227 protein-coding genes, 1 tRNA gene and 1 pseudogene (2 of these 229 cut by a window edge) are annotated in these 227,858 nt (G+C 62.2%); 134 read left to right on the plus strand and 95 right to left on the minus strand.

Annotated elements, in window-relative coordinates; all coding sequences use genetic code 11:
• Positions 1-683 carry the 5' portion of an ABC1 kinase family protein gene (locus H351_RS06620; protein WP_244891453.1) on the minus strand. The gene continues 1,273 nt to the left of window position 1, outside the view, so only the first 683 of its 1,956 coding nucleotides appear in the window; its start codon is at positions 681-683; the stop codon falls past the left edge of the window.
• Between the two features lie 350 nt (positions 684-1,033).
• Between H351_RS06620 and H351_RS06625 the strand changes: the two genes are divergently transcribed.
• A complete protein-coding gene (locus H351_RS06625) occupies positions 1,034-1,270 on the plus strand; it encodes a hypothetical protein (RefSeq protein ID WP_059016325.1) in 237 nt (78 codons plus the stop codon).
• A gap of 625 nt (positions 1,271-1,895) precedes the next feature.
• Here the strand turns inward: H351_RS06625 and H351_RS06630 are convergent.
• Complete coding sequence (locus tag H351_RS06630; protein WP_029256387.1) at positions 1,896-2,753, minus strand: hypothetical protein; 858 nt, start codon at positions 2,751-2,753, stop codon at positions 1,896-1,898.
• Positions 2,750-4,123, minus strand: coding sequence for an AAA family ATPase (locus tag H351_RS06635; protein WP_158510637.1), 1,374 nt, complete (start codon positions 4,121-4,123; stop codon positions 2,750-2,752). Before H351_RS06635 ends, H351_RS06630 begins: the two co-directional genes overlap by 4 nt.
• A gap of 499 nt (positions 4,124-4,622) precedes the next feature.
• Between H351_RS06635 and H351_RS06640 the strand changes: the two genes are divergently transcribed.
• From H351_RS06640 to H351_RS06650, 3 genes are all read left to right on the plus strand, one after another.
• Positions 4,623-5,810, plus strand: coding sequence for an ATP-binding protein (locus H351_RS06640; RefSeq protein WP_029256385.1), 1,188 nt, complete (start codon positions 4,623-4,625; stop codon positions 5,808-5,810).
• Positions 5,807-6,526, plus strand: coding sequence for a M50 family metallopeptidase (locus H351_RS06645; RefSeq protein ID WP_003940327.1), 720 nt, complete (start codon positions 5,807-5,809; stop codon positions 6,524-6,526). Before H351_RS06640 ends, H351_RS06645 begins: the two co-directional genes overlap by 4 nt.
• A 173-nt stretch (positions 6,527-6,699) precedes the next feature.
• The gene (locus H351_RS06650; RefSeq protein ID WP_029256384.1) at positions 6,700-7,536 is read left to right on the plus strand and encodes an SDR family oxidoreductase; all 837 of its coding nucleotides are present in this window, start codon (positions 6,700-6,702) and stop codon (positions 7,534-7,536) included.
• A gap of 54 nt (positions 7,537-7,590) precedes the next feature.
• On the opposite strand, the gene H351_RS06655 is transcribed toward H351_RS06650, so the two are convergent.
• Both H351_RS06655 and H351_RS06660 read right to left on the minus strand, forming a co-directional pair.
• The gene (locus tag H351_RS06655; RefSeq protein WP_019745531.1) at positions 7,591-8,598 is read right to left on the minus strand and encodes an NAD(P)H-dependent glycerol-3-phosphate dehydrogenase; all 1,008 of its coding nucleotides are present in this window, start codon (positions 8,596-8,598) and stop codon (positions 7,591-7,593) included.
• Positions 8,599-8,695: 97 nt separating this feature from the next.
• Positions 8,696-9,424 carry a FadR/GntR family transcriptional regulator gene (locus H351_RS06660; RefSeq protein WP_029256383.1) on the minus strand — a complete coding sequence of 243 codons (729 nt, stop codon included), beginning with the start codon at positions 9,422-9,424 and terminating at the stop codon, positions 8,696-8,698.
• Positions 9,425-9,557: 133 nt separating this feature from the next.
• On the opposite strand from H351_RS06660, the gene H351_RS06665 reads away from it, so the two are divergent.
• The 4 genes from H351_RS06665 to H351_RS06680 all read left to right on the plus strand — a co-directional run bounded on the left by H351_RS06665 (position 9,558) and on the right by H351_RS06680 (position 13,117).
• The gene (locus H351_RS06665) at positions 9,558-10,946 is read left to right on the plus strand and encodes a GntP family permease (protein WP_019745529.1); all 1,389 of its coding nucleotides are present in this window, start codon (positions 9,558-9,560) and stop codon (positions 10,944-10,946) included.
• Between the two features lie 12 nt (positions 10,947-10,958).
• On the plus strand, positions 10,959-11,489 hold the full coding sequence (locus tag H351_RS06670; protein ID WP_020909302.1) for a gluconokinase: 531 nt from the start codon (positions 10,959-10,961) through the stop codon (positions 11,487-11,489).
• Positions 11,490-11,564: 75 nt separating this feature from the next.
• Complete coding sequence (locus H351_RS06675; RefSeq protein ID WP_029256382.1) at positions 11,565-12,002, plus strand: SRPBCC family protein; 438 nt, start codon at positions 11,565-11,567, stop codon at positions 12,000-12,002.
• Positions 12,003-12,145: 143 nt separating this feature from the next.
• A complete protein-coding gene (locus H351_RS06680) occupies positions 12,146-13,117 on the plus strand; it encodes an alpha/beta hydrolase (protein WP_029256381.1) in 972 nt (323 codons plus the stop codon).
• An 8-nt stretch (positions 13,118-13,125) separates the two neighbouring features.
• Here H351_RS06680 and H351_RS06685 read toward each other — a convergent pair whose 3' ends face one another.
• From H351_RS06685 to H351_RS06695, 3 genes are read right to left on the minus strand one after another with little or no spacing between them, the layout of a single operon-like run.
• Entirely contained in the window at positions 13,126-13,929 is an 804-nt protein-coding gene (locus tag H351_RS06685) for a transglutaminase-like domain-containing protein (RefSeq protein WP_020970960.1), read from the minus strand.
• Positions 13,930-13,988: 59 nt separating this feature from the next.
• Positions 13,989-14,555 carry a nucleotidyltransferase family protein gene (locus H351_RS06690; protein ID WP_029256380.1) on the minus strand — a complete coding sequence of 189 codons (567 nt, stop codon included), beginning with the start codon at positions 14,553-14,555 and terminating at the stop codon, positions 13,989-13,991.
• A 2-nt stretch (positions 14,556-14,557) separates the two neighbouring features.
• Complete coding sequence (locus tag H351_RS06695) at positions 14,558-15,400, minus strand: alpha/beta hydrolase (RefSeq protein ID WP_019745522.1); 843 nt, start codon at positions 15,398-15,400, stop codon at positions 14,558-14,560.
• Positions 15,401-15,546: 146 nt separating this feature from the next.
• Here H351_RS06695 and H351_RS06700 point away from each other — a divergent pair, with 146 nt between their 5' ends.
• Together H351_RS06700 and H351_RS06705 are read left to right on the plus strand one after the other, a co-directional pair.
• Positions 15,547-16,656, plus strand: a complete 1,110-nt coding sequence (locus tag H351_RS06700) for a DUF6670 family protein (RefSeq protein WP_029256379.1) — start codon at positions 15,547-15,549, stop codon at positions 16,654-16,656.
• An 18-nt stretch (positions 16,657-16,674) separates the two neighbouring features.
• Positions 16,675-17,250 carry a P-loop NTPase family protein gene (locus H351_RS06705; protein WP_029256378.1) on the plus strand — a complete coding sequence of 192 codons (576 nt, stop codon included), beginning with the start codon at positions 16,675-16,677 and terminating at the stop codon, positions 17,248-17,250.
• Here the strand turns inward: H351_RS06705 and H351_RS06710 are convergent.
• Both H351_RS06710 and H351_RS06715 read right to left on the minus strand, forming a co-directional pair.
• Positions 17,233-17,877 carry a formylglycine-generating enzyme family protein gene (locus H351_RS06710; protein WP_029256377.1) on the minus strand — a complete coding sequence of 215 codons (645 nt, stop codon included), beginning with the start codon at positions 17,875-17,877 and terminating at the stop codon, positions 17,233-17,235. The genes H351_RS06705 and H351_RS06710 overlap by 18 nt on opposite strands.
• 26 nt (positions 17,878-17,903) lie before the next feature.
• The gene (locus H351_RS06715) at positions 17,904-19,424 is read right to left on the minus strand and encodes a PucR family transcriptional regulator (protein ID WP_223257826.1); all 1,521 of its coding nucleotides are present in this window, start codon (positions 19,422-19,424) and stop codon (positions 17,904-17,906) included.
• Between the two features lie 175 nt (positions 19,425-19,599).
• Here H351_RS06715 and H351_RS06720 point away from each other — a divergent pair, with 175 nt between their 5' ends.
• Both H351_RS06720 and codB read left to right on the plus strand, forming a co-directional pair.
• Positions 19,600-20,064, plus strand: coding sequence for a nucleoside deaminase (locus H351_RS06720; RefSeq protein ID WP_003940577.1), 465 nt, complete (start codon positions 19,600-19,602; stop codon positions 20,062-20,064).
• Positions 20,061-21,392, plus strand: a complete 1,332-nt coding sequence (codB, locus tag H351_RS06725; protein ID WP_020970955.1) for a cytosine permease — start codon at positions 20,061-20,063, stop codon at positions 21,390-21,392. The genes H351_RS06720 and codB overlap by 4 nt, the downstream gene beginning before the upstream one ends.
• Before the next feature lie 94 nt (positions 21,393-21,486).
• On the opposite strand, the gene H351_RS06730 is transcribed toward codB, so the two are convergent.
• Entirely contained in the window at positions 21,487-22,338 is an 852-nt protein-coding gene (locus tag H351_RS06730) for a mechanosensitive ion channel family protein (RefSeq protein ID WP_020970954.1), read from the minus strand.
• An 80-nt stretch (positions 22,339-22,418) separates the two neighbouring features.
• On the opposite strand from H351_RS06730, the gene H351_RS06735 reads away from it, so the two are divergent.
• The 4 genes from H351_RS06735 to H351_RS06750 all read left to right on the plus strand — a co-directional run bounded on the left by H351_RS06735 (position 22,419) and on the right by H351_RS06750 (position 26,145).
• Positions 22,419-23,057, plus strand: coding sequence for a DUF2461 domain-containing protein (locus H351_RS06735; RefSeq protein ID WP_003939783.1), 639 nt, complete (start codon positions 22,419-22,421; stop codon positions 23,055-23,057).
• Positions 23,058-23,484: 427 nt separating this feature from the next.
• Positions 23,485-24,477, plus strand: a complete 993-nt coding sequence (locus H351_RS06740) for an ABC transporter substrate-binding protein (protein ID WP_029256376.1) — start codon at positions 23,485-23,487, stop codon at positions 24,475-24,477.
• A gap of 83 nt (positions 24,478-24,560) precedes the next feature.
• Complete coding sequence (locus H351_RS06745) at positions 24,561-25,346, plus strand: alpha/beta fold hydrolase (RefSeq protein WP_029256375.1); 786 nt, start codon at positions 24,561-24,563, stop codon at positions 25,344-25,346.
• Positions 25,347-25,416: 70 nt separating this feature from the next.
• Positions 25,417-26,145, plus strand: coding sequence for a Clp protease N-terminal domain-containing protein (locus H351_RS06750; protein WP_029256374.1), 729 nt, complete (start codon positions 25,417-25,419; stop codon positions 26,143-26,145).
• Between the two features lie 69 nt (positions 26,146-26,214).
• On the opposite strand, the gene H351_RS06755 is transcribed toward H351_RS06750, so the two are convergent.
• A complete protein-coding gene (locus H351_RS06755) occupies positions 26,215-26,418 on the minus strand; it encodes a cold-shock protein (RefSeq protein WP_003939930.1) in 204 nt (67 codons plus the stop codon).
• Between the two features lie 346 nt (positions 26,419-26,764).
• Between H351_RS06755 and H351_RS06760 the strand changes: the two genes are divergently transcribed.
• Together H351_RS06760 and H351_RS06765 are read left to right on the plus strand one after the other, a co-directional pair.
• On the plus strand, positions 26,765-27,811 hold the full coding sequence (locus tag H351_RS06760) for an ABC transporter substrate-binding protein (protein WP_244891454.1): 1,047 nt from the start codon (positions 26,765-26,767) through the stop codon (positions 27,809-27,811).
• Positions 27,812-27,857: 46 nt separating this feature from the next.
• Positions 27,858-28,577, plus strand: coding sequence for a dienelactone hydrolase family protein (locus tag H351_RS06765; RefSeq protein WP_029256373.1), 720 nt, complete (start codon positions 27,858-27,860; stop codon positions 28,575-28,577).
• Here H351_RS06765 and H351_RS06770 read toward each other — a convergent pair whose 3' ends face one another.
• The gene (locus H351_RS06770; protein ID WP_020909286.1) at positions 28,578-29,303 is read right to left on the minus strand and encodes an SDR family NAD(P)-dependent oxidoreductase; all 726 of its coding nucleotides are present in this window, start codon (positions 29,301-29,303) and stop codon (positions 28,578-28,580) included.
• A 72-nt stretch (positions 29,304-29,375) separates the two neighbouring features.
• Here H351_RS06770 and H351_RS06775 point away from each other — a divergent pair, with 72 nt between their 5' ends.
• The gene (locus H351_RS06775; RefSeq protein ID WP_244891455.1) at positions 29,376-29,915 is read left to right on the plus strand and encodes a MarR family winged helix-turn-helix transcriptional regulator; all 540 of its coding nucleotides are present in this window, start codon (positions 29,376-29,378) and stop codon (positions 29,913-29,915) included.
• Here the strand turns inward: H351_RS06775 and H351_RS06780 are convergent, their stop codons facing one another.
• The 6 genes from H351_RS06780 to pcaH are packed head-to-tail and all read right to left on the minus strand — an operon-like array spanning position 29,916 to position 35,844.
• A complete protein-coding gene (locus tag H351_RS06780; protein ID WP_029256371.1) occupies positions 29,916-31,127 on the minus strand; it encodes an acetyl-CoA C-acetyltransferase in 1,212 nt (403 codons plus the stop codon).
• A 24-nt stretch (positions 31,128-31,151) separates the two neighbouring features.
• Positions 31,152-31,976: an IclR family transcriptional regulator domain-containing protein gene (locus H351_RS06785; RefSeq protein WP_029256370.1), complete on the minus strand. Its 825-nt coding sequence runs from the start codon at positions 31,974-31,976 to the stop codon at positions 31,152-31,154.
• Entirely contained in the window at positions 31,973-33,154 is a 1,182-nt protein-coding gene (pcaDC, locus tag H351_RS06790) for a bifunctional 3-oxoadipate enol-lactonase/4-carboxymuconolactone decarboxylase PcaDC (protein ID WP_020970944.1), read from the minus strand. Before pcaDC ends, H351_RS06785 begins: the two co-directional genes overlap by 4 nt.
• A complete protein-coding gene (gene pcaB, locus H351_RS06795; protein WP_020970943.1) occupies positions 33,151-34,479 on the minus strand; it encodes a 3-carboxy-cis,cis-muconate cycloisomerase in 1,329 nt (442 codons plus the stop codon). Before pcaB ends, pcaDC begins: the two co-directional genes overlap by 4 nt.
• An 11-nt stretch (positions 34,480-34,490) precedes the next feature.
• Entirely contained in the window at positions 34,491-35,132 is a 642-nt protein-coding gene (gene pcaG / locus H351_RS06800; RefSeq protein WP_020970942.1) for a protocatechuate 3,4-dioxygenase subunit alpha, read from the minus strand.
• Positions 35,125-35,844, minus strand: coding sequence for a protocatechuate 3,4-dioxygenase subunit beta (pcaH, locus tag H351_RS06805; RefSeq protein ID WP_029256369.1), 720 nt, complete (start codon positions 35,842-35,844; stop codon positions 35,125-35,127). Before pcaH ends, pcaG begins: the two co-directional genes overlap by 8 nt.
• A 171-nt stretch (positions 35,845-36,015) precedes the next feature.
• On the opposite strand from pcaH, the gene H351_RS06810 reads away from it, so the two are divergent.
• Both H351_RS06810 and H351_RS06815 read left to right on the plus strand, forming a co-directional pair.
• A complete protein-coding gene (locus H351_RS06810) occupies positions 36,016-36,762 on the plus strand; it encodes a CoA transferase subunit A (RefSeq protein WP_007730016.1) in 747 nt (248 codons plus the stop codon).
• The gene (locus tag H351_RS06815) at positions 36,759-37,406 is read left to right on the plus strand and encodes a CoA transferase subunit B (protein ID WP_029256368.1); all 648 of its coding nucleotides are present in this window, start codon (positions 36,759-36,761) and stop codon (positions 37,404-37,406) included. The genes H351_RS06810 and H351_RS06815 overlap by 4 nt, the downstream gene beginning before the upstream one ends.
• Before the next feature lie 63 nt (positions 37,407-37,469).
• Here H351_RS06815 and H351_RS06820 read toward each other — a convergent pair whose 3' ends face one another.
• The gene (locus H351_RS06820) at positions 37,470-38,348 is read right to left on the minus strand and encodes an AraC family transcriptional regulator (protein ID WP_029256367.1); all 879 of its coding nucleotides are present in this window, start codon (positions 38,346-38,348) and stop codon (positions 37,470-37,472) included.
• Positions 38,349-38,502: 154 nt separating this feature from the next.
• On the opposite strand from H351_RS06820, the gene H351_RS06825 reads away from it, so the two are divergent.
• The 4 genes from H351_RS06825 to H351_RS06840 all read left to right on the plus strand — a co-directional run bounded on the left by H351_RS06825 (position 38,503) and on the right by H351_RS06840 (position 42,603).
• A complete protein-coding gene (locus H351_RS06825; protein ID WP_019745500.1) occupies positions 38,503-39,075 on the plus strand; it encodes a peroxidase-related enzyme in 573 nt (190 codons plus the stop codon).
• Positions 39,076-39,207: 132 nt separating this feature from the next.
• Positions 39,208-40,905 (plus strand): hypothetical protein, encoded by a 1,698-nt coding sequence (locus H351_RS06830; protein WP_029256366.1) that lies wholly within the window; start codon positions 39,208-39,210, stop codon positions 40,903-40,905.
• On the plus strand, positions 40,877-41,494 hold the full coding sequence (locus H351_RS06835; RefSeq protein WP_029256365.1) for a sortase domain-containing protein: 618 nt from the start codon (positions 40,877-40,879) through the stop codon (positions 41,492-41,494). The genes H351_RS06830 and H351_RS06835 overlap by 29 nt, the downstream gene beginning before the upstream one ends.
• A 26-nt stretch (positions 41,495-41,520) precedes the next feature.
• Positions 41,521-42,603: a M20/M25/M40 family metallo-hydrolase gene (locus H351_RS06840; protein ID WP_029256364.1), complete on the plus strand. Its 1,083-nt coding sequence runs from the start codon at positions 41,521-41,523 to the stop codon at positions 42,601-42,603.
• Here the strand turns inward: H351_RS06840 and H351_RS06845 are convergent.
• Positions 42,564-43,589 carry a LacI family DNA-binding transcriptional regulator gene (locus H351_RS06845; RefSeq protein ID WP_029256363.1) on the minus strand — a complete coding sequence of 342 codons (1,026 nt, stop codon included), beginning with the start codon at positions 43,587-43,589 and terminating at the stop codon, positions 42,564-42,566. The genes H351_RS06840 and H351_RS06845 overlap by 40 nt on opposite strands.
• Before the next feature lie 234 nt (positions 43,590-43,823).
• On the opposite strand from H351_RS06845, the gene H351_RS06850 reads away from it, so the two are divergent.
• Genes H351_RS06850 through H351_RS06885 form a run of 8 tightly spaced genes read left to right on the plus strand, consistent with a single transcriptional unit; the run spans position 43,824 to position 50,799 of the window.
• Positions 43,824-44,666, plus strand: coding sequence for a BtpA family protein (locus H351_RS06850; RefSeq protein WP_029256362.1), 843 nt, complete (start codon positions 43,824-43,826; stop codon positions 44,664-44,666).
• A 2-nt stretch (positions 44,667-44,668) separates the two neighbouring features.
• Positions 44,669-45,568, plus strand: coding sequence for a carbohydrate kinase family protein (locus H351_RS06855; protein ID WP_029256361.1), 900 nt, complete (start codon positions 44,669-44,671; stop codon positions 45,566-45,568).
• Positions 45,565-46,572: a substrate-binding domain-containing protein gene (locus tag H351_RS06860; protein ID WP_019745494.1), complete on the plus strand. Its 1,008-nt coding sequence runs from the start codon at positions 45,565-45,567 to the stop codon at positions 46,570-46,572. The genes H351_RS06855 and H351_RS06860 overlap by 4 nt, the downstream gene beginning before the upstream one ends.
• Positions 46,573-46,574: 2 nt before the next feature.
• Positions 46,575-47,345: an ATP-binding cassette domain-containing protein gene (locus tag H351_RS06865; protein WP_003939830.1), complete on the plus strand. Its 771-nt coding sequence runs from the start codon at positions 46,575-46,577 to the stop codon at positions 47,343-47,345.
• A complete protein-coding gene (locus H351_RS06870) occupies positions 47,342-48,385 on the plus strand; it encodes an ABC transporter permease (RefSeq protein ID WP_003939698.1) in 1,044 nt (347 codons plus the stop codon). Before H351_RS06865 ends, H351_RS06870 begins: the two co-directional genes overlap by 4 nt.
• Positions 48,382-49,431 carry a phosphotriesterase family protein gene (locus H351_RS06875; protein ID WP_029256360.1) on the plus strand — a complete coding sequence of 350 codons (1,050 nt, stop codon included), beginning with the start codon at positions 48,382-48,384 and terminating at the stop codon, positions 49,429-49,431. Before H351_RS06870 ends, H351_RS06875 begins: the two co-directional genes overlap by 4 nt.
• Positions 49,424-50,176 carry a glutamine amidotransferase gene (locus H351_RS06880; RefSeq protein WP_003939869.1) on the plus strand — a complete coding sequence of 251 codons (753 nt, stop codon included), beginning with the start codon at positions 49,424-49,426 and terminating at the stop codon, positions 50,174-50,176. The genes H351_RS06875 and H351_RS06880 overlap by 8 nt, the downstream gene beginning before the upstream one ends.
• Positions 50,173-50,799 (plus strand): TenA family protein, encoded by a 627-nt coding sequence (locus tag H351_RS06885; protein ID WP_029256359.1) that lies wholly within the window; start codon positions 50,173-50,175, stop codon positions 50,797-50,799. Before H351_RS06880 ends, H351_RS06885 begins: the two co-directional genes overlap by 4 nt.
• Positions 50,800-50,896: 97 nt before the next feature.
• Here the strand turns inward: H351_RS06885 and H351_RS06890 are convergent.
• Together H351_RS06890 and H351_RS06895 are read right to left on the minus strand one after the other, a co-directional pair.
• Positions 50,897-50,970: transfer RNA gene (locus H351_RS06890), tRNA-Met, on the minus strand.
• A 53-nt stretch (positions 50,971-51,023) separates the two neighbouring features.
• The gene (locus H351_RS06895) at positions 51,024-51,734 is read right to left on the minus strand and encodes a FadR/GntR family transcriptional regulator (protein WP_029256358.1); all 711 of its coding nucleotides are present in this window, start codon (positions 51,732-51,734) and stop codon (positions 51,024-51,026) included.
• 98 nt (positions 51,735-51,832) lie between these two features.
• Between H351_RS06895 and H351_RS06900 the strand changes: the two genes are divergently transcribed.
• From H351_RS06900 to H351_RS06915, 4 genes are read left to right on the plus strand one after another with little or no spacing between them, the layout of a single operon-like run.
• Complete coding sequence (locus H351_RS06900; protein ID WP_019745490.1) at positions 51,833-52,582, plus strand: (Fe-S)-binding protein; 750 nt, start codon at positions 51,833-51,835, stop codon at positions 52,580-52,582.
• Positions 52,579-54,099, plus strand: a complete 1,521-nt coding sequence (locus H351_RS06905) for a LutB/LldF family L-lactate oxidation iron-sulfur protein (protein ID WP_029256357.1) — start codon at positions 52,579-52,581, stop codon at positions 54,097-54,099. The genes H351_RS06900 and H351_RS06905 overlap by 4 nt, the downstream gene beginning before the upstream one ends.
• Entirely contained in the window at positions 54,096-54,722 is a 627-nt protein-coding gene (locus H351_RS06910; protein WP_029256356.1) for a LutC/YkgG family protein, read from the plus strand. Before H351_RS06905 ends, H351_RS06910 begins: the two co-directional genes overlap by 4 nt.
• A gap of 58 nt (positions 54,723-54,780) precedes the next feature.
• Complete coding sequence (locus H351_RS06915; protein WP_019745487.1) at positions 54,781-55,596, plus strand: mycofactocin-coupled SDR family oxidoreductase; 816 nt, start codon at positions 54,781-54,783, stop codon at positions 55,594-55,596.
• Positions 55,597-55,602: 6 nt separating this feature from the next.
• Here the strand turns inward: H351_RS06915 and H351_RS06920 are convergent, their stop codons facing one another.
• Positions 55,603-56,241, minus strand: a complete 639-nt coding sequence (locus H351_RS06920; protein WP_029256355.1) for an LON peptidase substrate-binding domain-containing protein — start codon at positions 56,239-56,241, stop codon at positions 55,603-55,605.
• Positions 56,241-56,717, minus strand: a complete 477-nt coding sequence (locus H351_RS06925) for a DUF309 domain-containing protein (protein WP_020970927.1) — start codon at positions 56,715-56,717, stop codon at positions 56,241-56,243. Before H351_RS06925 ends, H351_RS06920 begins: the two co-directional genes overlap by 1 nt.
• Before the next feature lie 140 nt (positions 56,718-56,857).
• On the opposite strand from H351_RS06925, the gene H351_RS06930 reads away from it, so the two are divergent.
• Positions 56,858-57,202, plus strand: a complete 345-nt coding sequence (locus H351_RS06930; RefSeq protein ID WP_007730031.1) for a YciI family protein — start codon at positions 56,858-56,860, stop codon at positions 57,200-57,202.
• Positions 57,203-57,208: 6 nt separating this feature from the next.
• Entirely contained in the window at positions 57,209-58,450 is a 1,242-nt protein-coding gene (locus tag H351_RS06935) for an RNA polymerase sigma factor (protein WP_029256354.1), read from the plus strand.
• A gap of 7 nt (positions 58,451-58,457) precedes the next feature.
• On the opposite strand, the gene H351_RS06940 is transcribed toward H351_RS06935, so the two are convergent.
• Both H351_RS06940 and H351_RS06945 read right to left on the minus strand, forming a co-directional pair.
• A complete protein-coding gene (locus H351_RS06940) occupies positions 58,458-59,036 on the minus strand; it encodes a DUF7822 domain-containing protein (protein ID WP_029256353.1) in 579 nt (192 codons plus the stop codon).
• A gap of 35 nt (positions 59,037-59,071) precedes the next feature.
• Positions 59,072-59,671: a TetR/AcrR family transcriptional regulator gene (locus H351_RS06945; protein WP_020970923.1), complete on the minus strand. Its 600-nt coding sequence runs from the start codon at positions 59,669-59,671 to the stop codon at positions 59,072-59,074.
• Between the two features lie 140 nt (positions 59,672-59,811).
• Here H351_RS06945 and H351_RS06950 point away from each other — a divergent pair, with 140 nt between their 5' ends.
• The 3 genes from H351_RS06950 to H351_RS06960 all read left to right on the plus strand — a co-directional run bounded on the left by H351_RS06950 (position 59,812) and on the right by H351_RS06960 (position 62,559).
• Positions 59,812-60,957: an acyl-CoA dehydrogenase family protein gene (locus H351_RS06950; protein ID WP_007730036.1), complete on the plus strand. Its 1,146-nt coding sequence runs from the start codon at positions 59,812-59,814 to the stop codon at positions 60,955-60,957.
• A gap of 95 nt (positions 60,958-61,052) precedes the next feature.
• Positions 61,053-61,814 (plus strand): SDR family NAD(P)-dependent oxidoreductase, encoded by a 762-nt coding sequence (locus tag H351_RS06955; protein ID WP_003939707.1) that lies wholly within the window; start codon positions 61,053-61,055, stop codon positions 61,812-61,814.
• A gap of 97 nt (positions 61,815-61,911) precedes the next feature.
• On the plus strand, positions 61,912-62,559 hold the full coding sequence (locus tag H351_RS06960; protein WP_019745481.1) for a TetR/AcrR family transcriptional regulator: 648 nt from the start codon (positions 61,912-61,914) through the stop codon (positions 62,557-62,559).
• Between the two features lie 2 nt (positions 62,560-62,561).
• Here H351_RS06960 and H351_RS06965 read toward each other — a convergent pair whose 3' ends face one another.
• Entirely contained in the window at positions 62,562-63,023 is a 462-nt protein-coding gene (locus tag H351_RS06965; protein WP_029256351.1) for an SRPBCC family protein, read from the minus strand.
• An 89-nt stretch (positions 63,024-63,112) separates the two neighbouring features.
• Between H351_RS06965 and H351_RS06970 the strand changes: the two genes are divergently transcribed.
• The gene (locus tag H351_RS06970) at positions 63,113-63,724 is read left to right on the plus strand and encodes a TetR/AcrR family transcriptional regulator (RefSeq protein WP_029256350.1); all 612 of its coding nucleotides are present in this window, start codon (positions 63,113-63,115) and stop codon (positions 63,722-63,724) included.
• A 6-nt stretch (positions 63,725-63,730) separates the two neighbouring features.
• On the opposite strand, the gene H351_RS06975 is transcribed toward H351_RS06970, so the two are convergent.
• A complete protein-coding gene (locus tag H351_RS06975) occupies positions 63,731-64,309 on the minus strand; it encodes a TetR/AcrR family transcriptional regulator (protein ID WP_029256349.1) in 579 nt (192 codons plus the stop codon).
• A gap of 82 nt (positions 64,310-64,391) precedes the next feature.
• Here H351_RS06975 and H351_RS06980 point away from each other — a divergent pair, with 82 nt between their 5' ends.
• A complete protein-coding gene (locus tag H351_RS06980; protein WP_029256348.1) occupies positions 64,392-65,321 on the plus strand; it encodes a DMT family transporter in 930 nt (309 codons plus the stop codon).
• Here H351_RS06980 and H351_RS06985 read toward each other — a convergent pair.
• The 6 genes from H351_RS06985 to H351_RS07010 form a co-directional block, all read right to left on the minus strand.
• Positions 65,308-66,129: a tyrosine-protein phosphatase gene (locus H351_RS06985; RefSeq protein ID WP_244891456.1), complete on the minus strand. Its 822-nt coding sequence runs from the start codon at positions 66,127-66,129 to the stop codon at positions 65,308-65,310. The genes H351_RS06980 and H351_RS06985 overlap by 14 nt on opposite strands.
• Positions 66,130-66,167: 38 nt before the next feature.
• Positions 66,168-66,581 carry a phage holin family protein gene (locus H351_RS06990; RefSeq protein ID WP_020970904.1) on the minus strand — a complete coding sequence of 138 codons (414 nt, stop codon included), beginning with the start codon at positions 66,579-66,581 and terminating at the stop codon, positions 66,168-66,170.
• A gap of 27 nt (positions 66,582-66,608) precedes the next feature.
• Positions 66,609-67,586 carry a DUF1214 domain-containing protein gene (locus tag H351_RS06995; RefSeq protein ID WP_029256346.1) on the minus strand — a complete coding sequence of 326 codons (978 nt, stop codon included), beginning with the start codon at positions 67,584-67,586 and terminating at the stop codon, positions 66,609-66,611.
• A 65-nt stretch (positions 67,587-67,651) separates the two neighbouring features.
• On the minus strand, positions 67,652-67,948 hold the full coding sequence (locus tag H351_RS07000) for an SHOCT domain-containing protein (protein WP_019745452.1): 297 nt from the start codon (positions 67,946-67,948) through the stop codon (positions 67,652-67,654).
• Position 67,949: 1 nt separating this feature from the next.
• The gene (locus H351_RS07005) at positions 67,950-68,387 is read right to left on the minus strand and encodes a DUF6325 family protein (RefSeq protein ID WP_029256345.1); all 438 of its coding nucleotides are present in this window, start codon (positions 68,385-68,387) and stop codon (positions 67,950-67,952) included.
• Positions 68,384-68,758: a PLDc N-terminal domain-containing protein gene (locus H351_RS07010; RefSeq protein WP_019745450.1), complete on the minus strand. Its 375-nt coding sequence runs from the start codon at positions 68,756-68,758 to the stop codon at positions 68,384-68,386. Before H351_RS07010 ends, H351_RS07005 begins: the two co-directional genes overlap by 4 nt.
• Positions 68,759-68,926: 168 nt before the next feature.
• Between H351_RS07010 and H351_RS07015 the strand changes: the two genes are divergently transcribed.
• Positions 68,927-70,462 (plus strand): LuxR C-terminal-related transcriptional regulator, encoded by a 1,536-nt coding sequence (locus tag H351_RS07015; RefSeq protein WP_021345644.1) that lies wholly within the window; start codon positions 68,927-68,929, stop codon positions 70,460-70,462.
• On the opposite strand, the gene H351_RS07020 is transcribed toward H351_RS07015, so the two are convergent.
• Complete coding sequence (locus tag H351_RS07020) at positions 70,397-70,984, minus strand: TetR/AcrR family transcriptional regulator (RefSeq protein WP_019745447.1); 588 nt, start codon at positions 70,982-70,984, stop codon at positions 70,397-70,399. The two genes, H351_RS07015 and H351_RS07020, sit on opposite strands and share 66 nt — an antisense overlap.
• A gap of 95 nt (positions 70,985-71,079) precedes the next feature.
• On the opposite strand from H351_RS07020, the gene H351_RS07025 reads away from it, so the two are divergent.
• The 4 genes from H351_RS07025 to H351_RS07040 all read left to right on the plus strand — a co-directional run bounded on the left by H351_RS07025 (position 71,080) and on the right by H351_RS07040 (position 75,901).
• A complete protein-coding gene (locus H351_RS07025; protein ID WP_037120584.1) occupies positions 71,080-72,858 on the plus strand; it encodes an ABC transporter ATP-binding protein in 1,779 nt (592 codons plus the stop codon).
• Between the two features lie 75 nt (positions 72,859-72,933).
• Positions 72,934-74,145 (plus strand): acyl-CoA dehydrogenase family protein, encoded by a 1,212-nt coding sequence (locus H351_RS07030; RefSeq protein ID WP_029256343.1) that lies wholly within the window; start codon positions 72,934-72,936, stop codon positions 74,143-74,145.
• Positions 74,142-75,167 (plus strand): phosphotransferase family protein, encoded by a 1,026-nt coding sequence (locus tag H351_RS07035; RefSeq protein WP_021345641.1) that lies wholly within the window; start codon positions 74,142-74,144, stop codon positions 75,165-75,167. The genes H351_RS07030 and H351_RS07035 overlap by 4 nt, the downstream gene beginning before the upstream one ends.
• On the plus strand, positions 75,164-75,901 hold the full coding sequence (locus tag H351_RS07040) for an SDR family NAD(P)-dependent oxidoreductase (RefSeq protein WP_020970896.1): 738 nt from the start codon (positions 75,164-75,166) through the stop codon (positions 75,899-75,901). The genes H351_RS07035 and H351_RS07040 overlap by 4 nt, the downstream gene beginning before the upstream one ends.
• On the opposite strand, the gene H351_RS07045 is transcribed toward H351_RS07040, so the two are convergent.
• Positions 75,902-76,447 (minus strand): hypothetical protein, encoded by a 546-nt coding sequence (locus tag H351_RS07045; RefSeq protein ID WP_019745442.1) that lies wholly within the window; start codon positions 76,445-76,447, stop codon positions 75,902-75,904.
• A 144-nt stretch (positions 76,448-76,591) separates the two neighbouring features.
• Here H351_RS07045 and H351_RS07050 point away from each other — a divergent pair, with 144 nt between their 5' ends.
• The 4 genes from H351_RS07050 to H351_RS07065 are packed head-to-tail and all read left to right on the plus strand — an operon-like array spanning position 76,592 to position 79,071.
• A complete protein-coding gene (locus H351_RS07050) occupies positions 76,592-77,092 on the plus strand; it encodes a methylated-DNA--[protein]-cysteine S-methyltransferase (RefSeq protein WP_019745441.1) in 501 nt (166 codons plus the stop codon).
• Positions 77,079-77,633 carry an RNA polymerase sigma factor gene (locus tag H351_RS07055; protein WP_020909250.1) on the plus strand — a complete coding sequence of 185 codons (555 nt, stop codon included), beginning with the start codon at positions 77,079-77,081 and terminating at the stop codon, positions 77,631-77,633. The genes H351_RS07050 and H351_RS07055 overlap by 14 nt, the downstream gene beginning before the upstream one ends.
• On the plus strand, positions 77,630-78,229 hold the full coding sequence (locus H351_RS07060; protein WP_029256342.1) for a methylated-DNA--[protein]-cysteine S-methyltransferase: 600 nt from the start codon (positions 77,630-77,632) through the stop codon (positions 78,227-78,229). Before H351_RS07055 ends, H351_RS07060 begins: the two co-directional genes overlap by 4 nt.
• Positions 78,226-79,071, plus strand: coding sequence for a DNA-3-methyladenine glycosylase family protein (locus tag H351_RS07065; protein WP_029256341.1), 846 nt, complete (start codon positions 78,226-78,228; stop codon positions 79,069-79,071). The genes H351_RS07060 and H351_RS07065 overlap by 4 nt, the downstream gene beginning before the upstream one ends.
• A 3-nt stretch (positions 79,072-79,074) precedes the next feature.
• Here the strand turns inward: H351_RS07065 and H351_RS07070 are convergent, their stop codons facing one another.
• The 5 genes from H351_RS07070 to H351_RS07090 form a co-directional block, all read right to left on the minus strand.
• A complete protein-coding gene (locus H351_RS07070) occupies positions 79,075-81,300 on the minus strand; it encodes an MMPL family transporter (RefSeq protein ID WP_029256340.1) in 2,226 nt (741 codons plus the stop codon).
• A 102-nt stretch (positions 81,301-81,402) separates the two neighbouring features.
• A complete protein-coding gene (locus H351_RS07075) occupies positions 81,403-82,953 on the minus strand; it encodes a bifunctional 3'-5' exonuclease/DNA polymerase (RefSeq protein ID WP_029256339.1) in 1,551 nt (516 codons plus the stop codon).
• Positions 82,954-83,000: 47 nt separating this feature from the next.
• Complete coding sequence (locus tag H351_RS07080) at positions 83,001-83,864, minus strand: 5-oxoprolinase subunit C family protein (protein WP_029256338.1); 864 nt, start codon at positions 83,862-83,864, stop codon at positions 83,001-83,003.
• On the minus strand, positions 83,861-84,493 hold the full coding sequence (locus H351_RS07085) for a 5-oxoprolinase subunit B family protein (RefSeq protein WP_029256337.1): 633 nt from the start codon (positions 84,491-84,493) through the stop codon (positions 83,861-83,863). The genes H351_RS07080 and H351_RS07085 overlap by 4 nt, the downstream gene beginning before the upstream one ends.
• Positions 84,490-84,969 (minus strand): MarR family winged helix-turn-helix transcriptional regulator, encoded by a 480-nt coding sequence (locus H351_RS07090; RefSeq protein WP_019745433.1) that lies wholly within the window; start codon positions 84,967-84,969, stop codon positions 84,490-84,492. The genes H351_RS07085 and H351_RS07090 overlap by 4 nt, the downstream gene beginning before the upstream one ends.
• 75 nt (positions 84,970-85,044) lie before the next feature.
• Here H351_RS07090 and H351_RS07095 point away from each other — a divergent pair, with 75 nt between their 5' ends.
• Positions 85,045-85,878: an alpha/beta fold hydrolase gene (locus H351_RS07095; protein WP_029256336.1), complete on the plus strand. Its 834-nt coding sequence runs from the start codon at positions 85,045-85,047 to the stop codon at positions 85,876-85,878.
• Between the two features lie 4 nt (positions 85,879-85,882).
• On the opposite strand, the gene H351_RS07100 is transcribed toward H351_RS07095, so the two are convergent.
• Positions 85,883-86,326: a hypothetical protein gene (locus H351_RS07100; protein WP_020970887.1), complete on the minus strand. Its 444-nt coding sequence runs from the start codon at positions 86,324-86,326 to the stop codon at positions 85,883-85,885.
• 49 nt (positions 86,327-86,375) lie between these two features.
• Here H351_RS07100 and H351_RS07105 point away from each other — a divergent pair, with 49 nt between their 5' ends.
• Positions 86,376-86,654, plus strand: coding sequence for a hypothetical protein (locus tag H351_RS07105; protein WP_029256335.1), 279 nt, complete (start codon positions 86,376-86,378; stop codon positions 86,652-86,654).
• Between the two features lie 99 nt (positions 86,655-86,753).
• Here H351_RS07105 and H351_RS07110 read toward each other — a convergent pair whose 3' ends face one another.
• Together H351_RS07110 and H351_RS07115 are read right to left on the minus strand one after the other, a co-directional pair.
• A complete protein-coding gene (locus H351_RS07110) occupies positions 86,754-88,130 on the minus strand; it encodes an NAD-dependent succinate-semialdehyde dehydrogenase (protein WP_021345629.1) in 1,377 nt (458 codons plus the stop codon).
• A gap of 99 nt (positions 88,131-88,229) precedes the next feature.
• Positions 88,230-89,543, minus strand: coding sequence for a YhgE/Pip domain-containing protein (locus H351_RS07115; RefSeq protein WP_021345628.1), 1,314 nt, complete (start codon positions 89,541-89,543; stop codon positions 88,230-88,232).
• A gap of 171 nt (positions 89,544-89,714) precedes the next feature.
• Here H351_RS07115 and H351_RS07120 point away from each other — a divergent pair, with 171 nt between their 5' ends.
• The 10 genes from H351_RS07120 to H351_RS07165 are packed head-to-tail and all read left to right on the plus strand — an operon-like array spanning position 89,715 to position 100,287.
• Positions 89,715-90,347 (plus strand): DUF4178 domain-containing protein, encoded by a 633-nt coding sequence (locus tag H351_RS07120; RefSeq protein ID WP_019745427.1) that lies wholly within the window; start codon positions 89,715-89,717, stop codon positions 90,345-90,347.
• Entirely contained in the window at positions 90,344-90,844 is a 501-nt protein-coding gene (locus H351_RS07125) for a DUF2617 family protein (RefSeq protein WP_020970882.1), read from the plus strand. Before H351_RS07120 ends, H351_RS07125 begins: the two co-directional genes overlap by 4 nt.
• A 26-nt stretch (positions 90,845-90,870) precedes the next feature.
• The gene (locus H351_RS07130; protein ID WP_044480673.1) at positions 90,871-91,248 is read left to right on the plus strand and encodes a DUF4247 domain-containing protein; all 378 of its coding nucleotides are present in this window, start codon (positions 90,871-90,873) and stop codon (positions 91,246-91,248) included.
• Entirely contained in the window at positions 91,245-91,748 is a 504-nt protein-coding gene (locus H351_RS07135; RefSeq protein WP_019745424.1) for a DUF350 domain-containing protein, read from the plus strand. Before H351_RS07130 ends, H351_RS07135 begins: the two co-directional genes overlap by 4 nt.
• Positions 91,748-93,322, plus strand: a complete 1,575-nt coding sequence (locus H351_RS07140; protein WP_020970881.1) for a polyamine aminopropyltransferase — start codon at positions 91,748-91,750, stop codon at positions 93,320-93,322. Before H351_RS07135 ends, H351_RS07140 begins: the two co-directional genes overlap by 1 nt.
• A gap of 52 nt (positions 93,323-93,374) precedes the next feature.
• A complete protein-coding gene (locus tag H351_RS07145; RefSeq protein ID WP_029256333.1) occupies positions 93,375-94,115 on the plus strand; it encodes an enoyl-CoA hydratase/isomerase family protein in 741 nt (246 codons plus the stop codon).
• Positions 94,116-94,120: 5 nt separating this feature from the next.
• Positions 94,121-95,674: an acetolactate synthase large subunit gene (locus tag H351_RS07150; RefSeq protein WP_029256332.1), complete on the plus strand. Its 1,554-nt coding sequence runs from the start codon at positions 94,121-94,123 to the stop codon at positions 95,672-95,674.
• A gap of 48 nt (positions 95,675-95,722) precedes the next feature.
• The gene (locus H351_RS07155; protein ID WP_019745421.1) at positions 95,723-96,400 is read left to right on the plus strand and encodes a GAP family protein; all 678 of its coding nucleotides are present in this window, start codon (positions 95,723-95,725) and stop codon (positions 96,398-96,400) included.
• A gap of 18 nt (positions 96,401-96,418) precedes the next feature.
• On the plus strand, positions 96,419-98,329 hold the full coding sequence (locus H351_RS07160; RefSeq protein ID WP_029256331.1) for an SEC-C domain-containing protein: 1,911 nt from the start codon (positions 96,419-96,421) through the stop codon (positions 98,327-98,329).
• Between the two features lie 35 nt (positions 98,330-98,364).
• Positions 98,365-100,287: an SEC-C domain-containing protein gene (locus H351_RS07165; protein WP_223257823.1), complete on the plus strand. Its 1,923-nt coding sequence runs from the start codon at positions 98,365-98,367 to the stop codon at positions 100,285-100,287.
• Positions 100,288-100,324: 37 nt separating this feature from the next.
• On the opposite strand, the gene H351_RS07170 is transcribed toward H351_RS07165, so the two are convergent.
• Positions 100,325-101,755: a coniferyl aldehyde dehydrogenase gene (locus H351_RS07170; protein ID WP_019745418.1), complete on the minus strand. Its 1,431-nt coding sequence runs from the start codon at positions 101,753-101,755 to the stop codon at positions 100,325-100,327.
• 109 nt (positions 101,756-101,864) lie between these two features.
• Between H351_RS07170 and H351_RS07175 the strand changes: the two genes are divergently transcribed.
• The 5 genes from H351_RS07175 to H351_RS07195 all read left to right on the plus strand — a co-directional run bounded on the left by H351_RS07175 (position 101,865) and on the right by H351_RS07195 (position 107,566).
• A complete protein-coding gene (locus H351_RS07175; RefSeq protein WP_029256329.1) occupies positions 101,865-102,662 on the plus strand; it encodes an enoyl-CoA hydratase in 798 nt (265 codons plus the stop codon).
• Positions 102,663-102,706: 44 nt separating this feature from the next.
• Positions 102,707-104,227 (plus strand): acyl-CoA synthetase, encoded by a 1,521-nt coding sequence (locus H351_RS07180; protein ID WP_029256328.1) that lies wholly within the window; start codon positions 102,707-102,709, stop codon positions 104,225-104,227.
• Between the two features lie 120 nt (positions 104,228-104,347).
• Positions 104,348-105,514 carry an acyl-CoA dehydrogenase family protein gene (locus tag H351_RS07185; RefSeq protein WP_019745415.1) on the plus strand — a complete coding sequence of 389 codons (1,167 nt, stop codon included), beginning with the start codon at positions 104,348-104,350 and terminating at the stop codon, positions 105,512-105,514.
• A 42-nt stretch (positions 105,515-105,556) separates the two neighbouring features.
• The gene (fabG, locus tag H351_RS07190) at positions 105,557-106,297 is read left to right on the plus strand and encodes a 3-oxoacyl-ACP reductase FabG (RefSeq protein WP_029256327.1); all 741 of its coding nucleotides are present in this window, start codon (positions 105,557-105,559) and stop codon (positions 106,295-106,297) included.
• 72 nt (positions 106,298-106,369) lie between these two features.
• Positions 106,370-107,566: a CaiB/BaiF CoA transferase family protein gene (locus tag H351_RS07195; protein WP_029256326.1), complete on the plus strand. Its 1,197-nt coding sequence runs from the start codon at positions 106,370-106,372 to the stop codon at positions 107,564-107,566.
• 5 nt (positions 107,567-107,571) lie between these two features.
• Here the strand turns inward: H351_RS07195 and H351_RS07200 are convergent, their stop codons facing one another.
• Positions 107,572-108,792 (minus strand): acetyl-CoA C-acetyltransferase, encoded by a 1,221-nt coding sequence (locus H351_RS07200; RefSeq protein ID WP_029256325.1) that lies wholly within the window; start codon positions 108,790-108,792, stop codon positions 107,572-107,574.
• Between the two features lie 310 nt (positions 108,793-109,102).
• Here H351_RS07200 and H351_RS07205 point away from each other — a divergent pair, with 310 nt between their 5' ends.
• Positions 109,103-110,293: an acyl-CoA dehydrogenase family protein gene (locus H351_RS07205; protein WP_019745412.1), complete on the plus strand. Its 1,191-nt coding sequence runs from the start codon at positions 109,103-109,105 to the stop codon at positions 110,291-110,293.
• Positions 110,294-110,343: 50 nt separating this feature from the next.
• Here H351_RS07205 and H351_RS07210 read toward each other — a convergent pair whose 3' ends face one another.
• Positions 110,344-112,014, minus strand: coding sequence for a chitobiase/beta-hexosaminidase C-terminal domain-containing protein (locus H351_RS07210; protein ID WP_029256324.1), 1,671 nt, complete (start codon positions 112,012-112,014; stop codon positions 110,344-110,346).
• 181 nt (positions 112,015-112,195) lie between these two features.
• Here H351_RS07210 and H351_RS07215 point away from each other — a divergent pair, with 181 nt between their 5' ends.
• Positions 112,196-113,086: a LysR family transcriptional regulator gene (locus H351_RS07215; RefSeq protein WP_021331928.1), complete on the plus strand. Its 891-nt coding sequence runs from the start codon at positions 112,196-112,198 to the stop codon at positions 113,084-113,086.
• Here H351_RS07215 and H351_RS07220 read toward each other — a convergent pair.
• Complete coding sequence (locus tag H351_RS07220; RefSeq protein ID WP_021331929.1) at positions 113,020-113,964, minus strand: LysR family transcriptional regulator; 945 nt, start codon at positions 113,962-113,964, stop codon at positions 113,020-113,022. The two genes, H351_RS07215 and H351_RS07220, sit on opposite strands and share 67 nt — an antisense overlap.
• A 187-nt stretch (positions 113,965-114,151) precedes the next feature.
• Here H351_RS07220 and H351_RS07225 point away from each other — a divergent pair, with 187 nt between their 5' ends.
• From H351_RS07225 to H351_RS07250, 6 genes are read left to right on the plus strand one after another with little or no spacing between them, the layout of a single operon-like run.
• On the plus strand, positions 114,152-115,711 hold the full coding sequence (locus tag H351_RS07225) for a long-chain-fatty-acid--CoA ligase (protein ID WP_029256322.1): 1,560 nt from the start codon (positions 114,152-114,154) through the stop codon (positions 115,709-115,711).
• Positions 115,708-116,754 (plus strand): MBL fold metallo-hydrolase, encoded by a 1,047-nt coding sequence (locus tag H351_RS07230; protein ID WP_003940131.1) that lies wholly within the window; start codon positions 115,708-115,710, stop codon positions 116,752-116,754. The genes H351_RS07225 and H351_RS07230 overlap by 4 nt, the downstream gene beginning before the upstream one ends.
• A 37-nt stretch (positions 116,755-116,791) precedes the next feature.
• Positions 116,792-117,553, plus strand: coding sequence for a crotonase/enoyl-CoA hydratase family protein (locus H351_RS07235; RefSeq protein WP_029256321.1), 762 nt, complete (start codon positions 116,792-116,794; stop codon positions 117,551-117,553).
• On the plus strand, positions 117,550-118,362 hold the full coding sequence (locus tag H351_RS07240; RefSeq protein WP_020909220.1) for an enoyl-CoA hydratase/isomerase family protein: 813 nt from the start codon (positions 117,550-117,552) through the stop codon (positions 118,360-118,362). Before H351_RS07235 ends, H351_RS07240 begins: the two co-directional genes overlap by 4 nt.
• A 30-nt stretch (positions 118,363-118,392) precedes the next feature.
• Positions 118,393-119,295: a LysR family transcriptional regulator gene (locus H351_RS07245; RefSeq protein ID WP_019745405.1), complete on the plus strand. Its 903-nt coding sequence runs from the start codon at positions 118,393-118,395 to the stop codon at positions 119,293-119,295.
• Positions 119,296-119,298: 3 nt separating this feature from the next.
• Positions 119,299-120,210, plus strand: coding sequence for a LysR family transcriptional regulator (locus H351_RS07250; protein WP_021331933.1), 912 nt, complete (start codon positions 119,299-119,301; stop codon positions 120,208-120,210).
• Here the strand turns inward: H351_RS07250 and H351_RS07255 are convergent.
• From H351_RS07255 to H351_RS07275, 5 genes are all read right to left on the minus strand, one after another.
• Positions 120,207-121,112: an NAD(P)H-dependent flavin oxidoreductase gene (locus tag H351_RS07255; RefSeq protein ID WP_250884952.1), complete on the minus strand. Its 906-nt coding sequence runs from the start codon at positions 121,110-121,112 to the stop codon at positions 120,207-120,209. The two genes, H351_RS07250 and H351_RS07255, sit on opposite strands and share 4 nt — an antisense overlap.
• Positions 121,113-121,165: 53 nt before the next feature.
• Complete coding sequence (locus H351_RS07260) at positions 121,166-122,821, minus strand: class I adenylate-forming enzyme family protein (RefSeq protein WP_029256319.1); 1,656 nt, start codon at positions 122,819-122,821, stop codon at positions 121,166-121,168.
• A gap of 41 nt (positions 122,822-122,862) precedes the next feature.
• On the minus strand, positions 122,863-123,627 hold the full coding sequence (locus tag H351_RS07265; protein ID WP_029256318.1) for an SDR family NAD(P)-dependent oxidoreductase: 765 nt from the start codon (positions 123,625-123,627) through the stop codon (positions 122,863-122,865).
• A gap of 54 nt (positions 123,628-123,681) precedes the next feature.
• The gene (locus tag H351_RS07270; RefSeq protein WP_029256317.1) at positions 123,682-124,812 is read right to left on the minus strand and encodes a thiolase family protein; all 1,131 of its coding nucleotides are present in this window, start codon (positions 124,810-124,812) and stop codon (positions 123,682-123,684) included.
• 134 nt (positions 124,813-124,946) lie between these two features.
• A complete protein-coding gene (locus H351_RS07275) occupies positions 124,947-126,410 on the minus strand; it encodes an MFS transporter (protein ID WP_201026959.1) in 1,464 nt (487 codons plus the stop codon).
• A gap of 195 nt (positions 126,411-126,605) precedes the next feature.
• Between H351_RS07275 and H351_RS07280 the strand changes: the two genes are divergently transcribed.
• A complete protein-coding gene (locus H351_RS07280) occupies positions 126,606-127,763 on the plus strand; it encodes an acyl-CoA dehydrogenase family protein (RefSeq protein ID WP_029256315.1) in 1,158 nt (385 codons plus the stop codon).
• A gap of 66 nt (positions 127,764-127,829) precedes the next feature.
• On the opposite strand, the gene H351_RS07285 is transcribed toward H351_RS07280, so the two are convergent.
• The 3 genes from H351_RS07285 to H351_RS07295 are packed head-to-tail and all read right to left on the minus strand — an operon-like array spanning position 127,830 to position 130,952.
• Positions 127,830-129,050, minus strand: a complete 1,221-nt coding sequence (locus tag H351_RS07285; protein ID WP_029256314.1) for a CoA transferase — start codon at positions 129,048-129,050, stop codon at positions 127,830-127,832.
• 31 nt (positions 129,051-129,081) lie between these two features.
• Positions 129,082-130,080: a MaoC family dehydratase gene (locus H351_RS07290; RefSeq protein ID WP_029256313.1), complete on the minus strand. Its 999-nt coding sequence runs from the start codon at positions 130,078-130,080 to the stop codon at positions 129,082-129,084.
• Positions 130,077-130,952 (minus strand): HpcH/HpaI aldolase/citrate lyase family protein, encoded by an 876-nt coding sequence (locus H351_RS07295; protein ID WP_029256312.1) that lies wholly within the window; start codon positions 130,950-130,952, stop codon positions 130,077-130,079. Before H351_RS07295 ends, H351_RS07290 begins: the two co-directional genes overlap by 4 nt.
• 200 nt (positions 130,953-131,152) lie before the next feature.
• On the opposite strand from H351_RS07295, the gene H351_RS07300 reads away from it, so the two are divergent.
• The 5 genes from H351_RS07300 to H351_RS07320 are packed head-to-tail and all read left to right on the plus strand — an operon-like array spanning position 131,153 to position 135,267.
• On the plus strand, positions 131,153-132,304 hold the full coding sequence (locus H351_RS07300; protein WP_020909211.1) for an acyl-CoA dehydrogenase family protein: 1,152 nt from the start codon (positions 131,153-131,155) through the stop codon (positions 132,302-132,304).
• Between the two features lie 31 nt (positions 132,305-132,335).
• The gene (locus tag H351_RS07305) at positions 132,336-133,082 is read left to right on the plus strand and encodes a GntR family transcriptional regulator (RefSeq protein ID WP_003940169.1); all 747 of its coding nucleotides are present in this window, start codon (positions 132,336-132,338) and stop codon (positions 133,080-133,082) included.
• A gap of 45 nt (positions 133,083-133,127) precedes the next feature.
• A complete protein-coding gene (locus tag H351_RS07310; protein WP_029256311.1) occupies positions 133,128-133,580 on the plus strand; it encodes a MaoC family dehydratase in 453 nt (150 codons plus the stop codon).
• Between the two features lie 40 nt (positions 133,581-133,620).
• The gene (locus tag H351_RS07315) at positions 133,621-134,817 is read left to right on the plus strand and encodes an acetyl-CoA C-acetyltransferase (protein ID WP_019745394.1); all 1,197 of its coding nucleotides are present in this window, start codon (positions 133,621-133,623) and stop codon (positions 134,815-134,817) included.
• A gap of 60 nt (positions 134,818-134,877) precedes the next feature.
• On the plus strand, positions 134,878-135,267 hold the full coding sequence (locus H351_RS07320; RefSeq protein ID WP_019745393.1) for an ArsR/SmtB family transcription factor: 390 nt from the start codon (positions 134,878-134,880) through the stop codon (positions 135,265-135,267).
• Between the two features lie 7 nt (positions 135,268-135,274).
• On the opposite strand, the gene H351_RS07325 is transcribed toward H351_RS07320, so the two are convergent.
• The 3 genes from H351_RS07325 to H351_RS07335 all read right to left on the minus strand — a co-directional run bounded on the left by H351_RS07325 (position 135,275) and on the right by H351_RS07335 (position 137,505).
• Positions 135,275-135,772 carry a glycine zipper family protein gene (locus H351_RS07325; RefSeq protein ID WP_051636508.1) on the minus strand — a complete coding sequence of 166 codons (498 nt, stop codon included), beginning with the start codon at positions 135,770-135,772 and terminating at the stop codon, positions 135,275-135,277.
• A gap of 111 nt (positions 135,773-135,883) precedes the next feature.
• Entirely contained in the window at positions 135,884-136,534 is a 651-nt protein-coding gene (locus H351_RS07330) for a pyridoxamine 5'-phosphate oxidase family protein (protein ID WP_029256309.1), read from the minus strand.
• A gap of 17 nt (positions 136,535-136,551) precedes the next feature.
• The gene (locus tag H351_RS07335; protein WP_019745390.1) at positions 136,552-137,505 is read right to left on the minus strand and encodes a DNA-3-methyladenine glycosylase family protein; all 954 of its coding nucleotides are present in this window, start codon (positions 137,503-137,505) and stop codon (positions 136,552-136,554) included.
• Positions 137,506-137,550: 45 nt separating this feature from the next.
• Here H351_RS07335 and H351_RS07340 point away from each other — a divergent pair, with 45 nt between their 5' ends.
• The gene (locus tag H351_RS07340; protein WP_007729467.1) at positions 137,551-138,102 is read left to right on the plus strand and encodes a ribonuclease H family protein; all 552 of its coding nucleotides are present in this window, start codon (positions 137,551-137,553) and stop codon (positions 138,100-138,102) included.
• A gap of 5 nt (positions 138,103-138,107) precedes the next feature.
• Here H351_RS07340 and H351_RS07345 read toward each other — a convergent pair whose 3' ends face one another.
• The 3 genes from H351_RS07345 to H351_RS07355 form a co-directional block, all read right to left on the minus strand.
• Positions 138,108-139,106, minus strand: a complete 999-nt coding sequence (locus tag H351_RS07345; protein WP_029256308.1) for an MDR family oxidoreductase — start codon at positions 139,104-139,106, stop codon at positions 138,108-138,110.
• 80 nt (positions 139,107-139,186) lie between these two features.
• A complete protein-coding gene (locus H351_RS07350) occupies positions 139,187-140,320 on the minus strand; it encodes an oxidoreductase (protein WP_029256307.1) in 1,134 nt (377 codons plus the stop codon).
• A gap of 4 nt (positions 140,321-140,324) precedes the next feature.
• A complete protein-coding gene (locus H351_RS07355; RefSeq protein ID WP_019745387.1) occupies positions 140,325-140,852 on the minus strand; it encodes a nuclear transport factor 2 family protein in 528 nt (175 codons plus the stop codon).
• Between the two features lie 125 nt (positions 140,853-140,977).
• Here H351_RS07355 and H351_RS07360 point away from each other — a divergent pair, with 125 nt between their 5' ends.
• Complete coding sequence (locus H351_RS07360) at positions 140,978-141,883, plus strand: amidohydrolase family protein (protein WP_195849550.1); 906 nt, start codon at positions 140,978-140,980, stop codon at positions 141,881-141,883.
• 21 nt (positions 141,884-141,904) lie between these two features.
• Here H351_RS07360 and H351_RS07365 read toward each other — a convergent pair whose 3' ends face one another.
• Together H351_RS07365 and H351_RS07370 are read right to left on the minus strand one after the other, a co-directional pair.
• Positions 141,905-142,648, minus strand: a complete 744-nt coding sequence (locus H351_RS07365; protein WP_019745385.1) for an SDR family NAD(P)-dependent oxidoreductase — start codon at positions 142,646-142,648, stop codon at positions 141,905-141,907.
• Positions 142,649-142,675: 27 nt separating this feature from the next.
• Entirely contained in the window at positions 142,676-143,614 is a 939-nt protein-coding gene (locus H351_RS07370; RefSeq protein WP_020970852.1) for a 3-oxoacyl-ACP reductase, read from the minus strand.
• 369 nt (positions 143,615-143,983) lie between these two features.
• On the opposite strand from H351_RS07370, the gene H351_RS07375 reads away from it, so the two are divergent.
• Complete coding sequence (locus tag H351_RS07375; RefSeq protein WP_029256305.1) at positions 143,984-145,579, plus strand: acyl-CoA synthetase; 1,596 nt, start codon at positions 143,984-143,986, stop codon at positions 145,577-145,579.
• A gap of 56 nt (positions 145,580-145,635) precedes the next feature.
• On the opposite strand, the gene H351_RS07380 is transcribed toward H351_RS07375, so the two are convergent.
• The 3 genes from H351_RS07380 to H351_RS07390 all read right to left on the minus strand — a co-directional run bounded on the left by H351_RS07380 (position 145,636) and on the right by H351_RS07390 (position 148,411).
• Positions 145,636-146,883: an Nramp family divalent metal transporter gene (locus H351_RS07380; protein ID WP_029256304.1), complete on the minus strand. Its 1,248-nt coding sequence runs from the start codon at positions 146,881-146,883 to the stop codon at positions 145,636-145,638.
• Positions 146,884-147,011: 128 nt separating this feature from the next.
• Complete coding sequence (locus H351_RS07385; protein WP_003939809.1) at positions 147,012-147,503, minus strand: nuclear transport factor 2 family protein; 492 nt, start codon at positions 147,501-147,503, stop codon at positions 147,012-147,014.
• 32 nt (positions 147,504-147,535) lie between these two features.
• The gene (locus H351_RS07390) at positions 147,536-148,411 is read right to left on the minus strand and encodes a TIGR03619 family F420-dependent LLM class oxidoreductase (protein WP_003940045.1); all 876 of its coding nucleotides are present in this window, start codon (positions 148,409-148,411) and stop codon (positions 147,536-147,538) included.
• Between the two features lie 138 nt (positions 148,412-148,549).
• Here H351_RS07390 and H351_RS07395 point away from each other — a divergent pair, with 138 nt between their 5' ends.
• The 4 genes from H351_RS07395 (at position 148,550) to bphC (ending at position 152,720) form a co-directional block, all read left to right on the plus strand.
• The gene (locus H351_RS07395) at positions 148,550-149,458 is read left to right on the plus strand and encodes an IclR family transcriptional regulator (protein WP_003940451.1); all 909 of its coding nucleotides are present in this window, start codon (positions 148,550-148,552) and stop codon (positions 149,456-149,458) included.
• 76 nt (positions 149,459-149,534) lie between these two features.
• Positions 149,535-150,404 (plus strand): alpha/beta fold hydrolase, encoded by an 870-nt coding sequence (locus H351_RS07400; protein WP_019745379.1) that lies wholly within the window; start codon positions 149,535-149,537, stop codon positions 150,402-150,404.
• A 181-nt stretch (positions 150,405-150,585) separates the two neighbouring features.
• A complete protein-coding gene (locus tag H351_RS07405; protein ID WP_003940250.1) occupies positions 150,586-151,764 on the plus strand; it encodes an acyl-CoA dehydrogenase family protein in 1,179 nt (392 codons plus the stop codon).
• 35 nt (positions 151,765-151,799) lie between these two features.
• Positions 151,800-152,720 (plus strand): biphenyl-2,3-diol 1,2-dioxygenase, encoded by a 921-nt coding sequence (gene bphC, locus H351_RS07410; RefSeq protein WP_029256303.1) that lies wholly within the window; start codon positions 151,800-151,802, stop codon positions 152,718-152,720.
• A 64-nt stretch (positions 152,721-152,784) separates the two neighbouring features.
• On the opposite strand, the gene H351_RS07415 is transcribed toward bphC, so the two are convergent.
• The 3 genes from H351_RS07415 to H351_RS07425 all read right to left on the minus strand — a co-directional run bounded on the left by H351_RS07415 (position 152,785) and on the right by H351_RS07425 (position 155,654).
• Positions 152,785-154,098: a bifunctional o-acetylhomoserine/o-acetylserine sulfhydrylase gene (locus H351_RS07415; RefSeq protein WP_019745377.1), complete on the minus strand. Its 1,314-nt coding sequence runs from the start codon at positions 154,096-154,098 to the stop codon at positions 152,785-152,787.
• A gap of 37 nt (positions 154,099-154,135) precedes the next feature.
• Entirely contained in the window at positions 154,136-154,651 is a 516-nt protein-coding gene (locus tag H351_RS07420) for an OsmC family protein (protein WP_019745376.1), read from the minus strand.
• 241 nt (positions 154,652-154,892) lie between these two features.
• Positions 154,893-155,654, minus strand: a complete 762-nt coding sequence (locus H351_RS07425) for an enoyl-CoA hydratase-related protein (protein WP_029256302.1) — start codon at positions 155,652-155,654, stop codon at positions 154,893-154,895.
• A 116-nt stretch (positions 155,655-155,770) separates the two neighbouring features.
• On the opposite strand from H351_RS07425, the gene H351_RS07430 reads away from it, so the two are divergent.
• Complete coding sequence (locus H351_RS07430; RefSeq protein WP_019745374.1) at positions 155,771-156,364, plus strand: TetR/AcrR family transcriptional regulator; 594 nt, start codon at positions 155,771-155,773, stop codon at positions 156,362-156,364.
• On the opposite strand, the gene H351_RS07435 is transcribed toward H351_RS07430, so the two are convergent.
• Positions 156,298-156,990, minus strand: coding sequence for a TetR/AcrR family transcriptional regulator (locus H351_RS07435; protein WP_420876501.1), 693 nt, complete (start codon positions 156,988-156,990; stop codon positions 156,298-156,300). The genes H351_RS07430 and H351_RS07435 overlap by 67 nt on opposite strands.
• A gap of 307 nt (positions 156,991-157,297) precedes the next feature.
• Here H351_RS07435 and H351_RS07440 point away from each other — a divergent pair, with 307 nt between their 5' ends.
• From H351_RS07440 to H351_RS07505, 14 genes are all read left to right on the plus strand, one after another.
• A complete protein-coding gene (locus H351_RS07440) occupies positions 157,298-158,101 on the plus strand; it encodes an SDR family NAD(P)-dependent oxidoreductase (RefSeq protein WP_019745372.1) in 804 nt (267 codons plus the stop codon).
• 57 nt (positions 158,102-158,158) lie between these two features.
• Positions 158,159-159,280: a DUF5938 domain-containing protein gene (locus H351_RS07445; protein WP_019745371.1), complete on the plus strand. Its 1,122-nt coding sequence runs from the start codon at positions 158,159-158,161 to the stop codon at positions 159,278-159,280.
• Between the two features lie 73 nt (positions 159,281-159,353).
• Positions 159,354-160,874, plus strand: a complete 1,521-nt coding sequence (locus H351_RS07450) for an AMP-binding protein (protein WP_029256300.1) — start codon at positions 159,354-159,356, stop codon at positions 160,872-160,874.
• Between the two features lie 205 nt (positions 160,875-161,079).
• Positions 161,080-162,459: an MFS transporter gene (locus tag H351_RS07455; RefSeq protein WP_029256299.1), complete on the plus strand. Its 1,380-nt coding sequence runs from the start codon at positions 161,080-161,082 to the stop codon at positions 162,457-162,459.
• A 136-nt stretch (positions 162,460-162,595) separates the two neighbouring features.
• Positions 162,596-163,138, plus strand: coding sequence for a VOC family protein (locus H351_RS07460; RefSeq protein WP_020909194.1), 543 nt, complete (start codon positions 162,596-162,598; stop codon positions 163,136-163,138).
• Between the two features lie 2 nt (positions 163,139-163,140).
• On the plus strand, positions 163,141-163,905 hold the full coding sequence (locus H351_RS07465; RefSeq protein WP_019745367.1) for an SDR family NAD(P)-dependent oxidoreductase: 765 nt from the start codon (positions 163,141-163,143) through the stop codon (positions 163,903-163,905).
• Positions 163,895-164,815, plus strand: a complete 921-nt coding sequence (locus tag H351_RS07470) for a beta-keto acid cleavage family enzyme (RefSeq protein ID WP_019745366.1) — start codon at positions 163,895-163,897, stop codon at positions 164,813-164,815. Before H351_RS07465 ends, H351_RS07470 begins: the two co-directional genes overlap by 11 nt.
• 58 nt (positions 164,816-164,873) lie before the next feature.
• Positions 164,874-165,230: a hypothetical protein gene (locus tag H351_RS07475; protein ID WP_127160019.1), complete on the plus strand. Its 357-nt coding sequence runs from the start codon at positions 164,874-164,876 to the stop codon at positions 165,228-165,230.
• Positions 165,230-165,664, plus strand: a complete 435-nt coding sequence (locus H351_RS07480) for a hypothetical protein (RefSeq protein ID WP_020909192.1) — start codon at positions 165,230-165,232, stop codon at positions 165,662-165,664. The genes H351_RS07475 and H351_RS07480 overlap by 1 nt, the downstream gene beginning before the upstream one ends.
• Positions 165,661-166,656 carry a dihydroxyacetone kinase subunit DhaK gene (locus tag H351_RS32475; RefSeq protein ID WP_029256297.1) on the plus strand — a complete coding sequence of 332 codons (996 nt, stop codon included), beginning with the start codon at positions 165,661-165,663 and terminating at the stop codon, positions 166,654-166,656. Before H351_RS07480 ends, H351_RS32475 begins: the two co-directional genes overlap by 4 nt.
• Before the next feature lie 29 nt (positions 166,657-166,685).
• Positions 166,686-167,318 carry a dihydroxyacetone kinase subunit DhaL gene (gene dhaL / locus H351_RS32480; protein WP_020909190.1) on the plus strand — a complete coding sequence of 211 codons (633 nt, stop codon included), beginning with the start codon at positions 166,686-166,688 and terminating at the stop codon, positions 167,316-167,318.
• A complete protein-coding gene (locus H351_RS07495) occupies positions 167,315-168,208 on the plus strand; it encodes a beta-keto acid cleavage family enzyme (RefSeq protein ID WP_020909189.1) in 894 nt (297 codons plus the stop codon). The genes dhaL and H351_RS07495 overlap by 4 nt, the downstream gene beginning before the upstream one ends.
• A complete protein-coding gene (locus H351_RS07500) occupies positions 168,201-169,931 on the plus strand; it encodes an IlvD/Edd family dehydratase (RefSeq protein ID WP_029256295.1) in 1,731 nt (576 codons plus the stop codon). Before H351_RS07495 ends, H351_RS07500 begins: the two co-directional genes overlap by 8 nt.
• The gene (locus H351_RS07505; protein ID WP_029256294.1) at positions 169,918-170,673 is read left to right on the plus strand and encodes an SDR family oxidoreductase; all 756 of its coding nucleotides are present in this window, start codon (positions 169,918-169,920) and stop codon (positions 170,671-170,673) included. Before H351_RS07500 ends, H351_RS07505 begins: the two co-directional genes overlap by 14 nt.
• A 5-nt stretch (positions 170,674-170,678) precedes the next feature.
• Here the strand turns inward: H351_RS07505 and H351_RS07510 are convergent, their stop codons facing one another.
• The 3 genes from H351_RS07510 to H351_RS07520 all read right to left on the minus strand — a co-directional run bounded on the left by H351_RS07510 (position 170,679) and on the right by H351_RS07520 (position 174,013).
• A complete protein-coding gene (locus tag H351_RS07510) occupies positions 170,679-171,464 on the minus strand; it encodes an IclR family transcriptional regulator (protein WP_019745363.1) in 786 nt (261 codons plus the stop codon).
• Positions 171,465-171,556: 92 nt separating this feature from the next.
• Positions 171,557-173,098, minus strand: coding sequence for an alpha/beta fold hydrolase (locus H351_RS07515; protein ID WP_238076580.1), 1,542 nt, complete (start codon positions 173,096-173,098; stop codon positions 171,557-171,559).
• A gap of 99 nt (positions 173,099-173,197) precedes the next feature.
• On the minus strand, positions 173,198-174,013 hold the full coding sequence (locus H351_RS07520; protein ID WP_019745361.1) for a MerR family transcriptional regulator: 816 nt from the start codon (positions 174,011-174,013) through the stop codon (positions 173,198-173,200).
• A gap of 128 nt (positions 174,014-174,141) precedes the next feature.
• Between H351_RS07520 and H351_RS07525 the strand changes: the two genes are divergently transcribed.
• The 4 genes from H351_RS07525 (at position 174,142) to H351_RS07540 (ending at position 177,628) form a co-directional block, all read left to right on the plus strand.
• Positions 174,142-175,092, plus strand: a complete 951-nt coding sequence (locus H351_RS07525) for a TauD/TfdA dioxygenase family protein (protein ID WP_029256293.1) — start codon at positions 174,142-174,144, stop codon at positions 175,090-175,092.
• 143 nt (positions 175,093-175,235) lie between these two features.
• Positions 175,236-176,366, plus strand: coding sequence for an ABC transporter permease (locus H351_RS07530; protein ID WP_029256292.1), 1,131 nt, complete (start codon positions 175,236-175,238; stop codon positions 176,364-176,366).
• Positions 176,363-177,049: an ABC transporter ATP-binding protein gene (locus H351_RS07535; protein WP_020970838.1), complete on the plus strand. Its 687-nt coding sequence runs from the start codon at positions 176,363-176,365 to the stop codon at positions 177,047-177,049. Before H351_RS07530 ends, H351_RS07535 begins: the two co-directional genes overlap by 4 nt.
• A gap of 27 nt (positions 177,050-177,076) precedes the next feature.
• Entirely contained in the window at positions 177,077-177,628 is a 552-nt protein-coding gene (locus tag H351_RS07540; RefSeq protein ID WP_029256291.1) for a TetR/AcrR family transcriptional regulator, read from the plus strand.
• 9 nt (positions 177,629-177,637) lie between these two features.
• Here H351_RS07540 and H351_RS07545 read toward each other — a convergent pair whose 3' ends face one another.
• Positions 177,638-178,012: a nitroreductase family deazaflavin-dependent oxidoreductase gene (locus H351_RS07545; protein ID WP_021345589.1), complete on the minus strand. Its 375-nt coding sequence runs from the start codon at positions 178,010-178,012 to the stop codon at positions 177,638-177,640.
• A gap of 110 nt (positions 178,013-178,122) precedes the next feature.
• Here H351_RS07545 and H351_RS07550 point away from each other — a divergent pair, with 110 nt between their 5' ends.
• A complete protein-coding gene (locus H351_RS07550) occupies positions 178,123-178,776 on the plus strand; it encodes a TetR/AcrR family transcriptional regulator C-terminal domain-containing protein (RefSeq protein WP_029256290.1) in 654 nt (217 codons plus the stop codon).
• Here the strand turns inward: H351_RS07550 and hutG are convergent.
• The 11 genes from hutG to H351_RS07605 form a co-directional block, all read right to left on the minus strand.
• Positions 178,773-179,741, minus strand: coding sequence for a formimidoylglutamase (hutG, locus tag H351_RS07555; RefSeq protein ID WP_029256289.1), 969 nt, complete (start codon positions 179,739-179,741; stop codon positions 178,773-178,775). The genes H351_RS07550 and hutG overlap by 4 nt on opposite strands.
• A gap of 23 nt (positions 179,742-179,764) precedes the next feature.
• Complete coding sequence (gene hutI / locus H351_RS07560) at positions 179,765-180,955, minus strand: imidazolonepropionase (RefSeq protein WP_029256288.1); 1,191 nt, start codon at positions 180,953-180,955, stop codon at positions 179,765-179,767.
• 37 nt (positions 180,956-180,992) lie between these two features.
• Positions 180,993-182,666, minus strand: coding sequence for a urocanate hydratase (gene hutU / locus H351_RS07565; protein ID WP_019745352.1), 1,674 nt, complete (start codon positions 182,664-182,666; stop codon positions 180,993-180,995).
• A gap of 43 nt (positions 182,667-182,709) precedes the next feature.
• Complete coding sequence (locus H351_RS07570) at positions 182,710-184,146, minus strand: purine-cytosine permease family protein (RefSeq protein ID WP_020909179.1); 1,437 nt, start codon at positions 184,144-184,146, stop codon at positions 182,710-182,712.
• A gap of 202 nt (positions 184,147-184,348) precedes the next feature.
• On the minus strand, positions 184,349-185,713 hold the full coding sequence (locus H351_RS07575; protein ID WP_029256287.1) for an FAD-binding oxidoreductase: 1,365 nt from the start codon (positions 185,711-185,713) through the stop codon (positions 184,349-184,351).
• Positions 185,714-185,729: 16 nt separating this feature from the next.
• Positions 185,730-186,803: a histidinol-phosphate transaminase gene (locus tag H351_RS07580; RefSeq protein ID WP_029256286.1), complete on the minus strand. Its 1,074-nt coding sequence runs from the start codon at positions 186,801-186,803 to the stop codon at positions 185,730-185,732.
• On the minus strand, positions 186,800-188,368 hold the full coding sequence (hutH, locus tag H351_RS07585; protein WP_029256285.1) for a histidine ammonia-lyase: 1,569 nt from the start codon (positions 188,366-188,368) through the stop codon (positions 186,800-186,802). Before hutH ends, H351_RS07580 begins: the two co-directional genes overlap by 4 nt.
• A gap of 109 nt (positions 188,369-188,477) precedes the next feature.
• Positions 188,478-189,269, minus strand: coding sequence for an IclR family transcriptional regulator (locus H351_RS07590; RefSeq protein WP_029256284.1), 792 nt, complete (start codon positions 189,267-189,269; stop codon positions 188,478-188,480).
• A 92-nt stretch (positions 189,270-189,361) separates the two neighbouring features.
• Positions 189,362-190,024: an IclR family transcriptional regulator gene (locus H351_RS07595; RefSeq protein ID WP_029256283.1), complete on the minus strand. Its 663-nt coding sequence runs from the start codon at positions 190,022-190,024 to the stop codon at positions 189,362-189,364.
• 37 nt (positions 190,025-190,061) lie between these two features.
• On the minus strand, positions 190,062-191,204 hold the full coding sequence (locus tag H351_RS07600; RefSeq protein ID WP_029256282.1) for a CaiB/BaiF CoA transferase family protein: 1,143 nt from the start codon (positions 191,202-191,204) through the stop codon (positions 190,062-190,064).
• Between the two features lie 11 nt (positions 191,205-191,215).
• A complete protein-coding gene (locus tag H351_RS07605; RefSeq protein WP_019745344.1) occupies positions 191,216-192,385 on the minus strand; it encodes an acyl-CoA dehydrogenase family protein in 1,170 nt (389 codons plus the stop codon).
• Positions 192,386-192,620: 235 nt separating this feature from the next.
• On the opposite strand from H351_RS07605, the gene H351_RS07610 reads away from it, so the two are divergent.
• From H351_RS07610 to H351_RS07635, 6 genes are all read left to right on the plus strand, one after another.
• Positions 192,621-197,267: an NAD-glutamate dehydrogenase gene (locus H351_RS07610; RefSeq protein WP_244891458.1), complete on the plus strand. Its 4,647-nt coding sequence runs from the start codon at positions 192,621-192,623 to the stop codon at positions 197,265-197,267.
• A 109-nt stretch (positions 197,268-197,376) separates the two neighbouring features.
• Positions 197,377-198,132, plus strand: a complete 756-nt coding sequence (gene hutC / locus H351_RS07615; RefSeq protein WP_024487384.1) for a histidine utilization repressor — start codon at positions 197,377-197,379, stop codon at positions 198,130-198,132.
• A 217-nt stretch (positions 198,133-198,349) separates the two neighbouring features.
• Entirely contained in the window at positions 198,350-199,744 is a 1,395-nt protein-coding gene (locus H351_RS07620; protein ID WP_244891459.1) for a serine hydrolase domain-containing protein, read from the plus strand.
• Between the two features lie 98 nt (positions 199,745-199,842).
• A complete protein-coding gene (locus H351_RS07625) occupies positions 199,843-200,922 on the plus strand; it encodes a dipeptidase (RefSeq protein ID WP_029256279.1) in 1,080 nt (359 codons plus the stop codon).
• Positions 200,923-200,954: 32 nt separating this feature from the next.
• Complete coding sequence (locus tag H351_RS07630; protein ID WP_029256278.1) at positions 200,955-201,890, plus strand: alpha/beta fold hydrolase; 936 nt, start codon at positions 200,955-200,957, stop codon at positions 201,888-201,890.
• Between the two features lie 87 nt (positions 201,891-201,977).
• Entirely contained in the window at positions 201,978-202,484 is a 507-nt protein-coding gene (locus H351_RS07635) for a ClbS/DfsB family four-helix bundle protein (protein WP_029256277.1), read from the plus strand.
• Here the strand turns inward: H351_RS07635 and H351_RS07640 are convergent.
• Entirely contained in the window at positions 202,475-203,053 is a 579-nt protein-coding gene (locus tag H351_RS07640; RefSeq protein ID WP_019745338.1) for a GNAT family N-acetyltransferase, read from the minus strand. The genes H351_RS07635 and H351_RS07640 overlap by 10 nt on opposite strands.
• Before the next feature lie 289 nt (positions 203,054-203,342).
• Between H351_RS07640 and H351_RS07645 the strand changes: the two are divergent.
• A pseudogene (locus tag H351_RS07645) lies at positions 203,343-204,063 on the plus strand (SDR family NAD(P)-dependent oxidoreductase).
• A 1-nt stretch (position 204,064) separates the two neighbouring features.
• Here the strand turns inward: H351_RS07645 and H351_RS07650 are convergent.
• From H351_RS07650 to H351_RS07665, 4 genes are read right to left on the minus strand one after another with little or no spacing between them, the layout of a single operon-like run.
• A complete protein-coding gene (locus H351_RS07650) occupies positions 204,065-204,523 on the minus strand; it encodes a nuclear transport factor 2 family protein (protein ID WP_021331968.1) in 459 nt (152 codons plus the stop codon).
• Positions 204,524-204,574: 51 nt separating this feature from the next.
• The gene (locus tag H351_RS07655) at positions 204,575-205,363 is read right to left on the minus strand and encodes an SDR family NAD(P)-dependent oxidoreductase (protein ID WP_029256276.1); all 789 of its coding nucleotides are present in this window, start codon (positions 205,361-205,363) and stop codon (positions 204,575-204,577) included.
• Positions 205,364-205,393: 30 nt separating this feature from the next.
• Positions 205,394-205,690 carry a hypothetical protein gene (locus tag H351_RS07660; RefSeq protein ID WP_019745334.1) on the minus strand — a complete coding sequence of 99 codons (297 nt, stop codon included), beginning with the start codon at positions 205,688-205,690 and terminating at the stop codon, positions 205,394-205,396.
• Positions 205,668-206,831 carry a 3-ketosteroid-9-alpha-monooxygenase, oxygenase component gene (locus H351_RS07665; RefSeq protein WP_019745333.1) on the minus strand — a complete coding sequence of 388 codons (1,164 nt, stop codon included), beginning with the start codon at positions 206,829-206,831 and terminating at the stop codon, positions 205,668-205,670. The genes H351_RS07660 and H351_RS07665 overlap by 23 nt, the downstream gene beginning before the upstream one ends.
• 237 nt (positions 206,832-207,068) lie before the next feature.
• Between H351_RS07665 and hsaA the strand changes: the two genes are divergently transcribed.
• The 7 genes from hsaA to H351_RS07700 all read left to right on the plus strand — a co-directional run bounded on the left by hsaA (position 207,069) and on the right by H351_RS07700 (position 214,529).
• Positions 207,069-208,235, plus strand: a complete 1,167-nt coding sequence (gene hsaA / locus H351_RS07670; RefSeq protein ID WP_020970820.1) for a 3-hydroxy-9,10-secoandrosta-1,3,5(10)-triene-9,17-dione monooxygenase oxygenase subunit — start codon at positions 207,069-207,071, stop codon at positions 208,233-208,235.
• A gap of 38 nt (positions 208,236-208,273) precedes the next feature.
• Positions 208,274-209,566, plus strand: a complete 1,293-nt coding sequence (locus H351_RS07675; protein WP_029256275.1) for a type I glutamate--ammonia ligase — start codon at positions 208,274-208,276, stop codon at positions 209,564-209,566.
• 65 nt (positions 209,567-209,631) lie between these two features.
• On the plus strand, positions 209,632-209,991 hold the full coding sequence (locus tag H351_RS07680) for an ArsR/SmtB family transcription factor (protein ID WP_003940373.1): 360 nt from the start codon (positions 209,632-209,634) through the stop codon (positions 209,989-209,991).
• A complete protein-coding gene (locus tag H351_RS07685) occupies positions 209,984-210,445 on the plus strand; it encodes an SRPBCC family protein (protein ID WP_020970817.1) in 462 nt (153 codons plus the stop codon). The genes H351_RS07680 and H351_RS07685 overlap by 8 nt, the downstream gene beginning before the upstream one ends.
• 82 nt (positions 210,446-210,527) lie before the next feature.
• Positions 210,528-211,409 (plus strand): SMP-30/gluconolactonase/LRE family protein, encoded by an 882-nt coding sequence (locus H351_RS07690; RefSeq protein ID WP_029256274.1) that lies wholly within the window; start codon positions 210,528-210,530, stop codon positions 211,407-211,409.
• A 1-nt stretch (position 211,410) separates the two neighbouring features.
• Positions 211,411-212,427 (plus strand): TIGR03617 family F420-dependent LLM class oxidoreductase, encoded by a 1,017-nt coding sequence (locus H351_RS07695; RefSeq protein ID WP_029256273.1) that lies wholly within the window; start codon positions 211,411-211,413, stop codon positions 212,425-212,427.
• Between the two features lie 191 nt (positions 212,428-212,618).
• The gene (locus tag H351_RS07700) at positions 212,619-214,529 is read left to right on the plus strand and encodes an alkyl/aryl-sulfatase (protein WP_029256272.1); all 1,911 of its coding nucleotides are present in this window, start codon (positions 212,619-212,621) and stop codon (positions 214,527-214,529) included.
• A 74-nt stretch (positions 214,530-214,603) separates the two neighbouring features.
• On the opposite strand, the gene H351_RS07705 is transcribed toward H351_RS07700, so the two are convergent.
• Positions 214,604-216,136 (minus strand): FAD-dependent oxidoreductase, encoded by a 1,533-nt coding sequence (locus H351_RS07705; protein ID WP_029256271.1) that lies wholly within the window; start codon positions 216,134-216,136, stop codon positions 214,604-214,606.
• A gap of 153 nt (positions 216,137-216,289) precedes the next feature.
• On the opposite strand from H351_RS07705, the gene H351_RS07710 reads away from it, so the two are divergent.
• The 7 genes from H351_RS07710 to H351_RS07740 all read left to right on the plus strand — a co-directional run bounded on the left by H351_RS07710 (position 216,290) and on the right by H351_RS07740 (position 224,029).
• On the plus strand, positions 216,290-216,916 hold the full coding sequence (locus H351_RS07710; protein WP_019745323.1) for a TetR/AcrR family transcriptional regulator: 627 nt from the start codon (positions 216,290-216,292) through the stop codon (positions 216,914-216,916).
• 193 nt (positions 216,917-217,109) lie between these two features.
• Positions 217,110-218,273: a steroid 3-ketoacyl-CoA thiolase gene (locus H351_RS07715; protein WP_029256270.1), complete on the plus strand. Its 1,164-nt coding sequence runs from the start codon at positions 217,110-217,112 to the stop codon at positions 218,271-218,273.
• Between the two features lie 34 nt (positions 218,274-218,307).
• Positions 218,308-220,488, plus strand: a complete 2,181-nt coding sequence (locus tag H351_RS07720; protein ID WP_029256269.1) for an acyl-CoA dehydrogenase family protein — start codon at positions 218,308-218,310, stop codon at positions 220,486-220,488.
• Between the two features lie 7 nt (positions 220,489-220,495).
• Positions 220,496-221,698: a lipid-transfer protein gene (locus tag H351_RS07725; RefSeq protein ID WP_029256268.1), complete on the plus strand. Its 1,203-nt coding sequence runs from the start codon at positions 220,496-220,498 to the stop codon at positions 221,696-221,698.
• On the plus strand, positions 221,698-222,567 hold the full coding sequence (locus tag H351_RS07730) for a MaoC/PaaZ C-terminal domain-containing protein (protein WP_029256267.1): 870 nt from the start codon (positions 221,698-221,700) through the stop codon (positions 222,565-222,567). The genes H351_RS07725 and H351_RS07730 overlap by 1 nt, the downstream gene beginning before the upstream one ends.
• Positions 222,567-223,217, plus strand: coding sequence for a PaaI family thioesterase (locus H351_RS07735; protein ID WP_021331979.1), 651 nt, complete (start codon positions 222,567-222,569; stop codon positions 223,215-223,217). The genes H351_RS07730 and H351_RS07735 overlap by 1 nt, the downstream gene beginning before the upstream one ends.
• A 23-nt stretch (positions 223,218-223,240) precedes the next feature.
• Positions 223,241-224,029, plus strand: a complete 789-nt coding sequence (locus H351_RS07740) for an SDR family NAD(P)-dependent oxidoreductase (RefSeq protein WP_029256266.1) — start codon at positions 223,241-223,243, stop codon at positions 224,027-224,029.
• Positions 224,030-224,060: 31 nt separating this feature from the next.
• On the opposite strand, the gene H351_RS07745 is transcribed toward H351_RS07740, so the two are convergent.
• Positions 224,061-224,885: a mycofactocin-coupled SDR family oxidoreductase gene (locus H351_RS07745; RefSeq protein WP_029256265.1), complete on the minus strand. Its 825-nt coding sequence runs from the start codon at positions 224,883-224,885 to the stop codon at positions 224,061-224,063.
• A 135-nt stretch (positions 224,886-225,020) separates the two neighbouring features.
• On the opposite strand from H351_RS07745, the gene H351_RS32250 reads away from it, so the two are divergent.
• Complete coding sequence (locus tag H351_RS32250; RefSeq protein WP_021331982.1) at positions 225,021-225,179, plus strand: hypothetical protein; 159 nt, start codon at positions 225,021-225,023, stop codon at positions 225,177-225,179.
• A 54-nt stretch (positions 225,180-225,233) separates the two neighbouring features.
• Here the strand turns inward: H351_RS32250 and H351_RS07755 are convergent, their stop codons facing one another.
• Positions 225,234-226,730: a DUF222 domain-containing protein gene (locus H351_RS07755; RefSeq protein WP_029256263.1), complete on the minus strand. Its 1,497-nt coding sequence runs from the start codon at positions 226,728-226,730 to the stop codon at positions 225,234-225,236.
• A 156-nt stretch (positions 226,731-226,886) separates the two neighbouring features.
• Between H351_RS07755 and H351_RS07760 the strand changes: the two genes are divergently transcribed.
• Positions 226,887-227,858, plus strand: partial view of a hypothetical protein gene (locus tag H351_RS07760; RefSeq protein WP_029256262.1) — the 5' portion only. It continues 219 nt past the right edge of the window; only the first 972 of its 1,191 coding nucleotides appear in the window; the start codon lies at positions 226,887-226,889; its stop codon lies beyond the right edge, outside the window.

Below are 227,858 nucleotides of genomic sequence, written 5' to 3' on the forward strand. Positions count from 1 at the left end.
GAGGCGGCGGCGAACGGCTCCACATCGAACGACGCGAACACCGACTCTGGTGCGTCGCCGAGTTCCGATGCCAGTAGCTCCGCGATACGGTCGGGATCAGCCGGGCGTGCCGAACTTTGCAGAGAAGAGAGGGTGTGAGCCAACTCGGGTGGTATGAGGTCGTCTCGCGTGCCGAGGATCTGTCCCAACTTGACGAAAGTGACACCGCACCGGTTGATTACTTCCACCAGTGCGTCCCCGAACTGAGGCGCTGACGGCCCAGCACGGAGAGCTGACCCGCCTCCCGCTCGCACGACGATGCCCGTGATCTGGACGTACCGCTTCGTTCGGCGCCACGATTTTCGGCTGCGCCGCAATGCTTCCGACGGACCTGGTAGGGATCCTGTAGGAACGACGACTTCGAGGAAAACCAATGCGGCCAGGCATGCTGCGAACACCCATAGCGCGACAACTCCGAAGAAGATGAGTGCTGTTCCCACGCTCACCAGAAGTTGATCGTCCTGGCTGGCAATTCCTGCGAATGTCGCGGCGTAGCCCGTGAGGGGGACACCCACCGAGAGCGCTATCACCGCGACCACAAGTGTTCGTGGCCAACCGACCCTCGTCCCCAGCGTTCGTCGCATCACGCCCGCAAGCGATGCTGCAAGAAATGGCGTCGTGACGATCCAGACCATCAAGTCCATTGCGATAGCGTACGGGTTTGCAATCCGCGATTCATCCAGGAAAACCCTGAGCCCACCCCGACTGACGGGTAACAAGTTCGACAATGACCAAACGTCGAACATGCTCGGGCACTTCGGAGTTCATTCGCCTTGACGTCGACTCGTCCTGATCGAACGTCCAAAAAGAAGATAGTGACACCGCAGCAAAGAAACAATCACAGCGCACGGTGCGCTCAACCCTCGATCGCAGTGGATTATCGTCGAGGAGTTGCGCGATCGGCGGCCCTGAAATCGAACCAGTCGGGCGACCGTTGCGGTACACGATGCGGTTTCGCTGGTACCGTCGATGTCATGACTCTGCAGAAAGGCGCATGAGCGCCCACCTCCGGCGTAGGTTCCTGCGCCCTCGATATGTCTTCTTCGCCGCTGCTCACCTGTGGGTGGTCGACGAGCATCAACCCGTTGCGGCACTGATTGATCCGCACACAGAATCGTTGGCGGGGTTGGTGGCGTGGACCGATCTTCCTCCCGTACCACCGGGATCCATCCCAACGCAGATCGCGGCCGACGAATCCGTTCGATCCAGCAGCGTGACTACCCGGGGCTAATATTGAAAGCTCGCCTCAATCTTTACAACGAGCAAGGCATCCGATTCGACACCCTGCGGTATCCGAGGTTAAGAGTCAGACACCGACAGCATGTGCGATGAACCTCTGAGCGGAGTTCTTTCGTGCACTCGCCTGCATCGTGATCAGTCGTCACTCCCGGCCACGAGCATCGTTGTGGACCAGAATTCGGGTGGGATCTGCACGCCGGTGTAGTTCGCTGCCAACGCAAAGGACGCTTCGATTGGATGGAGTTTCCCGCCCCGCGACGGACCTTCGCTTTCTGGGGCGCGTCGGCCTCTTCACCCGCGGTTGCCAAGCCTTCGGTATCGTGTTGCAGAGTCGCGCGAACTGCCGCGGCCTCGCTAACTATGATCGCTTTCGTCGTCGGAGAGCAGGCTTCGATCCGTACGATGATAAATTCGGATTCGTTTCGCCCGAGCGAGACCGGTCACATTGACTGAGGCTGGACACACTCCTGTTTTGCAGTTGTGAACTTACTCCCTGTCCGTCACGCCCAGGGAAACATTCGAATCTGCTCTTTGAAGAATCCAGCACGGAACAATGAATGCATTCGATTTGATCGAATGCATCCATTCCGTCCCTTCGCGTCATCTACGCTGCGATTTCAGCATGGACATGAAAAAGCGGCATGCCCATGCAACTTACTTAGGTTTGCTATGTTTGAGTACCAATCCGTTTCCATGATCGCTGCGCAATCGCGATTCAACGCAGTTATGAAGCTGTCGAACAGGCTTGCGGCCGTTACCGTTTTCACGTCGTAAACCTTAACTAAAACCCGGGCAAGCGCGCGAAAAAAATCATGGTCACCCACCAAGTATTCGACACCGACTCCTATAGTTGATTTTTCTTCGCGGATCATTCTCGATAATTCACTCTCGGGTGTGCTGGTGTTTGATCGGGCTAGTGCGATCGATGCGATCCGCTCAATCGATGGGGATATTGGGGGAATTTCCCCGAAAGGGAAATCGCTCAACTTTAAATCAAGCTCGTACCGTTCGTTAACTATCCTTAAAGGTGCGACGGCGGCAGCTAACGATAAAGACTGATTCATCACGGCGTGTGTTGCGATGGGATTTCCGGTTCTCCTAACGGTGCTTCTTACCTTTGTTTGTATTAAACTGTCTAGGAGTCTTGTGCTTTTTAATGCGATATCCATAAAGATGTCATGCGTATTCGAAACAAGTACATTGGACGGATAAATTTTCCCGGGAAATAGAAACTGATCATAATCCGAATCTACTAAAAAAGTTACGCCGGATATAGATTCTTCTTCGGCAAGTGTGGCTGCACCGAGCGACTTACCCTTCCCGTTTCCCTGTATGATGTAGAGTTTCTCATTGCTATGATTCTTTATTACGAAATGATCATCTTCGCCTTCGGTGACGAGGATTAGGGATTCAATTTCTGGCCTCACCAAGGTGATTGTGTTGAAGAGTGTGTGGTGGTTCAGGGACTCTCTCACGCGAACGATGCTTTCTCGGGGCCGAGGCGTACAGCATGACTCCATGCGTCATTGATAATTTGCGGGGAGTGGGTAGCCACGATGAATCGGAAGCCGGCTAGCTCTGCGACACGTTGAACGTCGGGAATAAAGGCAAGTTGCCAAACAACGTGTAATGATATTTCGGGTTCGTCAATCAAGACAAGCGCACCTTCAGGGACATTGAAAAGTAGATCAAATATTAGTATTATCTCATGTTGCTCGCCGGATGAAAGAGAATTGAGATCGATTGCTCTCCCGGTTGTTTCGTGTCTGACTGTTAGTCCTTCGCCGGCAGTTACTTGCAGTCGCTTATTTAAGAGCCGAGAGTTGACAATATCTTCCAGTAGTTCGATTTTTCGAAGTAGTTTAACGAAGGGTGCAAGCTTTTTATCGGCATCATCGAGATATAAGCTCAGGAGGCGCAACTCCCATTCATCGAGGTCTCTGGTAGGGAGTGAGAGTTCGTCTTCAAGCGCCACTGATGCCACGCGGCCCAGGCGGCTACGAAACCCGTTTTGCTCGTCGAATCGAATTCTAATGTCGTCAGCGTGAACTGTTTCGCTTGTCGGTGCGGCTAGAACCTTATTTGGGAAGGTTCTGTCTAGTTGTTGAGTAATTCTGGAATGCTCAGTCTGAGCTCGGTTAACTAGAGCCTTCATGGTGGAGGAATGTTCTGAGATCTTAGTATCGTGCTGTTTGCGTCGAACTCCCGGCCGGATATTTGCTGCTACTCTCCTGCTAGCTCCTATATATTGTTCTATCCTGAGGCGTTGAGTTTCAATCAGATAGCTGAAGCTATTTTCTCGGAATCTTTCAATCCATTCGGGTACATCTTCCCTATCTCGGAAATCGGGGAATCTTCGTTCAAGTTCCGTCAGTGATACGAGTTCCTGGTCGACTCGGTCTTCCCAAATTTCTGGCGATGAAGAAAGTGGACGGTATGTGGTATTTTCTATTAGTTGCGCCTCGAAATTATCGCCACTATAGAGCCAGGAGTCTTTCTCTGAATCTTCAAAGTGTAGTTCGAATCGGATCTTCCTCTTCTGTCCATTTTCAACAAATGCGTCAAATTCAGAATCCCCCTCCTCGTCGTGTGTGTCCGTAATTGCTGTAATGCTGTGTCCATCGGAAAAGGATAGGGTTGCGGTACCGAAAGGCAATAGGGACAATGTCGCGGCATTCACGCGCGAGAGTGCGTGAATTATTTCCAAAAATTTGGTCTTGCCAACGCCGTTTGGACCATAAATTATGACGAAGTCGGAGTTTTCCTCAAAATCTATGTGGTGAACGTACTCGCCGAGCACCTGTTCGGCATGAGCGCTGGTTAACCTGAATGGTGTGTGGGTCACCGGGCAACTATCGCAGATTGGGCCCCGTTTTGGGTACTAACGAGTCTACCTGCGCTCCATACAGTCCTCGGGATGTTTGCCGCGATCGAGTACCGCAGCCGTTGCTGTTAACTAAGCTCATGTGACCAGGTGACATGGTGCGATGCCTCAATTGAGCAGGTGTTGGTTGAGGGGCAGGCAATTGGGGTTCCCGGAGTTCGGAGCTGGAGCCGTCACCGCTCAGCACACCATGATGATTGGTGGACGAGGGCCCAGTTTGCGCAGGCTCCCCCTGGGGGGAGGAGGTCTTCGATCGGGTCTCCGGAGTAACGAGCTCGTCGATCAAAGTGAGCGTCTGGTGCGGAAGACATATCATTTCGAAAGTTATCACCACTATGGGCGCCTCATCTGTACGAGATCGAAGATCGAGGTCGAGCCAGATATTGCGGTTCCTAGTTCTCTCTAGGACACGCGCTAGAGAGCGAGATATTCGTCTACTCGGCTTGTACCGTCGGTGGGCATGGACCCCGTGCGCAATCCGTATGCCCCCGGTGCCGGTCAGCGACCGCCGGAACTCGCCGGTCGCGACAAGCAGATCGATGCCTTCGACGTCGTGCTCGAGCGAATTGCGCGTGGCCGCCCGGAACGAAGTGTTGTCCTCACCGGATTGCGTGGCGTCGGTAAGACCGTCCTGCTCAATCAGTTGCGTTCGGCGGCGATCTCCCGAAGCTGGGGGACCGGGAAGATCGAGGCGCGGCCCGACCAGGATTTACGACGCCCACTCTCGTCAGCGCTCCACATGGCGGTCCGCGAGATCGCGGTCTCCCATCGCGATCCGGAGCGGGTCGAACAGTTCCTCGGAGTCCTCAAATCGTTTGCCCTACGCGCCACCGCGGACAAAGGCATGCGCGAGCGCTGGCAACCAGGCATCGACGCACCTGCGATCAAAGGTCGCGCGGACAGCGGCGACATCGAGATAGACCTGGTCGAGTTGCTGCTCGACGCGTCGTCGTTGGCCCGGGATGTCGGCGTCGGGATCGCCATCTTCATCGACGAGATGCAGGACCTCGGTGCCGCGGACGTCTCGGCGATCTGCGGGGCCTGCCACGAGTTGAGTCAGGACGCGGCACCGCTGATCGTCGTCGGGGCGGGGCTTCCGCATCTGCCTGCTGTGCTGTCGGCGTCGAAAAGCTACTCGGAGCGCCTGTTCAGCTACCACCGGATCGATCGGCTCGAGCGGGAAGCTGCAGATCAGGCACTGATTGCGCCTGCTGAGCGTGAGGACGTCGAGTTCACCGAATCTGCGCTCGACGCTCTGTACGAAGCGGCTGACGGGTACCCGTACTTCGTTCAGGCCTACGGAAAGGCCACGTGGGATGTGGCGGCGTCGAGTCCGATCACGTCGGAAGACGTGCGCGTCGGCGCGCCGACGGCTGAGGAAGAACTCGCTGTCGGCTTCTTCGGATCACGGTACGAGCGAGCAACGCCCGCGGAGCGTGAGTACATGCGCGCCATGGCCGATCTCGCCGGTGACGACGGACCCGTCGCAACCGCGAACATCGCCGTCGAGTTGGGGCGCAAGCCGGCTTCCCTGTCGCCGGCACGCGATGGACTGATCAAGAAGGGACTGATCTATTCGGCAGAACGTGGGTCCATCGGATTCACGGTCCCGCACTTCGGCCGATACCTGCGCGGACAAGCGGAGTGAACGCGCTCGAAACCGCGTGGGATCGGGTGGCGGCGCTCAGTCCCAATCCGCCGGCGTGGGTGGTTCAACTGGCCGCGTTGATCGCCGTGATCATCGTTCTCGAACCACACCTGTGGCGGATCGCCCGCAACGTCGTCACCATCGCACACGAGGGCGCTCATCTGATCGTCGCAGTCCTGGTCGGTCGACGGTTGAAAGGTCTTCGCCTGCATTCGGATACGTCGGGTGTCGCGATTTCGTCGGGCAAACCGACCGGCTTTGGCGTCATTCTGATGACGTTCGCGGGGTACGTCGGACCGTCGATTCTCGGACTCGGCGCGGCCGGGTTGTTGGGCGCGCAGCGTGCGGTCTCGGTGTTGTGGATCGGCGTATTCGTGATCGCGGTGATGATGGTTCTGATCCGAAACCTCTACGGAGTCTTCTCACTTGCCGTGGTGGGAGCCGTGTTGTTCGGACTCGTCTGGTGGGGGACCCAGGAGCAGCAGGTGGCTGCTGCCTACTTCTTGACGCTCTTCCTGCTCTTTGCCGGACCGCGCCCGGTCGTGGAACTTCAACGGCAGCGAATGCGGCGAGGCGGGGCACCGGACTCGGACGCCGACCAATTGGCCAGGCTCTCACCGATACCCGCGATCGTCTGGGTCGGTTTGTTTCTGCTCGTGAACGTCGCGGTGCTCGTGCTCGGCGGATGGTGGATCCTGCGCCCGGTGGGTGGCTGACCGCATTGATCAGTTGTCCTGACGGGACAATGGATCAACGATTGTTGATGCTCCGCGGCCGTAGTCATCGCGTGAAGGCGCTCATATCGTGGAAGTCGACGAGTGGTCGTGCCGGGACTTCCCGCGGCCACATCCGCAGCGACGAAGACCGTCGACGATGACAAGGATTCGTTTTGGACGACAAGAACTTCCGCGGACGAACCGCCATCATGTCCGGGGGAAGCCGTGGCATCGGACTTGCCATCGCCCGTGCGATAGCGCGCCGCGGCGGAAATATCGTGTTGCTCGCCAAGACCGATACGCCTGACCCCCGGTTGCCCGGAACTATCCACACGGCTGTGGACGAGTTGAACGAGCTTGGGGGTCATGCCGTTCCCGTCGTCGGTGACGTGAGGAACGACGACGACATCGCGCACGCCGTCGATGCAGCGGTAGAGCACTTCGGTGGTATCGACATCGTGGTCAACAACGCGAGCGTCCTCGACATTTCGAAAACCGAAGACCTCGCGATGAAGCGATTCGATCTGATGCAGCAGGTCAACGTCCGTGGCACTTTCGCGCTCACCCGAGCGTGCCTTCCGTACCTTCGGGTTTCGGCCAACGCGCACGTATTGACGCTGTCGCCACCGCTCAACTTTTCGCCGCACTGGTTGGGTGCTCATCCGGGCTACATGCTGGCCAAATACGGAATGACATTGGCGGCCTTGGGTATCGCCGCGGAGTATTCAGGTGCACCGATTTCGAGTAATTGCCTGTGGCCGGAGACCATGATCGCCACGGCGGCCGTCGGAAACCTGCTCGGGGGAGACGACAGTATCGATCACTCGCGTTCACCCGAGATCATGGCCGATGCGGCTGTCGAGATTCTCGGACGTCCCGCCGGCACGGAAAGCGGTCGGACGGTACTCGACGTCGATGTCCTGCGCGAGGCGGGGATTTCGGACTTCTCGCAGTACGGCGGTCAGTCACCGTTGGCGATCGACATCTTCGTCGACGCTCCAATTCCGTGATCTCGGGCGATCTACAGGTATCTAGCCAAATCGCTAGATACCTGTAGATCTTCCTCACGCCACCTCGTGCTCGCCGCCCGGGGCAACTTTCTGAAGTCCGCGATATGCGTCGCTGGCACTTTGGCGACCACCGATGACGGCCTCGACCTCCGCGGCAATCGGCATGTCGACTCCGTATTCGCGAGCCAGATCCATGACGGTAGGGGCAGTTTTTACTCCCTCGGCGACCTGGCCGAGCTTGGCGACCGCCTCCTCGACGGTCAATCCCTGCGCCAGAGCTTCGCCGACGCGACGGTTGCGAGAAGTCGGAGCCATGCAGGTGGCGATCAAATCGCCGACGCCCGTCAAGCCGGCAAAGGTGCGCGGGTTGGCGCCCATCGCTTCACCGAGTCGGGTCATCTCGGCGAGACCGCGCGCGAGCACCATCGCACGAGTGTTGTCCCCGACTCCCAGACCGTCGGCCATGCCCGAGGCGATGGCAACGATGTTCTTGAGGATGCCGCCGAGTTCACAGCCGAGTACGTCGGTGTTGCGGTAGACGCGGAAGACCGACGACGCGAACAGGGGTTGCAGCGCGGCGGCGACGCGATCGTCCTGGGTGGCCACGACCGATGCCGCGGCCATGCCGTCGACGATCTCCTTGGCGATGTTGGGGCCCGCGAGCAGTCCGACGGGATGGCCGGGCAGGCACTCGGCGATCACTTCGGTGGGGCGCTGCCGGGTGCCGGGCTCGAGGCCCTTGGACAGTGACAACACCGGGACCCACGCCCGAACCTCGTTGGCGATCTCGGCGAGGGTGGCGCGAACGGCGTGCGAAGGCACCCCACATACGAGTACGTCCGCTTCACGAGCGGCTTCGACCAGATCCGAGGTTGCCTTGAGTCCCTTGGGAAGTTTGCGCTCACCAAGGTATTTGGAGTTGGTCCGTTGCGAATTGATCTCGTCGGCCGCTTCGGAATTTCGTGCCCACAGCAGGGTGGGAGTGTTGCGGGCAGCGAGGCCGGCCACCGTGGTTCCCCACGATCCGGCACCGAGGACGACGACGCGTACCGGGCGGGCCATCAGAGTGCGCTGTTCTGGGTAGCGAGTGCTGTCATGGCGCCAAGCGTTCCACTTGCGGAGCAGTTGCGGGCCAATTCCAGCGAGTCTGTGGCTCGACTTACAGATGAGGCGGCGTTTCGGGGCTTTCGCGCATTGTTTCGACCGCTTCTGCGGATTCCGCGACGATCGAGCGCATCGCGGTTTCTGCAGCGTCGGCGTCGCCGGACTGAATGGCTGATGCGACCACTCCGTGCAGGTGAATCGCTTCGGGGTCGGCTTCGTGGGGCATCAAGGAGTGGCGTGTGCGGCCTTCGAGTATCTCGACGACGATCTGCGACATCGCCCGCAGCATCGGGTTACCGGAGGCGGCGAGCAGGGTGCGGTGGAAGTCGGAGTCATGGCCGAGATAGGCACCGGTATCGGCAGCGCGAGAGGTAGCTGACATGCCGATGACGGCTGCGGTCAGAGCGCCGCACTGGTCGGGTGTTGCGCGAGTTGCGGCCAGTCGCGCCGCCAGGGGCTCGATACCGGAACGGAGTTCACTCAGGATCGAAAGCTGCTCGAACCGATCAGGACCGGCCAGTTGCCAGCGGATGACATTGGGGTCGAGCGAGTTCCAGTGTTCGGAGCCCAGGATGGTGATTCCGACGCGTCGACGAACCGAAGCCAATCCGAGAGATTCGAGAACGCGGACAACTTCGCGGATGACGGTTCGCGACACGTCGTAGCGCGTTGCCACCTCGTCGGCGGAGATCGTGGTTCCCGGGGGGAGCACACCACCGACTATGTCTTGGCCGAGCTGTTCCAGCATCGAGTCGTGTAACTGCTGAAACGGGACAGAAGGCATACGTAGATCGTCCCATGCGTATGGAGTAAGCCCGGTGCAAGGCGAATAAATACTACAAATTAGTGTCTGCTCTTGAAATTGTAGGTTAATTAAGGAACAGTGACCTCAATCACTCATCGGACTGGGAGTCCCTATGAACACCACAGCATTGCTGGCGGCCGAGGTCGTCCCCGCTGGTAGCGACGCACGATTGATCATCGCTGCAGTCGCCGGAGTCGCGGTCATCATCGCGCTGATCACCTGGCTCGACCTGCATCCCTTCCTCGCGCTGTCCATCGGCGCGGTAGGTGTCGGTCTGGCGGCCGGCCTCGGTTCGGCAGAGTCGGTTGCAGCATTCGCCACCGGTTTCGGATCGACCATGGGAAGCGTCGGAATCCTGATCGGTTTCGGCGCGATGTTCGGCAAACTCCTGGCCGATTCCGGTGGTGCCGACCGAATCGTCGACACACTGGTCGGCCGCTCCAGCACCAAGGCACTCCCGTGGACCATGGCTCTGGTCGGCGCTGTCATCGGTCTGCCGATGTTCTTCGAGATCGGTCTCGTTCTGTTGATGCCGGTCATCATCCTCGTCGCGCGGCGATCCGGATTGTCCCTGATGCGCATCGCGATCCCCACCCTCGCCGGCCTCTCGGCCATGCACGGTTTGGTTCCCCCGCACCCAGGGCCGCTGGTTGCAGTCTCGGCATTGAACGCAAACCTCGGCCTCACCCTCGCACTCGGTGTGCTCGTCGCGATCCCCACTGTTGTTCTCGCCGGACCGGTCTTCAGCAAGTACGCAGCGCGGTGGGTCGACGTGAAGGTTCCGGATCTCTTTGTCACAGGCGAAGATCGAGGTGAAGAAGAGAAGCAGCAGCGCCCTTCGTTTGCGGCGACTCTCGCAGCGATCCTCCTCCCGGTCGTTCTCATGCTGGGCAAGGCATTCGCCGACGTGATCGCACCCGATTCCGAGGCACTCCCCAAGTCCGTCCTCGACTTCCTCGGAACACCCGTTGTGGCTTTGGGTCTCGCGGTTCTGGTCGGAATGGTGCTGCTGGGTCGCGGCGGCGGAATGGACCGCAAGGCCATCTCGAAGTCACTCGAGAGTTCCCTACCTCCCATCGCAGGCATCTTGTTGATCGTCGGCGCCGGTGGCGGTTTCAAGCAGGTCCTGATCGACACCGGTATCGCCGGAGTGATCGCCGACGCGATCAAGGGCAGCAGCCTTCCCGTGCTGTTCCTGGCCTGGCTGGTAGCGGTATTGATCCGCGTCGCAACGGGTTCGGCAACGGTGGCAACGGTGACGGCGTCGGGCATCCTCGCTCCGGTTGCGGCCGACCTCTCGTCCGCACATGTCTCGCTGATGGTCTTGGCGATCGGTGCAGGCTCGCTCTTCCTCTCGCACGTCAACGACGCCGGATTCTGGTTGGTGAAGGAGTATCTGGGCGTCAGCGTGGTACAGAACCTCAAGACCTGGACCGTGATGGAATGCATCATCTCGGTATCGGGCCTGGCCGGAGTGCTCGTGTTGAGCGCATTCATCTAGGTAGGCGAGCACATGAACAGCGAAGCGGCACAGCAGAAGCAGTATCCCGTGCTCGTCCTGATGGGTGTCTCGGGCTCGGGAAAGTCGACGGTCGGCGGCATGCTCGCCGGAGCGATGGGTTGGGACCTTCAAGAAGGCGACGATCTGCACCCGCAGGCGAACATCGACAAGATGGCGACCGGGCATCCGTTGAACGACGACGATCGCTGGCCCTGGCTCGACAAGATCGCCGTCTGGATCAAGAGCCATACCGACGCCGGTCAGCCGGGCATCGTCACGTGTTCGGCACTCAAGCGCAGCTACCGCGACGTGCTTCGCGGTGAGCACGTCGTGTTCGTGCACCTCGCCGGTTCGCGGGATCAGATCGGCCAGCGATTGACCGCCCGCCTCGATCACTACATGCCCGCCTCGCTCCTCGACTCCCAGATCTCGACGCTCGAGGCCGTCGACCCGGACGAGCAGGCCATCGTCGTCGACGTGGGCGGTAGTCCCGCCAAGATCGCGGAGGAGATCCTGCGACGGGTGGAGACGTTCGAGTACTGAGCTCGCCAGGCGTGTAAGCACCCGAGGTTCGGGTTACGGTGCATGGGTGACTGCTGCTGCTCAGACGGCCTGATCGTGACCGACTTCGACTTCCACAGCGTCTGGACGCTCCCGGCCTCTGCCGACCGCGTCTACGCCGTTCTCGCGGATGCCGAGCGGTATTCGCAGTGGTGGCCTCAGATACGCCGAGTCCGGGCGACCGACGAGCACTCGGGCTCCATGGCCATCCGCAGCGCTGTCCCTCTGACGCTGCTCGTCTTCGGGCGACGCGAGGTCGAAGACCCCGTTGCCCGCCATCTGCAAGTGCGTCTCTCCGGGGCCATGACCGGGTGGAGTAGTTGGGTGGTACGCCCCGCTGAATCTGGCTGCGTCGCCGACTTTCGGCAACAAGTAGCGGTGTCCGGAGCGCTCGGTCTGGCCTCGAAGATCGCGAAGCCGGTATTCGAGTGGAATCATGAAGCGATGATGCGTGGCGGGCACCGCGGACTCTCCGCTTATCTCTCCCAGCCGTGATTGCGAGCCAAACTTGCACACACTCGAGTAATTTATGCCTACCCGTCGTGTCGTTTTGGCGCAGCGTCAGTTATCGTTCACAACAGCAGTCGACAAGTATGTGTAACTCACATGCACAAAACGTCTTGACCTGGGAGGACGCTATGCGGACGCGAGATTCGACGGTATGGCATTGGAACGTGAGTCCGCGAGCGCGGGTTATCTTCTGTCTGACCAGGACGTTCGTGAAGCCGATGTTCACCCTCTGGCCGACCACCGAACGCGGCATCCGCCAACTCGAGCGGCTCGACGCGATGGCGGACAAACTGCCGAAGCCGAAGAACCTCGACATCGAGCCTTTCTCGCTTGGTGGTGTGCCAAGCGAGAAGGTGCAGCATCCACGCAAAGCGCAGGGCGAGTTGGCCGGAGCCACGATCCTCTACTTCCACGGCGGTGGGTTCGTCTTCTGCGGTCTGGCAACGCACCGCGCGCTGTGCGGTTTGCTCTCGGCGAAGGCCGGAGTGCCGGTGATCTCCGTGCGTTACCGTCAGCTGCCGGAAGGTTCCATCGGCACCTCCGTCAAGGATGCGATGGCCGCGTACACCGCGTTGCTCGAGACAGCGGAAGACCCGAACAAGATTGTGCTTGCCGGTGATTCGGCGGGCGGTTACCTGGCCATGAAGGTCGCCGAAATTGCCGCACTGCGCGGAATCACGCGGCCCGCTGCCGTGGTGGGATATTCCCCTCTTCTCAACGTGAACCTCGAGGACCACGATCCCGATTTCATGAAACGCGATGCCTACCTGCCGATGTCACAGGTCGAAAAGCTCAAGGACCGGTGGCTGGAGGGTCCGGACGAGATTCCTGGTGCGCAGTCTCCGATCAACGCCGACGCCAGTCTGATTCCGCCGTCGTTCCTGGTGTCCGCCGAATACGAACTGATGCGTCCGGACGTCGAGATCATGACCGAAAACCTGATCAAGGCAGGACAAGCCGTCGAAACGCACATCTGGAGTGGGCAGATCCATGCTTTCCCGGTGATCGGCAAAGCTCTTCGGGAGGGTAAGGCGATCGTTGATCTCACGGTCAAGTTCCTCGAGCGAACGATGGCCTCGCAGAACCAGATCAGCGCCTGAGGTGTTTGTCAGCCGATCGACGTGAGTGTTGCGTAGTCGTCGTTGTCGAGAACGCCCTCGACGACTGCGCGAACTTCCGAGGCATGCAACGTGATCGAACCGCCGTGGTTGTCGAGGAAGGCGGTATCCGCGGCGTCTCGCCCGGTCGAGATCCGCACAAGATTGCTGCGCGGCGCCAATTGCGTTGCGTCGACAACGCGCCACACGTTGTCGATACTGGCTTCGACGACGGCGTGAAAATCCATCGGATCGCAGCCCGGCGCGTAGACGGCCACCAGGCGAGCGGGAATCCCCACCGCGCGTAGCAGCGAGATGGTCAGGTGCGAGTAGTCGCGGCACACTCCGGCGCCGGCCAGCAAGGTGTCTACCGCACTGTCGGTGCCACGGCTGGTGCCCGGGACATAACTCAAATGTGTACTCACCCAGCGCGTGACTTCGAGGAGGAGTTCGGCCGGGGGAGTGGCGAGATCGAATTGCCCGGCGACAAAACCGAAGAACTTGTCGGCCTCGGCATAGCGACTGGGGCGCAGATATTTCGACACGTCGTAGTCGCCGACCGACGCCGGTTCTGCGCGGCCGATGACGGTTGCGTCGTAGCTGACGATCAGTTTGCCTGGGGCGCAGTCGAGTAGGTGAATCCGGGTGCCGTGTTCGGCGATGACCTCACGGGGTTCGATCGGATTGCCGTCATGGACGAACGACATCGTTTCCAGCAGTTCGACACCCGGCGCGCGCGTCACCGCGATCTTGAACTCCAGGTTGGTCGCCTCGTCGATCTCGATGTCGAGCAGGGCGGCGACGGTACGTTTCATCGGATCATCTTTACACCGAATTCGGACACCCACCACCTGGGAGGATTGTGACAGTGCGATCAGGCTTCGGGATAGTCGACGTCGACGCCGCTGCTGAGGTCGCTGCACTCCACCAACTCCACGCCGTGTTCGCGTAGATAGGTGTTGGCGCCGCCGTCCCCGGTGAGTGACTCTGCAAGCGTCGGCCAATGGTCGCGTCCGATCAGGACAGGATGGCCGGGCCTTCCGTGAAAGACAGCTCTTCGCAGTATGTTTCGTGATGGGATGCCCTGACCCGCGATTCGCGTCACGGTGTCGGCGTTCAGGTCCGGGACATCGACCAGGGAGATCGCTGCCGCCTCGGCACCCTCGATCTGCATGGCTGCCTCGAGTCCGCAGCGTAGTGATGCGCTCATTCCCCGTTCCCAATCCGATTTCACCACAATGACATCGGTGGTGGGCAGCAGTTCGACGGCGTCCTCGGCCTGTGCGCCGAGAACCACGATGACCGGTGAGAGTCCGGCGGACTGCAGTGTCGCCACCCCGTGGCGAAGCCAAGGCTGGCCGTCCGTGCCCGTAACGAGAGCTTTCGGTTTGCCCATGCGGGATCCGGCCCCGGCAGCCAGCAGGATCCCGCACGTCGACATGATTATGCTCCGGTGACCCGCGGGCGCAGCCACTCGATCAGATCGTTCAGAACCTCTTCCTGCTCAGGCTCATTGAAGATCTCGTGATACAAGCCGTCGTACACCTTCAAGGTGACGTCCGAAGAACCGGCCAGATCTGCTACGAGCTTGCTGCCGGCGGGGTCCGTCAATCGGTCGTCCGAGCCGTGTTGAAGCAGTACGGGAATGGTGAGCGATGGCAGGCGCGCCGGGAAGCCTTCCGCGGCGGTGATCATGCCGCGCGCAATTCCGGCAGGAACCTTGCCGTGGTGAACCAGCGGGTCGGCGTTGTACTTGTCGACAACCTTCTGATCACGCGATACGGCAGCCGCTTCCAGGTTCTCGACAGGCACGTCGGGGAGGTACTTGCCGACGATCTTGCCCAGCTGCATCACGATCTTCGGAGTGCCGGTTGCGATGATCACAGCAGGTCCGGACAGGGCGAGTGCTTTGAGATCGGCCTGATGGTCGAGGGCATAAGAAAGTGCGATTGCGCCTCCCATGCTGTGGCCGAGCAGGAACTTGTCCTTACCGGGATGTGCCGCCGTCACGATCGAGAACAACGTGTGGACGTCGTCGGTGAAGTCGGAGAATTCCTTCAGGTGAACGCGCTTGCCGCCAGAGCGTCCGTGTCCGCGATGGTCGGGTGCGTACACGATGAGCCCGAGTTCCCCGAGCCGCGCAGCAACATGGTCGTAGCGCCTCGCGTGTTCGCCGAGTCCGTGGCACAGGACAAGAACCCCGGTGGGCTCGCGGTCCGGTGTCCACACGTCGTAGACGATCTTGGTGCCGGCTACTCCGGTGAACGACGACTCTTCGTGCTGCATTGTTGCGCCCTCTCTGCGACCGGTTCCGGTACGCGGATTCTCACATGCTATTCGCCCCGTGGGCAGGGCGCGGGTGTTCAGGGTGTGAGGTCGTCGAGGAAACTTCGACACTTGTTTGTTACGGCTGGTTACATTAACTTAGGGGCGTGACCGGACAAACCGTTGATCGTTCCGACCCTGTTCCAGCCACCCGCTCGCGCCGATTGTGGCGACCCGCGGTTCGGGCCTTGCTGGACGGCGCGCTACCGCTGATCGACAAGCGAATGGCGGAATCGGTACGCCCGTTCGATCGGCCCGAGATGATGCGTCCGCACCTGGCTTCGCGGAAGTTCGCGTGGACGCACTACGGGATCTTCGTTCCCCGGCTGCCAGGGCCTTTCCGTTACCTCAACACCATGACGTTGATCGGTGCAACCGGGACGGTGGTGTTCGACAACGATTATCTCGCTGCACCCGACGCGCGAAACACCGCAACCGTGCTGAGTTCTACCGCAGCGCCGGGGCATCACTTCTATCGGGCGTACGGCGCGGCCGATGAGTGTGCGTTCGAAGAAGATGGTTCGCGAATCGCCTTCGGTGACAACCTGATCATCGACAACAGCTATCCGAAGTTCCGTGTCACCGGACGATACGACTCTTTCGACGTCGATCTCGAGATCGTGGCATCAGATCAAGCGTCGTGGTTCGTGCGCAATCCCGTCTACGACCACGTCAGTCTGCTGGCGCAGTGTTCCGGGACGATCTCGAGTCCGGATGGCCCGGTGAGTATTTCGGCTCCGTGCACCGTCGAATACGCGCGGTGTATGACACCGCAATCGTTGACCCGCCGCGCCCTTCCCGAGTCGTGGAAACTCCCGGCCGACTTCTTCACCTACCAGATCGTTCAGCTCGACGACCGGCATCAATTGTTGCTCACCGATGTTCGAGCGTCAGGGGTTACGGCGTGCAAGCTCGCCTACATTCGGACTGTGGACGGCAGCGCAAGAGTCTTCGACGATGTGGTGTTCGACGTACTCGAGTACGCCGACACATTGCATGTCGACCCACAGGGACGTGAGATGCGTGTGCCGCGCGTACTGCGTTGGCAGGTACGCGATTACGGCAGGACGATTGTCGAGTTCGAGGCCGAGATCGACTCGGAGTGGCGCTATGGCCACGGTAAGGGATACGTCGGCGCGTACACCTACAGGGGAAACTTCGACGGTGCGTCGATCAACGGCACCGGTTACATCGAATGGGTGGACTGCGAAGTGTAAGGCACCTAGTGTGTATCGGTGCCTTTCGTAGACCCCGCCTCGCTGACGACTCGTCCGCAGAAGATCCTTGTCGCGGGGACCTCGGGCGCCGGAAAGACGACCCTCGCCGGTCGAATCGGGCAGCTTCTCGGGATCGAACACACTGAGTTGGACTCGCTGTTCCACGGGCCCGACTGGGTTCCGCTCGAGAGTTTCGAAACCGAAGTACGACGCTTTTCCAGCGAGCCGGCCTGGGTGACCGAGTGGCAGTACGGCGCGGTGCGTGAGCTTCTGGCCGAGCGTGCGGACCTGATGCTGTGGTTAAATCTGCCTCGGCGGACGGTGATGCGCCAGGTGATCACACGAACCGTGCGTCGGCGATTGCAGCGAGAGGTGTTGTGGAATCGCAACATGGAGCCGCCACTGCACACCATTCTGTTCGATCCGGATCATGTGGTGCGCTGGGCCTGGCGAAGCGACGGACGCAACGGCGAGCGTATGGCCACGGTCCTTGTCGATGTGCCGTCGCTGCCGATAGTTAAGCTGCGCAGTCGAGACGAGATCGAGGCTGTGCTCGAAGTCCTCGGCCGTCTGCCCTCAGATCGTCTGAGCTAGGCGAAATCCCAGGTCGTCGATAGCAAACGTCGGGTGGCTTCGCCTCCGTACGGTAGCGCCGCAACCGCGCTCACTTTCGGCCCAACTGCCGCCGCGGAAGATCCGGTACGTGCCGTAAACCTCGGGGTCGTAGAGATCCCAGCACCATTCCCAGACATTGCCGATCATGTCGTACAGGCCCCAGTTGTTGGGTGCCTTCATCCCGACGTCATGTGCTCGTCCTTCTGAATTGTCGCTGTACCAGGCAATCTCGTCGATTTCGCCGTAGCGGTAGCCGGAGGTGCCGGCTTTGCACGCGTACTGCCACTCGGCCTCGGTGGCGAGTCGGTAGCCGGTTGCCGCCCGGTCCCACCGGGGAGACTCGGTGTCGATGTCGTGATACGCGGGCGACAGACCGTCCGCGACTGACAGTGTGTTGCAGGTTGCGATGACGTCTTTCCACGAGAGGTCGACCGCGGGTTTGCTCGGATCGTCCGCCGAATCTCCGTCAAGCAGTGCCCTGGTGGTGAGATGGCGAGCGAGGCGGAATGATTCGACTTTCGAGGTCCACGCAGTGCCTTTGCGATCGTCTCTGAGATGCACCTCGCCGGCAGGGATCTCGATCATCAATTCCGCTGCTCCGGTCATTCGTTCATCATCGCAGAGGTTGTCGCTCACCCGGGGAGACGCTCGAACGCAGCTTGTGGGTCAAGGCCGGTACGCATGCGCCATGCGGTCAGTGCAAGCCCGAGACACACCACCTGCGCCGGATCGTCGAGGGAAACTCCCATCAGCTTCTCGATACGAGTGAGCCGTGCATAGAGCGACTGGCGCCGAATGCCGAGGAAATCCGCGGTTCTCGCCTTGCCGCCCCGGTGTGCGAGGTACGCGTCGAGTGTCCGGACGAGGTCGGCGGAATGTGCTGTGTCGTAAGCGATCAGCGAACCGAGTTGCTCCGTGACGAACGAGGACAAGGAAGCGGGTGTCGTGCCGGCGGCGAGCAGTCGTTGGACGCCGACGTCCCTCGCGAGGATCACTCCGGTCCGGGTGCCGAAACGCCGCGCGATCTGGACGACTTCGCGAGCTTGCGCGACCGCCGCCCCGACGCCCGACAGATCCTCGACCGGCGTCGCCACTCCGAGCGTGCGTACCGCGGAACCGCCCGGCCCGCGGCGTAGCAGCTCGTCGGCTTCGGTGAACGCAGTCCGCACTCGAGCGGGGGATGCGGACGCCCACCCATGCGCGAGCACGATGACGTGATTGGCCGCAGTCCCGACGACACAGGAGCCGAGCACGGCCCGCACGGCGTCGCGTACTTGGTCAGCGAGCTCTCGAACCGGCGTTTGCCGATCGATGTCGACAGCGGCGACGAGGACGTGGTGCCCCTCCGACAACGGCGTCCACCCGGCCGCTGTCAGTCGTTCGGACAAGTCGCCGTGCGATGTGAGCACACCTCCCACCACGTCGGTGATCACCGATTGGGCGAGTGACTGTCTTGGGCCGAGATCGCCGTGACGGCCGAGTTCCAGAGCCACCGCGACGGCGGCGCAGTTTGCGACGGCGGTTCGGCGTGTAGTTGCGGGCCCGCACAGGACAAGTCGACCGAGTGAGTTCGTCGGACCGCGTACGTCGTGGATCGTGCGTTCGGTCTCGGATCGCTCTGCGCCGGTTGTGCTGCGCTCGACGGTTCTGCCATCCGCGTCGAGGAGATCGACGCCGCACCCCGCGAGTCGTGACACCTTGTCGAGCAGCGCGGTCATACCCTGGCCTGCCACCACGAGACTCAGAAGTTCTTGCCAGACAGGCTCGCCCGCCTGTGCCGAACCGAGAGTGCGGCGGAGCATGAGGTCGTGAAAGTCTTCGACCATCCGCTCGAAGGGCACTACTGCGTGCAGGGCCAAGAACGCGAGCCCGCGTCGGCGCGATGCTTCGACGAGTTCGGGAGGGGCCGTGAGGAACGAGCGGCCGACCTCCATCGCGAGCGCGACGCATCCCGCGTCCGCCAACTGGTCGATGTAGGCGGTGAGCTGCTCGGGAGATCGCCCGTGCAGACCGAGGCCCGTGGTCAGGAGGACCTCACCTCCGGACAGCAGCCCACCCATCTCGTACACCTCGGACGAATGGACCCAGCGGACCACCGCGGTATCGACGTCGCCCGCGAGCACCTCGATTGCGGCGGCCTTGAACGAGGGCATCGCAAGAACTTGTCGCAGAGTCGGGAGCATTTCTATATCGTCCGCCGAGGGGGCACTTCGTCATAGAGCTAGTTCTGCCGAACTGACAGGTTGTCCCTTGTCGGGCTGTTACCACCATGGTCGGATTGTGACACGAGCCACAATCGACGATTTTGGTCAGACTCCAGGAGCGCACATGAACCACCCGGCACACACCGATGAGTATTTTCTCGGACTTGCGATCGAACAGGCGAAGATCGGTTGGGAGGAGGGCGGCGTGCCGATCGGCGCGGCGCTGATTCACCGCGGCGAGGTTCTCGCAGTCGGACGCAACCGCCGGGTCCAGATGAACAGCGCCATCCGTCATGGAGAGACCGACTGCATCGAGCGCGCCGGACGACTGCCGGCCTCGGTGTATCGCGAGTGTGTCCTCTACACGACTTTGTCACCGTGCTTCATGTGCGCCGGAACGGCGCGCCTGTACGAGATCCCTCGAATCGTAGTCGGCGAAAATCGTTCCTTCGAGGCGTCGGAAGAATGGTTGCGCAGCAGCGGAATTCAGGTCGACGTCGTCGACGACGCGGAGTGTGTGGCACTGATGGACCGCATGCTGGCCGAGCGCCCGAGCCTGTGGCTCGAAGACATCGGCGAAGTTGTATGAGCAGCGCCGTCGAACCTGCCACGGTCGCAGGCGATTCGGAGAGCGCAGGCCCCCCGGTCGATCCTGACTATCCCGTTACTCCGGTTCCGCTTCATGCGCGAAAGCCGTTCTTCTCGCTCGCGGTGGTGTTGCTGGGGTTCACCATCTTCACACCGACGATGTTGGCCGGAGCAGCGCTCGGTACCGCGTTCTCGTTCTGGAAACTGATGGTGGTGATCGCCGCCGGATCCGCCATCTTGGGGGTCTACGTCGCCATGATGGGGTTCGTCGGAGCCCGAACCGGGCTGACGACAGTTGTGATGGCGCGCTACAGTTTCGGCACCCGCGGGTCCAAGCTCGCTTCGATCCTGCTGGGCGGTACCCAGATCGGCTGGTACGGAGTCATCATCGGCACGATCGGCGATCTCACCGCGCAGGCATTGGGCTGGGATTCCTATCTCGCGCGGGCGTCGGTGATGATCGCGGCGAGCATCTTGATGTGCATCACCGCCTGCTACGGCTACCGCGGAATGTATTGGGTCTCGCTCGTCTCGACGCCCTTGATCCTGGCGTTGGCCTGCTGGGTCGTATTCCGGTCCCTCGAGGAAGTCGGTGGGTTCTCCGGCCTGGTCTCGGTTCAACCGCAGACGACCATGACGATCGCGCTCGCAATCACCACTGTGGTCGGCACGTTTGTATCGGCGGGAACGCAAGCGCCCAACTGGACCAGGTTTGCCCGTTCCGGATCACAAGCGGTGTGGGCCTGCGTTATCGGGTTCCTCCTCGGAAACGGATTGATGATCCTGTTCGGTGCCATCGGAGCCATCACGTTCCACGAAGGTGACTTCGTACTGATTCTCTACAACCTCGGGCTTGTCGGCTGGGGCCTGGTCTTGCTGTTCGGGAACCTCTGGAAGAGCAACGCCGACACCGCATACGCCTTCGGGGTGGCCGGCGCCGAACTGTTCAGAAAGCCCCGCAAGACCCCGTTCGTCATCGGTGGGTGTGTGATCGGCACGGCGCTCGCTCTGACCGGTGTGCACAACCATCTTGTCGACTATCTGAGCCTGCTCGGAACGTTCATCCCGCCATTGGGCGGTGTGATCATCGCGGACTTCCTGTGCCGGTGGCGGCGCGGCATTCCCGAGGGTTACACCCCGCAGCCGGTCCACTGGCGAAACCTCGCCGTCTATGCCGTCGCAGCCTTCCTCGCTTGGCTTTCCGGTGAGTTCGAGGTGGGAATCCCGCCGCTGATCGGAATCGTGGCAGCAATTGCTCTGACGATGTTCCTGCACAGGGTGTTTGGCAACAGCTCGGCAGATCGGGAGGTCTCGACCTCCACCGTCTGAATCGTGCGTCAGGCACCAGCGAGCCCCCGGTGGTTTCGACCCCGCCGGGGGCTCGCGTAATTGATGGAAAGGGCAGACGATTCCGTCTCAACCGTCAGCGCAGAACAGGCAGGTAAGGTGCCTCGATTCCCTGCTCTTCGAACGCAGTCAGCGCCGAGCGTGCAAATGCGCGCTGGACTGCCCACTGGCGCCCAGGCTTGACCTGCGCCGTCACTCGAATGGTAATTGCCTCGGCAGTAACCGAATTGACTCCCAGCATCTCCGGTTTGTCGATCATGTCCGCCCTGATCGGTTCGGACTCCGCCGCCTCGAGGACAGCGCGCGTCGCCACCTCGCACGCTTTGTGCACGTTCGCGTTGTGGGCGATCGGGAGATCGAGAACTGCAGTGGCGTAACCCTGACTCATGTTGCCCACTCGCAGGATTTCGCCATTGCGGCAGTACCACAAGGTGCCGTTGGCATCTCGAATCGTGGTGACACGCAGGCCCACTGTTTCGACGGTGCCGACCGCGTCACCGAGATCGACGACGTCGCCGACACCGTACTGATCTTCCAGCAACATGAAGATGCCGGAGAGGAAGTCACGCACCAGGTTTTGTGCACCGAAACCGATGGCAAGACCGATGACGCCGGCGGATGCGATGAACGGCGCGACGTTGATCCCGAGGATGCCGAGGATCTGCAGCACACACCAGACGAGGATGACGATGGACACCGTCGATTTGAGTACCGAACCGATGGTCCGGGCTCGCTGCGATCGGCGCTCGTTCACCTTGGCATTCGGAGACTTGCGAGGCTTCGACATTCGATCGATCCCGCGGTGCAGTGCGAAGCGCAGAACGACTGCGAGCGCCACGTAGATCGCGATCTCGACGGGTCGGTGTATCAGCCAGTCTCGGTTGGTGTCGGTCAGTTCCCATGCTTGTATTTCGGAAATCATCCCCATGCATTCTACGGATTCCGGCCGATCCGGGCATCGTCGCAGGGCAGGCGGTCCAAAGCCGTACAGGCAGCTAGGCTTACGCCATGGCTGCGTTCACTGGCATACCCGTTGCTGCACTCGACTTCTACGAAGACCTGGAGGCCGACAACAGCAAGACCTGGTGGGCAGCGCACAAGGAGACGTACGACGAAGTGGTTCGTCGTCCGATGGCGTCGTTGACCGCGGCGTTGGAGGACGAATTCGGCACGGCCAAGCTCTTTCGGCCATATCGTGACGTTCGATTCTCGAAGGACAAGATCCCGTACAAGACGCACCAGGGAGCGTTCGTCGGTCTCGCCGAGAGCTGCGGCTACTACGTGCAGATCGACGCGGCAGGGTTGATGGTGGCCGGTGGTTTCTACGCCAGCAGTTCGGAGACCATCGCGCGTTATCGTGCGGCTGTCGACGACGACGTTCGAGGGCCGGAGCTCGAGAAGATCCTGGCCTCCGTCGAGAAGGCCGGATTCACGATCGGCGGCGACAAGCTCAAGACGGCACCTCGCGGATACACGGTCGATCACCCGCGGATCGAATTGCTGCGTCACAAGTCGCTGACTGCCGGTCGTAGTTACCCAAGCCCGTCGTGGCTGGACAGCGCCAGGACATTGAAGGAAGTTCGCACAGCGTGGCGCGCACTGACGCCCTTGGTCGAATGGTCCGGACAGGTGCTCGGACCGAACTGACCGTCCGACAGAAAGTGTGACGTAGCCGTAGGAGTGTTCACCTCGAGTTCATCGAAACTCGAGACGCCTGGGGCTAGCGTGGTGTGTGTAACCGAAAGTTTCGGCCCCGCTTCGAGTCGCAGCGCCGCAGTTCGAAGCCATTTTCTCTCGATCGACATCGTGAACAACCCGTGTCAGTGGAGACCATCATGGCTATGTTTCTCGCTCTCGTCCTGATCATCTCGGTCCTCGGAATCGTCGGCACCTACCTCGCGTTCAGTGCGGTCTACTTCGTCGAGATGCGCAAACTCGACAAGTAAGGGGTGCGAATTGGCCTGATTCGACTATTTCTGGGCCGATCGCGACGACCCTCCCTGCGTACGCTGTTAGGGCATCCTTATCCGCTCGCAACAGTGGATGATTCATTTCTTCTGGAGGTTCGACACGCATGCCCGCTCAATCCACGCTCTTGCTTCCCGAGGGCTACTCCGACAACCGCCTCGTTTCGGACCTCACACGTCGGCAGTTCGGCTTCGGTGCCGGGATCGCCGGACTGGGCGCGTTCCTGGCGGCCTGCGGTGACAGCGGGAGCAGTTCGGGTGAAACCGAAATGCGTTCTGTGACGACACCTCTCGGTACCTACGACATTCCCGTCAATCCGAAGAGGGTTGTCGCGATCGACTCGCGGCTCGATCTGGAACCTGCTGTGGCTCTGGAACTTCCGCTCGTCGGCTACACGTACGCCCAGGCGACACCGTGGGTGCCTATCGATTCGTCGGTGCCGTTCCTGTCGGAGATCCCCAACCGCGAACAGATCTTGGCGCTCGAGCCCGACCTGATCGTGTGCCTCAACTACGAGAGCGAGTGGTGGCCGGTCGCCGAGATGTCTACCATCGCACCGGTTCTGACGACCGAGTTCACCGACGACTGGCGTACAAACCTCTCGCGGCTGTCGGGCTGGCTCGGTCGAACGGCCACACTCGATCGATTGACGCTCGACTACGACAATCTGATTTCCGACATCCGCAGTCGTCATGCCGAGAAGATTGCGTCCAAAACCGTTGCCAGTGTCTCGTTCATGCCAGACACGAACACGCTGTACGTCACGAGCATCCGTACGTCCGAGAAGGGCGACAAGCCCAGCGACATGACGCTCGGCGACATCGGTGGCAAAACTGCCACCTCGGCGGGCCTCGATCCCGAGGGTGGCGTCAGCCTCGAAGGCCTCGATGTGCTGGCCGGCGTCGACGGCTTCATGATCACCGAAAACGAGGACAGTGCCGCGTACCAGGCATTGGTGGCGAGCAAGCTGTGGCAGCGACTCCCGGCAGTGCAGGCTGGCAACGTCACCAGTCTGGGCGGCTCCACGTTCTACGGTTCGATCTACACGATTTCGTACGTGGCACAGGGTTGGGATGCCCTGTACAACAAGATCAGCTGAAGCCTCTGCCGATCGGACCGATGAGTTTCGGTAACGCGGGCGGTCTAATCAGGTAGGCATTGACCAAACCCGAGGAGATCGACGTGCAAACAGAGCAATCCCCAGCGGTAGTGCAATCCCGCGACGGTACGACCATCGCATACGAACGCTCCGGTGCCGGACCAGCAGTGGTTCTGGTTGCCGGAGCGTTCTGCGATCGAGGATGGTTCGATTCTCTCGCTGCTGCGTTGGCGGCGGACTTCACGGTGTACTCGTACGACAGGCGCGGACGCGGGGACAGCGGTGACAGTCGCGCGTTCTCGATCGACGCCGAGGTGGAGGACTTGCGAGCGGTCGTCGCTGCCACTGGTGAAACGCCGCTGGTCTACGGATTGTCGTCGGGTGCTGCGCTGGCTTTGGAAGCCGCTGCGCAGGCCGTTCCGATGCGTAAGCTCGCCGTCTACGAGCCGCCGTACATGGACGACGACCAGCGTGACGAGACTGCCCAAAGTGACCTGAAGCGGTTGATCGCGGCCGGCGACAGGGAAGGTGCTGTGACGCGTTTTCTGGATCTGACCGGTGCATCCCCGGAGATGGTCGACGAGATCAAGCGGAGTGCCGATTGGCCTGACATGTGCGCCATCGCGCACACCTTGCCTTACGACGTCGCCGTGTGTGATCACGGCTGTCAGTCGCTCGACTGGCTTGCCTCCATTACCGTCCCTACATTGGTCATGTACGGCGGTGACAGTGGTCAATGGGCACCTGCCTCGGCGACGAGAATCGCTGCAAAAGTCTCGGGGACAAAGACTTTGGAGATCCCCGGTCAGGGTCACGGCGTTGCCGACGACGCTATTGTCCCGGCTCTGCGTGAGTTCTTTTCCGGCTAATCGCTGTGCGGCGAAAACGATCGTCAACCTAGGGTTGACGTTTCCGATTGCGTCAACCTATGGTTGACGCATGAGCAAGCCAGTGGAAATGACCAACAAGGTTCGACTCGACGACCTCATCGACGCGATCAAGAAGGTGCACACCGACGCGCTCGACCAACTTTCCGACGCCGTGATCGCCGCTGATCATCTCGGTGAAGTTGCAGATCACCTGATCGGCCACTTTGTCGACCAGGCGCGCAGGTCGGGGGCGTCGTGGACGGAGATCGGTGCGAGCATGGGTGTGTCGAAGCAGGCTGCGCAGAAGCGTTTTGTTCCCAAGGCGCCGAGTGATCAGAAGCCGATGGATCCGAACGAAGGGTTCAACCGGTTCACTCCCCGGGCGAAGAACGTCGTCATGGCCTCGCAGAACGAAGCCCGCGCTGCCGGTAACGCAGAGATCCAGCCCGAGCACCTGCTCCTGGGGCTTGTCGAGGAGCCTGCCGGGTTGGCTGCGAAGGCGATAGTGGCGCAGGGGGTGGAGCTCGGGTCCGTCCGAGCTGCAGTGGCCGGTGTACTCCCGGCTCCGACTTCCGAACTGCCAGAACTTATTCCGTACGACGCTCGCGCGCGCAAGGTCCTGGAACTGACGTTCCGTGAGGCTCTTCGTCTGGGCCACAACTACATCGGAACCGAGCACATCCTGCTCGCGCTGCTCGAACTCGAAGACGGATCAGGTGTTCTGGCTGATCTCGGATTCTCGAAGTCGGTTGCGGAGTCGAATATCGTGGGAGCGTTGGCCGTCATTCAGGATCAGTGATTCAGGGGTGAATCTGATGCAGAAGAGGGCCGCACCCTTGCGGGTGCGGCCCTCTTCTTGTGTCACTGATTAGACAGCGCGCACATTGGTGGCCTGAGGACCCTTCTGGCCCTGGCCAACCTCGAACTCCACACGCTGGTTCTCGTCGAGCGACTTGTAGCCGTTGCCCGAGATTTCAGAGTAATGAACGAACACGTCCGGTGTTCCGTCGTCGGGAGCGATGAAACCAAAGCCCTTTTCGCCGTTGAACCACTTCACGATGCCCTGTGCCATACCGATACTCCCTACAAACTCGATCCGGGCCCTCACATCGAAGTCCCGATCTCGATGTGTCTATCCTCCCACGCCGCGCAAGTCGAACGGTGGGCGACGTGCAAAAGACGGTAATTCGGAAGCTTTCGAGCAGGGAATGGCAACTGATCTTCGACTGATTTTCGACGCTGGAGCGACCCGATCGCCGAAGGCAGGGACTGGTGGCTCGCCCAACTGCCTGCGGTGATAGATCAGCGGGAAGGTACTTGTCCGCTCGAGAACGGTCCATATTTATCGCTCCGATCTCTCGGAATCGCAAACGTAGGAACCCTATGGAAGATGAGGGTGGGCTAACCTCTCATTCGCTGTGCCCTCGGCGCGCGCAGCAGCCGAGAAGGAGAGTGCATACATGTACGGAACGATTTGTGAATCTACGACGTCTGAACTGGTGGACCAGCTCAGTCGCCGTGGGTTCTTCGGCGTCGGTGCGGTGGCAGCGGCCGCCATCCTTGCGGGTTGTTCGACTACGTCAGATGCCGCTGATGCCGGCGAACGACGCGAGGTGATCAATGCGCTCGGCACCACCACGATCTCGGGGAAGCCGGAAAGGATCGTTGTTGCCAGCGACTTCACGGATCTCGAATTCCTGCTCTCTCTCGGCGTTCACCCAGTCGCCTACGGCAATACGGGTGCGTGGGACCGCGGTGCACTGCCTTGGCAGAGCACCGCTGGAATAGCCGATCTCGAAAGCTTCGACACCACAGGCGAAATCAGCCCGGAAATCATCGCGCGCTACTCACCGGATCTCATCATCGGAATGAAGACCTATCTCGAACCGGCAGCCGAGAGGCTCAGCCAGATCGCGCCGGTCATCGCGCTGGACTGGACCACCTCGTGGCGTGACGGCGTCGCCACGGTCGGGCAGGCCGCTTTTGTCGACGAGGCCGCTGCTGCAGCGATCGCCCGGACCGACGCCCTGATCTCCGACACCGCCGCTTCGCTGAATGGCTTGGGTGGCAAGACGATCATGATCGGCTCGATGTACGGCGATCAGTTGTATGTGCAAGGGGATGCCAGTGCGCCCGGGGTTCTGCTGCGCGAACTCGGACTCAACTATCGCGGATACAACGCCGAGCAGATGACTGCGCTGTCGATGGAGCAGGCGGAGGTACTAGCACCCGCAGACATTTTGCTCAGCCTCGCTTCTGATCAGGAAGCGACGACGAGGTTGGAGAACTTCGCAGTTTTCCAGAACCTCCCCGCGGTGAAGGCGCGAGCCTATGCGCCGGTCGAACTTCTGCTCTCGAATGCCTTCGTCGACAATTTCGGTCCACTGAGCGCGCCGTACGCCTTGCCGCAGCTCGCCGAGGTCTTGACCGGGCTTGCGGCGGGCCAGGGAAAACAACTCCCCTGACCTCGCTTCCGAGCGTACGGACCCTGCGTCGGCCTAGCATCGAAACATGGTGGACATAGATCTGACTGGCCGCGCCGCAGTTGTCGGCGGATCACAACCGCTGCGAGCGATACTCGAAACCCCCACTACCCCCGGCCCGTGGCCGGGGGTAGTGATGATTCACGAGGCCTTCGGGCTCGAGGAGGTGATGCAGCGGCAAGCGAAGCGGCTGGCCTCTGCGGGATTCCTGACGCTCGCTGTCGACCTCTACAGCGCGGGCGGGGCGAAGCGGTGCCTCGTGCCCACCATGACGTCGATGCTTCGAGGACACGGCAAGGCGTTCACCGACATCGAAGTCGCTCGCAGTTGGCTGGTGGAATCCCCGGACTGCACCGGAAAGATCGGTGTCATCGGATTCTGCATGGGCGGCGGCTTCGCGATGGTCAGCGCCGGAGATTTCGACGCTGCCTCGGTCAACTACGGTCAGCTTCCACGCAAACTCGATGAGGCCGTGGTGGATGCGTGCCCGATCGTCGGGAGTTTCGGAGGCAAGGACTTCTCGCTCCGCGGTGCGGCAGCGAAACTGGAGACGGCGCTCAGCAATGCCGGTATCGAGAACGACGTCAAGGAGTACCCCACCGCCGGCCACGCGTTCCTCAACGACGCGGAGGCCGGACCCAAGGTGCTCCGTCCGTTGGAGCGCATCCTCGGAATCGGTCCCGATCCTGTTGCAGCGCAGGACGCCTGGAAGCGAATCGACTCGTTCTTCGAGCGCCACCTGGCCTGATCAGCGACTGGTTCTCTCACCGCCGTTGACTGCCAATACCTGACCGGTGATCTGCCGGGCGCCAGGTGAGGCCAAGAAGTGAACGGCTGATGCGATGTCGTCCGGTGTTCCGGCGCGCTTGGTGCTGGTGGACTCGATCAGCATCGCGCGACGCTCGTCCGTCAGAAAGTCTCGGAAGAACTCGGTGTCGGCGATGTAGCCGGGGGAGACGATGTTCGCGGTGATGCCTTCGGGCCCCAGTTCGGCGGCCAGATCGATATTCCACGTCGCAACTGCGGCTTTGGCAGCGCCGTACGCGCCCGCGCCCTTGTCGGCGGCAATCGATCCGATGGTGATGACGGCACCGCCGCTGGGGATTCGATCGCGAACTGCGGCTGTAGTCAGCACTGCCGAGATGAGATTGGAGTCCAGATTCGCACGCCACCCGGCGGCCAGGGATTCCAGATCTGACGGTGCTTCGCGATCGAAGTCCGTGTTGCCACCGGCGCAGTGCACCACGACGTCGATGGTTCCCGGAAGCGAATCCTGCAGCCGCTTCAGGTCTTTCGGGTCGGAGTTGTCACACGTCAAGGCGTGAACATCGGAACCCAGCTCCTCCGCGGTCTTTTCGAGTGGTTCCGTGCGTCGGCCGGTGACAAAAACTGTGTCTCCGTCTCGGGCGAACGCCGCTGCAACTGCGCGCCCGATCCCTGTTCCGCCGCCGGTTACCAGAACTGTGCGTGTCATGCCTACCTCCGTGAGCTACGTTTAGACCTATACGACGAACGTATCATTTAGAGCTAAATGAGGTGTGCAGTGGTGGGCGATTACAACCCGGACGACGCAGTGGACGCGGTTGCGTTGGCCTGGCTTCGTGAAAGGCCGGGCACGCCCGTAGAGGGTATCGGCATTGTGACCAGGCTGTGGATGTGCGCCAAGCTGCTCGGTGAGGATCGCCGACGGGTACTCGCCTCGGCCGGTGCGGACACAGCCACGCTGGACCTACTCAGTGTCCTGCGCCGATCCGGCGAGCCGTATCAGTTGACGACTCGCCAGATCACCGAGCAGACCGGAGTCACGGCCGGTGCGATCTCGCAGCGACTCGCGCGCGCGGAGAACGCGGGTCTGGTGGAGAGGTCCTCCGCCGCGCAAGGGTCACGACTAGTGCTCGTGACCCTCACTGCCGCCGGTCACGAACTGGTGGAGCAATTGGTGGACCGAGTCCTCGGCCGTGAAGCCGAACTGACGTCGATTCTCACCGAGCAGCAGCAGACCGAACTCACCGAACTGCTGCGTGTCTTTCTCGACGGTCTACGCGGCGAACTCGGTGACCCTGGCGTCGCGCACGTCGGGGCTTGATCAGGACAGGCGCTCGAACACTGCAGCCAGGCCCTGCCCGCCGCCGATACACATCGTCTCGAGGCCGTAACGTGCTTCGCGACGGTCCATCTCGCGCAACAGGGTGGCCAGGATTCGTCCACCCGTGGCACCGACCGGATGGCCGAGGGAGATGCCGGAGCCGTTGGGGTTGACGCGCGGGTCGTCGGCTTCGAGCTTCCAACTCTGCAGGACTGCAAGTGCTTGTGCCGCAAAGGCTTCGTTGAGTTCGATGACATCCATGTCCGCCAAGGTCAATCCGAGGCGGCCGAGTGCCTTCTCCGACGCCGGGACGGGACCGATGCCCATGGTGCGCGGGGGAACTCCGGCAACGCTCCAACTTGCCAGGCGTGCGAGGGGACGCAGTCCGAGTTCGCGGGCTTTGTCTGAGGTGGTGACGATCGCCATCGCTGCGCCGTCGTTCTGGCCGCTGGCATTACCTGCCGTCACGGTGGAGTCCGGATCGATCTTTGCGCGCATGGGACGAAGGCGTGCAAGCGATTCCATCGAAGTGTCGGCCCGCGGATGCTCGTCGGTGTCGACGAGCAGGGCCTCACCCTTGCGCTGCGGAACGGATACCGGAACGATTTCCTCGGCGAAGACGCCGTTCTTCTGTGCGGCAACGGCACGCTGATGCGACTGCACCGCGAGTGCGTCCTGATCTTCGCGGCTGATGGAGAACTCGGCGCGCAGGTTCTCTGCCGTTTCGATCATTCCGCCGGGAACCGGGAAGTCGCGTCCGCCGGCTGTCACGCGGGCGCGCGCGAGACGATCGCTGAGCGCAACACCTTCACCCTTGACACCCCAACGCATACCGGTTGCGTAGAACTCTGCCTGGCTCATCGACTCGGCACCACCCGCGAGGACCAGATCACTGCCACCGGACTGAACCTGCATGACGGCCTGGATGATTGCCTGCAATCCCGACCCGCACCGGCGATCCACCTGCATGCCGGGAACATCGACGCCCAGACCGGCGTTGAGCGCCGCGATGCGTCCGATCGCCGGAGCTTCACCGTTCGGCGAAGCCTGGCCGAGAATGACGTCGTCGATCTCCGCGCCGGAAATGCCGGTACGCGTGACGAGTTCGGCGATCAACGTCGAGGCGAGATCTTCCGGGGCTACGTCACGGAAGACACCGCCGAAGCGGCCGACAGGGGTACGGAGCGGTTCACAGATGACAACGTCAGGCATTGGTTCTTCCTTGGGTATGCCCGGTCAGCGAGTGGCTGCCGAGTGATTGTTGGACGACTGAGTACGTCCGAGATCGACGGAGATGGCGTCCGCGGTGGCGACTGCGGCCGGAACCAGTTCACCGCGAACAGCTTCGGCGCTGTAGCGGGCGGCTTGGGTGGAGATGTTGACAGCCGCGACCACATCACCGGTTGCGTCCCGGATGGGTGCGGCGAGCGAGCGCAGACCCTCTTCGAGTTCCTGATCGACAATCGCGAATCCGTCGGCGCGAATCTTCTCGAGTTCGGCACGCAGACCGTCGGCGGTGGAGATGGTCTTGCCGGTCAGGCGGGCGAAGGACACTCGGGCGAGGTAGGCGTCCAGGGCGTCGTCCGGCAAGCCGGCGAGCAGAACCCTACCCATGGATGTGGCGTACGCGGGAAAGCGCGTGCCGATGGTGATGGAAACCGTCATGATGCGGCTGACCGGAACACGGGCCACGTACACGACGTCGTCACCGTCGAGGATCGACACGGACGTGGATTCACGGACCTTGGCGGACAAGGCTTCCAGATGCGGCCCGGCGATCTCGGGAAGGGTCAGACTGGAGAGGTAGCTGTAGCCGAGTTCGAGGACTCGCGGCGTCAACCAGAACACTGAACCGTCAGTACGTACGTATTCGAGTTCGACGAGTGTGAGCAGGAAGCGGCGAGCGGTCGCACGCGTGAGATCGGTGTGCCTGGCAACCTCGCTGAGGGTGCGACGCGGGTGCTCACCGTCGAAAGCCTTGATGACGGACAGCCCACGGGCCAGCGACTGCACGTAGTCCGGTGACGGTCCCGGCGCTTGCTCGCTGCTGTTCTCACTCATGTTGTCTCGTTCTCCTCAGGTTCGGCCGAGAGGTCTGCGAGTGCTTGCTTTCCCAGCGCAAAAGCCAAGTTGCTGTTCGGCACACCCGCATAAACCGCGGTATGGAGAAATACTTCCACGAGTTCGTCGGGATCGATCCCGGCACGCAGCGCAGCGCGAATGTGCATGTCGAGTTCGTGTTCGTTGCCGACGGCAGTGAGGATCGCGAGAGTGAGGAGCCTGCGGGTGTGGTGATCGAGGCCGGGGCGTGACCAGATGTCGCCCCACGCCGTGCGAGTGATGAAGTCCTGGAACGGGGCCGTGAATTCGGTGGCACCGGCGATGGAACGATCGACGTGGGCGTCGCCGAGGACCTGACGTCGTACGGTCATACCTGCCGATACCGCGGCGCTACGTTGGGCGAGCGCAGATGTGTGCGAGGCAATATGCGTTGCAAGCAGTTTGGTGACGCGCCCGGCCTGTTCGACGTTGGCGAGGTGTGCGCCGGGATCGACCACGTGCAGTACCGCATCGGCGATACCGTCGGCGATCGCGCTCAACGTCGCCGGAGGTGTCGACGGATCCTGCTCGCCCGCGACGAGGAGCGTCGGAGCGACGATGCGGGCCAGGTCGGCGCGGCCGTCCCACATCGAAAGCGCCTCGCAGCAGGCGGCATAACCCTCGTCGGGTGTGGCTTCGACCATCGCGACGTGGCGGGCGACAAGCTCCGGATCGTTTTCGGCCAGTCCCGGCGTGAACCAGCGTCCGACGACGGCGGCCGCGATGGACGCGATGCCGTCCGCACGGACAGCCTGCGCACGATCGATCCACGGCTGAGCCGGGGCGAACTGCGAGGACGTGCACATCAACGTCAACGTCTCGACGCGAGTGGGGTGGTGCGCGGCGATCCATTGGCTGACAGCGCCGCCGAGGGAGAGCCCAACGAGATGTACGGACTCGAGTTCGAGCGAATCGAGGAGAGCGATGACATCGCCGGCGAGATCGGCAATGGAGTAGGGGCCCGCAGGCACCGGTGACTTGCCGTGGCCGCGATGGTCGACGGCGATGACGCGGTAGCGATTCGACAGCGCGTGAATCTGCGGCTGCCACATGGACAGATCGGATCCGAGTGAACCCAGGAGAACCACTGCCGGGGCATCGGGATTGCCGGTCTGTTGAAAGTTGAGCGCGACGCTCATCGAGATCCTCCTGTGGGGCGTTCGGCGAGGGCGCGGTCGACCAGATCGGTGGCGTGGCCCAGATAGTGTGCGGGGTCGAGTAGTTCGGCGATCTCGGTTTCGCTCAGGTGCTCTGCGATGGCGGGATCACGATCCAACCTGGTTCCGGAAGTGGCTGCCGCGGTGACGATGTCGCGTGCTCGATCAGTGTGTGCGGACAGGGCCTTGGTGACACGCTCGGCGAGAATCAGGCCACCGGTGATGTCGAGATTACGAGCCATCGACTCGGTGTGTACTTGCAGGCCGGTGAGGCTCACGGAAAGCTGGTGCGCTGCTCCGCCTGCCAGACGCAGGAGATCGGTGACGGTTTCCCACTCGGCGTGCCAGGGGCCTGCGGCGCGAGCGAATTCGTGATCCATGTTCGACAGGGCTGTGGCCACCAGTGCGGGAGCACGTCGCGCTGCTGCGCGGGCGGTGATCGCGGCAACCGGATTCTGCTTGTGCGGCATGGCCGATGAGCCGCCCGGAGCGCTCTCGGCGACCTCGGACAGCTCGGTGGACGCCATGACGGTGATGTCGGTGGCGGGCTTGGAAACGGCGCCGGCGACGATACCGAGTGTGGTCGCGAGTTCTGCGATGGTCACGCGGTCGGTGTGCCAGGGAGTGACCTGCCTGGCCAGACCGAGTTCGTCGGCCAGCGCGTCCGCGATCCTGAGCCCGTCGGGATACAACGCAGCGAGTGTTCCTGCGGCTCCGCCGAATTGAACCGGCAACGTGGACAGCACGATTTCGAGACGAATCGCTGCGGCGTCGAGTGCGGTGAACCAACTCGATGCCAGTAGCCCGAAGGTGGTCGGAAGTGCTTGTTGTCCCAGGGTTCTCGCGACCATCGGAGTAGAGCGATGGATGCGGGCGAGGTGGGCGGCGGAATCGGCGGCGCGGGTCAGGTCGGCCAGAACCACTGTGCCCGCGCGTCGCGTCAACAGCATCAGCGCACAGTCCATGATGTCCTGACTGGTGGCGCCCGGGTGCACCACGGAGGCAGGCACACCTTCCTGTCCCACCCTTTCGCGCAGCATCTTCACCAGCGGAATGACGGGATTTCCGCCGGTGGCCGACGCGCGGCCGAGCGCCACGATGTCCAGGCCGCCCGGTTGTGAGAGTTCAGCTGCGGCGGTCGCCACCGCGGCGCAGTGTTCCCCGTCGGCCAACCCGACAGTGGCCATCGCACAACTCAGTGCGGCTTCCACGTCGAGCAGCGCGGTGACCCACGCCTGGTCGGACAGGTGCTCCGATACCCGGGTGGCCCCGAACACCGGATCGAACAGTGCGCCGCGAGTGGGCATGTGTACTCCTCTTACAGCTCGAAGAAGGGCGTCTCGACGCCGTTCGCGTCCTCGTCCTGAACATAGACCGTCCAGGAGTACCCACCGTCGACCTTGGTTGCAACCAACTTCGCGCGTTCGGTTTCGCTCAGTGAGGACAGCACCGGATCTGTCGCATGTGCGCCGGCGTCCTCGGGGAAGTACAAGCGGGTGACCAGGCGGTCGAGCATGCCGCGAGCGAAGACCGACACGTTCACGTGTGGGGCCTCGTCCGCATCCGTTTCAGTGGGCTGCGCTCCGGGCTTGACGGTGTGGACCAGTGCGGTACCGGTGGAATCTGCTGCGCTGCGGGCGAATCCGCGAAAGCCAGCCGGAGTGAGGTCCACTGCACCGCGGGGATCGTCCGGATGGTTGAAGCGCCCGAGCGTATCGGCCTGCCATGTTTCGATCATCGCGTCAGCGACGGGTGTACGGGCGCCGTCGATCACCGTGATGGCCAGCGTGATTCGTCCGGGGGTATCGCTCGGGGCAGCGTCGGGGCCGTCCGTCCAGGGGAGGCCGATGTGCCAGTACGGTCCGACGGTCTGAGAGGGCGTGACCCCGAAGGGGGCGGTGGTGAAGTCGCCGGGGACGACCGGATAAGTGGGTGCGGGCTTCGCGGTGCGATCAGTCATCGTGGTCTTCCTCGTTCTCGAATACGGAGGCATTACGGCCGCGCAGGACGATGTCGAAGCGGAACCCGAGAGCCCAGTTGGGGACTGTGGCGTCGTAGTCGAAGACGCTGACCATGCGGTGACGTGCTGCTTCGGGTACCGCGTTGTAGATCGGGTCCTGGAAGAACATCGGATCGTCGGGGAAGTACATCTGCGTCACGAGGCGCTGCGTGAATGCCGTGCCGAACAGCGAGAAATGGATGTGGGCCGGTCGCCAGGCGTTGTCGTGGTTCATCCACGGGTAGGCGCCCGGCTTGATCGTGGTGAAGCTGTAGTGGCCGTTCGCGTCGGTCACGCAGCGACCGAGCCCGTTGAAGAACGGGTCCAGCGGTGCGGGCCAGTTGTCGCCGGTGTGGCGGTAGCGTCCACCGGCGTTGGCCTGCCACACCTCGAGCAGTGTGTGGGGGACCGGCTTTCCGTCGCCGTCGAGTGCACGGCCGTGAACGACGATGCGCTGTCCCTGTGCTTCGCCGCCGTTGGCAATGGTCAGGTCGTTTTCGCCGGCGCCGACGCGATCTTCGCCGAATACCGGCCCGGTGAGCTCCGTGAGGCGCTGGGGGAGCAGCTTCAGCGGTTGCTTCGGGTGGCGAAGAGAAGTGGTCTTGTAGTCCGCGAAATCGGCCGGGGCGTTGACGCCAGTCGGCCGCTGGTACCTCGGCGGTAGATGCAGCATAGGGAACCTCGTCGTTCGGTTACGTGAAGTTGTTCGCAATGTGTACATGTGTTGCGCTCTGCGAACAGAATAGTTCGTAGATGTGACCCAGGCAATGTCGGGGGCGAAAAATGTTCGTGATGCGCACGGGGGTTCACAATACGTACGCACCGCGCTACTGTGATCGACATGATGGACAAAGTCATTCCCACTGCTGCCGAGGCCGTCGCCGACGTGCCGGACGGCGTCACGATCGCTGTCGGAGGTTTCGGGCTCGTCGGAGTGCCGGAAATCCTCATCGATGCGCTCCTAGAGCAGGGCGCGACATCACTCGAAACGGTGAGTAACAACTGCGGCACCGACGGGTTCGGGCTCGGAGTGCTTCTGGAGAAGGGGCGTATCCGTCGTACTGTCAGCTCGTACGTCGGCTCCAACAAGGAGTTCGCGCGTCAGTACCTTTCCGGCGAGCTGGAAGTCGAACTCACGCCGCAGGGCACGCTCGCCGAGCGCATGCGCGCCGGGGGAGCGGGCATCCCCGCGTTCTTCACCCCGGCCGGCGTCGGCACCCAGGTCGCCGACGGTGGCCTGCCACTGCGTTACGACGGCAACGGCGGCATCGCAGTTGCCAGTCCGCCCAAGGAAACTCGTGACTTCGACGGCGTCACCTACGTGATGGAGCGCGGCATCGTCGCCGACTATGCGCTGGTCCACGCCTGGAAAGGTGACCGGCACGGCAACCTCGTCTACCGCGCGAGTACCCAGAACTTCAATCCGGCTGCAGCAACGTCGGGGCGCATCACCATTGCGCAGGTCGAGCACCTCGTCGAGCCGGGTGAGCTCGACCCTGCCGAGATCCACACGCCGGGCATTCACGTTCAGCGTGTTGTCCACGTCGGCCCCGTGACGGTCGGCATCGAGAATCGGACGGTACGAGCATGACTTCTGTACTACCCACCAAACTCACCCGCGAAGAGATGGCGGCCCGCGTCGCGCGAGAACTCGAGGACGGGCAGTACGTGAACCTCGGCATCGGTATGCCGACGCTGGTTCCGAACTACCTCCCGACCGACATCACCGTTGTATTGCATTCGGAGAACGGCGTTCTGGGCGTGGGGCCGTACCCGACCGAGGACGAACTCGATCCCGAGCTGATCAATGCGGGCAAGGAGACCATCACCGTTCTCCCGGGTGCGTCGTTCTTCGACTCCTCAGCGTCGTTCGGCATGATCCGCGGCGGCCAGGTCGACGTTGCCGTGCTCGGTGCCATGCAGGTCAGTGCCACCGGAGACCTCGCGAACTGGATGATCCCCGGCCACATGGTCAAAGGCATGGGCGGCGCGATGGATCTGGTCCACGGCGCAAAGCGCGTCATCGTGATGATGGAGCACGTCTCGAAGAAGGGTGAGCACAAGATCGTCGAGGAGTGCTCGCTTCCGCTGACCGGTAAGGGCTGCGTCCAGCGAATCATCACCGACATGGCCGTGATCGACGTGACTGACGACGGTCTCCGCCTGGTGGAGACGGCGCCGGGCATCAGCGTCGACGACGTGGTTGCTACCACCGGAGCGAAACTGATTCTTTGACAGTATGTTTCATCTGATGGCTCAGCCGCCGGGTCGTGACTTCCATCCGACCCGGCGGCTGTTTTACGCCCCGACGTCGTTCAGCTCGCTCTCGACCGGAATCCAGAGCTCGAACCGTGCGACGGTGAAATCGTCGTTGTATTCGGTACGCATGATCTCGGGACCAGGTACGGAGCGAAAAGGGTTGGCCGGGAACCATTCCGTGTAGATATCTCGCCACAAGTACTGCACAGATTCGATTGCCGACCCGTCGGCGGTGAACACGGCCCACGTGTGTGCGTCGACCGTCAGCACATCGAAACCCGTGGGTGAAGGTTTGCCGGTGACCACTCCCAGGTAGTAATCCAGTTCTGTGCCTTCGGTTCTGGGATGCGCCAAATTGTCGACGACACTGACGATTCCCGCCGGTTCCTGATCGGACAGCTCGCGCAACCCGCGCAACGCAACTTTGTCCACGGAGCGGGTGAAATCTTCGATCGCAGAATTGGGACCTTCGTGAACCAGTGGAACCCGGGTCTTGAACCCGACTACCGTCAGGGCAGGTTTGTCCACAAGCATGTAGTCCATCGGTGTGGCTCCTTCCAACGTCACATGAATGACAAGTTTCGGTTGTGATTTGAGAACGGCGGGAGCGCGTTTGACCGTGCCGGGGCTCACGCCGTGAAATGCGGTGAACGCTCGTGTGAAGGCTTCCGCGGACGAGTAGCCGTACTTCACGGCGGTCTCCAACACTCCTGATCTGCTGACGGACAACTCGGCACCGGCCAGGGTGAGTCGACGTCGACGGATGTATTCGGATACGGGAATGCCGGCCAGGGCCGAGAACATCCGCCGAAAGTGATACTCCGAGGTGGTTGCCAGCCTTGCCATCTCGGCTGTGTCGATCTCGCCGCTCAGATTGTTTTCGATGTAGTCGAGCGCGCGGTTCAGTCCGTCGATCATCGTGTCTTCCTGTTCACGGGTTTTACGCTACGCAGATCACTTGGGCCGTATCCGACTATCCGTGCCCGAAAAAGTAGGGCAGGAAATGCATCTGGACAACTCAGTTAATCATCATTATCTTGAATCGAACATCGATGGTTGACCAGGAGGCACAGTGAGCACCCGTTTTCCGCAGGCTGAATTGACCGAGGTGCCCGAGGACATCGCCGCCAGGATTCTCGAGATCCAGGAGAAGTCAGGGTTCGTGCCCAACGTCTTCCTGATGTTCGCTCGGCGGCCAGCCGAGTTCCGGGCATTCTTCGCATACCACGACGCGATCATGCTCAAGGAAGATTCCGCACTCACCAAGGGCGATCGAGAAATGATCGTCACCACGATCTCTGCGGCCAACAAATGTACGTACTGCGTTGTCGCGCACGGCGCGATTCTGCGTATCTACGAGAAGAAGCCGCTGGTTGCCGACCAGGTTGCGGTCAACTATCGCACCGCAGAGATCTCCGATCGTCAGCGCGCGATGCTCGACTTCGCCACCAAGGTGAACTCCGCCTCGCACGAAATCGCCGACGTCGACTTCGACACCCTCCGTGTGCACGGCTTCGGCGACGAGGACGCGTGGGACATCGCCGCGATCACTGCATTCTTCGGGCTGAGCAATCGCATGGCGAGCTTCTCCGGCATGCTGCCCAATCCGGAGTTCTACCTGATGGGGCGCGTTCCGCGGTCCTGATTCCTGCGACTCGAACATAAGCTTCAATTTTTCGGACCGACCGGTCGTAACGTCTGGAACTCAGCCGACGAAGTAAAGGCTGTCCACGCCGGAATTGCCGTCTTCGTAAAGAAGGCCGAAAGGTTGAGCGCTATGTCGGAGAAGTCCATCGCCCATTCTCGGAGGGTCCGCTCTGCGGCCGCCGGTGCCGTACTAGCTCTCGGATTGGCGGTGGGCGGCACAGGAATTGCATCGGCAGAGCCCGAAACCGTGTGTACCCCGAGTGCCGATCCGCTGGTGACCTGCGCAGAGGAAGAGGCAGCTGCCACCACCGACGCCGACGCGGCGACGAGCACCGAGACCACACCCGAGAAGGTTGAAGCCGGGGTCGCGGGCGCGGGCAGTGCCGAAACCGCAGTTACGGACGCCGCAGCACTGGCGGAAGCCGAAGCAAAAGCCAAAGCAGCAGCCGACGCGGCAGCGAAGGCCGCCGAAGCAGCCGCGACGGCAGGGGTCGACTCGTCCGCAGCGACAGACACTTCGGTGAAGGCGACCGAGGCAATGACTCAGGCGAGCGTCGAGGCAACCAAGGCGGCGGTCGAATCGACCAAGGCCAAGGCGGAGGCAGGGGCCGCGGAACAGTCCGCCAAGGAAGCTGAAGAGGCAGCCAAGGTTGCGGAGTCCGCGGCGGCCGATGCGAAAGAGGTAGCAAAAACAGCTCAGGCAGAAGCAGACGCGGCCGCAGCCAAGGCTGCTGAACTTGAGGAAGCTGCGAAGGCCGCCGGTTCGGGGCCCAAGACCGAAGAGGCAGCAAAGGCGCGCGCCGAGGCTAATGCTCTGCAAGCCAAAGCCGATGAGGCGAAGGCTGCCGCGGATGCAAACGCCAAGCTGGTTGCGGACAAGAACAAGGAAGCCGAGGAAGCCTTCAAGAACTGGGATTTCGCGAAGGCAGCCGTCGCTAAGGCTCAGGCGCTGGCCGCCGCATGGAACGCCAAGCAGCTCGCGATCACCGTCAAGGAAACTCAGAAGGTGGCCACCGCCGCTGAAACCACGGCCAAGGCAGCCGAGTCCGCAGCTGCCACCGAGGTAGAAGCTGCTACCGCCGCCCGTAAGGCCGCAGATGAAGCGGCGGCTACTGCGGCTTCCGCACAGAAGGACGCCGACGCTGCGCAGAAGGCCGCGGAGACGGCCCAGGCCGAAGCCGATGCTGCGGGCGAGGCTGCCACCGACAAGCGAGCCATTGCCGACGAAAAGGCTGCCGAAGCCGCCAAGAAGGCCGAAGCTGCCGAAGCGGCGAGCAAGAAGGCGCAGGATCTCTACCTCGCCGCCGAAGACGCGAAGGCCGCAGCCGACGCCGCAGCAGCAAAGGCCAAGGAAGCTCAGGCCGCTGCAGCCGCCGCAAAGGCCGAAGCGGATGCAGCGCAGAAGATCGTCGACGAGCTCAAGGCAAAGGGCGAGAAGGAGATCGACAACGGAACAGGGGTCGGCGGTGAAGTGATCATCGGTGAGCACACTGACGACGGCTCCGGGGTCACGAAGGTCGACGAGACCACCGCTGTAGTGAACAAGACCGGCGTCAAGCTGGTCGGCTACTACAACAACAAGGGCGCCTTCGACGTCGTCGACTACTACGTCACCGATGCCGACGGCGATCCGGCACTTGCAGGAAGCCTGCCCCCCGTCGAACTTGCTCTCGGTGACACTGCAAGCAGCAGTACCAGCGGCAGCAGCAGTTCCAACCTGCCGGCTGTACTGATCGGCGTCGGAGTCGTGGGCGCTGCCGCCGCAGCAGCTACGACGGTGGTTGTTCGTCGCAAGCGTCATGACGGCCCGGGCAACACGTCTGCGTAGCCTCGGTCTCTCGGCGGTAGCGATCCTCGCCCTCCTCGTATCCGGATGTTCGGGCGAGAACGCGGGATCGCTACCTGACCGCTCGCCGGTGCAGTCGCATATCGCGGCTGCACCGGCTTCGGTGACCGTCGATCCGGCAGAACCCGAGCGGATCGAGTTGAGGTCTGCATCCGGGGTCACGTACCTGAGCAGTCCGTTGCACTCGGAGAAACTGATGCGCGGCGGCGAGAGTGGGCAGCAACTGAATCCCGTCGACGAACTGCCGGTGTGGTGGGGTGAGAGCGGAATGCCGGGAACGTCGACCACACAGACCGTTGTTGTCGTCGGGCACAACTACACCACTCGCGAAGCACCGTTCCGGGCGCTCCGGGTGGTGGAGCCGGGCGATCGAATTCTCCTGGCTACACCGAACGGCACACTCGAGTACGACGTCGAAACAGTCGGGCCGCTGCACAAAGGTTCGCTGCTGGGCACTCACGAGTTGCGTGAATCAGTTCCCGGGCGGTTGATCCTCGCCAATTGTGATGTCGTCGAAGGAGAGTCGACCGACGACAATTACGTCGTCATCGCCCAGCTGGCAGCGCACTGAATCCGTGGCAGTGCAAGAATAGGGACATGGATTCCCTCGGACTTCTCTCGGAACTGGTAGCTCTCGACACGGTCTCGGGGGAGGCCGCTCCTCAACGGCGGGCGATGGATTCGATTGTCTCGTTGGTTCTCTCACGTGCGCCACAGGCGAAGGTCGAGTCAGACCTGACCGGCAATCATCCCTGGGCCTTGATCACCAACGAAGCTGCACCCTCGGCAGCCAGACTCCTGTTCGCCTGCCACGTGGACACGGTGCCGGTGGGCACTGTCTCCGACTGGGAGTTCGACCCGTACGCCGCACAGGTCGACGGCGAATTGTTCCTCGGCAGAGGGACATCGGATATGAAGGCCGGCCTTGTTGCCGCTACTGCCGCGGTTGTCGACGCTTTCGAACGTGGAGTCCCGGTCGCACTACTGCTGACGAGCGACGAGGAAATCGGATCGCTCGGGGCCGTTCGTTCGGCCGACGCCGTGGCGAATCTCGAGGTCGGGGCTGTCATCGTTCCCGAGGCGACCGGCAATCGCATCAACCTGGGGCACCGCGGTGCACTGTGGCTCGAAGTGTCCGTCAAAGGAAAAGCCGCGCACGGGAGTACGCCGCAGCGAGGAACTAACGCTGTCCTCAAACTGCTTGACGTCGTCGATCGAGCTCGGCGTGAGCTTCCGCTGTCGTCCGACGCATTTCTGGGCGCTGAAACCTGGAACCTCGGTTTGGTCGGCGGCGGTTCGGCTCCGAACATCGTGCCGGACAATGCACGTGCGGTGATCGATCACCGCACGGTGGGAGACGGCGCAGACCTGCTTGCATGGTGGCGCGCCCAACCGGAAGTCGACTCGGTGGAGACGTCGATTCACCTGGGAGGTGTGCGTACCGACGCGTCGGATCCGTGGTTGGCTACCTTGCCGATCCCTGTTGCAACCGAACCGGTTTCGTACTTCACCGACGCTTCGGTGCTGGCAGCGGCCGCCCCCGGCGCTCCCGTCGTGATCTGGGGCCCTGGCACTCCCTCGTTGATGCATGCGGCCAACGAAAGCGTCAAGGTCTCGGAACTGGACGATGCCATTGCGGCTTACGGTGCGGTGGCTGCTGCTTGGCCGACGGTGGACTGACGGACAATCAGTTCAGGAGCAAGCGCAATGTGGGCTGTCGACTCGGAAGAGTTGTTCATCGCCTGATCCAGAAGTCGCACAGCTTCTTCCGCGATTCTCTCCTGCGGCTGTCCGACCGTGGTCAACGGCGGATTGCACAGTTCGGAGAAGGGGATGTTGTCGAAACCGGTGACCAGAACGTCGCCGGGGACGTCGATGCCCAATGCTTGGCAGGTCTGCAGCACACCGAGCGCGATCAGGTCGTCGGCGCAGACCAAGGCGTCGGGGCGAGTCTTGCCGGTCAGGATGGTGTTGGACGCCGTGCGTCCCCATTCGATCGAATACTCGCCGAGTTGTGTCCACTCGTCACGAGTTTCGATTCCCATTCGATCCGCATGGCGGAAGAATCCGGCCCGGCGAAGTTCGGTCGACGAATTGGTCAGCTCGGAACTGATGAAGGCAGCCGATCGCGCGCCGCGCTCGGACAGATGCTCCATCACGAGTGATTGAGCGGCGTCGTCGTCGACACCGACCCAGTCCGTCTGGGTATCCATTGCAAACCGGTCCAGTTGAACGACCGGAAGCGTTGCTGCGCTGGCTCGTACTGCTTCGGCACTCAATTCGCCGTGGCACGGGCTGATGATGATTCCGTCCACCTGCCGCGAGACGAGCGACTTGAGCCGCTGCGCTTCCACGTCGGGATCGGAACGAGAATCGCACAGGAACAGTTGTAGGCCGCGCTGAGCCAGGACGTGTTCGACATTGACCACCAGCGAAGTGAAGAAGGGATTCGCGATACTGGGAACCACCATGCCGACAGTGTCCGTCCGATTACGACGCAGTGAGCTGGCGATGATGTTTCCCGAGTATCCGAGAGAATCCGCGGCTCGTTTGATCGTCGCTGCAAGCTCGTCCGAGACAGGGCGGGATCCGGACAGTGCCCGCGACACGGTGGCAGTCGAGACCCCGGCCAGTTCCGCGACATCGCGAATGGTCGCCTTGCGCATGCGTCCCCCGTTTTCTGCTCGATTCGGGTCCGAGGTTATCGAACCGCACGGTCCAGTGTCCCGCATGTAACGCGATTGAGGCAATCGTTTACAAATTCGAATTGTGAAATCCTTGACACAACCCGGTGTTGATCGCATAACCTGCTAATTCATCAAGGCAATCGATTACATCGTGTGCAGATCTTGTGCATGGACATACAGCGCAAATCTTGCGCATGGAATGGGGTAGCTGAAGTGACCGCATCACCGCTCGGAGTCTTTCCGCCCAAGCCCTCGGCGTTGGCAGAGATGTTCACCGGCACGCCTTCTCTCATCGGGGCCATCCACCTCCCTGCTCTGCCGGGCAGCCCGCACTACACCGGGCAGCCGGTTTCGGAAATTGCTCGCTTCGCTGTGGAGGAAGCGCACGCGTACGTCGACAACGGTTTCGACGGTGTGATCGTCGAAAATCACTGGGACATACCGTTCCTCAAGCCCGGCGAACACGGATACGAAACCGCCGCCAGCATGGGAGTCATCACGGCAGCGGTGGTCGGCGAGTTCGGCAAGGCCGTCGGCGTCAGCATCCTGTCCAACGCCGGCGAGTGCGGAGTGGCCGCGGCGTGGGCGGCAGGCGCGAGTTTTGTGCGCGTCAATCAGTGGGCCAATGCCTACATTGCCAATGAGGGCTTCATCGAGGGTCAGGCGGCCAAGACGACGCGCTTTCGCCATCGCATCGGCGCCGACCCGGTCCGGATCTTCGCTGACGTGCACGTCAAGCATGGTGCGCATGCCATTGTTGCGGACCGCACCGTCGCGGAACAGACCGAAGACGCCGAGTTCTTCGATGCAGATGTCCTGATCGCGACCGGTTCGCGCACCGGTGACGCCGCTTCGGTCGACGAGGTTTCCGTGATCCGAGACAACACCGTTCTTCCCGTGATCATCGGATCCGGCATCACGGCTGCCAATGTCGCAGCGCTGATGAAGGAATGCGACGGCGCCATAGTTGCATCCTCGGTCAAGGACAATGGACGCTGGTGGGGACGGGTCGCAGGCGAGAAGGTCCGCGAAGTGTCCCGGGCCGCAGGAAAGTAACCATGATTGTCTTTTGTGGATACGCCAACAACGATGTGACGGTACATGTTCCACATGTGCCGGTGCTCGGAGAGCGCGTGCAGGCAACGGCCATCAGTCAGATCGACGGTGGAATGAATGCAAATGCTGCGGTATCCGCAGCCCGAATGGGCGCGCAGGTGATCTTTGCCGGTGCCGTGGGCCCGGACGCGCGATCCACCGAGTTTCTCGAAGCCCTCGAGGCTGACGGCGTCGACACCAGTTGGTCGCCGCGAGATGCGTTCCTGTCAACGGCAGTTGTACTCATCGCGCAGGACGGCGATCGCTCCATCATCAGTCAAGACGACCCGAACGATGCCGAACGAATCGGAGTTGTCATCACCCGATTGGCTGCTGCCGGTGGTGGACGGCTGTTCCTCGACGGATACCGTGCGGGCTTCCTGCCAGAGGGATTGCCGGGAAGCGTAAGTCTGGTAATCGATCTGGACGGTTGTGAAAACAAAGCCGCGGCACTGCGCGCATTCGCGCTCGCTGACCACGTCGTCGTAGGGCGTGCCCTGTGGGAAGGCGAGTTCGGGATCGGTTTCGATCAGTGGCAGGCACTGGCCGCCGAGCACAACACACACCTGCTGGTGACCGACGGCTCGCGAGGTTGGACACTGGCCACACCGGACGGCGAGGTGACGAGCGAACCGGCAGTAGCGGTCGACGTCGTCGATGCCGTCGGGGCCGGTGATTGCTTCGGCGGTACGTACATCGCTTTTGTCGACGCCGGGCGCTCACCGGTGGACGCTGCACGACTCGCGGGAGCCTCGGCTGCCTTGGCTTGCGCCACTGCCGGACCCCGCGGATGCCCCACCCGAGATGAATTGGACAGCTTCACAGCAACATTGACCCCTCACACCCTTTTGGAGACTCGATGATGAAACGTGCATTGCCTCTGGCGCTGGGAGCTGCAGTCGCGCTCACGCTCACCGCTTGTGACTCGGCTTCGTCGAGTGACTCGAAGGACGCATCGGGTGGCTCGTCCATCCCGCAGCCGACCCGAGTCGCCGAAAGCTGCGACGGGACGAACGGCAAGCTCAAGGTCGGTCTGGTGACCATCAACCTTCAGGCGCTGTACTTCAACCAGATCAACAATGCCGCCAAGAACGTCGCGGACAAGGCAGGTGTCGACCTGCAGATCATCAGTGGCAACGACGATTCCGTGGCGCAGGCCAACGCCTTCGACAATCTGATCGCCGCCGGAGTCGACGCGATCATCGTCGATGCAATCGACACGGACGGAATCAAGCCGTCGGTGGTCAAGGCCAAGAACGCGGGCATCCCCGTCGTCGCGGTCGACGCGACCATCGACGATCCAGCGCTGTCGACTCAGGTCGGTACGGCCAATGCCGAGGGCGGTGCCAAGATCGGAAACACCTTGGCCGACGTCGCGAACAACACCGGAACGGTCGGTATCGTCGGCGCGCTCAACAGCACTGTCCAGTTGGAGCGGCAGAAGGGCTTCACTGAGACCGTGACCGGCCGCGGAATGACCGTCGGCACCGTCGTGGACGGACGTAACATTCAGGAGAACGCACAGACCGCAGCGGAGAACCTGCTGACCGGCGGCGGCGACATGAAGTACGTCTACGCAACCGGTGAGCCGGCTTTGATCGGACTCGTTGCGGCGGTCAACAGTCAGAAGGCGCAGGATCGCATCGAAGCAGTCGGTTGGGATCTTTCGGATCAGGCGGTAGGCGGACTCAAAGCCGGTTGGCTTAAAGGCGTGGTCCAGCAGAACACCTTCGAATTCGGCCACGAGGCAATGAATTCGGCAATCGACCTGGCTTGTGGTCGCGGCGCTCCGGCGAACATCCCCGTCCCCACCCAGATCGTGACCCCGGAGAACGTAGCCGACTACATGTACTACTTGGAGAAGTAATCATGGCACCTCCACTGATCGAACTCTCGGGCATCACCAAGTCGTACGGACCGGTGAAGTCCCTTCAAGGAGTTGACCTTCGGCTGGCGAAGGGTGAAGTACTCGGAGTTGTCGGCGACAACGGCGCCGGCAAGTCCACCCTGATGAAGATCCTCGCGGGCGCCGTCCAGCACGACGGCGGCGAAATGCGCGTCAACGGTGAACCAGTGCGCTTCTCGACGCCGCTCGACGCGCAGCAGAAGAAGATCGGCATCGTCTACCAGGACCTGGCGCTGTGCGACACGCTCGACGTCGCGAGCAACCTGTTCCTCGGCAGAGAACCGCGAAAAGGTCCATTCCTCGACCGGCATGCCATGCACGAGAAGGCGGCTCACATTCTCGCCGACCTGCATGTCAAGGTGAAGTCGACCTACCAGGAGATCGGGCAACTGTCCGGCGGGCAGCGGCAAACCGTCGCGATCGCCCGCGCTGTTTCCTTCCGGCCAGACGTACTGATCCTCGACGAGCCCACCGCAGCGCTCGCCGTCGCCGAGGTCGAGTCGGTGCTCAAGCTGATCACGGACGTCGCAGCGGCCGGAGTGGGCGTCATTCTCGTGACACACCGCCTGCAGGACCTGTTCCGCGTATGTGACCGAATCACGGTCATGTACGAGGGGCAGAGCGTCGACGACGTTCCGATCGGCGACTTGAACATCGAGTCCCTCGTCGGACTCATCACTCGAACTCCGGTGCCGCAACGGACATCGGCAGCAACACAGGGAGCCACGGCATGACCACTCTCGAGAAGACCCAGGCGCCGATCGAGCGCAAGCTCGCCGCGAAACCCTCCTTGTGGGACAGCGTCAACAAGCCCACCCTCGCGATGCTGGCGGTGACAGTTGCTGTCGCAGCCGTCTTCTCGGCGACCACGTCGTCGTTCCTGACATTCACGAACCTGTCGAACCTGGCAACCCAGATCGCTCCGGTTCTGATCATCGCGGTGGCGATGACTTTCGTGATCACGGCAGGTCAGATCGACCTGTCCGTCGGTGCGATCGTCGCGTTCGTCGCGGCGATGAGTGCCGAGCTTATCCAGGCCGGCGTCGATTCGTCCCTGGTCTTCGTCGCCGCCCCGGTGATGGGTGCGGCCTGGGGCCTGGTCAACGGATGGCTCGCTGCCTATCAGGGCATTCCGCCGTTCATCGTGACTCTGGCGACGATGTCCGTCATTCGCGGTATCGCGCTGTATCGGACCGAAGGATTCTCCGTTCCGGTTCCGGCCGACACTTACTTCGCGAAGCTCGGAACTGCTGAGTTCCTCGGGTTCTCCGCCAGCGCCTGGATTGCTCTCGTCGTCGTGGTCATCGGAGCAATTGCGCTCAACCGCATGCGCTTCGGGCGCTACGTCACCGGTATCGGATCCAACGTCGAATCCGTGCGACGGTCCGGCGTCAACACGCGTCGTGTGCTCATGATGACGCTCGTCTTCACCGGCTTGGCTGCCGGTATCGCGGGACTGCTGATCGCGGCTCGACTGGGCTCGGGTTCGGCCAACTCCGCAACGGGATTCGAGCTCACGGTGATCACCGCGGTGGTTCTCGGTGGTACCAACCTCTTCGGCGGTCGCGGCACCGTGATCGGTACCGTCATCGGCGCTGTCCTGACCGGAATCATCGCCAACGGACTGACCCTGCTCGGTGTGAGCCCGTTCTTGACACCGATCATCACCGGTGTCGTTCTGCTCCTGGCCATCTGGATCAACATGCGGGGACACACCCTGAGCGCGCTGTGGCGACACCTGCAGTCCGCACCCTCGGGACCTGCACGCTCATGAGCAAGGTTCGTACTGTCACGGGAACTGTGGACAGCTCGGAACTCGGACTGGTTCTCCCACACGAACATCTGCACAACGACGTCACCGGTGCGTACACCGAGGCCCCGGATCCGGTTGTGGCACAGCGGCTGGCCGGTCCGGTGCGCGCCGAGGATGCCTGGCTTCTTCACGACAATCCGTATTACAGTCTCGACAATTGTCGAGTCGACGACGCAGCGGCCGTGGTGGAAGACCTTGTGGACTTCGCCCGCCTCGGTGGTCGGACGATCGTTGATCTGACACCGCCGGGACTGGGCCGGGCACCGGAGAAGTTGGCGGAGTTCTCGCGAAAGTCAGACGTGCGAGTGATCATGGGTTCAGGGTGGTACCTCGAGACGACCCATCCGGTCGAGGTCCACGAACTCGGTGTCGACGATCTGGCAGGTTCGCTCGTCGAGGAGTTCGATCCGGCAAAGGAATTGGCACCTGGCGTGATCGGGGAGATCGGAGTCTCCCCGCTCTTCACTCAGAACGAGGCGAAAGCGTTGAGGGCGGCATGCATCGCCCAGCGCGAGGTGGACGTGCCCCTGTTCGTCCACCTTCCGGGATGGCAGCGCGTCGGACATCACGTCGTCGACATCGTGGTCGACGAGATGGGCGTCGATCCGCAAGCAGTGATCCTGTGCCACATGGACCCGTCCGGACACGACGCCGACTACCAACGATCGCTCGCCGACCGCGGTGTCTTTCTCGAGTTCGACATGATCGGGATGCCTTTCGATTTCCCAGGCGAGGGTCTTTCGCCGCATCCGGCGGAAACAGCCACTGCGGTAGCCGGATTGGTCACCTCCGGCCACGCATCACAGCTCCTGCTCAGTCACGACCTCTTCCTCAAATCAATGCTCAGAAAGCACGGCGGAAACGGATTCTCCTACGTACCACTCGCCTTCGCCGCCCGGTTGGTGCGCGCAGGCGTAGATCCCCAGCAAGTGTCCGCACTGATGCGAGACAACCCGAGGTCGCTCTTCGAGCAGGCCGCGAAAGGAAACAGAAGCAGTCATGGGTAAACGAGTACTGATCGCCGGCGAGAGCTGGATGACGACGTCGACGCACGTCAAGGGCGTCGACGAGTTCAGTGTCCATTCCTACGTCGAGGGAGTCGGTCCGCTTCGGGATGCGCTCACCTCACGTGGCCACGACGTGACACACATGCCCGCACACCTGGTGCCCACGCAGTTCCCCGGTACCGCAGAAGCGTTGTCCCAGTTCGACGTCGTCGTTCTCTCCGACATCGGAGCGAACTCGCTGCAGTTGGCTCCCGGTGTCTTCGACCAGTTCCGCGCCGGGGAGGATCGCCTTGTCGCGCTTCGTGACTGGGTGAACGCCGGCGGCTCACTGATGATGATCGGTGGCTACCTCTCGTTCTCCGGGTTCCAGGCGCGAGCAGCTTTCCGCCAGACCGCGATCGCCGAGGTACTACCCGTGACGATGCTGGCCGAAGACGATCGCGTCGAGACACCGGCCGGGATCGTTCCCACCGTCGTCGATGCTGCTCACCCGGCTCTCGGTGGTGCCGGCGATTCCTGGCCGGCGCTCCTGGGATACAACCGCGTCGTCGCGAAGGACGGTGCCGTGGTTCCCGCCACCATCAACGGCGATCCGCTTGTCGCTGCCGGTGAATACGGCGCCGGACGGTCGATCGTCTTCACCTCGGACTGCTCGCCGCACTGGGCTCCGCCGGAGTTCTGTGAGCAGTGGCCTGGATACACCGACCTGTTCGACGGCTTGATCAGTTGGGTCGCCGGCGAATGAGTCGCTCCTCAGACCTGCTCGCGCGGCAGCAGAGTAATCTCGCTGCCGCGCGGGCGGTTCCATTCATCGAGGACACCATCGGCGGGACGTTGAGTGATGAGGGATTCCGCCGGTACCTCGTGATCGAAGAGGCATTCGTACTGACGGCCGTCAAGGTGTTGGGGTTGGTGGTCGCCGAATCCCCGACGCTCGACGACGCGCTCGACCACGTGACGTCGATGTCGAACCTGGTGGGCGAACAGCGCGAGTATTTCGCGCAGTTGCGTTCCCGCTTCCCGTACGCGGGGGACGCAGCGGCTCTGGTCGAGGAGTCGTCTGTGCTGTCGACGCATGCCTTGACCCTCGCTGGCGAAGAGGGCAGGGCGGCGGCCCTGGTGGGCATGTACGCCGCGGAAACCCTGTATCTGTCGTGGTGCCGGGAGGCGGCGGCAGTGAACGTACAGCGCGAACCAGCGTTGCAGGACTGGGTAGACATGCATGTCGCTCCGCCGTTCGTGTCTCAGGTGGCGGTGCTGGCGTGCGAGGTGGACGCCATGCCCGAGTCCGTCACCGACGAGGACCTGGATCGGTGGTTCTCCGGCATGCTGGCCGCGGAGATCGATTTTCACAACGTGGCGGTGTGAGCTACTGCTGTGCGCCTTTATTAACCCCCGGCGGTTAATAAAGGCGCACAGCAAAAGGCCCGTAGGTCGCTTTCGCAACCTACGGGCCTCTTCTTTGTAGCGGGGACAGGATTTGAACCTGCGACCTCTGGGTTATGAGCCCAGCGAGCTACCGAGCTGCTCCACCCCGCGTCGGTGTGAAACCAACAGTACACGACTTCTGGAGGTGCAATTACCACCCCCTGTCACCGGCTGGAGTGAGCGCTTTCCGAGTAGTAACCGCGGATGTGTCCGACTATGCGCTGACGTGCGAGTTCGCCGTCACCCGCGTTGACCGCATCGACCAATCCTCGGTGTTCGTGACGCAGTCGCATGCAGGTGCTCGGCCAGCTGTCGATCTGCACGCCCGCGAGAACGTAGGCCTCGATGGACTCTCGTAGGCCGGTCATCATGGCTGCGATCACCTGATTGCCCGCCGCGTCGGCGAGCGCTACGTGGAATTGCGCGTCGAGTAGTAGGAATTCCTCGGCCGACAGATCTACGTCATCCATCGAGTCGAGCAGTTCGACGGCCGTGCTGAGGTCGGGCGTCGGGGTCCGCGATGCCAGGGACTGCATCACCTCGGATTCGAGAACGAGTCGTGTCTTCACCACATCCGAGACCGGAAATCCTTGTGCTGCAACCTGCATCCGCATCAGCATGGTCATGCCGCCGGTCGGTTTGGCCACGATCATCGCGCCGGACGTCGGGCCGGAGCCAGTCTGCGCCTTGAGGAGGCCGAGTGCTTCCATGACCCGCAACGCTTCTCGGACCGATGACCGTCCGACGCCCAACTCTGCTGCCAGAATTCTCTCTCCCGGCAGGCGCTGGCCAGGAGACACCTCGCCTGAAACGAGCCGACGTTCGAGGTGGCTCAGTACTTGTTCCCACGCTCGCGGGCTCGGCTCGGTCGGCATGAGGCAAGAGCATAACCGGGTGGACGCCGTTAACGGGGTGGCCTGTCCGGGGATGTATTACTGTGGTCAGACCACACCGACAGATTGCGGGGAACCACATGCGAGTAGCGCTGTTCGCCACCTGCATCGGGGACACGATGTTTCCCGACGCCGTCAAGGCCACCGCCCTCCTGCTCACCCGTCTCGGGCACGACGTCGTGTTTCCGTCCGGGCAGACCTGCTGTGGGCAGATGCACGTCAACACCGGCTACCAGCCGGGCGCGCTGCCACTGGTCGCGAACTACGCCGATACGTTCGGTGATGCGTCGATCGACGCCGTTGTCGCACCATCGGGATCGTGCGTCGGTTCGATCCGTCATCAACACGAGATCGTTGCCGAGCGCTACGGCACCGCGTCGCTGTGTGGGCAGGTGCAGACAGTGAAGGCAAAGACGTACGAGCTTTCGGAATTCCTCGTGGACGTTCTCGGTGTCACCGATGTGGGCGCGTACTTCCCGCACCGGGTCACCTATCACCCGACCTGTCACTCACTGCGCATGTTGAGAGTGGGAGACAAACCACTTCAGTTGCTGCGCAACGTCCGCGACATCGATCTGGTCGAACTCCCGGAAGCAGATTCCTGCTGCGGCTTCGGCGGCACGTTTGCCATCAAGAACGCCGAGACGTCGACGGCCATGTTGGCTGACAAGATTCGCCATGTGGCCGACACCGGCGCAGAGTTCTGCAGCGCCGGAGATTCGTCCTGTCTCATGCACATCGGCGGTGGGATGTCACGACTGCAGATGGGCGCCAAGACCATTCACCTCGCGGAGATTCTGGCATCGGTGGAAAGCCGGGTGCACGCATGAGCGCTGTGACGCTGGGTCTGCCCAGCTTTCCGCCGAGGTCACCCGAAGGTGCAGGGTTCCTGCGAGGTACTGAGAAGTTCCCTGTCGCAGCACATCACGAGCTGGCCAACGCGCAACTGCGACGCAATATCGGCAAGGCAACGCATACCATCCGTGCCAAGCGCATCAACGTAACTGGAGAGCTCCCCGATTGGGAGGAGCTGCGGGATGCGGGTTCGGCGATCAAGGCCGACGTCATGGCGCGGTTGCCGGAACTGCTCGAACAGTTCGAAGCTGCAGTAGTCGCTCGCGGTGGGCAGGTGCATTGGGCAGCGGATGCCAACGAGGCCAACGCCATTGTGACCGAGCTTGTCAAAGCCACCGGCTCCGACGAGGTCATCAAGGTCAAGTCGATGGCAACGCAGGAGATCGGTCTCAACGAGCATCTCGAAACCCAGGGAATTATCGCCTACGAGACCGATCTCGCGGAATTGATCGTCCAGCTCGGCCACGACAAACCGTCGCACATCCTGGTTCCTGCGATCCATCGCAACAGGTCAGAGATTCGCGAGATTTTCCTGCGTGAGATGCCAGATGTCGATCCGAACCTCGGGGAGAACCCGGCCGAACTTGCCGAAGCTGCACGAAAGTTCTTACGCCACAAGTTCATGACGACGCCCGTCGCCGTATCCGGCGCCAATTTCGGCATCGCGGACACGGGCACTCTGACCGTCGTGGAGTCGGAGGGCAACGGGCGAATGTGCCTGACGCTGCCGAAAACACTGATCACCGTCATGGGCATCGAGAAGATTCTGCCGACCTATCAGGATCTGGAGGTCTTCCTTCAACTGTTGCCGCGGTCGTCGACAGGGGAGCGAATGAACCCGTACACCTCCCTGTGGACCGGCGTCACGCCTGACGACGGTCCACAGGAATTTCACCTGGTCCTCCTCGACAACGGCCGGACCGCCGCGCTTGCCGACAAGATCGGGAGGGAAGCCCTGAGCTGCATACGGTGCTCGGCGTGCCTGAACGTGTGCCCTGTCTACGAGCGCACCGGTGGCCACGCCTACGGATCCACCTATCCGGGACCGATCGGCGCGGTACTGACTCCGCAGCTCGCGGGCATGCATGGCAAAGACGATCCGAATTCGACTCTTCCTTTTGCCTCGAGTCTGTGCGGTGCGTGCTTCGACGCCTGCCCGGTCAAGATCGACATACCCTCGCTGCTCGTCGAATTGCGTCACCAGAAGGTCGAGCAATCCGGTGTCACGGCAGAGTCTTTGGCGATGAAAGCCGCATCTCTGGCGATGTCGACCGAGGGCCGGTGGACGCTGGCTCAGAAAGCTGCCGGGCTCGGACGCGTCGTGGCCGGCAAGAAGGGGAAGATCTCCACATTGCCACCTCCATTGAACGGTTGGACAGCTGCCAGAGACATTCCCGCTCCACCCAAGCAGACCTTCCGATCCTGGTGGGACTCCGACGAAGGCCGCGCGGCATTGGACGAGGCTCGTCGTGACGGGAAGGCAGACAGATGAATTCACGTGAACTGGTGCTCGGACGTATTCGTGATGCCATCACCTTGGCGCCCGCCTGCGAAGGCGAGATACCGCGAAACTACCGGACTGGCAGAACCATGCCAGACGGGGAGCTCATCGATTTGTTCGTCGACCGCCTCGAGGACTACAAGGCGCACGTCCACCAGTGCGCGGCGATGGAAATCGCCGAGACCGTCACCGGAATACTAAGGGTGCACGGTCTACACACACTGGGAATCCCCGCCGGCCTCGACCGATCATGGGTAGCCGGATTCGACGGAACGCTGGTGGTGGACAGCCCGGACGTACCGGCTCCTGAACTCGAGAACCTCGACGCCGTTGTCACCGGCTCGAAGGTAGCGTGCGCCGAGACCGGCACCATCTTCCTCGACGCCGGTCCGGAGCAGGGACGTCGTGCGTTGACTCTGGTACCGGACACACACATCTGCGTCGTGTATCGCAGCAGTGTGGAAGTGGGAGTGCCGGAGGCGATTGCGCGGCTGACGCCGCAGCGTCCCACCACCATGATCAGCGGCCCGTCGGCAACCTCCGACATCGAACTCGAACGCGTCGAAGGTGTACACGGTCCGCGAAATCTGCACGTCGTGATCGTGGATGGCTGATTCCCGCCGAGCGGGAACTCAGGGGCAGCGGGCCACATCAGCGTCTAACGTCCCGGCCATGACACAACTCTTGGCAGGCAAGGTCGTCTTCATCACCGGTGCAGCGCGGGGTCAGGGACGCAATCACGCGATCCGACTCGCGCAGGAAGGTGCCGACGTCATCGCTGTCGACGTGTGCGCGTCGGTGTCTGAAGACGTGGGTTACGCGGCCGCAACTGAAGCCGACCTCGAAGAAACGGCCCGTCTCGTGCGAGCAGAGGGGCGCGAGATCGTCACCGCGGTAGCGGATGTGCGTGACCTCGAGGCGCTGCGGGCGGCGGTGGCGTCGGGCGTCGACAAGTTCGGTCGCCTCGACGTCGTGATCGCCAATGCGGGCATCGCTACGTGGAATCGTTTCTGGGAGATGCCGGAAGAACAGTGGTCGACGCTGGTGGACATCAATCTCAATGGTGTGTGGCGCACGATGGCGGCTGCGGTTCCCTCGATGATCGAGGCGGGCAACGGTGGTTCCATCGTGATCGTCAGCAGTGCTGCCGGCGTCGCCGAAGCGCCTGGTTGTGCGCACTACTCGGCGGCCAAGCACGGTCTCGTGGGTTTGGCTCGCACTGCGGCAACGGAATTGGGTAGCTTCGACATTCGAGTCAACAGCATCCACCCTGGCGCGGTGGAGACTGAGATGGGTAACGATCCCAACGTGGGTAAGGTGCTCACTACTCATCCGGAGTACATGAACTCGTACAAGTGGCCGCTCACGTCCGTCCCACGCACCACCGTCGAGGACATCTCCAACGCCGTGGTCTACCTTGCGACGGACCTCTCCCGCGCGGTCACCGGGACGAAGATCGTCATCGACATGGGTCAGACGATGGCGTAGTCGCGCTCAGAGCAGATTGAACTGCGCCACCTCGATGGTGTTCTCGACCGCCTCCGAGAGCGTGCGAATACGTTCGTCGGCGCCTGGCGCGGTCAAAATCGCCAGGCGATCGGCGTCACCCATCGGAATGCTCCTGGCGAGGGCATACAGCCGAGAACCCAGCGGATCCAAGGGATCCGGTGGGACGGGCATTCGCGGAGTCTGTTCGCCGGCCCGAAGTGCGAGCTTTCCCAGCATTCCGTACATGAACTCGATGCGCTCGAGGAGAGAGTCGTATTCGTAAGCGGTGACAGGTGTTCCGTTGTTCTCGTCAGGCCACAATTCGACCTCGGCGAGTGGGTAAGGATCGTCCGGTAGCCAGCGATTGACGCGGATGCGGTCTTCGGTCCGGCAATACAACTGATACCGTCCGGCGCCCATTGCGACATGAGACTCGATCCGAGCCAGAGTGCCGATGTCGTGGCGTGATTCGCCGCCACCGACCTCGTGGCCACGAGCGATGAGCACTACTCCGAACAGTGGGCCGTCGGCAGCTTCGAGAACGTTCTCTACCAGTGCGCGGTACCGAGGCTCGAAGATGTTCAGTGGCAACACCTCACCCGGAAGCAATGCAGAGCCGAGCGGAAACATGGGGAAGATGGGCATCAGGGGATTCTCAACCTCGGAATCGGAGGGGCGGGGAAATCGCCGGGGCGATCGATTTCAGCGAGCAGGTGCTCGGACCACATCAGCAGGCCGGGGATGTCGAGGCCGTGCGGACTTTCCACTTCGTAGTGCCTGATGCGGTCGTGACCCTGGCCGAGGAGTGAGACGGCACCGGTGTTGTTGCCCCGAAGTAGATGGGTGAGCCCGACGGCCAATTGAGCCAGTCCCTGCCACAGGTCACGCTCCTCGGCGGGAGCGTCCTTCCACGTTCCTTCGAAAATTTCGTGCGCGTGAAAAGGCATCCCGTGGTCGAGAAGACGCTGAGCCTCGGTGATCGACTCGTCCGGCGGGAGGCGCACATCGTCGGGAATGCGCGGGACGCCGCCCGCTGCGTCACGTGGCAGTGGACGGCCGAGTCCGTCGCGGGGCCGCGAATTGAGGGGCTTTCCAGCGGCGTCCCGGTCGCGTTCGGTCATACACTCAGCCTAACGGCAGTATCTCGGACGAACCCGCCGAAAGTTTTTTCGAGTCGCCTGTCGATTCCGGGGAGAACCGTTCGTCGTCATGTTGTAAGGCAAGAAGGCCGGAAGAGAAACAACAGACCAAGGAGTCAGTCATGAAGTACATGTTGCTCATCTACACCGCACCCGGCGGAGACACCGAACCCCAGTGCACGTTCGAGGACTGGCAGCAATATGACAAGGAAATGAAGGATGCCGGTATCTGGGTGTCCGGCGATGCCCTCGCCGACCTGACGACTACGACGACGGTTCGGGTCTCGCAGTCCGGGGAAAAGACCGTCACCGACGGACCCTTCGCTGAAACCCGTGAGATCCTCGGCGGCTACGACGTCATCGACGTTCCTGATCTGGATGCGGCGCTGGCCTGGGCCGCGCGGTGCCCCGGCGCGCGCGACGGTGGAAGCGTTGAGGTGCGTCCGCTGGCCGGGTTCGGGGACTGATTCGCCGTGGACGAGCAGGCCGAGAACTCCATCGAGTCAGTGTTCCGGGAGGAACGTGGACGACTCTTGGCCTCGCTCGTCCGCCGTTTCGGTGACCTGGATCTGGCCGAGGAAGTTACCTCCGAAGCCGTCGAGGCCGCGTTGGTGCACTGGCCGGTGGACGGAGTGCCGGCCAAACCCGGCGCCTGGCTGCTGACCACGGCGCGTCGCAAAGCCGTCGACAGGCTTCGTCGTGATCAGGCCTATGCGGCGCGATTGGCGGTGATGCAGGTGGACGCCGATCGTGCCGACCCGGCGCCGCCCACGGTCGACGGAGAACTTCCCGACGAGCGGTTGCAGCTGTTCTTCACCTGCTCGCACCCTGCGCTGGCCGAGGACGACCGAATCGCACTCACCTTGCGTTGCCTCGGCGGGTTGACGACGCCCGAGGTTGCTCGGGCCTTCCTCGTGCCTTCGGCGACCATGGCGCAGCGGATCGTGCGTGCGAAGAAGAAGATACGTCAGGCTCGGATTCCCTTCCGAACTCCCAGCGCCGAAGAACTCCCGGACCGTCTGCCCGGTGTTCTGCAGGTGATCTATTCGGTGTTCACCGAAGGGTATGCCGCCAGTTCGGGTCCGGATCTGCAACGCGTCGACTTAGCGGTAGAGGCGATCAGGCTGGCGAGGATCTTGCGCGCTTTGCTTCCCGATGAGCGCGAGATCGCCGGGTTGCTGGCGTTGATGCTCCTCGTCCACGCGCGTCGAGATGCCCGTACTGACGCCGGTGGCGGGATCGTCCTCCTCGAGGACCAGGATCGAGGGTGCTGGGACCAGCCGATGATCGAGGAAGGCAGCGACCTCGTCGTGGTCGCGTTGACCGGGGGAGCGCCGGGGCCGTACGGGGTGCAGGCTGCCATCGCCGCATTGCATGACGAGGCGGCGGATGTGGAGAGCACCGACTGGCCGCAGATCTGCGCGCTCTACGGAGTGCTCCTCACGTTGACGCCTTCGCCTGTCGTCGCAGTCAACAGGGCAGTGGCGCTGGCGATGCGCGACGGCGAGGAGGTTGGGCTGGCAGCGTTGGAAGAACTGGCAGCGGAGCCCAAACTTGCCGACTACCACCCGTATCACCTCGCGCGCGCCGAACTGCTCGCGCGGTTGGGGCGCACCGACGCGGCAATGTCTGCATACCGACGTGCGCTGAATCTGGTTGGTACGGAACCGGAGCGGGCCTACTTGGAGCGTCGGCTCGGTGAGATATCTGACTGATCGGTGGTTATTGCGGGACGTCGAGATCGAAGTACAGGGTCTCGGACCAGTAACCGAGGCCGAGGTCGCGTAGCGGTTCCTCGACGCTCTCCTGAGTCGGCGTGAACAGCCGCTCCCAGAAGCGCGGCTTGGCGGGTGCGAGTGTGGCCAGCGCCGCCTCCATCTCGGCGTCGATGTCCGCCAGACCGGTCATCAGGGCCGTACCCTGTTCGGCGAACGGTTCGTCGTCCATGTCGAAGATCTCGCCACACTCGAGGACGAAGTAGTGGTCGGGCTCGGTGTGGCTGCGCAGGAAACGCAGCGCATCGCCGGCCATCGTGCCGAGTTCGGGGTGATCGATTCTGCCGAGGAAGTCTTCGAGCCGGGCGATACCAGGACCACAGGCCGCGGTGACCGCGATCAGGTCTGGGGTGTCGTCCCAGATGACCGACTGGTGGGCGAAGGGATTCACGGACACAAGGATCCTCGGGACCAGCGGAATCGCGTACGACCACTCGGAGATACCGGTGAGACCTCGGGCGCGAGCGGCAGCCGGATTCTCATGCGGAGCAACAGGGGTCGAGTAGAGATAGGTGCGGTTGGCCACTGGTCGAGTCCTTTCTGCGGTCGGTGTCACCTGATTCAGGCGGCGCCCACCATCCTCAATGCCAGGTCTCCGTACAGTTTTCCAATGTCTTCCGGATTCGTGTAATTGCCGGCCGGGAACCAGCGGCACACGTCGACGCACAGGGACATCAAGGCGAGGGTGACGCCTTCGGCATCGGGGATCGTGAAGTCGCCCGACTGGACGCCGGCGTCGACAACCTCCCGGACCACCCGCGTCGTGCTGCGGCGAAGCGCGACGACGGTTCGGTAGTGCTCTGGTGTGAGTGCAGTGAGTTCGTATTGGACAACGCGAGCGAGTGAGTGGTGTCCGGCCTGCCAACTGGCGAAGGTGCTGACCAGTTCCTGGAGGCGAACGGACGGCTCTTCACCCGGTCTGTCGGCGCCCTCGACCACCTTCAACGCTTCGGTGTGACCTTCGAAGCTGATCGCGAAAAGCAGCTCTTCTTTCGAGCGGTAGTGCGGGTACATGGCGGCGGGACTCATGTCGAGTCGTGCGGCGATGTCACGCGTGGTGGTGCCGCCGTAGCCCGCGGACGCAAAAGCGTCCACGGCTGCCGCGCGTATACGGGCCGCAGCTTTGGAGGGGCTGATCACCACGTCAGGTGAATCGCTCACGGTTTCCTCCAGGTGTGACGGATTTCGATGTTGACAATATCCCGCTCTCGATTCACTATAAGCAGATGCTTAGATTCTAAGCGGATGCTTAGGAACATCGTTACGTGTGGCATTGCCACGCCGAAAGGAAGCAACTCGTCATGCGTCGCACTCTGTACGGACCCGATCACGAGGCATTTCGCGAATCTGCCCGCGAATTCGTCAACCGGAACATCCTTCCGGTCGCAGAGAAGCTGATCGACCAGCGCTTCATCGATCGTGAAATCTGGCTCGAAGCGGGACGCAACGGCTTCCTCGGACTCGAGGTTCCAGAGGCGTACGGCGGAAGCGAAGCCGGCGACTACCGCTTCAACGCTGTTCTGGCCGAAGAACTCTCGCGTGCCAGTGCAGCTGTTGCCTCGAGCTTCGGCATCCATGCCGACGTCGTTGCTCCGTACCTCGTTCAGCTCACCACCGAAGAGCAGAAGCAGCGTTGGCTGCCCAAGTTCTGCACCGGTGAGATGCTGACGGCCATCGGCATGACCGAGCCTTCCGGCGGATCCGACCTCGCCTCGCTCAAGACCACTGCGGTCAAGGACGGCGACGACTGGATCATCAACGGCTCCAAGACCTTCATCACCAACGGCTACAACGCTGATCTCGTGATCGTGGCGGCGCGGACCAGTCCCGAGAAGAAGTCCAAGGGCATCACGCTCTTTGCCGTCGAAACCGGCATGGAAGGTTTCGAGCGCGGACGCAAGCTCGACAAGGTCGGCCAGCACGAGTCCGATACCGCCGAACTGTTCTTCGAGAACGTTCGCGTGCCGTCCACCAACATCATCGGTGAGATCGACCGCGGGTTTATCCACATGATGGAAATGCTGCCGCAGGAGCGCGTCGGCGCTGCGGTGTCCAACATCGCGCACGCTGCTCCGATCCTCGAAGAGACGCTGCAATATGCCAAGGACCGCAAGGCTTTCGGTCAGCCGATCGGCTCGCTGCAGTGGAACAAATTCCTTCTCGCGGATCTCGTGACCCGCATCGAGGTCACCCAGGCTTACGTCGACAACTGCGTCGCAGCACACGCTGCCGGCGAGCTGACCGCCATCGACGCCGCCAAGGCGAAGTGGTGGACCGCGCAGGTTCAGAACGAGGTCCTCGATCACTGTGTTCAGTTGCACGGCGGCTACGGCTTCATGACCGAGTACCGCGCCGCTCGCGCGTGGATGGACGCCCGCGTCACCAAGATCTGGGCCGGATCCAACGAGATCATGAAGGAACTCATCGGCCGCGATCTCGGCCTGTAATTTCGCAACTGCAGTCCATATGTCACTGCAGTCGATACGCCACTGCAGTCCATACGTCACTTCCCGAACCCGACGACACAGGAGCATCACCGCGCATGTCTGTTCTCGACAAGTTCTCTCTGACCGATCGAGTGGTCATCGTGACCGGTGCGTCGTCGGGCCTCGGGGTGGCGTTTGCGAAAGCCGCAGCAGAGGCCGGTGCGGACGTCGTCCTCGCTGCTCGCCGCGTCGACAAGCTCGAAGACACGGCCAAGCTCGTGCGTGACGCAGGCCGCGAAGCGTTGTGCGTGGCCACCGACATCGTCGATCCGGCACAGGCTCAGAACATGGTCGACGCCGCGATGGAGAAGTTCGGCCGCGTGGACGTGCTGGTCAACAACGCCGGCGTCGGAACTGCCGTTCCGGCGACCCGTGAGACCCCGGACCAGTTCCGCGCCGTCATCGACATCAACCTCAATGGGTCCTACTGGGCAGCGCAGGCCTGCGGCCGCGTCATGCTCCCGGGCAGCTCCATCGTCAACATCTCAAGCATTCTCGGATTGACGACCGCCGGACTCCCACAGGCCGCCTATGCGGCGAGCAAGGCAGGCGTCGTCGGGTTGACCCGTGACCTCGCACAGCAGTGGGGAACGCGCAAGGGCATTCGCGTCAACGCGATCGCGCCCGGCTTCTTCAAGTCGGAAATGACAGACCAATACAACGACGGCTACTTGGACGCGATGGCTCCGCGCCTGATCCTCGGCCGCATGGGCGATCCGGAAGAGCTCGCGGCCACCATGGTGTGGCTCGCGTCCGAGGCAGGCGGATACGTCACCGGTCAGACCATCGCCGTCGACGGAGGAATCACCATCACCTGACGCCGATGCCGAGATGTCGCCGGCTTTGCCGTATAAGTAGCTGGTGACCTCTCGCGCCGAACCTCAGGAGAACTGGGAAGACCGTCCGCCACCATCCATGGCTGCGACGGAGCTTCTGCGTGACCTGCCGGTGACTGCCCGCGGCGTCCGGACCAGGGCTTCTCTGGTCGCAGCGGCTCGAACGGTGTTCGAGCGCGCGGGGTATCTCGATGCCCGTCTGACGGACATCACCAAGGAAGCGAACTGCTCCACCGGCACGTTCTACACCTACTTCGACAACAAAGAGCAGATCTTCGCCGCAGTTCTCGACGTTGCGCAGGAAGACATGCTGCACCCCGGCATGGGACGGGTCCGCGACGTCGACAATCCGTATGCGGTCCTCGAATCGAGCAACCGTGCCTACCTGACGGCGTTTCGCCGCAACGCCAAACTGATGGGTCTGCTCGAGCAGGTATCGCACATCGATCCGGCCTTCGCGAAACTGCGTCGGGACCGAGCCGAGACCTTCATTTCTCGTAATGCCCGAGCCATCGAACGCTTGCAAGCAGCTGGCAAGGCAGACGGCTCGTTGGATCCGCTGTTGGCTTCCCGCGCACTGTCGGCGATGGTGAGCCGTCTTGCCTACAGTTCGTTCGTCTCCGAGGAACCTGGCGCCGACGGCAACCCCGTCCCGTTCGAGGACGTCGTCAAGACGGCTACTCAGGTGTGGGCCAACGCGCTGGGCCTCGAAGGCGACCGCGGGTAGTTTCAGCCTTCGCCGCGGGCCGCGAACTGCTGCTCGAGGCTGTGGCGCAACGTCTCCTCGCTGTTCCTGACAGCGTTTTCGACGAACGGCCCGATCAAGCGGCCGAGAGCTTTGCCGGCAATGCCGCCGGGGAGTTTGTAGGCGAAGTCGACGGAAAGCGCGGTCTTGGAATCGTCGATCGCGGCGAACTCCCACGTGGACGAGTTGGATACACCGCCGAGCGAAGACAGCTTGATGATCCGATTCTTCTCCCACTCGGTGACCTCGAGCTTGGAGCGCAACGTGCTTGGCCCGATCTGCATGGCCGCGTCGAACGTGGCGCCGAGCCCCTGATCGAACTCTCCGAACGGTGTGAACTCGGAAACACCGAACATCCACGTCGGGACGTTGCGGTAGTCGTCGATGTAGTCGAAGGCGACATCAACCGGCACGGCAGCAACCGCGGAGTGGCGAACATGGATCATGACTGGTCCCTGTCTTTCGGTGAACATCGACTGTAACCAATGGCACCGACGCGTTCGGCGGCGGCGCAACGGCGATCTACGGTATCGGTATGACGAACGAGCTTCCGGTACGCGGGTCCTGGCGCGATTACGAAGACCTGGAACTGCCGAAACCGCTCGCTGCGGCGCTGGAGGCGTTCGTCGAGCAGGGCTATCACGGGACTTCGATCCGTGACGTCGCGTCGCGGTCCGGGCTGTCGGTGCCGGGGCTCTACCATCACTACCCGTCCAAGCAGGCTCTGTTGATCGGTCTGGCGACCGTGGTGATGACGGAGTTGTTGGAGCGAAGCCGCGCCGCCGAACTCGACGCCGGGGACGATCCCTCTGATCGCTTCGACGCGGTGATCGAATCTCTGTTGCGGTTCCACATGTTTCGACGCGAGCAGTCGTTCGTCGCTTCCTCCGAGATCCGCAGCATGGAGCCCGACAGTCGGGCTGGTTACATCGCGCAGCGCGACGAACAGCAGAAGCAGGTGGACCGGATCGTCCTCGACGGCGTTGCTTCGGGCGTGTTCGATGCCGACCATCCCGAGGATGCCAGCCGAGCTGTCGTGACGATGTGCGTCGCCGTCGCGGTGTGGTACCGACCGGACGGTGAGTTGTCTCCGGACGAGTTGGTGGAGAGGTATCTGGAGATAGCGCGTCGGATGGTGGGGGCGTAGGAGCGATCACCCGGAATGCTTCAGCATTTCGAGGGCCGCATCCCGGCCGACGTCGAAGGGGTCGGTGCCGATACCGATACCGTCTGCGACGAGGGCGCCTTCGTGAAGCAGCATGATTGCCTCGACGAGACGTTCGTCGGCTTCCCCGTCCGTCGCCAGAATGCGCCGAAAGACGTCCAACATTTCCTGCTTCTGTTCGGCGATGACAGCGAACACCGGATGTGACCGATCGCTGAACTCGGCGTGAGCGTTGACCATGCTGCAACCCTTGCCTCCGCTCGCCTTGGACCAGGAGGCGGAAGCGTCGAATGCCGCACTCAACTGCTCGGCGCGGCTGTGCCCGGCTGATGCGAGCTTCTTGTCGCGAAAGGCTCGCCACCGCCGATCTCGATCCTTCAGATATTCCACGACGAGGCCGTCTTTCGAGCCGAACCGCTCGTACAGAGTCTTCTTCGTGACCCCGGCGTCCAGTGCGACGGTATCCACGCCTACGGCGTGAATTCCCTTTTCGTAGAACAGCTTCGACGCCGACTCCAGGATGCGACGTGCTTTCGGAGTCAATTCGGGTACGGATTCGTCTGCCATGGACAAAAGTATACCGATCTGTATAGTCGAGCTCATGAGTAAACAGATCGGTATACCTCGGATCGTGACCTCGAGATCTGCCGTGACGGCTACCTTGTCGGTCCTGTTCGTCGCGTGCTGGAGTTCGGGATTCATCGGAGCCAAACTCGGCGCCGGCAGTGCCGAGGTCTCCACGCTGCTGATGTGGCGTTTTCTCCCGCTTGCGGCGGTACTGGTCCCGATTGTCTGGCTGTCCGCCCGGCGCCGGAAAACGACACCGACACCGCGGGCTCTCGGCAGGCAGGTGGTGATCGGAATACTCTCCCAGAGCGGCTATCTGTTGTCCGTTTACTGGGCAGTCGATCTCGGCGTGAACACCGGAACCACAGCGCTGATCGACGGTATTCAGCCGCTGGTGGCAGCCGCGCTACTCGGTCCGGTCCTCGGCGTCGCGGTCCCGCGGATGCAGTGGATCGGATTGGCGATCGGACTGGCCGGCGTCGCGATGGTCACGGCAGCCGACGCCGGGGCGGGTACATCGGCCCCGTGGTGGGCGTACGCGATTCCGTTCCTGGGAATGCTCAGCCTCGTTGCATCCACCTTCGTCCAGCAACGCGCTCCCGCGTCCACACCGCCACTGCAGGCCTTGGCCATCCACTGCTCAACCAGCGCAATAGTTTTCACAACTCTGGCGATCGCCTCTGGTGCTGCCGTACCGCCGAGTGTCAGCATATTCTGGATCGCATTGCTCTGGTTGATCGTGTTGTCGACCTTCGGCGGATACGGGCTGTACTGGTTGTTGCTTCGTCGCATCGGCATCACGTCCGTCAACACCTTGATGTTCTTGATCGCCCCCGTCACCGCGGTCTGGGGCGCACTGATGTTCGGAGAATCCTTCACTCCGTTCACCGCTCTCGGCTTGGCGGCGGGCATCGTCGCCGTCGTCGTGGTCACCCGGGTGGACAATCGACCGAAGAAGCAGGACGAGAGCACGGATTCCTGCCCGGCAAGAGCTCCGATCACGTCGCGCTGACGAAGCCCGATCGTGATGTGAACCGCTCGCGGAGCGCGGCGATTTGTTCTGCGGTGAGCTTGAGTCCGTTGATTGCGTAGTCCTCGACTGCGCCGAATTGCGTGCGCATTTCGTCGAGCGCGGCGTCGAAGTAGCTGTCGCGGACTCCGAGGAGCGGCCGGAGCAGTTCTCCGTCAACGCCTTTGCTTGCGGCGAAGTCGAGGATCGATTCCGTCATAGGTGCCAGATCGGTGTTCGTCTCCAGGTAGTCGGCGCGTACATCGGCTTCGTCGGCGCCGAGGAGGAGCAAGAAAGAGGTCGCGGCCCACCCGGTGCGATCCTTGCCGGTGGTGCAGTGGAAAAGTGCTGCACCGGTGCGTTTTTCGTCGATGAGGTCGAGATAGAACGCGCGGTAGGCGTCGAGGGCGGACGGCAGGGTGACGAAGTTGCGGTTCGCTTCCTCCATCTGTGCGATCCCACGTCCATCGCTGATGGTCTCGGCGTACGCGACCGGGTCCGTCATGAGTAGTCCGGTGGCCGCGGCGTTTTGGGCATTGTCGGCGAGAACGTCGAGCCAGACCGTCCGCGTCGAGTCAGGGAGATTGTCGAGCGCGCCGTCGCGCTCGGCAGCGGTCCTCAGGTCGTAGACCGTCCGGACGTTCAAGTCGGCGACCGCGGCGACGTCGTCGCCGTCGAGTTTCGCGAGCGTCGCCGAACGGTAGAGCGCGCCGGCGCGGACGGTGCCATCAGCAACGGGAATGCCACCGAGATCCCGGAAGTTCGGAGCGGTCTTCAGGAGAACGCGACGATCGAGCGGGTGAGTTGGCATGGCTGACTCCTTGTGGGTTCCGTTTCCGAACTGATCATTCATGCCTTCTGCACACTGCGCACGAGCTTTTCGGCATTGCGTCTCTTGATCCACTTGTCGATGACGAGAGCCATGAAGATCCATCCTCCCAACGCGGTGATCACCCACACGATGATCGGGGCGAGGATCCAGGACCCGACGCCGCTGATCTCAATGCCGTCGGGGACCAGGGTCGCAACCCAGAGCGCGAGCAGCGTGGCGACCAAGCCGACACCGCCCGCGAGCGGAGCCGCGTAGTGCAGTGCCACGCTGAGCACGAATGGGCCGAGAATCATGTGGGCGAGGGTGAATACACCGATAGCGGCCAAGAAACCGTTGACGCTCAGGCTGACCCCGGGCAGCGCAAAATGCACGACGATCAGCGCGATCGCGCCGAGTACACATTGCGAAATGAGCTGAAATAACAGACGCATGGCTTGTACCTCCGTGATCAGGTCGAGTCACCCGAGAGTGGTGTGTGCGTGGGGAACGCTTTGCTGGAGGGCCTCGGGACGAGGTGCCGTCCAGGTGCCGTCGAGCACGTCGGGGCGGGGGCGGTACAGGCGCAGTACGTAGTTCCAGCCCGGCATGATGGGCAGTGCGTTCGCGACGCCGTCGAGATTGACGCCGAACCGGATGGTGGTGCTGCCGTCGGAGTCGGGGGTGGCTGTGAGGCTGTTGATGCTGTTGACGCCCAAGGCGTTCTCTTCGAAGTATCCGGCTGCGTTGTACAGCGAGACCGACCAGAACGCATCCACGGGAACATCGTTCAGGCGGAGACGGTATTCCCCGACCGGGAGACGTTCGTCGAAGTTGACGTAGGTGGCCTCGTACTCGGGAAGGCCACCCCAGCCGGATGCGGTACCGAGCAGGTGCCTGATCGGGTCGACTTCCGCCGCGGTGCCGAATGAATGGTCGTAGGTGGTGATGCCACGAGCGAGTGCGAGGAGCGCGTCGCGGGTCTCGGTCTGCGACTGTTCGTCGTAGTCGGGCAACGGGAACTCGCCCGTTCCGCCGCCGTCGATGGTGAGGGCGTCCTGCAACCGGTTCACCTCGGCGACGTCTTCGGGGCTGTTCGGATCGACGAGGATGCGCACGATCAGTGCGGCGTAGTCGGTCCCGACCAATTCGCGTGTGAGCAGGTGCTCTCCCGGATCGCGCAGGATGACGGGACCGAAATGATCTTGACTGACCACCCAGACGGAGATGTAGCGCTTGCCGGTATCGGGCACCGTGATCGTGACGTTTTCGCGCACGTCGATGATCGCGCTGCTGTACAGGGTGTCGCGGTTCTGGCGGATGATCGGCTGGTTGTCGAGTGACCCGAGCTCGCGAGTGTGGTTCCACGTGCCCAGGCCGACGCCCGCGGCCAGGCGAGCGAACATGAGATCGGATTCTGCCCGATTGAAGCTCAGGACGTTGACGGCGATCGTGGACATAGCGGATTCCAATCGGTGTCGGGGTACGGAAGCGGGCGCGGTAATCCATGGCCCGTCGGGGTGAATCAGCCCAGCAGTCGTGCTTTCGCGGCTTGGAACTCGGCGTCGCTCAGTAGGCCTTGTGATTTGAGATCGCCGAGTTTCTGCAACTCGGCGACGAGATCGACCGGGGGTGCGGGTGTGGGGAGTACGGCCTGCTGCTGGGCGAATTCGTACTGCGCCTGCTCGTAGTCGGCCTGAGCTCTCCTTTGCCGGCGGGTGGCCATACCGTCGCTGACGGCGGTCGCGGTACCGGTCACGACCGCGGTGCGGGCGGCGAGGCCCAGCAGTCCAGGGCGTCCTCGTCTCGGGATGTACGGCATGTCAGACCTCCAATTTCGGGATGATCGTGTCCACGAGGGCATTGACGACGGGTGCGGGTATCCGCTCGTAACCCAGTAACACCGCGCCGGACTCGGCGGTCCGGGCGGCGAGTTCGCGCTGATAGACCAGCTCGAGCGCGACCAGCAGCGCTGAAGCGCCGGCGGGAATCGCCTCCGCGAGTTCGGTGATGTCTTCATGCCCGAGCAGACCGGACGCGCCGAGCATTTCGACGTTGATCTCGAAGCCGTTCGGCAATTCCTCGACCTCGACGAGGGTGAGTTCACCGTCGTCGGACTTGGAGATGACGATCAGATCGAGGAGTCGTACCAGGCCGGTATCCGTGATGTCGGTGAGCGCGGAGAACGCGGCGGGGTCGAGGCTCTGCCCCGGCAGACCGAGAAGGTAGAAGTCGACGGGGCCGAAACGCGCGGCACTCACGAGAGCACCTTCAGCTTGAGTGCGGCAAACTCTTCCTCGCTGATCGATCCGGCTTCGAGGAGTGCTGCAGCTGTGGCGATTTCCTCGCTGGGACTCTTTCCTGCGACTTCGCGGATATACGATTCGGCCGCGCTCTCGGCCTCGCGTGCGGCCTTGTTGCTGCGTTCCGTCATCCCATCGCCGCGGGCGACGAGATAGACGAGCGCGGTGAGGATGGGTAGGAAGAGCAGGAAAAATATCCAAACAGCTTTCAACCAGCCGCTCAGCTTGTGGTCGCGGAACAGGTCGGCGACGATCGCGAACAGCGCGAAAAGATATCCGACGAAGACGGTCGCCCACAGCATCCAGCCGAGGCTTTCCCAGAAACTCATGTGTCTTGTCCGTTCGTGTCAGGCCTGCGCATCGGCATTCCGCCGACTCGCGCTTTCAGTTGATTCCGGCAATTCTCACCGGTTTCCGCATGCTTCGATCGCTGTCTCATCCGAAGCGGATGAGACGGGATTTCCACGGCCGTCGAACGTCTCGAGTATCTTCGACACATGATCGAAGCCGTGCGTGACGCACTTGCCTCCGGTGAGGCGGAGCAGGCTCGACGCGTCCTGCGGAAGAACTGGCTCCGTCTGATTCTCGAATCTCATACCAGGGAACTCGAGCAACTCTGCCTTGCGCATCCCGATCCGCACGATCCACACATCCTGCTGATACGGGCGTGCTGCCGCGACCTCAGCGGCGATCCGTACGGCGCGGAGTTTCTACGCGGGCAGGGTCTACGGGTTGCGTCCGACGATTTTGTCGTCTGTTTCACCGACCTACTGCTCGCTCCGGACACCTCGACCAAGGCCGTCATCGCCGATCGCGCGCGTCACGCCCTCGCCCAGTGCGAGCCCGAGGACGATTACCCGTCCGCACTTTTCCTCCTCGGGTGGACCGAGATCAGGCTTCGTCGTGATCTACCTCGCGCCATCGCGCTACTTCGCTCCGCCGGCGATGAAGCGCGGTTGCAGTCGCGTGCGGAGACGTTGCGTCTCGCGCAATCCAATTTGGCTTTTGCACTCACCCACGCGGGAGTGTTCACCGAAGCCGAACAGATCCTCGACGGCCTTCCTGCCCGAGAGGTTGCATCCGACTGGGAACGCTTCGAAGGTGGACTCCCACAGTCGAATCGAGGGTGCATCGCCTATTGGCGTGGCGACTTCGAGGAAGCGATCGCTCAGTTCGACTCGATAATCGTGGAGGGCAGTCCCGGAACCAACTTCGAGGCGCTCGCCCGTCTGTACCTGGTGATGAGCCTGATCGCTCTGAACCGGAAAGACCGGTACCACAACGCCGCTCGGCTGCTGCGAGGCGTGAGCACTGCGGACAAGCACGGCATTCCTTGGGATACGCTGCGGCGCGTCACCACGGCCTGGCTCGCCCACGCTCAGGGGCAGGACGAGCAAGCGCGCCGCATCGCGAAGCCCACGCTGACCAGAACAGGTGCTGCGGTCGCTCACGCGCTGCTCGCCGAGCTCTATCGAGTCTTGGGGGATCCGGAACCGTCGGCGCAGGCGCTTCGGTTGGCAAGCTCGGCCGCGCTGCCGCGATATGCGCTGGTGAGCACACTTGTCACCTCTGCAGCGCTGAGCTCCGTCGCAGGGCGTGGGCCGCAGGCGCACGAGCAGCTGGATCGTGCGCTGGCTGAGGCAATCCCGGAGCAGATCCTCGCCCCCTTTCTCAGCGGCGATCCGGTAATTGTCGATCTCTTGAACGCGCACGCAATACAGGGGTCGAGACACCAGGACCTCCTGCGCACGATTCTGGAAAAACGGAGCAGGCTCTCTGCCCAGCTCGCCGGAGTCCTGACCGAACGCGAGAACGAGATTCTCACTTTTCTGCGCACCACGATGACTGCAGACGAGATCGCTGCGCACCTCGGCATCGCCTATCCCACTGTGAAGACTCACATTCGCTCGATTTACCGCAAATTAGGTGTGGCCAAGCGGCGTGCCGCTGTTCAAGCAGCCGACAACCTAGACCGCGGGATCGGGGGCGATTCCGCGACGGAGGCTGCGAACCGTCAGATCCAAGGCTTGTAGTCGAGTCCCGGAACCGCGGTTCACGTAGTCCATCGACGTGTAAAGCAGTGACCACAGTAGGTTCTGCACCCAGTCCGAACCCATGTCGGGGTCGATGGACCCGTCGGAGTGTCCGCGTTCGATGGCGTCGGTGACTCCGTCGTCGTTCGACGCGGACTCGGCAAACGAATCTTCTTGATAGACGCCGGGAGTGAAGAACAGGACCGTCAAAAGGTCGGCCAGTTCGAAGTATTCGTGGCAGAGGCGAACCAGTGCCTCGGCTCCGGTGCCCTCACCGAGTCGCGCCGCTGCTGCGGCCTCACCGACGGCGCGAGTGGCCTCGGCCGCGACTGCGTCGACCAGGTCGGATCGTTCGGGAAAGTAGCGGTGCAAAGTGGTCCGGCCGACCTTCGCGGCCGAAGCGATCTCGCTGAGGGTCGCAGCAGGCTTGGATGCGAACACCGAAACGGCAGCATCGAGGATGGCCTTCCGTGTGCGCTCGCGGGTCGCGCTTTGTTCTGGTGCGCTGTGGATCGTTGTCACGAATTCGAAGCGTAGCCGTGTCCGGTTTCGGTATCCAGTGTTTCCGAATCGGAATTTCTCTTGCCCTTTATGGAACATTCGTGTTCCATAAATTCATGCTTGAATCCGACGCTTCTCAGCCCGCACCGAAATGGAGCAATCTCCGCGTCCTCTCGGAGTTCGCTCGACCGCATCTGCCGTCGCTCCTCCTCGGATTGGTACTGGCGCTGTGCGGCTCGGCGGCGACGCTGGCAACGCCGATGGTCACCAAGTGGGTTCTCGACACCCTCGATACCGGTGCGTCGCTGAAGGGACCGATCCTCACGCTCGTCGTCCTTCTGATCGTCGGTGCTGTGCTCGGTTGTGCTCAGTGGATCGTTCTCGGAACCGCCGCCGAGAAGGTTGTCTTCGACGCCAGGTCTTCGCTGGTGAAGCGATTCCTGGCGGCGACCGTACCTTCGCTGCAATCGCGATCCGTGGGTGAATTGGTCACCCGGGTCACGTCGGACACCTTGCTGCTGCGGGAGGCGGCGTCGTCGGCCGCGGTGAATATTCTGAACGCAGCCGCGTTGACCATCGGAACGATTGTTCTGATGGGCGTTCTGGATCTGCCGTTGTTGGGGGTCACCATGGTGGCAATCGTGTTCGCCTCCATACTCTTTGCCGTTCTGATGCCTCGGATTTCCGCAGCCGAAGCGCGAACCCAGGAATCGCTCGGTCAGCTTGGCGGCGTACTCGAGGGTGGCTTGCGTGCGATCCGGACGGTCAAGGTTTCCCTCGCCGAGGATCGCGTCGGCGCTCTGGTGACGAACAATGCGTCCGATGCGAAAAAGCATGCGATCACGGCGGTTCGAGTGTCGGCAACCGCGTGGACTGTCGCGTGGACCGCCATTCAAGGATCGATCATTGCCATCCTGGGCTTCGGTGCCTGGCGAGTCGCCGACGGCGAAATGGCAGTCTCGACGCTCATCGCGTTTCTGCTCTACGCCTTCACCCTGATGGGGCCGGTGTCGGAGCTGGCGCAGAATGTGACTTCCGTTCAGTCGGGAATCGCGGCAGCTATCCGGATTCGCGAGATGCAGTCGTTGCCCACCGAGCAGTACGACGAGGTCGTGGACGTGGTCGCGAAAACAAGCGCTGCCGCGCCGCTGATCGAGTTGCGCGACGTCACCGTGAGTTATCACGGATCGAACCAGCCGGCGTTGCGCGATGTCTCGCTGGTCATTCCGACGCGTGGGCACATGGCCATCGTCGGCCCGTCGGGTGCCGGAAAGACGACCTTGCTCTCGACTGTGCTGCGATTTGTCGAACCGCGATCGGGTGAGGTTCTCCTGCATGGAGTCGGTTACGACGCGCTCGATCACCGCGCTGTGCGCGAGAGTCTCGCGTACGTGGAGCAAGAGACACCGGTGGTGCCCGGAACGATTCGGGAGAACGTCGTCTTCAGCCATCCCGACGCGACGGACGAAGAAGTCCAGGCCGTTCTGCGCTTGCTCCGACTCGACGACGCGATCGAGGCCCTGCCGAACGGACTCGACACCGCTCTGACGGCCACCTCGCTGTCGGGCGGCCAACGTCAGCGGATCGCGATGGCACGCGCAGTTCTGCGACCGAGTGCTTTGCTTCTGCTCGACGAAGCCACTGCCCAGGTCGACACACTCACCGAAGCCGCGATTGTCGACGCGATCAACGAACGTGCACGTACCGGGGCCGTGGTGACCATCGCTCACCGGCTCTCAACGGTGCGTGACGCCGACTGGATCGTGGTCATGGAAGACGGTCGGATCCGCAACATCGGCAACCATGACGAGCTCATGGACAAGGACGATCTGTACCGCGACATGGTGGTTGCCGGCCGGCTCGATCAGGGCGAGGCGATGCTCGAAGATTGTTGACCCGGCGCATCGGCATGTGCGAGAGTGCTGTTACCGAGCGATCGCTCGGTCGGGATGTTCTTTCGGAGGTGGCTGGTGGCAATCGATCTGACGTACGCGCCCGAGGTGGTGGCGCTGATCGAGAAGACGCGCGACTTCACGCGCAACGTAGTGCTCCCCATCGAAGACGAACACGCCGGTGACATCGCCGTCGCGGGTGGCGATGCCATCCGCATCGAGATGCAGGCGGCAGCAAAAGAAGCCGGTGTCTTCGCACCGCATGCACCGATCGAGTACGGCGGCCACGGACTCAACATGAGTGATCGCGCGCCTGTCTTCGAGGAAGCCGGCTACTCGCTCTTCGGGCCGACGGCGCTCAACATCGCTGCGCCGGACGAGGGCAATGTTCACATGCTGGCCCACGTCGCGAACGAAGCACAGAAGCAGCAGTTCCTCGCGCCGCTCGCAAGCGGGGACATGCGGTCGGCATTCGCCATGACCGAACCCGCGCCGGGAGCGGGATCCGATCCCTCGGCTTTGAACACCCGCGCCGAGAAAGTCCCCGGTGGCTGGAAGATCAACGGTAAGAAATGGTTCATCACCGGCGCCGACGGCGCCGGATTCTTCATCATCATGGCGCGCACCTCCGGCGAGCCCGGGCAGCGCGGCGGAGCGACCATGTTCCTGACGCCGACGGACACAGCGGGTCTCATCGTGGGTCGACACATCGACACTCTCGACAAGTCCATGATCGGCGGGCACTGCGAGGTCACGTTCGAGGATCTCTTCGTTCCCGACGAGGCCGTTCTCGGTGAGGTCGATCAGGGATTCGCCTACGCGCAGGTTCGTCTCGGTCCCGCCCGCATGACGCACGTGATGCGCTGGCTCGGTGCAGCACGCCGCGGCCACGACGTCGCCGTGGCCAGGGTTGCCGAACGAGAAGGCTTCGGCTCGAAACTCGGTGATCTCGGAATGATCCAGAAGATGGTCGCCGACAACGAGATCGACATCGCAGCCAGTCGCGCACTTCTGGTGCAGGCCTGCTTCGAACTCGATCAGGGCGGGCACGCGAGCAACGCGACGTCCATCGCCAAGACCTACGCGGCCGAGGCGATCTTCCGGATCGTCGACCGCTCCATTCAGATGTGTGGCGGAATAGGCGTGTCCGGCGATCTGCCGCTGGCACGGTTGTCCCGCGAAGTGCGTCCCTTCCGCGTTTACGACGGTCCGTCCGAGGTTCATCGCTGGGCAATTGCGAAACGTGTTGTCGGCGCCGCAAAGCGCGCTGCTCGGGAGGAGTCGAAGTGACGGACTTCCCAGGACTCGATCTCGCGGCGCTCCACAAGTATCTGCAAGCCGCAGGCGTCGAGGTGAGCGGTGAGTTGCGAGCCGAACTGATTTCAGGCGGCAAATCCAATCTCACCTACGGAATCTTCGACGACAACTCGAAGTGGATTCTGCGTCGTCCACCCACGGCCGGCCTCACGCCGTCGGCGCACGACGTTGCGCGCGAGTTCCGAATCACCTCGGCGTTGCAGAACACCGCCGTGCCGGTCGCCCCGACCGTCGTGCTGTGCGAGGACGCCTCGGTGATGGGTGCGTCGTTCACGGTGGTCGAGTTCGTCACCGGTCAAGTGATCCGGACCAAAACCGAGTTGGAAGCTGTTCCGGCAGAGCTGGTCACGCAGTGCACCGACGAGTTGGTGCGTGTTCTCGCTGCCCTGCACGACGTCGACTACAACGCAGTGGGTCTCGGCGAACTCGGCCGACCCGACGGTTACGTAGCCCGTCAGGTGAAGTTGTGGGCCGGTCAATGGTCACGCGTCAAGACCGAGGACTCGGCCGATGTGGACAGGTTGGCGTCGAGCCTCGCGGAATTGATTCCGGCTGAATCGGCCTCGTCGATCGTGCACGGCGACTACCGGATCGACAACACGATTCTCGCGGCGAACGACGTCACCAAGGTTGCCGCAGTGGTGGACTGGGAACTGTCGACGCTGGGAGATCCGCTGGCGGACATCGCGATGATGTGCGTCTATCGGCATCCCGCGCTGGATCTGGTTCTGGGTGAGCCTGCTGCGTGGACGAGCCCGTCGCTACCGTCCGTTGTCGATCTGGCGCAACGGTATTCGTCCGTTTCGGGTCGTGAACTGGCGCATTGGAACTTCTACATGGCGCTCGGGTTCTTCAAACTCGCAGTCGTGGCGCAGGGCATCGATCACCGATTCCGAGCAGGAGCCACCGTCGGCGGGGGATTCGACAAGGCTGGATCTTCTGTGCCGGAACTGATCTCGGCCGGACTCAACGCACTGCAAGGGAAATTCGAATGACTCGATCAGCACTGGTCACCGGCGCCTCCAAGGGAATCGGGCTCGGCATCGCAACACGCTTGGCTTCGCAAGGGTACGGGCTGACCATCACGGCGCGTGATGCCGAACGGCTCGCCGTTGTCGCCGAAGAACTTACGCGCGCCGGATCGCCGGACGTCGTCGTCTCGGCCGGCGACATGGCGGACGAGAACTTCGCCGCAGCACTCGTAGCCACGCACGGCGAGCGGTTCGGCTCCATGCGAGCCCTCGTCCTCAACGCCGGAGTGGGAACCAGTGGGCGAGTGGCTGACTACCCCATGCGACGTTTCGACAAGACCGTTGCCGTCAATCTCCGGACACCGTTCGCACTATTGCAAGCGTCGCTGCCGCTCCTGCGTACAGCGGCGGACGCGGACCTCGCCGGCGGAGCAAAGGTGATCGCTCTCGCCTCGATGGCCGGCGTCTACGCCGAGAGCGGTCTGGCCGTCTACGGAGCCACCAAAGCTGCACTCATTTCGATGGTCGAAGCACTCAACGCCGAGGAATCCGGAAACGGAGTGAGCGCGACGGCCATTGCTCCCGGTTACGTCGACACGGACATGTCGGCGTGGACGCACGATCGGATCACACCCGAGACCATGATCAAGGTCGACGACATCGTGGAGTTGGTGGACGGACTGCTCAAGCTCTCGTCTCGAGCAGTGGTTCCGAAGGTCGTCATGACGCGAGCCGGAACCAACGGCTACTCGGCCTGATCAATCCAGCTTGGCTTCGCCCCGCTTGCGGAAAAAGTGGAAGCCGGGCACTCCGACGATCGCCTGACGCAGGTCCTTCACCACTCCGAGGAGTTCGTGGATCTCGGGCGAGACGGAGTCCAAGGTTCCGAGGATGGGCAGCACCGCGGTCACGCGGTCGGTGAGCTCCGGCAGTTGGTCGATCAGTTTGATCGCGGCGCTGACCTCCGCCTCGGACAGGTCGTCGGCGAATCTGGCCGCCAGCGGCGCGAGCTGCAACGCAATGGGCTCGTAGATCTCGAGGAGTTGTCCCGCGATGTCCGAGGTCTGTTCGACGGCCTCGACCAGCGTCTCAGCTCGAACGGTCACGGCGGCGGCTCCGATGACGACGCGGTCGGCGTTGTCGGCGATCTGGTTGATGCGTGCCACCAACCTCTCGACCGAGAAGAGGAGCGCCTCGAGTCGAGTGGGCAGGGTGACCGCAAAAGCGACCGTGGACAGGGACCAGTGCACCACGTCGCCGACGGAGCGGACGACGGTGGAGCTGCCGGGCAAAACTAGAGCCATCCCTCGATACTGCCTGATGTGACGTCAAAGTACAGGTAAATCTCACATTCACGAGGCCAGCGGCGTCTTCGAGGTGTCGGTGCCGGCGCGGACAATCAATTCACCCGCTGCCTGCTGCACCGCGCAACCTGGAAGGATCGAGACATGACGGCTATCCGTACACACACCGTGATCGACTCGCCGATCGGGGCGTTGACGCTGGTAGCAGCAGGTGACGACCTCTGCGGGCTGTACATGGCGGAGCATCGCCACAAGCCGGACGAGTCCACGTTCGGTGATCGTTCCGCGGCGGTCTTCGGTGAAGTCGAATCGCAGCTCACCGAGTACTTCGAGGGTGATCGCACGGAGTTCTCCGTGCCGCTGGCGCCCGTGGGTACCGAGTTCCAGAAGCGGGTGTGGGATACCTTGCGAACGATCCCGTACGGCGAAACCTGGACATACATGGAGCTCGCGCAAACTTTGGGTAACCCGCTTGCGATCCGTGCCGCCGCCGCGGCAAACGGCAAGAATCCGATCAGCATCATCGTTCCCTGCCATCGTGTGGTCGGTAGCGACGGAAGTCTGACCGGTTTCGCCGGCGGCCTCGAACGCAAGCGGTTCCTGCTCGACCGCGAGCACGGCGGCGAATCGGATGTCCTCTTCTGATGCGCTCGGCTCACAATTCGGTGATCGGGAACGTCTACCGATCGTGAGACTCAAACCGTTCGAAGACGTCGTGACCGAATACGGTGCAGTGGTCCTCCGTGTCTGCCGCGCGGTGGTCGGTCCCGTCGACGCCGAGGACGCGTGGTCCGAGACGTTCATCGCAGCGATGCGGGCATATCCGGATCTGAATCCGGACGCGAACATCGAAGCCTGGCTGGTGACCATCGCGCACCGCAAGGCAATCGACATCACCCGAGTGCGCGCCCGCGTGGCCGTGCCGACAGACGAGGTTCCGGAGTTGCCGACGCGAATCGGCGTACCCGGAACGTGGGATCACGAACTCTGGGACGCACTCGAACAGCTACCGCTCAAACAACGTGCGGCAGTCGCCTATCACTTTCTGGGTGGGCTGCCGTACGCAGAGATCGCGGACATCCTCGGCAACACCCCGGCGGCCGCCAGACGCGCGGGTGCCGACGGTATCGCCACACTACGAAGAACCTACTTGTCCGCTACCGCTGCGGAAGGGAGTCACTCATGAGTAACGATGTGTTCGAGGCGCTTCCAGCCGTTGACGCTGACGCCATGATCCGCCTACGGGCGCGCCTGGCTGCGCAGGCGTCCGAAGCTGAATTGATCGACGTGGCATATCGAACCGTCGATTCGCCGGTCGGAAAGCTGCTCCTGGCGGCGACCGATGTCGGCCTGGTGCGGGTTGCCTTTGCCGTCGAAGGGCACGACCTCGTTCTGGAACGTTTGGCGGACACCGTCAGCCCCCGTGTGCTTCATTACCCGCGCAGGCTGGACACTGTCGCTCGCGAGTTGGACGAGTACTTTGCCGGTGCGCGTCGAGAATTCGATCTGCGCTTGGACTTCCAACTCGCGAAGGGGTTCCGACGCGAAGTGTTGCGTCATCTCCCCGAGATCGAATACGGCCACACTGCAAGCTATTCGGTGGTCGCAGTAGCGTCGGGAAGCCCGGGTGCGGTGCGTGCCGTCGGGACCGCATGCGCAAAGAATCCGCTGCCGTTGGTGGTCCCGTGTCACCGGGTGGTGCGCAGCGACGGCAGCCTCGGGCAGTACGCCGGCGGCCCCGAACTGAAAGCGATTCTGCTGGATCTGGAAGCCGGCCGGTGAGCGCAGTGACGCTGCGCTTTCAGGCGCCCTATGCAGTCGAACCGCTTACCGGTGCCCTGCGGGCTCACTGCGTCGCAGGCCTCGAGCGTCACGACGACGGTGTTCACACCAGAGTCATACCGTTGCCTTCCGGCCCGGTAGTTGTGTCGGTGTCGTGGACAGACGACGGTGTCGTCGTGGATTCCGATGTGCCGGCGGAGGATTCCGCAGTGCTGGAGGTGATCGTGCGTCGTTGGCTCGACCTCGACGCCGATCACACTGCTGTCGAAGCAGCGTTCGGTAGCGATGAGTTGTTGGCCCCACTCGTTGCCGCCCGTCCAGGATTGCGGGTGCTCGGATCGGTGGACGGGTTCGAGACCGCAGTGCTCACCGTTCTGGGACAACAGGTTTCGCTCGCCGCAGCGAGGACGTTCGGTGGTCGTTTTGTCAGCGCATTCGGAGCGCCGGTGGAAGGGGAGTTTCTTGCCTTCCCTGATCCGGACGCGGTTGCAGCGCAATCGCCGGAGGACATACAGAAAGCCGTCGGATTGACCACAGCGCGCGCAAGAACAGTGCACACGTTGGCAACTGCGGCTGCGAACGGTCTCGATCTCTCCTGGGATGCGGATCCTGTCCAATTTCGGCGAGAGTTGTTGGCGCTAACGGGAATCGGACCGTGGACTGCTGACTATCTCACTGTTCGAATTCTCGGTGATCGCGACGCCTTCGTACCCGACGATCTGGTGTTGAAGCGAACGTTGGGGGTCTCGTCGAGCAAAGAAGCCGCAGCGTTGTCCGAGCGCTGGCGACCCTGGCGAGCGTACGCACTCTTTCATCTGTGGACCAAGGAAGCGTTTCTGTAGTGGTCAATCTTTCGCGCGGGCCAGTTCGGACGGCCACCATATACGTTTCCCGATGTCGTGAGAGAGCGCAGGCACCAGGACACTGCGCACGATGATCGTATCGAGCAGCACACCGAAGGCCACGGCAAATCCGATCTCGGCGAGGAAGACCAGCGGCAGGATGCCCAGTACGGCAAATGTTGCGGCCAAGACGATTCCGGCTGAGGTGATCACACCCCCGGTGACCGCAAGACCGCGCAGGACACCTGCGCGGGTGCCGAATTCTCCGGTCTCCTCTCGCACACGGGTCATCAGGAAGATGTTGTAGTCGATACCCAGAGCGACCAGGAACACGAAGGTGAACAGTGGGAACGATTGATCCGCCCCGGCGAACCCGAATACGTGTGTGAAGAAGAATCCGCTCACACCGAGCGTCGCCGCGAAGGAAAGCACCACGGTGACAATGAGAATCACCGGGATCAGCAGAGCACGGAGCAAAGCGGCCAAGACCAGGAAGATCACCACCAACACGATCGGGATGATCAGGTTTCTGTCGCGGACCGAGGCCGCCTGGACATCGAGGGTGGTGGCCGTGCTGCCGCCGACGAGCGCGTCGGCGCCGGGCACGTCGTGGACGGCAGTCCGCAGTCGCTTGACAGTTTCGAGTGCCTGCGGCGAATCGTAAGAGTCGGCGAGGGTTGCATTGATCATGGTTCGGCCGTCGATCGGTGCAACGGTGAAAGCCGCAGGGGCGCAACCCGCAGCGGCGGCTTGTGCGACGGCAGCGGGGTTGGTCTTGATCAGCTCGCTGACCTTTGCGACGTCCACCTGGGTGCAGACGGCGCCGGGATCCTGCGAGATACCTTCGACGCCGCTGGCTGCTTTGATGACGGCGTCGGCCTGGTCGGCGTTTGCGGTGATCACGGCCGGTGCGCCGGCTCCGGGATCGAACTTCGAGTCGTAGAGTTCTTGTCCGACAACAGCGTCGGGACGATTGGTGAAGCTTTCGGTGGATGTCAGGCCATCGGTTTTGAGACTGCCGATCCCGGCCGCGAACAGGATGATCAACAAGACTGTGGCGCCGATCCACAGTGGGCGGTCCTTGCTGCCGACGGCCTCGGCGATCTTGCCCCACATCCCGTGCGTCGTAAGGTCTGCGGCGTGATCGACCTTGGGCTTGCGCGGCCAGAAGACCCACCGTCCGGTGGCGGCCAGAGCGACCGGCATGAACGTCATCATCACCAGATAGGTGCAGGCGATCCCGATGGCGGCGACGGGTCCGAGGCTCTTGTTGGAGTTGAGTTGAGAGAACGTCAGGCAGAGCAGACCGAGAATCACGGTGACAGCCGAAGCGGTGATGGCCGGCGCAGACTCGCGCCAGGCCTTGATCATCGCGTCGAAGCGGTTGGGATACGTGTGCAGTTCTTCGCGATAGCGAGAGATCAAGAGTAGGGCGTAGTCGGTACCGGCACCGATCACCAACACGAAAAGGATGCCTTGAGATTGTCCGGTCAGAGTGAGTAATTCGGCTTTCGCGAGGAAATAGATCACCATCGACGACAAGCCGATGGCGAGGAGCGCGGAGAACAGCGGGAAGAACCACAACACCGGCGATCGGTACACGACAAGCAGGATGAGGATCACGACCAGGAGTGCCGCGCCAAGGAGCGCTCCGTCCAGACCGGCAAAGGCGTCGATGAACGCAACGAGTAGCCCACCTGGCCCGGCTGGGAGTACCTCGACATCACCAGCTGCTTGTTTTGCTGCGTCGATGACGTTCTGCTCGGTGGTCGCCAGGACATCGCCTGCCACGGATGTGTCTCCGTCTTTGGCGACGAGTGGCACGAAGATCGACGCAGTTGTGCCGTCGGCGGAGTACTGAGTGGGTTGCATTCCGTCGGCGTCTACTCCGGAGATGCCGGCAATAGCGCCGTACGCCGAGTTGATTGCAGATTTGTCCGCCTCGGTGAGGGCCGAATCTCGATGGAACAGAACAAAACCAGGGATCGTCTCGACCGCGAGGAAGTTCGCGGATTGATTGCTGACGATCGTCGATTCTGCGGAACTCGGCAGGTACGAGGCGTTGTCGTTCTTCTGAACCTCGGCGAGTTTGCCTTGGAACGAACCGCCGAATCCGCCTGCGACGAAGGCAAAGATTGCAAGCGCGATCACGGTGAAGATCGGCAGTCGACGGCGTTTGACCGTTCCGCGCTCGTTCCGTTCTGCATCAGTTGTATCCAGCTTGGTCATGGTTCTCCTCGAACGCAGTCGACCAGCACCAACAAAGCAACGTTTTCCAGTAGAACACGCAATACGGGCGCGGTGGAACCACTTGGAGTGGAATTGACGACGCTACGAAGTGCCTTTGCCGTAAGTCTCGCGGGCTGCGACGTCCATGGGAAAACGAACGACTGTGTCGCCGAACAACAATCGAGTTGCCGAAGCCGCAGCGGCCAGCACGTGGGCGGCACCTGACTCGGGGTTTCGGGTATGCACGACCACTTCGTCGTGCTGGAAGCAGACTAACTCGCCGTCCGGATCTTCGGCGAGGCGTCGCCTGAGGTCGGCGAGCAGGCACAACGCCCACTCGGACGCAGTGGCCTGAACGACGAAGTTTCGCGTGAAACGACCGCGGGCATGAGCGTCGCCGTGGGAGTAGAAGTCGGGAGACGGTGGGGGACAGGCCCGGCCGAGCAGTGACTTCACCACCTCGCCGCGCTCACCTGCCTTGGCAGCTTGCTCGACGTACTCGACGGCGACCGGGAATCGCTTCCGCAACAAGATGAGCAGTGCTTTGGCTTCACCCGCCGTCGCCCCGTACAGGACTCCGAGGATTGCGACCTTGGCTTTTGCGCGATCCCCGCCGAAGGCTTCGGCACCGACAAGTGCGTACAAATCGTCGTCGCCGGCGGCAGCCATCATGCGGCGGTCGCCGGACATGGCGGCCAGAATTCGGGGTTCGAGCTGACCGGCGTCGGCGACGACGAACACGTGGCCCGGATCTGCGACGACGCTTGAGCGCATGGTCTTAGGAATCTGGAGGGCCCCGCCGCCCCGGCTCGCCCACCTGCCGGACACGACACCACCGGGAACGTAGATCGGGCGGAATCGATCGCCCCGCACCCAACTGTCCATCCACTGCCAACCGTTGGTGCTGTACAGCTTGGCGAGTTCGCGGTGACGTAGGAGCAGCGGCACAGCCGGATGATCGATTTCCTGCAGAAACCACTTGCGCGTCGACGGCAGTTCGATGCCCTGACGCCCGAACGCCTCGGTGATCTCCACCGAAGACGAAGGATTGACGGTGCGCCCGAAGACCTCGCTGATCTGGGCGGCAAGTTCCTGCATGCGTGCGGGGAGGTCGTATCCCGTCGGCCGCGGCCCCAGTCGTTCTTCGAGGAGTTCGCGGTGCTTCTGCGTCGAGAACGGCAGGCCCGTGTGCGTCATCTCGGCGGCGCTGAGAGCGCCGGCCGATTCTGCTGCGATCAACAAGTCCAGTCGAGCGTCCGTGCCGATGGTTGCGCGCTGATCGGCGAATTCGGTGGCGACGGCGAGAGGATCGAGAACGGGTGCAGTGTCGAAGAGTCCGAGTCGATCGTCGTCGAACTCCTCGGCAGGCGGTGACGGTTTGCCGACGCGCATTCCGAGTATCGCGCGGGTCAGGGAGATGTCGTGGCACCGCTGAACCCGTACGCCTGCCCGCAGTAGCGGTGGGTACACGGTCGCCGTACTCGGCCACACCCACCGCGGGTGCTCGGCTTCCTCGATGGTGCGCACCGCTGCGATCAGGTCGGGGTATTCGACGGGATCGGCGAGCGGCGTTCCACCGGGATCGGTCCGTAGGACAGTTGCCGTCACAGCTCCCGTGGACGTCGTACTACCGGGGACCAGGACAACTCGCACGACATCAGTGTGACGGCAGGGTCCGACACGCCATCGCTCGGCGCTGCTCAGGCCCCGACGAACCGGATGTGCTGACCCGGGCGGGCTTGGCCGAGTCGGTCGATATCTGCGTCCGCGACCACTCCGACCACCGGATACCCGCCGGTGATCGGGTGATCGGCGAGGAACACGACAGGTTGGCCGCTGGGTGGGACCTGGATCGATCCGAGCGTTACGCCTTCGGTGGGGAGTTCGGCGTCATTCGTTTGTTGCAGCAGTTCGTCGGTGCCGACACGATCGAGTCGCGCCCCGATTCGGTCCGAGTCGGTGGAGACCGCCCACTGCCCCCGCAGGAGCGATTCGGGGTTGGTGAATCGATCTGCGCGCGGCCCGAATACGACTCGAATCTCGAGAGTCTCGTTTGTCATCGGTGGAACTGGTGCAAGGTCGACGAGCGAGAACGCGGTCGGCGAAGGCCCGATCGGGAGAACAACCTTGGGCTCGAGAGGCGCCGGACCTATCCCGGACATGGTGTCGGTGCTGCGCGATCCCAGGATCTCGGGAACCACAATGCCGCCTCGAACGGTCAGATACGTCCGCAGGCCACTCGGTGCGTAGTCGAGGCGGACGGTCTGACCGACGTCGAGAGCGATCACGCTCGAATGCCCGACCGGAATGCCGTCGCGGTAGGCCTGTGCGGGCGCCCCGGTGAACGCGATCGTTGCCTGTTGCTGCGCTCGAATGCTCAATCCGCCCAGGAGGACCTCGACGCCTGCCGCGCCCTCGTCGTTGCCGACGAGCCGGTTGCCGAGTTTGAGCGATCGCCTGTCCGCAGCACCGGAAACCCCGACGCCTGAGCGAAGGTGTCCGGTCCGTCCGAGGTCCTGGATCAAACTCAGCGGCCCGGTGTCGAGTATCTCCAGACCGCTCATCGGTCGTCCTCGTTGACGAAGCGCACGCGGCACCCGGGCTGAACGGCGGCCGGTGGTGTGGCGTTCAGATCCCACATCACGGCGTCGGTGCTCCCGATGATCTGCCAGCCACCCGGCGATGCCCGCGGGTAGATCGCGCTGTATCCAGCGGCCAGGGCGACGGAACCGGCTGGCACTGCGGTTCGCGACTGAGTTCGACGTGGAACGTCGAGCCGAGTGTCGCCTGAAGTCAGGTAGGCGAAGCCGGGTGCGAATCCGATGAAGGCGCAACGCCACATCGCCCCGGTATGGGCCGCAACCACCTCGGAACGGCTCATTCCGAGTGACTGTGCGACGTCGTCGAGGTCGGGCCCGTCGTACCTGACGGCGATGGTGAGTGCATCCGTCTCGGAATGCTCGTCTGTGGTCGCGGCAGAATTGGTTTGCTCGAGATCGTTCAAGCACTTCCGGACGTACGTGAGATCTGCCGCCGGGGTGCACGTGACCAGGACCGTGCGAGCAGCGGGGAGGAAGTCTTCGACCCCGACCGGGGTGTTACGCGTCAGTGCTTCGGTGAACGCGAGAACGTCAGCTTCGGAATCGAGGTCTACGAGAAATGCGCGTTCTCCCGCGGGAAGTATGCGAGTCACAGGGAGGGCTCCCGATCGATTCGAGTCCGCTCCACGTCCGCTCGCATCGCCACGATGAAACTCGCGATGGTAGCTCGCTCGGCCGCGGTGTAATTCCCGACGGTGCTCGCAGCCCGTGAAATGAGGGGGCCGAAGAAGCTCTCGCCCAGAGTGACCGCCGATGGTGTGACCTGCAAGAGCACCCGTCGACGGTCCGCTGAATCTCGCTCCCGAGCTACGTGCCCCGCTTTGACCATCCGGTCGACCAGTGCAGTCACCGACGCCGAGTTGATCCCGAGCTGTGAGCCCAACCAACCAGGCGTCGCCGGTGTGTCCGAGCGCTCGGCATCGAGAAGGCAGATCAGTGCGCGGACGTCGGTCGAGTGCATTTTGTACTTGTTCGCAAAGCCGGAAACCGCCACGTTCAAGTCGACGGTCAGTGCGCGAAGCGAGTGGACGATCGCCATCGCTTCGTCTTCTGCATCGCCGACGCTCATGGATGCCTCCAGCCCTGGTGTGTTGTCTCTCGATTGTCTACTATCTCGATAGTCGAGAGAAAATGGGGGTGGGGAATGGACTTCAATCGCGCATACGACGCGGTACTGACCAAATGGCCGCAAAAACCGCTGGGTGTGGATCTCTCAGGCCGGTTCGGCCGAACGCATGTGAACGTCTGTGGACCTGAAGACTCGCGGCCGTTGATCCTTCTGCCCGGGGGAGGTGCCACTTCGACGGTGTGGTTCGACAACGTTGCGGCGCTGTCGAAATTCCGGCGTGTTTTTGCCGTCGACACCCTGGGCGATGCCGGACTCAGCATTCCCAATGGTGATCCGATGAAGTCCGTCGACGATCTGATCGAGTGGATGGACTCGATAGTCGATTGCACCGGCGCCGACACCGTCGATGTGATCGGACATTCCTACGGCGCAATGATTGCGTTGGCCTTTGCGCTGCATCGACCGGATCGTGTCGGGAAACTTGTTCTGCTCGATCCTAATTCGAGTTTCGCCGGCATGAAGGCGGGCTACCTTCTGCGTGCGCTTCCGCTGTTGATATCCCCGTCGCGAGCACGCCGACGACGACTGCTGGAGTGGGAGACAGGTGAGTCGAGTATCGACTCCGACTGGCTGTCTCTTGTGGAAGTGGGCACTTCGGATCTACCGCGACCCGATCTCGTAGTGCCTCAACGTCCTTCGAAAGAGGACTTGAGCGCACTGGATGTCGAGTTGTTGGTGGTCCTCGCACAGGACGGACGGGTGCATGATGCGGAAACGGTGTCGACGTCGGTGCGGGAGAGGATTCCCGCAGCACGTGTCGAGGTGCTGAAAGATGCTTCACATCACAGTATTCCGATGGTTCCCGCCGATGAACTCAACCGGGTGCTCGTCGACTTCTTGGAGGGCTAGCGGATCAGGGTGCGACGACGCACCCCGGACCGATCGGGGTGGCCGGATTGACATCGACCGTTGTGACCGGCCCGCCCGCGGACGTCTGGTAGGCCATCAGAGAGTGTTCGCCGGGTGCGGTCGGAGTCCACAGCGTGACGGCGTGGCCGAGTACAACCGGCAAGGTGAAATAGGGATTGACGGTGTCCCAGATCAATTCCTGCGGGAACATGGTCGACGCCCGGTTCAGGTCGACAATCGAGACGTTCGACTCGTCCAACGCTGCTGTCCTGGCAACCACCAGATACGTGCAGCCCGCCCCGTACGGTGTTGTCGGCCCGCTGCTGAGACCCGGAAGGACCGTGACGTCTACTACGTCCGCGGAAGCTGACGTCGCGGAACAGATGGCGGCGCTCGCGCTGATGGCGGCGGCGATCACGGTAGTGCGAGCGATTCGTGAAAGTGTCATACCAGCAGGTCGGTTTTATCTGGATAGGTGTTACAGGCAGACTGATCGGATGCGTGCACTTCATCTTCTTCTGGCCGGCTTCGGTTTCCTGCTGGGGTTCCTGATTATTGTTGTCTCCGGCCTGATCGAGATGGCGTCCGTCGCCTCCCGAACCGATTTCGCCTTTGTCGGTGACTCCGCCGTGTCGGTTGGTGTTTCCAACGAGGCGATCTACACCGCGATCGCTGCTCCACTGGTGGGTGCGCTGTTGGGCTGGCTGTCAGCTGTCATCGCGACGAGGTTCGGGTGGAGCCTCACTCGTGGGAGTGTCACTCCGGCAAGCGAGTGACCAGGGCATTGCTCTTGCTGGTCCGTGGGATATGAGGAAAGGCCCCGACCTCAACAGAGATCAGGGCCTTCCTTTGTATTGCGCTACTTTTGCACCGAGCTACTTCTTGGAGACGCGGAGCAGCTTCTTGTTCACGAACTCGTCCATTCCCCACGGACCGAGCTCGCGGCCGACTCCGGAGCGCTTGACTCCGCCGAAGGGCAGACCGGGCAACGTCGTTCCGTGCTCGTTGACAAACGCCATTCCCACGTCGAGATCGGCAGCGACCGACCGGGCGGAATCGAGATCGCTGCTCCAGACAGACCCGCTCAGACCGTAGACCGACGAATTGGCAAGTTCCACAGCCTCGCTGGCCGACTTGACCTTGTAGACGACGCCGGCAGGTCCGAACAGTTCTTCGCTGTAAGCCCGCATGTCCGGGGTCACGTCTGCGAGCAACGTCGGCTGAACGTAGGCGCCCGGGCCGTCGATCTTCTTCCCACCGGTGAGCAGCGTCGCTCCCTTGGACACAGCGTCGTCGATCTGCTCGATCAGAGTGTCTGCCGCGCTCTGTGAGGACAACGGGCCCAGGACAGTGGATTCGTCCAACGGGTCACCGGCAGAAACGGATTCGAAGGACGTCGCCAATTTGCGGGTGAAGTCGTCGTAGAAATCTTCGGTGACGATGAAACGCTTGGCCGCATTGCAGGCCTGACCGGCATTGGACAGACGCGCCTTGGTTGCGGACTTGACGGTGGCATCCATGTCGTCGGAATCGAGGACAATGAACACGTCCGATCCGCCGAGTTCGAGGACGACCTTCTTGAGATTGCGTCCCGCAGTTTCGGCGACACTGGTGCCGGCGCGTTCGCTGCCAGTCAGTGACACACCTTGAACTCGTGGATCGGCGATCATGTCCGCGATCTGCTCGTTGGTCGCGAAGACGTTGACGTACGCGTCGTCCGGCAATCCGGCTTGTCGCAAGATCTCTTCCATCAGCAGAGCCGACTGCGGACAGTTGGACGCGTGCTTGAGAATGATCGTGTTGCCCAGCATGAGATTCGGTGCCGCGAAGCGGGCGACCTGGTAGTACGGGAAGTTCCACGGCATGACGCCGATCAGGGCACCGATCGGTCGCCGGTACACAACCGACTCCTCGGCCCCGGGAACGTCGAGCCGTTCTTCCTCGAGCAACGCCGGACCGTGGTCTGCGTACCACTGATAGATCGCGGCCGAGAGTTGTACTTCGCCCTTGGCCTCGCGGACCGGCTTACCCATCTCCAACGAGATCATTCGGGCCAGTTCATCTGCTCGCTCTGTGTACAGTTCGGCGGTCTTGCTCAGGACTGCCGCACGTTGCTGTGGCGCACTGTTGCGCCAGGTCAAGTAGCCGCGATGCGTGTTCGCAAGTGCGGCTTCAACTCCGGCGTCATCCAAAGTATCGAATTCCCTGACGGTTTCACCTGTCGCGGGATTGACTGTTTTGTAATTAGCCATAGTTGTACAACGTGCGGAAGGGGGTCGAAGATTCCCGAAACGCACAATCACATTGAATCGGCCCAACAGGTTTCGATCAAATCCCGGCTGGGTACCATCTCACGCCACCTTGGGGCGATGGGTGCGTTCGTAGCCCTTGCGGTCGTAGAAACGGGTGGTCACGATGCCGAGTACGACGCCGATCAGTAGACCCACCAACGTCATCCAGACGGCATGCAGCAGCCCTGCCTCACCGCGTGCGCCGAAGAACAGGATCGATCGCGTACCCATGTAGATCTGGTGCATCGGCTCGAATTGCGCCAGCCAGGCATACAACCTGGGGCTGGCTTCGAGGGGGATGGTGCCACCGGAAGAGGGCAGCGCGAGAATGACGAACACGAACAGGTTGATCAACATGCCCAACGAGCCGAATGCGGCCATCACCGACATCGCCGTGATGCCGACTGCAGTGATGACCAGCGCGCCGTACTCCCACAATGCAAGCCCGTGAGTGACCGGCATTCCAAGGGCGCGACTGATCCACTGGAACAACGCGGAGACTATGCCGGACAACACAATCATGAACGCCCATTTGACGAGCAGCGTCCGAAACCTGTTGATACCCACAACGTCGTTCTGAACGAAGAGCGGACCGAATTCGGTAGGCGCATATCCGAGCATGCCGTCCACCAAGGAATTGACCACGGTCGCTCCGGTGAATCCCGCAAGGACCAACAGCAGCGCGAAATAGAATGCAACCAAACCGAATCCGGTGCCGTCGGGAAGCGGATCGTGGGCCACCGTGAGTACGTTCACCGGATTTTCGAGCAGCAGGCGGCTCGCTCCTGAGATCTGGGTTCCGGTGCCTCCCGCTTCCAACTGCTGGGTGACCAGGGTGGTGAGTTGCTCGCCCATATTCTTGTTGACCGAGGCGAGGGCTGTAGTTCCGATCGACTGGACCAGAGATGCGGATACGGAACCTGCACGTGGATTGGTGTAGATCGTGATGATCGGTTGCTCTACGTCACCGGCGACGACGCTGGCCTCCGCCAGGATGATCGTCCTCTTCGTGAAATCACTGGGAATCACGATCGCGCCGTACAGCGTGCCGGAGTTCAACCGAGATTGGGCTTCGGCGATACCGATCTGCTGCAGGTCGATCTTCTGGTGGTCGATTCCGTTTTCGAGGCCGGCGACGATGTCGTTTCCGAAATTCTTCCGGTCGGCGGGGTCGCCGCCGGGGAGGGTGTCGCCTTCGTCCTGGTTGACCAGGGCGATCGGGAACTGGTCCAGGTGTTTCTTGGGGTCGAGTATTCCGCCCATGTACAGCGCTGCCAGCGCCGACATCAAGAGGGTGACCACTATCAACGGCGTCAACCAGAATCGTGGTGTGTGCATGACGGTGCGGGCAGACGGCTCCGTGTTCTTGCTCATCGTCAGTCGACCGGCTTTCTTTCGCGCGGAGTTCCTCGGGCTGAGCGTAAACGCAAAGGTGCGCCGGGGCAGTCTTTCGATCTGCCCACGGCGCTGGAGACCTGCCCGGCCGGCGGTCGGTCAGCTTGCCGGCAGTCTCATCCGAAAAGGCTGAGAACGGATCGGTAGGGTATGGCCCGCGGCAACCCTGCCGAGACGATTTCGGAGAAACCGTTGACCAACGTGCTGATAGTTGTCCTGATACTCGTAGTGATCGCTGCCGTCGCGTTTGTGGTCCTGCGTGGACGCCAGGGCAAGCCGAATGCTCGCGTGGACCCGCTCGCCGACTATCCCGAGGTGTACGACCCCCACAAGATCGGGGTCGGCGACATCATCACGTACGCGGGTATCGACCACGTTGTTCGAGGGACCATCACGCTCGACGAAGAGGGATACATCTGGCGTGAGCACCTTCTCGACGGGTCGACCGGTCGTCGTTGGCTGACAGTGGAGGACGACGAGGGCGAACTCGAGATGACTCTCTGGATGCGTCGAGAAGGAACCAACCTGGTCCCGAACGGCGACGTCATTCTCGACGACAAGGTTCACCGCAAGATCGAAAGTGGAACGGCGAAGTTCACGGCCGAGGGTACGACGGGTACGGCCCCCTCCGGCTCGATGGAATACGCGGACTACGCGACCGCCGACAAGACCGGGCTGATCGCATTCGAGAAGTGGGCGCGCGGACAGTCGTGGGAGGTTTCCACGGGACGTGCGGTCACCCGCAGCGAACTCACCGTCATCCACTCGGGCCCACCGGAATGAGTCTGTATCGACTCGATGTGGAACCGACCGACGTGAATGCCTCGGCACTGGGGTTGGTGCTGGGAGCTCCCTCGCCGCCGACCCTCGCCGAGTTGGTGATCGAAACCTCCGATGCGACGTTGACACTCGGAGTGCTCGGGGCATCTCACGTGGTGACGGCCCGGGCGTCGGGAAAGGAACTGACCGAGCAGGTTTCGTGCGATGCTCTTGCCGCCGGCGGTGAACCCTTGCCGGCAGTGGAGTCCACGGAAAACTACCGGTTCGAGTCTTCGTCGCTGATCCTGGACCGAGTCGAATTCGATTCGGAAGCTGCATCGTTGAGAGAATCCGCCGGCCAGGACGGTTGGATCTGCGGATCCTTTCCCGGCGACGACACAGCGTTGACCGCGTTGTGTGGCGTGCGAGACCGCCAGGGGTGGAGTTGGCAGAGTTGGCATTTGTACCCGGGGGAGGGGACAGGAGTGATCGTGAAGACGCGCAGTAGGTGGCGCCCGTGAGGGGGCGGACGTGGTTTGCTCCGGTGATGGTGGCAGCCGCAATTATGTTGTCGGCGTGCGGTGGTGGAGCCAAAGACTTCATCGCGGACAACTATTCCAAGACGTCCCAGGATGGCGACGTCGTGTTGTACTCGTCGAAAGATCCAGTGGGCACGACCGTCTCACGGATTGTCGACGCGGACGAACCAGCGGCGCGAAGTGCTGACGGCGGCAACGAATACCTGCGCTACGACGATGACATCGTCACTGTCAGTTCGGCTTCGGGCGGTGGCAGCACCATCAAGGTAGAGGACATCGACGGCACGTATCGCAGCGGCGGATACGCGTACCTGGGACCGGGCTTCAACCCGGGATCCCCGGCGGGTGGAAGCAGTGGCAGCGGCGGCTCGGGTAGTGCCAAATGACGGTAGTGCTCAATGAGAAGGAGAACGGCGTGACGAACATCTTTGCATCCACTTCCGTCGAGATCGGAACGGTGGATCCGGCATTGCTCGTCGGGGGCGTTCTCGGCACCCTCGCCTACTTCGTCGTCGGCGTAGCGGTTCTGGCGACGGGATTCCTGGTCCTCGACCTCATGACACCCGGAAATCTCCGCCACCAGGTTTACGTCGACAAGAACCCGAACGCTGCGATTCTGTTGGCTTCCAACCATCTTGCGCTGGCGATCATCGTGGTGACGGCAATCCTGACCAGTTCGGACGGCTTTGCCCAGGGACTCGCCGACTCCGCGGTGTACGGACTGTTCGCGATCGTGTTGCAAGCGATCGCGCTGCGTTTGATGAACGCATTCCTTCCCGGCAAGTTGGTTGCACTGGTGCAGGATCCGAAGATGTGCGGCGCCGCGTGGGCGGTGGGTGTGAGCTTGTTGTCCATCGGTTTGGTGAACGCCGCAGCGCTCACCTGATGGTTGCCGCTGATCGCGATGTGAAAGTTGCCGAGCGTTCGACGATGCTCGGCTCACGCGCACGCGTGCTTCTCCTTGCGGCTGTTGCCGCGTGCGCGGCGTGCGGCCTGATCTACGAGCTGGCCCTGTTGACGCTCAGCGTGAGTCTGACCGGCGGCGGCATCACCCAGACGTCGTTGATCGTCGCGGGATTTGTTGCGGCGCTGGGTATCGGAGCGCTGGCCGCCAAACCGCTGTTGGGGCATGCGGCCATCTCGTTTGTGACCGTCGAAATCCTGCTCGGGCTGATCGGCGGATTCAGTGCCGTCACGCTGTACGTGACCTTCACGTTCTTCGGTTCCAGCGCAGCAGTTCTGGTGGCTGCGACCGCGCTGATCGGTATCCTCGTGGGTGCCGAAGTGCCTCTGCTGATGACGCTGTTGCAGTCCGGTCGCAGCGACAACGACGCACAGAGCACCGGAAAGGTATTGGCCAACCTCAATGCAGCCGACTATCTCGGCGCGCTGATCGGCGGCCTCCTGTGGCCGTTCGTATTGTTGCCGTGGGCGGGCATGATTCGCGGTGCCGCACTCACCGGCATGATCAATCTCGTGGCTGCGGCAGTTGTCGCGCTGATACTTCTTCGGTGGCAGCTCAGCCTGCGTGCACGATTGATCGCCGTCGTCGCAATGCTGTTGGCGGCGAGCTTGATCGGGTGGCTGCTGATCGCGGCCTCGGACATCGAGACCACGTCGAGGCAGCGGCTCTACACCGATCCCGTGGTGGCCGCCGAGCGATCGGTGTACCAGGAAATCGTCGTCACCGAGCGGGGAAACGACGTGCGACTGTTCCTCGACGGAGACCTGCAGTTCTCCAGTGTCGACGAGCATCGGTATACCGAGTCGCTGGTGTATCCGGCCCTGGTCAACGACCCGCGGCGCGTGCTGATTCTGGGCGGCGGTGACGGCCTCGCTGCACGGGAAGTGCTGCGAATGAACAGCGTCGAGCAGATCGTTCAGGTGGAACTCGACCCGGCAGTCATCGAGTTGGCCAACACGCGTCTTCGTGATCTGAACGCGGGAGCACTCGAGGATCCACGGGTGGACGTCGTACTCGACGACGCGTTTCGGTGGTTGCGCGAGCGTCCGGATCCAGGCTTCGATGCGGTCATCGTCGACCTCCCGGATCCGGACACCCCCGCACTTGGCCGCTTGTATTCGATGGAGTTCTACGGACTTGCCGCTGCCGCGATGAATCCGGGCGGGCTGATGGTCGTCCAGTCCGGCAGTCCGTACTCGACACCCGATGCGTACTGGAGAACGGTGTCGACGGTATCGGCTGTCGGACTGAGCGTCTCGCCCTATCACGTTTTCGTGCCGAGCTTCGGTGACTGGGGATACGTGCTCGCGCAAAGAGGTTCCACGCCGCCCGAGCTTCGTTTGCCCGCTGATGTGCCGAACCTGCGGTTCCTCGACGAGCCCACCCTGGCGTCGGCCTCGGTGTTTCCTCGCGATCGCCCGAGGCGGGAGTTGGAGCCGTCAACACTCGACCGGCCGCGCATCGTCGACGATATGCGCAAGGGCTATGAACGCTGAACTCCCGACCGAGTAGCTTGAATCGAGACTCTCGGCCACGACGGAGGTACGGATGACTGTTCGGATCGAGGAGCACGCACCGGGAGTCCGGTTGCTCACGATGGATCGCCAGGAGAGGCGCAACGCGCTCGACCCCAAGACTTACCGCGAACTGACGAACGCGATCCGGGAGTCTGACGACGATGACGCAGTGCGGGTTTCGGTGCTGACGGGCGCCGGTGGTGTCTTCACCAGCGGCAACGACATCGGAAGTTTCCAGGACACTGCCGGGAGAGACGGCGGCGAGGCCAAAGACCTGCTGATCGCACTCGTCACCGCACGCAAACCGATTGTCGCAGCGGTCGAGGGGTTTGCAGTCGGAATCGGCACCACGATGTTGTTGCACTGCGACTTGGCATTCGCGGGGCGAGGTACACGATTCCGATTGCCGTTCGTTCCGCTCGGGCTCTCGCCCGAGGGCGGATCGAGTTACCTGTTGCCGCAGATCGCGGGGCTCAAGCGGGCAACGGAACTACTGATGCTCGGAGAAATGTTCGGGGCGGAGGAAGCTGCCGAAGCCGGCCTGATCAATCGCGTTGTGGAGACCGAGACCGCGCTCGACGTGGCATTGGAGCGCGCGGTGCGCATTGCAGACTCCCCGGCTGAATCGGTGACGCTGACGAAGATGCTCCTCCGCCGCCCACATCTCGATGCCCTGCTGGAAACCATCGACGTGGAGTCGGATCATTTCGCGAGACGGCGGCGATCCGACGAAGCGCAAGAAGCCTTCGCAGCTTTCATGAAGAAGAGGTGACCGAAATGAATGGTGCACAATCGCTTATCCAGAGCTTGGTCGACTCGGGTGTCGAGGTGTGCTTCGGCAATCCCGGAACGTCCGAGATGCATTTTGTTGCCGCACTCGATTCCGTTCCCCAGATGCGTGCGGTACTCGGCTTGTTCGAGGGCGCCGTCACCGGTGCCGCGGACGGGTACGCGCGTATCGCCGGAAAGCCTGCCGCGACGCTGCTTCATCTCGGCCCCGGAATGGCGAACGGACTGGCGAACCTTCACAACGCGCGCCGCGCCCACACCCCCATCGTGAACATCGTCGGGGACCACGCGACCTACCACCACGGTTTCGACGCTCCACTCGAATCGAATATCGACGCGCTGACCGAGTGGCTGGAGGGATGGAGTCGACGCTCCGACTCCACCGCGACCGTCGGTAGCGATGCGGCCGACGCCGTTGCCGCCTCCATGGATCCGCCCGGACGCATTGCCACACTTGTCCTCCCCGCCGACGTCTCGTGGAGCGAAGGTGGAGTTCTTGCGGGTCCTCGAGACATACCGGGGCGGGCGGAAGTAACTGCAGCACAGATCGACTCGGTGGTAGGCGCGCTCAATGCCGAGGGGCGCGCCACGCTACTGCTGGGCGGCGTAGCGTGTTCCGAAGCCGGACTGCGCGCCGCTTCCCGAATTGCAGTCGCGACCGGTGCACAGATTCTGGTCGAGACCTTTCCGGCCAGGCTTCAACGCGGTGCGGGACTACCGTCATTCGAGCGCTTGGGATACTTCGCCGAGCACGCCACCGAACAACTTCGCGGAACAACTCAGCTCGTCCTGGCCGGCGCGGTTTCGCCGGTCTCGTTCTTTGCGTATCCCGGAAAACCGAGCGATCTGGTCCCGGACGGCGCCGCGGTGACAACGCTGGCGAATGTCAGCGACGATGTTGTCGGCGCGTTGGAAGCAGTGGCGGAACTCGTGGCACCCGGAGTGGAACCCGTTCTGCAGGAGGCAAATCGGCCGTCGCTGCCGAGCGGGCCTCTCGACGTGCGAAATTGGGCCGACGTGATCGGGGCCCTGCTGCCAGACGACTCCATCATCTCCGACGAGGTGGCCACTTCCGGTTGGGCGATCCCGATTGCCCTTGCCGGAGCGCCGCGCCACGACGTGCTCACGCTCACCGGAGGTGCCATCGGCCAGGGCATCCCGGTGGCGACGGGCGCCGCTGTGGCAGCGCCGGAGCGGCCGGTGATCAATCTCGAAGCCGACGGAAGCGCGATGTACACCATCACGGCGTTGTGGACGCAGGCGCGAGAACAGTTGAACGTCACGACGATTCTGCTCAACAATCGCGCATACGCCATCCTGCGTGGCGAACTGCAACGAGTCGGCGCAGAAGGTGGCGGCGTCGTCGCACAGTCGATGTTGGATCTGTCGTCTCCGAACATGGACTACGTCAAGATCTCCGAGGGGTTGGGAGTGCCCGCGTCGCGGGCGAACACAGCGGAGGAGTTGGCCGAACAGTTTGCCGCAGCGCTGGCGGAACCCGGCCCGCATCTCATCGAGGTCATGCTGCCTCCGCCGTCGTGATTTCGACCTCGAATCGATCGTCGATTTTGCATTCAACTGGAGGTTTTGGTGCTAGCTGCGATCGGTCTGTCTCTTCCGATTGCCCTCGGCCTGCTTTTCGTCTCGATGCCCATGGCGGTGATCGTGCTCGTCATGATCACCGCTGGAGCACATCGAGGGGCGGCATCTTTTCTACTCGGGTGGGTCCTCGGAATCTCGGCAGTCGTTGCGGTGACGATCGTGATCGCGGACTATTCGTTTGCGGAGTCGGAGTCGTCGCAGACTTCGGTGTGGTCGAGCGTCGTACGAATCGTGTTGGGGCTCGTTCTGTTCGGATTGGCGTACAAGCAGTGGCGAGCGCGTCCGAGGGACGGAAGTGATCCGACAGTTCCGAAGTGGATGAAGAGCATCGACGGCTTGACTCCGCGGAAGGCGTTCGGGTTGGCGTTCTTGTCCGCGGCGGTCAATCCCAAAAATGCAGCGCTGGCGGTATCCGGTGCGGCCACTATCGCGGTCGCCACGAATGTTGTTGCCCAACAGATTGTTGCCGCGGTGATCTTCACGGTCATCGCGAGCGTCGGCATCGCGTCGCCGATCCTGGTCAAGGTGTTCTCCGGCAAGCGAGCCGACGAGATCCTCGCATCAGCGAAGTCATGGATGACCGCGAACAACGCAGTGATGATGACGGTCATCCTGGCAATCCTCGGTGCGACCGTGCTGGGCGAGGGGCTCAGTGGACTGCAATAAGTCGCCTACCATTGGCGGGTGACTGATTTCGACGACGAAACCGCTGGTTCCGACGCTGCTGGTTCCATTGCCTCCGCTGCTTTGGCTGTTCTGCGCGAGCAAGGCCCGCTGAGTCTCGAAGAGTGGGCGACCCATCTCGAGGAGTACGGAGCTGCGACCGAGTTGGCCGACGTGCTCGAGTATCTGTCCGAACCGATGCTCGGGTACCTGCCCAACGGAAAGTACGTCGCCCTCGACACGGTCCTCGAAGGGCTCGTGTTCACTCACCGGCTAAGCGAGCTCGAGATTGCGTCCGACATCCTCGACGCGAGCCCCGATCTGGAACCGATCTTGGCATTCGGCGACGGCGAGGACGGGGCGATCCGGGTGGCCCTGGCGGAAGAAGCGGCCGTGGAACGTGGAGCTGCTCCCTTCCGGAGTCGACGAGTTGTGGTTCTTCCAGCCGGAACCCTCGGCGAGTGCGCCGACGGTGATCTCATCGGCCTGGCAGTCGAAGACGGAAGACTTGCGTTTCGTCTGGTCGAGATCGAGGACGAACCCGATCTTGCTCCGGCGCTCGGCGAACTCTTCGAGGAGGACGGAGTCGAGGCCCTGGATTCGGTGTGCTGGCAACTCCTGCTCGAGGATCCGTCTCTCTTCACGGTTCCTGTTGCGCCGCTGGGTGAGATCTTCGAGGCGGCAGGTTACGAGCACGAGCGTGAACTACTGGCTCGGCGGGGATTCGACTTCGATGCCTACGACCTGCAGATTCGGACAGCTTTGGTCGCCAGTACCTACGACCTGACCCACGACGAGGCCGTCGCTGCTGTTGCATTTGTCGATCTGGCGGACCGCGGATACACCGATGCCGTCATCGCCGACTTCGACATCGTGGACTGGGCTCGCCGTCACGTCAGCGCCGCCCCGGATTTCTTTGTCTCACTGGCAGATCCGGGTGCTGCAGTGACCGTGTTCGATCTCGGATTTCGGAATCAGGACCCGGTGACCGACGCAATCCTCGAAGCGCTTGCGTCCGAACTGGCCGAGCGAGGGCCACGGTCGGTCAGGGCGGCGGCTCATTGGCTCGCCGGTAAGGCCGTCGATCGGCTGGGGCGCGTCCTCGAAGCGGAGGCGCACTACGAGAAAGCGCTCCTTGCCGAATCCGGTTGGGGTCCGGCCTTGTTCGAGCTGGCTCAGTTCGCGTCGGACCGCGGCGACGCGACCCGGGCGCTGTCACTGCTCGGGCGGATCGACGGCGGAAGTGAAGAGAATCTCTACGCCGTACTGCAGGACTTCGTCCCAGTCGATCACCCGGAACTCGGGCGAAACGACAAGTGTTGGTGCGGTTCCGGCCGCAAGTACAAGGTCTGCCACCTCGGAAAGGCCGATGAATCGGTCAAGGCAGATGGTCGCTGGTTGTACAAGAAGGCGTGCCTGTTTGCGTTTGCCTCCGAATTCGTCGACGTCGTGACCGGGCTCGACGATCTCGAAAACGCGAATCTCTCCGAGGACGAACTGATCGCCGCCACGATCTTCGACGGCTCGGCACTGGACGTGGCTCTGTTCGAGGGTGGGATCTTTGCCGACTTCCTGGCCAGACGCAGCGAACTACTTCCCGAGGCGGAAGTAGTGACAGCCGCACAGTGGCTCGGGGTCCGGAGGTCGGTGTACGAGGTGATCGAAACTTCCGACACCGGCGTCGTGCTGCTCGATCGTGTGTCCGAGGAAACCGTCACCGTTGTTCACCCGGTCGAAGGAAAGCCCGGCGACCTGATCAGTGCCAGGCTCCTGACGGCCCCCACTGGCGCGCTTGCGGTGGGCGTAGTCGTCATGTCCTCGGAATCGCAGGCTGCGAGGGTACTCGAGGTTCTCGCTTCCGAGGAACTCGACGCCGAAGAACTGGTCCGCGAGTCGCGTGGAGGCGCCGATCACTCGACCGATGACCGGTGACGATGTATCGAGTCGACCCCGTTAAAGTTGGATAGGTGAACGAACCGATGGATGCCAATGACTTGATCGCCGAAGCCGCGATGGAGTTGTTGCGTGAGCACGGCCCGCAGACAGCGGCGGACTGGGGCACCCTGTTGGCCGATGCCGGCCACGGTACAGCCGACGACATGGCCGAATTCGTCGAGTACGTCGAGGACCCACTGCTCGGCTACTTGAGTGAGGAGCGGTACGCCGCACTCGACACGTTGTTCGAGCATCGAGTGCTGACCCATCGGCTCACCGAAGCCGAAATAAAGTCCGGCGTTCTCGACGCGAACCCTGATCTGATGATGCTGCGGGTGTTCCTCGATCGTGACGACGACGAGATTCATGGCATCAGCGTCGTGCACCGCGGGATCGACGACGACCTGTTGGCTGATCGTGGGATCGAAGATCCGGAGTTCCCGCACGACGAGGGTTTTCTCCTCGACACCGATACTCTCGCCGAATGTTCTGCGGGCGATTTGATCGGACTGTTCGTCGCTGACCGTGAGCTGACGCTCTGCACCATCCCCGAGGTACTGGATCCCGCACCCGGATTCGGCGAGAGCCTGGGGACGGTCCTCGCAGACATCGGTGCTGACACCCTCGATGCCATTGTCTGGCAATTGATGCTCGACGAGCCGTCGCTGTTCCGTCAGCCCACCGCACCGCTGGGCGAAATGCTCGAGGCGGCAGGTTACGTCCGCGACGGTGATTACGTTGCGGTCGACGGATTCGATTTCGAGGCATACCACCTGGCGAACCGAGCCCGCATGCTCGAGGTTCGGGAGAACCTGCACCCGGAAGAAGCCGCCTCGGTGATTGCCTTCGTCGATGTGGTCATGGCCGCGAAAGCCGAAGCCGTCGAGGATGTCTCGGACTGGGCGCGCAAGCAGATCAAGGAGGATCCGCAGACCTTCGCCGGCATCGCCGAGCCGCCCGCGGCTGCGGCAGCGTTGGAGCTGTTGTCCGAACTCGACGATCATGATTCCGTATTGCATTCTGTTGCAACTGCTCTCGCCGAGAAAGGGTCGCGTCGTGTCAAGCCGGCAGCGCATTGGCTGGCAGGCAAGGCTTCGGATCGTCTCGGCAAGATCCTTGTCGCTGAGGCGTCGTACGAAACGGCGCACGATCTCGATCCCGACTGGACTCCCGCGATCTTCGATCTGGCACTACTGGCGGCCGATCGCAGCGACGTGACCCGCGCGCTGGCACTTCTCGGCCGGATCGAGGGTGGCGAGTCCGAGGTTCTGCACGAGGTTCTTCAGCGCTATGCCCCGGCCGAGCACCCCGAACTCGGCCGAAATGACAAGTGCTGGTGCGGTTCCGGTCGCAAGTTCAAGGTCTGCCATCTGGGCAAGTCCGAGGTGACGTTCGATGATCGGGCCAACTGGCTCTACGTCAAGGCTCAGTTGTTCTCGCGCACACCGGAGTACTTCGACGCCGTGTTCGATCTTGCGCTCATCCGTGCCGAGCAGTTCAACAGCGAAGAAGCACTGACGTTGGCCGTCGAAGGCGGATTGGCCGTCGACGCTGCCTTGTTCGATGCGGGTATTTTCGCGGCATTTGTCGAGCGGCGCGGAGAACTGTTGCCTGCCGACGAACGCGAACTGGCCGATCAGTGGTTGTCGATTCCGCGCTCGGTGTACAAGGTCGCCTCGACGGAGCCGGGACAGTTGGTGACCCTCAGCGACGTCCGCAACGGGCATCTGGTGAAGGTCACGGACGAGTGGGGCTCAGTCAATCTCGAGCCGGGCACGCTCGTCTGTGCACGCGTTCTCCCCGCCGGCTCCACGATGCGCACCTTCGGTGGCATCGAACCGCTTGCAGCAGAGGACAAGAAGGAACTGATCCAACTGATCGAGTCGGTGGATACCGAACCGGGTCAGCTGGTGGAGTTCCTCAGCCGCGGCCTTGCCGGTGCGCCTTTCCGGTAGCGTGCACTACCAAAAAGGCGCACGGGGCCGGAGGGCCTCAGGGCGTGACCTGAGCCAACATCATCTGCTCGAAACCCTCACCGTACGGCGGGAGCATTCCCCATTCACCGCGCGGGTCATGCTGCGCTGCTTCGAATACCGTTCGGGCGTGACTGAACTCGAGGAAACCCTCGCGGCCGTGGTAGTGCCCGATACCCGAAGCTCCGACGCCGCCGAAGGGTGCGTCGCTCAGGCCCGGGTGTGACATCGCGTCGTTGATGGTGACGCCGCCCGAGACGGTGCGTTCGAGCACGGATTCCTTCTCGTCCAGGTCGGTTCCGAAGTAATACAGCGCCAACGGTTTCGGCCGTGAATTGATGTCGGCGACGACGCTGTCGAGTTGGTCGTACGGCAGGATCACGACGGCCGGTCCGAAGATCTCCTCCTTCATGATCTGCGCGTCGGTCGGAGGGTCGACCACGATTCGCAGTGGGCGGCGGCGAGTGTCTGCGGAGAGTTCTTCGTCGGGAACGGTGATGATTCGTGCCCCACGCTCTTCCGCGTCCGCGATGTACCCCTCGATGCGTGCGAGGTGACGATCGCTGACTATCGAGACCATGTCTTTGTTGTCGGCGATCGTGGGGAACAGTCCGGTGAACTGATCGGTGAACGCGTCGATGAACGCTTCTGTGTTCTCGCGCGGGACGTAGATCAGGTCGGGAGAGACGCAGAGTTGGCCGGCATTGGTCGACTTCGCGATGGCCAAACGTGATGCAGCAGAGCTGATATCGGCACTGCGGCTCAAGACGCTCGGTGACTTGCCGCCGAGCTCGAGGGTGACCGGCACCAGGTTCTTCGCAGCATTGGCCATGACCAGCTTTCCGACGGTTGTGCTGCCGGTGAAGACGAGGTGGTCGAAAGGCAGCGACGTCAGCAGATCAGCGACCTCCGGTCCACCTGTCACCACCGCGACCTCCACGGGGTCGAGCGTTCGACGCGCCGCCTCGGCCAGGACCGCCGCAGTGTTCGGCACGATCTCCGACGGTTTGAGAACGGCGCGATTTCCCGCTCCGAGGGCGCAGGCGAGCGGGCTCAGGAGAGTGAAAAGGGGAGCATTCCAGGTTCCGATGATGCCGATCGAACCCTTCGGCTGGTACGACACGTACGCCGTGGCACCCAGCTGATCCTGCATCGCCCCGGTGGCTCTCGGTGAGCGAATCATCCACTCTTCGAGTGAATCACGAACGTGCTTGAGTGAAACCATGGATCCCAGAACATCATTCATCACCGAGTAGGCCGGGATTCGGCCGCCGAAGTCTTCGTTGATCGCTTCGGTCAGATCCTTGTGGTTTGCCACCAGAAGATCGACGACGCGTTGGATGCGCTCGCGTCGTGTCTGCGCGGACGGAAGACCAGCGGCGCGAGTTGCTTCCTGCTGGGCCCGCAGAATCTCTTCGAGATCGGTGGTGACGGCGGCATCGGTGCTCATGGGCACTCCTCGTAGTGGCGAAGTATTGACCGGACCGTATCGACGCGGCGCGAACAGATGCCCCTTTCGTCTCGTTGACCGGGACGGATTCGATTGGTAGAGAGAACACATGTCGCAGACACAGGTAGAAGACACTGCAGTGAAGATTTCCGTCGAGGAGTCGGTGGGACTCGGATTCCTGACGCTCGATCGGCCGGCGCGGCGCAATCCGCTCTCGGCGGAGACCATGCGCGAGGTGACGGCTGCCCTTCTCGAATTGTCTGCAGACGAGCGCGTGCGGGTCGTGATCGTGCGCGCCGAAGGCCCGGTGTTCTCCGCCGGCCACGATCTGACGGAGATGATCGGGAGAACCCTCGAAGACGAGCGGGCGATCTTCGACGGCTGTACCGAGATGATGGAGACCGTACAGCGGATTCCGCAGCCGGTGATTGCCGCAGTACAGGGCCCGGCTATCGCGGCGGGCTGCCAACTGGCCGCGTCGTGTGATCTGGTTGTTGCTGCGTCGAACGCTGTCTTCGGTACTCCCGGCGTCAAGATCGGACTGTTCTGCTCGACGCCCATGGTGGCCCTGAGCAGGGCAGTAGGGCGCAAGCGCTCGATGCAGATGTTGCTCACCGGGCAGACGATCGACGCCGACACCGCTGCGGACTGGGGTCTGGTGAACTTCGTCGTCGCGCCCGAAGACCTGGACCGAGAGGTGCGCGAACTGGCCGGCAAGATCACGACGGCCAGCCCCCTGACGGTGAAGATCGGTAAACAAGCGTTTTATCACCAGATCGATCTGCCGCAAGCCCAGGCGTACGAGGCGATGGCGGAAACGATGGCAACCAATGCCGTGACCTGCGACGCTCAAGAAGGTATGCAAGCTTTTGTGGACAAGCGAAAGCCTGAATGGCGCAATAAGTAACGATCGCTCTTCCGGTTTAGTTGGACGTCCTATAACCTGAGCGAATGAGCCTGGATCCACGCACCAACACCGTCGACGGAGTGCTTCGGCGCTCGGCAGCCAAGTACCCCGACCGCGTAGCCGTCGTCTTCGAAGATCGCACTCGCACCTACCGCGAACTCGACGACGCGGTGACGCGGGTCGCGGCCCACTTGCTCGGTCTGGGCCTCGAACACGGCGACCGCGTCGCGGCATACGGAACCAACTCCGACGCCTATGCAATCGGATTCCTTGCCTGCGCGCGAGCAGGTTTGGTGCATGTTCCGGTCAATTACGCACTCAAGGGGGAGGAACTCCGGTACCTCGTGGCGCAGTCAGGCGCCCGCGCGGTGTTGGTGGATCCGGCATTGGCGTCGACGCTCGACTCGGTTCGCTCCGACCTCGATCTCGACCACGTGATCGCACTGCGGGACGCGGAACTGTCGGTGGTCACGATCGGCGAGGCCGGCGAGGTGCCTGTTTTCGAACCGCGTGCGACGTCGACGGATCTGGCGCAACTGCTGTACACCTCGGGCACCACCTCGAAGCCCAAGGGCGCCATGATGTCTCACGGCGCGCTGGTTCACGAGTACGTGTCCTCGGTGATCGCGCTCGGGCTCGACAAGAACGACAACCCGCTGATCTGCATGCCGATGTACCACTCCGCGGGCATGCACGTCTTCATGCTGCCGTACCTGTCCGTCGGTGCGACGGTCAGTCTGATGCAGGCGCCGGACATCCCGGAGATTCTGCGCCGCGTCGAAGCAGAAAAGATCGGATCGCTGTTCCTGGCCCCGACCGTGTGGGTACCGTTGGCCAACCATCCGGACCTCGAGACCCGCGATCTGTCTTCGCTCAAGAAGGCGCAGTACGGCGCCTCGATCATGCCGGTCACGGTGCTCAATCGTCTGCGTGAGCGTTACCCGGACATCGGCTTCTACAACTGCTTCGGCCAGTCCGAAATCGGTCCGCTGGCAACAGTTCTCCAGCCCGGCGAGCATGCTGATCGTCCGTCTTCTTGCGGGCGAGCGGTGTTCTTCGTCGAAACCCGTGTCGTCGACGCCGACGGAAACGACGTTGCCGACGGTGAGTCCGGTGAGGTTCTCTACCGCTCACCGCAGCTGTGCAACGGCTACTGGGAAAATCCGGAAGCCACCGCCGACGCCTTCCGCGACGGCTGGTTCCATTCGGGCGATCTTGTCGTGCGGGACGAAGAAGGGTTCATCACGGTCGTCGACCGAATCAAGGACGTCATCAACACCGGCGGCATCTTGGTGGCGTCGCGCGAGGTCGAAGATGCGGTCTACACACACCCGGCTGTGGCAGAAGTTGCCGTGATCGGTACGCCCGACGAGAAGTGGATCGAGGCCGTCACCGCGATCGTCGTGCTCAAGGACGGCAACGACGAGTTGACGCCTGAGGCGTTGATTGCCCACGTCAAGGAGCGAATTGCCCCGTTCAAGGTCCCCAAGCACGTGCGTTTCGTGGCCGAACTCCCGCGAAATCAGAGCGGAAAGCTGCTCAAGCGGGAACTGCGCACCGTCTGACACCTGCTATAGGTTCTGCCTTACCTTCGGTTCGTTTTCAGGTCTTTGACTCCGATTGCCTCACGGTATTGACTTCGGAGGACGGCATGGACTTCGGAAACAGCAAGGTGAGTGGTGGGAATGCAGGTCGATGCAGATGACTTCGCAGATATCTTGGCGACTGCGCGGGAGTTCATCCGTAAGGAAGTAGTTCCGCGTGAGCAGGAGATTGCCGACACCGACGCCATTCCTGAGGACATACGCAAGAAGGCCGCAGCCATCGGGCTGTTCGGCTACGCGATTCCTCAGGAATGGGGTGGGCTCGGACTCGATCTCACCCAAGACGTCGAACTGGCAATGGAATTCGGCTACACGTCCCTGGCGCTGCGTTCGATGTTCGGTACCAACAACGGAATTGCCGGGCAGGTGCTGGTCGGCTTCGGTACCGACGAGCAGAAGGCTCAGTGGCTAGAGCGCATCGCCTCCGGCGACGTCGTGGCTTCCTTTGCTCTCACCGAACCCGGCGCGGGCTCAAACCCGGCCGGCCTTCGGACCAAGGCCGTTCTGGACGGATCCGAATGGGTGATCGACGGCAACAAGCGGTTCATCACCAATGCTCCACTGGCACAGCTGTTCGTGGTGTTCGCGCGCACTCGCCCGGCGGATTCCGATGGTCCGGGAATTGCAGTCTTCCTGGTTCCGGCTGACACGCCAGGAGTCACAGTTGGTCCCAAGGACAAGAAGATGGGTCAGGAAGGTGCCTGGACCTCCGAGGTCACCTTCGACAACGTCCGGGTTCCCGAGTCGGCCCTCGTCGGTGGCGACCAGGACACCGGATACCGCGCAGCGATGACGTCTCTCGCGCGCGGACGAGTCCATATCGCGGCGCTCTCGGTGGGAGCAGCACAGCGAGCGCTCGACGAATCTGTCGCGTTCTCCGTGGTCACGGAACAGGGCGGCACCGCTATCGGTGACTTCCAGCTGGTTCAAGCGATGCTGGCTGACCAGCAGGCCGGTGTCATGGCCGGGCGTGCGATGGTGCGTGAGGTGGCTGCGCGGTACGTCAGCGGTGAGGATCGACGTCTCGGCCCCTCGGCGGCAAAGCTTTTCTGCACCGAGATGGTGGGCAAGGTCGCGGATCTCGCCGTGCAGATCCACGGTGGCAACGGGTACATGCGCGGTGTGCCGGTCGAACGCATCTACCGTGAAGTTCGCCTGTTGCGCCTGTACGAGGGAACCAGCGAGATCCAGCGACTGATTCTCGGCGGTGGGCTCGTGGCGCAAGCGAAAAAGCAAAACCAGCGCTGACACCTTTACCTGACGAGCTTTAACCTCACGAACGGAGTGGACATGGGATTGTTGGACGGCAAGGTTGCGGTAGTGACCGGCGGAGCGCAGGGCATCGGGCTCGAAATTGCGCGCACCTTCATCAAGGAAGGTGCGACCGTCGTTCTCGGCGACATCAACGAAACCGTCGGAACGGCTGCGGTCGCCGAACTCGGTGGAGAGTCGGTCGCCCGTTTCGCTTCCTGCGACGTGCGTGATTCCGGACAGGTCGAGGCCATGCTCGATCTGGCCGAAAGTGCTTTCGGTCCAGTCGATGTCATGGTCAACAACGCCGGCATGACGCGCGACGCCACGATGCGGAAGATGACCGAGCAGGACTTCGACGACGTGATCGCCGTTCACCTCAAGGGCGCCTGGAACGGAACACGCGCTGCCGCAGCCCGCATGCGCGAGCGTGAGACGGGCGCAATCGTGAACATCTCGTCGATCTCCGGCAAGGTGGGCATGCTCGGGCAGACCAACTACTCGGCCGCCAAGGCCGGCATCGTCGGTCTGACGAAGGCCGCGGCAAAGGAGGTCGCGTTCAAGAACGTTCGCGTCAACGCCGTTCAGCCCGGACTTGTCCGCACGGCGATGACCGAGGCAATGCCCGAACGGATCTGGAACGAGAAGCTTGCCGAGATCCCGATGGGGCGTGCGGCCGAGCCCTCGGAGGTTGCTTCGGTTGTACTGTTCCTCGCGAGCGAACTCTCGAGCTACATGACGGGCACGGTTCTCGAGATCACCGGCGGCCGCCACATCTGACCCGTCCTGTTCGAGTGCAAGAATTCAGAGTGTAAAACTTCTGGGTGTAAAACTTCTGGGGTGACTACTGACATGGGACAGCCGAACTCGGATCTTCCGCTCGACGGAATCACCGTGGTTGCACTCGAACAGGCGGTGGCGGCACCGCTCGCCACCAGGCATCTCGCGGACATGGGTGCGCGGGTGATCAAGATAGAACGCGTCGGCGAGGGCGATTTTGCGCGTCACTACGACCGGGCGGTTCATGGTCAGGCGTCACACTTCGTGTGGCTCAACCGTTCCAAGGAATCGATCGCTGTCGACGTGAAGTCGGAATCCGGCCGGCAAATCGTTCTCGATCTTGTCGCGCGAGCCGATGTGTTCCTACAGAATCTGGCACCTGACGCAGCTGCGCGACTGGGGTTCGGCGCGGAGGAACTGCGCGAGAAATTCCCACAGCTCATCGTGATCGACATGTCCGGATACGGCAGTGCCGGCCCACGGCGTGAGCGCAAGGCGTACGACATGCTGGTCCAAGCCGAGACCGGAATGATCTCCGTGACAGGCACACCGGAGACGGCCACCAAGACGGGTATCCCGGTCTCGGACATCGCCGCTGGAATGTACGCGCTGACTTCGATTCTGAGCGCCCTGTTCCGTAGAGAGCGAACGGGTAAGGGAGCGCTCGTCGAGGTCTCGATGTTCGATTCCACCGTCGAGTGGCTCGGGCATCCGATGTACATGAAAATGTATGCAGGAAAGCAGATTCCGCGGGTCGGGCTCGGCCATGCGGCGATCGTTCCCTACGATTCGTATCCCACGGCCGACGGCGAGATCCTGATCGGCGTCCAGAACGATCGTGGATGGCGTGCACTGATGGTGGACGTGTTCGAGCGAGAGGATCTGGTCGACCATCCGCGCTTTTCCACCAACATCGTGCGCGTCGAAAATCGCGGCGAGGTAGACGAATTGGTGGGTTCCCTGACTCGTCTGTATTCGACGGCAGATCTGGATCAACGCCTTGCCGCCGCCGGTGTCCCGGCCGCTGCACTCAACGACATGGCAGGTCTACTGGAACATCCGCAGTTGGAGAAGCGTGCCAGGTGGAGGTCCGTGGGCACCGAAAACGGACCGATCGATGCCGTGCTGCCTCCGATGACGTACTCGGACGTCGAAATGCGCATGGGTGACGTTCCGGCCCTCGGCCAGCAGACGGATTCTCTACTGGCCGAGTTGGGGCGTACGGGTGACCAGATCGCGGACCTTCGCCGCGACGGATCGATCGGTTAACGCTTCTAGCGTCGCAGGTTCTCGAACACCGCTGCAATCCCTTGTCCGCCACCGATACACATGGTCTCGATCCCGTACCGTCCCTGGCGCCGGTCGAGTTCGCGCAGCAGATTGGCGAGGATCCGCCCACCGGTGGCACCGACAGGATGTCCGAGCGAGATCCCGGAACCGTTGACGTTGAAGCGCTCCTGGATGTCCTGCGCGCTCAATCCCCAGGCCTTGGCGCACGCGAGAACCTGTGCGGCGAATGCCTCGTTGACTTCGATGAGGTCGATGTCGTCGAGCGACAGATCGACACGGGAGAGAGCTTTCGCCACGGCAGGCACCGGTCCGATACCCATTCGGTTCGGCTCCACACCCGCCACACCCCAGCTGACCAGTTTCGCGAACGGTCGCAGGCCAAGGCGTTCGGCGTTGGCCGCAGTGGTGACGATGGCCGCGGCTCCGGCGTCGTTCTGGCCGCAGGCGTTTCCGGCGGTGACTGTGGCTTCGGGGTCGACTCGACCTCGAATGGGGCGCAGTGCAGCAAGATCGGACAGCTGAATCCCTCGGCGTGGATGCTCGTCGCGAGTGACGACTGTCTGCTCACCACGGCGCCCGCGCACCGAAACGGGAATGGTCTCGTCGTCGAAATACCCGCTGTCCTGGGCATGAACGGCCCGTTCGTGCGATCGCACCGCGTATCGGTCCTGCTCGTCGCGGGTGATCGAGTACTCCCGGCGCAAGTTCTCGGCGGTCTCGATCATGCCGCCTTCGACCGGGAAGTTGACTCCGCCGGAGTTCGTGCGCGGTTTGGCCAATCGGTCGTGGAACTCGACCGAAGGGCGCTTTGTGCCCCAACGCATATCGGTGGAGTAGAACTCGGTTCCGCTCATGCTCTCGGCGCCGCCGGCGATGACCAGATCACTCATCCCGGTCTGTACCTGCATCGCGGCGTAGATGATCGCCTGCAATCCCGAACCGCAACGGCGATCGAGTTGTATTCCGGGAACGGACACGTCCAGACCGGCGTCGAGTGCCGCGATTCGCCCGATGGCCGCGGCCTCTCCGTTGGCGTAACCCTGACCGAAGATGACGTCGTCGACATCGGTGGACGCAATGCCGGTTCGTTCGACGAGGCCACGCACAACAGTGCTGGCGAGAGTGGTGACGGGAACGTCCTTGAAGACTCCGCCGAATCCGCCCACCGGGGTGCGAACGGGTTCACAGATGACTGCGTCGTGCATGGAATGCGCCTGTCTCGAGGAGAGGTGGGGAATGCGTCGCGTGAACGGGCCGATCGAAGGGCCCCATAGCGACCTGGCCACTCGAATATCCAGCACGCGTGGCGCGGTTGTCAACAGTAGGAACGACCTGTTCGGACATAGTTTCCGCCATACGGTTCGTATGCGAAATCGACTTTGACACATATACCGTTCGGGGATTGAATGGATGCAGCGTCTCTGCCGCACACATGTCGCGGTGGGGTGAAAGTTCCTGGAGTCGAATCAGTTTCGTCGACAGGAGAGCACGAAGTACCGACAGACAGGTGGAACAGTGACTCGTTTGGCGCAGACGGCGGGATTGACCGAGACCCAGAGCGACATCGTCGGGGCGGTACGCGAGTTCGTCGATCGTGTGGTCATCCCCGCGGCGCAGGAGCTCGAACACTCCGATACGTACCCGACCGACATCGTCAAGCAGATGAAGGACATGGGTCTGTTCGGACTGACCATCGACCCCGAGTACGGGGGTATCGGCGAATCATTGCTCACCTACGCGCTGTGCGTCGAAGAGCTGGCCCGTGGATGGATGAGCGTGTCCGGCGTCATCAACACGCATTTCATCGTGGCTCACATGATCTCCGCGCACGGGACGCCGGAACAGAAGGCGAAGTACCTGCCACGTCTGGCGTCCGGGGAACTCACCGGCGCATTTTCCATGTCGGAACCGGCCCTGGGTTCCGATGTTGCTGCCATATCGACCAAGGCGAAGCGTACGGAGTCCGGCGATTACGTGATCACCGGCCAGAAGATGTGGCTGACCAACGGTGGTTCGTCGACGTTGGTGGCAGTCCTCGTCAAGACGGACGAGGGCGCGGAGAAGCCGCACAACAATCTGACGACGATATTGATCGAGAAGCCCGCAGGTTTCGGCGAGGTGCTCCCGGGCCTGACCATTCCGGGCAAGCTCGAGAAGATGGGCTACAAGGGAATCGACACCACGGAGATGATTTTCGACGGCTTCGAGATCGGAGCCGAAGAGGTTCTCGGTGGCACTCCCGGCTTGGGATTTCGGCACATGATGGACGGCGTCGAGGTCGGCCGGGTCAACGTCGCCGCGCGTGCGTGCGGAATCGCCCAGCGCGCTTTCGAACTGGCTGTCACCTACGCCAAGCAGCGCGAGACGTTCGGCAAGCCGATCGCCGAGCATCAGGCCATCGCGTTCCGGATCGCCGAAATGGGCACCAAAGTCGAAGCGGCACATCTGATGATGGTCAACGCTGCCAGGCTCAAGGACTCGGGTGAGCGCAACGACGTCGCCGCGGGTATGGCGAAGTATCTGGCGAGTGAATTCTGCTCGGAGGTCACGCAGGACAGCTTCCGTATCCATGGTGGATACGGCTACTCCAAGGAATACGAGATCGAGCGGTTGATGCGTGAGGCGCCGTTCCTTCTGATCGGTGAAGGCACCAGCGACATCCAGAAGCAGATCATCAGCAAGGGCTTGTTGCGCACCTACAACTGAGCCGACAAGCGGCACCGCGAACATGCGCGGTGCCGCTTTGTCGTGTCGGGTCAGCGGGTGAAGGCCAGGGTTGTCACCGGTGACCGGTTGCCGTATGCGTCAACGGCTTCGACGCGGGCATCGTATGCGGTTCCCGCTGCTGCATCGGGAATCGGAATGTCGAGGCTGTTCGGCCGTGGCATGAAGTAGAAGTCGGAGAGCACCTTCGACGAGACCACCTTCGCTCCGGTGGCTGTGTCCGTGATCTCGACGGCATAGTGATGGACCATCTGGTCGTCCTTCGCCTGCGCGATCCGTAGCGCAGTTTCACCGTTCGCTCCGGTGCTCACCGAGAGTGGGGTGGCCGTGGTGAATTCCGGTGCATTCTTGTTTCGTGCACCCGAGGTGTAGCGGAAGTTGTCCTTGATCTGCTGGTTGGTCGACCCGTCGAGCTCGACCGTCCACCCCGAACCGCTCAGCGTGCCCGCGCTCGAGTACGGCGGCTGCCAGTTGGCTGACCACGCGCCTCCGGTGTAGATGTCGTGCTTGTCTGCCGCCATGTTGATGCGGTTGATTTCCGTGCGGTCCTGGTAGACCTCCACGAAGAGCGCTTGGGCAGTGGGTGATTCGAAACGGTTCGCGAGACCGGACTCGGTCACCATCTGGTAGCCGTGATCGATTTCGATGTACGACATCGAGCCGTCGTTGACCGCCGTGAAGTCGCGTTGATGGATCGACCGGTCGTCGTTGTTGTTCAGGTGCGAGTGCCCGGAGAAGAAGATTGCCTGAGGGAAGGCGCTCAAGTCTTCGGTCAGTCGAGGGTTCGACGCCTGCTGGCCGTCCATGGCTGTGTTGCTTGCCGGTCGGTGTCCCTGGACCAGGATCGGCTTGGTCAGGTTCCCGGACTCCGCGGTGATTTCGGTCAGGCGGGACTTCAGCCAATTACGTTGCGCTGAATCATTGTTGTACGTCTCGGTGTTGACCGTGAAGAGATGGACACCGCTGACATCGGATTCGTAGTATCCGCCACCGGAATCCGGGAACCACTCCGCCGGATATCCGGCTCTGATTGCCGCGAGACTTGCATCGTGATTGCCGTTGGAGATCAGGAGTTGTGTGTCGTTCATGCCCTTCCTGGCGAGGTTTGCCTGGAAGATTTCTGCGACGATCTTGTGGTCAGGCCCCTTGCCGTCTCCGTTGTCGTTGATCATGTCGCCGTTGGAGAGGATCGCGTCGGGTTTCGGGAAGATGGAACCGATTGTGTCGAAAAAGCTTTCGTACTTCTTGTCGTTGTTCGCGTGGTCGCCGACGTGGACGTCGGACATCACGACGACCTGAGCCAGCGGCTTCTCCGAGGTTTTGATCAGGTAGCCGAACGAGACGGCCGCGCTCGCGTGATCGCCGCGGAAAGCGGCGACAGTGACGTTGGTGTCCTGTGCGATCTGCAGCGGACGTCCCGGTGTGGCAGCTTGGCTGTCGGTGGTGGGTGTCGTTCCGTCCAAGGTGTAGCGGACGGTGGCGCCGCGCTCGGCGGTGAAGGTCAGATCGACAGGGTGCTCGTACCGTCCGCCGGGGACGCTGACGCCGGGCGCTGCGGGCGGCGTGTTGTTCTCGCCCGAAGAGCTACCCCATTCGAAGGATGAACTGCCCCAGCTGGGTTCGGCTTGGGATTCGGCGGGGGCGATGCCGGGAACGGCGAGAGCCGCGGTCACGGCTGCTATCGCGATGGTCGTACGTCTCACGAGGATTCCTTGTCTTCGACGCGGTGGTTCAGACCCATCCATAATTGGTCTGGACCAATTACGCTAGGTGGCGCCGGGTAGAAAAAGGTGTGTCCTGTATGTCCGACTAGTGAAGCGTGTATGAACACCGTCCGCGCTTGCCGGCGGTACTGTCGGCTGCGCTTATGGCAAAGTCGATGGCGTGGACCTACGTCAGATCGAGTACTTCCTTGCCGTTGCCGGTGGGGAGTCCTTGTCGACGGCTGCGCAGAATCTGTCGGTCACCAAGCCGTCGTTGTCGCAGGGTATTCGTGGTCTCGAGCGTGAACTCGGAGTCGAACTGTTTCACCGTGTCGGTCGCGGTTTGGTTCTGACGGCGGCAGGTCGGGCGTTGGTAGGGCCGGCGAGGCAGATGATGCGCAGCAGTGCGGCCGCATTCAATGTCGCGACCGGGACGGCCGACGAGCCTCGTGGGCGGCTCGACATCTGCTCCGCGGCACATGGTCTCGAAGGTCCGATCGCACGCATCGTGGCGGACTTTCGTGAGCGGTGGCCTGCTGTGACCGTTCGGGTCGGTGAACTGCCGCAGGGTGCAACGTCTGAGCAGGTGTTGGCAGACGGCGCATGCGAGGTGGTCTTCAGCTATTGGCCACCCGACATGTCGGCGCTGTCCACGAAAGTGATCGGGGTGAACGAATACTGGCTGGCAGTGCCGTCGGGGGTTCATCCTGACGTCTGGCCGAATGGTGTGAAACCCGCTGCGGGAGAGCCGGTGTCATTGACGGCGTTGCCCGATCTCCCCGTGGTGGGTGTGCTCAAACACTCGCGGGCTCGGCTTGCCATCGAGTCGTCTCTGCAGGCCGCCGGGGCCCGGACTCGGATGTCGACGGAGTTGGCGCAGCGGGAGACCGTCGGCGCGTTCGTCTTTGCGGGTTTGGGCATGGCATTCATGGAGCGTTCGTTGGCCGAGAGATCGGTCGCGTCCGGCGCGGAGATATTTCCGGTGGAGCCGGCGATCTCACTGAATTACGGCATCGAGTTCGATCCGGAGACGCTCTCGCCGTTGGGCAGGCTGTTCGTAGGCGGCTTGTGACGTGTGGAGACGTTCTCGATGTACGCAGACCCGGCCGGCGAGAGCGGGCCGTCGCGGTAGACCAAGATCGTCTGCCGCGTGATCGGTGGGAGAAGCGAGCGAACCTCAGATGCTGGGGAGTCTTGTTCGGCGATCGATCTGGGCAGCAGCGCGGCGCCTACACCTTGCCCGACCATTTCCCGGACGGCAAGGCGATCAGGTACTTCCACGACGACGTTGGTGAGCTCCAGATCGCCGTCGATCGAACGCCCGCGCCGAAATGTCGATGCCTCGACCACCATCGGCAGGCGCGCAACCACGGCGCGCGGAACCGGATCGGGTAGGTCTGTGGCCAGGCGAACGGGGATCGACAAGACCGTTTCCTGGGTACTCACGGCAATTTCTCGAAGCCCGTCGGAGACATCGGTACCCGGGTGGGTCTCGAGAAACCCGAGTTCACACGTGCCCGCTCTGACCAGCGCGCGCACGTCCTGTGCGTTCGGGACGGCGTTCGTGGAGAACCGAATTCCGGGCGCCGTCAGATGGAGGCGTCCGGCGACCTCTGCGACAGGGTCGATGGCAAGATCGGACTGAACAGCTATGGCGAGTTCGCCGGCGCGCAAAGCGGTTACTGCGGCCACCGCGGCTTCGGCCCGAGCAACGTCGGAGAGCAACGCACGTGCAGAATCGGTAATTGCCAGTCCGACTGTGGTGGGAGCCAGACCGCGAGTGGTGCGCTCGAAGAGTGTGGCTCCGAGTGCTCGTTCGAGGTTGCGTACGGCCTGCGAGAGTGACGGTTGCGAGATACGCAGGACGTCCGCGGCGGCGGTGACGCTGCCGTGATCGACGACGGCGACGAGATACTGCGCGCTGCGTATGTCCATCCCGGGTGCCTGCATCTGGCAAATTCTCCCAGATGACCGGACCTTGGCGGCGGTGACTTGCTGCGACCTGCAGACATAGGTCTCAGCTATGGCTCTGTGCGCCTTCTCGTCTTTGTGGCGCAGGCCATAGCGATGGTCGACTGTTCCAGTACCACCGACCGCGGTTCGTGCTCGGTGAGTACCTGGAACACAGGAGCGTGATGTGAGCGAGCTTCACCTACCCAACCGGATACGCCACTCGGCGTCGACACGGCCGTCCGAACCGGCGATCACGTGCGGCGACCGAACTTTGACATGGGCTGAGCTGGATGGCGAGACCAGTACCTTGGCGAGCGCGCTGGCAGAAGTGACCGCAGCCGGTGCTCGCGTCGGTGCGTTACTGCGGATGGGGCTCGAAGGTGCGGAAACCTTCATCGCGTGTGCGAAGGCAGGCGCTGTGTTCATCCCGTTGAACTGGCGGCTCAACCCACTCGAACTCGTCGACATCGCCGAGGATGCGGAGCTCGACGTCTTGATCGTCGATGACGAGTTCGCCGCGGGGGCGGCGGCGATGTCCGCAGCGTTGCCGGAGATCGAGGTCATAACCGTGGGAGCTGCAGGGGGCCTGCCGGATTCGCGAACCTGGGCGGAGTTCGTGGCCTCCGGGAACGGCGTCGACCCCGGAGAGGGGCACGATCCGGACGCAGCAGTTCTGCAGCTGTACACCTCCGGGACAACCGGCCGGCCCAAGGGCGTCGTGGCCACGCACCGGAATCTGTACAACGAGCCAGAGGGGTTCGATGTCTACGAATTCGGTTCGAATGCAGTCGCACTCGACGCACTTCCCCTCTTTCACATCGCCGGCGCCGGCTGGATGAGTACGTGCTTGTCGGCCGGAGTGCCTTTGGTGCTGCTCGGAGACATGGCGCCGGCTCGGGTCGCTGATGCCATCGCGACTCACCACGTCACCCATGCATTTCTGGTGCCTGCCGTCATTCAGACGCTGGTAGATCTGCCCACTCTCGACAGTTTCGATCTGGCGAGCCTGGAGGTAGTCGCCTATGGGGCGTCTCCGATCACTCCGGCACTCCTCGCTCATGCGATGACTGTCTTGAACTGCAAATTCGTCCAGCGATACGGGATGACCGAGACAACGGGTTCGGTATCCGTCCTTCGTGCCTTCGACCATCATGTGAGCGGACCGCGTTCGGAGTTGCTCCGATCTGCGGGAAAACCCATGATCGGCGTCGAGATCTCCATTCGAGACGTCACAACTGGTGAGGTATTGCCGCCCAACAAATCCGGTGAGATCGTTGCGCGCAGCAGAAACAACACTCGCGGGTACTGGCGACGTGACCGAGAGACCGCGGAATTGTTCACTCAGGACGGCTTTCTCCGAACAGGCGACGCCGGCCATTTGGACGACGAGGGGTATCTGTTCGTCACCGACCGCCTCAAGGACATGATCATCACCGGCGGTGAGAACGTCTATCCGATCGAGGTGGAATCCATTCTGGCCGAACACCCCTCGGTTGCCGAGGTCGCTGTGGTCGGGGTTCCGGACAAGCGCTGGGGTGAATCCGTCACCGCGGTGGTCAAACTGGTCGACGGTGCCGACGTGCCGAGCATCGACGAGTTGATCGCGTTCAGTACAGCGAAGTTGGCGTCGTACAAGAAACCTCGCCAGATCCATTTCGTGGACTCCTTACCTCGCAACGCGAGCGGGAAACTGCTCAAGTCGAGCCTGCGGACCATGCTGAACGCGAGCGGAGAAGCATCATGATCGTGACCGAAGACGTTGGTGTCGCACAACGTGAGGCGTGGGCGAACAAAGTCCTTCCACCGGTCGAACAGGTGCGGGACGGATTGTGGTCGATCCCTGTTCCCATGCCGGACAACCCTTTGCGTTACGTGCTCGTCTACGCACTCGCGCTCGACGACGGACTTGCCCTCATCGACGTCGGTTGGGATCACGAACAGTCGTGGCAGGCTCTCGTCGACGGCATAGCATCGATCGGATACCACGTTTCCGAAGTGCGCTATGCGGCAATCACGCACCTGCATCCCGATCACTTCGGTCTGGCGCCGCGTCTTCGGCAGGTCAGCGGCGCAACGCTTGCGATGCACGTGGCCGACGCGACGCTCCTCGGATACCACGGTCCCGAGCAGACCCGCGACGACATCAGTGGCTGGAACCTGCAATTGTCCGAACTCGGCGCACCGGCCGAAGTGCTCGACGCGTCTCGGGTCGACCTGGTGCGGTTCGCTGAGCACGAAACCATCGACATTGTTCTGGGAGATGGTGATTCACTCGATCTTCCCGGGTGGAATCTCCGCGCCCAGTGGACACCGGGGCACACTCCCGGACATCTCTGCTTCGTCGAAGAGGACAGAGGCTTGTTGTTCAGCGGCGATCACATGCTGCCGAGGATCAGCCCGAACATCTCCACGATTCCCGGTGAACTCGAGAACCCGCTTCATCGTTATCTTCTCTCGCTCGAGGCGACGACAACACTGGGCGAGTGCGAAGTGCTTCCGGCACATGAATATCGATTCCGTGGGATCGCCGATCGTGCACGTCAATTGATGGGGCACCACGAGGAGCGATTGGCGGAGATCGTGGCTGCGGTTCAGGATGAGCCCGAATCCACGGCCTGGGAACTCTCACGCACGATCTCCTGGTCTCGCCCGTTCGAACAGATGTCGCCGCGACTACTTCGCTTGGCAGTCCGCGAAACCCATGCTCATCTCGTTGTTTTGGCCAAGCGGGAGATCGTGACACCGTCCGGCGGCACACCCGTGCGCTGGAGTATTCGCGCGCAGTGACCTTTCAAGAATCTCATCACGGAAGTAGGAACCGAACATGAGCGTCGTGCTCACCGACTTCGCCGACGGCGTTGCCGTCATCACCCTCAATCGTCCCGAGGCCAAGAATGCGGTCAACCTGGAACTCGCAAAGGCACTCGCAGCCGCGATCGACGAGTTCGAGGAACGGTCCGATCTCACCATCGGCATTCTGACTGGAGCTGGTGGAACCTTCTGCGCCGGTATGGATCTCAAGGGATTTGCGCGCGGGGAACGGCCATCACTACCGGGTCGTGGTTTTGCCGGTCTGACCGAGGCTCCGCCGTCGAAGCCGCTGATCGCAGCCGTCGAGGGGTGGGCACTCGCCGGCGGGTGCGAACTGGCGTTGGCGGCCGATCTGATCGTGGCATCCACCGACGCGAAATTCGGCTTGCCCGAAGTGAAGCGGGGGCTTGCCGCGGCCGCCGGTGGCCTTCTGCGTCTGCCCAAGATCCTCCCGTACCAGTTGGCCATGGAAATCGCGATCACCGGGGATCCGCTCAGTGCCACCGTGGCGCATCATCACGGCTTGGTCAATCGGCTCGCCGAACCTGGACAGGCGCTGACCGTCGCACGCGAGCTTGCGGCCCGAGTAGCGGCAAACGGTCCACTGGCTGTTCGCGCGACCAAGCAGGTACTGGCAATGTCCGCAAAGTACACCGATCCGGATGCCTTTGTCGCGCAACGCGAATTCATCGATCCGGTCTTCACCTCACGTGACGCCAAGGAAGGTGCAACGGCATTTGCCGAGAAGCGCTCTCCCGTGTGGGGTGGTTCATGAGTGCCGAGACGATCGAGCGTGCGGCCGTAAGCATCGAACGTGACGGTGCTGTCGCGACGATTGTTCTCTGTCGGCCGCACCGCCGCAACGCTCTCGATCTCGACGCCTGGATCGCTCTACGTGAAGCAGTCCTCGAACTTCAAGAGGATTCGCAGATTCGCTCTGTGATCCTGACCGGCGCGGACGGGACCTTCTGTGCGGGCTCCGATCTGGACAAACGCGGCTCGTCGCACCCGCTCGATCGCATGCGTGTCATCAACGCAACGGCGATCGCACTGGGTGAGTTTCCCAAGCCTCTGGTGGCGAAGGTCGACGGGTTTGCCGTCGGAGCCGGATGGAACATGGCGTTGCTCTGCGACTTCGTCGTGGCAGCCAAGGGCGCGAAGTTCAGCCAGATCTTTGCCAAACGGGGGTTGTCTGTCGACTTCGGGGGTTCGTGGATCCTGCCGAGACTGGTCGGCCTCCAGCAAGCGAAGCGACTGGTGATGCTCGCCGAGACGATCGACGCACAGGAAGCCTACGAGCTCGGGTTGGTGACCTATCTGGTCGAGCCGGGTGAAATGGACGAACACACGTCGAAGCTTGCCCAGCGGCTCGCTGACGGTCCGCCAGCCGCACTGAGTCAGTCTGCCGCCATGCTCGAACATCACACCTCACTCTCGTTGCGGGAAGCCTTGGACAACGAGGCGAGGGCGCAAGCGGTCAATTTTGCGACGGATGCTACCGACGCGGTTCGTGCCTTCGTGGAAAAGCGGGAGCCGGTCTTCACCGGAGAGTGGGCCGTACCAGGGCTAACTCGAGTGGAGTGAGCGTCAGATCGCTGGTCGTATGATGGATGAGTGGATCTGCATTTCGTTACCTACTTCGTCGCTGTCGTCGACCACGGAGGGATAACGAAGGCCGCTCAGGCTCTCTACATTTCGCAGCCCTCGCTGTCTCAGGCAATTCGCACGCTCGAGCGTCGACTCGGCGCCACGCTGTTCGATCGGACCGGTAGGCGGTTGGTTCTTACCGACGCGGGCCGCACGTTCGATCTCGCGGCCAGGAGAATCCTTGCCGACGTCGAGCGCGCGAAGGCTAAAGTGACCGCCGTTCGCGAACTCGAGTTCGGCCGGGTGGACGTCGTCTCGTACTCGGCGTTCTCCATCGATCCGATGGTCGAGTTGGTCCGGCGATTCCGGGCCAACTTTCCGAAGATCGTGGTGCGCGTCCTCGACACGTACGGCCCGGCCGGGGTCGACAATGCGTTGCGGCGAGGGTCGGCCGAGGTCGGCGTCACCGATCTGAGTATCGGGTACGAAGGTTTGGTCACGGCTCCGATCGCCGCCCAGGAGTTGGTACTCGCCACCCATGCGTCGTTGTCCGGCCGGCTTGCAACGCCGTTGGCGGATCCGGTTCCGCGAACGCTCTTGCACAGTTTGCCGCTGGTGGTCGATCTCGGTGATCAATCGAATCAGTTCCGGGGTCTACTCAGCGAAGGCGCCGAGAACGTAGTAGTGGACTGTGTCCACCCTGTGACCACGTGGGAACTCGTGCGTCGAGGGATCGGCGCCACCGTCGTGCCGAGAAGGGTTGCACAGCAGCAGATGACAGACGTCTGCGCCTTCTCCTTCGATCCGCCGCTGACACGCGACGTCGGCATCGTCTATCGCTCGGGCGAGCAGTCCCCGGCCGCCGCCGCATTCATCGCGACGGCTGCGGAAATGGCCACCTCCGCCGTTCCGTCCAAGGAAGAGGAGTGAACTGTGGAGTTCCGGCAGATGGAGTACTTCCTCGCGGTCGTCGAAAACAAGGGGATCAACGGCGCCGCAGCTGCATTGGGAGTTGCTCAGCCGACCGTGTCACAAGCGTTGCGCGGGCTCGAACGTGAACTGGGAGTGCGGCTTTTCCATCGCATCGGGCGCGGGATGGTCCTCAGTGCGGCCGGTCGCAGCCTGGTCGGCCCGAGTCGACAGGTTTTGCGAGACGTCGCTGCGGCGGCTGAACAGTTGACGGCATCCGATGGCGCCATCGTCGGTCGCCTCGACATCATGGCTTTCCCTGCACTGACCTCGGGGACGATCGTCGATCTGATTGCGGAGTTCTGTCGACGGTATCCGCAAGCACGAGTCAGATTTTCGGAACTCGAGCGTGAGGACAATCTGGAAAGTCTCATCCGGGACGGCCACTGTGAATTCGCGGTGGCTCATCTGCCTCTCGAAGCGGGCGAAGGGCTCGAGATCGTCGAATTGGGGGAGCAGGAGTACCGCCTGGTCTACCCGGCGGGAACCGAACTACCCGAGGGGCCGGTACGCCTTTCGGAAATGCCGGACATTCCCATGGTATTCGTTCCTCGCGGGGCAGCGATGGGCGACGCGATCGAAGATTCGATCCGAAAGGCCGGTACCAGAACGGAACTCGCGGTGGTGACCGAGCAACGGGAGTCACGGCTCCCGATGGTCATCGCCGGCCTCGGCGGTTCGTTGGTCGAGCGCTCGGTGGCGAAATCGATGCCTGGTCAGGTCGTGGAACGGGCCTGCGAGCCGAGATTCCTGCGTGCGTACGGTCTCGCCTTCGACCCCTCGACGTTGTCGCCGGTGGGACAGGTATTCGTGAACCTGATCCACGAGTACCTGTCCGACGAATCCCTCTCTGACGAACACCGGTCACAGCACTAGAGTCGGCAGATGCGTTCTCGAGCGGCAGCGTACTCGGCGGCGAGACGCTCTACTACTGCATGCGTCGGAAGTACGGCGTCGATCGCTCCGATGCCCTGTCCGGCGCCCCAGATGTCACGCCACGCCTTGGTATCGGTGTCGGTGGTCGCGAAACTCATTGCGGAAGGATCGGATTCGGCTAGGTTGTCGGGGTCCAAGCCGGCGGCAACGATGCTGCCCCGCAGGTAGTTTCCGTGTACTCCGGTGAACAGGTTGGAATAGACGATGTCGGAGGCCCCTGAACCCACGATCATCTCCTTGTACGCAGGATCCGCGTTAGCCTCTTCGGTTGCGATGAAAGCTGATCCGACGTATGCCAAATCGGCTCCGGCCGCGAGCGCAGCGAGAATCGAATCACCATGAGCGATGGCACCTGACAACAGCAGTGGACCGGCGAACCACTCACGAATCTCCCGAATCAGGGCAAACGGCGACTGCCTACCGGCATGACCACCGGCCCCGGCAGCTACCGCGATCAGTCCGTCGGCGCCCTTCTCGATCGCCTTGCGTGCAAAGCGATTGTCGATGACGTCGTGAAGAACGATTCCACCGTATGCGTGGACGGCGTCGTTGATGTCGGTGCGAGCGCCGAGGGACGTGATGACGATCGGAACCTCGAACTCGGCGATGGTCGCCAGGTCCTCTTCCAGGCGGTTGTTGGACCGGTGGACGATGAGGTTGACGGCAAATGGCGCCGACGGATTTTCCGGGTGCTCACGATCATGGTCCTCACGAGCGACCGTGATCAGTTTGAGCCAATCCCGAAGTGCCGACTGCGGACGAGCATTCAGTGCCGGGAAGGACCCGATGATCCCAGCGGTGCACTGCGCGATGACGAGGTCAGGAGTCGAGATGATGAACATCGGTGAAGCGAGAACCGGGACACGCAGTTGCGACGTCAGGTCTGCGAAGGTCGTCACCTGGAACCGCCTTTCTGATCGACGGATTCGAGAAGTCTCGAGCGGAGGTCGGTCTTGAGGACCTTACCGGCAGCCGATGTCGGAAGGAGTTCTACCTCGACGACTTCGCGAATCTTCTTGTACGGCAGCACCTGCTCGGCGACAAACGCCTTGATCTGCTCGGCGTCGAACTCGGCGCCCGGAATCATCACCACGAAGGCTACGGGCTCCTGGCCGTTGCTCCCCACTTCGCGGCCGACGACCGCGGCAGTCGAGATCGCCGGGTGCGAAACCAGAATCTCTTCGAGTTCACGCGGATAGACGTTGTACCCCTTGTAGATGAGCATGTCCTTCGCCCGGTCGCAGATGAAGAGGTATCCGTCCGAGTCCAGGTACGCGATGTCACCCGTGTCCAACCAGCCGTCGACGAACTGTTCTGCGGTGGTTTCCGGGTGTCCGAGATAGCCGTCGGTGACCTGAGGCCCACGCACCCACAGTTCGCCGCGTTCGTTCTCGCCCAGAACGGTCTTCCGGTCCAGCTGATCGCGAATCTGGATTTCGGTGTCGAAGATCGGGAGGCCGACGCTGCTCTGCCGGTATTCCGAGCCGTTGATCAGCGGAGCTGCCGTGACCACACAGGTGGCCTCGGTCAGCCCGTACCCCTCGACGACGAGCGCTTTGGGAAATGCCCGGCGGAGTGCGGCGAGCGTGACGCTGTCGATCGGGGCAGCGCCCGAAGATACGACGCACACGCTGTCGGTGTTGCGCACAGTAGCGTCGGGATGAACCGACAGTGCGTGCCACATAGCGGGAGACCCGGTGAGGTAGGTGGCCTCGTGCTTTTCGATCAGCTCGAGCATCCGGCCGGGTTCGAACCGACCGGCAAATACCTGGGTGAGACCGGAGATCAACAGGAACGACGTGTTGAGCAACGAATGTGCGTGGAAGAGAGGTGAGACCACGATGGTCGCCCCTGTTCCCGGCGTCGGACCGAGCACGTCGAGGCCGTCGATGCGTCGAGGCGTGACGAGACCGTCAGGACCTGCCTCCAACTCGTGCCCGGTTCTCCACCCACACATCTGCGTGATGTTGCCGACGACGTTGCGGTGAAGAACACGAACACCTTTGGATACTCCGGTGGTTCCGCCGGTGAACGCGATGTGTGCGATGTCGTCGCTTCGGACGGAGGCAGGGGTGAATTCGGTGGGTAGATCGGCGATGAAGGCGTCGAACGCGACGACCGACTCCGGTGTGTCGAGCGCACCCTCGGTGTCCTGGACCATCACGATCGTACGTACGGAGGTTCCGGAAGAGGCCGCGAGCAGTGTGTGCAGCTGCGAACTCTGAGTGACCGCAGCAACGGCGGACGTCTCCTCGATCTGCTTGCGCAGTCCAAGTTCTGGCTGCAGCGGATTGACCAATGTAACGGTCGTCCCGGCCTGCAGGCAGCCGTAGTAGGCCTGGAGGAACTCGACGCAGTTCCCGAGATGTAGCAACACGACGTCGCCGACGCCGACCCCGGCCTGCCGCAGTGCGCCGGCGAATTGTGCACTGCGCTGACCGAGTTCGCGGAACGTGCACGTGCGCTCGCCGTCCACGACGGCGAGGCGATCACCGTAGAGCGCCGCCATGCTGGGTGCCCAGTAGGCCATGGTGGTGTCCGGGTAGTGCATGTTGTGGCGCAGTTGTGGATTGGCGATCACGCTGATGCCCGTCACCGGGGAGCCATTCGGATCGCGCCGTCGAGTCTGATGGTTTCGCCGTTGAGATAGCCGTTCTCGAGCATCGAGACGGCCAGCTGGCCGAACTCGTCCGGGCGACCAAGCCGGGAGGGGTTGGGAACCGAGGCTTCGAGGGCCGTGCGCACATCTTCGCGCAGGCGCGCCAGCAGGGGAGTGTCCATGATGCCGGGAGCAATGGTGTTGACGCGGATTCCGCGGCTGGCGAGATCGCGCGCAGCGGTGACCGTCATACCGACGATGCCGGCTTTGGACGCCGTGTAGTTGATCTGACCGATCTGACCTTCGAATGCTGCGACCGACGCCGTCATGATGATGGCTCCTCGCTCACCGTCCACGGCATCGAGTTCTGCCATCCGCTCGGCGCCGAGACGGAGTGCGTTGAACGAACCGACAAGATTCAGTTTGACGACGAACTCGAAATCTTCGACCGATCCGGCTTTTCCGTCCTTGTCGAGAATGCGCATGCGACGCCCGGCACCCGCGCAGTGGACGACGCCGCGAAGGCCGCCGCGCTCGTGCGCCGCGTCGAGTGCTTCGGCGAATTGTTCGCTGTCGGTGACGTCGGCCGGGGCGAATTGCGCGGCAGCTCCGAGATCGGCCGCCACCTGCTTACCGTCGGACGAAGGCAGATCGATCAACGTGACCTGCGCTCCGGTGTCGAGCAGCCGTCGAGCGGTTGCCAGGCCGAGACCTGAAGCGCCGCCGGTGATCGCGGTGGAAAGTCCCTCGAGTTTCATGGATCAATTCTTCTTTCCTGCTGGATGACGTGTCGGCCCGAAAGCGTTGTCGGGTCAGATCAATTCGAGAATGGTCGCGTTGGCCATGCCGCCGGCCTCGCACATCGACTGGAGACCGTATCGAATTCCGTTGTCGCGCATGTGATGTGCCAGGCGAGTCATCAAGATCGCACCTGATCCGCCGAGTGGGTGGCCGACAGCGATAGCGCCGCCGAGCGGATTCACTCGATCGATGGCTGCGCCGGTTTCAGCCTGCCAGGCAAGCGGGACGGGGGCGAAGGCCTCGTTGATCTCGAAGGCACCGATGTCGTCGATGGACAATCCGGAGCGGTCCAGTGCCTTTGCGGTGGCGGCAATCGGACCGGTGAGCATGATGACCGGGTCGTCGGCTGCGACCACTGCGGTGTGAATACGAACGAGCGGCTTCCAACCGCGTGCGCGGGCGTACTCGCTGGTCGTGACGAGTGTGGCGCCCGCCCCGTCGGAGATCTGAGAAGAGTTGCCGGCGTGGATGACACCGTCGGCGTCGAAGGCCGGGGGCAGCTTTGCGAGCGACTCCAGACTTCCGCCTCGCCGAATGCCTTCGTCCTGGGAAAAGTCGGCGATCGGAGTGATCTGCCCGGTGAATGCTCCAGCGTCGGTGGCGCTGGCCGCGAGTTCGTGTGAGCGGAGGGAATATTCGTCCAGGGCCGTTCGTGTGAGTGCCCATTTCCGGGCCATCATCTCGGCGCCGGTCCCCTGGCTGAAACTGTCCACGCCGTAGCGTTCGAGTACCGAAGCCGGGAAATGCTCACCGTTCTTGCTTGCGGTTCCCATCGGAACTCGCGACATCGATTCGACGCCTCCGGCTACGACCACGTCGTTCTGACCGGAGATGACGGTGGCGGCCGCAAAGGAAACTGCCTGCTGGCTCGATCCGCAGGCCCGGGTCAATGTGACGCCGGGAACGCTGTCGGGCCAGCCGGCGGCGAGTGCCGCTGTGCGGGCGATGCTTCCGGCCTGTTCGCCGACCTGACTGACGCATCCCCAGATCACGTCGTCGACCGTGGCCGCGTCGAGTCCGGTCCGTTCAGCGAGTGCACGCAGTACATGTGCGGACAGTTCGGCCGGATGGATCTCCGAGAGGGCGCGTCCTCGACGGCCGATCGGTGTACGTACTGCGTCGACGATGACGGCATCTCGCATGTAACTCTCCTGCTGTTCGTGCCCGGTGTTGCGATTGTGCGGTCGGGGCGTACCTCGAGTCGATCACGAGCGGGTCGACCCGGCAATGTCTTTCGGTGAATGGCTTTGTTAGCGAATGGCTATACGTGGAGCATTCAGCCGCGGATGAGCTTGCGATCGCGCTCGGGATTGGCGAAGACGAGGACCAGAACCGCGGCGACGACTCCGATGATGCCGATTGCCTGGAAGGACTGGGCGTAACCGTCGGCCGGGGTTGCCGCGTTGTCCACGATGACTCCCGTTGCGTAAGGAGCAATCAGGCCGCCGATCGACATGATGGCGAGGAAGAATCCCATGGTGCCTGCAGTCTGCTGCGGCGGGCACAGTTCGGAGATCGCAGCGTTGATGAGCGGGAAGGTGATTGCCGAGAATCCGTAACCGATCGAGACCATGGCTACAGCGATGATGGGAGTGGAGATCTGTGGCAGGAACAAGAGAATCGATCCGCAGATCAGAACGCCGACACAGGGGACGATGACGCGAACCGTGCGAGAGGTGAAGCCGCGGCCGATCAACTTGTCCGTGACGGAACCGGAGGTGATCATGAGGACGAGACCGACGATCGAGGGCAGTGCGAACATCGAACCGGCTTGCATCGCACTGTATCCGAGGCCGACCTCGAAGTACGACGGCAACCAGGTGAGAACGACGGTGGTCAGTGCGTAGATGGTGGCGATGAGGAAGCAGCAGCTGACGAAGGTGCGGGAGAGCAGGATCTTGCGCCACGGAACGTTGGGCTCGGTGACTGCCTTCGTTGCCGTCCCGGTCGCCTCGGTTGCTTCTGTATCTGCAGTCTTGGTCGCCTTGACGGCCTTGCTCGTGTACGGGCCTTCGGACCAACCGGCCAGCCAGCAACCCATCCACACGAGTCCGAGGACAGAGAGCGAGAGAACCGCTGCGCGCCAGCCGTAGTGAACGGCGATGAAGGTCAGTACGGGCGCGAGGGCGATCTTCGCGACGGAGGCGGATCCGGCGAGCATTGCACCGGGAAGGCCGCGCTTGGCCGGCGGGTGCCACGAGTACGCGGCGGTGTGCATCAGCGCCGAGCTGGGGCCTTCGGCGAATCCGAGGAGCATGCGCGAGACGATCAACATCGCGAGGCTGGCACCGAGAACGAGGGGGAGCATGACCACGGACCAGATTGCGGCCAGGATCAACAGCGCCCAACGTAGGGTCAGGTACTTGTTGAGCGGTCCGGCGAGAAATCCGCCGATGCAGAACATCAGGAAGAACAGCGAGCCGACCATGCCGATTTGCGAAGACTTCAGTCCGAGCTCGCGAGCGAGGGGCTGAGCGATGATTCCGAGGACTGCTTTGTCCGCGTAGTTGACGATGTAGAGGAAGACGACGAGCCCGGTCATCGTCCACGCACGCTTGCGGGTACCGAAGACGGGGACTGCTGACGAATCTGGCGTTGCCGTTGCTTCGGGCTGGACGTCGTTACGCTGTGGCGCGATGGGGGTCACGTGGCGTCCCTTCGAGACTGGTGGGCGGATGCGATCGTGCTCGAAGCGCGGCCTCGAAGCGATCGATGGTGTTGTGTTTGCCGGCTGACCCATTCAACGTGTTCTGGATCACTTTGAGCAATGTCGCGTCGATGATCGGAACGATAGCGGTTGCCTATGTATCGCAGGTCAGGCCATATTGGTACGCCCTATCGGACGCATAGCCGATGAGTGTTGGATCGAATACGGGACGTTGAGGCAAGGTGAGATCAGGATCACCCTGTTCCCTTGACCGACTGGAGTTCATACATGCAGCGCACCGTGTTCAACGAGGATCACGAGGCATTCCGGGCTACCGTCCGCGATTTCATCGCGAAGGAAGTAACCCCGGTCCACGAGAAGTGGGAAGAGGACGGTCACCCGCCTCGTGACTTCTACCGACGACTCGGAGAGCTGGGCGTACTCGGAATTCAGGTGCCGGAGGAATACGGCGGAGGCGGCGAGAAGTCGCTCAAGTTCAACGTCGTCGTCGCCGAGGAAGTTGCTGCCGCCGGGGCGTCTTTCGGCTCGCAGTCGGTGCATACGAACCTGATCCTGCCCTACCTGCTCGAGTACGCGAACGACGAGCAGAAGAGCCGCTGGTTGCCGGGCTTCGCTTCCGGCGATCTGATGTTCGCGATTGCGATGACCGAACCGGGAACAGGGTCGGATCTGGCGAACATCGCGACGACGGCCAAGCTGTCGGAGGACGGTACGCACTACGTGGTCAATGGTTCCAAGACGTTCATCACCGGCGGGGTACTTGCCGATCGCGTCCTGGTGGTGTGCCGCACCGCGCCCAGCACGGCGGAGAACCGACGCACCGGGTTGTCGATCCTGGTGGTCGACACGTCGTCGCCCGGATACTCGGTGGGGCGCAAGATCAACAAGATCGGTCTCAAGACCTCCGACACTGCGGAGCTTTCGTTTGTCGACGTACAGGTACCCGTCGAGGACCGGCTCGGAGAAGAGGGCGACGGATTCAGCTATCTGACCCACAACCTCGCTCAGGAGCGATTGACCATCGCTTTCGGAGCGGCCGCCACTGCCACTGCAGCGCTTCGCTTTGCCATCGACTACGTCAAGGACCGCAAGGTGTTCGGTAAGCCCGTCGCGGCATTCCAGAACACCAAATTCGTTCTGGCCGAATGTGCTACCGAGGTTGATGCCATCCAGCTGGTGTCCGACAACGCACTCGAATGTCATGACCGCGGCACTCTGACGATTCCCGACGCAGCGAAGGCGAAACTGTTCTGCACCGAGGCAGCAGGTCGAGTGATCGACAAGTGCCTCCAATTGCACGGCGGGTACGGCTACATCACCGAGTATCCCATCGCGCGTCTTTACGCAGACACGCGTGTCACACGAATCTACGGTGGCACAAGTGAAGTCATGAAGACCATCATCGCGAAGGATCTTGGTCTCTGACGCACTCTCGACATGTTTTCGGCCTCGGAGCATTTATTCCGAGGCCGAAAACATGTTCCAGGTAGATCAGTTCGCCGGAACGCCGACGATGCCGTCCGCGATCAGTGCCGAGGCGTGATCGGCAGTGGTTCCGAGGACATCCGCGAGCACCGCAATCGAATCGCCGCCGACCTCGGAGGCCGGTCCGGTGCTCAGGTGTGCGCCGTCGAACGAGGCTGGGTTCGCGGCAGCCAGATAACGTCCGATTCGAGGCTGATCGAGTGCGGAGAACATCGGGTTGTTCTCCAGTTCACCGGAATTCACCACTTCCTCGAAACTGCGGTACCTCTCGAACAGAACCGACGATGTGTCCAGCGCTGCAGCGATCTCGGCGCCGCTGTGTTCCCGGAACCAATGTGAGAACAGAGCAGTGAGTACCTCTCGATGACGGTAGCGGTCTGCTTCGGTGGAGAAGTCGGCTTCGAGTGCAGCTTCGACGGCGTCGACAGCCGCCGCGGTGCCGGTGACCGACGCAAGGTCACGGAAATGGCGAGTAGTGAGTGCAACGATCATGAACCGTTCGTTGTCGCTGGAGACGAAATCGATTCCGTACGTGCCGTAGACGGCGTTTCCGCCGGACTCGCGACTGCGACCGTTCACTTGTACTTCGGTGAGGTAGCCGAGGGTTCCCGCGGTGGCCAATGCGACGTCTTCGAGTGGCAGCGTGATCTGCGTGCCGTGTCCGGTCGAGTCACGTTGGCGCACTGCGGCAGTTATCGACAGGGCGGCGTAGAGCCCGCAGGCGACGTCCCAGGCGGGCAGTGCGTGGTTGACAACTCCGGCGTAGTCGGCGGGGCCGGTGATCTGTGGAAATCCCAACGCGGCGTTGACCGTGTAATCGACCCCGGGGCTGCCGTCGCGGCGTCCGAGAACCTCGAGGGTGATGACGTCGCTACGCAACTGGGCCAGGGAGTCGTGGCTCATCCAGGTGCGACCGCCGGCATTGGTGACCAGGATTCCGCCGCCAGGTCCCGGAGCCGTGACCAGTTGGCGAATCAGTTCTTGGCCGCGTTCGGCGCGCATGTCCACTGACAGTGACCGTTTGCCTTTGTTGAGTCCGGTCCAGTAGATGCTTTCACCCGTGTCGGTGACGGGCCAGCGTTTGTAATCGGAGGCACCTCCGATCGGGTCGATCCGGATCACCTCGGCGCCGAGTTGGGAGAGAGTCAGTCCGCACAGGGGCGCGGCGACAAAGCTCGAGACCTCGACGATGCGAAGCCCGGACAGCGGGCCTTGGGTCTGAGTCATCTGTGGTCCTCCGTGGTAGAAGAGTGTGCGATCATGCCATCAACACGGTGAAACGCCAGTCGAGAACCGGAGTCTGTGTTGCAGAAGCATTGTGGGAGAACACGAGTGAACGCAGTTGCACTGCGGTTCCGTGTTCAAGGGGCGACGAACTTTCGACGTGCAGTTCGCTCGTGAGGGTATCGCCCTCGTGAACGGGCCCGGTGTGATCGCACGAGTGCCATCCGAGAACCGTCACCACGTTGGGCAGAGCGCGAGTTGCCTGGGCAAGTGCAATTCCGATGGTGTGGCCGCCGTAGACGAGGCGACCGTGGGCGCCGACGCGATCGTCGTGGTGCGTCGCTGCGATGTTCAAGCTCAGCCGGGCAAGTTCGGGTGCACTGGAGACGACGTCGCCGCTGCTGTGGAAGACGGAGCCCACCAAGTCGGAATCGAAGTGCCTGCCGGGTATCCGATCTCGATATGTGTCGAGGTCCCAACCGTCAGGTGATACGTACGGCGCCGGTTCGGACGGACCGATCACGGAGAGGTCGTCGGCGTGGCGAGTTCTCGTCTCGATCGGGTCGGGGCTCAGTGGGAGCATGGCGCAGCGGTAGAAGTCGAGGACCGTGTTGCCATTCTGATCAGCGGACGTCATCCGTAGCGCGGCAAGTCCGGTGGCGCCGCGTCCCGGCTTGGCCGAGTTCTCGCGCAGACCGACAACCTCGGTGCGCGTGTACAGGGTGTCACCGAGTACCGGGAAACGGTGGAATCGCAGTCCACGGTAGAAGAGGTTTGCCTTGACGTGGTGTGTGACCACGGTTGACTGGCCGATGGCGACGTCGGTGACCAGTCCTGGATTCGCCACTGGTGCAGCGGAACCTGTGACGCTCGACGACAGGTGTGCGTCGAGAGGCAAGCGCATGCGGTCACCGAGGATCGCCTGATGGGAGGCGGCGAGTCCACTGGTCAACGTCACCGCTGGTGCTTCGTCGAAGATCTGACCGTGGGTGAGTTCGTCGAAGTACGGTCCTCCCACGTAGTGCTCGCTCATACGGTGACTCCTTCGGCTCGGGCAAGCGTACGACGCGCTGCCACGGCCACGGCTTCGTCGAGCATTTGGCCGTCGAGCTGGGCGGCGCCGGAACCCAGGGTTTCGGCTTCTTCGAGTGCGGTCAACACCCGTCTGGCGTCATTGACGGCGTCGTCCGAAGGAGTGAATGCGGTAGTGGCCGAGTCGATCTGCGCCGGGTGGATGACCCATTTACCGTCGAACCCGAGAGCGCTGGTCCAGTGCGCAGCGCGGCGGAAGGCGTCGTCGTCGGTGATGCCGAGAAAGGGTCCGTCGATGGCGGCGACGCCGGCTGCGCGGCAGGCGATCAGGATTCTGTCCTGGACGGCAAGCCAGTGTTCCGGCAGTGCCGAGCGTGAGCGACCCAGCGCTGCACCGAGATCGGCGTATCCGATGATCGCGGCCTGCAGACGAGGAGTCGCGCGGGCGATGGAGTCGGCATTCTGGACGCCGAGCGGAGTTTCGATCAGGGCTTGCAGGGTGGTGTGGTGCCCGCCGGCAGTGAAGAGGATGCGCTCGGCCTCGAGGAGTTCGTCGGCGGACTCGACCTTAGGGACGATCACGCTCGTCAGCGATTCTCCGAGGGTGCCGCAGGCGATCAGGTCGTCGCGGGCCCATGGCGTGGTGAGGCCGTTGATTCGGACCGAGATGGTGCGCGCCCTACCGAACTCGTGCACCAAGGAACTCACGAGGGTTCGCGCAAGGTCCTTGTTCGCCGAAGTGACGGCATCTTCGAGGTCGAGAATCACCTCGTCTGCGTTCGAAGAGAGTGCCTTGCGGGCCTTGCGCTCGTCTGAACCCGGAGCGACCAGGGACGCACGGCGTCTGGTCGCGCGGTAGTGGTTCTCGTCCATAGTGTGTCGATTACCTCGATCTGGTGATCAAATGTACGGCCAGTTGCGAAATAGATGTGCTGCCGTGAACGGCGTTGATGTGCAGCGAACTGCCTCGATGCTGGCAGTTGCTGCGTATCGATGTCAAGGCGCGGTATTGACATTGCGCGAACAATATCGAAATATGGCCGTACAAACTTATTTCAAGTCGAGGCGGATTCATGCTCAAGCTCAACGACGAAGAGACATTCCTGATCGAAACCGTGCGCCGGTTCGTCGACCGAGAGGTCAAGCCCACGGTCCAGGAGGTGGAGCACGCGAACGAGTATCCCGAGAAGTGGATCGATCAGATGAAGCAGATCGGGATCTACGGGCTCGCGATTCCCGAGGAGTTCGGCGGATCGCCGGTGTCCATGCCCTGTTATGCGCAGGTGACGCAGGAACTGTCGCGAGGATGGATGTCCCTGGCGGGAGCGATGGGCGGACACACAGTGGTCGCCAAGCTCATCTCGCTGTTCGGTACCGAAGAGCAGAAGGTGAAGTACCTGCCGCGAATGGCAACCGGCGAGATCCGGGCAACGATGGCCCTCACCGAGCCCGGCGGTGGTTCCGATCTGCAGGCCATGACAACCAATGCCAAGAGCGACGGCACAGATCTGGTCGTCAACGGCGCCAAGACATGGATCACCAATGCCCGCCGATCCGGCGTGATCGCCTTGCTGTGCAAGACCGATCCAAGCGCAAGCCCTCGTCATGCGGGCATCTCGATCGTTCTCGTCGAGCACGGCGAAGGGCTGACCGTGTCCCGCGACCTCCCGAAGCTCGGATACAAGGGCGTCGAGAGTTGTGAACTGTCCTTCGACAATTACCGCATCGCCGAGTCGGCCATTCTGGGCGGTACTCCCGGAAAGGGTTTCGGGCAGATGATGAAGGGGCTCGAGACCGGCCGTATCCAGGTGGCTTGCCGTGCACTGGGCGTCGCCACGGCCGCACTCGAAGATTCACTTGCGTACGCGCAGCAGCGCGAGAGCTTCGGCCAGCCGATCTGGAAGCACCAGTCGATCGGCAATTACCTCGCCGACATGGCAACGAAGCTGACGGCCGCGCGGCAGCTGACCTGGCACGCGGCGCAGATGTACGACAGCGGCGAGCGGTGCGACATGGAGGCAGGCATGGCCAAGCTGTACGCCTCCGAAGTGGCGATGGAAATCGCGTTGTCCGCCGTCCGCATCCACGGCGGTTACGGCTACTCGACGGAGTACGACGTCGAGCGGTATTTCCGTGATGCACCACTGATGATCGTCGGGGAGGGAACCAACGAAATTCAGCGCAACGTGATCGTTTCGCAGCTGGTTGCCCGCGGCGGTCTGTGACGGACCGGTGAGCAAGTAGGATCATGTCGCTATGAGCGGTAAGGAAAGAGAGACGGAGCCGGCGTACCAACGCCTCTCTCGTGAGCTTCGTCAGCAGATCTCTGCCGGTACCTACCGCGACGGCATTCAACTGCCCACCGAATCCGAACTGGCGCAGCATCACGGCGTGAGTCGGCAGACGGTCCGCCGAGCCTTTCACGATCTTGTTGCCGAGGGCATCGTGTACCGAGTACCCGGGCGCGGAACGTTCGTGACCGAGAACAGCGGCCGCTATCTCCGTCATCTCGGATCCATCGAAGATCTCATGAACCTTTCGCGGGACACGACGATGGAAGTTGTGTCACCGCTGCAACGGCGCGTGGACATCGAGGCGGCCAGTCGGCTTCGGCTCGACACCGACGTCGTGTACACCGTGGTCTTCCGACGGATACACGAGGGAGTTCCGTTCGTGCAGACGACGGCGCATCTGCCGGAGGCGATAGCTCGGCAGATCATCGACCTGCCCGCTATGGCGGCCGGTGCGGTGAGCGCCAATACGGTGATCGGCCTGCTGGAACCGCTGATCGACAGTCCGATTGTCGAAGCAGCACAATCGATCACGGTGTCCCCGGCCACGGCAGACGTTGCCAGGGACGTCGATTGCGAGATCGGCCACGCCATGTTGCGGGTGGACCGTTTGTACTCCAACGCGCAGGGCGTTGCCAACGAGTTGTCGGTGAGCTACTTCTTGCCGGAGCAGTACACCTATCGGGTGACGCTGCGCCGCGGCGCACATTAGCGCTGCAGGTTTTCTTTGCTGTTCAACACCTTTCAGGAGAGAACTATGCGAATTTTCAACGGAATCGACGAAGTTGAGACGGCTGTCGGTGAGCACTTGGGCTACAGCGCGTGGTTCCCGGTCACACAGGATCGGATCGACAAGTTCGCCGACGCCACCGAGGATCACCAGTGGATTCACGTGGATCCCCAGCGCGCAGCGCAGGGTCCGTACGGTGGCACCATCGCCCACGGCTATCTGACTCTTTCGTTGTTGCCGGTGCTCGGCGCTCAGGTGATGCGTGTCGACGGAATCTCCATGACCGTGAACTACGGCAGCAACAAGGTGCGATTCCCCGAACCGGTCAAGGTCGGTTCTTCGGCGCGGGCAGGTGCGGAGATTCTTTCCTTCGAGCGCACCGCGAAGGGCGCGACGATTGTCGTGCGGTACACGATCGAAATCGAAGGAGCAGGTAAACCTGCGCTGGTGGCGGATACCGTGCGCCTGTTGGTCTCCTGAATCCTTTTCCATTCTTCCAGAACGAAATTCGAGGTCAGTTGTGAAACGAGCAGCATTGGTCGCGCCGGTCAGAACCGCGGTAGGCCGTTTCGGAGGGGCACTTCGTGACGTGCCTGCGGAAAGTTTGGCTGCCACTGTCGTCAAGGAGACCGTGCGTCGTAGCGGAATCGATCCGTCCCGCATCGACGACGTCGCGATGGGGCAGTCGTATGCCAATTCGGAGGCACCGTGCATCGGACGGTGGGCGGCGCTCGAGGCCGGGTTGCCGATTTCGGTAGCCGGCTTCCAGACGGATCGCCGATGCGGAACGGGTCTGCAGGCCATCGTTACCGCGGCCATGATGGTCCAGACGGGTGCGGCCGACGTGGTTCTCGCGGGCGGCGTCGAATCGATGAGCGGGATCGAGCACTACACCACCGGAGCGCGGTGGGGCACCAAATCCGGTGGGCTGCAACTGTTCGACCGCCTCGATCGTGGTCGAGAGCGCTCGCAACCCGAGTGGCGATTCGGCCGGATCAGCGGAATGATCGAAACGGCCGAGAACGTCGCGACACGCTGCGGGATCACGCGGGAAGAGTCGGACGCCTTCGCCGTCGAGAGTCACCGAAAAGCTACACTGGCAAGAGAATCCGGCCGATTTGATGCCGAAATCGTCGCCGTCGAACTGACGGATCGAAAAGGGAACGTCACACAGTTTCGTGCTGACGAGGGGATCCGTCCGGATACCTCACTCGAAACCCTGGCACGGCTGCGTGCGGTGACCGAGGGAGGCGTCGTGACCGCCGGTAACGCCAGCCAACAGAATGACGCTGCGGCAGCGATGTTGGTGGTCGCCGAGGATCGCCTGGACGAGCTGGGGCTGGAACCCATCGGGTTCCTCGACAGTTGGGCCGCGGCCGGTTGTGAACCGGCGCTGATGGGCCTCGGACCGGTTGCCGCCGTCTCGAAACTGTTTGCTCGCACAGGGGCAGGCTTTGCCGACTTCGATCTGGTCGAGCTGAACGAGGCGTTTGCGTGCCAGGTTCTCGGCGTCGTGAAGGAATGGGGTTTCGAGGACCTCGATCGACTGAACGTCAACGGTTCCGGCATCTCGCTCGGGCACCCCGTGGGAGCGACGGGTGCGCGTATGGCAACAACCGCGCTTCACGAACTCGGCCGTCGCGGCGGCGGAAAAGCGCTGTTGACCATGTGTATCGGCGGTGGCCAGGGCATGGCGGCCGTGGTGGAGTCTGCCTGACGAGGTTCGCTTCTGGGTACACTTGCGGCGGGGGATCGGAAGTTCTACGGAGGCAATCGGTTGACGAATGCAGGCGCAGCAGACACCAGTGGCGCGCTGAGCGTCGAGGATGTTCGTCGCGCCAGGGCTGCACTCGAGGGTCTCGATGTCACCAGTTGGTCCGGTCGCTTCGAGCTTCTCTCCGACGCCAACCGTCTGCGTCTGCTGCTCTGCCTTCACCACGCACCGGGTATCTGCGTCACGGATCTGTCCGTGGCGCTGGGGATGAGCGGCACAGCCGTCTCACATGCGCTGCGGCTACTGCGTAGCCAGGGGTGGGTGAGCGCGACGCGCGACGGCCGATCGATGCGATACCAACTGGCAGACGACACCGTTCACCAGCTGTTGCATTCGATCGGCGCCACACATTTTCACGACGAGACACCCACCCCTGGGCACACGCACAGCTGAGCGTCTCTCAAGGAGTCGCGAAGAACTTCTCGACGGCCGGCGCAGCGTTCGGGTTTCCGTTGGTGATTCCCGCGCCGACTCCGGCAACCGTGCCGATGACTCCACCGACGATGCAGCCGGCGATGAAGTTCGGGAAGATCGACAGGCAGCCGATTCCGACGCCGAGGTTGGCTCCGATGAGCGTCGACTGCACGCCGCCGTTGTTCCAGCCGATATTGACCTCGTTGGCCATCGTGTCGAACGCGGCTTGCTTCGGATCGTTACCGGGGAAGAGCATCAACGCCGCCTGGCTGTTCGACTCGGCGGTCGGGGTCAATAGGGGTTGGGACGGATCGAAGCCCGCATTCGGGGGCGCTCCGACCGCGGTGCCGGCTCCGGCGCCGACAGCGGCGACAACGAGAACGGACATGGTGAGAGTTCGGGACAGTTTCATGGGGACGGCCAATCTGTCTGTGTGGAACCAGTCGTGAATGGTGGCGGTGCAGTTCGTTAACCAGAACTCCACCGTCTGGATCGATCGTGCGGACCTCCTCGGGCACAACGGGACCCGTCGTCTCCGCGCGACGGGCCGTGTTTGGTGGCTACCCGACTCAGGGGGCCCTGAAACCGCCCAGTCTCATTCGTTTTTCGACAACCGCGCACGCAATTCTTCGACCTCGGCAGTAAGCCGATCGACCTCGGCTTGCAGGGGTTGGCGCGCCAGAGCGAGGGATTCGTCCATGCGCTCCTTGTCGAAGCGAGGTGTGATGTTTCGACTGCAGTTCCAGTCGAACGCTTCGACCTCGACGACGATGGAGCGCTGCGCTTTTGCTGTCATGGTGCCGCCGGGGACCTGCAAGAGTTGTTGCAGCAGTTCAGGGTCCTCGTCCGTTTCGATCACGTGTGCACGCCCGTAGATCTTCAATCTCGTTCGCGTCGGGTAATCGATGACGAACAGCGAGATGCGATTGTTCTCTTCCAGATTGCCGAGCGTCACGAACTGCTGATTGCCGGGGAGATCGGCGAATCCGATTCGATTCGGGCCCAACACATGCAGGAATCCGCGCGGGCCGCCGCGATGTTGGACGTACGGCCAACCGTCGGGCGTCACAGTGGACATGAAGAAGGAATCCACGGATTTCACGAATCCCTGAGCGCGGAAATCGAATTCCATCGGACCTTCGTCGGGCTGATCGAGCTTTGAACCGTAGACGGTGAAACTCCCGGTCGACCGCTGACGCTCCACCGCAGCGGGGGAGAAGGCGATGTGTGCGTATCGGGTCGACATTTTTTATCTCCTGGTGCTCAGTGCCAGCGGTGGTCGGCAACGGCAGTTCGCGGACCGAACTTGGGTTTGACGGCTTGGCCGCTGACCTGCAGAAGCCTCACCGCACGGTATCGATGCGGTTGGAGGGGAGCGAGGTACTGCACCATCTGGGCGTCGTCGATCGGTTCGCCCAGGAGCGACCAGCCGACGACCGCAGCGAGGTGGTAGTCGCCGACCGAGAGTGCGTCGGAATCGCCGAAGGCGCGCTGAGCCACTTCCGCGGCAGTCCAGATCCCGACGCCGGGCACCGCTCGCAATCGTTTGGTCGCTTCGGCCCGGGGGAACGATGACGCCTGCTCGAGGCGGTCGGCGACGCGAGCGCACTGAACGATCGTCTTGGATCTCGCGGGATCGACATTTGCGCGATGAAACTCCCACGACGGCATTCGTCGCCATTGGTCCGCGGTGAGTGGAACTCGCATTCCGTCGGGCGCGGGGCCGGGTGGGCGCTCCCCGAATTTGGTCAGCAGCCGGCGCCATGCGGCAAACGCGTCGATGCCGTGGACGCGTTGCTCGAGGATCGCGGGAACGAGGGCTTCCATGACGCGTCCGGTGCGGCCGATGCGCAGATGAGGGAAGCGTCGATGAGCTTCGGCGAGCTTGGGATGCTCGGGCGCAAAATCTTCGGCCTCGTCGTCGAGACCGAGCAGAGCTTCGGCGCCGGTCAGAAATTCCGTGGCGCCGGGACCCCAGGCCTGTACCCGGACCGTATGGCGATCCGACTGCGTGATGCGGTAGGTCACAGGACCCGAAAGTTGGCGGGAAACTCGCCAGATCGCTCCGTCGGCTGACCGTCGATGTGCGGGGTCGCCGGGTCCGCGCTGATGCGGGCTGAGCGTCAGCGCGGCATCGAGTGGTCGCTGAGAAGTCACCGTGACTTCGTCGACCGGAGATAGCGGCGTCATCGAGGTCAGCGTATCGCCACCGTCCATCCTCCGTTAAGGCGTGTGTCGGTGGCGCAACGTATTGTCCGAGCCATGATCATCGTGAGCACCGACGGATCCTGTCTGCGAAACCCCGGCGGGGCTATCGGCTGGGCGTGGGTCAATCACGAGGGTCCGAGCATGTCCGGCGGAGAAGCGTCCGGCACCAATCAGATTGCCGAGTTGCGTGCGCTCTTCGAGGCCGTCGTCGCCCATCCCGGTGCTGATCCTCTGCTCATCGAATCCGACTCGCAGTACGCCATCAAGTGCGCGTCGGAATGGCTGCCGAGTTGGAAGCGCAAGGGCTGGAAGACCGCGAGCGGCGGGGCGGTCAAGAACCTGGAACTGGTGCAGAGCATCGACCGAGCCATCACCGATCGAGTCGGTCCGGTGCGCTTTCGTTGGGTGCGCGGGCACGTCGGCAACCACTACAACGAAATGGCAGACAAGCTGGCCGGCGAAGCCGCACGCGCCATCGTCTCGGGGGACATCGCATCGGTCCCGCTTGCTGCGCCGGTGAAGAAGGAACCGACCGCCGTGAACTCTCCTTACAAGGAGAAGTCCACGACGGCCGAAGAACCGGCAGATCTGTTCACACTTTTCTGAGCGGTTCAGAAACCGTCGGCAACCTGAACCAGTGCCCGGCCGGTGTACTTGCCTTCGCGCACCTGATCGATCACCGAGACGACATCGCGGACGGCAACGAGGTTCGTGATCTCCTTCAGATGACGTGGGGCCAAGTCGGAGCCCAGACGGGCCCACAGCGCGCGACGGGGTTCGATCGGCATCAATACCGAGTCCATGCCCAGCAGTGAGACTCCGCGGAGAATGAACGGCAGCACGGTCGTAGGCAGCGCGGCGCCGCCGGTCAAACCGCTGGCGGCCACAACACCGCCGTAGTTGATCGTGCTCAGAACGTGAGCGAGAGTCTTCCCACCGACGCAGTCGACGGCCGCCGCCCACTGAGATTTTCCGAGCGGGCGAGGCTTGGCGTCGGGATCTTCGGGGAGCCGGCCGATCACCGAAGACGCACCGAGTGACGTCAGAAGGTCTGCCGCGCCTGGCTTACCGCTGGAGGCGACCACGTCGAAGCCTGCGCTTGCCAGAAGGTCGACACTGACGGTGCCGACTCCGCCGCTCGCGCCCGTCACCAGGACGGGACCGTCGGCGGGCTTCACCCCGCTGGCCAGAATGGCTTGGACGCTCATGGCTGCGGTGAATCCTGCCGTGCCGATCGCAGCAGCGTCGGCGGTGGAAATGCCGTCGAGCTTCACGACCCACTCGGCAGGCAAACGGGCGATCTCGGCGTAGCCGCCGTTGCGGGCGGTCCCGATCTCGTAGCCATGTGCGACGACCTTGTCGCCCGGTGCGAATGCGTCGGACTCGGAGGCAATGACCTCGCCGGTGACGTCGATGCCGGGGACGATCGGGTACTCGCGGACCACCCCGCCTTTCGGCGTGACCGCGAGCGCGTCCTTGTAGTTGACGCTCGAATACTCGACGCGAATGGTGACCTCACCTGCCGGGAGGAAGGATTCGTCGACGGTTTCGGGGGCGAAGTCGATGGTGCCGTCGCTTTCGCGGGCGACCCAGGCGTTGAAAGTAGTCATGGGTCGAACATAAAGGCCTTCGGCCCTGTGCGCCTTTTCGGTAGTGCGAACTACCGGAAAGGCGCACAGGGGCGGAGCCCCTAGATCAAGCTGCCCTCATGCACCGCTCGATCGAATGCCGGCAGCGGACTACCGTCGCGCAGGGTTGTCGCCAATGCCGGATCGGCGAGGTGGAGACGGCCGATCGCGATCAGATCGAACTCTCCACTGCCGATGCGCTCCTCGAGCTGTGGGATGTTGTCGACGACAGGTGCGACGCCTTCGATACGGCTGTCCCGCAGCGACTTTCCGATACCGACGCTGCCGACGGCCATCGTGACGGCGCCGGTCAATTTTTTCGCCCAGCCGGCCAGCGAGAGATCGCTGCCTTCGAAGGCGGGGACGTCGAAGCGCCTGATGCTGGCATCGAGAACGTCGACTCCGGCGTCGACCAGCGCGCCCAGGATGACGCCCAACTCCTCGGGGGTCTCCGCGATCTTCGCGGTGAAATCCTGCTGCTTGTGCTGTGAGAAACGGTAGACGATCGGCAGATCCGGTCCGATGGCCGCGCGGATCGCAGCGACGACGGCGGCCGGGAACTTGGTTCGACGCTCCAGGTCGCCGCCCCACGCGTCGTCGCGCTGGTTGGTGCCCTCCCAGAAGAAGGAATCGAGGAGGTAGCCGTGACCGCCGTGGATCGCGATACCGTCGAAGCCGAGTTCGACGGCGTGCTTCGCGCTACGGACATACGCGTCGATGACGTCCTGGATGTCCTGCTCGGTCATCGCTTCGGTGCTCGCCTGCGCACGTTCGACGTAGGCCGCGGAGTACGAGGTGACGCCCAGCGGACCCCACTCACCCGAGGGACGCATCGGCTTGAGCGAAGGGTCCATCTGCGTCATCGCGCCCCACAGAGGCCCGACGTGCCAGAGCTGAGGCACGATCTTGCCGCCAGCAGCGTGCACGTCGTCGACTACCTTGCGCCATCCGGCCTGAGCAGCGGGAGTGTGGAGGTTGGGGACGTTGGCGTGGTCGACAGCAGTCTCGTGATCGATCGCGACGCCTTCGGTGACGATCAGTCCGGTACCGCCCTCGGCGCGTCGGCGGTAATAGTCGGCGACGTCGCGGCCAGGCACGCCCTCGATGGAGTACGTGCGCGTCATCGGCGACATGACTATGCGGTTGGACAATTCGAGCGAACGGATGCGGAGCGGTTGAAACAGCGGGTTGGTCACTTCGTCACAGCGCTTTCATGAATCGGAAGAATCCGGGGTCCTGGTCGACACGGAGCCGGGTGAGGGTTCGGTAGCTGATCAGCCACTTGCCGTCTTCTTTGCGGTATTCCTCGTGGTAGTGGCCGTAGCCGTGCAGGTGTAGTTCTTTCTCGCCGTCGTTCCACCACAGCATGTCTTCCATCGCCCAGATACCGGTTGCGGTGGTGGGTGAGGTCAGCACGATTTCGGGAGTGTGTGCGTGGTGCGCCGTGGTGAGGGGGATGTCGCCGTCGAGCATGTTCCGAATTGCCGCGGTGAGTTTGTCGATGCCCACTACCTGGTTCGAGGTGTCACCGGTCTTGGGTTGCTTGTCTGTCGGGAGTCCGCCCCACGTCTCGCTGACGACGTCTGCGGTGTGCAGGGTTGGGTAGACATGCCACTGCTTGGTGTCCATGCAGCGTAGGCGCGCGGCGAAGACACGTTTGATTTCCTCGATTGCGAGCAGTTCCTCGACGGCACTGATCGATCCCACTTCGGACTCGGCCTGAGACATTCAACCTCCAACGGTGATCGGCAAGATGGGTTCACATTCGGGTGCTCAGCGCGGGCCGTCAACGACCTGTCCCGGTGAGCGCGACGGCACTCGGTATGGTCGAGCGAACGAAAGGGGTGTCAGACGTGTGTACCGAAGAGGTCCCATCGACCGGACCGGAGGAGATCGCCGAGGTTCGGGCTTTCTGGCGCGAGTTGGGTGTTCCTGGCGTGATCGACGTCCATACCCATTTCATGCCGAAGAGCGTCATGGACAAGGTGTGGGGCTACTTCGATTCAGCGGGACCGATGATCGGTCGACCATGGCCGATCGCGTACCGACTTGCCGAGGAGGAGCGGGTACACCGTCTCCGCGAGTTCGGTGTCCGGGCTTTCACGTCGATGATCTACCCGCACAAGCACGCGATGGCCGAGTGGCTCAATCAGTGGGCCGTCGAATTTGCCGCGCAAACACCTGATTGCCTGCACACGGCCACGTTCTATCCCGAGGAGTCGGCGGCGTCGTACGTCGGAAAGTCCCTGGAGTCGGGCGCGCGAATCTTCAAGTCCCACATCCAGGTCGGAAACTACGATCCGAACGACCCTCTGCTCGACAAGGTCTGGGGTCAGCTCGAGGACTCCGAGACGCCCATCGTGATTCACTGTGGATCGGGACCGGCGCCGGGGGAGTACACGGGACCCGATCGCATTGCTTCGCTGCTCGCACGGTACCCGCGCCTGTCTTTGATCGTCGCCCACATGGGGATGCCCGAGTACAGCGAATTCCTCGATCTGGCAGAGGCTTACGGCAACGTCCGCCTGGATACGACCATGGCGTTCACCGATTTCACGGAAGAGCAGTGCGCCTTCCCGAAGGCAGACGTTTCACGGCTCGTCGACATGCAGGACCGGATTCTGTTCGGTAGCGACTTCCCGAACATTCCGTACCCGTATCTCACAGCCTTGCAAGCGGTTACGCGCTTCGATCTCGGAGACGAATGGCTGCGAGCCGTCGTGCACGACAACGCTGCGAAACTCTTCTCGGTGAGCTGAGCCCACCGAGAAGTATTTCGCTCAGCGCAATTTGATGCTGCCGCCGTCGGCCATCAACGTCTGTCCGGTCATGTACTTGGAATCCTCACTCGCCAGGAATACCACGACGGGAGCGATGTCGGTTTCGGGATCACCGATGCGTCCGAGAGGTACCTTGGCAACCGATGCGGCTGCGCGCTCGGGGAAGGCTTCCTGCCACTTGACGACGCCTTCGGTGGCGGCGAACGGGCAGACCACGTTGACCCGAATGCCTTCCGGTGCCCACTCGTTGGCGACGACGCGCGTCAGGCCGCGCACAGCTTCCTTGGCCGCAGCGTAGGACGTCTGGGTGGGCATTCCGTCCAAACCTGAACCCGATGCGAAGTTGACGACCGAACCCTTGGTCTTCGCGAGTTCGTCGTGGCATGCCTGCATCAGGTGGACAACGGGGTAGAAACCGGTGTTGAAGGACAGGTCGAACATGTCCTGCGTGGTTTCGAGCAACGGAGCCTGACGGGACGCGTGAGCGTTGTTCACCAGGATGTCGAGCTTGCCGAAAGCCTCGAGCGCGGCGTCACGGATCTGCTCGGCCGAACCAGCGGCAGCAAGGTCGACGTTCAGGAACTTGCCGGAGCCGGCCAGTTCTTGTTCGAGGGCCTGGCCCTGCTCGTCGTTGATGTCGACGAACAGGACCTTCGCGCCTTCACGGGCGAAGACTCGGGTGATGGCACGACCGATTCCACCGGCGCCGCCGGTGACGATCGCTACCTTGCCGTTCAACCTCATGAAAACGCTCCTCTTCGTAAGTGCTGCTTAAACTGTTGCGGTCTCGTCGACTGCAAGTGCGATCTTTTCGAGGCCGGCGATGCTGTAGGCAGCGTAGGTCTCGTACGGCCCACGGCCGGAGAAGTAAGACGAGAGCTGGCCACCGAGTTCTTCGACGGTGAACGCGGATCCGGCTGCGTCGAAACGGTTCTCGACCTTGGGTGCTTCCATCAACGCCACCATCTTGCCGTAGACGACGAAGACCTGTCCGTTGATCTCGTCGGAATCGGGGGATGCGAGGTAGCTGACCAGGGTCGCGACGCGCTCGGGTGCAAGCGGATCGAGGCCGACGACGCCGGTGTTGTTCTCGCCGAAGGCTTCTGCCGTCATGGCGGTGCGGGCACGGGGGCAGATCGCGTTCGTGCGGACGCCGTAGCGGGAGAGACCTGCTGCGCTCGAGAGCGTCAGAGCGGTGATGCCGGCCTTGGCTGCCGAGTAGTTGGGCTGTCCGGCGCTGCCGAAGAGGAAGGCCTCGGAAGAGGTGTTGATGATGCGGCCGTAGACCGGTGCGTCGGCTGCCTTGCTGGCTGCGCGCCAGTGGACTGCTGCTGCGTGTGAGGTGGCGGCGTGGCCCTTGAGGTGCACGCGGATGACGTCGTCCCAATCGGATTCGGTCAGGTTGAAGATCATCTTGTCGCGCAGGATGCCTGCATTGTTGACGAGGATGTCGAAGGATCCGAAGTTCTTGACAGCCTCTTCGATGATGCGCCCGCCGAGCGACCAGTCGGAGACGTCGCCGGTGATGGCGAGTGCCTGTCCACCTGCGGCCTTGATCTCGTCGACCACGTCGTTGGCCGCTGCACCCATGTCGTTGACGATGACGGCTGCACCGGCAGTCGCGAGTCCGAGTGCTTCGGCGCGACCCAGGCCGGCGCCGGCGCCGGTGACGGCGGCAACTTTGCCTTCCAAGCTCAGTGATTGCGTCATGTCGTGCTCCTTCGATCCGGTCTGGCGGGTAGGTACAGCAAAATTAGTATTCATTCTAATTTGAAGTCGAGAGTTCGGCAGTCTTTCCGAGAAAATCATTCGAGATAAATCAGAATTAGTTCTAGTTTTGAGCAGAAGTTTGACCAACTGAGGAGCAGTCTCACTCAGCGGGAGCGGTGATCTGGGTCACGAGCGCTGCATGCCACCTTGGGTCGACGCGGCGATCCCACCGCGTACGCGTTTGCGTCACCACCGATCCGCTCAGTTCTCGGCCGCATTCGTCGGCTCCAGGGTCGGATAGTTCTCACCGAAAACGCAGTACGGTCGGCCCCGAATTCACCGGGCCGGACATCAAGGAAGGCACCAGCAGTGTCACTGAATTTGGCAGATCTGTACGAGGGCATTTCGGATCTGATTCCGGACCGCACGGCGCTCGTGTGCGATGGCCGTCGTCGCACCTACGTCGAACTGGACGAGGGATCGAACCGCATTGCCCGCCACTTGGCGAGTGTCGGTGTCGGGCCGGGCGATCACGTCGCTCTGCACATGCGCAACAGCGTCGAGTTCGTCGAGAGTTTGCTCGGCTGCCTCAAGATTCGTGCGGTCCCGATCAACGTCAACTATCGCTACGTCGACGCCGAACTGACCTATCTGTACAACGATTCGCAGTCGGTGGCACTGATCGTGGGCGAGGAGTTCGTTTCCGTCGTGGAGACGGTTCTCCCGGCCGCGCCCGGCATCAAGCACGTCGTTGTCGTCGGCGAGTCAGCCGTCCGCGATATCGAAGGCGTCGACGTCGTTCGATTTGCCGACGCTGCCGCGGAGCAGCCCGCCACTCGTGACTTCGCGCCCCGCAGCAACGACGACCTCTTTGTCATTTACACCGGCGGCACGACGGGGATGCCCAAGGGTGTCATGTGGCGTCATGAAGACTTCTACTTCGCGGCGCTCACCGGCGGAAATCCGTTCGGTCCGCCGCACACGACCGCACAGGCTCTGTTCGCCGCGGTGCCGAACGTCCCCGCGATGAACATGCTCAGTACCGCACCCCTGATGCACGGTGCGGCGTCGTACTCGCTGTTCACCGGATTCTTCATGGGCGCCAACGCAATTCTCATGGCGCGGTTCGACGCGAAGACGACCCTGCAGCTCGCCGGGAGTGAGAAGGCCGTCTCCATCACCGTCGTCGGAGACGCGATGGCCCGTCCGCTCGCAGACGAATTGGCAGCAAACGCAGCAGATTACGACCTCAGTACGGTCGGCATGGTCTCGTCCGGCGGGGCCTTGTTCTCGCTCTCACTGCGGGAGCAGCTCAAGTCGATACTTCCGAACCTGGTGATCCGCGACGGATTCGGCTCCTCGGAGTCGGGCGTCGACGGCAATCTCGAAATCGGCGAAGACGGCCTGATGCGCATCGCCGCTCGCGACGAGACCCGCGTCGTGGACGAAAGGATGCGGCCGCTGGAGCCGGGATCGCCCGAGACCGGTTACATCGCTCGCAGTGGTCACGTGCCGGTCGGTTACTTCAACGATCCGGTCAAGACCGCGGCTACGTTCCCGGTGATCGACGGGGTGCGGATGTCGGTGCTCGGCGACGTCGGGCGCGTGGAAGCCGACGGCTCGATCGTCCTGCTGGGGCGTGGTTCTCAGTGCATCAACACCGGCGGGGAGAAGGTGTACCCCGAAGAGGTCGAGCAGGCACTCAAGAGTCACCCGGCGGTGCTCGACGCTCTGGTCGCGGGAATTCCGGATGCGAAGTTCGGTGAGCGCGTCGCTGCGGTCATCACGACCCGAGAAGGTTTCGACGTCCCGGACGCTGCCGAGATCGGTGAGCATTGCGCGTCGCAGGTCGCTCGGTACAAAGTGCCGCGCACCGTCATGAACGTTCCGTCGATCAGGCGTTCTCCCAGCGGAAAGGCCGACTATCGCTGGGCCAAGGCCACTCTCGCCGAGCAAGTTTCCTAGTCCGGCCGGAGCCATCCAGCGCGTTTGTGAGGGACGCGTTGGGTGGCTCTGGTGCTCTAGCCTGTCACCGTCAGAACCAGCAGAGCGACGTTGAGTGCAACGATCAAGCCGGCCGCAATCCATGCCGCGACGGTCGTGAACGGGGCATTGCGCGCGTCGCCCATGAGTTCGGGGTCCGAGGTCATTCGCACCAGCGGGATGATCGCGAAGGGGATGCACAGGCTCAAGACCACTTGGCTGAGCACGAGTGCCAGCGTCGGGTCGACGCCGAGTCCGAGCACGATCAGTGCCGGGATGAGAGTGACGATTCGGCGTGTGATCACCGGAATGCGAATGGCCAGAAGACCATGCATGATCTCGGCGCCGGCCGCGCACCCCACGGAGGTCGACGCGAGTCCGGAGGCGAGGAGTCCGATCGCAAACACCACGGCTACACCCGGACCGAGTGAATTCTCGATCGCGGCGTGCGCGCCGTCGATGGTGTCGGTGCCGGGTACTCCGCGCAGCGCCGAAGCGGCCAGAAGCAGCATGCCGATGTTCACGCCACCGGCGATGATCAACGCGACGACGACATCCCAACGGGTGACTTTGAGCAGTCGCTGCAACCGTGGCCCGGGTTTGATGTGGCCGTGGCGATCACGTGCCAATGCGGAGTGAAGGTAGATCGCGTGCGGCATGACCGTTGCTCCGAGCATGCTGGCGGCGAGCAGTACGGTCTCGGTTCCTTCGAAGCGGGGGACCAGTCCGGCGACCGCTTCGCTGCCGGAGACGTCGGTGAAGGCGAGCCCGGTCAGGAAGCCGATGGTGATGATGGCCAGCAATCCCATGACCACGAACTCGAAAGTGCGCTGTCCGCGCCGACTTTGGATCGTCAGGATCACCATCGACACGCATCCGGTGATCAGCCCGCCGAGGAAGAGCGGGATGTTGAAGAGCAGGTTGAGTGCGATGGCGCCGCCGATGACCTCGGCCACGTCGGTCGCGATCGCCATCATCTCGGCCTGGAGCCAGAAGGCGCGGCGGTTGTTCTTACGCAGGCGCTGACCCAGCATTTCGGGCAAGGATCTGCCGGAGACCAGCCCGAGTTTCGCGGACAGGTACTGCACCAGCACGGCCATTGCATTGGCGAGTACCAGCACCCAGATGAGGAGGTAGCCGTACTTCGCGCCGGCGGTCAGGTTGGCGGCGACGTTACCTGGATCGACGTACGCGATTGCCGCGACGAACGCCGGACCGAGCAGGGCGATGGATCTTCCCGTGGGTCGTCGGCGCGGAGTCGTCGGCTTTTGCGTACTGGTGCTCATCGGTCTCCTGGTCACACGTACTCGGACCTGTTGGTTCGAATAAGTGAACTATAGAGTTCGGGGAGCCGAACTTTCAACAGCTGTGCGCGGTCAGCGACCCCAGAGGGTCCCTAACCGCGCACAGGGGGTTAGGCCGTCACCCCGGCGGCCAGGAGAGCGCGGGCCTCGGGTCGGCCGTCGAGGAGCGCGTTGGTACGCAGTTCGACCTTCCACTCGCCGTCCGTCTTGATCAGTTCCCAGCGGTTCGCGGTGATGCGGAGGACCTTGAATCCCGTCGGGTTCTCGGGATCTTTGATGACCAACTGCGAATGGCAGGTCGCGACGGCCTTGTTGCCGTCGATGCGGATGTGGGCGGGTGTCATCATGTGGGCCGCGCCGTTCATGATCCAGTTCTGGTGTGAGGCGCTGTGAACCATCGCGCGCAGTTCGCCGCGGCCGTGCATCGCACCGGTATCGACGTCGTAGACGCCGTCCTCGAGCCACAGGTTCGCGACCTCGTCGGCTGATCCGCTGTCGACGGCAGGGCTGTATGTGGTCAGCAGTTCGGTGATCGCGAGCTTGTCCTCGAGCAATTCCACTCGGGCGAGCAGGGATTCGATCAGGGCGGTCGAGTCGGTCATCGGTACGTCCTTTGCATTGAATTGTCGGGGAATCAGGAAGTGGTGAAAGAAAAGCCCTCGGCGAGGGCGATTCGGTGAAGTTCTTCGAGTTGTTCGCAGTAGTGCTCGACGCTTCGAGCGCCGACCGAGCAGCTGGCGATGGTCGCCCCGGCGTCACGGACGCGAGTCAAGGCGCGAAGGGTGGATTCGCGATTGCCGAGAGGATCGAGCGGCGCACCGGCGGGAAGCACCACGTCGAATCCGTCGGGGAGCGTCGTGGCATCGAGCATTTCCTTCAGTTCGGAGAATCGCAGCCCGAACGGCACCCACCCGTCGCCGTGTGTGGTGGCCCGGCGCAGCGATCTCTTGGTCCGGCCGCCGATCCACAGCGGCACCCGTTTCTGGACGGCGTGGGGTTCGACGACAAATCCGGAGTAGTCGTAGAACTCGCCGTGATACTCCGGAGTCGGCGTCGACAGTGATGCCCGAAGTGCGGCCAAGGCATCGTCAGCGCGCGCTCCTCGGTCGGCAAATGGAGCATTTATGAGATCGAATTCTTGTTTCAGAGTCCCCACCCCGAGGCCGAGTATCAGGCGTCCATTGCTGACGCGATCAAGCGTTCCGTAACGCTTGGCGATCTCGAGGGGGTGGTGGTAGCCCAACACCAGCACCTGGGTCGCCAGCAGGATTCGTGATGTACGCGCGGCGAGAAAACCAAGGGTGGCGAGCGGATCCCAGTAGGTTCCGCCGCGCTCGGCGGCAATCTCCTCGGGGACCGCCACGTGTTCACTGCAGGTCAGATGATGGAAACCGAGTCGATCCGCCGTGGCGGCCACTGTGGCGATCTCGCCGATGTCAGCACTTGCCTCCCACTCCGAGCGCGTGCTCGGGTGCTGAATCAGGACCGGCGTGACGATTCCCAGGTGCATCGGGCGTTTATAGCGTCCCCACTCGCCCAGCGGCAGGTGAATTACCGCTGATCGGGATCGAAAAGATCGATTCACTTTCCAGAAACTGTGACCTGGGTTATAGTCGGTAGAATCAATTCCAGTTTTCGGGAGGCGTCCATGACCATTGTTGACATGAACGACACACTGTCCACCGTCCAGACTGCCGGTGGGCAACCCAAGAAGGATCTGCCGCCGTCGATGGTCGAGCGGATGACACTGATTCTCGACGCCTTCGACGGCCGCGCCGCGCGGCTGACGCTGGAAGAGGTCGCGTGCCGTACTCAGTTGCCGCGCTCCACGGTCCACCGCATTCTCGATCAGCTGGTCAAGCTGGACTGGGTCGATCACGCATCGTTCGGCTACTGCCTCGGGCGTCGCGCGCTCGGCCTCGGTGGTGGCGACGGCGGCCACAGCCAGATCCGCGAAGCCGCTGCACCGCTTCTGCACGAACTGCACCTGCAGACCGGCATGGTCGTTCACCTATCGGTGCTCGACGGACGCGAGAGCGTCTATCTCGACAAGGTCGGCGGACGATTCGCCGCGGCGCTCCCGTCCCGCGTCGGCGGCAGAGTGCTCGCTCATTCGACGGCTGGTGGCAAGGCGATGCTGGCGTGGATCGACCCCGAGCGCGTCGACGCTCTGTTCGGGTCTTCTCTTCCCCGCTGTACCGAGAACACGATCACCGACGTCGCTGTGCTCCACCAGGAACTGAACCGCATCCGTCAGCGTCGGGGACTGGCCTTCGAACGCGGGGAGTCGGCGCGTGGAGTCGCTTGTGTGGCTTCGGCAATTCGCGGACACGAGGGTCCCGTCGGCAGCATCGCGTTGTGTGGTGACATGCGGACCGCTCAGCTCGAGCGAGTTGCTCCGCTGGTCGTCGACGCGGCTCGCGAGGTCTCACGGACGCTGTACCCCGAACTGGGTGCTCCTCGCCGCGGCCGCAAAACGCCTCCCGTTCCGACCAATACGTTCTCGGCGGAGACGATGGATCGCCTGCTGGCAGCGTCGTCCGACCACTGGATCTGACGTATTTTGATCGACTTGTCTCGCTGATCGGGACGAGTCATAGCAGCTCAGCGGTACTGATGGCACCGTTCGGACCATGACGACTGAACTGAGCTACGAGGGAACTCTGAAGGAACTGCAGACCGATCTCGGTGTGCTCCGGTACCACGAAGCCGGCGACGGCCCGCCGCTCCTGCTGCTGCACGGATCGGGCCCCGGCGTCACCGGTTGGCGTAACTACCGCGGCGTTCTCGCGGACTTCGCGGAGCACTTCCACTGCTACGTTCTCGAGTTTCCCGGATTCGGCGTCAGCGATCCCGGCCCCGACCATCCGATGATGATGGCGCAGGCGTCGGTCGGGATGTTCCTCGACGGCCTCGGCCTCGGCCCGGTCCACATGATCGGTAACTCCATGGGCGGCATCGTCGCCACCAAGGTCGCGATCGACGAGCCGCACCGGGTGAGCAAGCTCGTCACCATCGGCGGCATGGGAAAGAACACCTTCTCGCCGGGGCCCGGTGAAGGCATCAAACTTCTCATGGAGTTCACCGACAACCCCACCCGCGAAGCCCTGGTCCGCTGGTTGCATTCGATGGTCTTCGACCGTGCCGTCGTCACCGAGCAGCTCATCGAAGAGCGTTGGGCCCTGGCCACCGAGCCGACGACGCTCGAGATCGCCCGTCGTATGTACAGCAGCAAGGCCATGGCCGCCATGGGCGCGGCTGCCGCTGCGTCGACTGCCGTGCCGTACTGGGCGCAGCTGAACAAGATCAAGGCGCCGACGCTGTTGACCTGGGGACGCGACGACCGCGTCAGCCCCGTGGACATGGCGATACTGCCTATGCGTGATATCCCCAACGGCGAAGTTCACATCTTCCCCAACTGCGGACACTGGACGATGATCGAAGCCCGTGACGCCTGGGTCGCGTCCGTTCTGGCATTCCTGACGCGTCCAGAAGGCAAGTAAGGGGCTTCGCCCCCGTGCGCCTTTTAGGTAGCTCCCACTACCAAAAAGGCGCACAGGGGGTGCTCCCACTCACCGGGAAGCGTTTCTGCACTTCGGCGGGCTACCTGCCACCGTTTCACCAACAGATTTTCATTCTGCCCAGGCACTCGCCGGGTAGCGAAACCAGAAAGCCGGAAAAATCATGGGTCAGGTTCTGGACAACATCTCACAGTTCGCCGACGAGATCCGCGCCGACGGAGTCGAAGGCGACAAGCTGATGCGCTTGACGGACGGCAGCGCGAAGCGCCTGCGCGACTCCGGCGTCATCCGGATGTTCCAGCCGAAGGAATTCGGAGGCCTCGAGGCACATCCGCGTGAATTCGCCGAGACGGCAATGGCTATCGGCGCGATGGACGGTGCCACGGGCTGGGTCAGCGGCATCGTCGGTGTTCATCCGTGGGAGCTTGCGTTCTTCGACCGCAAGGCTCAGGAAGAGGTGTGGGGAACCGATCCCGATACGTGGATGGCGTCACCGTATGCGCCGATGGGCGTGGCGAGGCCGGTCGAGGGTGGCTACATCCTCAACGGGCGCTGGTCGTTCTCCTCCGGTACCGATCACTGTGACTGGATCATGATCGGCGCGATGGTCGGTGACGAGTCCGGTAAGCCGTTGATGCCGCCGAAGCACCTGCACGTACTGCTGCCGCGCTCCGATTACGACATCGACCAGGACAGCTGGAATGTCGTGGGGCTGCGCGGTACGGGGTCGAAGGATCTGATCGTCAAGGACGCGTTCCTGCCCACCTACCGCACGATCGACGCCGGAAAGGTGTACGACGGGACGGCGTGGAAGGAAGCGGGCCGTACGGAGACGTTGTACAAGTTCCCGTTCTCCTGCATTTTCCCGTTGGGGATCACTTCGTCGTTGATCGGTATCGCGGAGGGTGCGTTGGCGTGCAACATGGCGGCGCAGCGTGAGCGTGTGACGGTCAGTGGTGTTCCGATCAAGGAAGATCCGTACGTGCTGTTCGCGATCGGTGAGGCTGCGGCCGAGATCGCTGCTTCTCGGGCTGCGATCTTGGAGACGGTGGATCGTTTCTGGGACATGACCGAGAAGGGGCAGGAAGTTTCGTTCGAGCTTCGTGCGATCGGTCGGCGTACGCAGACTGCTGCGGCGTGGCGGGCGGTGCGGGCGGTGGACGAGATCTTTGCTCGTTCCGGTGGTGGCGCGTTGCAGTTGAACACGCCGATGCAGCGGTTCTGGCGTGACGCGCATGCCGGTCTCGCGCACGCGATCCACGTACCCGGTTCCATCTTCCACGCGTCGACGCTCTCGCAGCTGGGTGGCGAACCGCAGGGCATCCACCGCTCGATGATCTAGTCCCACAATCACTCTCGAAGCAAGGACGGTTAGGCATGACTGAAATTCGGGGCCTGGGGTATCTCAGGATCCAAGCGCAGGACGTGGCTCGCTGGCGCGAGCTCGTGGTCGACGGACTCGGCCTCGCGGTCGGTAGTGGCCCGGAAGCCGACGGCCTCTACTTGCGCCTGGACGAGCGTCGTGCGCGACTGATTGTCCTGCCCGGTGAGACGGACAAGGCCCTCGCAGTGGGCTGGGAAGTGCGAGATCAGTTCGCGCTCCAGCGTGTTCGTGAAGAGGTCGAGAAGGCCGGAGTCGAGGTCGAGGTTCTTTCCGAGGTCGACGCCAGCTACCGCGATGCCGAGCAGGTCATCGCATTCGACGATCCCAACGGCAACCGTGTCGAGGTCTTCTTCGGACCGGTACTCGACCACAGCCCGTTGGTCACCCCGCACGGCGGCCGCTTTGTCACCGGTGATCAGGGACTCGGCCATGTGGTGCTTCCGGTTACGCGTTTCGACGAGGCGTACACCTTCTACACCGAGGTGCTCGGATTCCTCCCGCGCGGTTCCATCCGTCTCGGCGGAATCGATGCGCCGCCGCCGGCTCGCCGCGTTCGCTTCATGGGTGTCAACCAGCGCCACCACAGCCTGGCGCTGTGCCCGGCGCCGCCGGTTGACGAACCCGGTCTCGTGCATCTGATGATGGAAGCCGAGACTCTCGACGCCGTCGGTCAGGCTCTCGATCGTGTTGCCAAGCTCGGCTTCTCGATCTCCTCGACGTTGGGTCGCCACACGAACGACAAGATGGTCTCGTTCTACGTGCGCGCACCCGGTGGCTGGGATCTCGAGTTCGGTTGTGAAGGCACGCTTGTCGACGAAACCTTCTACACCGCTGAGGAAATCACGGCGGACAGCTACTGGGGCCATGACTGGTCCGACAGTGAACCGCTGGCCGCGTTCACTCCCAAGAGCTAGTTCTGACGCAACAAAAAAGCTCGGTCCCGACGCCTGTCGGGACCGAGCTTTTTCGTGTGCTCGATCAGGAAGCTGCTGCTGCCAAACCGGTTTCGAGGTCGGCGAGGATGTCGTCGATTCCTTCGATACCGACCGCGAGGCGGACGAGCCCCGGGGTGACACCCGAAGCGAGCTGCTCCTCGGGGGTGAGCTGCGAGTGCGTCGTCGACGCGGGGTGGATGACGAGTGAGCGAACGTCACCGATGTTGGCGACGTGGCTGTGCAGCGTCAGTGCGTTGACGAACTTCTTGCCTGCGTCGACTCCGCCGGCGAGCTCGAACGCGACGATGGCGCCGGTTCCCTTGGGAGCCAGCTGCTTTCCACGCTCGTGCCAGGGTGAGGATTCCAGTCCGGCGTACGCGACCGACGTGACTTCGGCGCGGCCCTCGAGGAATTTCGCGACCTTCTGGGCGTTGGACACGTGGCGCTCGATGCGCAGGCTCAGTGTCTCGATGCCCTGCGAGATGAGGAAGGCGTTGAACGGTGCGATGGCCGAGCCGAGGTCGCGCAGAAGCTGAACGCGTGCCTTGAGGGCGTAGGCGGGTGCACCGAGGTCTGCGAAGGTGACGCCGTGGTAGCTGGGGTCGGGGGTCGTGAAGTTGGTGTGGCGTCCCTGGGTCCAGTCGAAGGTGCCGCCGTCGACGATGACGCCGGCGATCGCGGTGCCGTGTCCACCAAGGTATTTGGTGGCGGAGTGGACGACGATGTCGGCGCCGTGCTTCAGCGGCTGAATGAGGTACGGAGTTGCAACCGTGTTGTCCACGATCAGTGGGATGCCGTGTTCATGGGCGACTGCGCTGATGCCGGGGATGTCGAACACGTCGTTCTTGGGGTTGGAGATGGTTTCGCCGTAGAACGCCTTGGTGTTCGGACGGATTGCCTCACGCCAGTGATCGAGGTTGTCCGGGTCCTCGACGAAGTCGACGGTGATGCCGAGCTTGGGCAGCGTGTAGTGGAAGAGGTTGTACGTGCCGCCGTACAGGCGGGGGCTGGAGACGATGTGGTCCCCGGCCTCGGCGAGGTTGAGGATCGCGAAGGACTCGGCGGCCTGACCGGACGCAACCAGCAGAGCCGCGACTCCGCCTTCGAGAGCGGCGATGCGCTGCTCGACGGCGTCCTGCGTCGGGTTCATGATGCGGGTGTAGATGTTGCCCGGCTCGGCGAGGCCGAAGAGCGCCGCCGCATGGTCGGTGTTGTCGAAGACGTAGCTGGTGGTCTGGTAGATCGGAAGCGCTCGAGCGTTGGTAGCGCTGTCCGGGCCCTGTCCGGCGTGGACCTGCTTGGTTTCGAACGACCAATCGGCGGTCGGATCGGTGTCGACGGGGGTGTTCTCGCTCATGAATTCATACTCCGTGGTGAAGGTGGGTTGGTGCGGGTCAGGCGGTTTCGACGACTGTATGCACTGGGACGGGATTTCGGGTGAGATCGAGTACGGGGCAGTGGGCGTCGACCGTCTCCTGCAACTCGAGGTATCGCTCGCGAGTTTCCGGACCGGTCAGGGTCACCACGACGCGAACCTCGGAGAATCCCGGGCGGACGGCATCGTCGAATCCGAAGAATCCACGAACGTCGAGGTCGCCTTCTGCCCTGGCCGAGATGTCGTCGAGCGCGATACCGAGCTTGTCCGCCCACACACGGTAGGTGACCACCTGGCAGGAGAGCAGGGATGCGAGGTAGTACTCGACGGGATTGGCTGCGGTGTTCTCGCCGCCGAGGGCCGGCGGCTCGTCGACCTCGACGGTGTACTTACCGAGAGAAATGGTGCTGGCAACGGCGTCGTGCGCCTGAGCGGATGCCTTGAAGACGACGTGCGCTTTGCTTGCGTCCTTGTCGATGGCGTCGGCATTGGCTGCTACGACGGAACTCAGGTGCGAGATCGAAGCGGTGGTCATGACAGAAATGTCCCCTGATCTGGGTGTACATACGAGTATCGACGTGAGCGGCGCTCACGTCGTAGGTCCGATCAGTAGATCGGACACCCGGATGTACAGACGTGCGCAAAATCGACATGGCGTCGCCGCGTCAGCAGCGTGCCCGTCTCGTATGCGCCAATTCCCGTCACGGAAGAGACTGTAACCGGTTCACACCCTTTCCGACCAGCCCTATAGGAAATCCGTCTCGGATCGTGGTCGCTCATGTGGGCGGCAGTCCGCTCCACTGCGGCGTCCGACGGCTCGCAAAAGCGTCGAGTCCTTCGGCGATGTCCGGCGATCGGAGCACCGCGTCCTTGGCGTCGTCGGTGATGGTCCATCCGGCAGTATCGGCCTCGGCGTAAAGAGCGTCGATTGCCTTCAGGCTCAGGCTTACCGAGGTCGGAGAGGACTCGCAGATCTCGGCCGCCATCACCAGAGCCTCGTCGAGCGCCTTACCCGGGGCAGTCACTGCATTGACGACGCCGAGATCTTTGGCCCGATCGGGATCGAGAGTGCGCCCGGTGATCAGGAGTTCGCGAGCGACATTGATCGGAAGGGCACGTGGCGCCCGAAAGAGCGCACCGGACGTCGCAACCAGACCGCGTTTGGTTTCGGGCAGACCGAATTGGGCTGTGGCGGAAGCGACGATCAGATCGCAGGCCAATGCGATTTCGAAGCCGCCGCCCAGCGCGTATCCCTCCACTGCGGCGATCAAAGGCTTGTTTCGCTGACGCCGAATGACGCCGTACTCACCGCCGCGAGGCATGCGAAGGTCGGCTCGCTCTCGGATATCGGTTCCGGCGCAAAAGATGTTGGGGGTTCCGGTGATGATGCCGACCCACAGAGAAGGGTCGTCGTCGAGAAGGTTCAGTGCGGCTTCGATGCCCTCGGCAGTTTCACGATTGATCGCATTACGACGTTCTTCGCGTTCGATCCTGACGATGAGAACGCGGTCGTGGCGTTCTGTGGAAACAGGCGACATAATTGGACTGTAGTCCATCTATCGAGGGGGTGGTGCGTCAACTGGCGAGACCGACATTGGACACATTCCGGACTGTGGCGAAGACTGTGTCCTGAGGCGGAGAAAGGCAGGTCGACGTGATCTCCAAACGAGAACAGAACAAGCGCGATACCAACGACAGGTTGCTCTTAGCTGCTCGAATTCTGTTCTCGGCAAAGGGTTTCGCCAGCACGACCGTCGACGACATCGCCGAGCGAGCCGAGGTGTCGCGAGCCACCTTCTTCAATTACTTCCAGGGCAAGGACTCGGTTCTCGAGGCGCTGCACAGTGATCATCTCGATCAGCTTGCGGCACTGGTGGATCAGCTCATGGAATCTCCGATGCCGACCTCTGATCGGATCTCCCGGATTTTTCAGGACTTTGCGCAACAAGCGATCATGCATCCGCGCTATCTGCGCATGGTGACTGCAGAACTCGAGCGCGACTTCGCCTCCTCCGGAGCGGGGGCGGCACACGATCATCGGTTCCATGTGGAACTTCTGCGGATCGTCACTGCCGGTATCGAAGCCGGCGAAGTGAGATCGGACTACCCGCCGCTGTTTCTCGCGCAGATGATCGGCGGTACGTACGGAGCGTTGGTTCGCTTCTGGCGGCAAGACGCCGATTACGACGTGGTCGGCGAATTCGATCGCGGTGCCAGGTACGTCGCGGAAGGCATCGCTGCTCGCTGAGCCGACTCAGGACGTGGTGCCGGCTCAGGGTTGGGCACTACCAGGGGCAGCATCTGCTGGACGCTCTCCGAAAGATAGTTCGCGGCAGTCTGATCACCGGACAGATGACGCAGCAGACTCTGCTGGAACAGGCCGTCGAAGATCGCGTACATCGCCGGCGAGGTGACCGAGGGCTCCACGTCGAGAAGCTCGGCATAGCGAGAGACGATGCGCCAGATCATGTTTTCGAGACTCTCGTCGATCGCGGCCACGTCGGTTCGGAACGACTCCTCGAACATCGACTGCGCGCGCAGGTCGTACCAGAGGCGGTGCATCGTCGGCTCGTCGATCATGGTCTCGGCGAGCAGCGCGCCGAAACCCGTTTTCAGTTCCTCCGGCGTCTGAGCGGTGGCGACGATGCCGTCGTAGCGGGTGACGCAGCGTGCCTTGTAGTGGCGCACGCAGTGGGTGATTAGATCGACCTTGTCGCTGAAGTAGTAGTGCAGGACGCCGTGGGAGAACTCCGAATTCTGGGCGATTTCGCGCAGGCTCGTGCGTGCGTAGCCCAGTTCGGCCAGCGTTTGCAGTGCGGCCTCGGCCAGTTGATCACGTCGCTCGGAGAATTTGTCGACCTGACGACGTGACACCTTGTCTGCGTTGGACCGCTTCTCCGAAGAGACAGGAACCGCCTTTTTCCCTGCCTCACTAGGCTTCTCGACTGTCGTGGTCACGATGGCACGTCCTGTTCCCTGCGGTTTCCACAGCGGCACGATCGCCGCGTCCGAATCAGTGTAACCCCTGGTCTTTGACGAGCGTGTAACAAAATCTTGACAGTCGTCAAGATTTCTCTTGACACTCGTCCAAAGTTGAATACTCTGTGACTCACACCACTTGGCAGCGTCGCTGTGAACGGTGGCATCGCGAGAGTCGTTTCAGTCATGGAGGCAGTCGAAAATGAGCGTGTTTGATCTCGAGGGACGAAAAGCACTGGTCACAGGTGGTGCCAAGGGGCTCGGAGCCGGAATGGCTGAGGCGTTGGCGAAGGCGGGGGCGTCGGTGATGATCGGCGATGTTCTCGAAGACGAAGGTCGTGCCACCGCAGAGGCCGTTGGTTCGGGCGGAGTCAAAACCGGGTTCGTAAAGCTGGACGTCACCGACGACGCCAACTGGGAAGAGGCAGTCGCCGCCACCGCGGAGACTCTCGGCGGCTTCGACATCCTCGTCAACAACGCAGGCATCGAGATTTCCTCGCTGGTGGTTGACCTCGATCCGGGCGACATCCGCCGTATGTGTGAGGTCAACATCCTCGGCACGGCGCTCGGAACCAAACACGGACTGCGCAGCATGCGTCCGGGTGGCGTAGCCGGAACCGGCGGCTCCATCATCAACATCTCTTCAGTGGCCGCAACCATTCCGTTTCCCGGGATCAGTGGATACTCCGCGACCAAGTCCGCGGTCGATCGCTTCACCAGGGTTGCCGCCGCCGAGTCGGGCAAGCTCGGCTACGGAGTCCGGGTCAACTGCATCTACCCGGGCCTCGTCGCCACGGAGATGGGTCTCGGACTGGCTGCGGACATGGAGAAGCTCGGCCTGTGGCCCAGTGCCGAAGCGGCAGTCGGCGACGTCATCGGTCTCACCCCGCTCGGCCGCCTCGGTGAAGTGAACGACATGGCTGACGCCGTGGTGTTCTTGTCCTCCGACGCGGCACGATTCATCACCGGAATCGGCCTACCGGTCGACGGTGGCATGGGCATGTAACTCGCCATCCTCATTCGTACGTACACCCTCCTCACGTTTTCGAAAGGTTCCACGAACATGTCCGAAAAGAAGCCAGTCATCGTCTACGGCGTCTCCGGGTACACCGGCCGTCTGGTGTGTGAATACCTGCGCGAGTTCAACATCCCGTTCATCGCAGCCGGTCGCGACGCCGCTCGCATCCAAGAGGTCCTCGACAAGATCCCCGGTTTGGACACCGTCGATCACGAGGTCGTCGAGGTCGAGCACACCGTCGAGGCGCTCACTGAACTGTTCACCGGCGCACAGGTTGTCAGCAACATGGTCGGGCCGTTCATCAAGCTTGGCGGCACCGTCGTCGAGGCTGCGTTGAATGCCGGTTGCCACTACATGGACACCACCGGTGAGCAGGACTGGGTACTCGACGTCCAGGAGAAGTTCGGCGACAAGTACCAGGAGAAGGGTCTGCTTCTCTCGCCCGGTATCGCGCAGATGTACACCACCGGTGAGATCGCGGCCAACATCGCACTGGAAACGCCGGGTCTCGATACGCTCGACATTCTCGTGCTGTGGAAGGGATTTCCCACCTACGCCTCCACTCAGACGATCTTCACCATCCTCAAGGCGAACTGGTACTACCTCGAGCAGAACAAGTACGTGCAGTGGGCGCCCGGCCAGACTTTCGACGTCGTCGTTCCCGGCCAGCACGAAACTGCGCTTGCATTGCCGTGGGGCGGAACTTGCCACCCCGTGTGGTTCAAGAACGATCCGCGAGTTTCCAACGTCAAGGCTGCGGGCGGGGTGTTCGACCGCACCGTGATGGAAGGTGTTGTCGCGACACAGAAGATCGTGGAGGAGCAGATCAAGACCCTGCCCGCCGACGAGCAGGAAGCCGCCTTGGCCGAGATCGCCGGTTCGGTTCAGGCGGGTATGCCCCCTCGTGAAAATCCGCGCATCAACACCTCACTCGACTCCGTCTACGCGTCGGGACCGCTGGGTCGCTCGCACGTCGTGATCCACGGAAACTGCAACTACAAGCAGACGGGCCTCCTGCACGCTTATGCAGCGCATTCGTTGCTTCAGCAGGCGCCCAAGAGGACCGGGCTTGCCTCGGCCTGCCAGGCGTTCGGCCATCGCGAACTACTCGGCGCGCTGCGTAGTTTCGGGCTGGCTCTGGAGCCGGAAGTAACCATCAACGCCTAGCTCGTCGCCCTCGTCATCATGTTCACGGCTCCCGGCGTGCATCGCGCCGGGAGCCCCGCCCTGGAGGCTCCCCATGCGTTTGACCGACTATCTCGACAAGGGAGCCTCTCTTGGTTCCACCGCACCGTGTTTGACGATGGGGGAGCGCACTCTCTCCTACAGTGAGGTGCAACAGTTCAGCCGACGCTTCGCAGCTTCGCTCGCTGCTTCGGGCATCGCGGCGGGCGAGAAGGTCGCGATTCTGTCCGGCAATGACCCGATCTCGTTCTCCTGCGTATTCGGTATCAGTAGGGCTGGCGCGGTCTGGTGCCCGATTAACCCTCGCAACGAAGCTGCGGAAAACCGAGACCTGTTGGATCTGTTCGATTGTCGTGCTCTCTTCTTCCAGAAGTCCTATGCGCCGCTCGTCGACCAGATCAAGGACGCGCTTCCACAGTTGGTGACGCTCGTCTGTATCGACGGCGAATGGGATTCGGCACAGTCCCTCGAAAGCTGGCTCGGGGAAGAAGAACTCGACGCCGCGGCGCCCGGCGACGTCACCATGCTGGTCGGCACCGGTGGTACGACGGGCCGCCCCAAGGGCGTGATGTTGACCGGGCACAACATCGAGACGATGACCGCAATCACTTTGATGAGTTATCCATTCGAGGGGCGCCCGGTGTATCTGGCGTTGGCGCCGTTGACTCACGCCGCCGGTGTTTTGTGCTTCCCGATCATGGCCCTCGGCGGCGAAGTGGTGATCATGCCGAAGCCCGATCTCGGGTACTTCCTCGCGAACGTTCAGAAGCACAAGGTGACTCACACCTTCCTGCCGCCGACGCTCATCTACATGTTGCTCGAGCACGAGGACCTCGCGGTAACGGATCGTAGCTCGCTGCAGTGTTTCTGGTACGGCGCGGCACCGATCTCCCCGACCAGGCTAGAGGAGGCGATCGACAAGATCGGACCGGTCATGGCTCAGCTGTTCGGGCAGAGTGAAGCCCCCATGATGATCTCGACGATGTCACCGAAGGAGCATTTCGGCCCGGACGGCACTGTCGCAACGTCACGACTTTCGTCGGCGGGTCGACCTTCGCCGCTGGTGACCGTGGGGATCATGGATGACAAAGGCGCGCTGCTCGGACGTGGCGAGCGTGGTGAGGTGGTGATTCGCAGTTCATTGGTGATGGCGGGTTATTACAAGAACCCCGACGCAACCGCGGAAGCGTCAGCCCACGGCTGGCATCACACCGGCGACATCGGGTACCTGGACGAGGACAATTTCCTGTTCATCGTCGATCGTGCGAAGGACATGATCATCACCGGCGGTTTCAACGTCTATTCGGTCGAGGTGGAGCAGGCACTCATGGCGTATCCGGGGATTCAGGACTGCGGAGTGATCGGGTTGCCGGACGACAAGTGGGGCGAACGTGTTGTGGCAGTGGTGCAGCCACACCTCGGCGCAGACATCGACGGCGCCGAGGTGATGGCTTTCGTGAAGTCTCGCATCGGAAGTGTGAAGACTCCGAAGCAAGTCATCGTCTGGGACGATCTACCTCGCTCCAAGGTCGGCAAAGTTCTCAAGAACGAGATCAAGAGCGAGCTGACTGGCTGAATACCCCCGGAACGCCTATGTTTCACCGCGCGGAGTGCCTGTCGAAACCGACAGGCACTCCGCCTTCTTGTCACCGCGGCCGGTCGATTGCTCACGAATCGAGTACCGATCATCGGGAATCGTGTCTGTGAAGTTCGAATCGCGACCCGCATCGTCTCTGTGTCAGCCATCACAATGATGTGTTCGAATGAGTACGAGGTGAATCATGCGTCACGAAAGAACAGTCACCGAGCAACTTCCCCTTCCGGCCAGGACCGTCCGGAAGGTCATGCTCCGCTTCATGCCGGTCATCGGATTGGCATACATCGTCCTGTATCTCGACCGATTGAACATCGGCGTTGCAGCATTGACGATGAACAAAGAACTCGGAATATCGGCCTCGATGTTCGGGTTTGCGGCCGGAATCTATTTCTGGAGTTACACGATCTGCGAACCCCCCAGCAACTACATCCTCACAAAGGTCGGTGCGCGGCGCTGGATCACACGAATCATGATCACGTGGGGCGTGGTCACCATCGGAACCGCGTTCGTTCAGGGTGCCAGCGGATTGGTGGCAGCACGATTCCTGTTGGGTATTGCCGAAGCAGGCTTTTCGCCCGGCATGCTGTTCTTCGTCTCGAAGTGGTTCCCGAATCGGGATCGAGGCAAAGCAATGGCGTGGATCGTGACCTTCATCTGTATCTCCAGCCTGGGTACTCCGATCACCACACACCTGATGGCTATCGACGGCTTTCTCGGGCTTTCCGGATGGCGATGGGTATTCATTCTCACCGGCGTCCCCGCCGTGGTCATGGCGTTTGTGATCTACAAGGTTCTGCGGGACAAGCCTTCCGAGGCGGAGTTCCTCTCCGAGGAAGAACGCGGTTGGCTCGCCGATACGCTCGAGTCGGAGGCGCAAGAGCGCGAAGCGGTCGTCGGTAAGCACAGCTTCCTCCAGGGACTCGTGCACCCACGAGTACTGGTGTTGATCGCCGTGTTCATCTGTTTCACCTTCAGCCTCAACGGTTTCCAGATTTGGATGCCGCAGATTTACGCGCAATTCGGGATGAGCACCAATCAGATCGGATGGGTTGCCGCACTACCTGCACTGATTGCGATCGGACCGATGATCTGGTGGACGCGCCATTCGGACCGCGCCGGAGAGCGCCCCGTGCACTTCGCCATCGCCGCATCGGTCGCAGCACTCGGTTTTGCTATTGCTGCGCTGTTCTTCACCACACCGGTTGTCGCCATCTTCGGATTCTGCATCGCCGGGATCGGTCTCTACAGTTCGATGAGCATCTTCATCACCATGCCTTCGAGCTTCCTTACCGGCGCTGCCTTGGCGGCAGGTTTCGGTGTCATCAACGGAATGGGTAACCTCGGAGGCTATTTCGGTCCACAGGTCACCGGCTGGATCAAGGACGCGACCAACAGTTTCACACCGGCAATCGGGGTGTACTCCGCGGTGCTGGCGACGGCAGCATTGATCGTGCTGCTGCTCAAGGTGATCACCAGAAAGGCCGACAAGGCCAACGCCCAACTGACTCTGGATTACCGGGCGGAGCGCGACGCCGGAACCTTGGTTGCACCTGAGCAGGTTTGAGCCGAGTCTCGGCCCGGAAGATTCCCGATCAACGGGAATTCTTCATTCTTCAGGCGAGCATGCGCAGGACATCATCACTTATCAGGATCACAGTCGTCGACCGTGGTTTCGTCGGCAACGAACAAACGAGGACTTCGTGAGTAGATACTTCGGGCCTTTGCGCCAATTGGGTTTTGTGGTCAACGACATCGACAGTGCGCTGAAGCATTGGATCGACGTTGTCGGCGTTGGCCCCTTCTTCTTCGTGGAGGACCAACCGTTGAACGACTTCGTCTTCCGTGGCAAGTCGAGTGCGCCTCGATTCAGTGTGGCGCTCGCGCACAGCGGAAGCGTGCAGATCGAGCTGATTCAACAACACAACGATGAGCCGTCGGCATTTCGCGAGTTCGCCGATCGCGGGCTCGAAGGACTTCAACATGTTGCCTACTGGACAACGGATTTCGATCGATATATGGAGGAATCCAAGAACCGAGGGCTCGTCGAATTGCAGAGTGGTAGGTCCGGTAGTGGCGCTCCGGACGAGCGATTCGTGTACTACGAGGACGGCCCGTATCCGGGAACAGTCATCGAAATCTCGGAGGTCAGCGGAAGGAAGGGTGATCTGTTTCGCGCAGTCGAGGCTGCATCGAAGGAGTGGGACGGGTCGAATCCCATTCGCGACATGAGGAAGGTGCTGTAGTCGTGAGTAGGAAGGTAGCGATCGTCACTGGTGGCGCATCGGGGATCGGCCTGGCAACGTGCAAACGATTCGCCGACTTGGGTTGGAATGTCATCTCTGCCGACCTGTCGCATACATCCGGAGACACTGCGCCAGAACCAGATACACGGACAGTCGGCGTTCGAGTGGATGTCACCGATGAGGGGGATATCCGACGGCTTCGCGACGTCGCCGAAAAGCTGTTCGGTCGTGTCGACACGGTTGTGACCTCGGCGGGAACCGCGGACAACGCGCCGATCCGGCACACCACACCCGATCGATTCAGGCGAACCCTCGAGCTGAACCTCGTTTCCACGTTTGCGGTGGTCAGGGAGTTCGTGGATCTGCTCGCCGGAGATGGCGGCGGATCGGTGGTGACAATTGCCTCGGTTTCCGGCCTACGCGGCAGCGTAGACCGTGCCGCGTATTCCGCCTCGAAAGGTGGCGTGGTCGCGTTGACCACACAACTCGCGATCGAGCTCGCCGGCGAGGGGATCCGAGTCAATTGTGTTGCACCGGGTTCGACGCGGACACCGCTTGCAAGTCGGGCCCAGAGCCCTGAAATGCAGAGCGCCATCTTGCAGTCGATCCCGTTGAGCCGTTACGCGGAGCCGGCTGAGATTGCCGAAGTCGTGACCTTTGTCGCTGGTCCCGGCGCCGGTTTCGTGACGGGTCAGACGTGGACGGTCGACGGAGGTCAGTCGATGACAGCCGGTTGGAATCTTGCGAAGGAGCGACATGACTCTTGACGCAACGTCCAATACAACGGAGAAACCGGTAATCATCGGAGTGCACGTCAACGAGAACACCATGCGCGCACCCAATCCCCACATTCCGTGGACGCCCAGCGAAATAGCCGACACTGCTCGCGCTTGTGAGGATGCGGGGGCGTCGTTGATGCATTTTCACGGTCGAGCCGTGGACGGCGGCGTGGATCACTCGGCGGCGACCTACGGAGAGATCGTCGAGCGGGTTCGGGCGGTATCGAATCTGCTGCTTGCGCCGTCGATGGCCAATGTTCCCGGCTACACGATAGATGAGCGGCTGTCGAATCTTGCCCCGAACCAAAGTGATCCGAAACGACGTTCCGACTTCTTGGTCGTCGATATGGGCTGTGCGGCGATGGACTTGATCGATGCGACGACAGGCTTGTTCGCAACCGATTCCAGGGTCTTCGTCAACGACACTCGAACACAGATCGAGTTACTTTCGCGCGCTGGTGAATTGGGTCTGGTGCCGTATCAGACGTCATTCAACGTGAGTTGGACGCGCGCGATCTTCGCCCACGCAAGGGTGCGGAATCCGTCGTCACCATTGGTGATCGCTTTCATTCTCGGTGGTGACGAGTTTCCGGCTGCACATCCGGCGACAGCAGCAGGGCTACGTGCGCAACTGGACCTCCTGCCGACTGATCTTCCAGTGGAGTGGATCGTCTCGGCCTACCGAGGCAATGTTCTTGCAGCAGCGGAGGAGTCGATCAAGCGCGGGGGCCATGTAGCAATCGGTGCCGGTGACTACCACTACGAAGAACTGGGATACCCCTCCACACCTGATCTGGTCGCCGAAGTTGTTTCGATCGCTCGGCGGTACGGGCGTGAACCCGCAAGTCCTGATCAGGCACGTCGAATTCTAGGGGTGGATGTCCATGCGAGTAGTTGAAACCGAAGGTGCCGAACCTACTTTGGTTCATTCCTCTAACGGAAAGAGAGTGTGGATCATGGATTCGATTGCGTTTGCTTCCTCGGCTCAGGCCGGTGATGTGATCGTGACCGGATCACACGGAGGGACGAGTGCTGGAGAGTACGCCGTCGGGTTCGGGGTTCGTGTTGTGGTGTGCAATGACGCCGGCATAGGGAAGAACAAGGCAGGAATCGCAGGTTTGGCTGCGATCGACGCCCAGAAGATCGTCGGCATTGCAGTCGGACACGAGAGTTCGCGTATCGGAGATGGCAAGGACGTGTGGGAGTGCGGCATCGTGACGTATGCCAATCCGACTGCAGTCGCAGCGGGTGTGCGTGTGGGCAGCCGCGTTTCCGAAGAAGTGCTGGCACTGATAGAGAGGAGCGTCGACTGATGTTTCGGAACATTGTCGGTGTGGAGAACGGTAGACAGATTGTCGTCATGGACAGTATGTCGCAGATCGAACGGTCGGACCGCGACCGCATCGTCGTTGCGGCATCCAACGGCGGTCAAGAGTCAGGGCGGATGGCGATTGCGACGGGCTGTGCGTTGGCTGTGCTGAACGATGCCGGAATCGGCAAGGACAACGCGGGGATCATCGGAATCGTCCGCATGGGAGATTCGGGACTTGCCGGCGTAGCGGTCAGTCACGACTCTGCCGAGATCAGCAATGGAATGGATATGTGGCACAACGGAACTGTTTCGTATGTCAACGAGCCCGCAGCGGCGGCTGGGATACGGGTCGGTGACAACGTTCGCACGTGTGTGAGTGCGTTTGCGGTTCGCTTCCCTGTCGGCCCAATGTCGGCGTCCGAGAGTTCGTCATGATCGGCCATGTGGTCAACCGGCCCGAGGATGTAGTCCGCGAAGCGCTCGAAGGACTTCAGATCCTGCACCCGGAAATGCTCTCCTACCACCGAGATCCGTTGTTTGTGACTCGCGCGGTTGTCGCCCGAGACAAAGTTGTGTTGGTCTCAGGTGGCGGGGCCGGGCATGAGCCGTTACACGCGGAGTTCGTCGGATCCGGCATGTTGGACGCCGCAGTTCCTGGGTCGGTCTTCGCCAGTCCCACAGCCTTTCAGATCCGTGCTGCGGTCAATGCTGTCGAGACCGGACGGGGTGCACTTCTCATCGTGAAGAACTACACCGGAGACAAACTGAATTTCTCGATCGCGGCCGAGTTACTCGGAACTGAGCGGCAAGTGGAGATCGTGATGGTCGACGACGACCTCGCGACGACGACTGCAGACGAGGGTGGACCTGGACGTCGTGGTACCGCTGCGGTAATCGCCGTGGAGAAGATTTGTGGGGCGGCCGCGGAACGGCACTGGGCGCTTTCCGAGATCGCTGACCTGGGGCGCCGGGTGGTGGCGGCGTCGGCGACGTTGGGTGCAGCTTTCCGCTCGTGCACGGCTCCCGGACAGGATCGTCCGTCCTTCGAACTGGCGCCGGGGGAGATGGAGTTCGGCATCGGAATCCATGGCGAGCGTGGACGTGAGACGCGTCCGACGGTTCCTGCCGCCGAACTCGTGGCGCAGTTGTCGGAGCCGATCCTCGATGCTGTCGGGGTGGAGCGCGGGGATGGTGTGATAGCGATAGTGAATGGGCTAGGGGCAACCCATGGACTCGAATTATCGATTGCCACTGCAGAATTGAAGTCTTTCCTAGGGGATGCCGGTATCGGTTTGGATCGGGTGATTGCAGGTTCTTTCGTCACTGCATTGGATATGCACGGGCTCTCTATCACCCTTCTCCGTTCGACCGAGGAGTTTCTGGATCTTTGGGATGCAACGGTACGCACTCCCGCACTCGCTTGGTAACTCGAATATGCACTACTGAAAAGAGTTTCATGATGACAACGTTGAGCGTTGGGGACACTCGGGCGTGGATCGATCGATTTGCCGACGCCGCCGAAGATCAATTCGATTCCCTCACAGATTTGGACCGGCTTGTCGGAGACGGCGATTTCGGAATGAATCTGCGGACGGGCCTGCGAAGTGCGGTGCAACGACTTCGTTCCGACCCGCCGACCAGTCCTGGTGAAGTGTTCGCCCGTACGTCGGATGCGTTTCTCGGCATCGGTGGGACAAGCGGACCACTTCTCGGTCTGTGGTTCGGCCGGATCGGAGCAGTCTCTGGAGTTGAAGTGACCGCAACAGACTTGGCTTCTGCCCTAGGTACGGCGACAGCTGCGGTGCAGCGTCTCGGCAATGCCCAGGTGGGTCACAAGACCATGGTCGACGCCATGGTCCCCGCAACCAGCGCATTGACCGAGGCGGCAGTCAGCGGGGCAACCTTGTCTGCTGCCTTGAGCTCTGCGGCCACGGCTGCGAGGCTCGGCGCCGAATCGACTCGCGCGATGCTCGCCCGCCGCGGACGCGCGACCTACGTGGGAGAACACGCCAGGGGCGTCGAGGACCCTGGGGCATCGGCGATTGCCATGTTCTTCGCCGCATCCAGCTACAAGAGCGTTCCGGCATGAGCGATCTGCGAGACAAGGTCATCGTCACAGTTGCCCCGACGGGTGGCTTCCTCACTGTTGCCGACAATCCGTTCATTCCGACTCAGCCTGAGCAGATTGCGGCGGATGTGGCACGCTGCCACAGCGCTGGAGCCAGCGTGGCAGCACTTCATGCTCGACGACCGGACGATCAAGCGACCTGTGATGCCGCAATCTATCGGCGGATGAATACGCTTGTCCGCCAAAGCTGCGACATCGTGATCAACAACTCGACCGGCGGCGGAGTCAACGGTGACATGGTGAGTGTTCGCAGTGACGGAACGCGCGTCGTGGACTGGGACGCGAGGCTGCAGGGCCTGCATGGCGGAGCAGACACATGCACGCTCGATGCCATCACGGCCTATGTGACATCACCGGTCGGTGAGGTACTGATGGACACGCCGCCCAGTCGTGCCGCCGAACTGGCAGCGTCAATGCGCGAACTAGGAATCAAACCTGAATGGGAGGCCTTCAGCCCGTCACATCTGCTCCAGGAGATACGTACGTTGACCGAAGAGCAGCCTGGCCCGCACCTCGTCAATCTTGTACTGGGACTCGATCGAACTTTTCAGAATGCGATGCCGTACTCCCCGCAGATCTTGCAGCAGATGGTGGAACACCTACCGGAGAAATCGGTCTTCTCCGTGAGCATCAGCGGGCCAGATCAACTGCGTGGTCTGACTCATGCACTCGTGCTCGGTGGGCACGTGCGCGTGGGAATCGAAGACTATCCGTTTCTCGCGAATGGGGAGCCGGCCGAGAACGTTCGTTTGGTGGAGAACATCGTCGACATCGTCCAGCGACTCGGAATGCAGCCTGCAACACCTGGGGAGGCAAGGGCAATCCTTGGTTTGGAGGGTTCGGATGAGTAGAACACCGACGAGTAGAACACTTCGCTCGCAGGATTGGTTCGGAGGCAATGATCTCAATGCATTCATCCACCGCTCGTGGATGAAGAACCAGGGTATCCCTGATCGGATGTTCGACGGCCGACCGGTTATCGGTATCTGCAACACGTATTCCGAGCTCACGCCGTGCAACGCTCACTTCAGAGATCTGGCCGAGCAGGTGCGACTGGGTGTCATCGAAGCGGGCGGATTTCCAGTTGAGTTTCCGGTGATGTCATTGGGTGAGACGATCATCCGCCCCACCACGATGCTCTATCGGAACCTCGTCAGCATGGACGTGGAGGAGTCGATTCGAGCCAATCCGATCGACGGCGTCGTACTGCTCTGCGGCTGCGACAAAACCACCCCGGCACTGGTAATGGGCGCAGCCAGTTGTGACCTTCCCACCATTGTCGTATCCGGTGGGCCCATGTTGAACGGCCGCCATCAAGGTAAAACTGTCGGATCTGGAACCTCGGTGTTCGAGATGAGTGAAGCAGTGCGAGCGGGGTGCATGAGCGAATGTGAGTTCAGAGCAGCGGAATCGGCGATGTCTCGATCGCCTGGTCACTGCAACACTATGGGCACCGCGTCGACGATGGCTTCGATTGTCGAGACTTTGGGCCTCACGCTGCCCGGTAATGCTGCGATCCCGGCAGTGGATTCACGGCGACGTGTACTTGCACGCGACAGCGGCGTGAGAATCGTGGAGATGGTCGTCGAGAACCTGACGATGTCTTCGGTCGTCGACCGAAATTCATTCGAGAATGCGATCAAGGTGAACACGGCTATCGGTGGGTCCACCAACGCTGTGGTGCACTTGCTTGCCATCGCCGGGAGGCTGGAAATTCCCCTCGAACTCAGCGATTTCGGGGAGCAGAGTCGTGACGTTCCCCTGCTGGTCAACCTCATGCCTTCGGGTACCTATTTGATGGAAGATTTCTTCTACGCAGGCGGACTGCCCGCGGTGATCGCCGAGCTCGGAGACATCCTCCATCTGGATGCCGCCACGGTTACCGGAAAGACTCTCGGTGAGAACAACTCCGGCGAAACGATTTGGGATGACGACGTAATTCGTAGCACGGCGGCACCGTTGCTGGAGCAAGCCGGCATAGCGGTATTGACCGGCAATCTCGCGCCGAACGGTGCAGTGATCAAGCCGTCTGCGGCGTCGCCCGAGTTGCTCAGCCACGTGGGTCGTGCGGTCGTGTTTCACGGAATGGACGACTTCTCGGCGCGCGTCGACTCGCCGGATCTCGACATCGAAGCCGACGACGTCATCGTCCTCACCGGTGCTGGGCCGAAGGGGTTTCCGGGTATGCCAGAGGTAGGTAATCTGCCACTCCCTCGAAGGCTGCTCGAGCAGGGTGTGCGAGACATGGTCAGGATCTCGGATGCGCGAATGAGCGGAACAGCCTTCGGCACAGTCGTTTTGCACGTTGCGCCTGAAGCGGGAGCCGGTGGGCCTCTCGGCGCGGTCAGGGATGGTGATTTGATCGAGTTGGATGTTGCTCGTGGAGTCTTGCGTGTACTCGTCGACGACGACGAGCTGGCCAGGCGTCTCGAGGCGTTGCCGCCACGCGTACAAAAGAGTACGAGTGGGTATCAACGACTGTTCGTGGATCATGTGATGCAGGCCGACCGCGGAGTCGATTTCGATTTCCTGGTGGGCAGGCGTGGAACGGAGGTACACGGTGACAATCACTGAGCGTGTCGGCCGAGTCGTGGTCGTGACCGGTGCAGGGTCGGGACTCGGCCGCGCAATGACCAGAGGTCTACTCGATGCAGGACACCACGTTGTATTGGCTGGTCGAAACAGCGTGAGCTTGGAAGCGACAGGTGGGGGTCACGAGCGTGCAGTGGTAATTCCCGCTGATGTGTCCTCGCCCGAATCGGTTCATCGGTTGTTCACATCCGTGACTGAGCGTTTCGGCAGACTCGATGTGCTTGTCAACAACGCAGGGACATTCGGGCCGTCGGGGAGTGTGGACGAGATCGATCCTGAAGCGTGGAACGCGACAGTCGCAGCCAATCTCACCGGCGTATTCCTTTGTGCGCGTGAAGCGATTCGTATCATGAAAACACAGGATCCGAGAGGAGGCCGGATCATCAACAACGGGTCGCTCTCCGCTCACACGCCCCGGCCCGACAGTGCCGCCTACACCGCGACCAAACACGGTGTGTCAGGTTTGACGAAGTCGATCTCTCTCGACGGCCGAGAATTCGACATCTGTTGCAGTCAAATCGACATCGGCAATGCGGCAACTGACATGACAGCCGGAATCGGCCACTCGGCACGACAAGCTGACGGCACCACCAGGCCCGAGCCGACATTCGACCCTCGTCATGTCGCGAACACCGTTGTGCAACTGATAGATCTACCACTCGACGTGAATGTCCCGACTTTGACGATCATGGCAAACCGGATGCCGTACGTCGGGCGCGGTTGACGGCGTCAGCGTCGTTGTAGGACAGGGCGGACGACGGACTGGGCACTCGAGAGATCACGTGAGATGGCGATTGCCGTCGTCCGCACCGCCGCGTCGATACGGGTCAGATTTATTCGGCCTGCCATACCGGAAATGGAGATGGCGCCGAGGACGTCTTCGTCCGGGCCGAATATTGGTGCTGCGGCGCCGACGATCCGGGGAAATGCTTCCTGGCGGTCGAAGGCGACACCACGCTTGCGAACACGATCCAGTTCTCGGTGGAAGAGTTCGGGGTCGGTGATGGTGTTCTCGGTGTGTGCTTCGAGGACAGTGGGCATCGTGAAATCCCGAGAGTTGGTGAACGCCAATACTGCTTTGCCGGAACAACTTGCGTGTGCAGGCCACCGACCACCGATTTGCTGCGGAAGGCGTGGTCCGTCGTCGCCACGGAAGACATCAAGGTAAACCACGTCGAAACCGTCCAATACAGCGAGTCCCACGTTGTGTCCCGTTGCTTCACGCAAGGCCGAAAGGTGGCGCCGGGCTGCTTCGCGGAGGTTTCGCTGCCGTGGAACAGATTCGCCGATCTCGAACAGGAGGAGACCCAAGCGGTAGTTGGTTCCTTGCCGTTCGAGCAACCCGACTCGGACGAGATCGTCGACCATGCGATACACCGTTGTTTTGGCCATGCCTGTCCGTCGAACAAGCGCGGCTGCGCTGAGAACGCCTGAGCTGTCACGAAAAGTCTTCAGGATCTCGGTGGAACGACCAATTGCGGAAACCTCGCCATCGGCCCGATGAATGGGACTCACCGAACTATTCTGTCTGCCTGATGCGCGATTGTCGAGGGGCAATCGCGCATCAGATCACGCAGGTCTTCCGGTGATGGGATCGCCGGATATCGTCACGACTCGCACACCACGTCTTCGGCGGGCAGTGAGCCGTCGAGCAGGTACGAGTTGACGGCGGCGTTTGCGCAAGTATTCGCGTAGCCCGGGAACACCGCATGAGTGCGGCCTGGAACTGTCACGAGCCGTGAACCTTTCATCGCTTCATGCATGCCGAGGCCTTCGTCGTACGTCGTGCGGGTGTCACCGGTTGCCTGGATCTGCAATGCCGGAACGTTGTTGTCAATGTCGATCCGCTTCGGGGCCTCACTGCGCCAGAACGCGCAGGGCATGATCGTGTTGTGCGTGCCGGCGAAGATCGGCTGATCACCACGGTGCTCCTCCAACTTGTTGCGATACCACGCGGGATCGCTCGGCATCGACACGTCTCCGCAGACAATGGCGATTGTTCCGGCATAGTCCGGGCCGGTCCCCAATTCGGTCTGGAACCACGCCTGCATCAGTCCCGTCAGCTGGGGATGGATGTCCTCGACGGTCTTGCCTGCGGCGAGTTCGCGCAACTGAACCAATACCTGCGCGAATGCCTCGCTTTCCTTTTCGGTGTCCCCGGTTCCGTTGACGTACATCAGGAATGGAAGGACGTGATCGTCGACGGCGTAGTCACCGATCTGAATCGGAGTGGTGGCAGCGTCCGAGATCAGCTTCTCGATGAGGGCGCGAACTTCGGCGGGCGTCGATCCGAGTGCATAGGTGGAATTGCGTTCTGCTGCCCACTGTGAGAATCCGTCGATCGCTTTCTCATTGGCCGGGCCCATGTCCTGGAACATCTCGTATCCGTATTTCTTCGGGTCCGGTGCGCTGTCGAGAACCACACGGTCGATCCTGTCTGGGAACATTTGCGCATAGGTCGCACCAAGATATGTGCCGTACGACCACCCGAAGTACGACGCCTTCTCCTGGTCGAGGGCGCCACGAATCACGTCGAGGTCGCGGGCGATGTTCTGAGTATTGATGTGCGGCAGATAGTCCGGGTACTTGTCCCAGCATGTGTCAGCGGCCTCGCGTGCGAGCGCAACACTTTCGTTCCACCCTTCCTCTGTGGTACCCGGTGAACGCATCCATGTCATCTGCTCGACGCCGCAGTCGATCGGCGTGCTCTTGCCGAGTCCTCGGGTGTCCATGCCGATGACGTCGTATGCCGCTGCGACTTCCGGTGTCATCCCGGCATTCAGAATCTCGGGCAATCCCAGACCGCGGCCACCCGGGCCACCAGGGTTGGTGAGCAAGATCCCGCGTCGCTGTGCAGGGTCGGTGGACGCGACCCGCGAGATCGCCACTTCGATCGTCTTGCCGTCAGGTGCGGAATAGTCCAAAGGTACTGTGACCATGGCGCAGTCACTTGCCGTCGATGTTCCGGTGTCTGTGGCGCATGGCCCCCATTCGACATCCTGGTCGTAGAACGCGCTGAGATTCGATTGTGGATCTTCCTGCGGAGCAGCAGGATCCGAGCACGCCGCCAGTGCAGGTACTGCGAGTGCGGCAGCGGCGATTGTGGTAGCCAGCCACTTTCGTGGTCGAGGCGTGCGTGATCTGGGCATGATGGATCCAGTCATTGTCGTGTCGTGTCCTTGTTTCGAGCCCATTTTCGGGCAGCGTTGATCACCCCACTTCCGATGTGGGGATTCAGTGGCGGAGTTTCAGGGTCGAGACTGGCGGGCAGCGAACTCGGCCGCTACAGCCTTCGCGAATCTTTCCTGGGTCGGGGTTCTTCGATCTGCTTGGTGCTCGCGCAGCACCGCTACCAACCGGGTGGGTGAAGGGCGTTCCGGTGCGGCCTGTTCAGGAAGCACTCTCTCGGTGAAATCGCAGAACTGAATGGCAAGGGCCGCAATCGTGTCGGCGTCCGCCGGAGCGTCGGTGAGGGCGTACATGCGAGTAATCAATTCGATTGCCTGCTTGCGGTTCGGCTTCGCCAACGCCCGGCGGTGTGCGCTCAGGAGTGAATCGCAGACTTCGGGATCACCCCCGGAGACGGTGAGCGCGAGAATCAGGAGTTCGCGCTCGTTGTCGATCCACGCTGTCGGTGCACCGGCAACGACATACTGTGCGAGCACTTCCGAAAACGCGTCGGGTAGTTCGGGATCGGCGTTGCGGCGTAGCGACTCGATGTGAGCACGTTGAACCGCGATCTGTTCGGCCTTGGCTGCCAGTTCCTTGTCGAGTGCGTCGAGTGCGGACCGGGTGTCGTGAGCGTCGCCGTCGAGCAGTTCGGCGATCTTGGCAACTGGAATCCCCAGATCGCGCAGGCGGCGGATGCGGCTCAGTCGTGCCAGGTCCACCGCCCGGTACATGCGGTAGCCGTTGGGTTGGCGTTGTGGTTCTTCGAGAAGCCCGTTCGAGTGGTAGTAGCGCACGGATCTGACGGTGGTGCCGGCCAGATTCGCCAGCTCGCCGATGGTCATCATCGCCTCGCCCTCCCGTTTGTCGATTCGGATTTCGTCTGTGGAAACCATTCTCCAACCCTGACGCGGCGTCAGGGTCAAGGTGCGCGCCGGAGAACGTGACCGTTGACACGTTAAGGACATAGCCTTAATCTGGATTTTGTCCGTTACGACATCGTCGATTCCGAGGAAGTGCCTTGATGGCTACCCTTTTGCCTGCGGCAACGATCTTTCCGATCCCCACCGATCCGCTTGCTGCCTATGGTCCACTTGTCGCTCGCCGGAATCCCGAGTCCGTAGTTCCGGCGCCGTACGAACACTTTGCGGTCAAGGCGGTCACGCCGACGATCGGAGCGGAAATCTCCGGTATTCGACTCGGTGGGGACCTGTCTGATGCCGTGATTGCGGAACTTCGCCGCGCTCTCCTCGAATGGAAAGTCCTCTTCTTTCGGGATCAGGACCTCGGCCGAGCAGAACATCGAGCTTTTGCCGAGCGTTGGGGCGATCTCGAACAGCATCCGTTCTTCAAGTACACGCAGCCAGGGCAGACGGACGTCGATGTCACGACGCTGGCCAAGGATGCGATGGTCGGCGGCGTCGAGAACAACTGGCACAACGACGTGACGTGGCACGAGTTTCCTTCATTTGCCGCCGTACTTCGTGCAGTCGAGGTGCCAGAGGTGGGTGGTGACACGTTGTGGGCTGACGCCGCTGCTGCCTACGATCTTCTTCCGGAAGACGTCAGGAAGCGTATCGACCCGCTTGTTGCAGAACATGATTGGATCAACTCGTTCGGTAGGTCGATGCCGGCGGATGCGGTCGAGATGTTGCGTCCGAAGTTCCCCGCGGTGCAGCATCCGGTGGTTCGGGTCATTCCGGAAAGCGGCAGGCGGGTGTTGTTCGTCAACATGACCTTCACGCAACGGATCTTGGGTGTATCCGAAGAGGAATCGAACGAACTTCTCACGATGCTGTATCGCCACGTCAATCGTCCGGAATTCCAGGTCCGACTGAAGTGGGAGCCGAATACTGTTGCCTTCTGGGACAATCGGACCTGCCAGCATTACGCGGCCAGTGACTACTTCCCGGCTCGTCGTGTGATGGATCGAATCTCGATTGTCGGCGATCGGCCCGTGGGCGTCGGGGGCTGATACGGCGCTCAGCGCTTCACGATGTCTACTACGAATAGTAGTAACGCACCTCACATAGTTTTTCGACGCCTTGTCGATATGATTTCGACAAGGCGTCGATAAAAGTCGGCGTGACTCGCACCGACGACTTTGGAGCTTCCCGAATGTTCCTCGCCCTGCGTGAACTGTGGTTTGCGCGAAACCGATTCCTCTTGATGGGCGCCGTGGTTGCCCTCATCTCGATCTTGATGGTGATCCTGTCCGGCCTCTCGTCCGGCCTGGTCAATGATGGTGTGTCCGCTTTGCAACGGACACCGATCCAGGCATTCGCCTTCGCTCCGGACACGAAGGCAGACTCTGCCTTTTCACGGTCGGTCGTCACCGAAGAGCAGGCGCAGGCATGGCGCGCGCAACCGGATGTCCAAGACGCCGAACTGTTCGGAAACATGATCGTCAATGCAAAAACTCGCAGTGGCACGCCTGTCGATCTCACGCTCTTCGGTATCGAACCTGGCTCCTTCCTCGAGCCCGTCACCGCCGACGGGAGGGGACTGCAAGCCGACACGGACATCATCGTCAGCTCTACCTTCCGTGATGATGGTGTTGCGATCGGTGACACGGTGATACTCGATCGACTCGGTACGGAGCTGACAGTTGTCGGATTCACCGAAGACAAGCGCACTTTCGGGCACGTCGACGTCGCCTACCTGCCCCTGCGTACCTGGCAGGAGGTTCACGCCGGTGCCAAGATCGGCGAAACCGCCAACGCCAGTGCGTATTCCGAAGCGAGTGTTGTCGCGATTCGCGGGCTGGACGATACACTGCCGAACCTCGCATCGGGCGATGCGGCGGCGGGAACGTCCGCAAAGACGCTCGAGGAATCTTTCGACTCCTCACCGGGCTTCTCCGCGGAAATGATGACAATGTCGATGATCAAGGCGTTTCTGTACGCGATCTCCGCACTGGTCGTCGGCGCATTCTTCAGTATCTGGACAGTTCAGCGTGGTCGCGAACTCGCAGTGTTGCGTGCGATGGGAGCCTCCACCGGCTTTCTGCTTCGCGACGGCATGGCACAGGCACTGGTAGTGCTGCTTGGTTCCATCGGCATCGGTGTGTTGCTGGGCTTGGGGCTCGGCTCGGGACTCGAAGGCGGTGGGATGCCGTTCGCTCTGGAGTCCGGCCCTGTCGTCAACGGCGCAGTGCTCTTGGCGGTACTCGGGCTGATCGGCGCAGCCGTTTCCATCGTCCGCGTTACGCGTGTCAACCCGCTCACCGCATTGGGGGAAAACCGATGACCACAGTCGAAAAAACCACTACCGGACTGGTATTGACCGCTGTCAGTCTTCGATTCGGTGACGGTGACTCCACAGTGCTCGCCCTCGACAACGTGGACCTCGAGGTCACGGGCGGCGAACTCGTGGCGATCGTCGGACCGTCAGGGGCTGGAAAGTCGAGCTTGCTCGCTGTGGCAGGCGGACTCGGTCGGCCGTCGAGTGGAACGATTGTCATCGACGGCGTCGACGTGTCGGCGATGCCGGCCCGTGCATTGGCCAAACTTCGACGAGACAAGGTCGGCTTCGTCTTTCAATCCGGCAATCTGATTCCAGCGCTGACGGCGCGCGATCAGCTTCGGCTGATTCCCAAGCTCACGGGGCGGCCTGGTCGCGATCCCGAGGAATTGCTCGACTCGGTCGGTATGAGCCACCGTGCGGATCGTCGACCTGGTCAACTCTCCGGCGGTGAACGACAGCGCGTCGGTATCGCTCGGGCATTGATGAGCAATCCCTCGCTACTGCTCGTCGACGAGCCGACGGCTGCTCTCGACCGAAAACGTAGCCATGAGGTGGTTGAACTGCTCTCGCGCGAAACTCACGAGGCCGGCGTCGCTACGATCATGGTGACCCACGATCACGACGTGCTCGGGCACTGCGACCGCATCCTCGAAATGGTTGACGGTCGATTGCGTCAGAGCGAGTAAGCCCGCAAGGGGACTGGAGGAGATTCGGTGCCGAGGATCGATGCCCCCACTGTGGTCGAGCATCGTGCTGCTCAGCGGCGTGCCCTCCTCGACGCTGCACACACTCTTCTGTCCGAGACCCCGGACCGGCCGCCGGGGCTCGGTGAGGTGGCAGCGAAGGCCGGGCTCGCCAGGTCGAGTGCCTACCACTACTTCCGGTCCCGAGAAGATCTCCTCAGTGCCGTCGTCGAAGATATGTTCCCGCGCTGGAACGACAAGATCGTCGAGGCGATGGCAGGCGCAGACGATCCGATATGGGCTTACGTCGAAGCGAACCTCCAACTGGTAGCCGACGGGGAGCATGCGATAGTCGGAGCGCTGGCGACGCTGACCCCGCAAACGTTTCGGGATTCGCGGATCATGGAAATGCACGACAGTCTTGTGCTCCCGCTTGTCGAGGCCCTTCGCCTTCGTGGCGTGTCGGACCCGAAGCTCACCGCCAAGTTGATCAACTCGCTGGTGCATACGGGTACTGAACTGATCGAATCCGGTTGCAGCATGGACGAAGTCAGGTCCGCCGTGCGTGAGGTCCTCGCGTGACGGGCAGCCTCAGGCCGTAAGCAGATCCATCCGAAGGTACTCGGTGATGCGGAGCAGTCTCGGGGGTTGGGACACATCTGAGGAAAGTGCTTGAAATGCTTCGTCTTTCGCGACGAGGCGCGGGGCGCCGAGGCTCACCTCCGTCTCGTCGACCGACAGTCGAGCGCTCCCCGCTTTCAAGACGTTCTGCACCCAGTCCGAGCCTGATCCGTACACCAGAATGAAGACGTAGCCACCCTCGACCGGATAGGCGTCGAGAGGTGTCCGGTAGGTCGTGCCGGATGTGCGTCCGACGTGTGTCAGTACCGGCCATTTCCCGCTCGAGATCGCGCGAGGATTGAACACTCGCTTGTTGACGTGTCCCCACCATCTCGGCATCGGCATTGCGGTCTCCCTTCGCGAGCGCCTTACGAACGTAAGGCTGGCTTACACCTGTAAGGGTGACTTACGGATGTAAGGTTGTCAACGTATTCGTTCCTCGGAGGGGAGTCTGTGTGTCACGGCAGCCGCGACAGTCGCTGAACAGGACTCGCGTAATCGAGGGTGCGATCCGCGTTGCCGACGCGGGTGGTGTCGAGGCCGTCACGATGCGACGGGTGGCCCAGGAGTTGGGCATCGAGGCGATGTCGCTCTACCACCACGTGCCCAACAAAGATGCGATTCTCGACGGCCTCGTCGATGCGGTCTTCGAGGCGATCGACCTACCCGACGGCGAGTGTGCGGATTGGCGAGATGCAATCCGTGGACGCGCCTTTTCCGCTCGCACAGTCCTGTCGCAGCACCGTTGGGCTCTCGGTCTGCTGGATTCGCGACGCAACCCTGGCTCGGCGACCCTGCGTCATCTCGACGCTGTGCTCGGAGTCCTCCGGAAGGCCGGGTTCACGCTGCCGATGGCCGCCCACGGAGCCTCGCTGATCGACAGTTACATCGGCGGATATGTTCTCCAGGAGGCGAATCTGCCGATCAGCGGGCCCGTCGACGTCGAAGAAGTTGCGAGTGACATCCTCGAGCGCCTTCCGGCTGAAGAGTTGCCCTTCCTTCACGAGATGATCGTCGATCACGGTCTGAGTCCGGCTTACGACCACACGAGTGAGTTCGCCTACGGTCTCGATCTCATCCTCGATGCGCTGGAGGCGCGCCGATGCTAGCGCCGAACCGGCACGTGCTTGGTGACTATCCGGTGGATCAGGCGAGCAGCGGTCCGGGCAGTGCGATTGTCGATGTCGAGGCTCGGGTTCAGTTCGGCGATATCGAGAACCGCGAGCCTTCCGCTGGATGTGACTCGATCACATACGTATTGGATTGTTTCCAGGCTGACGCCGTAGGCCGCGGGTGCGCTGACGCCCGGCGCCACGGCGGCGGGAAGCACGTCGAGGTCGATGGTCAGGTAGACCAGATCGACGTCGTCGAGGAAGTCTGCGAGGAACTGATCCACGACGCCTCGACTGATCACTCCGCATTCTTCGTCGAGCAGATAGCGAACGCCAAGGCGGTGAGCCGTGTCGAACAGAGCAGTGGTGTTGCTCGGTTGGCTGATTCCGATCACGCTGTACTGATGTGAGGTGCCTGCCGCGGCTTCGTCCTCGGCGATCTGACGAAAGGGCGTGCCGGAACTGGGGATCGGGTCGCCACGAAGGTCGAAGTGCGCATCCAAGTTGAGGATTCCGAGTTTGGCTCCGGCGGTTCGCAACTCGGAGCCCGCGACGCCGAGATATGTACCGTAGGCGATTTCGTGTCCTCCCCCGAGAACCACGGGGAAGTGTCCCGAATCGAGCGCGGCACTGACGGCGTTCCCGAGTGCGGCCTGACCGGCCTCGAGTTCTTCACCCGACACGGCAACGGTTCCCGCGTCCTGAATCTGCAGTGGTTCGGCCAGCGCCATGGAGGCCAACCCCGCTCGCAATGCGTCCGGGCCATCCGCGGCGCCGCGGCGGCCGTTGTTGCGGCGGACTCCTTCGTCGCTGGAGAATCCGATCAGAACACAGTCGCCGGGAGCTGTTTCGGCTGAATACGGTTGCACGGCATCATGCCACCGCAGATGCTCGGCAGTGGTGCCGTCCGAGCGCCCGGTCCACGGCTTGGGTTCGATGTCGACTGCGATCTGATTTGCCACGACGGCCTCCCGGTGAGTGTATTTCAGTAGCTTGTGGCGAGTGCGCCGTTTTTCCAGACCTCGCGCACCAGTGGCACGCCCGGGCGGTAGGCGAGGTGGAGGTACGACGGTGCATCGAGCGCGATGGCGTCGGCACGTGTTCCGAGAGAAAGGGTTCCGACGTCGGTGCGCTGCAGCGCCCGAGCGCCACCTGCAGTGGCTGCCCAGACTGCCTCAGCGGGCGTCATGTGCATGTCTCGCACCGCAATTGCGATGCAGAACGGAAGGCTCGTGGTGTAACAGGTACCGGGATTGCAGTCGGCGCCCAGAGCTACGGTGACTCCGGCGTCGAGCAGTGCGCGTGCGTCGGGGTACTTGTTGCGGGTGGAGAAGTCGGCGCCGGGCAACAGTGTTGCGACGGTGGAACTCTGAGCCAGGGCGTCGATGTCCTCGGCGGTGACGTACGTGACGTGGTCGACGGACGCTGCTCCCATCTCGACGGCGAGCTGAACTCCTGGCCCTTCGCCGAGCTGATTGCCGTGGACGCGGGGGATCAGTCCGGCGGCTACGCCTGCGCTCAGGACTGCATGAGCCTGTTCGCGGTTGAATGCTCCTCGCTCGCAGAAGACATCGATCCACTTTGCGTGTGGCGCACAGGCAGGGATCATCTCGTCGCACGCCATGGCGACGTAATCATCGGCGCGGCCGGCATATTCGGGTGGTGGAACATGGGCGGCCAGCAGTGTGACCTCGTCGGTGAACTGTCCGGCGATCAGTGCGCTGCGTAGTTCGCTCTCGGTGTTCTGCCCGTACCCGGTCTTGCATTCGACGGTTGTGCTGCCCGAGCGCAGGGATTCGTCGAGTAGGCGCCGAACATTGGCCTGCAATTGCTCGTCGGTGGCCGAGCGCGTCGCTTCGATGGTGTTGCGAATGCCGCCGGCGGCGTACTTCTCGCCCGCCATGCGAGCTGCGAATTCCTCGGCCCGCTCGCCACCGAACACCAGGTGCGAGTGACTCTCCACGAAACCGGGGAGCAGGGCCCGACCGCCGATATCCTGACCGATATCGGCAGCCGGGGCGTCGGCGGAATCGCCGACCCAAGCAACAACGCCGTCGTCGAAAACGATTGCCGCGTCGTGTCGTACGCCGAGCTTGCCCTCACCCAGAGTCGGGTCATTGGTGACGAGGGTTCCGATGTTGGTCAGAACTGTGGTTCGAGAACCATTCGTGGTCAATGTCATTCCTAACTCAGGGTGAGGTGGTGGAGCTGTTTCAGTTCTCGGTCATCGGGATACGGACGCCGCGCGTGGCCGCCGTGTCGATGGCGTGGTCGTATCCTGCATCCGCATGCCGGATGACGCCCATCCCAGGATCGTTGGTGAGAACCGCTTCGAGCTTCTTGGCTGCGAGTTCGGTGCCGTCGGCGATGCACACCTGTCCCGCGTGGATGGAGCGCCCCATACCGACGCCGCCGCCTTGGTGAAGTGAAACCCACGAAGCGCCGGACGCGGTGTTGACCAGGGCGTTGAGCAGCGGCCAGTCGGCGATCGCGTCGGACCCGTCGATCATCGATTCGGTTTCGCGGTACGGCGATGCGACCGATCCCGAGTCGAGGTGATCGCGGCCGATGGCGATCGGCGCGGACAGTTCGCCCGAGGCGACCATCTCGTTGAACTTGAGGCCCGCGAGGTGGCGCTCACCGTATCCGAGCCAGCAGATGCGGGCCGGAAGGCCCTCGAAGGCAACCTTTTCGCCTGCCATTGTGATCCAGCGACGCAGGTGCTCGTTCTCGGGAAAGAGCTCGAGGATGGCCTTGTCGGTGGCCTCGATGTCCTTGGGATCACCGGAGAGAGCTGCCCAGCGGAAGGGGCCGAGGCCTTCTTCGAAGAGCGGGCGGATGTAGGCCGGAACGAATCCTGGGAAGTCGAAGGCGCGGTCGTAGCCGGCCTTGCGGGCCTCGTCACGGATGGAGTTGCCGTAGTCGAACACCTCGGCGCCGGCGTCCATGAATCCGACCATGGCCTTGACGTGCGCGGCCATCGCGTTGCGGGAATCTTCGGTGAACTTCTGCGGATCCTTCTCCGACATGATCTTCATGTCGGGGAAGTCGATCCCGATCGGCAGGTAGGCGAGGGGATCGTGCGCCGAGGTCTGGTCGGTCACGATGTCGATGGGGGCCTTCATCTCCAGCAGCGCCGGGAAGATCTCTGCCGCATTGCCTTCGAGGCCGATGGAGAGCGGCTTCTTGGCGTCGCGTGCCGCTGTCGCCAGTTCGAGCGCGTGCTCGATGCTGTCGGCCTTGGTGTCGAGGTACTTGTGGGCGATACGACGGTCGATGCGGGTGATGTCGCAGTCGACGCAGATCGCGACGCCGTCGTTCATGGTGACGGCGAGAGGCTGGGCGCCGCCCATTCCGCCGAGACCCGCAGTGAGCGTGATCGTTCCGGCGAGCGATCCGTTGTAGCGCTTCTTCGCAATGGCGCCGAAGGTCTCGTAGGTGCCCTGCAGGATTCCCTGGGTGCCGATGTAAATCCAGGAGCCTGCGGTCATCTGGCCGTACATGGTCAGGCCGAGGTCTTCGAGGCGGCGGAACTCTTCCCAGTTCGCCCAGTCACCGACGAGGTTGGAGTTGGCGATCAGCACTCGCGGTGCCCACTCGTTGGTGCGGAAGACACCGACCGGCTTGCCGGACTGCACCAGCATGGTCTCGTCGTTCTTCAGCGTCTTCAGTGTGGCGACCATGGCGTCGAATGCCGCCCAACTACGTGCTGCGCGACCGGTTCCGCCGTAGACGACGAGGCTGTCCGGGTGCTCGGCAACATCGGGGTCGAGGTTGTTCATGAGCATGCGCAGGGCGCCCTCCTGCTGCCAACCGAGCGTCGTGAGCTCGGGGCCGCGGGGAGCACGGACGGGGCGCGGCTCGTGGCCGGGGGTGCTGATTTCCATGGTGTTCTCCTTGCTTAACTGAAGTTCGAAAGATGTTGGGGGATCAGACGCGAGAGTCGGTCATCGCGGTGTGATCGGGGTAGATCATCGACGAAGGTGGATTGCTGGTGCGTTTGGCGAGCGGGTAATAGATCAGCCCGGTGAACACGATGCCGACGATCCAGGAGATGTCGGCGCCGCCGAGCATGTCCGTGACAGGGCCGGTGTACATCTTCTGGGCGAGGAACGGGATCTGGGCGAGAACGCCGGCGGCGTAGCAAGCCAATGCCGTGAAGTTCCATGCTCCGTATCGACCGTTGACGTCGTAGAGCGCCGGAATGTCGATGCGCTCCTTGGAGATCAGGTAGTAGTCGATCAGATTGATCGCACTCCACGGCGTGAACACCATCAGCAACACCAGGACGAAGTTCTTGAAGTTGTCCAGGAAGTCGGCGCTGGCGGCGATCGCGATCAACACCGAGACAGCGGTGAAACCGAGAATGTAGAGGGTACGGGCGGTGCTCGAGATTCGTGACTGGCCGTTGAAGGCTGTGACGGTGGTCAGGATCGACATGAATCCGCCGTACGCGTTGAGCACGTTCACCGTCAGCTTGCCGACCAGGATGACGAAGTAGATCAGGAAGGCGATGGCAGCGGGTCCGGCCAGATCTCCCATGAAGCCGACCTGGTTACCCAGGAACGCGTCGCCGGCGCAGGCCGCGACGAGGGCGCCGAAGGTCATGGACCACTGTGATCCGATGACGCTACCGAGGAACGTCGACCAGAAGGTAGTGCTCTCGGAGGTGCTGCGCGGCAGGTAACGCGAGTAGTCGGCGACGTACGGGCCGAACGTGAGCTGCCAACCGGCGCCCAGCGAGATCGCGAGCAGGAAGGTGACGATGTCGAAGCCCTTGATACCGACGTACGAGGCGACGTCGTACTCGAGGAACAGTCGAACGGCCAGGTAGGAGAATCCGACGATGCCCACGACGGTGGCGATCCTGCCGACGATGTGGATCAGCTTGTAGCCGGTGACCGCGACGAATGCGGTGAGGAGACCGAAGACGACGATGCCGACGGTGGGGCTGTCGATGTGCAGGATCTTGTTGACGGCTTGGCCGGCCAACACGGTGCCGGTGGCAGCGAAGCCGAGGTACATCAGGATGACGAGAACTAGCGGTACGACGGCTCCCTTGACGCCGAACTGGGCGCGACTCGAGATCATCTGGGGGAGGCCCATGCGCGGGCCCTGTGCGGAGTGAAGCGCCATGACAGCGCCACCGAAGATGTTGCCGATCAGAAGTCCGACGATTGCCCAGATGGCGTCCGCGCCGAATACGACGGCGAGAGCACCGTCGACGATTGCCGTGATCTGCATGTTGGCGCCGAACCAGAGAGTGAACTGGCTGCGCGGGGTGCCGTGTCGTTCTGCATCCGGGACGACGTCGATAGTGCGTCGTTCCGGAGTGAGGATGACCTCGGCCGGTCCATCGTGAGTCATAGGCCTGTCTTTCTGCTGCGAGCCCGTCGAGCGACGGAATCGACGTCGGGGTATTGCCCACCTTCTTCGTGCTTGGTGCTTTGCGCCTGGTGCTCTGTGCGCTGGGTCACTGTCACTGCGGATAAATGTATATGCCTGTATATACAGGCGTCAATACCTGAAACCCGATTTCGCGTAAATGCTGTGTAACACCGCTCGAGAATCAGAAACCCTTACCAGGGTTGAGGATTCCGAGTGGATCGAACGCGGCCTTGATCGATCGGTGCAGTTGCATGCTGTCCTCACCGAGCTCGAGAGAGAGCCAGCGACGCTTCAGAACGCCGACGCCGTGCTCTCCGGTCAGAGTTCCGCCGAGTTCGAGAGCACGCCGGAAGACCTCGTCCGCGGCGGTCCACACGGCTTCGGGGACCGAGCCGTCGGCAGTGCGGTCGAAGACGAAGGTCGGATGGACGTTGCCGTCACCCGCGTGCGCGACGGTCATGATCTTGACCGAGTGCTCGGCGGCAGCCCGGTCGATACTTTCGAGCATGTCGGGCAGTTTCGACCGCGGGACCCCGACGTCTTCCACCAGACATTGCCCGAGTCGTTCGGATGCAGGATAGGCAAGTCGGCGAATCTCGAGTAGCTGTGCGGCTTCTGCTGCGTCCTGTGAGACGGCGACAAAATCGGCGCCGGCCTGCTCGAAGTGCTTCTGCATCGCCGCGGCTGCTGCGTCGGCGTCGACCCCATCGGCCTGTGCGATCAGCATCGCGGCGGTGTTGTCTTCCAACCCGATTCGTTTCCAGTCGTCGACTGCGCGAAGGGTTGCTCGATCGATCAGCTCCAGCAGGCTCGGCCCGATCCCGTCGCGAACGACCGCGGCAACCGCGTCCGCTGCGGAGCGGAGAGAATCGAAACTGCCGACGACGGTGACCGGTGCTCTCTTGGGCTTGGGCTGCAACTTGAGCGTGGCACTCGTGACGACTCCGAGTGTTCCTTCCGAACCGACGAGAAGACTGGTCAAGTCGTATCCCGCAACACCTTTGACGGTCCTTCGGCCTGTCCGCACGATCCGACCGTCGGCGAGCACAACCTCGAGACCCAGGACTGAATCGCGGGTGACGCCGTACTTCACGCAACGCAGCCCACCGGCGTTGGTGGCGATGTTTCCGCCGATCGTGGAGATCTCGAAGCTGCTCGGATCGGGGGCGTACATCAGCCCGTACTCGTCTGCTGCTCGACTGATGTCAGCGTTGATCACCCCGGCTTCCACGACAGCCAGCTGATCGTCCGGATTGACCTCGAGAATCGAGCGCATGCGAGTGGTCGAGATGACCAGGCAGCCCTCGACGGCTGCCCCGCCACCCGCCAAACCGGTTCCCGCACCACGGGTTACCACCGGGACACGGTGAGCAGTAGCCCATTTCAGAGCCTCGGAAATGTCGGCCGCAGTTTCAGCGAGCATGACGGCTGCCGGATGGCCGGGTTCGGCGAGATGGGCCTCGTCGCGACGGTACGAGTCCATTACCGCCGGGTCGGTGATCAGGCGACTCGAACCGATCGACCGAGCGAGTTCGTGGACGGACATTCTTTTCTCCAGTCGGTCAAAGGTTTTGTGCGAGAGCGTCCACAGCTGAGATCACGGCGTCTTCTGCGTCCCGCTCGCCGACGGTGACCCGCACCCCCTCGCCAGGGAACATCCGGACCGAGACACCCTGGGCGACGCAAGCCGCTTCTAGTGCAGAAGCTCTCTCGCCGAGAGGGATCCACACGAAGTTCGCTCCGCTGGGGACGGACTCGACGCCGCGCAGAGCCAATTGCTCACGTAGGTGAGCGCGACCCTGCGTCACCGTTTCGACTATCGAATCGGTGTGCGCCGGATCGGTCAACGCTGCGCAGGCCGCGGCCTCGGCAACGGCGCTGAGCCCGAAGGGCGGTGCCGCGCTGGAAAGATCCGCTGCGATCGCCGGATTGGTGATGGCATAGCCGGCCCGAAGGCCGGCCAATCCGTAAGCCTTGGAGAAGGTTCGGAATACGACGATGTTGGGAAAGGCTCGAAGCAGGTCGACGCCGTCGACATCGCTGGTCGCGAACTCCCGGTAAGCCTCGTCCAGAAGGATGAGGACGTCACTCGGGATCGAGCGGGCGAACGAGACGAACTCGGCGGTCGAGAACTCGCTTCCGGTCGGATTGTTGGGGTTGCAGACGAGTACCGCGCGGGTCTGCGGAGTCACGGCTGCCGCCATTGCACTCAGATCGTGCCGATGTTCGGAATCGAGTGCGACGGGTACACCGCTCGCCCCGGCGATTCCGATCAGAATCGGGTACGCCTCGTAGCTGCGCCACGGGTAGACGACTTCGGTGCCCGGGCCCGTGTATGCGGTCAATACCTGCTGGAGCAGTGCCAACGACCCGGCGCCGACCAATACCTGGTCGTCGCCGACGCCCAGGCGGTCGCTCAACCGGGCGATCAGCGTGTCGCCGAACAGCGACGGATACAAGTGCGAGTGTGAGGCCGCGAGATTGACGGCCTCGAGAATTGCCGCCGAGGGTGCAACCGTCGACTCGTTGCTCGACGCCCGCCACCGAACCTGCTCGAGGCCGGCGGCTTTGGAGTATCGAGGGAGTGCTTCGATTTCGGGTCGGGGGCGAGGCCGCAGCGCTCCGGGCGCGCTCATGCCAGGGCGCCGATCGCGTTCTCCGCGGCCGCAACGAGTGCACCGGATGCCGCCAAGTCCACCGCGGCCTCGATCTCGGGGGACAGGAAGCGATCGGTGCCCGGCCCCTGCACCTTCTCGCGCAGGGTCCGAAGGACGGCTCCGGTGGCTGGTGAGGGCTCGAGTGGGGATCGCAAATCGATTCCTCGTGCTGCAGTGAGTATCTCGATCGCGAGAACTCGGGTGAGACCGTCGATGGACCGGCGGAGCTTACGTGCACCCGACCATCCCATGGAGACGTGATCTTCCTGCATGGCCGAGGAGGGAATCGAATCGACGCTGGCGGGGCTCGCGAGTCGCTTGAGTTCGGACACGACGGCAGCTTGTGTGTACTGCGCGATCATCAGTCCGCTGTCGACTCCGGGGTCGTCGGCAAGGAAGGGAGTCAGACCGTGGTTGCGCGCAACATCGAGGAAGCGGTCGGTTCGGCGTTCGCTGATACCCGCGACATCCGCGGTCACGATGGCGAGGAAGTCCAAGACGTAAGCCACGGGAGCTCCGTGGAAGTTACCGTTGGATCGAACCCGTCCGTCGAGGGTGACAACGGGATTGTCGACAGCACTGGCCAATTCGCGCCCGGCGACGAGGCGGGCGTGATCGACGGTGTCGCGTGCGCCGCCGGCGACCTGCGGTGCGCACCGCAGTGAGTACGCGTCTTGAACCCTGGTGCAGTCAGGGCCCGCATGGCTGGCGACGATCGGGGAATCGGCAAGCAGACGCACCATGTTCGACGCGGCCGCGCCCTGGCCGGGATGGGGGCGAAGCGTTTGGAGGTCCGCGGCGAACACCTGATCTGTGCCGAGCAAGCCCTCGACGCTCATGGCGGCAGCGATGTCGGCCAACTTGAGCAGATGATCGAGATCGGTGATCGCAAGGGCCAGTTGGCCGAGCATCCCGTCGGTACCGTTGATCAGTGCGAGGCCTTCTTTCTCGGCCAGAACCACCGGTTCGAGGCCATGGGCAGCCAATGCCGTTGCCGCATCGGTGAGTTCACCGTCGGCGGTGCGGACGGAACCTTCGCCGATGATTGCCATCGCCACATGAGCCAGTGGTGCCAGATCTCCCGAGCATCCGAGGCTGCCGTATTCGTGCACCACCGGGGTGATGCCTGCGGTGAGTAGGTCGGCGTACGCGTGTGCGACCACGGGGCGCACTCCGGTCCGTCCGGTGGCGAGCGTCGACAGGCGCAGAAGCATCAAGGCCCGGATCACTTCGCGTTCGACTTCCGGTCCCGAACCTGCCGCGTGTGAGCGGATCAGGCTGCGCTGCAACTGCGTCCGCAGATGCGCCGGAATGTGCCGGGTGGCAAGTGCGCCGAATCCGGTGGAAACCCCGTAGACCGGCGTGGGATCTGCGGCCAGGGCCTCGATGCGTGCACGACTTTCGGCGATCGCGGTCAGTGATTCCGCGGTCAATGCGACGCCGTAACCGTTGCGCGCGACGTCGACGACGTCGGCGATGGTGACAGCCCCGATTCCGACCTCAATGGTTCGGGTGGCTGTATGGGTGGCAGGGGTGGCGTTCATGGGACTCCAATGATGATGCGGTGGTGATTCAGCAAGTCTTGTATACGAGACTCTAGTCTTGAATATGAGACGAAAACAAGGCCCGAAAAGTACGGAACGGAGAAATTGGCTACATGTCTGCGGTCGGGGTCTCCACCATTCGATCTCCGAGATCGGCGGAGAACTCGGCGCTGACGGCGCGCACTCGGTCGGCGATCAGGGCACTCTCCTCGGCCGATTTGGAGCCGGAGAGGAAGGTGACGCCGAGAGCTGCGACCGGACGACCGTCCCGCGTGATCACGGGGCTGGCGATGCAATTGATTCCGGATGTCGTCGCATTCTCTTCGACCGCATATCCGCTCTCACGTGCTGCGGCGAGCAGTTCTCGCAGTTCGGCGAGCGTCGACGGTCCCGTTCCGGTCCGCGTCGGCCAGGTGTATCCCTCGTAGAGCGCGCTGATCTGTTCCACGTCCAGACGGCTCAGAATCGCGCGTCCGACTGCGGTGAGATGCGCTGGAAGGCGAGTCCCGATTTCGGTCACCAATCGCACGCCCGGCTTCAGTGGTTCACGTTTGTCGAGGTAGATGACGTCAGACCCCTGTAGTACCGCGAGATGAGACGTCTCATCCGTCGACTGAGTGAGTGCCAGCATGAATCGTTGGCCCTCACGGTGAAGTGGGCCTGAGCGCATGTACGACGCACCGACTTCGAACGCCGAGACACCCAGGGTCCAGGCGCGTTGATCAGCCCAGTACGAGACGAACCGTCGATCCCGCATGACATTGAGGAGATGATGCGTCGTACTCTTCGGCAGCTCGAGGGCGCTCGAGATTTCGGCCGTCGCCAGCGGCACACCCCGGCGGGCCAGGAGATCGAGCACGTCGAGCACGCGCTCAGCAGATTTCACGCGACTCGTCGTCATGTGGGGTGTGTCCTTACGAGTAGGTAGGAAATCCGGAGCGGGGAACCACATTGTCTCGGATACGAGACTGAATCGCCAAGTGCTCGGGGTGGTCAGGGAGCCTGGCTGCCGAGTTCCGCGGACAACCGGGCGCAGTGCTCCACCAAGACGCGACCGTGGCTGGCGCAGACCTCGTCCGTCAGACGGAATGTCGGGCCGACGACGCTGAGCGCTCCGGCTATCTGACCGACTGCGTTGTAGATCGGCGCGGCAACTCCGGTCGAGTGATCCTCGATGGTGTCGTGCGCAATGGCGTACCCGCTCTCACCTACCTTGCCGCTCAACACTGCGCCGACGGCGGTGCCGTCCAGGGGAACGCTCTGTCCCACCCACCCCATGTGGCGGATCGCGTGCGTGCCCTCGATCTGATCGAGATACAGCGCAGTGTCTTTCGGTCCCATCGTCGACAGGTAGGTCGATTCCCTCGTGGTTTCGGCGATGGCCTTCATCGCGGGCCGGGCTCTCGGCAACAGTTGATTGTCACCGAGAGCGCGAGCTCCGATTTGCAGTAGCCGCGGGCCGACGCGATAGACGTTGTCCTCGCCGCGAACGACGAACTCGGTTTGTTCGAGGCTTCTGATCAGGCGAAGGGCGGTACTGGTTGCCAGATCGGTTGCCTTGGCGGCGTCGCCGAGCGTCAATCCGCCGTGCTCGACGATCGCACCGAGAAGTTCGAACGTGCGATTCGCGCTGCGGGTCACGTCGCCGGGGGCCATGTCCTACTCCAAGTGCCGAGGGATGTCTGCGCTGAATCTATCGCGAGCCCGGCAGTACCTCACCGTGGTGCTCGTCCAGCAGGGGACTGCGGCGGACATCGGGGCGTTGGCTCTCACCGAACACGACGGGTTGTCGTACGTAGGAGATCTTTCCTGCTACCGGGTGCTCGAACGATTCGACGACTCCGCGATACTCGGCCTGTGCGGAGGTGAGTGCCTGCTGGACGTCCCAGATCTCCGAGCCGGCGAGGCCCGCGTCGCCGAGAATGCCGACCACGTCGGCGACGGTCTTTCCGGCAGCCCAGTTTTCGATCTCCTTGCGCAGTGCCGGCTCGTTCTCGGTCCGGGCGGTGTCGTCGGCAAATCGAGGATCTGCGATCAGGTCGATGCGATTCATCGTCTGCGCCAATTTCTCGAAGCCGGATTGGCTCGCAACCGCGAGGACAAAGAGTCCGTCGTCGGCCCGATAGGTGTCGAATGGTGTCGACACCGGATGACGGTTACCGACGCGTGGGGGAGTGAGCCCGGTGGATTGCAGTTGGCTGTGTGCTGTCGGCAGCATGGCGAGCATGCTGTCGAACATCGCGACGTCCAGATGCTGCCCGAGTCCGGTCGCCCGTGCACTCAGCAGGGCGGTACTGATTCCCCAGGCGGCGAACAGCCCGGCGACCAGGTCTCCGAACGACTCACCCAACCGTGTCGGCCCGGATTCCTCCGAACCGGTGATGCTCATGATTCCCGAAAGAGCCTGGACTACAAGGTCGTAGGCGGCGGCGCCGGACATGGGACCGTCCTGTCCGAAACCGGAGATGGACGCGTACACGATCCGCGGATTGCGAGCCCGCGCAGCCTCGTAGTCGATTCCCAGGCGCTTGGTGACGCCAGGGCGAAAGTTTTCCACGACGACGTCGGCGGTCTCGATGAGCGTCAGCAGCGCCTCACGGTCCTCGTCGTCCTTGAGGTTGAGTGCCACCGAACGCTTGCCACGATTGAGCACGTTGAAGTAGATGCTCTCGCCGTCGCGGAACGGGCCGAGGTGCCGAGAGTCTTCACCGTGTTCGGATTCGATCTTGACGACGTCCGCACCGGCGTCGGAAAGCAGTGCGGTGCAGTAGGGTCCGGCGAGGACGCGCGAGAGGTCGATGACCCGGATGCCGTCGAGTGGGGGAAGTGCAGACATGTCCGTGCCTTTCAGAAATCGGTGGAACGCGGCGACGGAGCATTGCCGGCAATGGTGAGCAATTGGATCTGCGAGGTGCCCTCGAAGATGCGGAGAATGCGGCAATCGCGGTACAGGCGTTCGATTTCCGATTCGCGCATGAAACCTGCGCCGCCATGGATCTGTACGGTTTGATCGACGATCGAGAAGCAGGCCTCGGTGGCGACGTACTTCGAAATCGATGCGGCGCGGCGGATGTCCTGACCGGCATCCTTGACGTCGGCGGCCCAGTCTGCGGTGACGCGTGATGCGACCAGTTGCGCGTCGCAGCCACCGAGGAGTAGCTGGATTGCCTGGAAGTCGAAGATCGGCGTGCCGAACTGCTTTCGCTCCGTTGCGTACTCGCGTCCCAGTTCCCAAGCGCGCAAAGCGATGCCGTTTGCCATTGCCGCTACGTCGATGCGTGCTCGGTTCAGGGCGGTCAAGGCGATGTTGCCGCCGCGACCTTCGGTGCCGATCACCGAGTCGAGCGGCAGCACGACGTCGTCGAGGTAGACGGTGTATGTCGGAGCCGAACGAATTCCCATCTTGTCCTGCGGCTCCGAGTAACTGATTCCCGGAGTGCCCTTGGGGACGACGAAGGCGGTAATGCCGCGGAATCCTGCGCTCGGGTCCGTCTTGGCGAAGAGCACGACCAGGTCGGCTTCCTTCGCGTTGGAGATGTACGTCTTGGATCCGGAGAGATGCCAGCCGTCGTCCTCGCGTCGAGCGACGGTACGCATCGAGGCGATGTCGGAGCCGGCGTCGGGTTCGGTGAGTGCAAATCCGGCCAGCAGTTCGCCCGACGCGAGCTGGGGCAACCAGCGGTGCTTCTGCTCTTCGGAACCGCCGACGAGAATCGGCTCGAGGCCCAGGTAGTGCGCGGTGTAAATCGATGCCAGTGCGGCGTCGGTGCGTGCAACTTCTTCGATGGCGACCAGTTGGGTTCGTGTCGACAGGCCCAGACCGCCGAATTCCTCCGGCACGGAAATGCCCATGAGGTCCTGCTGTCCGAGGCGCTTGACCAGCTGCGCCGGGAACTCTTTGGATTCGTCGCGTGCGGCTGCTCCGGGTTGGATCTCGGCGTTGGCGAAGGCTCGGACGGTGCTGCGGAACTCAGCGAGATCAACGCTGTCGATGTCGTGCGCGGTCTGGGTGGTCACGGGGGGCTCCTTCGAAGCGAGGTAGTTCACGAATTTCATCTAATGGAATCTAATTGCCACTAGTTGGCACGACTGACTATGGCTGAGGGTGGCGAATTTGTCCAGGGGTGGAGCTGTTGTGTCGCGGCTCACGTTCTGCAATGATCAACTTGTCTAAACCTGTATAGACAAGTTGATCGCGGATCGAACCCACTACAAGTCGGAAGCAGCGTGGCTTTCGGCGGAAGGTGCTGACATGAGCCTCGTTTCAGTCGACACGACACCGGACTCCGAGAATGTGAGGAGGGTGTGCAGTAGGTATTTCGAGGGCTTGTCGGCTGATCGATACGCGGCGCTCGCCGAAGACCGCAAGCTTGCGATGGTCGCCGCGCACATGGATCTTTCGCGCCGACGGGGACACAACTCGTCGATCTCGAGACTCGCGCCGGCCGGGGAGCTGGGGGACGGGCCGGCAATTCAATACGTCGGCGACGACATGCCGCAGCTCGTCGAAGCGGTTCTGGCGACACTTGCCCGCGCGCGCATGGAGCCGGAATTCGTGGTGCACCCAGTGCTTCGCACAGTCGTGCAACCGGCGCACAGCACTGAAGACACCCGGGTCGGGGAGCGTGCCGAATCATGGATCCACATAGGACTACCCGCACATTGTTCGGACGCGCAGGCGCAGGTGATCGCTGATGACGTCGCCGGAATCCTCGACCGTATCGCGCGTGCCTTCCGCGATACCTCGCCCCTGCGGGATCTCGTCGACGAGGCGCGCGGGCAACTGGCCTCGGGCGGTCACGCCGAAGAAGCTGACTTCCTCCAGTGGTGCAGTGCCGGAAACTTCAGTGTCGTCGGCGGTGCGCGAACAATCGACAGGCACGAGCCGTACACCCTCGGCGTGCTCCCCGATCCAACCGGCTCTTCGGATTCGAAGGCGGTGCCCCTCGCGATCGGAGTGGTGTACCTCGGGCAAGGGTTCGGTGGATCCGCATACGCCACAGAGATCGACGTGTCAGTCGGTGACCGTGAATACCGATTCATCGGGTCCTTCACCTCGACCGGACTTGTCGCAGACGTCAGGCGGACCCCGCTCGTGCGAGGGCGCGTCGCAGACATCTTCGACGCCTCCGGATCCACCGTGGATTCGTTTGTCGGACAATCGATGCTGGCGGTGATTCAGTCGATTCCGATCACAGTCCTCTTTGCCGCCGACCCGGCCCGAATTGCGGACGCACTGGACGAACTCACTTCTGTGGACGGCCGCACGTCGTTCCATCTGTTCCTGCAACCCGTGGGATGCTCTCCGACGACGGGGCAAGACCAGGAGCTGTCGGCTTTGCTGTTCGTTCCGCGCGAGAAATTCAGTACGACGATCAGAACAACGGCCGAGTCGGTACTCGCCGAGGCGCTTGGTGCCCGCACCATCGAGTTCTCCAGTCGAGTATCGGAATCTCCCTTGGCTGTCGTGCATTTCACGGCCACAGTCGGCGGCGGCGCGAACTTTGCATCGGCGCGACAAGCGCGGGAGATTCGGGATCTCGTCGTCGACGCGTGCCTGACGTGGGACGAGCGATTCGTTCTGGATGCTTCGCACTACGACGAGCAGCGCAGGCGTGCTCAGTTCGCCGAGCAAGTTCCGGTGGCATACAAGCAGGATTTCGACGCCGTCCGCGCCGCCGAGGACATGGCGGTATTCGACGGCCTCGAACTCGGAGAGGTGAGCCCACGGTTGGCCCGATCTGTCGACGGACCCGGTACTCACCGACTCGGGCTGTACGTATCGGGTGACCCGCTCTCGCTGGGCGAGGTGCTGCCCGTATTGCAGAGCCTGGGGGTCGACGTGGTCGACGAGCGTCCGTACGAGCTCGTCTCGGCAGGCTCGGAACAGTCCTGGATCTACGAGTTCACGCTCGACTATCCGAGTGCGCCGGTCGAAGGCTTCGACAACTTTGCCGCGCGGTTCGCGGCGACGTTTGCCGCGGTTCGAAACGGCTCCGCCGAGCCGGACTCGTTCAACGAACTTGTCGCGATCGCCGGACTCGGTTGGAAACAAGTAGTGGTGCTGCGGGCATACGCGGAGTTCTTGCAGCAAGCAGGATTTCCGTACAGCACCAGTCGCGTCGCCGAGGTACTTGCCGATCATCCCGAGATCGCCGCCGGTCTGTGCGAATTGTTCGAGAGCCGTTTCGATCCCGACGTCGTAGACGGAGATCGAGGTGCGCGTGCAGCAGCGGAGGTGGAAACAGCCGTGGCACAAGTGCAAGGACTCGACGCCGATCGGATCCTGCGCGCGTTGTCCGAGCTGGTCCGTAACACGTTGCGTACCAACTACTTCGTTTATGGCACCGAATCGCTCGGCGCACTCTCGTTGAAGTTCGATTCGGAGAAGCTGTCCGTATTGCCCTTCCCTCGACCGAAGTTCGAGATATTCGTGTACTCACCCGATGTAGCAGGTGTGCACCTTCGCTTCGGTACGGTTGCCCGCGGCGGCTTGCGCTGGTCGGATCGGAAAGAGGACTTCCGCACCGAGGTCCTGGGATTGGTGAAGGCGCAGGCAGTCAAGAACGCGGTCATCGTGCCTGTCGGTGCGAAGGGCGGATTTGTCGTCAAACGCCCGCCGGTTCCAGGACAGGGTGTAGACGCGGACCGAGAAGCCACGTTGGTGGCCGGGATCGAGTGCTACCGATCCTTCATTCGCGGACTACTCGATCTGACCGACAACGTCGACAAACAGAGCGGCGCCGTTGTCGCGGCGCGAAGGGTCGTTCGCCACGACGGGGACGACACTTATCTTGTTGTCGCCGCGGACAAGGGCACTGCAAAGTTTTCCGACATCGCGAACGACGTTGCCGCGCAGTACGGATTCTGGCTCGGCGACGCCTTCGCATCCGGCGGATCGGTCGGCTACGACCACAAAGCCATGGGTATCACGGCGAAGGGCGCCTGGGAGAGTGTCAAGCGGCACTTCCGGGAATTCGGCGTCGATACCCAGCACGACGACTTCACCGCGGTGGGGATCGGAGACATGAGTGGTGACGTCTTCGGCAACGGTATGTTGTGCAGCAAGCACATTCGTCTCATCGCGGCGTTCGATCATCGGCACGTGTTCGTCGACCCGAACCCGTCACCTGAGCGCTCGTACGACGAGCGATCACGTCTCTTCTCGCTCCCACGATCGTCGTGGGCCGACTACGACCCGACCTTGATCAGTGCGGGTGGCGGAGTGTGGGAACGCTCGGCGAAGCGCGTTCCGATCAGTGACGAGATGCGACAGGCACTGGGTCTCGACGCCGACGTCACCGAACTGACTCCACCGCAACTGGTTCGGGCGATTCTGCGGTCCCCGGCAGATCTCTTGTGGAACGGCGGCATCGGAACGTACGTCAAGGCCTCCGGTGAGTCCGACCTCGAAGTCGGCGACAAGAGTAATGACGCGGTTCGGGTGAACGGCAACGAAGTGCGTGCACGTGTGATCGGTGAAGGAGGCAACCTCGGCCTCACCCAAGCAGGACGGATCGAATACGCGCGTATCGGCGGACGGATCAATACAGACGCCCTCGACAATTCCGCGGGAGTCGATTGCTCCGATCACGAGGTGAACATCAAGATCCTTCTCGACTCCCTGATCAGCTCAGGCGTCGTCGCGGACTCACATCGCGACGCACTGCTCGAATCGTTGACCGATCAGGTCGCCGAACTCGTTCTTGCAGACAACCGTTCACAGAACGAACTGATGGGCACCACGCGTGCGGATGCGGGGGCAATGATCGGCGTGCACGGCAGAGTGATTTCGAACCTCGAATCTCGCGGAATCGTCGACCGCGTCATCGAAGGGTTTCCGACCCAGAAGCAGTTCGCCGCGGCCGAGAAGACGGGAACGGGGCTGACGTCGCCGGAACTCGCCACACTGATGGCCCACGTCAAACTTGATCTGAAATCCACGCTGTTGGCTGGAAGCTCGATCGACAACCAGATCTACCGCAAGGCGCTGGTGAACTACTTTCCGGAGGGCGTTCGAGATGCAGGGGGCGACGCTCTCGACCGGCACCCATTGCGGCGCGAGATCGTCGCGACCGTGCTGACGAACAACGTCATCGATCGGGGCGGCATCACCTATGCGTATCGGCTCGGTGAAGAGGTCGGCGCTGATCCGGAAGACGCGGTACGTGCCTTCACCGTGGTTTCCGAGGCGTTCGGACTGTGGAAGTTGTGGCACGACATCAGCAAAGCCTCGATCTCGACCGCCGTATCCGACGAGTTGATCCTGCTCACCAGGCGACTGCTCGACCGGGCGTCACGGTGGATGCTGACGCGTCGGCCGCAACCGCTGGCCGTCGGGGCCGAGATCAGCAGATTCGGTGATCGCATCGCGGAGGCGTCGACCGAGCTCGATGACTGGCTGGTAGGCGCAGATCAGCGGAACCTGGCTGCGCGAACGGTCCTCATCACGGACAAGGGCGCGCCGGAGAACCTGGTCAGGCGAGTGGAGATCTTGCTCGATCAGTTCGGACTGCTCGATGTGGTGGAGATCGCTGACCTCGCCGATCGCACTATCTCGGAGACCGGTGAACTCTACTTCCGGCTCGGTGAGCATGTTGGGCTCGTCCCGATGCTCAATCGAGTGTCGGCATTGAGCAAGGACGGAAAATGGAACGCATTGGCGAGGTTGTCGCTGCGGGACGAGTTGTACTCGACGGTGCGGGCCTTGACCCTCGACGTCTTGGCCGACGCGGAAGCGGGTGACTCGACAGCGGAAAAACTCTCCAGGTGGGAAGAAAGGAATGCGTCGAGAATCGAGAGGTCGACTCTCGCGCTCGCCGAGATCGAGGCATCGGGGCAACACGATCTTGCTGCGCTTTCGGTTGCGACGAGCCAATTGCGGCGCATGGTGGGCTAGGCCCGGCGCGGACGCCCGCGGATTGATCGGAAAGGTGCGCGAGACGGATAGACTTCGAAGGCCGACCGGGAGAACCGACTCGGTGGTTTTCGACGAACGGGTGGTGGCGATGGCGATTGCTGAAGTGGACGCAGAACTCGCCGTGCTGTTCAACGAGGCAGGCGGCGAGTCCGCCCCTGCGTACGAACGGGTGAAGAACCTCGTGGTCTCGCAGATCAATTCGGGGCGGTGGACCGAAGGCGATCAGCTGCCTTCGGAAAATCAACTGGTCAGTGCGCTTGGGTTGTCACGTATGACGATCAACCGAGCGCTTCGTGAACTCACCAGCGACGGTCTGATCGTGCGGATGATGGGGGTCGGTACTTTTGTCGCCGCCACGAAGACCGCGTCCCCGCTGTTCGAAGTAAAGAACATCGCCGACGAGATTCAGCGCCGCGGCCACCGTCATCGAACCGAGGTCGTGTTCGTTCGTGAGGAAGAAACCGACCACGGGCAGACGTTCCTTCGTGAATCGGTGGGCAAACGGGTGTTCCATTCGCTGATGGTGCACTTCGAGGACGAAACCCCGATTCAGGTGGAAGACCGGTTCGTGAATCCGAACGAGGCGCCCGACTATCTGCGCCAGGACTTCACCGCGATCACCCCCAACAACTACTTGAGTGACGTTGCGCCTCTGGTTCGCGGCGAGCACGTCGTGGAAGCAGTGTTAGGGAGCCCGGACGAATGCGAGCTGCTCCGCATCGATCGAGGGGAACCGTGTCTGTTGATTCGCCGCCGCACCTGGTCGGCCAACGGGTTGGTCAGTGCGGCGCGCTTGATCCACCCCGGTTCACGCAATCGCTTGGAAGGAACCTTCGAGCGCTGATCGTTTCGAGTGGCGAGTCCTGAACGCAGGCTCGTCCGATCGCACCATTTTCGGGGTCGAGTTCGGTGCAATCGACCAGGACGTGACTGCGAGCACACTGAGATCATGGGTGGACGGTTATTGCTTCCGCAACCTCACTTCCCGACGAGTGAGACCTGAGCGGATCGCAGCAACGCTGTCTACGCCACTGGCTTCCATGATCGAAGGAGTTCGACCTGTGACCGAATTGCCCAAGGACCTACTTGTCGCCCCGAAGTGGCAGGAACGCCTCGACGAACTGGCAGCCAAGCATTCGGTACCTGGCGCGCAGGTCGGTGTGATCGCGCTGGGCGAAGACGGTGCAGCGGATATCCGTGTCATCACCACCGGAGTGACGAGCCTGAACACGCGTGTCGACGTCGACGCAGACACCCTGTTCCAGTACGGATCCGCGAGCAAGATCTGGACGACGACGCTGATCATGCAGCTCGTCGACGAGGGCAAGCTGACGCTGGACACCCTGGTGGTGGAGGTGCTTCCGGAGTTCACGATCGCGGATCCTTCCAACACGAAGGAAATCACGATCCGCCAGTTGCTCACGCACACAAGCGGTATCGACGGAGACCTGTTCAACGACACCGGCGACGGCGACGACTGCGTCGAGAAGTACGTCGACGAACTCGCGACCGCGATCAGCGTCACCGAGCCCGGCGGGCATCTGAGTTACAGCAATGCAGGTTTTGCCGTTGCCGGCCGTATCGTCGAGGTTCTTCGTGAGATGACGTGGGACGAGGCGTTGGTCGAATACCTCTGGAAGCCACTCGGATTGACGCACATCATCACCAAGGCCAAGGATGCCCCGCTGTTCCGCACCGCCGTCGGTCATGTGGCGAACCCGGATCGGACGTCGCCGGACAAGGTGGTTCCGACCAAGCAGTGGCTGCTTCCGCGCGGTATCGGTCCGGCCGGGATCATCACCGGATCCGTCAGCTCGCTTCTGACCTTCGGTGCTGCACACATGCGTGACGGCCTCGCGTTGACGGGTGAACGCATCCTGTCCGAAGAATCCGCGCGTCTGATGCGCACCCCACAGTTCGACCTGACCGCGGTTTCGAGCGTCGATCAGGCCTGGGGGCTCGGCTGGATCCTGTCCGACTGGGGCGGTGTGACGTCCGCGCAGCACGGTGGTGCGACGATCGGCCAGATCACTCGTTTTCACACCTTCCCCGAGCTCGGCCTGGCCATGGCAGTTGTCACCAACTCGCGTGGTGGCGGCGCCCTGGCTCACGACATCGAGAAGGAGATCGCTCAGGAACTCGATCTCGTTCTGCCGGAGCCGAAGTCCGAACCGGATGCAGCAGACATCGATCTGTCTCACATTCTCGGGACCTATGAATCGACAACCGTTCGAATCGAACTCACGCGTGGCGACGACGGCGGATTCCAGGTTCAGAACTTCGCCAAGGTCGAGATCGACGGCGAGCCGCCGGCCCCGCCCACCAAGGTCGTGCCTCTGTCTGCTTCCCGGTTCTCGATCAGTAACGAGAGCGCTTCTGGCGAGATGGCTCACCTCACGATCGATGGCGAGGAATATCTGTACATGACACGGCTTTTCAAGAAGATTTCCGACTAGCCGCGGCGAGATGATTCTCTCCGCTGAATGAAATCTCGGGCAGGTCGAGGGCGATGAGGGCCCTCGACCTGCCCGCACTACTTTCTCGAGGAAAACTCATGTTGAAACCTCTCGCTCCTTTTCCGGACGTGAATCACCCAGCGGCACTGGATGCTTACGGCCTTGTGCCGGTCATCGACGGTCACAACGATCTGGCATGGACGGCTCGCGAAACTGCCGCATACTCGGTGGAAAATCTGGAGAAGGATTCCATATTCCAAACCGACATCGACAAACTCGGTCGCGGTGGCGTCGGTGCGCAGTTCTGGTCGGTTTACACCCCGTGTGACAGGACGGAGGCCGAGGCTGTTCAGTACACACTCGAGCAGATCGACTACGTGTACCGGATGATCGAGCGGTACCCGGATACTTTCGAATTCGCGCGCACCGGTGACGACGTGCGTCGCATCTGGAGCGAGGGCAAGGTCGCGTCATTGTTGGGTGCGGAGGGCGGTCACAGCATCGGCAGTTCGCTCGGCGTTCTGAGAATGATGGCGCGCCTTGGTCTTCGGTACATGACTCTGACGCACAACGACAACACCGGGTGGGCGGACTCCGCGACGGACACTCGAGTACACGGCGGGCTGACCGACTTCGGTCGCGAGATCGTGCGCGAAATGAACCGGCTCGGCGTGCTCGTCGACCTGTCGCACGTCTCGGTGGAAACGATGAGAGATGCCATCGAGACGTCGTCGGCGCCGGTGATCTTCAGCCATTCGTCCTGCACTCAGCTATGCGGTCACCCCCGCAATGTTCCCGACGACGTCATGAGGCTGCTCGCGGACAACGGCGGGGTCATCATGATCGCCTTTGTGCCCATGTTCCTTTCTTCCGAGTACAACGAGTGGTTCAAAGGCGGGCGGGTCGGCCCACGGCCGGCGATGACGGTGGACCATCTGGCCGATCACGTCGAGCATGCCCGAGACGTCGCGGGCATCGATCACATCGGTTTGGGTAGTGACTACGATGGGTTCGACGACTTTCCGGACGGTATGCAGGACGTATCCGGTTTCGCGGTGTTGATAGACCGTCTGGCGGAACGCGGTTGGTCCGCGGAGGACTTGGCAAAGCTGATGGGCAACAACGTGTTGCGTGTGCTCGACGAGACCAGTGCGGCCTCGATATCGAGCCTTTCCTAGCCGTATCGACGCCCGAGAAGATGAGGATGAGAATGAAGAAGATTCGTACCGTTGCACTGAAGGTGGTTGCTTCGGTGTCCGTAGTTCTGGTTGTGCTGGTATCGATAGCGCTCGTATTCAACGTCGGCTCCAGCAAGGCGAACGTTCCGACCGCGGAAACGGGCAACCAGTTCGTGTCCGTCGACGGCAAGAACATGAGCTACTCGATTCGCGGCAGCGGTGATCGGACCATCGTGCTGCTGCCCGGGTTCGGAACGTCCGCACCGATCCTCGACTTCAAATCACTCATCGACGAGCTTGCACCTGACTACCGCGTTGTCACGATCGAGCCCTTCGGCTACGGATACAGCGACGCAACCGACAAGGACCGCACGGCTGAGAACATCGTCGAAGAGATACACGAGGCTGTGCAGGCCTTGGGGATTGACGAATACATCCTCATGGGTCACTCCATCACAGGTGTTTATGCCTTGGACTACACCGCGAAGTACGGCGACGAGGTCACCGCTTTCGTGGGCATCGACAGCAGCGTCCCAGGGCAGCCGAACATGGACACCAAGTTCCCGATCGAAGTCTTCCGCGTTGCAAAGAAATTGGGCTTCTCCGACGTTCTGGCGAAACTCGGTGGCAGTGAGGAAACCGATGCCTACCTCGATGAAGCCGAGAAGGCAGAGATGAGCCGACTGGTCGCGAAGAACAACTTCAGCGACACGTATCTCAACGAAATGGATCACCTTTCCAGCAACTTCGCCGCGGCGATCGGCAAGACGTTCCCTGCCGATCTCCCGATTCTGTTGTTCGCTGTACAGAATTCCAAGGTCCAGGGCTGGACAGAGCTGCACGAAGAACAGGCAGCATCGGTCGATCATGGTGAATTGGTCTTGCTGGACGGAGACCACTACCTACACCACACCAAGTCGAAGGAGATCGCCGAGAACCTCGAAAGGTTCCTGGGCGAGCTGAACTGAAACTCGTAGGACGTTAATGTTGAATGCGGGGCCATCGAGTCGAGATGGTCCCGCTTCTTCTTTCTCTACTGATCGTTCGGAGGCATTGTGGCGCAGACCTTGTCACGTGAGGAACTGGCGAGTGCGCTGGACTCGGCGTATTCGAAACTCGACGCGTTACTCGACGGCGTCGCCGAGGCCGATGCGTTCGACGCCGTTGCCGTCGATGCGTGGACGGTGCACGACGTACTCGCTGTGCGTGTCTGGTGGGCAGAGGCCGTCGTAGAGTGGATAGGTGCCGGACTGCGAGACGAGACACCGCAGACGCCGGCTGCGGGTTACAGGTGGACGCAAACACCCGCGCTGAACCAGTCGGTGGTCGAGGCGAGTGCAGGTACCTCGGTTCGAGAGCTTCGGGATCGTTTGCGCGCGGCTGTCGCAGCGCTGCGTCGATACGTGGGAACTCTCGAAGACGATCAACTGCTGTCGGTCGGGGTTTTCTCGTGGACCCGGACGTGGCCGGTCTCGAGGTGGATCGCCGTCAACACGATCACCCAATACGCGTCGTTGTCGAAAATGATTCGGCGAGTGCTGAAGTCGAACAATCAGCCCTGAAGTCGATGCATCCGCCATACGTCCGGTCCGTCGGGGAGCGAGGTCTGGCCGACGATCGTGAAACCGAACCGTTGGTACAGCGGGAGATTTCGTTCGGTCGACGTGTCGAGCCAGCAAGCCTGTTCGGTTCGATCCAGTTCCGCCAAAGCATGTTTCAGTAGTGCAGAGCCCAATCCACTGCCCTGCGAATGCGGTGTCGTACCGATCGTTGCCAACGACCACGCGTGCTCGAGGGCGGGAAGCGCAGACAGTTGTTCGTCAGCCTGGAGAACGCGCTCGAACCGATCTCCGTGCAGTTCCACGATCTTCTCGACAGTCGCTTCATCAGGCTCCGGGGCGTCGGGCGGCAGGACTGCGATGACGCCGTTGCCTGAATCATCGATGTATGAACGTCCGAACGGTAGTGCCAGGTGTTCGAGGTAGATCCGTTGCAGAGCGGCGACCCGTTCCACGTGAGAGTCTTCGGCGACGCACCAGTTCGTCCAGGGATAGTCGGCAAAAGCCTCGCCGAGAACCTCGGCGGCACGGTCGAGGTCGTCGATGGACAGCGGTCGAACAGAATTCTGCATAGTGCCACTTCAGCACAGTGGAGTCTTCTGTCGCCACTCGATTTCGGCGGTGTAGCAGGTGCGCGGGCCGTGGTCACGTACTTGTGAGTTCATTCAAGAAAGTTGGACGCGGCTGTCGATCCTGCGTTCACTGGTAGTGATCGGGTAATCGCCGAGCTGTCAATTTCGGGCACATGAGATCCGGGTACGGCGATTCCCCGCGAAGGGAATGAATATGAACAGGCTCGAAGGCAAAAATGTAGTGATCACCGGCGCCGCCAGCGGAATCGGGCGTGCAGCAGCACAACTCATGGCGGCAGAAGGCGCCAAGGTGCTGGTCGCCGACCTCGATCCAGCGCGAGCGGAGGAAGCAGCGGCGGCGATACGCGAGACCGGCGGCACTGCGCTGGGTTTCGGCGTCGATGTCATGAACGAGGAGTCTCTGGCAGCGATGATCGAAAGGGCGGTCGCCGAATTCGGTGGCATCAACGTCTTGTGCAATCACGTGGGCGGTAGTAATCCGCGCAAGGATCTCGACCTGCTCCGGATGGACCTGGACGAGTGGGATCGCGTGATGTCGCTCAACGTCCGCAGCACTGTCGTCGCTTCACGACTTGCCATTCCGCACATGAACAGTGCCGGTGGAGGATCGATCGTCAACACGGCCTCGGTAGGTGGATTGATCGGGGATTCCCTGCAGTCTGCCTACGGATCCGCCAAAGCGGCAGTCATTCGTCTGACGCAGTACATCGCAGTCCAGTACGGAGCAAACGGTGTTCGATGCAACGCCGTAGCGCCGGGCGCGATCATGACACCCGCACTCGTGGACAACATCCCTGCTGATGTCATGCGACGGCATGAAGCAGGCAAACGCGCTGCCCTACCTCGGTGAGCCCGAAGACATCGCACACGCCATGCTCTACCTGGCCTCGGACGAATCTCGCTACATGACGGGGCAGACCTTGGTGGTCGACGGTGGACTCACCAGCAAGAGTCCACTCGCGACCGGCCGTTCGTCGATGTTGAGCTGAGTCAGCTCCGCCAACCGCTGGGGCCGGCACCCAGAACCTCGATGGATCCCTGACTGGCGTGTGAATGCTTGGTGCGGTGCGTCATTCGCCACCTTCCGTCGATTCGGGTCCACGAATCGTGGTAGTCGCCGAGGGTGAAGAAGTTCAGGTGAGCTTTGCTCCCGGTGCCCACATGCATGTCGCTGACATAGGAGCGGCTGGTGGCAATATCACCGACCACCTCGACCAGCACGTTGCCGATCAGATGTTGGGTGGGACCGCACTCGTCGAGGAACGAGCGGATGGAAGCCACTACCTCGGCAGGTCCACGAAGAGTTCCGGTTCCCAGTTCTGCCGTAGCGTCCGGAGTCATGATCCGGTGGAGTTCATCCCAGTCCCGCGCGTCCATGGCTCGGGCGAACTCGAAAATGGAGCGGGTGATCTCGCGTTCGTCGAGAAGAGTGGTGATGTCGACGCCCATGCTGTGCGCCTTTCTTAACGTCGGGGGGTTAATAAAGGCGCACAGCAGAAGTCAGCGGTTCAGCAGCTTGCGCATCGCTTCGGCAGCGCCCTTGACCATCTTGTCTCGGGGGAAGCCGCTGCGCTTCTTGGCGCCTTCGTAGTTTCCTGCAGCAACCCAGATCGGGCCGTCGGCAAGGTGTTCGAGACCTTCGCGTGCAACATCCTCGGGCTCTGCGACGTTCATGCCCGGGATGTCGAAGTTCAATCCCGCGCGAATCATGGCCGGCGTGCGAGTGACACCGAGAATGAACTCGACGACGTGAACGCCGTACGGCTGAAGTTCGAGCCACAGGCTTTCGGCGAAGATGCGACCGAAAGCTTTCGAGGCCGCGTAGATGCTCTGGTGCTCGGAGCCCATGAATCCGGCCAGCGAACCGAGCAGCATGATGCCGCCTCGTCCGCGATCCTTCATCAAACCGCCGAAGTGGTGAGAGAGTTCGAGTTGCTTGTTGATGTTCAGCTCGATGACTCCGGCGAATCCCGTCAGATCACCGGTCACGAACTCGTGGCCGTAGCTGTTGGCGCCGGCGTTGAAGATGAGCAGGCCGACCTCGACGTCGTCGGTGACAGCCTTGATCTGGTCGAGCGCGTCGGGAACCAATAGATCCAGTGCGAGAGTGCGTACTTCGACGCCGTTGGCGCGTGCCTTGGCCGCAGTCTCCTCGAGCGGCCCCGGCTTGCGGGCGATGAGAACGAGGTTGATGCCGATCTTGCTGAGCTCGTCGGCGAACCCTGCGCCGACACCTTCGGAACCGCCGGCGATGGCTGCCCACGGGCCGTAGTACTGGGGATCGATCATTACTACCTTCTTCGAAAGATGTTGGCTCGGCTAGTGAAACGGAGCGGGTACTGGTTCGCTGTCGTCGACGATCGGCTGAGGCACCGGCTCGTCGTTGAGAATCTCGAGCTTGCCGGCCGTTGCAGCGTTCACGATGGACGCGATCAAGGCGCCGCACTCCTTGCGGGGAGCACCGGGTCGTCCTTCTCGCTGCCCGAATTCACGGTCGTCGGCGATTTCGAGGCACTGGGCGCGGGCCTGGTCACTCCACTGAACGGTGGTGTGTTCCCAACTGTTCTTCTGGACCAGGACCTGCGCCTTGCACTCAGCGCACTGAAGAGGCTGCATCTTCGTCTGCCTTCTTCGCAGCGAGGTTGTCTTCGACTTCCTTCTGCCAGGCGGCGACGGGTCGCGCGGTGTCGAGTTCGAATTCGAAGCGTTCGGTCATCTCGGGAGCAATGTCCGCGACGTCGACGTAGAACTGTTCGTACCAGCGGCGGAGCTGGTAGACCGGGCCATCCTCTTCGCACAGGAGCGGGTTCTCGATGCGAGTCTTGTTCTTCCAGATCTCGACGTCCTGCTCGAAGCCCTTGGCGATGAACGTGCCGAAGTTCGCGGCCATCGCGTCGGCGGCTTCACCCTGGAAGCGATCGGACTTCTTGACGATGATGCCGTACTGGAGCACGAACTTGTCAGCGCTGACCGGGTAGTGGCAGTTGATGAGCACAGAGTCGACGTTGTAGTCCTCGTACTCGTAGGTCAGGTCGTCGACCATGAAGGAGGGGCCGAAGTACGTGGCAACCGAGTTGCTGCCGACCATCTTCGGGGTGCCTGCTGCGTGGGGACGCATATCGGAGCGAGCGACGCCGCGCATGTACTGCGTTGCGGCGTGGCCTTCGAAGACGTTCTTGAAGTACGTCGGGAAGGAGTAGTGCACGTAGAAGAAGTGCGCCATGTCGACGATGTTGTCGACAATTTCACGACAGTTGGTGTCGACGGTCGTGGTGTACCAGACCCAGTCGCTCCACTCGTCGCTGAGCGCGCCTTCGATACGGGGGATGGCTACGTCGTCGGTCGGCGGGTTGCCCTCGGGGTCGTGCCAGACGAAGAGCATGCCGTCCTGGTCGAGGGTCTGCCATGCGCGCGTCTTGGCCAGCGGGGGCACGCGGCGTGCATACGGAATCTTCTGGCACTTGCCGTTGCCGCCCCAGCGCCAATCGTGGAACGGACAGGCAATGGCGTCGCCCTTGATGGTGCCCTGGCTCAGGTCGCCACCCATGTGACGGCAGTACGCGTCGAGGATCTTGACGTTGCCTTCACTGTCGGCGAAGACGACGAGCTTGGTGCCGAACGCCTCGATGGAGTGCGGCTGGCCGTCCTTGAAGGACTCCGTGAGCCCAATGCAGTGCCATCCACGTGCAAAGCGAGTAGGCGCGGTTCCAGCTTGGATCTCGCGAACTTCGTCGTTGTCGGACTGATTGATCGTCACGATGAGTCCCGTCCTTTCCAGGGTCAGTGTCGACGCCCGACGCTAGGGGAGCGTGAATTACCGCTGGGGCCTCGTCTCACTGGCCGGGACCAGCGGCGAGCGCAAGGATCCGGCGGCTGATCCCGGCCTCCGGGACTTCCGATCATCGGAACGCGTGACCGACATATCGTGACGGGGCAGCCGTTATGTCTATCTGCCGATCCGCTCCCTCACGGTTCGGTGCGAGGAGTGTCTTCCATGGTCAACAAGGTTCTGAGCTCAGTCCGTGATCTGCTTCCGAAGATCGCGGCCCGCGCTCAGAAGGTCGACGATTCGCGCAAGATCTCCGAACGGACCATCCGGGAGCTTTCCGAAGCCGGCGTCTTCTCCATGCTGGCGCCGAAGAGATATGGGGGCGCCGAGAGCGACCCGGTCCACTTCTACGAAGTGGTCAGGGCAATCTCCGCTGCCTGTGGTTCGACCGGTTGGGTCGCGTCGGTGGTGGGAGTGCACCCGTGGCATCTGGCGCTTTTCGACGACCAGGCACAGGCAGACGTGTGGGGAGAGGATCAGACGACGCTCATCTCGTCCGCGTACGCTCCGGTCGGTCGACTGACGGCGGTGGACGGTGGTTACGAACTGTCGGGCCAGTGGGGCTTCTCTTCCGGCTGTGATCACGCGAGTTGGGCATTGCTGGGCGCGATGGTGGTCGGGATGGACGGCCGGCCGGTCGATTTCATGACGGTGTTGGTGCCGCGTACGGATTACGAGATCCGAGATGTCTGGGATGTCGTGGGGATGCGCGGCACCGCGAGCAACGAGATCGTGGTCGACAAGGCCTTTGTGCCCGAGCACCGATTGAAGCGCAACTACGAGACCGCACAACTTCGCGGCCCAGGCCAAGCAGTCAATCCTGGTCCGCTGTACAAGCTTCCGTTCGGGAGTATCTTCACCTCGACGGTCGCGGCTCCGTGTGTGGGCATCGTCGCCGGTTGTTACGAGGGGTACCTGGACGTGATGCGTGAGCGGGTCCGTCTGAGCTTGGGTGGTGGGAGGTTCAGTGAGGACCAGTTCGCTCAGGTTGCCGTCGCGCGTGCGTCGTCGGAGATCGATGCCGCGATTCTGCAGATGGATCGCAATATCCGGGAGATGTACGAACTTGCTGTCGCCGGCAAGGAGCTTCCGCTCTCGATGAGGCTGCGCGCGCGTCGTGATCAGGTTCGCGCGACGGAACGTTCGGTGGAGGCGATCGACATGCTGTTCAAGACGGCAGGCGGGAACTCCCTCTCTCGCGGAAACCCGATCGAGCGTGCGTGGCGAGACGTTCATGCGGGCAGCGTTCACGTTGCCAACGAACCCGAGCGCGCGTTGGCGCTGTACGGCCGGGCGGCGTTCGGACTGCCGGTGGAGGACAACCTGATCTGACCGGTTGGCGCGCCGCCGAGTGGGGTATTTGCCTCTGGATGAGGGAAGTTCCGGCGCTGACTATCGGCTCGATCGTGGACATGGCGGGTGTCGCGCGGGCGAAAGTGATGCCGGCAGGCCGAAGCGGTGTCTTCGAGGAAGTCGGTGCGGGGGTCTCGCCGAGTTGGAATGTTTTCTGCAGCGACGATCGGATTGCCTTCACCGATTCCTTTTCCGTCGTGGGTGATCTCCGGTTGCGTATCGACCGCTCCGACCTCCGCGATCTCGGCGAGGGTGTGTCGTGGGCGCCGGCCACTTTGTACGAGCAAGACGGTTCGACGGCTGCTGTGTGCACTCGGTCCGCACTCACTGCCGTCGTGGCGCGGCTTGCTGCCGACGGACTGGAAGCTCGGGTGGGTCACGAGATCGAATTCACTCTTTTCGGTGATGCGTGCGACGGAGCGTGGTCGGCGTACGGGTTAGGTGCAGTCCTTCGCCGCGAGGACTTCCTCAAGGACCTTCTGCGCAATGCCGAACGCGCACAACTTCATATCGAGCAAGTTCATGCGGAGTACGGACCGGATCAATTCGAGATCTCCATCGCTCCGGCAACTCCCGTTCAGGCCGCCGATCTTGTGGTGCTGGCCCGGATCTTGATCAGCCGCACTGCCAGAGCCCATGGATTGGCGGCATCGTTTTCACCGATACCTACGATCGGAGGTGCAGGGAACGGTGCACACCAGCACTTTTCGTTGATCTCAGGTGGGCGGCCCGTCTTCTCCGGTGGTGGTCAGGACTACGGGATGACCGACGAAGGATCATCAGCTTTGGGTGGAATCCTTTCTCACCTCACGGAATTCACGGCCGCCTTTGCTTCCTCGCCGCTCTCCGGCCTCAGGCTGCGTCCGGACAATTGGTCGGGGGCCTACGTCTGTTGGGGGCTCGAGAACCGGGAAGCGGCACTGAGGTTCTGCACGGAGTCACCGTCGAATCCACACGGCGCCAACGCCGAAGTCAAGATCATCGATCCATCGGCCAATCCGTATCTGGCCACCGCTGCGGTACTCGGTCTTTCGCAGATCGGTATCGACAATGCCGCGCCATTGCCGCCTGAAATCGTGGTGAACCCGTCGACTCTCACAGAGGCGGAACGTGATGAGCGCGGGGTGACCCGAGTCCCCACCGATCTCGGCGAGATCGTGCAGAAGTTCAACTCCTCCTCGGTGGCGAGGGAAATCTTCGGGGAGTCGATCATCGAAGCGATGGTGTCCGTGAAGGGAGCTGAGCAGGAGACGTTCTCCCAGATGGACGAGGCGACAACCGTCGAGAGGCTTCGATACACCTGGAGTTGAAGGGGTTGACGCTTAAGATCGTGAGTTCTATGTTTAAGCTATTCCTTAATTAAGGAGTTGCTTACATGGACGAGCGAAGTGGTCGACTCGATGCAGTATTCAGCGCACTGGCCGACCCGACGAGGCGTGAAATGCTCTCTCGCCTGACGGATGGTTCGATGACCGTCGGTGAGTTGGCCGAGCCGTTCGAGATGAGTCGGCCCGCCATCTCGCAGCATCTGAAGGTGCTCGAGCGAGCCGGTCTCATCGAACGAACCGCCACCGCGCAATGGCGCACGTGCACCCTTCGCGCGGAGGGTCTCGACGACGCCAGCGCCTGGGTCGACGAACACCGGCGCGGTTGGAACGAACGCTTCGACCTCCTCGACGAGCGTCTACGTGAGCTGAAGCAACGTCGACCGAAGAAGGAGAAGGACAATGAGTGACCAGAATGCCGATGCCACCGCAGAATTCACCATCACCCGGATCTTCGATGCGCCGCGTGACCTTGTCTGGCAAGCGTGGACCGATCCCGACGAGGCGGCGCGGTGGTGGCACCCTGAGGGTGTCAGCAGCCCTCGGGAGCACGTCACGATCGACCCCAGAGTTGGCGGAACGTACCGCTACCTGATGATCAACGACGAGAATGGTGCCGAGTTTCCCACCGGTGGAACCTATCTCGAGGTCGACGAGCCGAAGAAGCTAGTCTTCACCTGGGGGAATCCAGGAGATTCGGTGGACACCGCGCCTCGAATCACGGTCACGCTCGCAGATCGGGGAGACAAGACCGAGATGACATTCCATCTGGTCGGGATCCCGGGTTTCAAGGGCGACGGCAACGTCTACGACGGGTGGGAATCCGCGTTCGACGTGCTGGACAAGGTATACCGCGGCGAGTAGTCGGGAATCGGACACCGCCACCGGGGCACCGGTGATTGAATGGAGTGAACACACCATTCAATCACCGACGTGGGAGAGCCTGATGGCACCAGAGGTTGCGGTAGTTCTCGAGGGATATACCTACTTCGAATGCCCGCGCTGGCACGAGGACCGAATTTGGGTGTCGGACTTCTATACCTACCAGGTGATTTCGGCCCGTGAGGACGGGACCGACGTACGCGTCGAGGCGGAGATTCCAGGGCAGCCGTCCGGGTTGGGGTGGCTTCCGGACGGCAGATTACTGGTCGTCTCCATGCGGGACCAGAAGATTCTGCGGCGAGAATTCGATGGCGATTTGGTGGTGCACGCAGACTTGTCCGGGTACGTGAGTGCCAACGTCAACGACATGCTGGTCGACGCGCAGGGACGAGCGTACGTGGGCAACTTCGGGTTCGACCTGATGAACCTGGCCCCCGTCGAGACGGCAGATCTCCTCCGCGTCGACCCGGACGGATCGGTGCACGTCGTGGCGCGAGATCTCCACTTCCCCAACGGGATGGCTCTGGCGTCGACCGGAGATCTGCTCGTGGACGAAACGCTGGGAAATCGAATCAGTGCGTTTGCCGTCCAGCCCGACGGCTCTCTGGGCGAACGCCGTGATTGGGCGTCGTTCGGGCCGGTACCTGGTGGACCCGAGATGGAGACCACCCTCGCTGAGATCATCGTTGCGCCCGACGGATGTTGCATCGACGGAGACGATTCGATGTGGGTGGCCGACGCACTCGGAAGTCGAATTCTCCACGTCGACCCGTCTGGCAAGACAATCGATGAAATTGCCTTCGACAGCGGCGTCTTCGCTTGCGGGCTCGGCGGTTCCGACGGTCGTACGCTGTTCGTCTGTGCCGCCCCGGACTTCAACGAACACGCTCGCAAGGTGGCAACAGAAGGAAAGCTGCTGTCGATTCGTCTGGAGCCTTTGGGCTGACATGGAATTGGTGACCTCGCTACCTGCCGACACTCCGCTGCGGCAGGTGGCTCAGCACGTCGAACGCATCGAGAACCTCGGTTTCGACACGGTGCACATCTCCGAGACCATTCGCGACCCCTTTGCCGTGGCGGCACTGGCCGTCGAGCACAGCAGTACTCTCACTGTCCGGACGTCGATGGTTGTCGCGTTTGCGCGCAGTCCCATGGTGACGGCTTTGGCTGCCTGGGATCTTGCAGGTTTCTCGGGTGGGCGATTTCAACTGGGGCTCGCAACGCAGGTGCGCGGGAACATCGTCGGGCGGTACTCGATGCCGTGGACCAATCCTGTTGCACAACTGCGCGATTACGTCAGTGCTGTAAGGGAGATATTTCAAGCGTTCCTGACGGGCGGCGAACTCGACTATGCCGGCTCGCACTACACCTTCAACCGACTGCAGCCCTACTTCAATCCGGGGCCGCTCGACGTTCCAGCTCCCGAGATCTGGACCGGGGGAGTGAACTCCCGCATGTGCTCACTGGCAGGAGCCGTCGCCGACGGCTTTGTTGCTCACCCCACCAGCTCCCATCCGAAGGTGCTCGCGGAGAGGATCATTCCATCATTGACGGCAGGAGGAAGGAAGCCGCGGCTGATTGCCGTTCCGAATACGATCACCGGCAAAGATCGTGCCGCGATACTTGCTCGACGAGAAGCGGTACGCAGTGAACTGGCCTTTCTCTACTCCACACCGGCATATCGAACCGCGCTCGAGGTTCTCGGCTTGGCGGGGATCGGCGAGAAGCTGACTGCGATGGCACGAACGGGTGATTGGGCTCGACTACCAGCTGTGCTCACGGACGATGTTCTCGACATCTTGGTCACGCAATGCACCTACGCCGAACTCCCCGGGGTGCTGAGTTCGAAATACGCGAGTCTCTGCGACGGCATTGCACTGGCAGTGCCGGCGGATCCCGCCGACGACCGCGCCTTCGCAGCGATGTGTGAGGAGATTCGAGCCGCCGCAGCGTCCGCCAAGTGACTTCCTTCAAGTGGCGTCTGCTCGATGCGATCCCCGGCCACCTGGGGTTCAGCCGCGATCTCATCTGCCACGGGTGATGTGCAAATACCGCGAGACCGCCAGATTGACTGGACAGGGTTCCGCGTGAGGTCACGTCCGATGGCATCGCGTTCTTGCGTGGACGAGGACATAAGGACCGGAGGAGAGTGCTCATGGGTGCTGAGACCAAGCCTGCAACACCGTTCACCGTCGAGGTCAATCGCGCGGCAGTCGACGACTATCCCATGTCTGACCGGGAGGATTTCGGCGACGCGGACCGCGGGTTCATCGCCGGGTGGGAGAACGATCAGGTCTTCAACGACGAGGGCGATCTGATTCACGACGGTCAACCTCTCGAGTACATCACCGATGACAAGCAAGCGCCTGACTCTGTGAACCCCAGTCTGTGGCGGCAGTCGCAGTTGGTGAGGCGCTGCGGGCTCTACAAGGTTGTCGACGGGCTGTACCAAGTCAGGTTCGCGGTTAACCTGACCATTGTCGATGCGCCGGACGGACTGGTCATCATCGACACCACCACCAGCGCTGATCTAGCCAAAGCAGGCCTGGAACTCTTCCGCCGTGAACTCGGCAACAACAAGCCGATCGTCGCGATCATCTATACCCACACGCATTTCGACCACTACGCCGGCGTCAAGGGCCTCGTCGACGAAGCAGACGTGGTGTCCGGCAAGATTCCGATCGTCGCGCCTGGAACCATCGAGTCTTTCAACAAGTTTGCGATCGGCGAGAACGTCATCACCGGCAATGCGATGTCGCGGCGGATGGGGTACACCTTCGGTTTGATTCTGCCCCAATGTGATTGTGGTCTGGTGACCGTCGGTCTGGGATCAGGCGCCGACGGGATGAACATCCACATGACCTACATTCCGCCCACTGACGGCATCACCAAGACCGGTGAGGTACGCAATCTCGGCGGGTGGGACTTCGAGTTCCTCTACGCTCCCGACACCGAAGCGCCGGAGGAGATGCATATCTGGATCCCGGCCATCAAAGCGCTCACCTGTGCCGAGAACGCCAATCACTCGATGCACAACATCCAGACGATCCGAGGCGCACGCACCCGAGATGCGCGCAACTTCGCCAGATACCTGGATGAGACTTTGGTGCGGTGGGGCGACGAGGTCGAAGTTCACCACGGTCCGCACACGTGGCCGGTGTGGGGGAACGCCACGGTGGTGGAATTCCTTGAATCACAACGGGATATGTACAAGTTCATTCACGACCAGGCGCTAAGGTTCGCGAACCAGGGCTACACGCCGCTCGAAGCTGCGGAGGTCGTCCGGCTACCGGAAGCCATCGGACAGAAGTGGTACAACCGCTACTACCACGGCGGACTGCACCACAACGTCCGCGCGGTCTTCCACAAGGAGCTGGGATTCTGGGACGGTGACCCGGCGACGATCTTGCCGTTGCTGCCCGAGGATCATGCCAAGCGGCACGTCGACCTGATCGGGCGAGAGAAGATACTTGCCGAGGGGCGCAGTGCTTTTGAAGCGGGCGACTATCGGTGGGCGGTGCAGCTACTCCATCACCTGGTCTTCGCCGATCCTGACGACGAGGAAGCAAAGAACCTGCAGGCCGACGCCTACGAGCAACTCGGATACCAGCAGGAAGTCCCGCAGTATCGGTCGATCTTCCTCGCCACCGCAATGGAATTGCGCAACGGCGTCACAGGTGCCGGTCAAGTCAACACCGACAGCACGGACACGATTTTGTCGATGCCGATCGATCTGCTCTTCGACTATGCGGGAGTGCATCTCATCGCGGAGAAGGCGGACGACGTCGACATTTCGATCAACTTCAGTTTTGCTGACACAAAACAGGATTGGAACATGTGGATTCGACGGGCAGTTCTCAACGCGCGTTCGGGCCGCGCCCCTGACGCGCAACTGACCCTGACCGGTCCCAAGCCGTTGCTTGCCGGCATCCTTCTCCAACCAGGAAAGGCCTCTGCCATCCTCGACACCGGAAAAGTCACGTCCGACGGTGATGTTTCGGCGCTGACTCGCTTCGCCGACATCATGGACACGTTCGATCCGAATTTCAACATAGCGACGCCGTGAGAAAGATTGTGGGGCAGCCGATTGCGATATCGGCTGTCCCACGATCTGTTGCCACGGAGTGTGATTGAACTGTGTTACTTCGCCATGTCCTGAGCTGCTCGGTACGAGAAGACCATGGCCGTGCCGAGTGGAACTCCGGGGCCGGGGTAGAAGCGGCCGCTCAGTGACGCGCTCGTGTTGCCTGCGGCGTACAGGCCGTCGATGGCGCTGCCGTCAGCACGCAGGACTCGGCCGTTGACGTCGGTGACCAATCCGCCCTTGGTGCCGAGGTCACTGAGGACGATGCGGGCCGCGTAGAACGGACCGTTCTCGATGGCCGTCAGTGCCGCATTCGCGCCGCCGTTGGGTGGGCAGAAGAACGCGTCGTACGGGTCTTCGCCGCGATGGAACTCTTCGTCGACGCCCAGTTTTGCGGCATCGTTGAACTTTTCGACAGTGCTGCGCAATGCGTCGGCCGGTAGTCCGGTCTTGGCAGCGAGTTCTTCGAGAGTGTCGGCACCGACCCACGTTCCGGCTTCGAGGTGCTTGGCGGGCGCCGTGTTCGGGATGCAGATGGCGGGCAGTCCGCCACTCTCGCGCGAGTCGAAGATCATGAACGACGGCACGGCAGAACCGTTGTCGTCGTGAGCATCCATGGCTCGTCCGAACTGGTCGTACGGAAGCGACTCGTTGAGGTAGCGCTCACCGGCGCTGTCGACGACGAGCCCACCGCGAACGCCGACCATGAAGGCGGCGCTGCCGTCGGGCTGCTCGACGCCGGGGCAGAACCACGCCTGATCGAGCAAGGCTGTTGCGCCGCCGACGGCAATTCCGGCGGAGATCGCGTCGCCGGTGTTGGCGCCGAAGGGGCCCATGCTCCAGATCGCCTTGCCTGGGGTGCCGGCCTGCTCACGCATCTCGGCGTTGCCTTCGATGCCGCCTGCTGCCATCAGGACACCGCGGTTCGCCTTGATTCGCTGGGTTTCGCCGCCGGATTCCACCTCGGCGCCGACAACACGGCCGTCTTCGACGATCAGGGAGGTGAGGACGGATTCGGTGCGAAGTTCTGCCTTGCCGGTGCTCTGAACTGCGGCCAGCAGACGGCCGATCAGTGCGCGCCCACCGATCATCGGGCCGGGAGCATGATCCTGACCGGTGCGGTCTTGGTCCAGTTCCGGACGCACCTTGCCGGCGAGGTCACCGATGTCGGCGGGATCGAGATCGAGAGGGTTGATGGAGCGTCCCGTGTCCATCCGGCCTTCGGCTTTGTAGTAGTCGGGGAACGCACGGAACTCGAATTCGATGTTCGGGTTCTGCTCGAGTAGCGCGACGACAGCGGGAGCGGTCTCGACGTAGGCGTCCTGGCGCTCGGACTCGGCGTCACCGAGCAACGCGCGCAGATAGGTGCGGGCATTCTCGGTCGAGTCGGGAAGTCCGGCGCGTTCCTGTACCTGGGTACCTGGGAGCCAGATCGAGGCACCCGAGTAGGCGGAGGTCCCGCCGAAACGATCGGTTTTCTCGAGGACGATCGTCGTCAATCCCTGAGCAGCGGCGGTATATGCGCCGGTCAGCGCTCCGCCGCCGGAGCCGACTACCAACACGTCGCACTCGCTGGTCCAGTCCTGCATCATTGCGTCCTTACTCCAAGAGGGTGGGGTGTCCACGGAATACCGCACGGCACTGGAAGGCCATGCCAGGTCCCACTGAGCGGGCAATATGCCGAGATGGGTGGTCCAGGTGAGAGAATTAGCGCGGTCGTTCGCGGCCGGGACACATAATCGATGATGGGGGCGACGTTGCCGAGAATTGCCGAGGTCAGGGACGCTGCTGAGCCCAGTTCGGACGAGCAGCGGGCGCGCCATGTGCGGATGCTGGAAGCGGCCGCCGAATTGGGGACCGAGAAAGAACTCTCGCGGGTTCAGATGCACGAAGTCGCCAAGCGGGCAGGCGTGGCCATCGGCACTCTCTACCGTTATTTCCCTTCGAAGACGCACCTCTTCGTTGCTGTGATGGTCGAGCAGATCGATCAGATCGGCGACAGTTTTGCCAAGCATCAGGTGCAGTCGGCCAATCCGCAGGACGCCGTGTACGAGGTCCTGGTGCGCGCGACTCGCGGGTTACTGCGTCGGCCGGCCCTTTCGACTGCGATGCTGCAGTCGTCCAGTACCGCCAACGTCGCGACGGTGCCGGACGTGGGCAAGATCGATCGCGGCTTCCGGCAGATCATCCTCGATGCGGCCGGGATCGAGAACCCGACCGAGGAAGACAACACCGGGTTGCGTCTGCTGATGCAGCTGTGGTTCGGGGTCATCCAATCGTGCCTCAACGGTCGAATTTCCATCCCGGATGCGGAGTACGACATCCGCAAGGGGTGCGACCTGCTTCTGGTGAATCTCTCACGACACTGACGTGACCTCGCCCCTTCTCGGGGTGGGTTCGTCATGTCCTCAAAATTGAAATCAATTCTATTATTCGAGTCGGACTTGGTTCAAAGATGACGTTCATTCCGGCATTGCCCTGACATCAACAATAGAATACATTACAGAAAAGTTGACGGTGAGTCAGCTCACCGACCGAAAACTCCACGAAGGAGCGCACATCATGGGTCATGCAGTCATCGTCGAGGCCGCTCGGACACCGATCGGCCGCCGTCGCGGCGCCCTGGCGGGGCTGCACCCCGCCGAGATTCTGGGAGCAGCGCAACTCGGCGTTCTCGAACGGGCAGGCGTCGCACCGGAAGACATCGGGCAGATCATCGGCGGCTGTGTCACCCAGGCAGGTGAGCAGTCCAACAACGTCACGCGGCAAGCGTGGCTGCACGCCGGATTGCCGTACAGCACAGCGGCAACCACCATCGACTGCGCCTGTGGATCTGCCCAGCAGGCAGTGCATTTGATTTCCGGCCTGATTTCCTCAGGTCAGATCTCGGCCGGTATCGGCTGCGGCGTCGAGGCGATGAGCCGTGTGTTTCTGGGCCAGGCAAACGCGCCCGGTACGGGAAACCCGTACCCGGACGACTGGACCATCGACATGGGTGACCAGTTCACTTCTGCGCAGCGTATCGCCGAGAAGCGTGGCATCACACGCGCCGACGTCGACGCCTTCGGCCTGGAATCGCAGCGCCGCGCAGCCCAGGCTTGGGCCGAAGGCCGCTTCGACCGTGAGATCGTGCCAGTCAAGGCTCCCGTCGTCACCAAGGAAGGTGTGCCGACCGGTGAGATCGCCACTGTCACGCGCGACGGTGGCCTGCGCGAGACGACAGCCGAGGCGCTGGCCGGACTCAAGCCGGTCATCGAAGGCCATATTCACACCGCCGGAAACTCGTCGCAGATCAGTGACGGCGCGGCTGCGGTACTGCTGATGAGCGAAGAGCGCGCGCAGGAACTGGGATTGAAGCCCCGCGCGCGGATCGTCGCGTCCGGCATGGTCGGATCCGACCCCTTCTATCACCTGGACGGACCGATCGAATCCACCCAGATGGTGCTCGACAAGGCCGGAATGACTCTGAACGACATCGATCTCGTCGAAATCAACGAAGCGTTCGCCTCGGTAGTGCTCTCCTGGGCGCAGGTTCACGACGCAGATCTGTCCAAGGTCAACGTCAACGGCGGTGCGATCGCACTCGGGCATCCCGTCGGTTCGACCGGCGCTCGTCTGATCACGACCGCGCTGCACGAACTCGAGCGCTCGAACAAGTCCACGGGGCTGGTCACGATGTGCGCCGGTGGCGCTCTCTCTACCGCCACCATCATCGAACGCATCTGACCCGTACTCACACTGTCGAATTGACGAGGTAGACATGACCATTGGATTGAGTGAAGAAGATCGTGACCTCCGCGACTCCGTACGGGGCTGGGCGGCACGTCACGCAACACCCACCGCTATCCGTGAAGCGGTCGAGGCGAAGGTCGAAACTCGCCCCCAACTCTGGAGCGGGCTTGCCGAGCAGGGACTTCTCGGACTACACGTGGCCGAGGAATTCGGCGGCGCTGGATACGGATTGGTCGAGCTCGCGATCGTCGTCGAGGAACTCGGGCGCTCCATGGTTCCCGGCACGTTCCTGCCGACAGTCGTGGTCAGCGCCGTTCTCAGCGACGCCGGAGTCACCGCTCCGCTGGCCGGACTGGTCGACGGCAGCACACTCGGAGCCGTTGCACTGCAGCCGGGTTCGCTGAAGATCGCCCGCGACGGCGACACCGCCACCCTCAGTGGAACGTCCAGCCAGATTCTCGGTGGCCATGTCGGCGACGTGTTCCTCCTCGCGACGGACAGCGGATTCGTTCTGCTCGGACGTGACCGCCTCGAGGTCACGGACTTGGCCAGTTACGACGTCGTACGTCGTAACTCCGAGGTCACCGTCGACGGTCTGATCCTCGCCGATTCCGAGATCCTCACCATCGATACGCAGCGTGTACTCGACATTGCTGCAACACTGTTCGCCGCCGAGGCATCAGGCTTGGCCGACTGGGCCGTCACGACCTCGGCCGACTACGCGAAGGTGCGTCAGCAGTTCGGTCGCCCGATCGGCCAGTTCCAGGGCGTCAAGCACAAGGCCGCTCGGATGCTCGCTCTTGCCGAGCAGGCGCGCGTCTGCGCGTGGGACGCTGCGCGCGCATTGACGCCCGCCAACGGCGTCGGTGCCGAAGAGGCTTCTCTCGCAGCAGCCGTCGCCGGAGCCACGGCCCTCGAAGCAGGCTTCTCCGTCACGCGTGACTGCATCCAGGTGCTCGGCGGAATCGGCTACACGTGGGAGCACGACGCGCACCTGTACCTGCGCCGCGCGCAGTCCCTGCGAATTCTGCTGGGTTCCACGGCATTCTGGCGTCGTCGCGTTGCCGAGCTGACCATTGCCGGCACCCGTCGCGTGCTCAGCATCGAGTTGCCGCCCGAGGCCGAGGCGATCCGCGCCGACGTCCGCGCCGAGCTCGCTCCTGCACTCGAACTCGAAGGCGCCGCGCAGAAGACGTATCTCGCGGAAAAGGGCTACACCGCACCGCACTTCACGGCTCCGTGGGGAAAATCCGCCGATGCCGTCAGTCAGCTGGTCATCGCCGAAGAACTGCGCGCTGCGAAGATCAAGCCGCACGACATGATCATCGGCAACTGGGTCATCCCGACGCTCATCGCGCACGGCAACGAAGAGCAGCTCGCCAAGTTCGTCCCGCCGTCACTGCGTGGCGACATCGTCTGGTGCCAGCTCTTCTCCGAGCCCGGCGCAGGTTCCGACCTCGCGGCTCTGAGCACCAAGGCCACCAAGGTCGACGGTGGCTGGAAGTTGCAGGGCCAGAAGGTGTGGACGTCGATGGCACGCGACGCGCACTGGGGAATCTGCCTCGCGCGCACCGACGCCGACGCCCCCAAGCACAAGGGCCTGTCCTACTTCCTGATCGACATCAAGAACAGCGGCCTCGACATTCGCCCGCTTCGCGAGATCACCGGCGAAGCGCTGTTCAACGAAGTCTTCTTCGACGACGTCTTCGTCCCCGACGAGTGCCTGGTCGGCGAGCCGGGCGACGGCTGGAAGCTCGCTCGCACCACACTGGCCAACGAGCGTGTCTCGCTGTCCAACGACTCGTCTCTCGGATCGGGTGGTGAGGCTCTTCTGAGCCTGGTCGACGGACTGCCAGGCGGTATCGACGACGAGCAGTTGACGGTGCTCGGAAAGGTGCTGTGCGACGCGCAATCCGGCGGTCTGCTCGGTCTGCGCACCACGCTGCGCTCGCTCACCGGCGCGCAGCCGGGGGCCGAATCCTCGGTGGCGAAGTTGATCGGTGTCGAGCACATCCAGCAGGTCTGGGATGTGGCAATGGAGTGGGCCGGGCCGAGTTCACTTCTGGGCGACCAGCATCGGATGTCTGCAACCCAGATGTTCTTGAACTCGCAGTGCATGTCCATCGCGGGTGGTACAACCAATGTTCAGCTCAACATCATCGGTGAGCGAATCCTGGGTCTGCCTCGCGACCCCGAACCGGGAAAGTGACCTGCACATGAGCAATCGCACCTTCGTCATCGGCGTGGGCATGACCAAGTTCGAGAAGATCGAGACCCGCGACTGGGAATACCCGGACATGGTGACCGAAGCCGTCTCGAATGCACTCACCGATGCCGGGATCAGTTACGACCAGATCCAGCGTGCTGCAGTCGGTTACGTGTTCAACGCGTCGACAGCAGGCCAGCGTGCCCTGTACGAAACGGGTCTGTCCGGTATCCCGATCTTCAACGTCAACAACAACTGTGCCACCGGCTCGACGGCACTGATGACGGCACGCGAGTGGGTACAGGCCGGACAAGCGGACTGCGCACTGGCCGTCGGCTTCGAAAAGATGACCAAAACGGCGCTGACCGGAACCGGTGAGATGCCCAAGGTCACCACTTTGGACTCGCAGCTGAAGATCATGGTCGAGGACTACGGCTTCGCCCGATCGCCCATGACCGCTCAGTTGTTCGGTAATGCCGCCGTCGAGCACATGAAGAAGTACGGCACCACGGTCGAGCAGATTGCAGCCGTGGCGGTCAAGAACCACAAGCACTCGGTCAACAATCCGTATGCGCAGTTCCGTGACGAGTACACCCTCGAACAGGTGCTCGGCGACAAGATGATTCACGAGCCGCTGACGCGCTCGCAGTGTTCACCGACTTCGGACGGTGCCGGTGCTGCCGTCGTCGTGAGTGAGAGGTTCGTCCGTGAGCACGGACTCGAGGACCGTGCGATCGAGATCGTCGCTCAGGCCATGACCACCGACACCTCGGCAGCGTTTGCCGAGAAGTCGATGATCGACGTAGTCGGCGCGCCGATGACGGCTGCGGCCGCCGAGCAGGTCTTTGCCGAAGCCGGCATCAGCATCGACGACGTCGATGTCATCGAACTGCACGACTGCTTCGCGATCAACGAGATCATCACCTACGAAGGTCTCGGAATGTGCGGCGCCGGTGAAGGCGGAAAGCTCGTCGAATCCGGTGCCACTACGTACGGCGGCCAGTGGGTCGTCAACCCGTCTGGCGGTCTGATCTCGAAGGGCCACCCGCTGGGTGCCACCGGGCTGGCACAGTGCGCCGAACTGACGTGGCAGCTTCGCGGGACCGCAGACGCTCGCCAGGTCGAAGGCGCACGAATCGGATTGCAGCACAACCTCGGACTGGGCGGCGCGTGCGTCGTGACCGTCTACCGAGCCGGAACTTTGGAGAACTGATGGCTATCGATCTCGAGGTGGCATTGTCCGCCGAACCGACTGTGCGCGAAGCGTCGTGGACGGACCGCGACGTCATGCTCTACCAGTTGGGGCTCGGCGCCGGCGTGAACGCTCTGGATCCCGCCGAGCTCACCTGGGTGTACGAAAAGGGTCTGAAAGTGCTCCCGACCTTTGCAATGGTTGCAGGCCAGGGAGTTTCGGCGGGTGTACTGCCCGCAGCGTCGATGAGTATGCCGGGAATCGACATCGACCTGCGCAAGATTTTGCACGGTGGGCAGTCGCTGACACTTCACGCGCCGATCCCGTCGACGGGTGCTGCTCGTATTTCCACTCGCATCGCTGACGTGTGGGACAAGGGCAAGGCTGCCGTCATCGTGCTCGAGACGGCGGCCGAGGACCTTGACGGGAATCCGTTGTGGACCACCGGAATGCAGATCTGGGCCCGCGGCGAAGGTGGCTTCGGCGGCAGCGCCGGTCCCGAAGTTGTTGCCGGGGTGCCTGACCGGGCGCCCGACAAGGTACTGACGTCGAGCACGAGTACCTCACAAGCTCTGGTGTACCGACTCAGTGGAGACATGAACCCGCTGCACGCTGATCCCTCCTTCGCGAAGATGGCGGGATTCGACGCTCCGATTCTGCACGGTCTGGCGTCGTACGGCATCGTCTGCAAGGCGGTGGTCGACGGAATTATCGACGGAGATCCGACGCGGGTGAAGAACTACTCGGTGCGGTTCGCCGGTTCGCTGTTCCCCGGCGAATCCATCACCACCTCGGTATGGCAGGACGGCAACACACTGACCTTGGCGGCGACGTGCCCCGAGCGCGAGAACTCCCCGGTTCTCACACACGCAACAATGGAGATCAACTGATGGACCTCGGCACGCACCCCACGGCAGCCACACACCCGGGCGGCACGGTTTTGACGTCGCCGCCGCAGGACGCCCCGGTCGACCGGGCCACGGCAGCAGCGCGTCGCGTTGTCGACGCGATGCTGCGCACCGACCGCGGAAACGCCAATCTGGATCGGGTTGCGGAGGAGCTCAACAGCATTGCCGAGCACCTCGAGCAGCACTCGCCCGAGGTGGCCGAGCGCTTGATCGACATGTGGAACGGTGAGGGCGTGACTCGTCACGATCCGGTGACCGGTCCCGAGAATGCCATTGCGCCGCCGCTGGTTCTTGAAGGGCTCGCTGACGGGTCGGTGCAGGGAGTGGTCACGTTGACGCTGCCGTACCAGGGCCCTCCCGGCCATGTACACGGCGGTGTTTCGGCGCTGCTGCTCGATCACGTTCTTGGCGTCGCGAACGCCTGGGGTGGAACTTCGGGCATGACAGCACAATTGAGCACTCGGTACCATCGCCCGACTCCACTGTTCGAGCCCCTCACGATCAGCGGCAAATTCCTTTCCAAGGACGGCCGCAAGATTCACACCGTCGGTGAGATCAAGACTGCGGACGGCGAATTGTGTGTGTCGGTAGAGGGATTGTTCATCGACAAGACCGTGCCGCGCCCCAGGTAGGGGTTCTGACGAAGGAGGGCCCAGTGGGCAAGCTCGACGGACGTGTAGCAGTGGTCACCGGTGCCGGTATGGGCATCGGGCGCGGAGTGGCAGGCGCGTTCGCGCGTGAAGGCGCGTCGGTGTTGGTTGCCGAGATCGACGAGGCAGCGGGCCTCGAAACCACCCAGTGGTTGCGGGACGAATGGGGCGCGGAGGCGGAATTCGTCCGGACCGACGTCACCGACAAAGCTCAGGTTGTTGCCATGGTCGACAAGTCCGTCGAGCGGTTCGGACGCCTCGACATCCTGGTCAACAATGCTTGGCGGACTTTCGGTTTCGCTCGGCTCGAGAAGATGACCGACGAGCAATTGCGCGGCGGTTTCGACATGGCAGTGATGGCCGCTTTCTGGGCCATGCAGGCTGCGTTGCCGGAACTCGAGCGTCACGGCACCGGCCGCGTGATCAACATGTGCAGCCTCAACGGCGTGAATGCTCACATGTACTCGGTCCAGTACAACGCGGCCAAGGAAGCATTGCGAACGCTGACTCGCACTGCTGCCCGCGAGTGGGCTCCCAAGCACGTGAACTGCAACGTCATCTGTCCCGGTGCGCAGAGTGCGGCGTACAAGCGTGTCGCCGAAGCCAATCCGGAAAACGCGGCAGTGATGGCCGCACAGAACCCGATGGGGCGGATCGGCGATCCCCTCGACGACATCGGCCCCGTTGCGGCCTTCCTGGCGAGCGACGACAGCCGTTACGTCACCGGCAACACTCTCTTCGTCGACGGTGGTGGGCACATCAACGGTGTGCAGTGGGCGCCGACCGTCGACTGATCGGCAGTAATTCGGCTCGAGAATCCGGCGTCTATTTGGCCGTGAATCCCGCATCGACCGGCAACGCGATACCTGTGACGTATCGAGCCTGATCCGAGACCAACCAGGCTATCGCGTTGCTGACGTCGGAAGCTTCGATCAGCCCGACGTCCAAGAGATTGCCGACGCCGGCTCCACTCGATGCGGGGGAGTCTGCGAACAGTTTCGCGACGGCATCGTTGACGACCATCGGTGTATTCGCTCCCGCCGGATGCACGGAGTTGACACGAATGTTGTGGGGAGCAAGCCAGTGCGCCCACGTGCGCCCCAACCCGACGATGGCGTGTTTACTCGCGCAGTAGCCGTCGGATCCGCCGGTTCCATCACCTCCGCGGCCGACAAGTCCCAGTGTTGATCCGGTCAGGACTATTGCGCCGCCTGTCCCTTGCTCGATCATCGCGGGCGCTGCGGCCTGGACGGTATTCCAGACGCCGAAAAGATTGACCTCCATCTGGTCGCGGAAGGCGCGGGCATCGTCGATGTCCGGGGACATCAGGCCGATACCGGCGTTGGCCAGGACGATGTCGAGGCTGCCCAACACTGCCATACCTTCGGATACCGCAGCTCCCAGCGCGGGTAAATCGCGAACGTCGACTTCTCGCGCGACGACATTTCGCCCGAGAGCCTCGATCATTGCCGTTGTCTGCCTCAAATCCTCGGCGGTACCCATCGGGTAGGCCACCGATTCGATCTGGCGGCAGATGTCGAGTGCAATGATGTCCGCACCCTCCTGCGCCAATCGCACGGCATGGCTTCGGCCCTGACCTCGGGCGGCTCCGGTGATCAGTGCGGTTTTGCCTTCCAACTGTCCGGGCATGGGGGCTCCGTCCGTCGTGAATCATGAGTACTCGGTCATGAGTACTGACTCGAGGGGACGGCGAAACTCGTCGCCGGCGACGTAGTCTGAGTTCAGATACAGCGGGAACTCGCTTCGGAAGAGAAGAGGCTCGGTATGTCCGATTGGGAGAAGAAGTTCGAAGCTGAAGCCAAGGGCCTCCTGGCCGAGGTTGAAGAAGAGCTGACCGTCCTCGAAGGTGTCGACACCATCGATCCGTTTGGTGAAGACGATCCTCCAGCGGGAGATGACGACACCAAGCCTGCCTCGGACTGACCCCTGCGACACGTCGACCTGACCCTGCGACACGTCGACACGCCGCTCGGTATCTCAGAACGGTGGCGGGTCGTCCCCGTAGTCGATGGGTTCTCGGTGGGCTCGCGGTGATTTCCGCCGCTTGCATTGAACGTGCTCCTCAGCTCGTTTCTGTATCCGTCGGCGTTGACGATTGCGTTCGGACTGGATACGGGCGGCCTTGTTCTCCGCCTGGGTCCGCCGATCTTGACCGTACTGCGGCGGCATCGGGCCGTGCGGCCCGGCTATCAACCCTGCGGGGCGTGTTCGGTAGCAATGCCCGGTCGGCGAAGTCAGCGACATGGTCCGATCCTCGTTCGACGCGAATCGCCACCGGTCGGAATGCTTGAGGCGATGGTGGTTGCGGCAGAACGCACTCATATTCGATTCGACTGTCTTGCCGCCGCGTTCGGGGTCGCCATGATGGAACGGTTCATTGTGGTCCAGATCGGAATTCCAGGCCGGGACATCACAATGCAGCCATTGGCAGCTGCCCGCGATGATCCGCAACCAGGTATCGAGAACTGAACCCGGCCGGTAGACGTACGCCGAACCGGGCACCTGTTCGGTGGCGGTATCAGCGGGTACTCGGACGTTTCGAATTACGGCGTCTTGGGCGATGTCGCGAGCATGCTCAGCGCTGATCACCCCGTACCCGTCGAGGTGAGCGGGCTCGCCGCCTCCGCGCAGAGTGGAATCAGTCATCACGACGTGAACCACGGGCCGACGAACGACAACACCACCGCTACGATCCTGCGGGCAATCATCTCGGTCACAGTTGCACGGCAAGAACGGTGATCCGTTGGTCAACTCGAAGAGCGCGTCGGCTCGTCGCTGCTCGTATGTTCGAGAGTCGTTTCGGCATACCGACATTGCCAACTCGCGTAGTCGGCCGTCGAATGCCCGAGCCTGCTCTGCCGGAATGCTGCCCAAGATCTTTGCCATCCCGTCCTCGGCAGCGCTGACCCCGACGAACCGATCGGTGAGAGCACGGCGTCGACGTTCTCGCATACCTTCCGGGTCCACCATCGCCACGATCCGATCGATCGCCGCTGTCAGTCGCCTTCCCGTCAAGCCCGTTCCGCCGGCTACTGGTGGGGCGAGAACCTGCTCGAGCAGTAGTCGTTCCACTTCGTCGATCAATTCGTCTTTCACGTTCGCGGTCGCGGAATCGATCAAACCAACTCGGTACAGATCCAACTCGCCACGCGCCATCGCCGCTCGAGTGCGATGCAAACGAGTCTTCAACGAGAACCCCAACCCGATCAGCTTGCCTGCAGCCGCGCGGCCCATCGTCAGTGACGCACCGACTTCCGATTCAGCCAACTCGTGTGCGGTCGACGACCACGCACCACTGGCGGCATGCTCTGTGCTTCGCCGCGAAAAGAACTCGGCAATCACAGCGAGCTTGCGTTCGACCAGCATCGCCTCGCATGCGTGCAGATCTGTCATGAGATCAACCAGCGCACAATCAGTTTCGGTACCGGTCAGCTGCGCTGAGATACCGAAGAGCTCTGTTGTCGGGTTGAACATGCATCCATTCTATTCGAATGTGTGTTCGATATAAACTGAATTCTCAAATCAGTCGGAATAGTCCGAATCGGCCGAAATGCTTATTGTGCTTGCATTTTGGATCCTGTCCATTCGCAACTCGGACATGTCGTCGTTCCACTGTGTAAGTATCGGCATATGGCAGACAACGCGGTGAAACTCAGTGAACAGTCGCTTGTGCTCTTCATGGACTATGGACAGTTTTACATATACGGCGACGATGACGGTTTCGGGAGGGAAACGGACCTGCTCGAACTCGCGATGGCTTCGCGCCCTGCGTACAGTGACGGCACAATTGTGATTGTCCTGAGCCCGCACCAGAACAACTTCGACATGCATGCAACGGTCGAAGTCTGGTCCTCCCGACCCACATCCGACCGCCAGAAATGGCAGCAGGTCAGTGAGTCGTTTCTGAAGGTTGGTCCGCAGGGGTCAATTAGCTTTGATTCACCTCCGGGTGGGGAGTTCATTGTCTGTGATGTACCGGAGGGGTCATATCTGGTCGAGATTGCCGGCCGCGGTTTTGTGAACTACGGCTGGCCCGGATCGACAGAACCCGGAGATGTTTGGCGGGTGCGTATGTGGCCTTCAGGCGGCGACGAGGTGCGGCCATCGCTGCAGTGGGACATGCCGGGATATGGCGTTCCGGTGGACGAACCGATACCTGAACCGATTCCTCGTGCACAGCGGGACATCGAGTCGACATGGATAACGATTGACGGCGAGAACGGCGAGCCGTCCAGGTTTGTGCAAATCAGTGACCTCCGCGCCGAAGCTGCTGAACGAGAGCGGCAGGAGTGGGGTGGAGATCCGATGCCTCAACTCGAACGATTCCAGTCCGGCAAAGACATAGCTCGTATGGACCGACCACTTGCCGAAGCGGTCGTCCGCATGAACGTCCCGACTCTTCGTCGACTCGCGTTTTGGGCCGCTGTGCAGGCGTATGAGTACGCGGGATTGGCCGACAGGGACTGGGTTCGCCCGGCCCTCAACGCTATGCATGTGGGACAACAACTTCCGGAACCCTTCGGAAATCGCACAACGGCATTCGAACACCTACACGAGGAGGAATTCGGCGCGGGGACCGACAACGTGCAGTTGGAAGTCAAG

Origin of the sequence: Rhodococcus erythropolis R138 (assembly GCF_000696675.2) — a bacterium.
Classification (GTDB): Bacteria; Actinomycetota; Actinomycetes; order Mycobacteriales; family Mycobacteriaceae; genus Rhodococcus_F; species Rhodococcus_F erythropolis.

Bases quoted from the DNA above. Each gene is read 5' to 3' on its own strand.
- H351_RS06625 (WP_059016325.1), top strand. From the start codon at position 1,034: ATGAGCGCCCACCTCCGGCGTAGGTTCCTGCGCCCTCGATATGTCTTC.
- H351_RS06640 (WP_029256385.1), top strand. From the start codon at position 4,623: ATGGACCCCGTGCGCAATCCGTATGCCCCCGGTGCCGGTCAGCGACCG.
- H351_RS06655 (WP_019745531.1), bottom strand. From the start codon at position 8,598: ATGGCCCGCCCGGTACGCGTCGTCGTCCTCGGTGCCGGATCGTGGGGA.
- H351_RS06660 (WP_029256383.1), bottom strand. From the start codon at position 9,424: ATGCCTTCTGTCCCGTTTCAGCAGTTACACGACTCGATGCTGGAACAG.
- H351_RS06665 (WP_019745529.1), top strand. From the start codon at position 9,558: ATGAACACCACAGCATTGCTGGCGGCCGAGGTCGTCCCCGCTGGTAGC.
- H351_RS06670 (WP_020909302.1), top strand. From the start codon at position 10,959: ATGAACAGCGAAGCGGCACAGCAGAAGCAGTATCCCGTGCTCGTCCTG.
- H351_RS06680 (WP_029256381.1), top strand. From the start codon at position 12,146: ATGCGGACGCGAGATTCGACGGTATGGCATTGGAACGTGAGTCCGCGA.
- H351_RS06685 (WP_020970960.1), bottom strand. From the start codon at position 13,929: ATGAAACGTACCGTCGCCGCCCTGCTCGACATCGAGATCGACGAGGCG.
- H351_RS06690 (WP_029256380.1), bottom strand. From the start codon at position 14,555: ATGTCGACGTGCGGGATCCTGCTGGCTGCCGGGGCCGGATCCCGCATG.
- H351_RS06695 (WP_019745522.1), bottom strand. From the start codon at position 15,400: ATGCAGCACGAAGAGTCGTCGTTCACCGGAGTAGCCGGCACCAAGATC.
- H351_RS06710 (WP_029256377.1), bottom strand. From the start codon at position 17,877: ATGACCGGAGCAGCGGAATTGATGATCGAGATCCCTGCCGGCGAGGTG.
- H351_RS06715 (WP_223257826.1), bottom strand. From the start codon at position 19,424: ATGCCCTCGTTCAAGGCCGCCGCAATCGAGGTGCTCGCGGGCGACGTC.
- H351_RS06720 (WP_003940577.1), top strand. From the start codon at position 19,600: ATGAACCACCCGGCACACACCGATGAGTATTTTCTCGGACTTGCGATC.
- codB (WP_020970955.1), top strand. From the start codon at position 20,061: ATGAGCAGCGCCGTCGAACCTGCCACGGTCGCAGGCGATTCGGAGAGC.
- H351_RS06730 (WP_020970954.1), bottom strand. From the start codon at position 22,338: ATGGGGATGATTTCCGAAATACAAGCATGGGAACTGACCGACACCAAC.
- H351_RS06735 (WP_003939783.1), top strand. From the start codon at position 22,419: ATGGCTGCGTTCACTGGCATACCCGTTGCTGCACTCGACTTCTACGAA.
- H351_RS06740 (WP_029256376.1), top strand. From the start codon at position 23,485: ATGCCCGCTCAATCCACGCTCTTGCTTCCCGAGGGCTACTCCGACAAC.
- H351_RS06750 (WP_029256374.1), top strand. From the start codon at position 25,417: ATGAGCAAGCCAGTGGAAATGACCAACAAGGTTCGACTCGACGACCTC.
- H351_RS06755 (WP_003939930.1), bottom strand. From the start codon at position 26,418: ATGGCACAGGGCATCGTGAAGTGGTTCAACGGCGAAAAGGGCTTTGGT.
- H351_RS06765 (WP_029256373.1), top strand. From the start codon at position 27,858: ATGGTGGACATAGATCTGACTGGCCGCGCCGCAGTTGTCGGCGGATCA.
- H351_RS06770 (WP_020909286.1), bottom strand. From the start codon at position 29,303: ATGACACGCACAGTTCTGGTAACCGGCGGCGGAACAGGGATCGGGCGC.
- H351_RS06780 (WP_029256371.1), bottom strand. From the start codon at position 31,127: ATGCCTGACGTTGTCATCTGTGAACCGCTCCGTACCCCTGTCGGCCGC.
- H351_RS06785 (WP_029256370.1), bottom strand. From the start codon at position 31,976: ATGAGTGAGAACAGCAGCGAGCAAGCGCCGGGACCGTCACCGGACTAC.
- pcaDC (WP_020970944.1), bottom strand. From the start codon at position 33,154: ATGAGCGTCGCGCTCAACTTTCAACAGACCGGCAATCCCGATGCCCCG.
- pcaB (WP_020970943.1), bottom strand. From the start codon at position 34,479: ATGCCCACTCGCGGCGCACTGTTCGATCCGGTGTTCGGGGCCACCCGG.
- pcaG (WP_020970942.1), bottom strand. From the start codon at position 35,132: ATGACTGATCGCACCGCGAAGCCCGCACCCACTTATCCGGTCGTCCCC.
- pcaH (WP_029256369.1), bottom strand. From the start codon at position 35,844: ATGCTGCATCTACCGCCGAGGTACCAGCGGCCGACTGGCGTCAACGCC.
- H351_RS06810 (WP_007730016.1), top strand. From the start codon at position 36,016: ATGGACAAAGTCATTCCCACTGCTGCCGAGGCCGTCGCCGACGTGCCG.
- H351_RS06815 (WP_029256368.1), top strand. From the start codon at position 36,759: ATGACTTCTGTACTACCCACCAAACTCACCCGCGAAGAGATGGCGGCC.
- H351_RS06820 (WP_029256367.1), bottom strand. From the start codon at position 38,348: ATGATCGACGGACTGAACCGCGCGCTCGACTACATCGAAAACAATCTG.
- H351_RS06830 (WP_029256366.1), top strand. From the start codon at position 39,208: ATGTCGGAGAAGTCCATCGCCCATTCTCGGAGGGTCCGCTCTGCGGCC.
- H351_RS06835 (WP_029256365.1), top strand. From the start codon at position 40,877: ATGACGGCCCGGGCAACACGTCTGCGTAGCCTCGGTCTCTCGGCGGTA.
- H351_RS06840 (WP_029256364.1), top strand. From the start codon at position 41,521: ATGGATTCCCTCGGACTTCTCTCGGAACTGGTAGCTCTCGACACGGTC.
- H351_RS06845 (WP_029256363.1), bottom strand. From the start codon at position 43,589: ATGCGCAAGGCGACCATTCGCGATGTCGCGGAACTGGCCGGGGTCTCG.
- H351_RS06855 (WP_029256361.1), top strand. From the start codon at position 44,669: ATGATTGTCTTTTGTGGATACGCCAACAACGATGTGACGGTACATGTT.
- H351_RS06860 (WP_019745494.1), top strand. From the start codon at position 45,565: ATGATGAAACGTGCATTGCCTCTGGCGCTGGGAGCTGCAGTCGCGCTC.
- H351_RS06865 (WP_003939830.1), top strand. From the start codon at position 46,575: ATGGCACCTCCACTGATCGAACTCTCGGGCATCACCAAGTCGTACGGA.
- H351_RS06870 (WP_003939698.1), top strand. From the start codon at position 47,342: ATGACCACTCTCGAGAAGACCCAGGCGCCGATCGAGCGCAAGCTCGCC.
- H351_RS06875 (WP_029256360.1), top strand. From the start codon at position 48,382: ATGAGCAAGGTTCGTACTGTCACGGGAACTGTGGACAGCTCGGAACTC.
- H351_RS06880 (WP_003939869.1), top strand. From the start codon at position 49,424: ATGGGTAAACGAGTACTGATCGCCGGCGAGAGCTGGATGACGACGTCG.
- H351_RS06885 (WP_029256359.1), top strand. From the start codon at position 50,173: ATGAGTCGCTCCTCAGACCTGCTCGCGCGGCAGCAGAGTAATCTCGCT.
- H351_RS06895 (WP_029256358.1), bottom strand. From the start codon at position 51,734: ATGCCGACCGAGCCGAGCCCGCGAGCGTGGGAACAAGTACTGAGCCAC.
- H351_RS06900 (WP_019745490.1), top strand. From the start codon at position 51,833: ATGCGAGTAGCGCTGTTCGCCACCTGCATCGGGGACACGATGTTTCCC.
- H351_RS06905 (WP_029256357.1), top strand. From the start codon at position 52,579: ATGAGCGCTGTGACGCTGGGTCTGCCCAGCTTTCCGCCGAGGTCACCC.
- H351_RS06910 (WP_029256356.1), top strand. From the start codon at position 54,096: ATGAATTCACGTGAACTGGTGCTCGGACGTATTCGTGATGCCATCACC.
- H351_RS06915 (WP_019745487.1), top strand. From the start codon at position 54,781: ATGACACAACTCTTGGCAGGCAAGGTCGTCTTCATCACCGGTGCAGCG.
- H351_RS06920 (WP_029256355.1), bottom strand. From the start codon at position 56,241: ATGCCCATCTTCCCCATGTTTCCGCTCGGCTCTGCATTGCTTCCGGGT.
- H351_RS06925 (WP_020970927.1), bottom strand. From the start codon at position 56,717: ATGACCGAACGCGACCGGGACGCCGCTGGAAAGCCCCTCAATTCGCGG.
- H351_RS06930 (WP_007730031.1), top strand. From the start codon at position 56,858: ATGAAGTACATGTTGCTCATCTACACCGCACCCGGCGGAGACACCGAA.
- H351_RS06950 (WP_007730036.1), top strand. From the start codon at position 59,812: ATGCGTCGCACTCTGTACGGACCCGATCACGAGGCATTTCGCGAATCT.
- H351_RS06955 (WP_003939707.1), top strand. From the start codon at position 61,053: ATGTCTGTTCTCGACAAGTTCTCTCTGACCGATCGAGTGGTCATCGTG.
- H351_RS06960 (WP_019745481.1), top strand. From the start codon at position 61,912: ATGGCTGCGACGGAGCTTCTGCGTGACCTGCCGGTGACTGCCCGCGGC.
- H351_RS06965 (WP_029256351.1), bottom strand. From the start codon at position 63,023: ATGATCCATGTTCGCCACTCCGCGGTTGCTGCCGTGCCGGTTGATGTC.
- H351_RS06970 (WP_029256350.1), top strand. From the start codon at position 63,113: ATGACGAACGAGCTTCCGGTACGCGGGTCCTGGCGCGATTACGAAGAC.
- H351_RS06975 (WP_029256349.1), bottom strand. From the start codon at position 64,309: ATGGCAGACGAATCCGTACCCGAATTGACTCCGAAAGCACGTCGCATC.
- H351_RS06985 (WP_244891456.1), bottom strand. From the start codon at position 66,129: ATGCCAACTCACCCGCTCGATCGTCGCGTTCTCCTGAAGACCGCTCCG.
- H351_RS06990 (WP_020970904.1), bottom strand. From the start codon at position 66,581: ATGCGTCTGTTATTTCAGCTCATTTCGCAATGTGTACTCGGCGCGATC.
- H351_RS06995 (WP_029256346.1), bottom strand. From the start codon at position 67,586: ATGTCCACGATCGCCGTCAACGTCCTGAGCTTCAATCGGGCAGAATCC.
- H351_RS07000 (WP_019745452.1), bottom strand. From the start codon at position 67,948: ATGCCGTACATCCCGAGACGAGGACGCCCTGGACTGCTGGGCCTCGCC.
- H351_RS07010 (WP_019745450.1), bottom strand. From the start codon at position 68,758: ATGAGTTTCTGGGAAAGCCTCGGCTGGATGCTGTGGGCGACCGTCTTC.
- H351_RS07015 (WP_021345644.1), top strand. From the start codon at position 68,927: ATGATCGAAGCCGTGCGTGACGCACTTGCCTCCGGTGAGGCGGAGCAG.
- H351_RS07025 (WP_037120584.1), top strand. From the start codon at position 71,080: ATGCTTGAATCCGACGCTTCTCAGCCCGCACCGAAATGGAGCAATCTC.
- H351_RS07040 (WP_020970896.1), top strand. From the start codon at position 75,164: ATGACTCGATCAGCACTGGTCACCGGCGCCTCCAAGGGAATCGGGCTC.
- H351_RS07045 (WP_019745442.1), bottom strand. From the start codon at position 76,447: ATGGCTCTAGTTTTGCCCGGCAGCTCCACCGTCGTCCGCTCCGTCGGC.
- H351_RS07050 (WP_019745441.1), top strand. From the start codon at position 76,592: ATGACGGCTATCCGTACACACACCGTGATCGACTCGCCGATCGGGGCG.
- H351_RS07055 (WP_020909250.1), top strand. From the start codon at position 77,079: ATGTCCTCTTCTGATGCGCTCGGCTCACAATTCGGTGATCGGGAACGT.
- H351_RS07060 (WP_029256342.1), top strand. From the start codon at position 77,630: ATGAGTAACGATGTGTTCGAGGCGCTTCCAGCCGTTGACGCTGACGCC.
- H351_RS07070 (WP_029256340.1), bottom strand. From the start codon at position 81,300: ATGACCAAGCTGGATACAACTGATGCAGAACGGAACGAGCGCGGAACG.
- H351_RS07080 (WP_029256338.1), bottom strand. From the start codon at position 83,864: ATGAGCGGTCTGGAGATACTCGACACCGGGCCGCTGAGTTTGATCCAG.
- H351_RS07090 (WP_019745433.1), bottom strand. From the start codon at position 84,969: ATGAGCGTCGGCGATGCAGAAGACGAAGCGATGGCGATCGTCCACTCG.
- H351_RS07095 (WP_029256336.1), top strand. From the start codon at position 85,045: ATGGACTTCAATCGCGCATACGACGCGGTACTGACCAAATGGCCGCAA.
- H351_RS07100 (WP_020970887.1), bottom strand. From the start codon at position 86,326: ATGACACTTTCACGAATCGCTCGCACTACCGTGATCGCCGCCGCCATC.
- H351_RS07105 (WP_029256335.1), top strand. From the start codon at position 86,376: ATGCGTGCACTTCATCTTCTTCTGGCCGGCTTCGGTTTCCTGCTGGGG.
- H351_RS07110 (WP_021345629.1), bottom strand. From the start codon at position 88,130: ATGGCTAATTACAAAACAGTCAATCCCGCGACAGGTGAAACCGTCAGG.
- H351_RS07115 (WP_021345628.1), bottom strand. From the start codon at position 89,543: ATGAGCAAGAACACGGAGCCGTCTGCCCGCACCGTCATGCACACACCA.
- H351_RS07120 (WP_019745427.1), top strand. From the start codon at position 89,715: ATGGCCCGCGGCAACCCTGCCGAGACGATTTCGGAGAAACCGTTGACC.
- H351_RS07125 (WP_020970882.1), top strand. From the start codon at position 90,344: ATGAGTCTGTATCGACTCGATGTGGAACCGACCGACGTGAATGCCTCG.
- H351_RS07130 (WP_044480673.1), top strand. From the start codon at position 90,871: ATGGTGGCAGCCGCAATTATGTTGTCGGCGTGCGGTGGTGGAGCCAAA.
- H351_RS07135 (WP_019745424.1), top strand. From the start codon at position 91,245: ATGACGGTAGTGCTCAATGAGAAGGAGAACGGCGTGACGAACATCTTT.
- H351_RS07140 (WP_020970881.1), top strand. From the start codon at position 91,748: ATGGTTGCCGCTGATCGCGATGTGAAAGTTGCCGAGCGTTCGACGATG.
- H351_RS07145 (WP_029256333.1), top strand. From the start codon at position 93,375: ATGACTGTTCGGATCGAGGAGCACGCACCGGGAGTCCGGTTGCTCACG.
- H351_RS07150 (WP_029256332.1), top strand. From the start codon at position 94,121: ATGAATGGTGCACAATCGCTTATCCAGAGCTTGGTCGACTCGGGTGTC.
- H351_RS07170 (WP_019745418.1), bottom strand. From the start codon at position 101,755: ATGAGCACCGATGCCGCCGTCACCACCGATCTCGAAGAGATTCTGCGG.
- H351_RS07175 (WP_029256329.1), top strand. From the start codon at position 101,865: ATGTCGCAGACACAGGTAGAAGACACTGCAGTGAAGATTTCCGTCGAG.
- H351_RS07180 (WP_029256328.1), top strand. From the start codon at position 102,707: ATGAGCCTGGATCCACGCACCAACACCGTCGACGGAGTGCTTCGGCGC.
- H351_RS07185 (WP_019745415.1), top strand. From the start codon at position 104,348: ATGCAGGTCGATGCAGATGACTTCGCAGATATCTTGGCGACTGCGCGG.
- fabG (WP_029256327.1), top strand. From the start codon at position 105,557: ATGGGATTGTTGGACGGCAAGGTTGCGGTAGTGACCGGCGGAGCGCAG.
- H351_RS07195 (WP_029256326.1), top strand. From the start codon at position 106,370: ATGGGACAGCCGAACTCGGATCTTCCGCTCGACGGAATCACCGTGGTT.
- H351_RS07200 (WP_029256325.1), bottom strand. From the start codon at position 108,792: ATGCACGACGCAGTCATCTGTGAACCCGTTCGCACCCCGGTGGGCGGA.
- H351_RS07220 (WP_021331929.1), bottom strand. From the start codon at position 113,964: ATGCAGGCACCCGGGATGGACATACGCAGCGCGCAGTATCTCGTCGCC.
- H351_RS07230 (WP_003940131.1), top strand. From the start codon at position 115,708: ATGATCGTGACCGAAGACGTTGGTGTCGCACAACGTGAGGCGTGGGCG.
- H351_RS07235 (WP_029256321.1), top strand. From the start codon at position 116,792: ATGAGCGTCGTGCTCACCGACTTCGCCGACGGCGTTGCCGTCATCACC.
- H351_RS07240 (WP_020909220.1), top strand. From the start codon at position 117,550: ATGAGTGCCGAGACGATCGAGCGTGCGGCCGTAAGCATCGAACGTGAC.
- H351_RS07255 (WP_250884952.1), bottom strand. From the start codon at position 121,112: ATGTTCATCATCTCGACTCCTGACCTCGTCATCGCGCAGTGCACCGCT.
- H351_RS07260 (WP_029256319.1), bottom strand. From the start codon at position 122,821: ATGCACTACCCGGACACCACCATGGCCTACTGGGCACCCAGCATGGCG.
- H351_RS07265 (WP_029256318.1), bottom strand. From the start codon at position 123,627: ATGAAACTCGAGGGACTTTCCACCGCGATCACCGGCGGCGCTTCAGGT.
- H351_RS07270 (WP_029256317.1), bottom strand. From the start codon at position 124,812: ATGCGAGATGCCGTCATCGTCGACGCAGTACGTACACCGATCGGCCGT.
- H351_RS07275 (WP_201026959.1), bottom strand. From the start codon at position 126,410: ATGGGTCAGCCGGCAAACACAACACCATCGATCGCTTCGAGGCCGCGC.
- H351_RS07280 (WP_029256315.1), top strand. From the start codon at position 126,606: ATGCAGCGCACCGTGTTCAACGAGGATCACGAGGCATTCCGGGCTACC.
- H351_RS07285 (WP_029256314.1), bottom strand. From the start codon at position 129,050: ATGACTCAGACCCAAGGCCCGCTGTCCGGGCTTCGCATCGTCGAGGTC.
- H351_RS07290 (WP_029256313.1), bottom strand. From the start codon at position 130,080: ATGAGCGAGCACTACGTGGGAGGACCGTACTTCGACGAACTCACCCAC.
- H351_RS07295 (WP_029256312.1), bottom strand. From the start codon at position 130,952: ATGGACGAGAACCACTACCGCGCGACCAGACGCCGTGCGTCCCTGGTC.
- H351_RS07300 (WP_020909211.1), top strand. From the start codon at position 131,153: ATGCTCAAGCTCAACGACGAAGAGACATTCCTGATCGAAACCGTGCGC.
- H351_RS07305 (WP_003940169.1), top strand. From the start codon at position 132,336: ATGAGCGGTAAGGAAAGAGAGACGGAGCCGGCGTACCAACGCCTCTCT.
- H351_RS07310 (WP_029256311.1), top strand. From the start codon at position 133,128: ATGCGAATTTTCAACGGAATCGACGAAGTTGAGACGGCTGTCGGTGAG.
- H351_RS07330 (WP_029256309.1), bottom strand. From the start codon at position 136,534: ATGTCGACCCGATACGCACACATCGCCTTCTCCCCCGCTGCGGTGGAG.
- H351_RS07335 (WP_019745390.1), bottom strand. From the start codon at position 137,505: ATGGACGGTGGCGATACGCTGACCTCGATGACGCCGCTATCTCCGGTC.
- H351_RS07340 (WP_007729467.1), top strand. From the start codon at position 137,551: ATGATCATCGTGAGCACCGACGGATCCTGTCTGCGAAACCCCGGCGGG.
- H351_RS07345 (WP_029256308.1), bottom strand. From the start codon at position 139,106: ATGACTACTTTCAACGCCTGGGTCGCCCGCGAAAGCGACGGCACCATC.
- H351_RS07355 (WP_019745387.1), bottom strand. From the start codon at position 140,852: ATGTCTCAGGCCGAGTCCGAAGTGGGATCGATCAGTGCCGTCGAGGAA.
- H351_RS07365 (WP_019745385.1), bottom strand. From the start codon at position 142,648: ATGAGGTTGAACGGCAAGGTAGCGATCGTCACCGGCGGCGCCGGTGGA.
- H351_RS07370 (WP_020970852.1), bottom strand. From the start codon at position 143,614: ATGACGCAATCACTGAGCTTGGAAGGCAAAGTTGCCGCCGTCACCGGC.
- H351_RS07380 (WP_029256304.1), bottom strand. From the start codon at position 146,883: ATGAGCACCAGTACGCAAAAGCCGACGACTCCGCGCCGACGACCCACG.
- H351_RS07385 (WP_003939809.1), bottom strand. From the start codon at position 147,503: ATGACCGACTCGACCGCCCTGATCGAATCCCTGCTCGCCCGAGTGGAA.
- H351_RS07390 (WP_003940045.1), bottom strand. From the start codon at position 148,411: ATGCACCTGGGAATCGTCACGCCGGTCCTGATTCAGCACCCGAGCACG.
- H351_RS07395 (WP_003940451.1), top strand. From the start codon at position 148,550: ATGACCATTGTTGACATGAACGACACACTGTCCACCGTCCAGACTGCC.
- H351_RS07400 (WP_019745379.1), top strand. From the start codon at position 149,535: ATGACGACTGAACTGAGCTACGAGGGAACTCTGAAGGAACTGCAGACC.
- H351_RS07405 (WP_003940250.1), top strand. From the start codon at position 150,586: ATGGGTCAGGTTCTGGACAACATCTCACAGTTCGCCGACGAGATCCGC.
- bphC (WP_029256303.1), top strand. From the start codon at position 151,800: ATGACTGAAATTCGGGGCCTGGGGTATCTCAGGATCCAAGCGCAGGAC.
- H351_RS07415 (WP_019745377.1), bottom strand. From the start codon at position 154,098: ATGAGCGAGAACACCCCCGTCGACACCGATCCGACCGCCGATTGGTCG.
- H351_RS07420 (WP_019745376.1), bottom strand. From the start codon at position 154,651: ATGACCACCGCTTCGATCTCGCACCTGAGTTCCGTCGTAGCAGCCAAT.
- H351_RS07425 (WP_029256302.1), bottom strand. From the start codon at position 155,654: ATGTCGCCTGTTTCCACAGAACGCCACGACCGCGTTCTCATCGTCAGG.
- H351_RS07440 (WP_019745372.1), top strand. From the start codon at position 157,298: ATGAGCGTGTTTGATCTCGAGGGACGAAAAGCACTGGTCACAGGTGGT.
- H351_RS07445 (WP_019745371.1), top strand. From the start codon at position 158,159: ATGTCCGAAAAGAAGCCAGTCATCGTCTACGGCGTCTCCGGGTACACC.
- H351_RS07450 (WP_029256300.1), top strand. From the start codon at position 159,354: ATGCGTTTGACCGACTATCTCGACAAGGGAGCCTCTCTTGGTTCCACC.
- H351_RS07455 (WP_029256299.1), top strand. From the start codon at position 161,080: ATGCGTCACGAAAGAACAGTCACCGAGCAACTTCCCCTTCCGGCCAGG.
- H351_RS07470 (WP_019745366.1), top strand. From the start codon at position 163,895: ATGACTCTTGACGCAACGTCCAATACAACGGAGAAACCGGTAATCATC.
- H351_RS07475 (WP_127160019.1), top strand. From the start codon at position 164,874: ATGGATTCGATTGCGTTTGCTTCCTCGGCTCAGGCCGGTGATGTGATC.
- H351_RS07480 (WP_020909192.1), top strand. From the start codon at position 165,230: ATGTTTCGGAACATTGTCGGTGTGGAGAACGGTAGACAGATTGTCGTC.
- H351_RS32475 (WP_029256297.1), top strand. From the start codon at position 165,661: ATGATCGGCCATGTGGTCAACCGGCCCGAGGATGTAGTCCGCGAAGCG.
- dhaL (WP_020909190.1), top strand. From the start codon at position 166,686: ATGATGACAACGTTGAGCGTTGGGGACACTCGGGCGTGGATCGATCGA.
- H351_RS07495 (WP_020909189.1), top strand. From the start codon at position 167,315: ATGAGCGATCTGCGAGACAAGGTCATCGTCACAGTTGCCCCGACGGGT.
- H351_RS07500 (WP_029256295.1), top strand. From the start codon at position 168,201: ATGAGTAGAACACCGACGAGTAGAACACTTCGCTCGCAGGATTGGTTC.
- H351_RS07515 (WP_238076580.1), bottom strand. From the start codon at position 173,098: ATGCCCAGATCACGCACGCCTCGACCACGAAAGTGGCTGGCTACCACA.
- H351_RS07520 (WP_019745361.1), bottom strand. From the start codon at position 174,013: ATGGTTTCCACAGACGAAATCCGAATCGACAAACGGGAGGGCGAGGCG.
- H351_RS07525 (WP_029256293.1), top strand. From the start codon at position 174,142: ATGGCTACCCTTTTGCCTGCGGCAACGATCTTTCCGATCCCCACCGAT.
- H351_RS07530 (WP_029256292.1), top strand. From the start codon at position 175,236: ATGTTCCTCGCCCTGCGTGAACTGTGGTTTGCGCGAAACCGATTCCTC.
- H351_RS07535 (WP_020970838.1), top strand. From the start codon at position 176,363: ATGACCACAGTCGAAAAAACCACTACCGGACTGGTATTGACCGCTGTC.
- H351_RS07545 (WP_021345589.1), bottom strand. From the start codon at position 178,012: ATGCCGATGCCGAGATGGTGGGGACACGTCAACAAGCGAGTGTTCAAT.
- hutU (WP_019745352.1), bottom strand. From the start codon at position 182,666: ATGGAAATCAGCACCCCCGGCCACGAGCCGCGCCCCGTCCGTGCTCCC.
- H351_RS07570 (WP_020909179.1), bottom strand. From the start codon at position 184,146: ATGACTCACGATGGACCGGCCGAGGTCATCCTCACTCCGGAACGACGC.
- H351_RS07575 (WP_029256287.1), bottom strand. From the start codon at position 185,713: ATGTCCGTCCACGAACTCGCTCGGTCGATCGGTTCGAGTCGCCTGATC.
- H351_RS07580 (WP_029256286.1), bottom strand. From the start codon at position 186,803: ATGAGCGCGCCCGGAGCGCTGCGGCCTCGCCCCCGACCCGAAATCGAA.
- hutH (WP_029256285.1), bottom strand. From the start codon at position 188,368: ATGAACGCCACCCCTGCCACCCATACAGCCACCCGAACCATTGAGGTC.
- H351_RS07590 (WP_029256284.1), bottom strand. From the start codon at position 189,269: ATGACGACGAGTCGCGTGAAATCTGCTGAGCGCGTGCTCGACGTGCTC.
- H351_RS07595 (WP_029256283.1), bottom strand. From the start codon at position 190,024: ATGGCCCCCGGCGACGTGACCCGCAGCGCGAATCGCACGTTCGAACTT.
- H351_RS07600 (WP_029256282.1), bottom strand. From the start codon at position 191,204: ATGTCTGCACTTCCCCCACTCGACGGCATCCGGGTCATCGACCTCTCG.
- H351_RS07610 (WP_244891458.1), top strand. From the start codon at position 192,621: ATGAGCCTCGTTTCAGTCGACACGACACCGGACTCCGAGAATGTGAGG.
- hutC (WP_024487384.1), top strand. From the start codon at position 197,377: ATGGCGATTGCTGAAGTGGACGCAGAACTCGCCGTGCTGTTCAACGAG.
- H351_RS07625 (WP_029256279.1), top strand. From the start codon at position 199,843: ATGTTGAAACCTCTCGCTCCTTTTCCGGACGTGAATCACCCAGCGGCA.
- H351_RS07630 (WP_029256278.1), top strand. From the start codon at position 200,955: ATGAAGAAGATTCGTACCGTTGCACTGAAGGTGGTTGCTTCGGTGTCC.
- H351_RS07640 (WP_019745338.1), bottom strand. From the start codon at position 203,053: ATGCAGAATTCTGTTCGACCGCTGTCCATCGACGACCTCGACCGTGCC.
- H351_RS07650 (WP_021331968.1), bottom strand. From the start codon at position 204,523: ATGGGCGTCGACATCACCACTCTTCTCGACGAACGCGAGATCACCCGC.
- H351_RS07655 (WP_029256276.1), bottom strand. From the start codon at position 205,363: ATGATCGATCCCCAGTACTACGGCCCGTGGGCAGCCATCGCCGGCGGT.
- H351_RS07660 (WP_019745334.1), bottom strand. From the start codon at position 205,690: ATGCAGCCTCTTCAGTGCGCTGAGTGCAAGGCGCAGGTCCTGGTCCAG.
- hsaA (WP_020970820.1), top strand. From the start codon at position 207,069: ATGGTCAACAAGGTTCTGAGCTCAGTCCGTGATCTGCTTCCGAAGATC.
- H351_RS07675 (WP_029256275.1), top strand. From the start codon at position 208,274: ATGAGGGAAGTTCCGGCGCTGACTATCGGCTCGATCGTGGACATGGCG.
- H351_RS07680 (WP_003940373.1), top strand. From the start codon at position 209,632: ATGGACGAGCGAAGTGGTCGACTCGATGCAGTATTCAGCGCACTGGCC.
- H351_RS07685 (WP_020970817.1), top strand. From the start codon at position 209,984: ATGAGTGACCAGAATGCCGATGCCACCGCAGAATTCACCATCACCCGG.
- H351_RS07690 (WP_029256274.1), top strand. From the start codon at position 210,528: ATGGCACCAGAGGTTGCGGTAGTTCTCGAGGGATATACCTACTTCGAA.
- H351_RS07695 (WP_029256273.1), top strand. From the start codon at position 211,411: ATGGAATTGGTGACCTCGCTACCTGCCGACACTCCGCTGCGGCAGGTG.
- H351_RS07700 (WP_029256272.1), top strand. From the start codon at position 212,619: ATGGGTGCTGAGACCAAGCCTGCAACACCGTTCACCGTCGAGGTCAAT.
- H351_RS07705 (WP_029256271.1), bottom strand. From the start codon at position 216,136: ATGCAGGACTGGACCAGCGAGTGCGACGTGTTGGTAGTCGGCTCCGGC.
- H351_RS07710 (WP_019745323.1), top strand. From the start codon at position 216,290: ATGATGGGGGCGACGTTGCCGAGAATTGCCGAGGTCAGGGACGCTGCT.
- H351_RS07715 (WP_029256270.1), top strand. From the start codon at position 217,110: ATGGGTCATGCAGTCATCGTCGAGGCCGCTCGGACACCGATCGGCCGC.
- H351_RS07720 (WP_029256269.1), top strand. From the start codon at position 218,308: ATGACCATTGGATTGAGTGAAGAAGATCGTGACCTCCGCGACTCCGTA.
- H351_RS07725 (WP_029256268.1), top strand. From the start codon at position 220,496: ATGAGCAATCGCACCTTCGTCATCGGCGTGGGCATGACCAAGTTCGAG.
- H351_RS07730 (WP_029256267.1), top strand. From the start codon at position 221,698: ATGGCTATCGATCTCGAGGTGGCATTGTCCGCCGAACCGACTGTGCGC.
- H351_RS07735 (WP_021331979.1), top strand. From the start codon at position 222,567: ATGGACCTCGGCACGCACCCCACGGCAGCCACACACCCGGGCGGCACG.
- H351_RS07745 (WP_029256265.1), bottom strand. From the start codon at position 224,885: ATGCCCGGACAGTTGGAAGGCAAAACCGCACTGATCACCGGAGCCGCC.
- H351_RS32250 (WP_021331982.1), top strand. From the start codon at position 225,021: ATGTCCGATTGGGAGAAGAAGTTCGAAGCTGAAGCCAAGGGCCTCCTG.
- H351_RS07755 (WP_029256263.1), bottom strand. From the start codon at position 226,730: ATGTTCAACCCGACAACAGAGCTCTTCGGTATCTCAGCGCAGCTGACC.